Source organism: Acinetobacter sp. YH12102, from assembly GCF_013419125.1.
GTDB lineage: Bacteria > Pseudomonadota > Gammaproteobacteria > Pseudomonadales > Moraxellaceae > Acinetobacter > Acinetobacter pseudolwoffii.
On the sequence record NZ_VPAS01000003.1, the window covers coordinates 1 to 230686 of the forward strand.

A 230686-nucleotide genomic window follows, 5' to 3' on the forward strand; every position below is an offset into this window, starting at 1 on the left:
GCTTTTTTAGCGTTGGTGCACTGTCTATAACTGTCTTTAAATCCATAAATAGGTGTCCACTTAAATTTAAGTGGACACTATCGCGGTATTAATGAGTTAGAAAAAGTGGGGTTCAGCGGACGCTTACTTTTATAATATGAAAACCAATCATCCAAATTTGGAGCATTGAACACACTAGAAATATGTTTATGAAATGCCTTAAGCTGCTTTAAAGCAGCTGAATATGTATCATGCTTTTTTTCATAACTCTCTAAGTTAGTTTCCTCAAGTGTGGTATTTTTATCATTTTTTATCTTCACGCTTAATATGTACTCATACATATCTTCAAAATCACTTTGATCTGCATCTAATAAATTAATTGAATGTTCAACAGCATAGCAATAAAGCTCTACTGAAAATACCGACTTGTAGGTTTGAAGAGAAGATAATTTAATACCATTTGTCAAATTCATTTCAAACCAACTTAGCAAACAAATTTGAACACTTAATGATGCTATATCTGGATCACTTTCGCCCTTAATAAACTCTAAATCATATTCATTTCTTACCTTTGCCAAATTAAATTTTAAAGATCTTTTGAACCGTTTTTGATCATTGCTTTTAGATCCTATCCTTAAAATTCTCTTTACTTCTTTGGGCATAGTATTAGAAAAATTATCCGTACACTTAATGGCTTGAAAAGATAACTGATTTACTTTTTCACTCTTAATTAGTTTGTTTTGGACATATTGAATCCTTAACTCCTCTAAAGGAATTTTTAATCTTTGCTCTAGCTGATTTAAGTAATTTATTGAAATTGCTGACGTAGCATACTTCCCTACATTTAATGCGGATAAAAACCCATCTATTGATACCTTTCTCTTATTCCATGCAATATAATCAATATGGTTAAATGCCATAAACCCTTTAGCTTTAAATTTTTTAACAACTTCATTATTCTGAGAAATTTTTCTTAACTCATTTAACATCCAATTTTTAAATTTATTAGTATCATTTATATCAAATCCTAAAATTTGATCTAAACTCAAATAATGTGTTTTAGGTATCTCGGCAACTAATCTATTCAAAATAATCAATGTAATAGGTTCAAGACTGACCTGACAACTCTGGTACGTATTCCCATCCAAAAACAAATTTGCATATCTTTTATTTGGAATTAGATAACTCAATAAAAAACCATTTGCTTGTAATTTTGATGCGTCCTTAACATCATAAATATATTCTAATCCATCAATAGGGCTGAGATCACATACACCATATTCAGTAAAGTTTTTAAAGACTGTTTTAACTATACTAACTAGATGATTTTCAAATGGACAATTTGAGTGAAAAATTAAACTTAATGTCAACTGAGCAAATAGAATCCTCAACAGACAATGATTAGTAGATAAATTTTCTTTACTTTCTATATCTTTAAAATATTCTGAATCATAGTTAAAAACTTCTTTTTCTATCCAAAATTTCTCTAATTGATTCTTAAAATTATTTAATTGCGAACCCTCTATTAATTTGTGTGGAGTAGCATTAATTTCCTTTTTTGCACTATTAGATATAAAATAATCAGGTATCGATAAATCTACCACTTTCGTAATATCATAATATTTATCAATAATTTTTGTTTTTTCTACAAACCACAATTCGCGCCAATACGTTAAATATTCATTTTTTAACTGTATTTCACTCATTAACTTAAGTTGAGCGTTAAGTTCATGTTGCATAACTCCAATTAATTTTTGAGTATTAACATTAAGATTACGCCATGACTTATCAGTTTTTCGCTTTTTAGAATTAAATTCATCAAATAACTTAGTGATATCACAACATAAATTTATTGCTTTATTTTTTAAGTCAGTCTGAAGTTCTAATGATAATTTACTCATACTTTTATCACCAAGCCAAGCTCAATCAACATTCCGTCAACAGCATTGAGAATTTTCGTTTTATATGCATAAAAACTAAGTGAAGACCCATAACTAAATCCAATATCTAGACTATCGTGTGCATACAATGTCTTTTGAATATCTATCGGTAACTTCACAGAATTGATTAAAAAATGTCTAGCCCAATTTTTATACAAATAAAAATTCATTGACTCTAAATTACATTGGACGAAATCTGCCGTGATTTCCTGCAATTTTTTCCTTTTATCCATGATATAAATGAGGGATAAATCTGTATCTTTTTCAACCTTATTAGCTAAACCCTGTTCCATTAAGAAATTTTGGTATTTCGATATTTCTTCTTTCAAAAAACTGGTTATCGGTATATAACGACCAAAAGGACGACTTTCGCTTTTTTTATCATGAACGTAATAAAAGCCATTTGTTGCATCGTAATACTTCAATGGTCCTGGAGCACCTGAATTAGGGCGGATACCAAGAGTTAATAAACAAATTGTCCACATCCATATGGCATAACTATTCACCTTTTCATAAAGCGATTTTTTTTCATTATTGAGAGTTGACTCCAAATCACTTTTTAATCTATGAATAAAATTCCGAGCATCTTTTGTATTCCATAGTTTCCTACTCCCAATTTTTCTTTCGTTTCGCTCCCAAATGACAGGATAATCTATTGCTTTATCGGAGCTAGAATCATCACTAGACTGGAATTGTACGTCAGTGACGTTCTCAAGATATTTTTGATAATATTTATTCATTTCAATGGCATTGAAAACAGCATAGGCTAATTCAGGTTCATGATGAATTTTTTTATTTTTAATAAATTCTTTCAAAAGGCCTTTAGGATCAATGCGTGCCATATGGAAATGTAGTTGCTGCGCTATAGAACCAATATTTATTACACCTAAACAATATCTGGAGAACCAGTCTTTAATTTTCAAATTCAAATCCACTATTAACAAATTTTGATGATTTAAAATAGTGTCTACCCACGAAGCTGGAACATGAATATCCCAATTCTGTGCTGTAGTAAGACAAAGTTGGTTGATTAGCGTTCTATTCTTACTTTTTTCAGTATTATCTAAACCAACGTAATATCTAAAAAGATAACCATCTGCATCCTTAGCTTTAGAAATTCGCTGATCTTCTAAGAGAAGGTCTATATTAAGAAAATGTGTCGCTGACACCCCAGTAAATAACGACATTAAGAACATTGCAGCAATAGCACTTTCTTGTGAGTCTGGCTGAGCTTGAAATTTATCTATCAGTACCTGAAATACTTTTCGTAATAGAATTTGTTCTAAAAACGAAGGATTTGATACTGTAGGATAATTTCTCCTGATTATAATTTCAGCTATTTTTTTATCTGATTGTACATACCCACTTACTCTACCAGCAACACTATCAGCTTTAACATTAAGGATTGTTTGAGTATCGTCTTCAGATATTTCATCCTCAATAGAATCATAAGATCCTTCTGGAACACAAATACTTATAGCCTCTTGTGGACTAGGGTCACTAACTTTAATTCTTTTGAATTTTGATTTAGCCTTTGTGCTTTTCTTATTGTTTTTTAAATTTTCGATATTTTTTATTTTTACAATGAATATTTTTAAATATTCAAAAATCTTTTTTACTATAGTTATTTTATCAATATTAGTAACCGAGAAAAATAATTTATTAAATTTTTTATTATAATCTGAAACAAATTTTTCATCTAAATCATCAGCTATTGATTCACATGATTTTATTAAAAATATATTAATCGATTCCAAAATCTCACTAAAACCATCTTCATCACGATATTCACAATTTTTCGGTGAAATCAATTTTAGTAACAAATAAAAGTAATAGTAAAGTGTTGAAATATGGCTTTCACTATAACCTTTTTTTTGTAAATTATGAGCAATATATGAAATAACAACATTCAACTCAAATACAATTTTGCTTTCAATGATTAAATTTGAAAAATAGGATTTACCATATTCAGCTTTATATAGATCAATTAATTTATTATTTTTTATTAAAAATGATTGTTCTGAACATGATTTTATCGCACTAGTATAAGAACCACTTTCATAATTTAACATTATACTGTCTATTGATTCTTTAAGGCTATACTCCTCAAAAAATCCTGCAAAATCGATATGCATAAGAGCAATACTTTCAGAAAGACTTCTTAATCTAGATTCTATTTTATTTTCATCTACTGGCATTTTTAACACTATTGATCCTTTAACGTAGGACAATTATTTATAAGTATATTTGTGATTAACTTTTTTACCTGCAGGATGATAGCTTTGAAGTTTGTGCTCATACAGTCTGAAAGCATTGAATTTTTTCAAAAGTGAAAATTATTCAGAGTTAAGCTTTAAAGCCTTCTAACCCCACCCAATCAATCACAAATTAAAAGCTTCAAGTAATTGTTCTCTTTAAATAAAATTTATACAACCCAAATAAACTTTCTGCTGGCTTGTAGATAATTCGTTATTACATTACCTAACTCGCCTAGCAGTCTAATGAATAGATATGAGCAACTAGCTCATATCATCTTCAAATTTAGTCTTCTTGTGAGCAAGCAAATTTGTAGACTTCTGCTTTACTCCATCGAAGACTACGACCATGTCTAATAGGATTTATTGGTCCATTTTCATACAGTGCCCATTTACGCAATGTTTGTTCTGCATATCCCAGCAACCTAGCTGTTTCCTTAGTTGTTAACAAAAGCCGATCATCTGTAATGGGCTTTTGTTTGTGCTTAAGTACCATATTTTGTAATTCCAGTTGATTTCAACTTATAAAAACATAAATAAATTGGTAATGAAATTGTCTTAAAATCTATTTTTTCTTTACCAGAATTTGGGTTAAGATATTTATGAGCTTAAATAAAAAAGAGAGATATATGGGACGCCCACTAAGAACTAGGATAGATTTCGCTAAAACATTGAGTTGGTATGATTTCTTTCATAATCAATTAATAGCTTTTGGGAAAATTAAGAATGATTTCGGTTTAGCAAAGTTATTATGTAAAGATACTGAAAAAAGTCATGAATCAAATTTATTTAAAAAATATAAGTTTGGATTATCTACCCCACAGCAAGAATGGATTGATATTATTGATTCGAAATGTATTGGCTCATCCAATATCATCAATCACTCAATATGGAAAAATTTAAAATATCGAACTACAGAAGAAAAGTTAATTTTAATAGAGTTAAATAATCTTCCTAATTATATATTTGAAAATTTAATAATAAATGGACATATAAAAGATTTTAATAAATCTGATTTAGAAAAATTAGCTCAATATGGATCTTTAGATAGCCTGTGTGCATTATATTTATTACATCAATGGGGTTATAGTATTGGCAGTACAAGTCTAGTAAATGATTGCTGTTCATTTATTATAAATACTTTGGAATTGCTGCTAAAAAGACATGATTATCTTGAGCGCTCACACATATTTTTATTCGATGAAATATGTGATCAGATATTCATTATGGAGTTAAAGGGCTATAATCGTCCTCTTAAAATTAAATTAAATTGGCGACAATACAGAGATAGGAATTGGACTATTGAAATTCGAGAAAAATCTAAAAGAACTGAAGCTGATCTTATTGCTCACCCTAAAATCAATCATTTAATTCCTTGCATAGATGAGAACCTTGTAAATCTATATAAACAGATTCTAGGATAGAGTGGCTTTATCGCATAAACTCATTCTGGGAGCTTATTCAACAATACTATTTCCAAATGAATAAGCTCACACCTAAAATTTATCATACAAGCAATTGACACTCTTATAATCTCCTCTGAATCGGTTTAGGGAATATCTCAATTGGGTTTGGTTCAAAGCTTATTAGGCTATCTAGCTTGAATTTTTCAACGCAAGATACTCCACCCTATGTAGAAAACAAAAGCATATTGATATTGCAATTAACTATTAAAAAAGCAGCAATGGACTGCATCTAATTGTCGATTGTACTGACTTGAAATTTTTAAGTAAAAGCAATTGGAAACGTACGAAGCATCAGCCTTAATATCAGCGGCAGTGGCTTAAGCTACATATCGATATAGATGCTAAAATCCTGGAAACAAGTACTGTACAGTAACTGCCAACGATGTCAGTGATTCACAAGCATTTAGAAACTTACTTGCTCAAATTCCTATAGATATCGACTCTGCCTATACAGACAGGCTTATGACATTAAACACTCCCAACACGTGATTTTAGACCTAAAAACACATACGGTGATTCTACTAAGGAAAAGTTTAAAGTTTTGGAAAGGCAAGTGAACGAAATATATAGAGAGGAATAAATTATTGAAATGGTCAAGCGTCTAGTGATAAGCATTTGGAAAAAGTGGTCTATGGCATCAACGGCGATAACTTGGTCGAAACCGAGATGCATTGCATCAAATTATTAGGCGATAAACTCAGCACAAGGAATTTTGACAGTCAGATCAATGAGATTAATGCACGTATAGCCGTCTTAAATAAATTTACAGAATTAGATCGCCCCCATACCCACGTTTTCACTTGAATTTGAGTAATTACAGTAAATTCTATCTTTAAAGTCTTTATACAACAAAGCCTGTTAAAAATAATGTTGATTTAAGCTGCTTACCATTTGCTTACCAGAATCTAAAAACAAAAAAACCACTTAGGATTAATGCACCTAAGTGGTTGTTTTATATGGTGGGCCCAGACAGACTTGAACTGTCGACCAACGGATTATGAGTCCGCTGCTCTAACCAACTGAGCTATAGGCCCTACATGCTGAAAACTTTATTTATCAATAAGTTCAAGCGTCATGAATACTAGCTAAGATTTTTTTGAAAGACAAGTACTTTTATAACCACTTGAACACTTAGGCAGCAATCATCATGACTTGATTCGACAGAAATTCTAGTTCTTTAAGACTTCAGTCTAAAGACATACAAAAAATGGGATATATGCAGATCAATTTTAGGCAGCCTAGCCTGAAATATTGACGTCAACCTCATAGAATAAAGCATACATTTAATAGATTTGACGTCTCAGTATATTTATAAAGTATCAAAAAATATTTGATAAAACATTAAAAATGATGGAAAAGTATATGAGCTGCACAATAAAGAAAAATTAGAATTGAGACTTCATTTCCTTTTCTTTACGCAAATCCTGCTTAATTTCGATGAAAGACCATACAATTATAAGCACTAAAATCAATAAAGAGACTACAAAGGCTGTAATGTATGTCATAGTTTTCAATCTCAGAGTAGAAAGAACAACAAAATAGAAAGGATTAACACCCCTTCTCTTCTTCGACAAAAGTCTAATAACTAAACTTTGCTCTGGATAGTCATTTTTTCACCATTTTAAGACTTTTTTTATATCTAATAATACTTTTTTAATATCAATATTTTTTATTTATACATTTTAGCTCTTAATATTTCAGTTTAAAAAGATCAAGAAATTATAGATTTCTACATTATTTACACGTTTTATTTGCCAGCCTATTGACTGAATGGTCGAACAAGAAGAAATTATGCAATTCTCCACATATGGCTTTTACTTAATCTGTGCTTATGCTAAATAAATTCATTGGCGAATCTGCATTTAAACTTGCGGGTTGGCAATATCATGTCGAACCAGATGTACTCGAAGACAAACAGGTCATTATTGGCTTTGAACATACTTCAATGATGGATGCAGTGCTGTCGATTGCCCTCTTCCAGATTTATGATCTTAAAATTCATACCTTAATCAAAAAAGAACTATTTAAAGGACCTTTCAAACCGCTATTAAAAGCTGTCGGCGGTATTCCTGTTGACCGCAAGGCCAATAAAGATATCGTGACCCAGATGGTGGAGCATTTTCAGAATAATGAAAAGTTTAATCTGGTGATTGCACCAGAAGCGACACGTGCCAAGCAAGGTGAAGCACGTAAACCGATCCGTACCGGCTTCTGGCATATTGCCAAAGCTGCCAATGTGCCGATTGTGTTGCTATATGCCAATTCCAGAACCAAACAAGGTGGCATTTTAGGCAAAATCTATCCAACAGATCTGGCTCAAGATCTGGCCTTAATCAAACAGCTCTATAAAGATAAAGTGGATCTGGATATTGTCATTCCGGAATAAGCTCAGTAACAGTGCTCGACATGAACAGATCCTTTGCTGTTCATGTCCTCCTAAAGCATTTGTATAAATTTGAAAAATAAAATCAAAAAACTGCACTATAGCATTCCCCTTTTCTATCAATTTAATACAATTTTTTTGTTTTATCCTGAAATCTCAAATCCAGACACTTTTTTTTAAAAAAAAGCTTATGGTAGAATTTCGGCATTCTGATAGGCATACAGCCAATCTACAAGGAGCAAAGTTCGCATGGCGGGTCATTCCAAGTGGGCCAATATTAAGCATCGTAAAGCAAAACAAGATGCGAGTCGTGGTAAGCTTTTTACCAAATATATTCGTGAATTAACCACTGCGGCAAAACTCGGTGGTCCAGATGCAGGTAGCAACCCTCGTCTGCGTGCGGTGGTTGAAAAAGCATTATCTGTAAATATGACACGTGATGTGATCAACCGTGCCATTCAACGTGGTGCGGGTGGCGAAGATAACGACGACCTGAAAGAAGTGACCTATGAAGGTTATGGTGTAGGTGGTGTTGCTGTTCTGGTAGAGACCATGACAGACAATCTGAATCGTACTGTTCCTGATGTTCGCCATTGCTTCTCAAAAACCAATGGTAACTTAGGTACTGCCGGTTCAGTGGCTTATCTGTTTACCAAACGTGGCGAGATCACTTTTGAAGATGTTTCTTTAGAAGATCAAATCATGGAAGTAGCTTTGGAAGCAGGCGCGGAAGATATTGAAATTGCTGAAGATGAAATTCTGGTAATTACCACGCCTGAAAGCTTTGGTGATGTACAGGATGCGCTCACTGCAGCAGGTCTTAAGTCTGACAATGCTGAAGTGGTGATGAGCCCTTCAACCAAAGCTGAAATTACAGATGTTGATCAAGCCAAAATGATTCTGAAAATGATCGATATGTTTGAAGATTTAGATGATGTTCAAAACGTATATACCAACGTAGAGTTTACCGATGAAGTGATGGCGCAATTAGACGCTTAAGCTTGATCAAAACTAAAAACGCACCCTTGGGTGCGTTTTTTTATGGCTGTCTGCTACTCTCGCATAGGATCAAACTTTATTGAGTAGTCCGCTACAGTTAAAGACATTATATTCTTTAATGACAAAGCTCGAATGCAGTGCAACCACATGCTCAATTTTCCCGATACGCTTGAGTAAAATTTCACTATAATTTTCCATATCTCGCGCCACTACTTCGACAATAAAATCCGCAGACTGGCCGGTGACCAAAAAGGCATTAATCACTTCGGGAATACTTTCCAGTTCTTCCAGAAATTTAGCAAAAGTATCACTATCATGTTTACTTAGCGACACCTGTAACAGTACATGCAGCGTGAAACCTAATTTCTGATAATTAATTTCACGCTTTAAGCCACTGATAATATTGTGATCGATCAAGTGTTTGATCCGGCGATGGACTGAACTCACAGATAAATTTACCCGCTCTGACAGTTCATTCAGATTGACATCCTCATGGGTCAATATTTCTAGAATATGTTTATCGAAACGATCCAGTTCCATTTTTATACTCTTTCTTAATAATCAATAAAAATAGCAAAATATTGCGCTCTCCCTGTTATACAATATTTATTTATTTTTCACAAAGTTTTCATATTCTGAAAATATTTTCCAAATCTTCTGCCATTTTATAAAGTAACTTTCAATCCTGAACCAGATAACCCTTAATCATATAATTCTAAAAAATGACCAATGGTAATTTTTATTAATTATTTATTTTTTAATAGTTTAAGTTTAATTAGTCCAGCAAAATACAAGCCAGACCTTCAAGTACCCGCACAGTTCAGCCACTTATCTTTTACAAGTGTATAGAAATAGATTAAAACAAAGCCGCACTAAAAATAAAAATAGCATTTTTCAAAAATATTAAATAAGGAATGCTCATGGCTTCTAAAATTTTAAGTTTGATTAAAACCAAGGTGAGTCCTGTCTTAACGGCTGAAACACAAACTAAAAGCCTGTTAGGTGGCTTATTCGCTGGAACAGCCTCAGGTACGCTTAGCAATCTCATTGGCAGTCTAAACAGCTCTAATTCACAACCTTCCGTGAGCTCATTATTAAACAGCCTTCTCTCTGGACATAGTCTGAACAGCGCAAATCTGAGCAATTTATTAATTCAGTTGTCTGGTTCAAATGCTTCGGAGTTAGATATTCAGAGTCTGATCAGCAGCTTAACCCAATCCAATGGGGGCAGTTTTAATATTGGCCAGATCACCAATTTGTTGAATGGCCTAATGGCGAACAATAGCAGCAATCTGGATATTGGTGCTATTTCCAAACTCGTCGGCGGTCTCATCGGCGGTAATGGCGAGATTGATATTACACAAATCGTTCAGCTGGTCAGCGGCCTGATCGGCGGTTCTGGTGGTTTAGGTAATATCGACATTGCTGCAATTGCAGATCTGGTCAGCAACCTCATCGGCAGTAATGGCGAGATTGATATTGCACAAATCGTTCAGCTGGTTGGTGGTCTGATTGGTGGGTCTGGTGCACTAGGTGATATCGACATCGGCGCGATTGCAGATCTGATCGGCGGTTTAATCGGCGGCAATACAGGCAATGATTTTGATATCGGTGCTATCACAGATTTAATTAGCGGTTTTGTCGGTGAGAATGCAGCGGGGGATTTTGATCTCGATGGCTTTACCGATTTACTCAGCGGCCTGATCGCGAATGGCTCAAATGGCATAGATTTAGGAGGATTATTGGGTCATCTCAATCTAGATAGTGATCTGGATCTGGGTACTCTGATCGAAGGAATTTCCTCTGCTTCAAACGGGTTTGATCCAGGGAGCATTGCCGGAGGCATTGGGCAATTGATTGATAATAGCTCTTCGATTGAATTACCCGATCCAGGTGATCTGGTCCAAGATGTGGGTGCCACAGATTCCAATATTGACTTGTCTGCTATTCTGCCTGACATTCAAGATACGATTCAAAATATCAGCAGTGGTGGTGGTTCATCCAGCTTTCAGCTTTGATTTTGGTTCACTGTTCAATCACTTTAGTAAAAATATTGATATCGACCCAAATAATCCTTGGGGTTAATCATCATCTCATTAAAAACGCGCAAATGCGCGTTTTTAATTTTAGGATTTGCCTTGAAGCTTATACACCACGCCAGTCTACTCGCGCATTGCGTTCGGTTCGGTAAATACGACAAATATATTCACCCAGAGGCAACGCATTTAAATGCTGCTGATAATCACGATATTCTTCGGACAAGGTTTCAAAATTTTCTTTTTCCCACGGCGTCCCCGGAATCGCCAATAATGGAGCAAGCATAGAGCAGACAGCAATATCCGCCAGACCTAAACGATTTCCGACAAAATAATATCCACCTTGACTAACCAGCATCTGATTGAGTTGCTGTACAGTGACATCAATATGCTGTTTGGATTCCGCCACAGTTTCCTCATTCAATGCATAACCTTTGGCGACCATCGCTTTTAATAAAGGTTTAGAAAATTTTTCAAACTGGCGCAAATAGCCCTGCTCACCAATTAAAATATCGAGAGATTCATGATCGGAAGTCAGCGCTTGAGATAACATCCAGCGGCGGACATGACGACCCAGCTCCAGAGTAATTTCATTAATTTCTAAGGCTTTATTTCGAAAATGTCCTTCAGCATACAATAAACGATGTTCTGGATAAGTATCATCCAGATAAAGCGCAATCTGGGTTGAATCTGCAATCCATTTGTCCTGATCGCGCAAAATAGGCAGACGATTCTGTCCTGTTTTCAGTCGGGCAAAAGCCCGATGTACGCCGGGAATCAGGTTGTGAGCAACATAGTACAGCTCTTTATGGTCCAGCATCCAACGTGCTTTTTCGCAAAAGTGAGATAAAGGAAACTGGTATAAAGTTCGCATGCATGCTCCATGTTTATCGTTATTGGATCAGGGCGTATAGGCCGCTGTTTTATTCAGATACTTTAGTCACTCACTTTTAGAAAAACAATGTGATTTTTATCCAAAAGTACAATACTGGCTGATTATTCCTCTATATTCGGCGGACTCACAACAAATCCGGGAAAGCTCAGCGGAGCTTTTAAGTTATCAGAAGCATTTGATTGCAATAAACCACAAGTGCATGACCTGACTTTAGCCGTGCTTTCATGTAAAATCGGGGGCAATTTTTATATAACGCTTTTGTGAGTTATTTCATGGGTTTTAATTGCGGTATTGTCGGCTTGCCGAACGTTGGCAAATCTACACTTTTCAATGCTTTAACCAAAGCTGCTATTGCTGCAGAAAACTTCCCGTTCTGTACCATTGAACCAAATACCGGCATCGTGCCTGTTCCTGACCCACGTTTAGACAAATTGACAGCAATTGTTAAACCGCAGCGCGTGATTCCAACGTCTATGGAATTTGTGGACATCGCAGGTCTGGTCGCTGGTGCTTCTAAAGGTGAAGGCTTAGGTAACCAGTTCCTGGCCAACATCCGCGAAACTGATGCAATCGCTCACGTGGTACGTTGTTTTGAAGATGAAAACGTCATTCATGTGAATGGTCGTATTGATCCACTGGATGATATCGCCACGATTAATACAGAACTCGCGCTTGCAGATCTCGACGCGGTGGCGAAAGCGATTACCCGTTTGACTAAATCTGCCAAAGGTGGTGACAAAGAAGCAATTGCTACTAAAGCAGTATTAGAAAAAATCCAGCCTTTACTCGATGAAGGCAAACCGGCTCGCGCAGCGGATCTGGATGATGACGAACGTAAACTGGTACGTGGCTTTGGCTTAATGACGCTTAAACCAACCATGTATATTGCCAACGTTGCTGAAGACGGTTTTGAAAATAACCCGCATTTGGATGCAGTGAGAAAATTGGCTGCTGAAGAAAATGCAATTGTCGTACCTCTTTGCAACCAGATTGAAGCGGAAATTTCATTGCTTGAAGATGAAGACCGTGCTGAATTCCTGGAAGCGATGGGCATGGAAGAACCTGGTTTAAACGTGGTGATTCGTGCAGGTTATTCACTACTTGGCTTACAAACTTACTTCACCGCAGGTGTACAGGAAGTTCGTGCCTGGACTGTGAAAATTGGTGCAACTGCACCGCAAGCCGCTGGTGTAATTCATACCGACTTTGAAAAAGGCTTTATCCGTGCAGAATGTATTGCTTATGATGATTTCGTGCAGTACAACGGCGAAGCGGGTGCAAAAGAAGCCGGTAAATGGCGTCTAGAAGGTAAAACCTATATCGTTCAGGATGGCGACGTTTTACATTTCCGTTTTAACGTCTAAGTATTTACTGTATGAAAAAGCTCCATCTGGGGCTTTTTTATGGCCTAGGAAATAAGATGACCGAGCGTAGAAAACTTACAGGCAACGCATAATTCACACATATTAACAATAATGATAATTATTCTCATATAAAAATATTAAATTCAGGCGTATGTTAAATCTAATGAAAAATAACATGACTTCATTCTAGCAAAGGAATCCTGACCATGAGCTATACCCTGCCTGTACTGCCATATTCCTATGATGCCCTAGAGCCTCATATCGATAGCAAGACCATGGAAATTCATCATAGCAAGCATCATCAAACCTATATTAATAATATCAATGCAGGGATCGCAGGAACCGAATGGGAAGATTTATCGGTCGAAACCTTAATTAGCAAATTCAATGAAGTACCGCAGCAATTAAAACAGAACGTGATCAATAATGCCGGTGGACATGCCAATCATTCCCTGTTCTGGACAGTCATGAGTCCAGACGGTGGCGGCCATCCAGAAGCTGAAATTGCAAAGGCCATTGAACATGAATTAGGCGGATTCGAGGCATTTAAAGACACCTTTACCCAGGCAGCACTGAGCCGTTTTGGTAGCGGTTGGGCCTGGCTGAGTGTTGCGCCAGATCAAACACTTATTGTAGAAAGCAGCGTCAATCAGGACTCTCCACTGATGTATGGCAATATTCCCATTTTAGGTCTGGATGTCTGGGAACATGCCTATTATTTGCACTATCAAAACCGTCGTCCGGAATATATCTCGGCTTTTTTCAATGTCGTGAACTGGCAAGAAGTGAATCGTCGTTATCTGGAAGCATTGAACACGCTTTAGCTTTAAATATTTAAGGAGATCGACCATGTCTACACCTATTCTGATTAAGCGCATAATTGGCAGCACACTCCTGATCTGTGGTGTATTTGTGATTTTATTAGAACATGTGTGGATACCCTCTTTTTAGAGTCTTGCTGTTGTCTCATCCTAAAAAAGCCAGTCTGAATGACTGGCTTTTATGCTTATAACTAAATGGCTAAAGGTTTATTACATATTGGCAATCGCAGTGCCTTTTTGTTTGGGATCAGTATTTCCCAATTCAGGATTATCAATCGCATTCTGACATTGCAGTTTATCCCGCTCATAATCCGCCTGCTTTTGTTCCAGACTGCTGCCATTGTCGATCACGGTACGCGCCCAGATTTCCAGACTGGTTAAGGCTTTACGACACAGAGCATATTTACCTTCAGTCACCGAATCGGTCATTTTGACATTAATACGCCAGTCTGTGCTCAGCTTACGTGCCGGTTGACGCACCTGGGTTTCCAGCTGATCCACTTCTTTATGATAAACCAGTGGATCGACTTTATTGATCAGTTGCCATGCCGCATTGGCATAGGTGGTCGCATCATTCGTCAGTTTAGGTGCCGGTTTAATTTCTGGCTTATCAGTCGATTGACTGTCATTCCCACACGCTTGTAACAACAATGCAGTGCTCATTAAAGCAGCTGTCAGCATCGTACGTGTCTTGAACATCCACATATCAGGCTCGCCAATTTAAACATTTCGGCACTATGCTATTAAATTCACGTAGAATACACAATCTTCATTTGACCCATCGTTCAACTCTCCTTCAAGGTGTGTCGTGTCTGAACAGAATCAACTCGCTACGCAACCTGCTGGCTTCTGGCAAGGTGCAAAAGATAGCCAAGCGATCATCTTCACTTATTTACCAGTGTCGTTTGCTTTTGGCGTTTCAGCCACTCAGTTTGGCTTTACGGCTTGGGAAGCGCTGTTTCTTTCCTGCTCGATGTATGCAGGTGCCAGCCAGTTCCTTGTGGTCGCACTTTTAGGCAGTGGCACATCTATCTGGATGACGGCATTAACGGTGATTGCCCTAGACATTCGGCATTTGCTCTATGGCCCTGCGCTGCAAAACCTGATTCAAGACCGGCTGAATTTAAAGAAAACCGCGATCTGGTCTTGGGGTCTGACCGATGAGGTTTTTGCTTCCGGCATGATCAAGCTCTCGCAACGGCGTCAGGAATGGTCTGAATCCTGGATGCTGGGTTTAAGCCTGTTTAGCTGGATGTCCTGGGCATTGGGATCTTTTCTCGGTGGTTTATTTGCCGATCAGGTCAGCAATCTGCCGCAATTCTTGCAAGCGGCTCTAGACTTCCTATTACCTGCGCTGTTCCTGAGTTTCCTATTGGCTGCTTTTGAGAAGAAACATACTTTTGTTGTGGCTGTCACCATTCTGGTTTCTGCTGTGGCCTGTTACTTTATTGATCTGTCTGCCGCGATTTTCATTGGTATCAGTTCCGGTATTTTTGCCGGCCTGTTCAAGCACTATATCTTAAAACAGCCAGATCCTGAACACGCAGGAGATCAAGCATGAATCTAGAGATTATTCTGGTCGGCATTGTCGTCGGGATCGCCAATTTCGTCTCACGCTTCGGGCCTTTTTTTGTGATTCAGAAATTTCAGCAAGGCTCACAAAAACGCGGAGCATTGTGGCTAAAAATTGCCTTGGGTTCAATCGGCATTGCGGCAATCAGCTCCATGCTGGTAGTTGCTACCTTACCGCCATTATTAGAAACACCGAATAAAAGTATTGCGATGCTGGTCGGATTTATCGTACTCACTGCGCTTTATTTTAAATTCAAACGCATCGTGATGGCGACCCTGACCGCAGCACTGACCTATGGTCTGGTTTATACTTATGTGCCGATGACGTTTTAAGCTTAAACTGACTGATCAATCAAGATAAAGACTTATGCTATATGGAATAGCATAGGTCTTTATTATATAAAAATAATTAGCTGATCCCTATCATTTTTCCTGAAAGAAAAAGCTAAAATAAAATCATTTCCATATCCTTTTATACTTTTTTAATACTCGACCAGTTGTAGATAGAAAAAAGCTATTGCCAAAACAGGATATACCGTCTTCAAATCAGTCTGACAGATCAGTGAAATGACGATTACGCCTTACTTACATCCAGAAAAACTTTATAAATAAAACTGTTGGACAATATCACAATTTTGTATGAATCTTGGCTTAACTGCCGGCTCAGTTCTGCTATGCTAAAAGTCCATAAAATCAAGCATGGATGACACACATGAGCGTGACTATTGGTACTCCCCTGCAAGCTTCTGCCTATAAAGTTCTATTATTGGGTTCTGGTGAACTGGGCAAGGAAGTGGTGATTTCACTACAACGTCTTGGGGTCGAAGTTCATGCTGCTGACCGTTATGAGCATGCACCTGCCATGCAAGTCGCGCATTATTCCTATACCTTGAATATGGCCGATGCTGAAGAATTAAAACAATTGATCCATCAAATCCAGCCACATTTAATCGTTCCTGAAATTGAAGCCATTGCCACACAAGTACTGGTTGACGTTGAAGAACAAAATATTGCAACCGTCATTCCTTCGGCTAAAGCGGTCAATCTGACCATGAACCGCGAAGGCATTCGCCGTCTGGCCGCAGAAGAACTGGGGCTGCCAACTTCAGCGTACCGATTTGCTGACAGTTTAGAGTCCTTCCGTGCTGCCTGTGATGATGTCGGCTATCCAAACTTTGTCAAGCCGGTCATGTCCTCTTCTGGCAAAGGCCAGTCTCGGGTAAAAAGCTTTGCAGAGGTAGACGCGGCTTGGGAATATGCGCAAACTGGTGGACGCGTCAATCAGGGTACGGTGATTGTCGAATCGCAAATTGACTTTGATTTTGAAATTACCTTATTGACTGTTCGTGCAAAAAATCCGGCAACCGGCGAGATCGAAACCTCTTATTGCGATCCGATCGGACATCGTCAGGACTCGGGCGATTATGTCGAAAGCTGGCAACCTCAGCCGATGACTCCAGCAGCGCTAGAGGAATCTAAGCGCATTGCCCACAAAGTCACCACAGCACTGGGTGGTTGCGGAATCTTTGGTGTAGAACTCTTTGTCAAAGGCGACCAAGTATGGTTTAGTGAGGTTTCTCCTCGTCCACACGATACCGGACTGGTAACACTTGCCTCTCAATTCCAAAGCGAATTTGAATTGCATGCACGTGCGATTTTAGGCCTGCCGGTCAATACCACACGGCATAGTGTGGCTGCCAGCGCGGTGATTTATGCCGGGGTAGATGATCGTAATCTTTCATTTTCTGGCCTGAATCTTGCTTTAGCAGACGGCAATACTGATTTGCGCCTGTTTGGCAAACCTGAAGGCTTCGAACGGCGTCGCATGGGTGTTGCGACTGCACGTGCTGAAAGCATTGAACAGGCACGCGAACTGGCACTTCAGGTCGCAAATCAAGTTAGCATTAATCAAAACTAAGCTGAAATACCAACGGACCACTGTTCATGATCAATACCTTACCTCTGCTGAATTACATTAAAAGTAACCATGACATTAAAGCCATCAATCAATGGCGTAGTGATGTCGAAAATCAGCTACAGGAGAGTTTTGAAAATGGACAGTCGATTCGGGATATTATTCTGGCACGTTCCAATCTGATTGATGAAGCACTGCAATTTCTCTGGAAATACGCCGAACTGGATCAAACAGATTTGGCCCTGTTTGCTGTCGGAGGTTATGGTCGCCGTGAAATGCTGCCTTATTCTGATGTCGACCTCATGATCCTGTCAGAAGACGAGATTAGTCCAGAGCAGGAACAGCTGATTTCTACCTTCATTTCATTACTCTGGGATGTCGGTAATTTCAAACCGGGGATCAGCGTGCGTACCATCAATGACTGTGTCAGTCAGGCCAGTAGTGATCTCACCGTTGCCACTACGCTAATCGAAGCACGCCTGATTATTGGCAATGAGAACCTGTGCAAATGGCCACGGCGCATCGTGTCACGCACCTGGACCGATAAAACCTTCTTTGATGCCAAAATGGATGAGCAGCATAAACGCTATGCTCAGCACAACAATACCGAAAGCAATCTGGAACCGGATATTAAAAATGCGCCGGGCGGTATCCGCGACATCAACCAGATCGGCTGGATTGCCAAACGACATTTCCGCGTCAACCGGATTTATGATCTGGTACATCTGGGTTTTATTTCTGAATTTGAACTCGGTGTGCTCGAAGAAGCTGAAAGTTTTCTCTGGGAAATTCGCCATCATCTGCACCGCCTGACCAAGCGCGATGAAAACCGCTTACTGTTCGATTATCAGCGTGATATTGCGGCTAAATTCGGCTATGTGCGTGATGAGGCGCATCATCCGAACTATCCAATTGAACAGTTTATGAAGCGCTATTATCGCAGCGCACAGCAAGTCTCTACACTCAATGAAATGCTGCTGGCCTACTTCAATGAATCTGTGATTACCCCACGTTTACCGCAATATGAACGCCAGATTGAGGAAATTAATGAAAATTTCAAACTGGTCGATGGCAAGTTAGCAGTTCAGCATCACAAGATTTTCTCGGAAAATCCAAGCGCGATTCTGGAAATTTTCTATCTGCTGGCCAATCGTCCTGAAATTCAGGGCATTCGTGCGCGTACCTTACGCCTGCTGACCTTGGCAGGAAAACGCATTGATCAGGATTTTCGTGATAATCCGGTGCATCAGGCGCTGTTTATGGCGATTATCCGCTCACCGCATCGACTCTACGACACCCTGGTGACGATGAAGCGTTATGGCGTACTGGGTAATTACATCCCGGCCTTTGGGCAGATTCTGGGCCTGATGCAATATGACCTGTTCCATATCTATACGGTCGATGCACATACCTTATTGTTGCTACGCAATTTAAATCGCTTTAAAGCACCTGAATTTGCCAAGGAATTTCCTGTGGTCAGTTCAGTGTTCCAGCGCCTGACCCGTCGTGACATTGTATATCTGGCAGCTCTTTTTCATGATATTGCCAAAGGTCGTGGCGGTGATCATAGTGAGCTTGGAGCAGCCGATGCCATTAAATTCTGCCGTAGCCATGGCTTTACCGAACGCGAAAGTAATCTGGTGGCCTGGCTGATCCAGAATCATCTGGTGATGTCTGTGACTGCGCAGAAAAAAGATATTTCCGACCCGGATGTGGTCAAAGAATTCGCAGAAAAAATGGGCGATATGGAGCATCTGGACTATCTGTATACCCTGACAGTTGCGGATATCAATGCCACCAATCCCAAGCTCTGGAATACCTGGCGCGCATCCTTGATGCGTCAACTCTATACGCAGGCGCGTGATGTGATCCGTTCTGGTCTTGGCCGTCCGGTCGATTATCAGATGCTGATTGAAGACACCAAGTTTGAAGCCAGTGAACGTCTGGTCGAGCATTTCTCGCTCTATGATGTTGAAAAAGTCTGGCAGGAACTGGGTGATGATTATTTCCTGAAAGAAACCGCGGATGAAATTGCCTGGCATACCCGCGCCATTTTACAACATGGCGATAATCCTGCACCTTTGGTGCTGATGCGGGCGCATCGAAAATATGCTCAGGATGCAGTACAGATCTTTATTTATACTCAGGATAAACCGAATCTGTTTGCGACCACCGTTGCCATTCTGGATCGTATGAATCTGGATGTTCAAGATGCGCGGATTATTACCGCGACCAAAGCTTTTAGTCTGGATACCTATGTGGTGCTGGATCGCTTTGGTACCTTACTCACCGACCCTGAACGGGAAGCCACCGTCATTGAAGCCCTGAAAGACGCTTTGAGCCATTCAGATGAATATCCGGGTCTGATGCAACGCCGCATTCCGCGTCAACTCCGTCATTTCGATATTGAAAATACAGTCGATATTACGATGAATGCGGCTCTGGATCAGAATATGGTCGAAATTGCGACTCTGGATCATCCTGGTTTACTTGCCAAAATTGGCGGTTTATTTATGATGCAAGGGCTGGATATCCACTCTGCCAAAATTGCCACACTTGGCGAACGTGCTGAAGATATTTTCTTTGTCACCAAAAAAAATGGCATCCCGATGAGCCCGACTGAGTCTCAAGAATTTGCAGCTGCACTCAAAGCTGCCCTGGATGAGGCTTCACATCAGGTCAGCGGTCAACACTAACACTCTGCTCGGTAACACATTTCATGAACTCTAGCTTGTCTTTATTGCACCCTTATCCCTTTGAAAAGTTAAATCGGCTTTTTGCGGATATCCAGCCTGCAAATATGCCATTAATTCCCCTGTCGATTGGCGAACCAAAGCATCCTGCACCGGAGTTTGTGAAACAGGCGATTATTGATAACTTCAAACATTTATCGACTTATCCCAACAGCAAAGGTCTGCCCGAACTACGTGAAAGTATTGCCAACTGGTTAAGCCGCCGCTTTAAGCTGAATAGCATCAGTGCAGACAGCAATATCCTGCCCGTTTCCGGTACACGTGAAGCAATTTTCTCTTTTGTACAAGCCTTGGTGAACCGTGAAGAATCGCCTTATGTGGTCATGCCAAACCCGTTCTACCAGATTTATGAAGGTGCGACGCTGCTCGCAGGTGCCAAACCTTACTTCATCAACTGTACTGAGGAAAATAATTACCTCGGTGACTTTGATGCCGTTCCGGCAGAAGTCTGGGAAAAAACCGCATTATTATTTGTCTGCACGCCGGGCAATCCAACGGGTGCCGTACTCTCTAAAGAACAGTTTAAAAAGCTGATTGCGCTGTCAGATCAATACAACTTTGTCATTGCTTCAGATGAATGCTATTCGGAATTGTGGTTTGATCAGGCACCCGCGGGTTTACTGGAAGTCTGTGCTGAAATCGGTCGTGATGACTATAAAAACTGTGTGGTATTCCACTCGCTGTCTAAACGTTCCAACCTGCCGGGCATGCGTTCAGGTTTTGTCGCCGGTGACGCAACTTTGCTAAAACCGTATTTGCAGTATCGTACTTATCACGGTGCAGCGATGCCGGTACAGCACCAACTGGCTTCTATTGCTGCCTGGAACGATGAAGCCCATGTGGAAGACAACCGGGTGCAATACCGCGCCAAATTTGATTTGTTCCAGCAAGAACTCGGTCACCTGCTGCCACTGAAAAAACCGGATGCCGGTTTCTACTACTGGCTCAAAGTCGACAATGATGAAACCTTTGCCAAAATGCTGATGGAAAAAGCCCATATTAAAGTTCTGCCGGGCCGTTATCTGTCTCGTGATACGCAACAAGGTAATCCGGGTGAAAATCATGTACGTTTAGCTCTGGTTGCTGATCTGGCACAATGTGAACAAGTCATTCAACGTCTAAAAGCGATTCTCTAGATTCAAGTCATAATCAAAAAAACCACTGTAAATACAGTGGTTTTTTTATAAAAATGCAATACGATCAATTTTAATTCAGCACTCAAAAATTCTTTCATGTCTCAAAATAAAGTTTAGAGCACTTTTTCGATTTCAACTTCAAGATCTTCAGGCTTGGTCGTCGGTGCAAAACGGTTTAAAACCTTACCATCACGTCCAATCAGAAACTTGGTAAAGTTCCATTTAATCCCATTTCCTAAAATACCTTTGGAATTATTGGTCAAATAACGGAAGATGGCATGCGCTTCAGGGCCTTTAACATCCACTTTGGAAAACATCGGGAAAGATACCCCGTAATTTTTCTGGCAAAACTCACCAATCTGTTCATTGGAACCAGGATCTTGGCCACCAAACTGGTTGCATGGAAATCCTAAGACCTCCAGACCTTGATCTTTATATTTCTCGTAAAGCTTCTCTAATCCTGAGAATTGTGGGGTAAAGCCACATTTACTTGCTGTATTCACGATTAAAAGTACCTTACCTTCATAATCTGCAAGCTGTTTGCTTTTACCATCTAACAATTCAGCTTCAAACTGATAAATGCTAGTCATGGATAGGTTTCCTCATCATTTTTTTCTTGTGTTTCTAATTCTAAAGAAGCCGAGTTTACACAATAACGTAAGCCCGTCGGTTCTGGACCATCAGGGAAAACATGCCCTAAATGTGCGTCACAATGATGACAAACAATTTCAGTTCTGACCATCCCGTGTGAAGTATCAGATAATTCTTCTATGACTGAACTGCTCAGGGGACGATAAAAGCTTGGCCAGCCACAACCACTGTCAAATTTGGTTTCTGAAGTAAATAAAGGTTCACCACAACAGCGACATACGTAAACACCATCTTGTTTGGTATTCCAGTATTTCCCGGTAAATGCAGGTTCGGTTCCCTTTTGGCGTGTAATACGGAACTCTTCAGGTGATAACTCTCTTTGCCATTCTCTGTCTGTTTTATTGAGTTTTCCCATGATTGCGTACCTTTTTATCTTGCTATTTAAAATAGGATAATCCTATATTTACGTGATTCAATTTAAAAATTCTAGTGTTTATTTAACAATTTACAAAAGACCTATAATAGCCAAAAAAGCAAAAAGTAAGCAAATATGCAGAAACAAAGTAAGCAACCTATGTACTAAATGCTTTTTTGTGAGCAAATTTAGTGTTAAGCTTAGTCATATTCTTGCTCAGGATTAAAAAATGTCGCAAAAAAAGAGCGTAATTTTTCAGAATTTACTTCCTGTGATCAGACAGTATCAACAGCTAGGATTTACCCATGAAAGAATTGTTGCTTTACTCAGAGATGAACATCATCTCGATCTGGTAACAACTGAGACATTTAAAAGTTATTTATACCGTTATGCAAAAGTGACCTCCACTCTTTCCGAGAACATCAAAATGCCGAACACTCTCCAAACCCCTCGCGAAATTAAGAAATCGTCTAAGCTCGAGCATGTTTGCTACGACATTCGCGGGCCTGTGTTACGAGCGGCCATCGAGATGGAAGAAGCGGGTCATAAGATTATCAAACTGAACATCGGTAACCCCGCCCCATTCGGTTTTGAAGCACCACAAGAAATCATCAATGATGTGGCTTTAAATCTGCCAAATGCCATTGGCTATACAGATTCTAAAGGGATTTTCCCGGCACGTAAGGCGATCTGCCAGTATTACCAGCAAAAAGGCATTCTGGATATGCACGTCAATGATGTATATATCGGTAATGGTGTCTCTGAACTGATTGTCATGGCCATGCAGGGTCTATTGGATGATGGCGATGAAATGCTGATTCCAATGCCGGATTATCCGCTTTGGACTGCGGCAGTCAATCTGTCTGGCGGTACGGCGATTCATTATAAATGTGATGAAGAAAATCACTGGTATCCAGACATTGTCGATATGGAAAGTAAAATCACGCCAAATACCCGTGGTATTGTGATTATTAATCCAAACAACCCGACCGGTTCGGTTTATCCGCGTCATGTCTTGCAACAGATCGTGGACTTGGCCAAGAAGTATGACCTGATTTTATTTGCTGACGAAATCTATGACAAAATCATCTATGACGGTATCGAGCATGTCGCTGTAGCTGCCTTGGCAGGTGATCAGATTTGTGTATCATTTAACGGGTTATCAAAGGCTTATCGTATTGCTGGCTTCCGTTCTGGCTGGATGGCCATTACTGGCAATAAAACACGTGCAGCAGACTATATCGAAGGTCTGGACATGCTGGCATCTATGCGCCTGTGTGCCAACCATCAGGCGCAATATGCAATTCAGACTGCGCTGGGCGGCTATCAGTCCATTAATGACCTGATTCGTCCGGGTGGCCGTTTGTATGAACAGCGTAATATCGCTTGGGAAATGCTAAACGAGATTCCTGGGGTGTCCTGTGTCAAGCCTGAGGGTGCGATGTACTGCTTCCCGAAACTGGATCCGAACGTTTATCCAATTCAGGACGATGAAAAGCTGATGCTGGACTTGTTACGTGCCGAGAAAGTACTTCTGGTTCAAGGTACAGGCTTTAACTGGCCGACACCGGATCATTTTCGTGTGGTGTTCCTGCCGGCTGAAAATGAACTGCGTGAAGCCCTTACCCGTGTTGGCCGTTTCCTGGCCAAGATGCGTTAACTCCTGAAATAGACAACATAAAAAAATCGCATTTCTGAATGCGGTTTTTTTATTTCTCTCCATATTCAAAGTTTCGACTTATAACATTTTAAAAAGTACAAAGACTTCCTGAAGCACAAATTCCTGCACTCAACGGTTTCTTATCAAGTGATTTCTCCTTAATCACGAAGATTCATGTTATTTTTTAACCAAATATAAAACTTTATGAACACACGGATGTCCTCACACACAATTAAACTCAGCCTGTTTCTCTGCCTTAGTATGTGCTTGGGGATTGGCATTCTTCGTTTCTCTTATACTGCGCTGTTACCGGGTACACGAGAAGCCTTTGGCTGGAGTACAGATTTTGCCGGGCTTTTGGGCAGTGCCAATTTACTGGGCTATTTAATTGGTGCCTATACCGCCATGCGTCTGCCTCAAGACCGCAGTATGAGCAGGTATATTCAAATTTCAGCTTTTGCCGGTATGTTCAGTCTGATGTGCTGTGCATTTTCTGGTTTCTCTGAAGTTTGGTATATCGTCTGGCGCGTGATTTCAGGAATCAGCGGCGGGCTGATGATGATCTTATCGCCGAGTGTAGTCGCGCAGTGCTGTGAGCTTCAGGATCGTCTTAAAATCAACTTTATCGGTTTTAGCGGAATCGGATTAGGTGTATTAATTGCAACCCTGTTTCTGCCTTATCTGGATCAGATTTCCATACAGACTGCCTGGCTGATCTTATGTGGCTTTGCCCTGCTCATTTGTCTATGTTTAAGTGGACTTATCCAAAAATTTAAGCCTTATTTGTCCGTACAAGCACCTTCGACTACCTCCAAGATATCTTTGAGTAGCGTCTTTTATAGCTTACTGGCTGTCTACGCGTGTAGCGCCTTTGCCTATATACCGCATTCGCTCTTCTGGATTGATTATTTAAGCCAGCAGTTGGAGTTGAGCTTGTTCTGGATTAACTTCAACTGGATTCTTTATGGATTTGGTAGTGCTTTAGGTGCCTTCAGTGCTTATGCACTGGCCAGAAAATTCGGTAATTTTGCTGCCCTAAAAATTCTTTATAGTCTTTATATTGTGGCTATTTTTATTGCGACTCTAGAGGGCCAAGCATTGCTCACGTTGAGCTCTTCCTTTTTGACCGGCATGCTAAACCCTGCTGTGGTCTTCCTGACCTCTTATACCATTTTGCAACTGTATGGGCTGGCGTATAAAAAACTCTGGAGCATTGCCACCTTGTGTTTCGCCTCTGTTCAGCTGATTGGCGGACTCAGTTTTAGTGCGCTGCAATATTTTGGTTTGAGCTATCATCAACAGTTCATATTAGCTGCATTTGTTCTTTTATTAGGAACATTGCAATTATTCTGGTGTACCCGTCCTGCCAGATTCACTCCTGAAACACACTCCCATCCAGTTTCTGCTCAAGGAGAAGGCTCTAAATAAGGATATGGATTGGTCGCCCCTTGCCCGCTCAGATAAATCCCGTAATGTAGATGTGGCGGAGTATTTTCAGCATTTCCAGTATTGCCGACATAGGCAATCACTTCGCCCGCTTCCACCCAGTCGCCTTCCTGAATATGCTCAGCATAATCATCCAGATGCGCATAGTAATGCTGACTCATATCAGGCCCTGTCACCCAGATAACTTTCCCGCCCAGATTATTGGTGCCAATTTTACGTACAATCCCTTGGGTGGCACTTAAGACAGGTGTGCTACGCTTAGCAAAAATATCTGTCCCTTCATGTTTACGGCCTGCACTGCGCGCGGCTCCCCACGTATCATTAATTTGACGGACTGTAATACCTTCGACCGGAATCTGTAACGGTGCTTCTAATTGAGTCTTTTTCAGTTGCCAATAAAGATAAGGACTTTTCCATCCTGCTGCTTCACCTGAAGGTGGTGGCTGACAGGCGGTCAATACAAAGCATACAGATAAAATTAAGCTTAAAATCCGAAAAAATTTCACCAATATTATTCGCATTTATTTTAGAAAGATGGTTTTTATCTTAAGCAGAACAGCACAATTTAAAGTCGTAATCTTGTAATTTTTTGAATGATATTTTTATAAAATCAATGATATAACAACGCCCTTATTTAAGGGCGTTGTTATGGAAGGTAGCTAGCAATTACTTACGTTTTTTTGCACGGGAGGGTTTGGCTGGTTGTTGCTGTTGCTGTTGTTGCTCTTCATTCTGAGCGCTGTCCTGCTTGTCCTTTTGTTGGACCTGCTTATGTTTCGCTTTAGATTTGGCCATATTATGTACTCCTTCGGAGAAACGTCTCTATCACTGGAAGTTCCATTGATCACTCTAACGTTTTTGGAAAATATGCCAATCATCGAGCTGTATCCAAATACGTCAATGTAATAATAGGTTGGCTAAGTGATTCAACTCAGAACAAATCCTGTTCTGGCTCACTACAATCTTTACGCAAAGTTGCAGCTTGATACTCATTTTAACTTTTGGGCGTTTATCAATCAGAATTTAAGAAAATTTAATCCCCCTGAGAAACCTGCGCTTAATATAGGTTTTAATTAGGAGAATCAGGCTTTAATGAGTTAAGTATATCTGCAATAGTAGGATGATCAAATTCAAAACAAGCTCGCAGTCTTGCGCTTGACCTCCAGCGCGCAAATGCATGAATGTTCGCTCTTTGGCTATTTTTTTATAGTTAAAATCTTCTTTATGATCAGGTCAGGACTTCTTTCTAGTAGTTCATGTTTAACGCACAATTTAGTTCAAGGTGATTCTAGTCATGTCCATTTTTTCTCTTTGATTAACTTAATAACCTTTTTTACTTCTGACAGATTCGATATCTATCTGATCCAAGCATTTGAGGGCTTACTACTCTATGCTTTTAAACTGCAACATCTACCACAGCCTGCATTGTTGGTGTAATATCAGCACCAATTTCATTCCCTTTGATACATGGGACAATTGGATTATTTGCTAGGTTGAGGGACAGGTTTGCATTAACGGTAATTTGGCACCATCCGCAGGTACTACGATCTTTTGATATTCTATTCTTCATATTTTTCCGAATGCTACTGACAAACCTAAAAATAATTGCCAATTAGGCAATACTTTCAACTGTTCTTAACGCATAATATTCTAATCCAGATTCGTTGTTTTTGAGATTTATACGGGAAATAACCAAATTTCCCTTTAAAATAAGCCTCTACATTTTTTAAGTTTATGTAATTATAGAAGTTATTTCCTATGAAAATCGTCATTTTAAACAAACCCTATGACGTCCTCTCCCAATTCCGCCCAGATGAAAAACACCAAACCATGGCTGATTTCATCGACGACAAAGATTTACGTCTTGCTGGTCGTCTGGACATGGACTCAGAAGGTCTGGTTTTTTTAACAGATCACGGTGGTCTGAACCAGTACATCACCAATCCTGCCAATAAAAAGTTTAAAACCTATATGGTGCAGGTTGATGGTGATGTCACCGAAGAAGCACTTGAGCAGCTTCGTAAAGGTGTGGAACTTAAAGATGGCATGACCCTTCCAGCCAAAGCTGAAAAAGTATCTGAACCGGAATGGTTGTGGGAGCGTAATCCTCCTGTACGTTTCCGTGCATCTGTCCCAACGTCTTGGGTTGAGATTTCGATTTGTGAAGGCCGTAACCGTCAGGTTCGTCGTATGACCTCTGCGGTGGGCTTCCCTACACTGCGTTTAATCCGTACTAAAATTGGTGATATTGACCTTGTACGTATGGATATTAAACCGGGTGAAACCAAGGAAATTGAACCTTTACTTTATCCAGATTTCCAGAATGTTCCTGCTGAAGAGCCATACCGTTCACGTTCTTATGTGAAAAAACCGGGTGGTACGGGTGGTAAGCCAATGGTTCGCAAGAACAAAGATGGTTCAGTGAAAAAATCAGGTACCAAACGTATCTGGCAAATGGACGAAAGCGAAAAGCCGAAACGTCGTACCAATGGTACAACTCGTCCAAATACCAAAGCACCTCGTGGTCGCGGACGCGGTCGTGGTTAAAACCCAGTCTGCTCATCAGGTAGGGACAGGCTAAAGATCACGCCAGACGGTGTATTTTCTACAGTTGTCTGCCCCTGATGGAGCTGCATGATCGACTGTACAATGGCAAGGCCCAGACCACCCGTCTGGGCTTTTTCGTGCCGGCTGTCATCGATCTGATAAAAACGCTCAAATAAATGCGGATGGTGCTGCTCTGCAATCCAGACTTCTGGCGTCAACACTGATATTTTAATCCTGTGGTTGAGTCGCTGTGCAGACACAATAATCTCACTCCCAGGCTGACCATAAGTAATGGTATTGCTGATCAGATTGGCGACTGCGCGCTGTAACAATACGGTGCTGGCTGTCAGACTTAAATCTGGCGGAACATCCACTTTTAAATGCATCTGCTTCTCTTCGGCCAGAAAGCTGAAGTACTCAAGCAATTCTTGCAGCATGTCATTTAGATTGAAACGCTGTTTTTCAATCGCATATCCGCCATGTTCTACCCGGGCGATAAACAGCATACTTTCAATCATCTGGCTCAGGCGTTCGTATTCTTCCAAGTTGGAATAGAGCAGATTTTCCAGCTCAGCAGGTTCGCGCGACCGCGATAACAGAATCTGTGTCTGCCCGATTAAATTGTTTAATGGGGTGCGAAGTTCGTGTGAAATATCCTCAGAAAAACGTGCCAGCTGCTGATACGCAGCCTGAATATTAGCGAGCATATCGTTCATGGCCTGACGCAGCTCTTGAACCTCAAGCGTATTACTCTGAACATCGATGTGCTGATTGGGCTGCTGAATATTGACCTGTGCTGTAGCCAGCATCAACTGGCGCATGGACTTGAGAATATAGCGTCCTGCCAGCCAGGCCATCAAGGTCGAGAGCAGTATGCCAAGCAGACTATAGAGCACCAGTTTTGATAAATAGCTTGCCAGTATCCTTTGTCCCTCTGCCAGCTGCTTACCAGCCACCAGTTGATAACTGCGACCATCAAACTGCACCTGTTTAAAAGCCAGTCGTGTCGAAGGCTGTTCAGCCTGATTATTCTGAAACTGTAAGGCAGAGGTATAGTGCAATGCCGGAATATGAATCTGCAAAGGATTGATTTCAATCAAGCGATTATTCTGATGTTGCAGCAGCAGTAGATTATCTTCTTGCCCCAGCATGTTTTCATATAATTTGGGATGCTGAACCAAAAGCTCGAAACTCTGGGCATCTTCAAGAAATATTTCAATTCGGGAAATACGTGCAGCCAGTGCCTGATCCTGCTGAGCCTGAATCATCTGTTGCATATTTTGATAAGACAGTAACGCCACACTCAAAAAAACCACGCAGGACACCAATGCAAACGCAATACTCAAGCGTGTTGCCAGCGGTAATAAGATAGGATTGTTCATGGGTATTCATCAAGTTTATAACCCATACCGCGTACGGTATGAATCAGTTTTGGCGTGTAATGATCATCAATTTTGCTCCGCAGCCTGCGAATGGCCACATCCACCACATTGGTATCGGTATTAAAATTGATATTCCAGACCATGGAGGCAATCTGGCTCCGGGTCATCACCTGCCCTTGATGCTCCATCAACAGTTGCAACAGCGCAAATTCTTTCTGGCTTAATTCGATCTTTTGTTCATTACGATATACTTCATGCTTTAGGCGGTTCAATACCAGACCTGCAACCTGATAGGCCTCCTGCTCCAGTCGCGGCACACGGCGCAACAGACTTTTGATCCGGGCCAGTAACTCAATATAGGAAAAAGGTTTGGTCAGATAATCATCGGCGCCAAGCTCCAGGCCTTTCACCCGATCCAGCACATGATCGCGTGCAGTGAGCATCAATACCGGAATCTGGCTAAAAGTTCGCAAGGTTTTCAGCACCTGCCAGCCGTCCAGATCTGGCAGCATTACATCCAGCAGTACCAGATCAAATGACTGTTGCTGCAAACAGGCCAATGCCAACACGCCATTTTCAGCAATGGCCGTGCTATAACCTGACTCACTCAGTCCTTTTGCCAGATATTCAGCAATCTTGACTTCATCTTCTACAATTAAAATATGCATGTCAGTAGTTTAGCTGTTTTTAGCTATGCCTAGATTACAAATTGGTAATCTGATTGTCATGCTGCACTGGCGTATTTCTTTCTACAATAGCAACAGTATTCAATTGCATGAATGACAAGTATGAAAAATTCAATCGCCAAAACAACCCTAGCCTTGTTCAGCAGCTCATTACTACTCAGCTCACTGGCACATGCAGAATTAAAAACAGCACCAGTCATGTCGCTAGAAGCAGCAAAGCTTATGGCCAGCAATGTCATGTTGGCCTGCCAGAAACAGGCCAAGCCCGCAGCAGTCGTGGTTCTGGATCAGGGTGGTAATCTGCTGGCTAGTCAACGCCATGAATCTGTCGGCATTCACAACCTGATCGCAGCAGAACGCAAGGCCTTTACCGCGTATTCAACGAAAACCAGTACGCTGGATTTTATGCGCAATGCCCAGAACAATCCGGACGCACAGAACCTGAATAGTTTGCCTGAACTGCTGTTACTGGGCGGCGGTGTACCTGTTATGTACCAGAATCATATTTTAGGTGCTGTAGGTGTTGCGGGTGCAGGCGGTTCGGAGCAGGATCATCAATGTGCCAATAGCGGCATTCAAAGCACTTTAAAACAGCTTTAATCTATTTAAATAAGTCTTATTGGTTTCTTTTATTCAATATTACTTCATCCATCTACTGAGGAATACAACATGAAAAAAATCCTGCTAGCAACCCTTGCGAGCACCGCAGCCACGCTTTCCTTTGCACAGAATCCACTTAGTGTGCATGTTCTGAATCAGGAAACAGGTTTACCTTCCGCAAATATTGCAGTTACTTTGGAAGCACAGCAAGGTGAGAAATGGGTCAAGCTCAATGAAGCTGAAACAGATCAAAATGGCCGTATTAAAGAGCTATATCCAAAAGATACCAATCTGCAAAAGGGTATTTATAAAGTGACCTTTAAAACGGGTGACTGGTTTAAGGCCAATAATCAGCGGACATTCTTCCCTGAAGTACCGGTAGTCTTTATGATTGATGGCGCTTTAGAACATTATCATATTCCACTGTTATTGAGCTCTTATGGTTATTCGACTTATCGCGGTAACTAAGCTCTTTCACTTAAGGCCCATCTTATTGGGCCTTATTCTTTTACTTGTTATTCTTGTGCTGGAATGCTATTCATGACTCATATTAAATGAATTTAAAAATAAAACGTATCTCAAACAAGGAGCTTTGCAATGGATCAGCAAGTCAACCAGATGTTTAATCAGGATCGATTAATCCAGCATCTTGGTGCACACCTTGTTGCTTATAGTCACAATCACGCAAAAATTTCGCTGAAAGTCACTGAACAACATTTACAGGGTCACAAGACCTGTAACGGCGCAGTGATTTTCGCGCTTGCAGATGCGGCATTTGCCATTGCCTGTAATACAGGTGAACATCCGGCTGTTGGTCAGCATTGTGGAATTCATTATTTAAAATCAGGAGTTCTTGGCGATACATTGACTGCTGTAGCAGAACATAGGGCCAGCAGTGGCCGTAGCGGAATTTACGATATTCAGGTGATAAATCAGCATGATCAAATTGTGGCAGAGTTCCGTGGTACGTCTCGACTGATCATCAGATAACTTTCAAAACTTGATGCAATAAAAAACCGATGCCTAAGCATCGGTTTTTAAAGTTTGAAATTTAATTAAGCTTTCAACCACTTTTCAGCTTTAGTCTGATCTTCAATTTTCAGTTCAACTTCGGTCAGTTCAGAACCAGCTGCCTGAACTTCAAAGCTCATCAGCTCGTCACGACGAAAAGCATGCATGGTATAAACACCTTCCTGTTTTGCATAACTTTCCATTAACTTCATCGTTGCTTTTAAACCATCAACGGCAATAATCACATCATTGGCAGAAAGGCCAACTACTACAGCAGTACTATCACGACGCGCCGACTGAACCAATACACCTTCCGGCTTATCTACCAGTTTTAAACCAAAAGGCAATGACTTGTCATTTTTCAGGTTATAACCGATACCAAACTCAGGCAATAACTGATCCAGTGGCAATTCATCTGTGGTATTAATCAAGTGATTAATCTGCTCTGACCAATCATCACCGGTCAGCTCTTTGCATAATTCAAAGATCGTCCGCTCATGTACCTGAACACCCTTTTGTGCATTTTCATACAAACGGCGCATCAAGGCATCCAGACTTGAACCGCGTAAACGCAAACCTAAGTCTAGGCACAATGCAACCAAACAACCTTTGTTGTAATAGCTGGTGCCGGCATTATTCGAGTTTTCATCCTGACGGTAGAATTTCACCCAGGCATCAAAACTGGATTCAGACACCGACTGAATCGCACGACCCGGATTCTGCAAGTAACGATCAATCTGCGCTTTTAATAAAGCAATATATGATTCCTGGTTAATCACGCCACTGCGTAGCAAAATCAAATCATCATAATAAGAAGTGAAGCCTTCAAAGATCCACAGCAAAGACGTATAGCCTTCACGGTTCAAATCATAATTGACAAAATTTTCAGGGCGAATAAATTTTACCAACCAAGAATGGAAATATTCATGGCTACATAGGCCGAGGAAACGCTGATAATCTTTGGAAGGTTCTTCAGGCTCATTGGCCTTCGGCAAGTCATCGCGCGGTGAAATCAGGCTGGTCGAGTTTGGATGTTCCAGACCACCATAACTATTTCCGGTTGCCATGGTCATAAAAGTATAGTCAGCAAATGGCGCTGAACCGAACATGGAGATTTCTGTGCTACAGATTTTCTCAATGTCCTGCTGCATACGTGCTGCATTCATCGCATGCTTGCCGGACACCACAAACTCATGCGGAATACCATTCGCTTCAAAACTGAAACGGGTTTGCTCTGCCAGTTCAAACGGTGCATCAATCAATTCAGCATAGTTTTTGGCTTTCAGGGTGAAACGGCCCTTGACCAGACTTTTGGATTGCATGCCGGTTGCCAGTTGGAAATGCTTTAACTCATCTGGCAGGAAGATTTCTAATTCAATCTCTTTATTTTCCTGACCTTCTAGCCCCAAGCATGCACAGGCCGGGTTGACATAAAGACGGTTTTGATCCACATATGCACCACGAACAGACAGGTCGTAGGCATAGACATCATATTCAACCGTAATCAGCTCATGATCGGTATTGAATAAACGCCATTTGTTCTTTTCAAATTTCTGGATTTGCAGTTGACGTCCATCTTCATCATAAGCTTTGACCGCCTCAATGTGTTTGGAAAACTCTCGAATCAAATAACTTCCCGGAATCCAGGTCGGTAATGATAAGATCTGCGTCGGGTCTGCCAGAAAGCGAACAGTCACGTGAATAAGGTGCTGACGATAATCGTCAAATTCGATTTGATAATGCAACATAATGGGCGATATAAAATGAAAATAAATGAGGTATAGCTTAGCTTAGCATTTTTTAAGCCAAGATGGTTTAGCTGTCTTATTTGTCTACATTTACGACTAGCTATCTGTATAAAAAAGGCATAGCATGCCTGAAAATTTAATCGTTCAACGCCCGACGGGTTATTAAGGAACATCCTTGAAATACATCATCTCACTGATTGCGGTATTCAGCTTATTTATTTCTGCATTTTCACATGCTGCCTTACTCAACATTCTGCCTGAAAGCGTTGAAGCTGAAGCCTGGACTATTCTGGATTCACAGTCTGGTCAAGTCATTGCAGAGCACAATGCCGACATGCAACGTGCACCGGCTTCGCTGACCAAAATGATGGTGGCTTATATTGCATTAAAGGAAATTGAGGCCGGAAAATTAGATAAAAATGAAGTTTTAACTGCCACATCTGTGGTTAAAAATGTCATGTGGGATGAGTCACAGATGTATCTGAAAGAAGGTGATCTGATTACAGTCGATCAGCTTCTGGCAGGCTTGATTATCATGTCTGCCAATGATGCAGCGTTGACGCTGGCTGAGAAAATCTCGGGGAGTGTTCCCCAGTTTGTTGAACGGATGAATCAGGAAGCCAAAGCACTGGGCATGCAGCATAGCAATTTCCAGAATCCGGCCGGCATTACCATGCCCGAGCATTATTCGACTGCTGCCGATTTGGCCCGACTCTCTATGGCGGTGGTAAATGAGACCCCGGATTATCTGTATTATTCCAAACAGCCAAGTTTCACTTATAACCAGCATTTTCATCGTGCCACCAACCGTGTACTTCAGGTCGACCCAAGCGTAGATGGTTTAAAAACCGGTTTTACCCGTGCGGCCGGTTATAACCTGGCGCTGACCGCCAATCGTGTTACAGCAGACTTTGAAATGCCGAAGCGCCGTCTGATTGTGGTAGTGCTAGGCACTAAAAGCGCCACAAAGCGCGCTGAGATATCGCATAAACTGATGAATCTGGCTTATACCTATACCCGCAATGAAGTCGCGATCAAAGATCAGCAACTGTTGGCTGAGTTGCCTGTGATTAAATCCACTTTAAAAATGTTTAAAGTGCAAACCAAGCAGCCGCAGATTATTACTACCTCGCTTTATGATCAGAGCTATAGCATTGACCTGAATCAGTTTGATCAGGCCCATCAGCGCGTCATGCTAAATACAGGTGATGGCGCTTTAAAAAGTATCGAGCCACTTCAGGAAACCCAGACCCATATCAATGTTGAAATGAAGGCATCTGAACTCATTGCGCCCTTAGCCAGCATGATGCCTTTGGCCACGATTCAGATTTATCAAAATAATCAGTTAATTCGCACCATTCAAATTGAAGATCATGTCGAAATTGAAGAAGCCAACCCGTTGCAGAAATTCTTTAGCTGGCTGCAAGGTTTATTCAGTTTCTTTTCAGATTCGACACCCGGCGTAAAACTGTATCCTCTAAATCAATAATCCCTCTCAATATCCAGCAATTCCTGTTGAAGCTAGAAGACATCTTCTCTCATCTTCTAGCTGATTCATGATTCATGATTCATCCCAAATGAGGCACCCCGCCCGGAACGCAGCAATTATTACCCGCTCTCACAGAATTGCTACGTTTTGTAATGTGTATAACAATTTTAATCAAGACGCGATTTAGCACATGCCATAGTATATTTTCTCTCTATTTCTCTTATTTTTATTAAAAAAATAAACAGGTTAAGAACGCATGACAGTACATAAAATCGTGATTGTGGGTGGTGGCGCTGGTGGTCTGGAACTGGCGACACAACTGGGTGATAGCCTGGGTAAAAACGGCAAAGCCCAGATTATTCTGGTCGATCAAAAACTGACACATCTCTGGAAACCGCTGCTACATGAAGTCGCCGCAGGTACCTTAAATCCACATCAGCAAGAAACCAATTATTTTGCCCATTCTGCCGCGCATCATTATGAGTTTGTTTTGGGGACATTCACCGGTCTGGATCGCGAAGCGAAACAGATCATCGTCGAAACAGAATATTTCTCTAAAAAGAGTGAGCCCAAGAAAAATCAGCGCATTGGCTATGACACACTGGTACTGGCTTTAGGTTCAACCTCAAATGACTTTAATACCGAAGGGGTCAAACAGTTCTGTCATTTTCTCGACAGCCGTCAGCAGGCAGATATCTTTCAGCAGGATCTGCTGCACCTGTATTTAAATGCTCAACATGAGACTTCAAGCCGTGAGCTGAATATTGCTATTATTGGTGCCGGTGCGACTGGGGTAGAACTGGCAGCGGAGCTGGTAGAAGCCAAACAGAATTTCTTTCAATATGGTTTAAACAAGGTCGATCCCAACAAAGTCAAAATCACCTTGATTGAAGCCGCGGATCGTATTCTGACTGCACTCTCGCCTAAAGTTGCTGCAAATACCATGAAACAGTTAGAACAGTTCGGTATTGAAGTCTTGACCAGTCATCGAGTGGCCAAGGTCGATGAAGACAAGATTTATTTTGCCGATGGTTCCAGTCTGGATGCTGAAATCAAAGTCTGGGCTGCAGGGATCAAAGCACCGGAAGTCTTGGCACAACTCGACGACATGGAAAAAGACCATATTCATCGGCTCAAAGTTTATGCCACGCTGCAAACCAAATCTGATCCAAGTATTTTTGCATTTGGTGATTGTGCGCATTGCCAGCCTGCGGCAGATCAACCGGTATTAGGGCCGCGTGCTCAAGTGGCCAGCCAGCAAGCCAGCTTTCTGGCCAATGCTTTAAAAGCCCATGTCAATGGAGATAGCTATTTGCCGATGTTTAAATTTTCTGACAAGGGCTCACTGATTTCCTTAAGTCAGAATAAAGCTGTGGGGGAGTTGCTGGGTCAGGTCAATGTGCAAGGCTTTGTCGCCAAAACCATGTATGTCTCTTTATACCGGATTCATCAGGCGACCATTCATGGTTATGCACATGCCGGTATTCTGACTGCAAAAGATTTAGTTACACGAAAAATCTCTCCAAAGCTGAAATTGCATTGAAATTCCAGAATTTGGCCCAATCAATGAAAAAATCGTCAATAAAATTGTCAAATTGCGTTTTTTTGCTAATTTTAGTCTACAAAAATGCAATTTCACTTTATGATGTACCCTTAAAAAATTGAATGGATCAATTCACATGACTGCTATTGCAAATAACCTCGTGGTTTCTTTCCACTACACATTGACTAACGCAGAGGGTGAAACTCTCGACCAATCTCAAGGTGAACCACTTGCCTATTTGCACGGTGCAGGTAACATCATCCCAGGTTTAGAAAACGCGTTAGAAGGCAAAACTGTGGGTGAAAAATTCACTGTTAATGTTCCTGCTGCTGAAGGTTATGGCGAATATAACCCTGACCTCGTACAAGAAGTTCCTGCGCAAATGTTCCAAGGCGTAGACAACATTCAAGCAGGTATGCAGTTCCAAGCTCAAACTGATGACGGCGTGCAAATCGTAACTGTTAAAGCAGTTGAAGGCGACAATGTTGTTGTAGATGCGAACTTCCCGCTTGCTGGTCAAGACCTGACTTTCGAAGTTGAAATTGTATCGATTCGTGAAGCTTCTCAAGAAGAATTAGATCACGGTCATGTACACGGTGCAGGTGGTCACCAGCACTAAGATCTTCTGATCGAGTGTAAAAAAGGCAAAGTGAAAACTTTGCCTTTTTTTATTGCCGCCAAAATATTCATTTTAAAATGGAGAATAAAAAAGCAGGACCATGGCCCTGCTGTTTCAATCCGATCAAGAGATCCCTTTAGAGAATAATCGCTCGATTATTTGCGTTGATTATAAATCTGCATGGCTGCTGGTAACTGTTGACGCATTTGTCCAATACGCTGGCTGTTCGATGGATGCGTAGACAGGAAGGTTGCGCCATTGCTGCCACCGAGTTTGTTCATTTTTTCCCACAAGGTAATCGCTGCATTCGGGTTATAACCTGCACGTGCCATCAGCATCAAGCCACCCTGGTCAGCACGGCTTTCCAGATTACGCGAGTATGGCAGGCCAATCCCGATCTGACTTCCTAATTGCGCTGCTGCTGCGCCACCCTGGCCCACACCAGCTGCATTCAGACCAATGCCTAAAGCCAGGTCGGTGAGCGCCTGGGCACCAATTTTCTGCTTAGAATGCTCTTCTAAGGCATGTACCATTTCATGACCCATAATTGCTGCAATTTCAGCATCGGTCAGATTCAGCTTATTCACAATACCGGTATAAAATACCACTTTACCACCCGGTGCAACAAAGGCATTAACCTGATCGGACTTGAGCACAGCCAATTGCCACTGGAATGCTGTACCAGTCTGGTTCATTTGGTTCGCAATCGGCTTTAAACGGTTAAATACGGTATTAATACGTTTATAGGTCGCTGAACTGGTGTCCAGTTGACCTTTATTTCTGGCATCAGTCACCATAGCATTATAGCTTTGTGTCGCAGATGCATTTAAGGTCGCAGAATCAGCCCCGGCAATATCCGCAATAGTGGTACAACCCGACAATGTCACGGCTGCGGCAGCCGCCATACTCAATAAAAATTTATTCTTCATTATAATCAACTCTACCTTAGCCCAAGCTTAATTTACATTGTAAAAATTATAAGTGAAAGCATACAGGAGCTAAACGCTTAATTACTCCATCTTCTTATAAATTCTGTAATTTTTAAGCCAAGTACTGTATCGCCAACCAATAAATCAGACAGATAATGTTCAAGCCCAGATAAACCTGGCTTAAGGGTTTTATTTTTTGTTCCAGAATTTCATCTTTACGTTTAAAAAATAAATAGGCGTTTTGCAATAAAATAACAGGCACTAGCACACAGGCAATAATGACACTCAGGCCGACCAGTGCATTATAAATAATCTCAGGATTTTGAGTTTGCGCGCGAATAATCATCATAGCGATGGTGGGTGCCCCGCCCATGGCGAACAACAATGAATAAAACATGGTCGCCGATATATTTTTTTGCATCCTTTCGCTCATTTTTTCTTTCTTTATATATGGCTATGTTAAAGCACATTTTGTCACAGCACCGATGCAACTTTAGTCTTGAGCCAAATTTATAGTTTTTGGATATAAAAAACCCATCCGGAGATGGGTTTTATCATTCAAACTTTAATCAAATGAAGATCAAGCATCGAACGGGTGGCGAAGAACGATAGTTTCTTCACGGTCTGGACCGGTTGAAATGATGTCGATTGGACATTCAATCAGTTGCTCAAGACGTTTTACATAGTTCAATGCAGCTTGTGGCAACTGATCCAGCGATTTTGCACCGAAAGTTGACTCAGACCAGCCTGGCATTGTTTCGTAAATTGGTTTTAAAGTTTCGAATGCAAGCGCATCAGAAGAACCGACACAACCAGAATCTGCAGCTTCATAACCGACACAGATTTTCACTTCTTCTAAACCATCAAGAACATCAAGTTTAGTCAGGCAAATACCAGACAGTGAGTTTACATCTACTGAACGACGTAGAATTTCAGCATCGAACCACCCACAACGACGTTGACGGCCAGTAGACGCACCAAATTCATTACCAATGGTACCAAGGTGTTTACCAACCGCATCACCCACATCGTTTGCAGCGTCATAAACCAATTCCGTTGGGAATGGGCCTGCACCGACACGAGTGGTATAGGCTTTGGTGATACCCAGTACATAATCAAGGTGCAAAGGACCCAGACCTGAACCTGAGCTTACGCCACCAGCAGTGGTGTTTGAAGATGTCACATACGGGTATGTACCATGGTCAACGTCAAGAAGTGAACCTTGCGCGCCTTCAAACATGATGTTGTCACCGTTTTTACGGTAGTTATGCAGTTCAGTTGTTACGTCTACAACCAACGGCGCAACAACCTTACGCCATTCGTCGCAAAGTGCCAGTACGTCTTCTAGCTTAACTGCTTCAACACCATAGTATTGAGTAAGCTGGAAGTTATGGTAATCCAGAAGCTCAGTTAACTGGGCAGTAAGATGTTCACCGCCACGTACCAGATCAGCAACACGAACTGCACGACGCGCCACTTTGTCTTCGTATGCAGGACCGATACCACGACCTGTTGTACCAATCTTCGCATTACCACGTTTTTTCTCACGTGCTTGGTCCAGTGCGATGTGGTTTGGAAGGATCAGTGGACAGTTTGGAGAAATACGTAAACGCTCTTTAACAGGAACGCCTTCTTTTTCAAGAATGTCCATCTCTTTGATGAGCGCTTCAGGAGAAAGAACAACACCGTTACCAATTAAGCACAATACGTTTTCACGTAAAATACCAGATGGAATGAGGTGTAAGACAGTTTTCTTACCACCCACCACCAGAGTGTGACCTGCGTTATGTCCGCCTTGATAACGAACGACCGCTGCCGCTTGATCTGTGAGCAGGTCGACGATTTTACCTTTACCTTCGTCGCCCCATTGGGTACCAAGTACCACAACATTCTTGCCCATAATAGCCTCATTGCATCATGCTGTTAAAGTTGAAAGCCCCGCTCAGTGACATGAACACTGAGCCAAGCAATTTAAATCGTTTTGACTGTCCACTCACCATCTACGTTCACCAGCTGGTGCGTCGCATATGGAATTGAGTTTAAATCATCATTACCGAGTAACTGAATTACACTTAAGCCTTGTGCTCGAATACTCTGAATCGCATTCAGAAGTTCTGCATCGACACCTTTAGGTGCAACTACCACGTGTACAGCGTCAAACTGACCTGCGCTTAACGCATATAAGTCACAAGAGAAACCTGTGGCAGGACGCGCACGACCGAAATGTTCACCAATGCCATCATAACGACCGCCTTGTGCCAGTGCTGCTGCACGATTCGGTGCATAGACTGCATACATCAGACCAGTATGATAATGGTATGAACGCAATTCAACCACATCAATCCCAATACTCAAGTTTGGCCAACGGGCTTGAACCTGATCTTTGGTAATTTGTAAGGCATCAAAAGCTTGCTTGAAGGCTGGATTCGCCAACACTTCAGCACTTAAATTTGCCTGTAATGCGTCCAGATCGCTGGCATAGCGGCCCAGTGCATAAAAGTCCTGACCAAATTTCAGTTCTGCCGTAAATTCTTCCAACTCTGGCAAGGCCTTACGTTGGTATAAATCAGACAGTTTACGTTCAGCAACTTTGTTCAAACCTGCTTGAGCCACCAGACTGCGGAATAAGCCGACATGACCCAAGTCCAGATGGATTCCGTCTGCCAGACCTGTTTCCTGAATCAGACTGATCATTAAATCGACCATTTCTACATCGGCATCGATGCTGTCTGAACCAAACAGTTCGGCGCCTAACTGCAAAGGCGCACGCGAGGTATTAAAACCGCGTGGTTTGGTATGCAGAACGGTACCTGCATAGCAGTAACGCGCCACACCTTCCACTGGATGTACATGTGCATCAATACGCGCCACTTGTGGTGTCATATCGGCACGCACACCAAGCAAACGACCAGAAAGCTGATCGATGACTTTAAAAGTGGCTAAGTCTAAATCTTGATTCGATTCTGAGAGAGAAGAGAGAGATTCGATGTACTCAATGAATGGCGTGTACACCAACTGATAACCTCGAGATGCAAGGAAATCCAGTGATTTACGGCGCAAACTTTCAATGACTTGCGCTTGTTCTGGTAATACATCAGCTACACCATCAGGTAATAACCATGTCTCTGAAATGGGCATGTTGTAAACCTAAATTCTTGTCAGCGCGGAACGAATCCGCATAAAAAAATCGGGAGCACACCCGATTTCTCCTAGTCTAGCACGATAGTTTTGGCTGTGCATCGCAAAATTTTATAATTTTTACTCTCTTATGCAATGAGCCACAATTGCGTCAACTATCAGCGTTTTATCGTGTATGACCAACACGCGCTATAAACAAAAAATCATTTTAGACCAATGGCAATGCGGTGGTGCTTTTTACCGTTTGCAATGGAATTTCGGTTTTTACACTTTGGATGCAGGGAATTTGAGTCAAATGATGAATCTGAAATTTACGATAGGCATCCAGATCGGCCACCACAATTCTTAAAAAGAAATCACAATCTCCCGCCATTAACTGGCATTCCACCACTTCCGGCATCTCCTTGATGGCTTCAACAAATTGATCGACCACGGCGGCTTCTTGAGATTTAAGCCAAACCCGTGCAAATACACTCATTGCCAGATTGACTTTTTGCGGATTGAGTAAGGCGACATACTGCTCAATGACCCCATCATCTTCTAGTTGCTTGACTCTTCTTAAACAGGGGGACGGCGACAAGCCAATTAATTGAGCCAGTTCATTATTTTGCAATTTTCCGTTCTTTTGCAGTTCATGCAAAATGCGTTTATCAATTTGATCCATCTTGTTACTTTAGTATTTAAAACCCCTTTAAGCCAATTTAGCGCAATTTAATTCCAAATCAAATTTAAATTGCATGCACTACAACAGCAAATAGCCCGATTATCGCTATAAAATACGGTTCAATATTGAAGTCCTCAGGTCACTGACATGCTTTTGCTCAGACAAAGCAGCACGCCCGCGCTCGCGCATACAGATTTCAGCGAATTTCAGCGCGGTATGAAAGATTCTATTCCTATGCTTTTAGGAATTATTCCCTTTGCTTTGGTGCTAGGTGCGACTGCGATTCAGAAAAATTTCAGTGTGCTGGAAGTGCCTTTGCTGACTGGACTCAATTTTGCCGGCGGTTCTGAATTTGCCATTCTGGAAGTCTGGACCAGTCCACCCAATTTATTCATGCTGCTGTTTATTACCTTTTTGGTGAATAGCCGGCATTTGCTGATGGGTGCAAGCCTAGTCCCGTATTTAAAACATCTCCCGAATCGCAAAGTATTGCCGGCCCTGTTTTTTATGGTTGATGAAAGCTGGGCCTTAAGTCTGGCGGATGCGCAAAGAAAACAGGCGCAGTGGGGTTATCGGGCTGCTTTTAGCATGCCCTACTATGCCGGTTTATGTTTCTGTCTTTATCTGATGTGGGTCGGTTTTACCACACTGGGCGCGATGCTTGGACCTGTTTTAGGCGATATCAACCGCTGGGGCTTTGATATGGCCTTTCCTGCTGTATTTCTGGTGTTGATGCGAAGCATGTGGAAAGGCTTGAGTGCAGCCCGGCCATGGCTAGTAAGCCTGATCTGTGCTGCCCTGGCTTATTTATATTTGCCTGCTGGCTGGTATGTGCCGATAGGTGCCCTAGCCGGCATTGTGTCTGCTTTTTTCTTGATTGGTGAGGAGGAAGCATGATTGAGATGAGTACATTACTGGCCATCCTGCTGATTGCGGCAACCACCTATCTGACCCGGATTCTGGGCTATGTCTTATTAAAAAATAAAACGCTGACACAACGTCAGCGTAAAATCATGGACGTTGTGCCCGGCTGTGTCCTGATTTCAGTCATCGCACCGTATTTTGTACGCGACAACCCTGCAGATCTGATCGCTTTGGCTTTAACCCTGTTTGCCGCTACGCGTTTTGGCTTGCTCCCCACAGTTGCCATCAGCATGGTGTCTGCAGCCGTCTTAAGAACTTTTCTTGTCTAGCCCTCAAACAGAATCCTTTATATGATTTCTAAAGGGATTCTGTTTATTTCTGTGGGTCTACGACCTTGGTGAGCAGGCTGACCAGCTCTGCATTTTGCAACTCGACCTGCTGCAGTTTGGTTGTAGTCTGATCCAGCACTTCCTGCTGTACATGCATTTTTTTAGCCAAGTCCTGCATGATTTCCAGGGTCTTTTTTAAATTTTCTTCCAGATGCGCGACTTTCTCTTCTACCGGCACGCCCTCCATGACACCTGAACCATCATTCTGATTGAACTGCAGCCAGATTAGAAAAATCACTGCCAATGTGAGCAGTATAATAAATCCCCAAACCAACATCATATGCTTGCTCTTATTTCATTTTATTGGCTTTATCTTAACGAAAAATCATGCAGATGATGCAAATAATTCAAACACTCGCGCTGCTTTTCGATCAATTACGCGCAAATTCTATCAAAACAACGCATATCAAGAATGTTTAAAGCAAAAAAAGCACCGTATATCGGCACTTTTCAGGCTTAGCAAAGTCAAACTTAATGAAAAGATTCACATAAATCCAGCAAGCGGTTGGCATAACCCCATTCATTGTCATACCAGGCAAAGACCTTGGCCTGTTGCCCCACCACTAGGGTTTGGGTCAGGTCAACGATCAAGGAATAAGGGGAATGATTAAAATCACTCGACACCAAAGGTTCATCCGTTACTGACATGATTTCGGCAAAATCCTGTCGCGCCGCCTTAATTAACACTTCATTCAGTTTGTGATCGGTAATCGGTGACTGGGAAACAAAGGTCAGATCAATTGCTGCGACATTAATGGTCGGCACCCGAATTGAATAACCGTCAATCCGATCTTCCATTTTTGGCATAACCCGCTTTAATGCACCCAGCGCACTAGATGTGGTGGGAATAATATTGTGTCCTGCTGCCCGTGCACGACGCAGATCGCGATGCGCCTGATCCAGCACAGATTGATCTGCGGTCACCGCATGGATTTCGGTCATTAACGCACTGCTGATGCCAAAAGCATCATCGAGGATTTTGACCAGCGGTACTAGGGCCTGAGTGGTACAGGACACACTGGAAATGATCTGGTCGGTGGCTTTAACTTCGTGATGATTGATACCATACACAATCGCAGCATCGACAGTATCAAAGGGTGCTGCTCCAATAATCACCCGTTTCGCCCCTGCCTCAATATGCTGGGTCGCAGCTGCACGGGAACGGAACAGCCCGGTACATTCCAGCACTACATCTACTTCAAGTTTTTGCCAGGGAAGCTGCGCCGGGTTGGCTTCACACAAAACCTGAACTTTTAAGCTGGCATCCTGATAGCTGAGATGCAGATAAATATGTTCGGCATCATAGCTGACGTCTACCTGTCCCGGAAAACGGCCATGGGTTGAGTCATATTTAAACAGATGAATTAAGGTTTCAACATCAGCAATATCGTTAATGGCAACGATTTCAAATTTAAAATCTTTCGGATTTTCAAACCAGGCACGCAATACATTACGTCCAATACGCCCAAATCCATTGATTGCCACTCGTTGCATGACTCAACCTTTTATATGCCTATTTTAAAACTCCTCTATGTTAAAGGATTTCTTGCGCAGTACATGAAAAACTTCAGTGAAAATATTGATTTTCGATTATTTTATTTCTGATACATCGCCCAGTATTCAGATCTTTTAAAATTCTGATGCTGTGTAAATAGATGGATATAACCGAATTGTTCTGAATAGAAAATTCATTTTATGAATTCAGCACTAAACCCGAGTCAATAATTCCTTGGCAATTGGTTTTAAAATGATTGGTGCATACCGCTTTTTCCGTTATAATTTGGCGTTTTAAATTTTTAAGCCCCGCATTGCAGCAGAGCTCTCATGTGCTTGTCAGACTGTGGTGTTTTAGCCAAATCGGAAATTATGGAGTGACTTGGTTGTGAGTACTCGTTTTATGACATCAGCTGAAATTCGTGAAGCATTTTTGCGTTACTTTGAATCGCAAGGGCATACACGTGTCACGTCGAGTTCACTAGTACCCGCCAATGATCCAACTTTACTGTTCACCAATGCGGGTATGAACCAGTTTAAAGATTGCTTCTTAGGTCTAGAAAAACGCGATTATGTCCGTGCCGTATCATCACAAAAATGCGTACGTGCAGGTGGTAAACACAACGACTTGGATAATGTCGGTTATACCGCGCGTCACCATACCTTCTTTGAAATGTTAGGTAACTTTTCATTTGGTGATTACTTCAAACGTGATGCGATCAAATTTGCCTGGGATTTTTTGACGGGCGATGACTGGTTAGCGCTACCTAAAGATAAGCTTTATGCCACTGTTTATCATACCGATGACGAAGCATTCGACATCTGGAACAAAGAAATCGGCCTAGATGCATCTCGCATTATCCGTATTGGTGACAACAAAGGTGGTCAATACGCATCAGATAACTTCTGGGCGATGGGCGACACCGGTCCTTGCGGTCCATGTTCTGAAATTTTCTTTGACCATGGCGATCACATCTGGGGTGGCCTGCCGGGCACACCTGAAGAAGATGGCGACCGTTTCATTGAAATCTGGAACAACGTTTTCATGCAGTTTAACCGCACGAGTGATGGCGTACTTCATCCGCTTCCAGCGCCTTCTGTAGATACTGGTATGGGTCTTGAGCGTATTTCTGCAGTTTTACAGCATGTCAACTCAAACTACGAAATTGATTTATTCCAGCATTTACTTAAAGCTGCGGCTGAGATCATTGGTCTGGATACTACTGCACTTGAAGCTGAAGCGGCTGAAAAAGGCACACCTGTACAATACCCTGCTTCACTTAAAGTGGTTGCTGACCATGCACGTTCATGTTCATTCCTGATTGCTGATGGCGTAAATCCTTCAAATGAAGGTCGTGGTTATGTACTGCGTCGTATCATCCGCCGTGCAGTGCGTCACGGTAACAAACTGGGTGCGACCGGTTCATTCTTCCATAAAATGTTGCAGCCGCTTATTGAAGTGATGGGCGAAGCATATCCAGAACTTGCAGCACAACAAGCACGTATCGAAGCTCAACTGCTCAAAGAAGAAGAACAATTTGCCAAAACACTTGAGCAAGGTTTGAAATTGCTTGAAGGCGAATTGGCACAGTTAAAAGGTTCTGTGATTCCGGGTGAAGTGGTTTTCAAACTTTACGACACTTACGGTTTCCCGACGGACTTAACTGCGGATATCGCACGTGAACGTGAATTAACGATTGATGAAGCTGGCTTTGAAGTTGAAATGGCAGCACAGCGTCAACGTGCGCGTGATGCAGGCAAATTCGCAATCGACTACAACAGTGTTGTCAAAGTTGAAGGCGAAACTCAATTTGATGGTTATGATGCAACTGCAGGCGAAGGCCAAATCATCGCAATCTATAAAGATGGCGAGCAAGTAGATGAAGTCGTTGAAGGCGACGAAGCTTTAATCGTACTCAACCAGACTCCTTTCTATGCAGAAAGCGGTGGTCAAATCGGTGATACAGGGATTTTCAAAAACGATACCGGGATTTTCGAAGTTCAGGACACGAAAAAATCTGGTGGTGCATTTGTACACCAAGGCATCGTGACCATGGGTAGCTTAAAAGCAACCCAATCTGTTGAAGCGACTGTGAAAGCAGACATCCGTGCAGCAACTGCGCGCAACCACTCTGCGACTCACTTGTTACATGCTGCGCTGCGTCAAATTCTGGGCTCACATGTACAACAAAAGGGTTCATTGGTCGCATCTGATGTGTTACGTTTTGACTTTGCCAATGATCAACCGGTTAGCTTTGAACAGCTGCAAGAAATTGAACGTCTGGTCAATGCTGAAGTAATTGCCAATACTGCGGTGTCTACTGAACTGCTGGATATTGAATCTGCCAAAGCCAAAGGTGCGATGATGCTGTTCGGCGAAAAATACGGTGACGAAGTCCGTGTATTGTCAATGGGGTCAGTGATTGAAGAGAAAAATTTCTCCATCGAGCTTTGCGGTGGTATTCACGTAAAACGTACCGGTGACATCGGTCTGTTCAAGATCACTTCTGAAGGTGGTGTTGCAGCAGGTATACGTCGTATTGAAGCAGTGACAGGCACTAAAGCAGTTGAAGTTGCACAAAAAGCCGATCGTGACATCAATACGATTAACGGTTTGCTCAAAGCGCAAAAAGACCAGACTTTAGAAAAAGTTGAAGCGTTAGTTGATACTGCATCGAGCTTGCAAAAACAGATCGAACAACTGAATCAGAAACTTGCTAGCCTGCAAGCCGGTGAACTTCTAAGCCAAGTTCAAACCATTGCAGGTCGTGCAACCTTGATTACAACCGTTGAAAATATGGATGCGAAAGCACTACGCAACCTGCATGACGGTGTGAAATCAAAATTAGAAAATGCAGTCATTGTGCTTGCAGGTGTAGAGGGTGACAAGGTGAGCTTGATCGCATCTGTAGCAAAAGACTTTACTGCATCTATAAAAGCGGGTGACATCATCAAACATCTGGCAACTGAGCTGGGTGGTAAAGGTGGTGGTAAACCTGACTTGGCACAAGGTGGCGCGCCACTTAACGAGAAGTTTGCTCCGGTGATGGCAGATTTAACTGCCTGGCTGGCAGCAAAATAAAACTTCAATTTTGTGTAACTGACCCTGATAGGACTATCAGGGTCATGGCTTATATGGAACAACTATGGCACTAATCGTTCAAAAATATGGCGGTACCTCTATGGGTACTCCCGAGCGCATTTTAAATGTTGCTCGTCGTGTGAAACGCTGGCATGACCATGGCCACAAGGTGGTTGTGGTTGTATCAGCGATGAGTGGCGAAACCAATCGTCTGCTTGCTCTCGCGAAAGCCATTACCGAAACCCCTGACCCACGTGAACTAGACCAGATGGTCTCTACGGGTGAGCAGGTTACGATTTCTATGTTAGCGATGGCGCTCAACTCTATTGGCGTTGAAGCAAAATCACTGACAGGTCGCCAGGTTGGCATGAAAACCGACAGCTCATTCAATAAGGCACGTATCGAATCAATTGATACTGAAGTCCTGAACTCGAATCTGGATGCTGGCCGTGTACTTGTAGTTGCAGGTTTTCAGGGTTTTGACGAGCATGGCAATACCACCACTTTAGGCCGCGGCGGTTCTGATACTTCAGGTGTCGCGATTGCTGCTGCACTAAAAGCCGATGAATGCCAGATTTATACAGACGTTGATGGCGTGTATACCACTGATCCACGTGTTGCACCCAAAGCCAAGAAAGTTGATCGTATTTCCTTTGAAGAAATGCTTGAAATGGCGTCACTGGGTTCAAAAGTCCTGCAAATTCGTGCAGTTGAATTTGCCGGTAAATATCAAGTACCTTTACGCGTATTATCCAGCTTCGACAATGACAATGATGGCGCATTCGACGAAGAATTTAAGCAAAACGTGGGTACACTTATTACGACTGAATTGGAAGACAATATGGAACAGCCAATTATCTCCGGTATCGCATTTAACCGTGACGAAGCAAAATTAACGATTTTAGGTGTACCTGATGAACCGGGCATCGCCTCTAAAATTTTGTGCCCGATTGGTGATGCCAATGTTGAAGTGGATATGATTATCCAGAACGTTGAAGAAGATGGTACGACTGATTTTACTTTTACAGTCAACCGCAGCGAATTGAACAAGGCCAAAGCCATTCTTGAAGCAACCGCTCAGGAAATTGGTGCACGTGAAGTCGCTACCCGTTCAGATATCGTCAAAGTTTCTATCGTCGGTGTAGGCATGCGTTCACATGCAGGTGTTGCAAGCAAAATGTTTACCGCACTGGCAGCTGAAGGTATTAACATCCTGATGATCTCTACTTCTGAAATCAAAATTTCAGTGATTATTGAAGAAAACTATCTGGAACTTGCAGTTCGTTCACTGCATACCGCCTTCGGTCTAGACCGCGAACAAGGTGAATCAAGCGTACGCGCTTAAGAGGAATGACAAAATATTGTCATTGTTTGACAGTATTCTATAAATCTCTACAAAAATTCAGAGCCACTATAGTTTTTTTTATAGTGGCTCTGTTATATTAAGCCTGAGGATTTTTAAAAAACTGAGATAGATTAAAATCTTTCACCCAGATGACAGAATTTCTATCCAGATTTTATTTTTTAATTTTTGGTTGTGTTTTTGTTTTATATTCAATAGATTGCAGGTTTTGCATTTTGCAAGGAGAGAAACATGCTGATTTTGACTCGACGTGTCGGGGAAACTTTAATGATTGGAGACCAAGTCAGCGTGACTGTGCTTGGTGTAAAAGGTAATCAGGTTCGTATTGGGGTCAATGCTCCGAAAGAAGTCTCTGTGCACCGTGAAGAGATTTACCAGCGTATCCAGCATGAACGTGCAATGCATGAACATCTTCAGCATATCGATCAGGATTTCCAACCTTCGTATGAAGATGAAAACCAAACACAAAATAACTTTAACCGTTAATTTTTGTGTAAATCATAAAGCGGCTTTGAAGCCGCTTTTAATTGATCTATACTTTAATGAATACACATTTCAATATTCAGAACCTTTAAATTAAATAAGAATTAAAGTTCTGCGCCCTGCTGTTCCAGCAATGCTGCAACTACCTTTTTTACCGGCCCAAAACTACGACGGTGCTCATCAATCACCCCATGCAAGGCAATCGCTTCAAAATGTGCTTTGGTTGGATAGCCCTTGTGCTTGGCAAAACCAAATTGTGGATGCTTTAGATCCATCTCAATCATTTGATGATCACGGGTAACTTTGGCCAGAATACTGGCAGCAGAAATTTCTGCATGCAAAGCATCGCCACCAATGATCGCGTCACAGCTCATCGTTAGCCCCTGAGGGACTTTATTGCCATCGACCAGCACATGCTCAGGTTGAATCGCTAAAGCTTCTACAGCACGGCGCATTGCCAGTAAGGATGCCTGCAGAATATTATGCTCATCAATTTCTGCTGCTGACGCCTCAGCAATTGCCCAAGCCAGCGCTTTTTCCTGAATTTCGATAAAAAGTTTTTCACGTTTCTTTTCAGTCAGTTTTTTAGAGTCATTTAAACCTTCAATCGGGTTATTTGGATCTAAAATTACCGCGGCCGCCACCACTGAACCGACCAGCGGTCCACGCCCTGCTTCATCTACACCAGCAATTTTCATGTCATTTCCCATAAAAAATAGACTGAACCTGTCAGCCTATTTCAATTTAATCCTGGCTTAGTTTACAGCTTCAGCCACACAAGCGTTAATGGTTTTTGCAACCACATTGCCCACGATTGTGGTACGTGCCACCGGATCAATCGCAGCAGTCGCCAAATCAACCGCTGTCACATTTTGCGGTGCTTTTTCGCTGACACAGCCACAAATTTCAGACTGGATATTTTGCTTTTGTGTTGTGGTCATTAAACGTGTTGCCGTTTGCCACGCTGGAATATTATTCAGTTCAGTGGTGCATTTTGCATTGATCGCGATTTTAAGCGCAGTGCCGCCCAGTTGTTGAGTGGTACTTGGCGCCTCAGAAGTGCCTGTCGCTGTACACGCTGATAAAACCAGAGTCAGTGGCGCAAGTACAGCCAATAATTTTTTCACAGATATATTCCTTATTCATTCATAGATGAAGACTGTCGCTATTGTGCCGAAATTCACCTGAATAAGAAATCTAAAAATCACTAAGCATGTTTAATCTACAGCCAACCAATTTAATAGATGTTGCATGAAAGCCACCATAGCGTTGCAGATTTGGAATTGCTGAATTGATTCACCCTTTGCTAAGGTTCGGCCTTATTGAAGAGCAACGGAATATCTAGATGAATAAATCACTGTATTACACACGAACAGCGCAATGGCTGCATTGGATCATGGCGGTTATTTTTATTGCGGCCTGGCTCATCGGTTTTTATAGTGGTAATTTTTTAAGTTATGACGTTGATGGCAGCTTTAAGGGTGATGTGATTTCACTGCATAAAAATATTGCAACCACCATTATTTTCCTGCTCGTTGTTCGAATTTTCTGGCGCTATACTCATCCGGCGCCGTCACTGCCTGAGAGTATGTCACCGCGGATGAAAACGTTGGCACATGCTGGTCATCTGGCGCTGTATTTCATGCTGATTGCCCTACCCCTTACAGGTTGTTTGTATAGTTGGAGTTTGGGTTATCCAGCACCGGTGCTGTATTTATTTAACCTGCCACCCCTCATTGCCGAAAACTCGGCTGTGACCGCTATTGTTAAGCCCTTGCATATCTGGCTTTCCTGGGCAGTCGGCATTCTACTGGTTAGCCATATTGCCGCAGCCTTTAAACATCATTTTATCGATAAAGATCATGTATTAAAAAGTATGACCCAGCAAGATAAATAATTAGACCATTAATATGGGCTAAATAATGTTTCCAGTCTGTGCTTGCAGACTGTTTTATTAAATAAATTCCTTGAGACAACTTCTGAGACTGTTTGCAATCGCTTTTTGCGTCAGTTCTTTTTTGGCTGCTTCATCAACTGTGGCTTTTAACAAAGTTTTGGCAGGCACATCTTTTAACGCATGCTCACCTACACATGAACACACATTTTTCTCAAGTTCAACTTTACTGGTGTCCTGCATTAAGTAGGTCGAAACTTTCCAAACTTTGGAATTTTGCAGCTCTTTACTGCATTGATATTCAATCAAAGGTTTTAAAGTACGTTGTGTCAATGTCATATCCGCACTAGAACAGGCAGAAATCAATAATATGCTGAGGAGCAGAATTAAACTTTTCAATTTCATATTGGCCTATAAAAATGATAAAGGCAGAGCGAACTCTGCCTTTTGTAAAAACTTAAACCAAGGCACGGATCTGGTTGATCCATTTCTCTTTTTCAGCCTCTGGAATAAACGACGCTTCAAAGGAGTGCATTGCCAACTGCTTTAATTCCTCGTTACTCAAGTCTAGCGCTTCAGCAATGGCAATAAAGTTGTCATTCATATAGCCACCAAAATAGGATGGATCATCTGAGTTGACTGTAACATGGACACCCTGCTGCAAGAGACGACGGATATTATGCTGCTGCATATCCTCGACCACACAAAGCTTCAGATTTGACAGCGGGCACACCGTTAAGGGCATTTTTTCGCGAATCAACCGTTGCATTAACTCAGAATCTTCTTCTGAACGCACCCCATGATCAATACGATTAACTTTCAGCAAATCCAGAGCTTCCCAGACATATTCTGCCGGGCCTTCTTCGCCCGCATGTGCTACGACCAAGAACCCTGCTTCACGCGCTTTGGCAAAGACACGTTCAAATTTAGAAGGTGGATGCCCGACTTCACTTGAATCCAGACCAATCGCAATAATCTGGTCTTTATAGGGCAATGCCTGCTCCAGCGTTTCAAAGGCCGCCTCTTCACTTAAATGACGCAGGAAACACATGATCAAATGTGAGCTAATTCCAAGCTTGGCCTTGGCATCATCGCAGGCTTTTTGCAGGCCATTGATGACGGTCGCAAAAGCAATTCCACGGTCGGTATGCGTTTGCGGATCGAAGAACATTTCTGTATGCACCACATTGTCTTCGGCACATTTTTCAAAATAGGCCCAAGCCAGGTCATAAAAGTCCTGTTCATGGATCAGTACATTGGCCCCGGCATAATAAATATCCAGGAAGGACTGAAGATTATGGAAATTATAAGCCTGCTTAACTTCCTCGACAGATTTATACGGGATGGCAATCTGATTACGCTGAGCGATTGCAAACATTAGCTCAGGCTCAAAAGTGCCTTCAATATGAACATGAAGCTCGGCTTTTGGCAAAGCGCGAATCAACTCAAGACGGTTCATCACTTCTCCTCGTGAAACCTTTAAATAATAAAAAAGGGCGCAAACTCAGTTTACACCCTTTCTGAATGTAGAAAAATTAGCCACCAAACAGTGCGAATTTAAGCGTCCATAGAACAGCAATAATCCAGACCATATACGGTACAGTCGCAGCCTTACCAGTCAACAACTTGATCAGTGCATAGCTGATAAAGCCCATCGCAATACCATCCGCAATCGAATAGGTAAATGGCATAAATACGATGGTTAAAAATGCCGGTACTGCCTCAGTAATATCTTCCCAGTCAATATGGACGATACCCTGAATCATCAACACACCAACAAATAACAATGCTGGCGCAGTGGCAAAACTCGGAACTGATTGTGCAAGCGGTGCCAGGAATAAACAGGCAATAAATAGTAATCCAACCACCACGGCGGTTAGACCGGTACGACCACCTGCTGCCACACCCGCAGAAGATTCAATATAAGGCGTAGTTGAAGAAGTACCCAGTGCCGCACCAGCAACAATCGCTGATGAGTCAGCAAATAAGGCTTTCTTCAAACGTGGTAATTTCCCGTCTTTTAACAGACCTGCACGATGCGAAACACCGACCAACGTCCCGGTAGAGTCAAACAGATCGACCAGGAAGAAAACAAAAATCACCCCAATTAAACTGGCAGTAAAGAGGCCTTCAAAATCCATTTGCATGAATGTTGGAGCCAGCGATGGAATATGACCCACTACACCCTGGAATTCGTTATAACCTAGTGCCGTTGCAATGGCAGTCACCACCAGAATACTGATGATAATCGCACCACGGACTTTAAACTGGTGCATTACCACAACCAACAAAAAGCCAAAAAGTGCTAATAATACAGAAGGTTGTTTCAGATCACCCAAGCCCACCAGTGTGGCTGGATTATCCACAATAATTCCGGCATTTTTCAGTGCAACCAATGCCAGGAACAAGCCAATACCACCACCAATCGCGAGCTTGAGCGACATTGGAATTGCATTGACAATGGCTTCACGTATTTTAAACAGGCTAATGGCAATAAAGACCAGACCTGAAACAAAAACTGCACCCAAGGCGGTTTGCCAAGGCACCCCCATTCCCAGACATACAGAATAGGTAAAGAAGGCATTTAAGCCCATGCCTGGTGCCAGCGCAATTGGATAATTCGCAATCAGGCCCATGACTAAACAGCCAATCGCAGCTGCAAGACAGGTTGCTACAAAGACAGCCCCATGATCCATCCCTGTTTCGGACAAGATCATTGGATTGACAATAATGATGTAACACATGGTTAAGAATGTAGTTACACCAGCCAGAACTTCTGTACGGAAACTGGTTTTGTTTTCACTCAGTTTAAACAGACGTTCAAGCATATTTTCTGAAGATGGATTAGGAGTCGTCATGACCTAGCCCCTATTGAGTAAACTTTATGCTTCAAGCACGCCGTCAAATAAATGAAATTTCACAAAAAATTCATTTATTTTGAGGATGTGTTAGCAACGAATATGCCAGTATAGCCATTTGACGGGTTCAAATGTTTGAACAGCTTACAGCCCCAGGGCTATGCTATAAAAACCCCAAAAAATCTAAACAAAAAAGCTGCATAACTTTTATGCAGCTTTATTTAATGATATAAATCAAATGCTTAGAAAGATGAAGTTTGCTTCATCTTTATAGGTGGCAAATTATAACACATTGATTTCTGATTGCTTCTTTGATTTTATACTTTATTTAAAATCAATCTATTTAATTCGAATATTTTTAATATTTTATTATATTTATTATTGAGTTAATTTTATTAATTACGCTAAATTGAAAAAAAAGAAAATTGATGCATGTGTTAATGTCGATGCCGATTAGAGTCTAACAATTTGCTGGAGTCACGCGCTTCATTCAAGACATGACGGATTTTTTCGTATTTTCTGATTTCTGCCTGTTTATGCACGCAGAATCCTAATACACTGACCATTAACACAAAAACAGGAATAGCATGTATTTTCATTTTTATTATTCTGCTTTGTAACACTGTGCAATTATGCTAACAAAAAACCTAATAAACTTGTGACTTACTTTACATTTAACCCGATAGAATGCACTTCTTAAACCGTTTAGCGATATTTTTCTATCGTTTTATTTATTATTACTTAATTAATTTTTCATTCTTTCTCAAAAAATCTCTTGCGCTAAATACTCCCCAAAGTTAATAAATTAAATATTTGAATATTAAATACTTATTTATTTAAATAAAAATTTCTATTGGAAAGAAAAATATAAAAATTAATGAAAATTCCCTGATTTAAAATATATTAACTTGAGCTATTTTATTCAGCTTTTCCCAGAAATATCAGTTTCAATTTTCTGTAAAAAACAATTCAATAGATGAGATTTTACGCATTATTTCAATGAGTTCAGCGATAATTCTAATTTTTTATCTAACTTAAAATTTGGGAAAGACGCTAAAAACCACATTTGTACCGAAGTGCAGCCAATCAACTCCCCTGGCACTCAATATTTAAAAAACGATTAAAGCTGGATAAATAAAATTTCAATACTCATAGCTCCCAATACCGCCTAGAAACCAATTATTCTATGCGGTAGCGGAATAACGTTATTTATGCACTGATTTGTTCATCACGTTTAAATACCAATTCACCTTTAAGTGAACTATCGGCATCAAAATAATAGCCATCGGTATTGAATGCTTTGAGTTCTTCGGCACGTTCAATTCTATTTTCAACAATAAAACGTGCCATCAAACCACGTGCTTTTTTAGCATAGAAACTAATCACTTTATATTTGCCATTTTTCTGATCCAGAAATACTGGCTTAATAATCTCTGCCTGAATTTTGCGCTCGTTCACCGATTTATAATATTCATCAGAAGCAATATTCACCAAGATCTCAGACTGGGCTGCTGCTAAATCTTGATTGATCAGATCAGTGATGTGATGTGCCCAGAAGTCGTATAAGTTATGCCCGCGAGAATTGGCCAATTTGGTTCCCATTTCCAGACGATAGGGCATCATCAGATCCAAGGGACGCAAAAGCCCATATAAACCAGACAACATACGCAAATGCTGTTGTGCAAAGTGCAGATCTTCCTGCTTTAAGCTATAAGCATCCAGACCGGTATAGACATCTCCTTTAAAGGCAAAAATAGCCTGACGTGCATTGGCTAAATTAAAATCTGGTTGCCAGTCCTGGAAACGTGCTGTATTTAAATTGGCAATTTTTTCACTGACACTCATCAAACTGGAAATTTCTGTTGCAGAAAGTGTACGACAAGCTTTGATCAAATCCTGCGAATGTTCTAATAATCTGGCTTGAGTAAATTGGTCAGTGGGTAATGGGGTATCGTAATCGAGCGTTTTGGCTGGAGAAATTAAAGCGAGCATGGCAACCTGGTCAAAAAATGATTAATCAAACTATATCAGTCTGCTTACTTTAATTCCAATTCATGTTTTTATTCACCATAATCGTTAAAATGCGCGATTCTCCTGTTAATCATCGGTATTTATATGTCCGAGCAAATTTTCCTTCAAGGACCTGCGGGTCAGATTGAAGTTTTTGTGGATTATCCTCAGGGTGAAGTGAAAGGATTCGCGGTAGTTTGTCACCCCCATCCCTTGCAAGGTGGTACGCCCCAACACAAGGTTCCCGTTCTATTGGCACAAATGTATATGGAACGTGGCTGTGTTGTGTATCGTCCGAGTTTTCGCGGTTCTGGTCAAAGTGAAGGTATACACGACGAGGGCTTCGGTGAGACGGATGATGTATTAGAAATCATTCGGTTTGCTCGCAGTCAGCATATTGGGCTGTCTTTTTATGCGGGCGGTTTTAGTTTTGGTGCGCATGTCATGGCAAAGAGCTATGCAGCCTTACCTGTAGAACTGCAACCCAAACAAACTATTTTATGTGGACTGCCAACTGCAACAGTTGCCGGTATTCGCCATTATGTTACGCCAGCAATTAAAGGTGATATTCTGTTCATTCATGGTGAGGGTGATGAAGTAACCCTGCTGTCGGATATGATTGAATGGGCAAAACCACAGCGTCATTTAGTGACCGTATTGCCTGGTGCCAATCATTTCTTTACTGGCTATTTAAAGCAATTGCGGATTGCAATGACCCGCTACTTAGCGCTTGGCTAAATAATAAAACCCGTCAGATGATGGGTTTTTTTATGCTTCTCACAGCAGTTTTTCAGCTAAGTGATAAATCATTGCCCGACATTTAGCTTGTTGTACTATATCAACATCAACAATCTTTCCACCCAAACGTTCAATGACTTTTCGGCTCGCTCAATTTTCTTCGACTACAGGATAAATCAATCGCTGACGATTTAAGTCATCAAGGGCATAACCAACCAGAGCATCAACCGTTTCACAACCATATTTATGACCATGCTGGCTTTCCTTGATCCAAATTCCAAGCTGTGGCACTTCACCCATTAAACGATCTAAACCACAAAGCCCCATAAATTCCAGACTTTCCGCATGGCTGTCAAAAACACATATTCTTCATGAGCTGCCATATTCTCTAGCCATTTTTGCCATCCTGTTGCAAATGCTTGTTCAGATTCTAGCAGCCCCCATGTCATAAAACGCGTCAAACTTGGGATAATCGCGGCATAAGCTTCTCATGCATCTGATGCACGAAAATAGCTGAGTATCAGACACTCACTTTGGCGTTGAGATCAAATTATAGTGGAGTTATGAATTAGTTCTTCCATTCAAACTCGCTAAAGCTTTCCTGCTCTTTGAGCGAGCTTTCTACTGCTTGTGCTAGCTGATTGAGCAGACTTCGTTCGGTAATACGATCGAGCCAATCTTGTTCTTCTTCAGGATATGAGGCAATTTCACAGACCAGATGCCCCTGCTCATCTCTGGTTTCACAACTCACAGATAAGGGCAAAGCATGTTCATCCACGCTCACGGCAACCTGAGCACCACTTTGACTTAAGGTCTGAAAGCCATGTTTACCTAATGTTTCGGCAAGAAAATGCGCTACATATTCCTGGGTTTCCTGACCATCCCGGGGTTGCTGGCTTCGTGTATTGGCCATGAATTTTAATTTTCGCATCGCTACATCCTAATGGCTTTTTTCTTGTATGGGTTTAGCATAAGCAATATAAACAAAACAGCCAAGCAAAAGCTTGGCTGTTTCACATAATTTTAAAAATTATTCTGAAACTTGAATAGGCAAACCTGCAATTGAGGTCAGTTCTGTAAAGGTCGGGAAACTGGTGGCTACCGTTTCCGTACCGACAATCTTGATCTGCTCCGAATTACGTAAACCGGCAATCGAAAAACTCATTGCAATGCGATGATCATGATGCGATTCAATTTCACCACCGGTAAAGATTGGCGACCAGTCACCTGATTTGCCCTTCCCTTCGATAATAATGCCATCTTCAGTTGGGGTACAGTCAATGCCCATGGTTTGCAGGCCATCTGCCATCACCTGAATACGGTCCGATTCTTTTACGCGAAGCTCGGCAGCACCGGTCAAAATCGTCTGACCTTCGGCACAGGCAGCAGCAATAAACAGCGCCGGGAATTCATCAATCGCCAATGGCACCTGATCTTCAGGCATATGAATGCCTTTAAGCGTACGCGTACCACGAATACGGATATCTGCAATCGGTTCACCGCCAGCAATGCGTTCATTTTCAACGGTAATGTCCGCACCCATCTGTTTCAGGATTTCGATCACGCCAGTACGGGTCGGGTTGATACCAACAGCCTCTAAGGTCACATCCGAATTTTCAGTAATCGCAGCGCCGACCATAAAGAAGGCCGCAGAAGAAATATCAGATGGCACCTGGATATTGGTTCCGACCAGCTTTCCACCACCTTGTAATGAAATACGATTGCCTTCGGTTTTCACCTCATAACCAAATGCACGCAACATACGCTCAGTATGGTCACGGGTTGGTTCAGGTTCAGTCACTGCGGTTTCGCCATTTGCCCATAGGCCCGCCAGCAAAATACCTGATTTTACCTGCGCTGATGCCATTGGCAAATCGTACTGAATGCCTTGTAGTTGCTGGTTGCCTGTAATCGAGACAGGCGGAGTTCCACGTTCACCCGTGGTCTGAATCAGTGCACCCATTTCACGTAAAGGCTTGGCAATACGTTCCATTGGGCGTTTAGATAGGGATGCATCACCGGTCATCACTGAATCAAATTTCTGCGCTGCCAGCATACCGGACAGCAAACGCATTGAAGTACCTGAGTTGCCCATATAAATGGCAGACTGTGGCGCTTTAAGACCATGCATACCGACGCCATGAATGGTGACTTCACCATTTTTAGGGCCTTCGATGCTGACGCCCATATCACGAAAAGCCTGCAAAGTTGCCAGTGCATCTTCACCTTCAAGGAAACCAGTCACATGTGTTGTACCTTCAGCGATGGCACCAAACATGATCGAGCGATGTGACACAGATTTGTCACCTGGCACGGTAAATTTACCTTGAAATGTCTTGGCACCCGGCTGAATGGTAAATTGTTGTGTCACTTTATTTTTCTCCATGAAAGGTTTCTTGGCGAGCATATGGTTGAAATGCTGGCGAGCTGCCTGCGCATGACCCAATAAGCCCATCAATGCTTGGGAATCTTCATCTTCGATCAATTTGCGAATCATCGCGAGCTGCTGTTCAAAGCCATCTACGGCATTCAGAACTGCTTTTTTGTTGGCAAAAAAGATGTCATGCCACATTTGTGGATCACTGGCGGCAATCCGCGAGAAATCGCGGAAGCCACCGGCAGCATAACGAAATATGTCTAAGTTGTCTTCACGTTTGGCCAGCTGTTCAACCAAGTTGAATGCCATGAGATGCGGAAGATGACTGGTATGTGCCAGCACTTCATCGTGCTTGTCCACATCCATGCAAATCACTTCGGCTTTGGCCGCTTGCCACAGTTGAATCAGCTTCTCCACGGCCCAATCGCTACTGCTTGGCAGTGGCGTCAAAATTACCTTGTGATTGGCAAATAGATCGACTTTTCCTGCATGTACACCGGTATGCTCTGCACCTGCAATCGGATGACCCGGCACAAAACCTGCTGGAAGCTGGTCACCAAAGACCGCTTTAGCCGCATCGACCACATTACCTTTGGTACTTCCCACATCAGTAATAATGACATTTTCCGTCAAATACGGCTGAATCAGCTCAAGTACTTTTTGTGTGGCACGTACCGGCAAAGCCAGAACAATCAGATCTGCACCTTTGACTGCATCTACAGGATCGGCATAGCCTGCAGAAATCAGACCAAGTGCCTTGGCATCTTCCAAAGTCTTGGACGAACGTGTCGATGCCACAATGTCATTGGCCAAGTGCTCGGCTTGAATGACACGCGCCAGACTTGAACCAATCAGTCCAAGCCCAATAAATGCAACTTTTTCAAACAATGGCTGCGACATGAATTAAGCTTTTGCCTCTAAACCCAATACTGTAGCAAGCGCGCTTAAGAATTTCGCGTTTTCTGCTTCAGTACCAATCGATACACGAATGTGGCTGGAAATACCGACCGGACGTACAATGACCCCTTGTTTCAGCAAACCGTTAAAGGTTGCTGCGGGGTCTGCCTGTACATCAACCAGAATAAAGTTAGCACGAGAAGGCACATAGTTCAGACCCAAAGCCTTAAAACCTGCTTCAAGTTGCGCCATACCGGCTTTATTTACTTCGCGAGAACGCGCGATAAAGTCTTCATCTTTCAGTGCAGCCACCGCAGCGACCATGGCCAAATGATTGACGTTAAATGGCTGACGAATACGGTTTAAATAATCGGTCACTTCAACCGATGCCAAGGCAAAACCGACACGCAGTGCAGCCAGACCATAGCACTTCGATAAAGTACGGCTGACAATCAGATTTGGATATTGTTGCAGGAATTTCAGGCTATTGAAATTTTCCGGGAAATATTCCACATACGCTTCGTCTAGCACCACAATTACATTTGCAGGGACTTTTTGCATGAAAGCTTCAAATTCGGCTTCTTCGAACCAGGTTCCGGTCGGATTGTTCGGATTGGCAATGAAGACGAGTTTGGTATTGTCCTGAATTGCTGCTGCCATAGCGTCAAGGTCATGTGAAAAACCTTTGGCAGGTACTTCAATCGCTTGTGCATTAATGGCTTGAGTCACCAATGCATAAACTGCAAAAGCATGCTGGCTATACACCACAGAATCGCTTGAAGAAACGAATGCGCGGGCAAACATTTCTAGCAAGTCGTTTGAACCATTGCCCAGCGTAATCTGATCATGATTAAAACCAAACTGAGTTTTAATCTGATCTTTCAGGATAAAGCCACCTCCATCCGGATAACGGCCAATTTCAGCAATTTCCGCAGCGACTGCTTCTTTGACTTTATCTGAACAACCCAGTGGATTTTCATTGGATGCCAGCTTGACGATATCGGTAAGACCCAACTCACGCTCAAGTTCACTGATCGGTTTACCTGGCTGATATGGCTTTAATTTTGAGATGCCTGAATTGGCTGGAACAAACGACATTTTAGACTTCCAATTTTAGGTATAAAACAGTGGTCAGCACCCTCGCCCTGACCACGGATAGCTGACTTAAAGTACAGCTGCAGGATATGAACCGAGCACGCGAACTTCTTTAACTAAAGGACGAATTTCTGCAATTGCAGCTTTGACATGTTCCTGCTCAATATGACCTTCAAGATCAATGAAGAACACATAAGCCCATTTTTCCGGAAGTGCTGGACGCGTTTCAATACTGGTCAAGCTGATATTGTGCTTGGCAAATGGCGCCAGAATTTCCAGCAATGCACCAGCACGGTCATGTGCAGAAATCAGTAATGAGGTTTTATCATTGCCACTTTGAGGCACTTTTTCACGGCCAATCACCAAGAAACGTGTGGTATTTTCCGGATTGTCCTCAATATTGCCATGCATAATTTCAAGATTATAAATACTCGATGCAATTTCAGAAGCAATCGCAGCAGAATGCCATTCATTTTGAATACGGCGCGCAGCCTCAGCATTAGAACTTAAAGCCACACGTTCTACACCCGGATAATGCGCGTCTAGCCATTTACGACATTGCGCCAAAGTCTGCTGATGTGCATAAATCTGTTTAATACTGTCTTTACGGGTATTTTCAGAAATCAGAAATTGATGATGAATCGGCAATTCAACTTCGCCAATCACATTCAGGTTCGAGGTTTTAAAACAGTCCAGGGTATGATTGACTACACCTTCAGAGGAATTTTCCACCGGCACCAAACCATAATGGGCACTGCCCGCCTCGACTTCACGGAAGACTTCATCAATTGTCGGTAAAGGTCGAACCACCGCATCATGACCAAAGTGCTTGAGTACCGCAGAATGGGTATAGGTTCCGACTGGCCCTAGAAACGCAATACTTTGCGGAGCTTCAAGCGCAAGACAAGCGGACATGATTTCACGAAACAGACGTGCCATGGTGGTGTCCGACAATGGCCCTTCATTACGCTCCATGACATTGCGCAACACCTGTGCTTCACGTTCTGGGCGGTAAAACAGCGGACTTTCTTCTGAAGCAAACTTTGCTTTTGCAACTGCTTCAGCCAAACGTGCCCGGCGGTTAATCAATTGCTGGATTTGCTGATCAACAGAATCGATATCCTCACGAATTTTTGCCAAATCAAGAGAAGTCGTGGTGTTTTGATCGTCGTTGATCATTGTTATGTCGCCCTTCATAAACCTTATCTGTTCAGTATAACAATAGTGAGCTTTAAAATGTTACGCAATATGACATTGCTAGATTAAGTCTTAAAAACAGACAGTTGGTTTTAACCACTCATCGCTTTTAGTCATATCTGGTAACATTTAGTTCAGCATTCTGGCTTGATTTACATTATCAAATTGTAAACTTAGCCTCTCCATCTTAACTGATTTTAATGAATATGAAATATCACTATTTCTTAATCTATATAGCGGTTTTAAGCATAAGAAAATTAAAATAATAGCTTTGTACATGTCTTTTTTGACCTATTAAAATCTGAGATATCTTTCACAATAAAATGCACGCTCCTCACGCTCATTTCTCTTATTTAATATTGATTTTCCTAGATTTTTTACATGAAATTACTACTCTGTTACAAAGCAGAGACGTTTTTTCAACCTTTAACAGCTAGTCTAATTTAAATCATGAGTTGGGGGGATCAATCATGCCAAAAAGAATAGCGGTACTTATAACAAATAATTTTGAAGACCAAGAATACCTGGAGCCAGTGGCTGCCTTGCTGGCTGCCCATCATAGCGTCTGCAATATCGAACTTAACGCAGGCAAAGTGGTCTATGGGCTGCATGGCTGTTCTGCCGTGACCATCGACCGTGGCATCGAACAAATCAGTATTGATGACTTTGATGCCTTGCTGATTCCAGGGGGCGAATCTGCGGTTTCTCTCTCTACCGATGTTCGGGTGCTACAGTTCATCCATGCCTTCAATCAGGCCCAAAAAGCTATTTTCAGTTTATGTGATGCATCCTTATTACTGTGTGAAGCAGATGTGCTGAAAAATCGGATTATTACCAGTATCCGGGCGCACGCGAGTCGCGTACAGCATGCGGGTGGAACCTATTATGATGTAGAACTGGTAAATGATAATAACCAGTTGATCTCATCGCGCCTGCCCAACGATTTGCCCATTTTTATTCATGAATGTTTGAATGTCTTAAAATCATAAAATTTAAAACAGAATCACTGTCTCTTTGCTATACTTTGCCTGTAAAAAAAGAGTCCTTAACAGGACTCTTTTTTTTATCAATAAATTAACGTCCTAACAGACCACGCGCTACAATTTCTTTCATGATTTCATTGGTACCACCATAAATCCGTTGAATACGGGCATCGACAAAGAAGCGTGAAATTGGATATTCAGTCATGTAGCCATAACCACCAAAGAGCTGAAGCAGATTGTCAGCAATCTTCATCTGCATATCGGTAGAAAAACTTTTCAATGCCGCTGCAGTTTCGACATCCAGTTTCCCTTGCATATAAAGCTCAAGATTCTGGTTATAAAAAGCTGCGGTCGCCAATTCATCAATTTTCGCTTGTGCCAAAACAAAACGAGTATTCTGGAATTGACCGATGGCCTGACCAAAAGCCTGACGCTCTTTCACATATTGCGTGGTCACATCAATAGAACCACGAATTGCACCCAAGGCTGTTGCTGCGATGGCGGTACGCTCACGCGGTAATTCCTGCATCAAATAAGCAAAACCCTGCCCCGGTTGACCGAGTAACTGGTCTTTCGGCACCTTGACATTGTCAAAGAACAGTTCCGAAGTATCTTGCGCATGCAGGCCAATCTTGTCCAGATTAGTGCCTTTTTTAAAGCCTTCCAGATGCGTGTCGGCCAGTAACAAAGAAACGCCTTTGGCACGGGCTTGTGGATCGGTTTTCACCGCCAGTACCACCAGGTCGGCATGTTGACCATTGGAGATGAAGGTTTTTGAGCCATTTAACAGATAATGTTCATCCTGCAAGATAGCGCTGGTACGCATGGCTTGCAAGTCTGAGCCGGCACCTGGCTCGGTCATACCAATCGCACCGACCACTTCACCGCTCACCATTTTCGGCAACCAGTGTTTCTTCTGCTCTTCAGTTCCAATGTGCAAGATATAGGGTGCAGCAATATCCGAATGACAGGACAATCCTGTAGAAATGGCACTGTATCCGGCACGTGCAGACTCTTCAATCAGCATCAATGAATAATCGGTTGGCACCCCATAGCCGCCATATTCCTCCGGAACATCGACACACAAGAAACCATTTTCACCAAGTGCATTCCAGACTGAACGTGGCATCAGGCCTTCGTGCTCCCATTGTTGATAATACGGTGCGACATGTTCATTCATAAAGCGTTTAAAATTGTCGCGGAATAATTCTAGATCGGCATCGTAGGCAAGCATTCGGTTGTCCTTATACTGTTTATCGTTTTATTTCCTGTTTTACAGACTATCTACTTTCAGCTTTACTGTCATGTACTGGCATCTATCTTTTACTAACTTTGCAGTCAATAAAAAAGGAAGCCGAAGCTTCCTTTTTCTTTCAAACATTAGAATTAATGGGCGTTATTGCCTTCTTGCGCCATTTTTTCATCAATTTCTGATGGATTTGCCAATGCATAGTTCAGCTTGTCCATATCGAGCTGGCCTACCCATTTTGCAACAACCAAAGTCGCCAAAGAGTTACCCACCAGATTGGTCAAGGCACGCGCTTCAGACATGAAACGGTCAATACCGAGAATCAAGGCCAGACCTGCAACAGGAATATTGCCCACAGCAGCCAAGGTTGCTGCCATCACAATAAAGCCAGAACCCGTGACACCTGCCGCACCTTTAGATGAAATCAACAGTACCAGAAGAAGGGTAATCTGATGAGACAAATCAAGTTGTGTATTGGTCGCCTGCGCAATAAAGATCGCAGCCATGGTCAAATAGATTGAAGTTCCATCCAGGTTAAATGAATAACCGGTTGGAATCACCAGACCTACCACTGATTTTTCAGCACCAGCAAGTTCCAGTTTTTTCAACATACGTGGCAATACTGATTCTGAAGAAGAAGTACCCAGTACAATCAGCAGTTCTTCACGGATCAGGCGAATCATCTTCATGATACTGAAACCCGCAAAACGCGCAATTGAACCCAGTACGATGAAAATAAACAGTACGCAGGTGATATAGAAACAAATGATCAACTGTGCCAGCTGAGCAAGCGAACCAATACCATATTTACCAATGGTAAAGGCCATCGCACCAAATGCACCGATTGGCGCAAGTTTCATTATCATGTTCACAATATTGAAGAATACATGTGAAATCTGGTCGATGAGTTTCAAGACTGGCTTGCCTTGATCACCCAGCTTATGCAGCGCGAAACCAAAAATGATCGCGAACAACAGAACCTGTAGAATTTCGCCTTCCGCAAATGCACCTACCACCGTATTTGGAATGATATTCATCAGGAAGTCGATCGTCGACTGTGACTCACCTGTAGCGACATATTTGCTGATGCCCGTGGTATCCAGTGATGCAGGATCAACGTTCATGCCTACACCTGGCTTGACGATGTTAATCACCACCAGACCGATGACTAACGCAATCGTGGAGACGATTTCGAAGTAAAGTAAAGCAACACCACCAGTTTTACCCACTGATTTCATGCTTTCCATACCCGCAATACCGCTGACCACGGTACAGAAAATCACCGGTGCGATGATCATTTTGATCAGGCGGATAAATGCATCACCCAGCGGTTTAAGCTGTTCACCCAAGCCAGGAACATACTGTTCTACACCATTGATAATTTGCGTACCACTCGGCGAGAAATGCCCGACCAGAATACCTGCAATAATAGCCACAATCACCTGAAAATACAGTGACTTATAAATCGGTTTTTTCGCCATAATAAATCTACTTGAACGATATCTGAAAATAAAAAGACCATTTTGAGAAATGCACTGATCTGTTCATCTGCTCTGAAGATGAACTGGATCAAATCTCAATAGGCTCAAGAGAATGTTCAAAATGAAAATCAGCCACGCATTCAATCTGACGCGCAGCATCAGACCAAAGTATTAAATGGGAGAAAGAGATTAAGAAAACTTAAACAAACTCTAAAAATTGTCTGAATTTTACTGAAAAATCCCATTAAATGTGCATAAAGTCTTATGCAATTGCCTGCTTTTTGCTCGCATTGAATTAGACATTAGTCGATAATCAGATTTAAATGCCTGTTTTCCGTATACTGAAAGCTTTGTTAATTTTAGACCCTCCTCATTGACCCCAATATTTGCTGCAAGCTGTATAAGTTATGAATACCAAAAGAAATATTTATAAAGATTTCGAACATCCCTTTGCCCAATATGTACGCATCGTGGGGAAAGGAAAAAATGGCGCCCGCTCCCTCAGCTATGATGAAGCCTATCAAGCCTTTAGCATGATTCTGAAAGATGAAGTGCTCGATGTGCAGCTAGGGGCGTTCTTGATGTTATTGCGGGTCAAAGAAGAGTCTGTAGATGAGTTAGCCGGTTTTGTTCAGGCCACACGCGACCAGCTTGAATTTAAGCAGCTGGATGTCGATCTGGACTGGTCCTCTTATGCAGGCAAGCGCAAGCATTATCCATGGTTTATTCTGGCAGCACTGACGTTGGCCAAGCATGGTTATACTATTGTGATGCATGGTGCCGCTGGTCATACCATGAACCGGGTTTATACCGAACAAGTGTTAACTTGCTTAGGCTATCCAATCTGTCAAAATGATGATGAAGTGGAGCAGCAATTACAGCAACGACATTTTGCCTATATCCCGTTAGAGGTGATTTCTCCGATTCTGGCAGATCTGATTGGCCTACGAAATGTAATGGGACTGCGCTCCCCGATTCATACGCTGGCTCGTTTAATTAACCCGTTTAATGCCAAAGCAACGCTGCAAGCAATTTTCCATCCGGCGTATCGGGGTTCGCACCAACAGGCGGCTTTCCGCTTAGGTTATAAAAATAGTGCGGTAATTAAAGGTGAAGGGGGCGAATTTGAGCGTAATCCGGATGCCAAAACTTTGATCTGCGGTATTAAAGATGGCGAACTGTACGAATATGAACTACCGAAACTGACTGACAATCGTAGTCCGGTTGAGGAAGAACTGGATCTGGCCTTATTTAAAGCAGTATGGGATGGTCAGCAAAGCCATGAATATGGCGAGATTGCGGTTACGGAAACCATGGGCATTGCGTTGTATAGCATGGGTGCATGTAAAAGCTATGAAGTTGCGATGCAAAAAGCCAAAGAATTATGGGTGAATCGTCACACCGTTTAAACTTTGAAATGTGTAGAAAAAAAGCATTGTTCCTTCATTGAACAATGCTTTTTTAAATATCTTTCGACTGACTCGACCTCAGTGCTTAGACAAAACGAATTGGCTTGAATTCCGGTTCATTCTTGTGATGATCATCATCACATTCCTCGCCTTCTTCTTTAGTACCGCGATCGATAAAACCGCTGCGCTCATTTTCAGGCAAGTTTTTCATTTCCCAGGCATAGACTGCCTGCATACAAGTCTGGCGTTGTTCCTGAGTTAGGGCTACACCATTTGGCCACTTTCCAATTTCAATTGCTGTTCTTAGGCGTTCAACAATCTCAGGATTGAGTACGGCAAGCATTTGTTCAATATTCATGATTTAATCCTGCTTAAAATAATCAAAGTCCTGATTCCACCCCAGTTTGGTTCGACAGGCATTATAAAAGTCATAGCCCGGTGGATGCAGAAGATTCAGTTTAAAGGGATGCTTGCGAATATGGACGCTATCGCCAACATTCAAAGACACACTGTGTTGTCCATCCGCACTGACCATCGGCAGTACGCGATTTTCACGAATCAGTAATTTAATTTCGCTGTGTCCACCGACCACAATCGGGCGTGAAGACAAGGTATGCGGATGCATCGGCACCAGCGCAATCGCATCCATACTCGGATGGACAATTGGCCCGCCCCCAGAAAGTGCATAAGCCGTAGAGCCGGTCGGCGTCGATACAATCAGGCCATCACTGTGCTGACGATAGACATACTGTCCGTCAATATTCAGTTCAAAATCGATCATATGCACCGATTTTCCTGAATGCAGTACCACATCGTTCAGTGCAATCGCATCGTAAATCACTTCGCCTTTGGAGCGAATTTCGACTTCGAGTAAAAAACGTCGCTCAGTCTGAAAATCACCTTTTAACACCTGATCCAACTTAAAGATGACTTCGGTTGGCTTAATGTCGGTTAAGAATCCCAGACGCCCCCGGTTAACGCCGATCACAGGAGTATTGTACTTGACCAGTGCGCGTGCTGCATGCAAAAGCGAACCATCCCCTCCTACCACAATGACCAGATCAACGACTTCACCAAGTAAAGCACGACTGACAGTTTGGGTATTGTTATATGGAACGAGTTCAGCTGTCGCTGCATCAAAAACAGGATGTAAGCCTAAATTCAGAAGATGATCATGAATAAGACATAAGGTTTCAACCACCGATGATTTATCAGGACGTCCTATTAACCCGATATTTCGAAAGGTTTTATGGGAAATTTGCACCAGTGTCGTCGCTCCGCTACGGATCTTGCATATCATAGCATTAAGCTATACCTGGATGATAATTTATAACAGGATGCTAGCTCGTCGCAAATTATTTGAAATATATTTGAATTAAGGAGAAATTGTGGGCTTTGATTTTAATTTTAAGCGCATTTATTGATTAAATATTGCAAAATGATTAAAAGCTTCGCATGATTAGCACAATTTCACAGGATCTTATAAGTATTTATGAAATCTGAACGTGGCATGGGGTTTTTTGCCTTAATTTTCTCGATTTTAGTCATTTCCATCTTTGTCGTATTTAGTATTTACCTGATTAAATTAGATAATATTGTACGCGAAAAATTTGAAGGTCAACGCTGGGATATTCCGGCGAAAGTTTTCGCACGTCCAATGGAAGTGTACGTCAATGCCCCAGTCAGTCAGCAGGATTTCCAACAAGAATTAAAATTACTCGGTTATAAAAACTCGGATAGTTATGCCAAGTCGGGCAATTTTGTCACTACGGGAAATACTTTATATGTACATACCCGTGGCTTTGATTTTGGTGATCGGGTTGAACCGGAACAAGTTCTGAAAGTGAGTTTTAATGCTAACCAAGTGACTGAGGTCAGCGCCACCAAGCCATCTTCTAGCGGTATTGCCCGACTGGAACCCTTATTGATTGGTGGAATTTATCCACAGCATAACGAAGACCGGGTACTGATCAAACTGAATAAAGTGCCTAAACCATTGATCGAAGCGCTCATCGCAACTGAAGACCGTAAATTCTATGAACACCATGGCGTATCTCCACGCGGTATTGCACGTGCTGTTGTCAGTAATATTACCGGTGGCAAACGTCAGGGTGGCTCGACTTTAACCCAGCAACTGGTGAAAAATTTCTATTTAACGCCTGAGCGTACCTTAAAGCGTAAAGTCAATGAAGCCTTTATGGCCATGCTGGTTGAATTACATTATGACAAGAATGAAATTCTGGAAGCTTATCTAAATGAAGTGAATCTCGGCCAAAATGGTAACTATTCAATTAATGGTTATGGCTTGGCTTCTCAGTTTTATTTTGGTCTGCCACTGCGTGAACTGAATATTTCCCAGCAGGCTTTTTTAGTCGGTCTGGTACAAGGCCCGAGTCTATATAACCCATGGCGTAATCCTGAAAGTGCGAAAAAACGCCGTGATATCGTCCTGAATAATATGCTGGTGATGGGCTATCTAAGCCAAGAACAATATGAAAAAGAAACCGCACGTCCATTGAACGTGATTTCAAAACCAACCTTGGGCCCTGCACGTTTCCCGGACTTCCTGGATATTGTGCGTCGTCAATTACGCACTGACTATCAGGAAACTGACCTGACCAATCAGGGTCTGCGTATTTTCACCACGCTGGATCCTTTGGCTCAAACCCGAATTCAGGACAGTTTTAAGCAGACAGTCGCACGTTTAACCAAATCTAATCCGGGCCGTTTAAAAGACTTGCAGGGTGCAGTTTTGGTATCGCATCCGGAAAATGGTGAACTGGTTGCAGCAGTCGGCTCGACTCAAGACTTTACCGGCTTTAACCGTACAGTAGATGCCAAACGTCAGGTGGGTTCATTATTAAAGCCTGTGATTTACCTGAGTGCACTGGAATCAAATCGTTACCATTGGGCCAGTCCGATTGAAGACAGTGAAATTAGTGTGCAAAGTGATGGTAAGACCTGGACGCCGAAAAACTACAGTGGCCGTGGACATGGTGTCGTACCGATGTCACAAGCGCTGTCACAATCCTATAACCTGTCTACTGTACGTTTAGGACAAGAATTTGGTCTGTCTACCTTCATTAATCATCTGAAAAAATTTGGTGTCACTTCCGATATTCCATCCTATCCGTCTATTTATTTAGGTGCGGTGGATATGTCGCCAATGGAGGTGATGAATATTTATGGTAACTTCGCCACAGGTGGCTTTAAATATCCAACCAAGTCAATTCGTTCTGTGGTCGATGCCAATGGACGGATACTCGACCGTTATAGCTTAAGCGTACAACCGACCATTGACCCGGCTTCAGCCTATGCCCTGAATTATGGCCTGCAACAGGTCATGTCGAGTGGTACAGGCCGCGCAGCTTATAACAGTCTGCCGAGTAATCTGAATCTTGCAGGTAAATCAGGCACCACCAATGATAGCCGTGATTCATGGTTTGCCGGTTATTCAGGTAACTATATGACGGTGGTCTGGCTCGGTCTGGATGACAATAAAGTCACTGGCCTAACCGGTTCCTCGGGTGCTCTTCCGGTCTGGATCAATGTCATGAAACAGCTCCGCCAGAAACCTGTCAATCTGCCACAACCCAATGAAATTCAATGGCATTGGCTGGATCGTTATACCGGTCATTTATCTGCCCAAGGTTGTGAAGGTGCCATGTATATTCCGATTTCACGTCATGCCTTGCCAAATCAGGCCACCGCCTGCGGTATCTCCCAATATGTGACTGAACCTTACGATATCGATTCAGAACCTCAGTCATCTGATGCCGAACAGGACGATATCAGTCGTTATATACAAGAAAGTGAAACAGAAATAGAACGAGATCTCGCGAATGAAACCCGTATTATCTCGAGTGGAAGTTATAGCCATTAATTGAGTCTATGTTTATGTTACAAAAAATCATCCCTGGCCTGCTCATCCTCAGTTTGATGGGCTGCCAAAGCTTTCCTGAGCCAGAGCCAGCTGCTCCAGCCAAACCTGCAACAGAAAAGCCTAAACCACAGACCCCAGACGGCATCGTGATTACGCCTTATGACCGTCCTGAAATCAAACGCCAGAAAATTGTAATTCCTGAGCAAAAGCCTAAAAACCAGAAATTTGATGATGGCCGTAATCTGCCTGCTTTCAAGCGTCTTATGCAGCAAACCCAGCAGGCCTATGCCAAACAGCAATTTTCTCAGGCCGAAGCAGCAGCGGTACAAGCCCAGCGCCTGGCACCTCAAGCATCTGAAACTTATCTGTACCTGGGCATGATTGCGAACCGCAAAAATCAGCCTGCACGTGCAGATGCTTTTGCATTACGTGGCCTGAGCTATGCGCAATCAAATGCGATGAAGAAACAGCTCTGGCAGGTTCGTTTAAAGGCTGCACAACAGCAAAAAGACACCAAAGCCATTCAAAATGCCCAGCAGGCTTTAAAAAAACTTTAATATCTTAATTATAACTTACCAATAAAAAGCAGCTTACTTATATATTGCTTATACCTGCAATACCATAAGCATGCCGGCCTTGTGCATAGCTCAGATCTTCTGTTTTCAGCCCGCCCAAGGCAAATACCGGAATTTGTACCTGGGTTGCCAGCTGTTGGAACTGCTCCCAGCCCAATGTCTCAGTACCCGGGTGTGTCGGTGTCGCCAGCACCGGACTGAGCAAAGCTGCCTCACAGCCAATCTGTTCAGCCTGCTGTAATGTCGCCAGATCATGGCAAGCTGCAATATAACGATAGCCTCGCAGTAACTGACCGGCTTGCAAGGCCACTAACTGGGACTGTTTCAGGTGAAGGGTGCGAATCGTTTGCTGTTGCAATTCGTTAAGCTGTGACCAGAGCTCCTGATTAATTATTAGCTTGGAAAGCAGCTCAATCGGAAGCTGTTGTAATTGTATGACCCGTTCAGGTGTGATTTCAACGCGCCAATATAGCATCTGATCTGGATCAAGTTGATGTAAAATCGCCAGATCATCTGCGATCTTGATACGTTGTGGCCATTGCAGCTTTTGCAGCATGGACTGGTTGGCTTTGGGAAAATTCAGACTGCTCAGCTGTTCACGCGCATACCAGCTCCAGGGTGGTTGAATTCCTGACAATTGTGACTCAGACACTGACGCATGAAATATATGTAGGTTGACAATGACATCTTCATATTCATGACAGATAAAATCGAATGCATGCCACTGATCCAGATCAATCCCGACCTCTTCCAGCACTTCACGTCGACAGGCTTCAACCGGTTGCTCACCCGATTCTACTTTTCCACCTGGAAATTCATATTTGTTGCCTTGATGCTGACTGGCTTCTCGCCACCCCACAAGCACTTGATTTTTATGAAATAAGATTGAAATCGCAACATGAATATTGGGTTTAGACATCATTTTACTGCACTCGAAGTTTTACAGATTGTAAGCAAATTGCTCTATTTTATAAATTACAGAATTATTCATTGACAGACCTATTCGATAATGATTATCATTTAAATCAATCCAAAACAGATACCACGGAGTCGATGGAATGAACGCACCTTTTAGCTTGTTTAGCCGTAATAACGATAGCCATCATGCACTACCCATGCTGCACTCAAATAATCTTTTCGCACTTGGGCGTGAAATTAGAATCATGCATGCTGGTGAAGAATACCGTTTACGCCTGACCCGTAATAATCGCCTGATCCTCACAAAATAACGATAACACTCTAATCATAATAAACGTGGGAACCAGCAGTATGAATCAGCGCATACTGCTTTTTTAGCGAACTGAATTACGATTTGGCAAAACTGAGTATAACTTTCAGTCCGCCCAAATCAGAGGCCGCAATCTCAATTTCTGCTGCGTGTAATTGCATGATCTTACGACAAATCGACAGCCCCAAACCCGATCCTGAGGTACGTGTGCCTAAAGCACGATAAAACCGTTCTCCCAGATGTACCAATACTTCCCTTGCTATGCCTGTTCCCGAATTTTCAATCACTAAGCGCAAACGCCCTGCGGCATCAACATCGGTTTTTATCTCAATCCTACCTTGTTCTGGGCTATAGCGAATTGCATTATCCACCAAGTTACGAATGCAGCTAAAAATTAATTCTGCATTTGCCATGATCTGGCCATCGTCTATGCTCAGCTGCCATTTGATCTGTTTCTCTGCGGCAAAAGGCTGCAAGGCCTGTAATACCTCCTGAACAATCATTTTCAGATTTACGGCCTGTTGCGGCAACTGCTCTGCTTTTTCAGGATCCAGACGTGCCAATAAGAGTAAATTCTCCAGCACTTGCGTACCACGATTGACATCATTTTGAATCAGTTGCAGGGCTTGCGGCAACTGGGCATCATGCTGATATTGACGTTTCAATACCTGCAAACGCATCTGAATGGCAGAAAGCGGCGAGCGTAATTCATGCGATGCATCGGCAGTAAAGCGCTGTTCGGCCAGCAGTGATTTTTCCAGCCGATTCAGCATGGCATTTAACTGCTGCACAATTGGTTGCAATTCCGTGATTTCAGGATCTGGACTGTTGACCGGACTTAAATCTTCGGCCGACTTGGAACCTATGGCGCGGGAAATATTATTTAGAGGTTGTAATTGACGTTTCACGACCACATGTAAAATCAGCCATTGCAATAACCAGAGTATCAGTAAAATTCCGGCAAAACTGAAGGTGGTTTGCCATAACTCGTTAAAACGTACCGATAAAGGCTGCAGTACTTTGGCCTGCAAGCCATCCTCTTTAGCAGTTAAAATCCGGATAAAACGGCCATTTTCATAAGCAAACTGAAAGCCACTGTGTTCATTAACCCGCACACTGTTAATCAAATCATCATCGATGGACGTGGTCAAAATATCCTGATTGAGCAATAGCGCATATTGAATATCGAATTGCTCGCTGATTTCATCGACCTGATCACCTTTGGCCTGTCTGATATCACCAAGTAAGAGCTCGGAAATCTGTTCCATCAAATCATCATGCAGCTGAATGGCTTGATAACTTGAAACCCCGAGTAACAGCAACCACGCCAACAATCCTGCCAGCATGGAGCTCAGCATGGCATTCTTGATCAGGCGAGTTTGCAGGGAGACTGGTGCAGACATATTTATGCCTCGGGTTTATGCATGCGATAACCCAAACCACGGATGGTTTTAATCATCTGGCTGCCAATTTTTTTACGTAACTGGTAAATAAACACTTCAATGGCATTACTTTCAATTTCATCCCCCCAGGCATATAGCGATTCCTCCAGTTGCTCGCGGGTAATGACATGTTCTGGCTGCTGCATCAGTTTATATAAAATCTGAAATTCTTTCGCAGTCAGATCAATCACCTGACCGACCTTGTTCAACACCTTGGCCTGGGTGTCCAGACTTAAATCTTGCCAGTTCAGAATATGATTTGGCGTTTGCTGTTTCAGTCTTAACTGCGCGCGCACCCGGGCAGAAAGCTCTTCCAGACTAAAAGGTTTGACCAGATAATCATTGGCACCCAAATCCAGACCTTCAACCCGGTCATCAATACTGTCCCGGGCAGTAATAAAAATCACCGGTGTATCTTTCTGTGTGCTGCGTAAGCTTTTTAGAATGTCATCTCCAGTCGCATGTGGTAGTCCGCGATCCAGTAATACGCAGTCATATTGATGCTGTTCGATGGCCAAAATGGCATGATCGCCACGCTCGACCCAGTCAATCACATAGCCGTCCATTTCCAGCCAGGTCTGAATACTTTCTGCCTGAGACTGATCATCTTCTGCCAAAAGAATACGCATGCTGTGCTCCGCTTTGCCAATCTCTCTATCTTGCCCTGAAAAATCTCCAGACTCAAAAAAACCACATGCTTTTTTGTATGATTTGCATGTGGTTTTTTACAGTTTTTGAATCCAGAGCAAGCTTCAGATTCAATTCATCTGCTCATATTAGAATTAGAAACGAAGCTGCTCGACATCAATTTCAACTCGTTTTGCCGGTTTATAGTCAATATCCACTTCACCGATAATGGTCACTGGCGTTTTGGCTGAAATCGGTTTGCCTTGCCACAGTTCATCATCAATTTCTACGGTAATGCTGCCTGTGCTGTCACGGAACTGATATTTTTCATCACCAACCGCTTTAACCACATAGCCTTTAAGCTGAACCTTGCTATCATCTTTCATGCCCAAGGCCTGTTGCACTGTCATCGTTTTCGCAAAAGCAGCCTGATTTACCACGGGTTGATTCACGGCTTCATTACTTGCAACTGCGGCTGTCGCAATTGAACCCATCAGTGCGGCTGCTAAAACTGTATTCATCATCATTTTCATGGCGTATACCTCTTTGTGTATCTGTGCTTTGTTTCGATAATGCTATTAAAACAGCCGAAGATGAATTGAAACTTAAGATTGCTTCATCTTTAAAAATTAATTTAAAGGTACCACTCTCAATACTTCTTCCAGTGTGGTCATTCCTTCTACGACCTTACGCGCACCCGCGATACGCAGCGGTTCTACCCCTTCTTTTTTTGCCTGCTGGCGTAGCTGGTTTAAGTTAGCGTCGGCCCCAATCAGCTGCTTGGTTTCCAGACTCAGGGGCATAAATTCGTAAATACCAATCCGGCCTTTATAACCGGTATGACGGCACTCCTCACAACCTACGGCTTTAAAAACAAATTCCGGACGCGGTAAAGGATAGTCTGCCGCCAGATGCTGCCATTCCTGTTCATTCAGGAAGCTTTCCTGCTTGCAGTGTGGGCAGAGTTTACGCACCAGACGCTGCGCCAATACCCCGAGAATGGTGGCTGCGGTCAGAAAAGGTTGCACGCCCAGATCATGCAAACGGGTCAGACTCGACGGCGCATCATTGGTATGTAGGGTAGATAAGACCAGATGCCCGGTGAGTGCCGCCTGGATCGCCATATTGGCAGTATCCTGATCACGAATCTCACCGACCATGATAATGTCCGGATCCTGACGCATCAGCGCGCGCACGCCATCGGCGAAGCCCAGTTCAATACCGTTATTGACCTGCATCTGGTTGAAACTCGGTTCCAGCATCTCGATCGGATCTTCAATGGTACAGACGTTGACCTGTTCCGTCGCCAGCTGCTTCAAGGTCGAATACAGTGTTGTGGTTTTACCAGAACCAGTTGGCCCGGTGACCAGAATGATGCCGTGACTGTGACTGGTCAGATTATTCCAGTCATTGAGTAAATGCCCTTCAAAACCGAGTTGCTGAAAACTTCTGACCAGAACTTCCGGATCAAAAATCCGCATCACCAGTTTTTCGCCAAATGCGGTCGGCAAGGTCGACAGACGCAATTCGGTTTCCTGTCCTTTCGGCGTTCGGGTTTTCAGACGGCCATCTTGTGGTTTACGCTTTTCTGCCACATTCATCCGGCCCAGAATCTTGATCCGGGAAATTACCGCTGTCAGCGTATTGGCCGGCATGTTATAAATGGTATGCAACACCCCATCGATTCGAAAGCGAATCTTGCCCGTACCTTTGCGCGGTTCCATATGAATATCACTGGCACCCTGTTCAAAGGCAAATTGCAGCACCCAGTCCACCAGTTTGACAATATGCTGGTCATTGGCATCCGGATTTTGCGAATCACCCAGTTGTAGCAAGGCTTCGACGCCTTTATTTTCCCGGTCATAGGCCGAGGATTTTTGTGAGCCACTGACTGCACGGCTGACCTGATAATATTCGACAATATATCGTTGTAACTGTTCTGGATTCAGCAGCACCCGTTGGATTTTTTTCGGGGAAATATTCTGTTCAAGATTAGAGACCCATTCAGTCTTATACGGCTGATCGGTCGCGATCAGAACTTTATCGGCCTGAATCTCAACGGCCAGAATATGGTTACGTAGTGCATATTCCTGTGACATGACATGGGTCAATGCCTGTACGTCCGCTTTTAAAGGATCGATGATATAGAACATTAATCCGGTTTTTTCGGCCAGCCACTGACATAAGCGGTTCAAGGTCAATGTGGTTTGCGGATGGGATTGATCAATAAGATTGAAGTTGGCCAGCCACTGTAAAGGATGCCATTTTAATTGTTCACGTTGACGATGGGTGGTCTGTACCAGCATCCGGTCACGTTCACTGATTTTACCATCTTTAAACAGTTGGTCTAAACACCAGGCAGTATCAATTTCAAAGTCAAATTTCATTGTTATCAATCCCCAAATCTGCCTTCACTATAACAAGTTTTTGTTATTTTTCGCATTACCCAGTTAGCAATGTCAGTGACTTTTGCTGAATGGATTTAAAAATACTGGGATGCCTCGACCGTTATTCAATCTTTACTGTATTTCCAGCTTGCCGCGCTCTAGAAGAATCGCCTATATTTCAAACAGCATGTTTTGTTAGGTGGCTGAGGTGAAACTTGGATTTTAGCGCGGTACCCCTGAATAGCAGTAGCTCTTTTCAGGAGCTTCTGGCCATCCTGACGGCGGCTTTAGGCTGTGGCTTGTTAATTGGCCTGGAACGAGAGCGTCATAAACAACGTGAACATCAACCCAGTTTTGCCGGTTTACGCTCTTTTGCCATCTGTGCCTTATTGGGTGCGCTATGCTTCCTGTTCGGTATGAGTATTGGGCTTGCTGGTGCGCTGATTGTGGGTGGCATGGTGATTTTTTCAATCCGAAATCAGCCTGAAGATCCTGGCATTACCACAGAACTCGCCTTTCTCATGACGTATTTTATTGGGGCAATCTGTCTTTGGAATATCCCCTTGGCCGCAGGGCTCGCGGTCATGCTGACGACTATTCTGATGGCCAAACACTCCCTGCATAATATTGCCGGACAATGGATTACCGAAGCAGAGTTTAGAGATGGGCTATTATTACTTGCCCTGATTCTGATCGGCCTGCCACTAACACCCGACACGCCTTTATGGGGAGAAGTCCTCAACCCGCACCTGATCTTAAGACTATTGAGCTTAATTCTGGTGGTACAGGCACTTGCTCACGTGGCCAAACGGCTTTTATCCAGTAAAAATGCCCTCATGCTATCCTCCCTTGCTTCAGGTTTTGTCTCCAGTACTGCGACCATTGCCCATTTAGGTCTACAGGTACGCAAAGGTGAGGTCGATGCTAAATCCAATGCAGGCGCAGCACTCATGTCCTGTATTTCGACCCTGATATTGTTATTTATTGTCGTTGGAGGGGTGTCGTGGAGCTGGTTGAAAATTCTGATTTTACCCTCTCTGGTTGCGATGGCCATTTTGGCTGCTTGTGCATTTCTGCTATTACGTAAAGCCAAGCCAGCGGAGAACTGTGCAAAGGAAGAAGATAGTCAGATGTTTAGCCTGAAGGAGGCGGTAATTATTGCAGTCACCTTGACATTGATTCAGGCTGGAATTTATGGGCTAGAGCTATTACTAGGAGATGCGGGTTTGCTGGCAGGTACCTTGTTCGCATCTTTATTTGAAATTCATGCCGCAATGGCAAGCGTGGTCATTCAAGGAGATCCATCCAATACCCGGCTGATCTATGCCCTGCTTTTGGGGCTGGGCGCACATGCTGTAGCCAAGTCAGTCAATGCTGCTGTAACGGGTGGTTTCAAATTTTCCCTGTACTTTGCGCCAGTACAGATTTTGCATATGGCGGTGTTGATTGGTATTTTGTGGTGGATGGTATTTTGATTGTTAAGTATATTTAAATATTTAATTTTTATATATTTTGCAAATTTAATTTTGATATTTATTCGCTATAATTAGTCTGCTTTATTTTAAAAAACAATTTTATTACTACGATTTTTTATAGGGATTTTTATGAAATTTAAGAATTTATCACTCGCAATTTTTAGTGCATTCATGCTAAGTGCTTGTGGTGGGGGCTCCTCTTCTTCTGATTCAAACCCTGGAACTGGAACTGGAACTGGAACTGGAACTGGAACTGGAACTGGAACTGGAACTGGAACTGGAACTGGAACTGGAAATACTACAACAAATGATTCTGAATGGTCTGCCTATTCTCCTTCATATTTTACTGGCTCCGATTATTTATTCGACAAACTCACTTTTACGAGTAAAGGAGATACGCAGTATGTCCGTGTAGACTATTTAAGCAACCTAAAAGATATGGAAAATCTTGATATAAATGAACTGTATATTTTTGGTGATTACTTAACCAATGAAGGTCTGTACGAATTAGAGTTAAATAAAGATCCTGAATTAGGCTATAAAATTGGATCACTTCTAAAAAACTCGGTGACTGAGAAAACTTATATTCCATCCTCTAAAATTGGACATACAGGCCTTCAATTAACTGAAAAATATGAGTTAGTCGATCTATCGGGTAAACTATTGGGTGAATACATAGATACTCATCTGTATCTAGTCTCTTTAGAACCTAAGCTGGATAATTATGGTGATTTCGCACAATTTTATCTTTCCAAACTTAAAGGCAAGACATTTCCAAATGGCTCAAAGTGCTTAAGAGGATTAAGTTTATCTTCGAGTAAAGACTTCATTATGATGTATAAAAATCCATATGAGACTTATGATAGTTTCCAGAACATATTCTCTGAAGGATATAAAACTATAAATTTAGGTAGTTATAACGCTTTCATCTCGAATTCAATTTACCCAAATGAATATATTAGTGCTCTTGTGCAAGTTGATAATAAATATCGTATGGGCGAGTACAATAAATCAGGTATCTATTACTCTTTAAATAAAGAAATTGAAATTGAAACACAAATTTTAAAAGACCTTAAGTCTGATAAACTTACAGATGCAGAGGAAATTTTAGAACAAGAGTTATATATTCAATCTTTACAAAAAGAATGTACTGTTTTCAACTCTACTGCTAGTCAAGAAATTGATAAATATCGTAAATTGAAGTAAAATATGACTAGAGATAAGCGTATATAAGATACGCTTATCTTAGTTTCTTCAATCACAATTCAATATATTCTATTTCTGATATATAAACAGATAACTCTCTTACCAAAAACCTCACATCTAAATCCGCAAATTTCATTCCATAAATCCGCCCCTCATCATCCTGATAAGCCGGTCTTGGATCTAAAGACAAAACCTGTTCAAGTTCTTGAACAAGCTGTACAGAAATTTTCCCATTTAACAGTAACTGCTGTTTCTGCTGCTCTGCCTGTTCGGTCCAGATGACGCTCTTACGATCAGGCTCATCCTGCGCATAGGCACTCTGTGCATCAATTATGGCATCTGAATATTGAATATAAGGCTTGATATCTACAATCGGCGTTCCATCCAGCAAATCACTTCCATTCAGATAAACCCGTACGTTCTTGCCGACCTTTTTAACTTCTTTAAGTTGCACCACGGAGAGACCTATGGGCGACGGGCGATACATGCTTCGGGTGGCAAATACGCCGATCTTCTGGTTACCGCCTAAACGTGGTGGACGTACCTGAGGACGGAATTTATTCGTATCCTGATGTTTATTTTCATGAAATTGCCAGATCAACCAGAGATGACTAAAGGCCTCAATTCCTTCAAATGCCAACAGGTCATTATAGGGACCGACCATTTCAATATAGCTTTCAACCTGAACCAGATTGGGCTGACGAGGAATGCCAAATTTTTCTTGGTAGGGAGAATGCATATAGCCAATTATCGGCAGTGTGAGTTCATTCATCATCACTTTTTTTGATAAGCTCAATTAAATATATTCAGTTTATAGAGAATGGATTTAGTTTAGAATAGCAAGCTGTTCTAATTTGATAATTTATTGAGACCTTTAATGGCTGCTTTTAACGTCGAAAAGATTACTCACGTCCACCACTGGAATGATACTTTATTCTCTTTTAAAACGACTCGCGACACTGCTTTGCGTTTTAAAAACGGTCAGTTTGTAATGATCGGCCTTGAAGTCAATGGCAAGCCGTTAATGCGCGCATATTCAATTGCAAGCGCCAACTACGAAGAAGAGTTAGAGTTTTTCTCGATTAAAGTGCCTGATGGTCCACTGACTTCGATTTTACAGAAAGTAAAAGTCGGCGATGAAATCTTGGTTTCTAAAAAACCGACAGGTACATTGGTACTCGATGACCTGAATCCGGGTAAAAACTTGTACCTGCTGTCTTCTGGTACAGGTCTGGCGCCATTCCTGGCAACGATTCGTGATCCTGAAACTTACGAACGTTTTGAAAAAATCATTGTGGTTCATGGTACCCGTTTTATCTCTGAACTGGCTTATCAAGATTTGATTCTGAATGAAGTACCAAATCACGAATTCTTCTCTGAACTCGGCGCGAAAGAAAAATTAGTGTACTACCCGACTGTAACCCGTGAAGAATATCCGAATCAGGGCCGTGTAACGACTGCGATTGAAACCGGTGAGCTGTTTGAAAAAATTGGTCTGCCACGTTTCAACCCGGAAACTGACCGTGCCATGCTATGTGGTAGCCCAGCATTCCTGGACGATGTAGCTGCGCTGCTTGACCAGCATGGTCTGAAAGAATCACCGAAAATGGGTGTTCTGGGTGATTATGTGATTGAACGTGCATTCGTTGAAAAATAAGATCTGATCTAAAAATTCAGAGTCAAAAAACCGAAGCTTCAGGCTTCGGTTTTTTATTTGGATCGGGGTTAAAAATTAACGATCACGGCCTTCCTGATTGGCAGAACCAGAACAGCCTGCGCCACCACCAATGATAAAACCGCTTTCTGCCTTACATGAACCGATCATACGGCCATGTGAGTCAAATGTAGTCACTGTCGATGCACAGCCTGTTAATACCAGTGCCAGTGCAATAAGTGCTGATAATTTCATGATATTCCCCTGTATTCTTTATGGCTTTAAATTAATCTGGTTTTGACTTGGCAGTGCTGGCAACAAACCCGTCTTGGCATCCACGCTATTGTAATTCCCACCCATCGCATTACCTGAACCACCACAATGGGCACTTGCAGTTGAAAGCAGACCGCGGGTTGCTTTACATGATCCAATCACCTGACCGGTGGCATCATAAGTGATGACCATAGAGCTACAGCCCGTCATCAGCACCATGGCCGCAAGTGAAAGTAGTTTTATGAAGTTCATTGTCCCCCCTCAAAAACAATAAAAATTAAATGGTTAAGTTATATTGCTATTCTATAAATTTCGCGGATGATTCTTTCTAAAATTAGTGGATTTGTAAAGCTTTATTTTTCATCTATTTAAAATATACAGGCCATAAAAAAGCTGCCCGTTAAGCAGCTTCTTTATGATTAAACTTAAATATTCAGAATCAGGCTGACTCATGTCCTAATGCCCGTTCTGCCAGTGCCTGCTTCACAATCTGATAACCCGCAGTTAAACCAAGACTCGCCATAATCATCGCCACTATTATATCTGGCCACAGACTGCCTGTACCAAAAACCCCGACTGCTGCCAGAATCACGGCAGCATTGCCAATGGCATCATTTCGGCTACACAGCCAGACTGACCGCATATTGGAATCACCTTCGCGAAAAGCATAGAGAATGACTGCCGTAAATACATTTGCCAGCAATGCCAGTACGCCAATCAAGCCCATGGTCAGTGCCTCTGGCGGAATGCCTTGCAGATAGGCATAAATGACTTTGCCCATGATCACCAAGCCAAATAAGGCCATGGTCATTCCCTTGAGCAAGGCGACTGTTGCGCGCCAGTACAGACTTGCACCGATGACCGCCAAAGAGACGCCATAATTGACGGCATCACCAAAGAAGTCCAAGGCATCGGCCCACAAAGCCGATGAATGTGCATAGGCCCCACCAATCAGTTCTACCACAAATAAAGTCAGGTTCACCACCAAGGCAATCCATAACGCCGTTCTAAACTTACTGTCAGGTTTGGGTGGAGCAGGTTCATGACTACAGCTACAGGCCATGTTGATCTTCCATACTTTCGTGCAAAAAATGAGTTAAAATAATTAGAAACTATGGACTAACTCCAAGGTCAAGCAGGAGCGAGCAATGTCGGTCTATTTAATTTCAGAAATAGCCAAAAAGACTGCTTTAAGCACAGATAGCATTCGCTTTTATGAGAAGAAAGGCTTGATACAGCCGAATTTTCGAGCAAGTAATCGCTATCGTTATTATGGTGAAGAAGCCCTGAAAAGGCTGCTTTTTATCAAACGCTGTCGTGCTTTGGACATGTCCTTAAAAGAGATTGAAGCCCTGATTAAACTCGAACAGAATCCGCAGCAGGAATGCGGTGCAGTGAATCAGCTCATCGACCAGCATTTAGAAGATATCTCCAAAAAAATTAGGGAATTACAGCTATTCGAACAACAGCTGATTGCACTTCGCAAAAGTTGTAATGTCCCGACCACCATTGATCATTGCCAGATTTTAAAAATGCTCGAACAGACTGAAAATAATTGAATATTGAATAATTTTAGTGCTTCATTTCACTCAAAATAAAACATTCTTTTTATTCTAAATGGCTTATTTCCGAGTAATTTACTGGGTTGAATCCAAATTTTAGATGGTTAGAATAAAGCCGTACTTTTTATATGTCTTTCGATTCCATCATGAGCCTGACGACCGTTACTGAACTCCTCTCACCTGCCGGTTCACTGAAAAATATGCGCTATGCCTTCGCCTATGGTGCAGATGCAGTCTATGCAGGTCAGCCGCGTTATAGTTTGCGCGTTCGTAATAATGAATTTGATCATGACAATCTGGCGATTGGCATTCAAGAAGCCCATGAGCTAGGTAAAAAGTTCTATGTGGTCGTCAATATCCAGCCGCATAATTCCAAACTGAAAAATTTTATTCGTGATCTGGAACCTGTGGTGGCGATGCAGCCGGATGCGCTGATCATGTCTGATCCGGGCCTGATCATGATGGTGCGTGAACATTTTCCAGAAATGGATATTCATCTGTCTGTGCAAGCCAATGCAGTGAATTGGGCAACGGTAAAATTCTGGAAAAATATGGGACTCACGCGCGTGATTCTGTCACGTGAATTATCGATTGAAGAAATTGCTGAGATTAAACAGCAAGTACCGGATATGGAGATTGAGGTTTTCGTACATGGTGCGCTGTGCATGGCTTATTCCGGCCGTTGCATGCTGTCTGGTTATATGAATAAACGTGATGCCAATCAGGGTGCGTGTACCAATGCCTGCCGCTGGGAGTACAAAGTTCTGGATGCGAAGGAAGATGAAACTGGTGATGTGATTCCAGTGAAAAATCTGGATTCAGGCTGCTGCTCTCAAGATGCCGACGAAGCACATATGCAAGCACAGCATCAATTTGATGAACCGGTATTATTACAACGTAATGATGAAGACATGTTTGCTGCCGAAGAAGATGAACATGGCACTTATTTCATGAATTCTAAAGACTTACGTGCGGTACAACATGTCGATCGTCTGATCAAGGTCGGGGTACATTCCTTGAAGATTGAAGGCCGGACCAAATCCTATTTTTACTGTGCCCGTACCGCACAAATCTATCGTAAGGCCATTGATGATGCGCTTGCGGGCCAACCATTTGACCCAGCATTGATGACGCAATTAGAAGGTCTGGCCAATCGTGGGTATACCGAAGGTTTCCTGCGCCGTCATGTGCACAGTGAATATCACAATTATGAAAATGGCTCTTCAAGTTTTGACCATCAACAGTTCTGCGGTGAAGTCTTAGAACGTAACGGTAACTCCATCAAAATTGATGTAAAAAACCGTTTTGTCGTGGGTGATTCCTTAGAGCTGATGACGACTCAAGGCAATATCAGCTTTTTTTTAACCGAAATGAAAGACAAAAAAGGCAATCTGATTTCTGAGGCTAAAGGCTCAGGTCATATCGTCGAGATTCCGGTTCCAGCAGATGTAGATATGCAATATGCACTGCTCATCCGCAATCTGCCGACATCGACTATAGATATTTCGGCATCGTCACTGGCTTATCAGGCGAGTTAAACATGGCGCTGCTGATTACCGACAAATGCATCAATTGCGATATGTGTTTAGCAGAATGTCCAAATGATGCGATTTATGAGGGTGCGAAAGTCTATGAGATTGATGTGAACCGTTGTACGGAATGTGTCGGCTTTTATGAGCGCCAAACCTGTGTAGATGTATGCCCAATTGAGTGCATTGTGCCACATCCTGAGCATGTAGAGACGCAAGAGCAACTGTTAGAAAAATTTAAAGTCTTGAATTTGTTCCAGTCTTAAGTACTGATCAAACATTGGAATAAATATTGCATTGAATAAAGACAACCTTGGGGAAGGCTGAATAATAAGAGTCAGAACAAAAACAGTACAGAGGAAAGAAACAGCCAGAAGCAATTGGGGATGCTTCTGGCTGATCTAAAAAAGGAAGCAAATATAACAATAAAAAAAGGAACTCTGGTGTTAGCGTCCGGAGTTCCTATAAAAAGGTATAACAAAGATAATCGAGATCGAACACCAAGGTTTTGGGGAACCTTGGTGTTATTTTTTACTGACCTGAACGGATGATGTAATCAAATGCAGACAGTGATGCTTTCGCGCCTTCACCTGTGGCAATGATGATCTGCTTATACGGAACAGTAGTACAGTCACCCGCCGCAAATACACCTTTCACATTGGTTTCGTTGCGTTCGTTAATCAGGATCTCACCACGATTTGAAAGTTCTACCGCTGTTGCTTTTAAGAAATCGGTATTCGGCAACAAACCAATCTGTACGAAGATTCCTGCAAGTTCAATGGTGTGCTCTTCATCTGTTACACGGTCTTTGTATTTCAGTGCAGTCACTTGTGAACCGTCACCCACCACTTCAGTCGACAAGGCATTTTTAATCACCTTGGTGTTTGGCAAGCTTGTTAATTTGTCTTGCAATACCTGATCCGCACGCAGTTTGCTATCAAACTCAACCAAAGTCACATGCTCTACAATCCCTGCAAGATCAATCGCAGCTTCAACACCTGAGTTACCCCCACCGATTACCGCAACACGTTTGCCTTTAAACAGAGGGCCATCACAGTGTGGGCAGTAGGCCACACCACGGGTTTTGTATTCCTGCTCACCCGGAACATTCATTTCTCTCCAGCGTGCACCTGTAGACAGGATGACTGTTTTCGATTCCAGTTTGGCACCATTCTCTAAAGTGACTTCAACCAAGCCATTTGCAGTCTCAGAAGCACCTTTGATGTTGGATACACGTTGCAGGTTCATGATGTCAACACCGTATTCTCGTACGTGTGCTTCCATTTCAGCAGCAAACTTAGGTCCTTGGGTTTTCTGAATCGAGGTAAAGTTCTCAATATCCATGGTGTCCATGACCTGACCGCCCATGCGTTCAGCCACGATTCCAGTTTTAATGCCTTTACGTGCAGCATAGATCGCAGAGGTATTCCCTGCAGGGCCACCACCAATCACCAGTACATCAAAGGCATCTTTGGCATTGAGCTTTTCAGCCTCTTTTGCTGCAGAGTTGGTGTCCAGTTTTGCCACGATTTCTTCCAAAGTCATACGACCCTGACCGATATGCTGGTTGTCCTGGAACACCATCGGCACCGCCATGATTTTGCGTTCTTCCACTTCATCCTGGAAGAAGGCACCATCAATCATGGTGGCTGTTGTGCCCGGGTTGTAAATTGCAATCAGGTTTAAGGCTTGAACCACATCCGGACAGTTATGGCAGCTGAGTGATACAAATACATCAAAATCAGATTTGATTCCTAAGCCTTTAATCGACTCTAAAACTTCAGCAGATACTTTCGGTGCATAACCAGAGCTTTGCAGTAAAGCCAGAATCAGTGAGGTGAATTCATGCCCCATTGGCAGACCTGCAAAGTAGACCCGTGGCTCTTCACCTGCTTTGGCAATACCAAAGCTTGGAGCACGTTGGTTTGTACCGTCAAAGCGTGCAGTGACTAAATCAGATAATGCAGCCACTTCCTCAACCAGTTCTTTGATTTTTGCAGATTTGTCGGAATCATTTAAAGTCGCAACCAGTTCAATCGGGCTTTCCAGACGTTCGAGTAGTGTTTTTAATTGAGCTGAAGTATTTTGGTCTAACATGGCTAACGTCTCCAAAGGAGTAAATGTTTATTTGATAAAGCGATATTAGTGCATAAATCAAAATAGGTAAAACAGTTTGTTTTTATATTATAAATCGTTTTTTTAGATCAATGGTTTGATAATTATTTTTGGTATTTCAACTTTTAATTTTTAATTTTTATACTGTTTCATCAGCAGATAAAAAATGCTCCTAAACAGGAGCATTTCTAAAATATTAATTTATCCGTTGCTCGATACGCAAGGATCGGCCTTTGATTGAATTGGCCAAGAAGAACAGAACCAAACTCAGAAATGCCGATAAAATGGCCACTCCAATAATCACCAGATAGGTGATCTGACTCAACTGGTTTGCCTGTTGTACTTGCGTATTTACACTCTTGGCAACCGGTGTCATGGCTTGACCATAGATCTGTTGCTGCATGGTCCAGAGTTGTTCCGGCTTAAAGCCATATTGCTCAAATTTTGCATCCTGCTTTTCTGCTTCTACCAGATTGAATACATAAGGTTTTGCAGCCGATAAATCTTGCGGTTTATGCAAAAGTGCTGTTTGTGCCAGTAAATAAGATTTTACCGGTGCGGCAATCTCTGAATCGGCGAGGTATCGTGCAATTTCACTGTCATTGATATTGCTATCGTAATACACCACCTGCTGATAAGCATCATCCCGGTCATTCCGTAAATCATGCTGCCAGTAAGTTAATCCCGACCAGATCACGATAAAGGCAATTAGCCAGGCGACAAATTTCAGCACAAAAGACTGAAAGCGCACATAAAAGAAACGCAGTTTCTTTAATAGGCCAATGATAAAAAATGCACCGATAAAAGAAGCAAAAATTTTAATAATCAGCCAGCCAAACCAGCTCAGCAAACTAAAAAAATAATCCGGACTATCACCAATGCTGGCCAGCGTGGCATCTACACTGACCGGTAAATGTAACTGCTGCACTTCGGTACTCAGGCCAAAAAAGCCATAGACCAGTTCCTGCTGAAAAAACAGACCAATGATGGAGGCAATAAATACCGTAGAACTGGTGATACCCAATAACATCAAATTGCGTTGACGTTTCTTGAGCGCAACCACGCCTTGCTTGATCTCACCAGGAGACACCGCATATTCATCTAAGGGAGGCAATCTTTACTCCTTTTAGATCTTCAACCACAATATTTAGTTGGGCTTTGATCCGCTCGTACTTGACTCAATCACCAAGTGATTCAGATTATCCTGTAAAGCCTTTAAACGCACGGTTGCTTCTGTGCGTTTTTGTACACCTTCTTTCTGAATCTGTATCACATCATTGACTGTTTTAATGAGGGTGTTTTGCACATGTTCAAGCGTTTCGATATCAATTACGGAGCGCTGATTGGCTTTTGCGGTATCGACAGAGTTCTGATGCAATAGATCTGCATTACGGCGCAGCAGTTCATTGGTGGTATCATCAATGGTATTGGCCAGCTGGACACTGTTTTTTTGTTCGCTCAGAGAAATGGCCAGACTGATCTGGTTTTTCCATGCCGGTAAAGTAATATTTTTAATGGCATAAAACTTGTCGACCAGCATCAGGTTGTTGGACTGGATAATCCGGATCATCGGCAAGGTTTGCATGGCAGATTGCTGCAAAACCTGCAAATCGCTGACCCGTTTTTCCAGATTATTGGCCAGATGGTTCAGATCATAAATTTTCTGTGTTGTGGTTTGATCTTGCGGCAAAGCGGTTAAAGCGGAGATTTCCTGCTGTAGCTCCTGCTCACGTAAACGGCCGGCTGCAATATGTACGCCTAACTGTTTATATTCATCCTGTACCCCGTCAAACATTTTATCCAGGGTATCTACACGCGCTTTCAAACCGGACTGCGAGGTTTCAATTTCTTTGACCAGCACATCGAGCTGCTCTTTGGTGGTATTGAAATGTGCATCAAAGTTACCTTTTGCACCTTTGAACTTGCTAAGGAGATTGCCAAAAAAACCTGAACTTTTCTTTTGACTTAAAATGCTGCTGGTATTCAGTTGCTGGGCCACCTGCACCACCTGATTCAGTTTCTGCCCTGTCGCATCCAGATCTCTATTTTGGACCAGATTCAGTAATTCATCAGTATAGGTCGAGGTTTTGGTCGCAATATTTTTACCATACTCAGCCACGCTGTTATGACTCATATCCTGCAATTCTTTACGTGCTGCCAGTACTTCCTGAAAGTCAGCAGGTTGCAAGCCCAGTTCTTTCAGATCCATTTGCTGAAATTTTTGTTCGACCAGTTCATTCGAGCTTTCAACAGGTAAATTTACTAAATCAGACTTGGTCATGGTTCACCTTATATTGTTATGTTTTCGAGGGTTTCTCGAGGGATTTTTTTAACGTTTTAATCAGACTTTCACGGCTATTATCAAGTTTTTCCAGATCACTTGTCGAGTGCTTGCTCTGGCTTTGTTGGACATGATATTGCCAGGCCGGAATCAAGACCTGTTGCGCTTCTTTAAAGCGGTCCAATAAGCTAAAGGACAGCTGCTGTGAAAGCTGCATCTGGGTAATGGCAATGTCATTACTGCTTTGCAAGGTACGCAGTGTATTGATTTTCTTGGAAAGCCGTTCAGAAAAGTTATCCAGTGGATGCTGGTTTTTGATGAACAGCGGATATTCTGATAAAAACTCGTCTGCCGCGACAATATGCTTGGCCATCTGCTCACGTAGACCCAAAAGCTGCTGAAAACGGGCCTGAGATTTCTGGATTTCAATCTGTAACTTACGACTTAAGTGATCGGCTTGATCGAGTAAACGGTCCAGTCGCTGATAATATTCAACCTGACTCGAACCATAATCCAGATCGATCCCAAGCCATTTTTGTAGTGCATTAAATTTACGTTTTTTCAGATATTTTTTAGATTCTGCCAAAGCCTGAATCAATTGCTCAATGGTCTGGCTCAGCTGTTGGGTCAAATGCGGATCGACCCCATTTAATAACACCGATTGTGCCTGAATCAGAGAATCCGCATAATGATTCAGTCCATATTGATGGCTCAGTACAGGCACAAGTTCATTACGTTTGATCGCCAGTATTTCTTCACGATCAAAAGACATGTCAGTCAAGGCGGGTAAAGCTTCAAATCGCGACATGACGGAGACTGTATCCTTTTAGAGAGATTAAATAAAAATCTTGAATATCCACGAATGTAGCAAAAAAACAGACCACGTTGTGTATATTTATCCAGAAATTCGTTACATCACTTTAACTAAATCCATGTTTTATCTTTATTTTAATTATATTTTTTACAATGAAAGCAAATGTGTTTGATAAATTTTGCTGTACTGCTAGTTTAGCCAGGTGAAACTCTTGAACATCAGTCATAGATCAAAAAAGCCATATTACTATGGCTTTTGAGCATGCGTTCAAGACAATATCAGAGATAATCCCCGGTACTCTCTGGCTGATAAAGCACTTTTTCAATGGTCACTTTCATGGTGTGGCCATCTGGTTGTGGCCATTCAATGGTTTGACCTTCGGCTAAGCCCAGAATGGCTGCGCCTATCGGTGCAATCACATTTACCTGACCTTTATCACCTTTAAACTCATGTGGGTAAACCAGTGTGACTTCCACAGGCTCTGGAGACGGTGCAATAGTCAGTAACACACGCGAATGCATGGTGACAATATTACTTGCGATCTCCGCGGGGCCAACTATTTCAGCACGTGCCAGTTCATCTTCCAGACGAATCATGGTTTCGCTCAGCTTGGTCTGATGCTCAAGCATGGTTTCCAGACGATCTAAATCCTGCTGAGATAAAATAATAGTGGTTTTATTCATCCTGATTACCTTTGTTAAATACCTAAATAAAAAATTAATGAATCAACAGCCAACAGGAACACCAAATACAGGTTGTGCCCATATTTGAATGATTCCTATAAATACAATGTTCAAATTTAAAGAAAATGATCTCATTCACAGCGCTTATTGCACCAACACTTGAGCTCGTCTGAAATTTGCATAAAAATTTTCAGGTATTAAGCAGAATGTACAGGGTGGATCTAAAAAGCTGGCAATGAATAAATCAGTTCTTTTAAATATTTAAAAATGAGATTGGTCTATAAAAGACTTTAAGCCAGATTCAGAAAAACGCAATATGATTTTGTTGATGACTCATTTTCTTGTCCTATCAACATCAGCTATAAAATATTAAGCCTGAATCATGGTGCGATATAGATATAGTTCAACTCGAATTGCGCTAAACCAAATCCTGATTTTTGTCTCGTCATTTTAACAGCTATAAAAAAAGCTCCCGGTTGGGAGCTCCTTTCCGATTAAAACCGATTATGCATAAACTGGGAATTTAGCACATACAGTTTCAACCTTCGCTTTCACCGCGTTAATGACCGTTTCATCACCTTTCGCATCCAGAATGTCAGCAATCCAGCCTGCAAGGTCACGTACTTCAGCTTCACCGAAACCACGGGTTGTTACTGCAGGTGTGCCGATACGGATACCTGAAGTTACGAACGGAGAACGTGGATCGTTTGGTACAGAGTTTTTGTTCACAGTAATGTGCGCAGCACCTAACCAGGCATCCGCTTCTTTACCTGTGATATCTTGTTTGATTAACGACAACAAGAACAAGTGGTTCTCAGTACCGCCAGACACAATATCATAACCACGAGCGATTAGCACTTCAGCCATGGCTTTTGCATTCACCACAACTTGTTTTTGATATTCTTTGTATTCAGGCGCCATCGCTTCTTTAAAGCAGATCGCTTTCGCTGCAATCGCGTGAACCAAAGGACCACCTTGGTTACCCGGGAATACAGCAGACTGTAATTTTTTCTCGATTTCTTCGTTTGCTTTCGCAAGGATTAAACCAGAACGTGGACCACGAAGTGTTTTGTGAGTCGTTGTCGTTGTTACGTCAGCAATTTGCACTGGGCTTGGGTAAACGCCAGCAGCAACCAGACCTGCAACGTGCGCCATATCAACAAACAGGTAAGCACCCACTTTGTCCGCGATGTCACGGAAACGCTGCCAGTCTACGATTTGGCTGTATGCAGAGAAACCTGCAACGATCATACGTGGCTTGTGTTCCACCGCTAAACGTTCAACTTCTTCATAGTCGATTTCGCCAGTTTCTGGGTTTAAACCATATTGAATCGCGTTATATGTTTTACCAGAGAAGCTTACTTTTGCACCGTGAGTCAAGTGACCACCGTGAGCAAGGCTCATACCCAAAACTGTATCGCCAGGGTTAAGAAGCGCTAAGTAAACCGCTGAGTTTGCTTGTGAACCAGCATGTGGCTGAACGTTAGCATAATCAGCACCAAAGAGTTCTTTAGCACGGTCAATCGCCAATTGTTCGATCACGTCTACGTATTCGCAACCGCCATAGTAGCGTTTACCTGGGTAGCCTTCCGCATATTTGTTAGTGAGTTTTGAACCTTGAGCTTCCATGACTGCTGGTGAGCAGTAGTTTTCAGAAGCGATTAGCTCAATATGAGCTTCTTGACGAGCATCTTCATTCGAGATTGCTTGAGCTAATTCTGGATCAAATTCAGCAATAGAGATATTGGCAAACATTAGCGAGGTCCTATTGATTTAGGGCTTTTAAGCCGTGCTAAGATTGGCGCGTATTGTAGCATGAAGTTTTGCATTTTCGATCATGAACTTTCTGCAGTTTTTTATAAATATTACTCCAGCCTTTAGAAATCATGACCAATTTAAGTAAAATCAAATTATTGAATTGGCGTTAAAGTTTTTAACTTTTAAAATTTTGAGCATTTTTTATTCCTTCACCATCTAGTCTTGCTTGAAATGTGAAAAGACTGGTTTTCTCGAGCGCTCTGCAAGCATTTTAAAATGAGATTCAAGCTAAGTTCCGCTTACCTTTTTATCCTCTATAAACCTAGAACAGCAACTGCGTGTTAACCCTTAGAACATTTCAGGTGTACCGCTAAATCTTTTCCTGCATGAGAGTTCTGAACCTTAACCTGCAGCAAAATTGGATTTATTAACAGCATTCTTTGCGCTAAAAAGTATATTTTTTAATATTCAGCCTAATCTTTTTCCCAATTTATCGTTAATATGAGTCTGTCTCTTCTTTTATGGTGCTCAACGCATGCAGGCCATTATTCTTGATACCGAAACGCATACTTTAAATGGTCAACCCATTGAAGTTGCCTATGCGCCTGTCGCAATTGTAGACCATAAAATCAGTATGGATAAAAGCCGCCTGTTTGATCAGCTCTATTCATGTGACGAACCCATTTCTTTTGCCGCCATGGCGGTGCATCATATTCTGGAGTCTGACCTGGAAGGTCAGCCACATTACAGTACTTTTCGTCTGCCAGATGAAACGATTTATATGATTGGTCATAATATTGATTATGACGTTCGTGCCGTCGAAAAATGTGGGGTAGATACCTCGAAAATTAAAGCGATTTGTACACTGGCTTTAGCACGTCGGGTCTGGCCCGATGCAGAAGCACATAATATTTCTGCACTGATTTATATGATTACCAAAGGCAGTAAACGAGCACGTGAAATGATCCGTAAAGCGCATCGTGCCGATATGGATATTATTTTAACTGCCAACATCCTGATGCATATCGTGCATCATTTGAAAATTAACAGTATGCAGGAGCTGTTCGATGCTTCTGAAGATGCCCGAATTCCACGTACGATTAACTTTGGTAAACATCGCGGTAGCGCAATTGCAGAGCTTCCTGCCGACTATGTGCAATGGCTATTGCGCCAAGATGAACTGGATCCTTATTTGCGTAAGGCTCTCGAAAATACAGCGATTAGCACGCTTTAAACTCCTTAAAACAAGTATCTGTTTTTTAATATATTCTTCATATTATTGTAATTATCCCAGACTATGCTCTAGCTGAATTTAGTGAACAACTCATTCAGCTATGATGCATTTTTATAAAACTCAACGTGGGGTCGAGGTGCTACAGAATCGCTCTATCCCCTTGACCGCACGCCAACGCCGCTTATTGGTGCTAATCGGCAGCAAAGATTTTGATCTGTTACATGAGAGATTAAAGCAGCAACTAGCTCCCGCCGAGCTTTTAGAGCAACTTTGTGAAATGGATTTAATTGTTCCGGCTCACACCAGCATAATATCAAACAGTCCACATCAGACCGGCATAGAAGTCGATACCAAAATCAATTTGGCGCATTCCGAGATTTACCGTCCCTTAAATTCACCTCTGCCCGTCCCTTCTGTAACCGAGAACCGCAAAAACCTCCTAGTTCCTATCGAAGAGCTGCAAGAAAATTCATCTATTGAAACAAATCCAGACAATCAACCCCATCTACCCGAACCGCAAGCTTTATCTTTTGAAGACCTCAAATATCTGATGATGGAAAGCTTACAAAAATATTGTGGCTTGATGGCCAAACAGCAAATTCAGCATATTTTACAGGTACAGGATGTGCGCAGTTTAAAAATGTGCCAAATACAGTGGATCACCTCACTGCAGGAAAGCCGACTTCCTCCGCAAGAATTGAATTACATTCTAAAACAGATCAATTTTTCTTTGGCACAATTACAGCAAAATCAAGCTCATGAATAAGCATGTCTTAGTCTTTTAAACTCTTAAATGAGTGACTTTAGCAATCAAGCAGATTTAGATTTCAAATATAGACAATTGATTTTACACTATATTTATATTATCTCTAAATTTAAATCCTGAAATATCAGACTTAAGCGGGATAGAAAAAACCTGAAAATCTCGCCATATAGTGATCATTAAAATCCGCTTGGTTGCTATATGCCACATTATTTAGAATTCGATGCGTTTGATAACCCCATGCAACTGAGCAAGGTGGGCAATTGGGTCATTACCTTTTTAAGTCCGGCTGAAGAACTGGAACTTGTGCAACTGGCAATTACCTATGTACTGCCCCGCCAGCTCAGTGACAGTTTACAACCGCGACGTGTAGTGATTCAAAAAAGCCCTATCGAATACTATTGGCTGATTCAAGCCATTGAATGTTTTGACAGTAATACTCGTCAGGAAATTTCTTTAAGCCCCGAACATATCACCGCTCAGCAAACCTTAAAACAGATTCTGCAAGAATTTGAAAAATATGATGTGAATGTACAACTTAAGTACATCTGATTTCTGGCTCACCTCGGTGGGCTTTTTTATTAATAGGGGATAAATTTTGCTTTTCTGCATTCATTAAAAACTCACCAGGAAGGTGAGTTTTTAATGGCTAAACCTGTAATATCGGATAGATGGACTCAATTTTTTCACCTTTGTATAACGTATTGATCCAGTTATTCTACGACTTTATAAATATTTGAAGACTTTTGACTTTCAAATAACAGTTCAATACTCGGTAAAATAGTTTCGCCATCTACTACAATATGTTCAATTTTTTTTACCAGATCAATTGCATCATGCTGATGTTGCTCTGCAAATGAACGTAATAAAGCTTTCGCCTCAATGACCTTGCTAAATTGGTCTTTCACCTTTATATCAATAATCTTTGACATTTCTCTCTCCTTTCTATTTTCTAAGTTTCCATTTTTTATATCACACTTAAATCGCTTATTTAACGTCAAGATGTTAGCGAATTTGGCAATGTAAACTTTTTTATATGAATCAATTAGAAAAGAAATTATCTGGAATCATTAAACAAAGCTTTATAACAGACATTAAAAAAGCTCGCATTGCTGCGAGCTCTGTGTTGGATGGCTAGTGCTAGATTTATTGTTTGGTGATCAACATCAAACTCAACTAACTGTCATTGATCCGTCCAACTTATCGGTAGCGTCTTATTGGTTTTACGACCTACCATGAATTCAATATAGCAACATTTTTCAGACCTACAAGCCCTCTTTACACTTCTAAAAGAAGACTCATACAAGATTTAAATTGTCATTTTTCAAAACTAAATTATGATATTTCACGCTTATTAATTTCCAAATATTATTCTTTTTAGAAGAAAATATTTTTAGCATAAATATATGATTTCTATAAAATTTTAATTTAAGTTAATTTAGCTCAATATGTGTTCACATCATCCTTTATTAATTTATTCAGTTTTTTAAAATTTATTTTTTTAAATTATTGAGAATAATAAGCGCTACTCAGAACTTAGCGAACCTCTACAGGAACCGCTGTAATTAGCCGAATTAAAAGTAATTTTCTTATAGATATAATCCATTGTTATTTTGAACATAAAGCACTAATTTTTATTTAAAATGTACTGTATAAACACACTTATAAGCATCACAATTTGTAAAATCAAATCAGTTATAAAACAACAGTGTAATAAAGTCGCTCATATACAATAAACAAATGTACTCAAACCCGATATTAAATCGATCAAAACAAATCTATATTTCTAGAAAAGGTATATTGCGATGACTCATCCAGATGAAAAAATTAATGAAGAATTTCCAGAAGAGGAATTGGACCCACAAGAAAAACAGGATCGAGAGATGCAGCGCGGCCAGCTGGGCGTAGATAAAGACCCTCAGGTAAAAAGAGACCAAATCCGTCAACAACATCAGGATGAAGAGGAACAGAATCCTTAATATTCATATTATTGAGCCTGCTCCTTTGAGATTAGGATCAAGTGTAATACTGTGCCCGCTTTTTAGAGAATCGGTCAAGCTGCTTTAAGAATCCCTCAAAGTAATCTTTCTGTTTTTCTTCAGTTCGATAACCTGCATATAAAGTACGGCGTAAGCCTTCAGGGGCTACACAATCCAGACGGCGCGAAGTCACCCAGCCCTTCTGTTCATATTCATTTACCACCCAATCTGGCAATGCTGCAATCCCACGACCACTGGCAACAAGCTGAATCAGCATTTGAGTCAGATCGGTCGTCCGAATCTGTTTTGGCAAAATATTCGCAGGAATAAACAAGCGTGACATGATATCCAGACGATGCTTATCTACCGGATAAGTTACTAATGTTTCTTCTGCCAGTTCCTGCACCGTAATCTCTTGGGCACGTACTAAAGGATGTGTATTAGACAACACCAAACGTGATTCATATTCAAATACCGGGAAATATTCCACACCTTTGAGTGCAATCGGATCGGCAGTAATCAGTAAGTCAAACTCGCCCGTTTGTAACAATTCATGCGGATTGGCTTCAAAGCCCGAAGCAAAATCCAAATCAACATCTGGATATTGGATACGATACTGATTCAAAAGTGGCATTAGCCAGTCAAAACAACTATGACACTCTGACGAGAATATAATACGGCCTGTCTGTCCATGCACAATACGTGTGATATCACTTTGCGCTATCTGTACTTGTGGTAGCATATCATCAGCCAGTTTCAACAAACGTAAACCTACATTAGAAAAACTCACAGGGCGACTACGGCGATTGACCACTTCAACCCCGAACCATTGATCGAGTTCGCGCAATTGGTGAGACAAAGCTGAAGGTGTTAAACAGAGATCTCCTGCTGCTGCAACCAGTGATCCATGTTCTCTTAGCGCTGTCAGTGTTTTTAAATGTCGTAGTTCTATCATATGGCTTACCCAAAAAATACAGAAATCAGCTACTCAAGCTTGGTGAATAGCATAATCTATTCCCATGCCACACAATGCATTATTTTCACCTTTTAATAAAATTAATGAATATTTCTCAATAGGTCGTTTATAAAAACTACTTTCAATAATCTTTAAATTCTCGATCATCAAGGTGATAAGGAAATTTATACTCTGCATTCCAAGTGATTTTCTTTTAGAGGTCAAAAGACGCTCTGGATTCGCTTCTTAACCAAACACGCATGCACAGGAAATCATAAAAGGGGATTAATTATTTTGAATTTTAAACTACTTACGCTGTTATAGAACTCAAATTGAGTTATCCACTGACTATAATGGAACTTAAAAATTATCTGATTGGTTAGAAAGCAGGCCGGAAGATTTGAAAAAAGCAGTAGGCAGACCCCGCAAAATTTAGCGGGGTTTTTCTTGATTATATTGGTTAAATATAAGTTGAGTTGGCGGATCTTCATTATCTTCAAAATAGTGGCCATTTATTAACTTAAATTCATTCCAGCCATCTTTAAGCATTGCAGGTATATCACTATTACCATTACATTCACGAATGCATAATTCATATTTTGAACTAGTATTCATTATGGAGTTAGCGGCATCAAGAGCGTTAAAAGTACCTATAAATAATACAAACCATGTAATCAGCAAAATTATACCTGAAGATATCGGTACGCGGCTTACTGAATATCTCCCACTTATTAGGGCTTTTGATATGGATTCAAATAGCTCTGGTGCTTTGCTGGTCTTATGAGGTTTTTTATAGGTTTTAGCAATAACTTTTTTTTCAGTTTCAAATTTTGATTGAGTCTCACTAAAGTCAAATAAGCTAATAAATGACTCATCAGATCCCGTAAGTCCCTTCATTTTCTTTTTTAATGCAAGTTCAATGTCACTCGTCCTTACTTCCCACCATTCCTGCCAATACTTTGCTCCAGCTGCAACCTTTATTTGATGCCACGAAATAAAAATACCCATTAAGCAAATAATAAATTCAACATTTGGTTTACTAGCCTGGTTGCTAAAAACAGCAGCCAATAAAACCCCCTGAAACAACATAAAAAAGTTATTTCTATGAATTAAATTGGTGATTTCAAAATTTCTAGTTTCAATACTTAATTTATAAACTGATTTAAGTTCATTAATTTCGTTTTCTAATATTTCTTTAGCTTGGCGGTCTTGCTTGTTTTGCTCATCCGCAAATTTTTTGTTTGATATAAATGAATCGTCAGCTGGATGATTTATGACTTCCTTAAGGCGTCGAGAAAATAATTTAAATTTCAGGTAAGGTAACTTTACAACACTAAAGAGCCCCACAAATACTCCTAAAAATCTTGAATTACGCCAGAATTACGCCAAAGGTTTGATAAATTATTTATTTTATAAGAAGTAGTGGTGCGCTCAGCGGGACTCGAACCCACGCCACAGGCTTCGGAGACCTGTACTCTATCCAGTTGAGCTATGAGCGCGCGATGCACATCATAACAAAAAAAATCATAAGGTAAAGCAACTATCTATAACTTCGTCATTTTATGCTTAGACTTTATACAATGTTCCAAAACAGCAACACAGAATTCCATGTGAATCACTTGGCTTATTTTCCAAGATCACTCACAATATCTCAACTTTTCACCATTTGAGATATTCATGACTGATGCACTGATCTTAAGAGATGTGTCAAAGACCTATCGCAATGGCTTTCAGGCATTAAAAGGAATCAACTTAAATGTACCAGAAGGTGAGTTTTATGCACTTCTGGGGCCAAATGGCGCCGGAAAATCCACCACCATCGGTATTATCAGTTCATTAACAAAAAAAACCGCCGGCACAGTCGAAATTTTTGGTCATAACCTGGATACCCATCCCTCCCAAGCCAAACAGTGTTTAGGTGTGGTTCCTCAGGAATTTAACTTCGCCCAGTTTGAAAAAACTTTCGACATTCTGGTGACGCAAGCCGGCTATTACGGGATTCCTAAAAAAATTGCACAGCAACGGGCTGAACTCTATCTGACCAAGCTGGGCCTATGGGAAAAACGTGCAACGCAGGCGCGTATGCTGTCGGGCGGTATGAAACGTCGTTTGATGATTGCACGTGCCATGATGCATGAACCGAAACTTTTGATTCTGGATGAACCAACTGCGGGTGTCGACATCGAATTACGTCGTTCAATGTGGGAGTTTTTGAACGAGATGAATGAGCAAGGGACATCCATCATTCTCACCACCCACTATTTAGAAGAAGCCGAAATGCTGTGTCGCCGCATTGCGATTATCGATCGTGGTGTGATTAAAGAAGACACCAGCATGAAGAGCTTCCTAAGTCAGCTGAATGAAGAATCCTTTATTTTTGATCTTGCAGCACCGATTGAACCTTTGCATCTGGAGATTATCGGGGTACGTTTTAATTTAATCGACCCGATGACCTTAGAAATTACCATGGACAAGGCACATAGCATGAATGATCTGTTCCAGCTATTGGAATCACAGAATATTCAGGTACGCAGTATGCGTAACAAATCCAATCGTCTGGAAGAGCTTTTTGTCAAAATGGTCGAAAAAAATCTGGATGGAGCTGCGCAATGAACATTAATCAACTCAGCGTAGCTTTATATACCATTGTATATAAAGAAGTCCGCCGTTTTATGCGGATCTGGCCGCAAACCTTGTTACCACCTGCCATCACCATGAGCTTGTATTTCGTGATTTTCGGCAATCTGATCGGTTCGCGGATTGGAGACATGGGCGGCTATAGCTATATGGAGTTCATTGTGCCCGGTCTGATCATGATGGCCGTGATTACCAACAGCTATGCCAACGTCTCTTCCAGTTTTTTCAGTTCAAAATTTCAAAAGAGTATTGAAGAGCTGGTCATGAGTCCAGTACCGATGCATGCCATTCTTTGGGGACATGTGCTGGGCGGTGTGATTCGTGGAGTACTGGTGGCGATTATTGTTAGTGCCGTAAGTTTGTTTTTTGCGGATCTATACATTACCAACTGGTTTGTGACGATTTATACCGTATTGATTACCTCCCTGCTGTTTTCTTTGGGTGGTTTTATCAATGCCGTCTATGCCAAATCTTTTGATGATATTTCGATTATCCCGACCTTTGTTTTAACGCCACTGACTTATTTAGGCGGTGTGTTTTATGCAATTTCTGCCTTAAGTCCATTCTGGCAAAATTTATCTTTGATCAACCCTGTGGTGTATATGGTCAATGCCTTCCGCTATGGCATTTTAGGACATAGCGATGTCAATGTAACTGTTTCACTTGCAGTGGTCACCTTATGTTGCGGCCTGCTCTATGCATTGGCCTATCATTTACTCTCCCGTGGTTCAGGAATGCGTGAATAATGAGTGTAGAACAATCTCTTCTTGGTAAAGACACCAATTACCCGACAGAATATCAGCCGGATGTTCTGTTTCCGATTTCGCGCGCACCTGCTCGTGAACAATACGCGCATGTCGACGCGATTCAGCAAGGCACCGACTGGTGGCATGTTTTTGAAATTTCCTGGTTAAATTCAGCCGGTGTGCCGCAAGTCGCAATTGGACGGATCAGCCTGCCTGCTTCTTCGCCGAATCTGATTGAATCCAAATCACTCAAGCTTTACTTTAATAGTTTGAATTTTGCCAAATTTGAATCTCAAGCTGACTTTATCACCACGGTGGAAAAAGATTTATCTGCTGCGGCTGGCGCAGAGATTACGTTAGATTTATTTCAGGTTGATGACTTGGAAGTTGCCCAACCTGAAGGCATCTGCATTGATGAACTAATTCCGGAACGTCTGGAAAATCATCCTGATGCGAGTCTTTTGGCTTTGGATGCGAACCATACCGAAGAAGTTGAAATCCAGCTGTATTCACATTTATTAAGAAGTAACTGCCCAGTCACTGGACAACCGGATTGGGGTACAGTATTTATACGCTATCAGGGCAAAAAACCTTGTTATAAGAGTATTTTGGCTTATATTATTTCTTATCGTCAGCATAACGGTTTTCACGAACAATGCGTGGAGCAGATGTTTGCCGATCTCTGGCAACAACTGAAACCGGAAAAGCTGATGGTCTACGCAACCTATACACGCCGCGGTGGATTGGATATCAACCCTTGCCGTGTATCGGATTTAACATGGATGCCTCGCCCTATTCGATTAGCGCGACAATAAAAACATTGAGGTTTAACAATGCCATTTTTTGGTTTTATTCCTTCTGCAGAGCTTTTAAATACAATTCAGACTGCACAACAAAATAAAAATTCAAATGAGCCGCTTTACCCACTCCGTGATAAAACCGCATTGATGATTAATGATGAAATTATTGATGCGATTCTCACGGAACTGGTGCGTCGTTTTCCTGCAAGTGATAAGCGCGATACTGCGGAAAAACTGGCGGGCTATATCAAGTCAACTGTGGCGGTATTGCTGAAACAGTTATTGAGTAAAGCGCCGAATGATGTGGTGAAGCAATCTATTGCTTTCTCTGAACGCAGTCTGTTTAAAGACCCTGAAGGACAGATCCGTATTGGTGAGTCGCTGGATGCCAATCTGGTGACCAATTTAAAACATCATTATGCGGAACTAAGAGCCGGTCAGAGTATCGACAAACAAATGTTTAGCAACCTGTATAAGCAGTTTGGTGAAGCGACGGTACGTCACTTTATGGTCGATTTTAATAAAACCTTGGATCTTGGCATGATCAAACGCAAGGCAGCAGATATTGGTGCTTCTGCTGTGATTAAGGCCATCAATATGGCTGCAGATAAAATCATTCTCAATCTGAACAAGGATGAGCTTCGCGCCATGGCTGAATATCATGACACCTTGTTCTATACAGAATAGGTCTGCATAGAATCATCTAAGAGTGATTTTTTAAAATTAGCCTGACTTCGGTCAGGCTTTTTTATGTTCAATGAAATAGCTTGTTACAGATAAGCAGCTCCACAAGGCAAACTGACGCAAAAATAACCAGTCTTTCACTATTTTTGTATATGCATCTAGGTCTCTTAATCATCCGAATGTTATCTTTAATCTGGTTTTTACAGCCTCATGATTGAAAAAATTTCTCAATCTTTTTCATGGCATGATTCAAATAACATTGCCCGCAACTTATCAAAAATTGGAAATCGTACCAAGATGTTGAAATCGAATTTTTATAAAAAATTTAAACAGCTTTCAATCGCATTGACCGCATTAGGTCTCAGCAGTTTCAGTCTGGCCAACGATTTCCAATCTCATCCCTCTTATGCCAGTTTTAAACAGACTGCCATGCAAAATTATGGGCTGAGTGCCCAGCAAGTCGATTCAGCCATGAACGGGGCGCGCAACCTGCCCAATATCATCAATATTATGAATCGTCCAGGTGAAAGCAAGCCTTGGTATTCTTATAAAACCAACTTTCTGGCTGAGTCGACCATTCAACGCGGTGTGCGCTTTAAACAGCAATATGCGGAAACGCTGAATCGCGCTGAACAGCAGTTTGGTGTACCACAGTCAATCATTCTCGGGATTTTAGGGGTAGAAACCGGCTTTGGTACCAATAAGGGTTCTTTTGTCACCCGTGATGCGCTGGCCACCTTAGGTTTTGGTTATGAGCGTCGTGCCCAGTATTTTCAAGATGAACTGGCGGCATTAATTGCCTGGTCTTATAAAGATGGCGTTTCAGCTTCTTCTATCGTCGGCTCTTATGCAGGTGCGGTCGGTTATCCACAATTCATGCCAAGTAATATTCCAAAATTCGGCGTGGACTACGATGGTAACGGACATATTGACCTGCGTAATTCAGCAGTAGATGCGATTGGCTCGATTGCCAACTATTTAGCCCAGCATGGCTGGCAGCGTAATCAACCGATTGCTTTTCCGGCCCGTTATAGTGGCTCGAACCCGGATGCGGTAATTGCCAAAGATCTGACTCAACCTAGCCCATATGGTGTGTTAAAAACACAAGGGATTAGCCCAATGAATCCTATTGTTCAAATTGACGATCTAGACTTGGTCAATGTAATTCAATTACAAGAAAATTATGGGCATATTTACTATATTACTTATCCAAATTTTCAAGTGATTACTACTTATAATCGCAGCCGAATGTATGCCACTGCATTGTGGTTATTAGGTACAGAAATTACTAGCCGTTAACATGAGAATTTAATACAAATTATTAAAGTCAACATTTTTATGAGTGATTATGAGCAAATATTGATCAATTTTAATATTGTGTTACAATATTGATCATATTTTAATCACTCATTGTTTATTTTAAGTTCTTTTTTAAACTATTTTAATTAAATACTAGACAGGATATTGCAGGCATGAATATTATCCATTTCGTTAAATGTAGTTGCATAAGTTAAATATCAGGCGTGTTTACATGGTTTTTCAGTTACTTATGAACAAATCCATGCGATATGCTGTTAGGAGTTGATTCGATGCATTCTTCAATTTTGAAGTATTTTATGGCTATTGCCACGATAGTCACACTGACGCAATCGCAGGCAGATATGGTTCCGTCATCTTCGTTTAATCACGAAAATGACAATTCGCGCCTTGCAACGCGTGTATTAAATAAAGAAGCTCAAAGCTTCAATTCAAATTTCACCAATTTGAACAGCCTTTCAATCACTGAGCGTTCTGGCGATAAAGTTCGCCGTGAAACCATTGCAGCGAAAATTGAAATTCCTGCAGAAGAGCCTTCAGTGATTGAAAAACTGAATACCGTGGCTTCTAATACTGTACGCAAGTTCAGTCAGACAGGTACAGCCTCTTGGTATGGTCGCCAGTTCCACGGCCGTAAAACTGCAAGCGGTGAAACCTTTGACATGAATGCAATGACTGCTGCTCATCGTAGCCTGCCATTGAACTGTTATATTCGTGTGACCAATAGAAATAATGGTAAAAGCGTAGTGGTTAAAGTCAATGACCGCGGCCCATTCCATGGTAACCGTGTCGTCGATTTATCTTATGGCGCAGCGAAGAAACTCGGCATTACCAATGCCGGTGTTGGCAATGTCAGTATTGAGCGTGTCGCTGGTCCAAATTCTTAAGATTTAACTTGCAATACATTTAACCAAAAGCCACAGTAATGTGGCTTTTTTATTAACTTCAAGTTATAGAAAAATGACAATCAATCTATAGTTCCTCTTATCTCCGGCTACCTGTCCATTACAGCTTGAATGTTGCAAATTCGCCAAATAAAATTCACGTTCTGGCACGATTAACTTTTGACCAAACCTAGATTCTGCTTTATATTTTCAGGCAAGCACAACGTATTCATGGAATGGAGCGAATAATGAAAACAATATCTGAATGGCTGGATGAATATAGTGACAGTCATCAAAACAAAACCAATAAGCTGATTCACTGGGTCTGCGTACCGACTATCTATTTTTCGATTATTGGCATTATTGCGCACTTTAGTGCTTTACTGACCGCCCTTCTGCTAGCTCTGGCTTTTATTTTCTATGCCCGACTAGATATTGTTTTGGCAGTTGCAATGGCTGCTTTAACATTGATCATGGCCTGGTTAATCTGGATTCTGCCAGTCGGTGCCGGTTTTTATGTTGGCCTATTTGTTTTTGCCTGGATTGGTCAGTTTTATGGCCACAAAGTGGAAGGCAAAAAGCCATCTTTCTTTAAAGACCTTCAATTCCTTCTTATTGGCCCGATTTGGTGCATGGATGCTTATTTAGCTAAAGTAGCACCTTCCTGGAAAAGTCGCCAGATACGAGACATGAAGAGCATTTAGCAGCATTCTTCATTTTTTCTAATGAGAAGAACCTTCTTGATAGGTTCTTCCTTGATGTTTTAACCGGCCATACACATGTTTTCGGGCACAATCATGATGCATCCAGTGCGCCACATCCCCCTTCTCGCTATTTATATTCACTATAAAATTCGACAATATCATCTTTTTGAATCGAACCAATGCCGGGTGCGGAATCGATATTATATGTCACCAATACAATTTGATCATTCAAGCATGAACTCTTAATAGCGTGATCCTTTATGATCATCACCTAACGTTGCAATCATTGTTCGATAAGATCGAACCCCAATAGCACCCTGATGATGTTGAAAAGCAGTCTAAATTTTATTGAGATCATCTTGAGACATAGCTTCAAAATGAGTGTCGGTGTGGCGACTTGGCTGACTTTGTGTTAAGGAGCTCCACTCAAACTGGTTTTGCTAGGTATCAACACAGATATACAGCAATCAATAAGCAATCATCGCCCCAATACCCATGTCGGTTTTATATGCGCTATTAATGATTTTCAATTCTTTAAATTTCGTTGATTTTATCACGCGTACTTTCTAAGCAAACTCGCATTTTCCAAGAAAAACTACCGCTTTCGACTTATTGTATTTTTATGCAGATATAAAAAAAGCCCCACAAAGTGGAGCTTCTTTATAATTCGTTACCGAATTATTGAGCAGCAGCCTGAGCAGCAGCAACTTCTTCTGCGAAACTCATTTCAGCTTTCTTCTCGATACCTTCACCAACTTCGAAACGAACGAATTCAGCTACAGTAGTACCTGTTGCTTTAAGAACGTCAGCAACTTTCTTGTCGTTGTCGATTACGTACATTTGACGCTCAAGAACAACTTCGTTCAAGTATTTCTCAACAGAACCCACAACCATCTTCTCAACGATGTTTGCTGGCTTGCCAGATTCAAGTGCTTTCGCTTCAGCAATTTCTTTCTCTTTCGCGATAAGCTCAGCAGAAACGCCTTCAGCATTTACAGCGACTGGGTTGAACGCAGCAACGTGCATTGCCAAGCCTTTACCAGTTGCTTCATCACCAGTATAAGAAACAACAACACCGATACGAAGACCGTGTTTGTAAACTGCAAGGTTAGCACCTTCAACAATTTTCGCACGACGTACTTGGATGTTTTCACCGATTTTTTGAACAAGAGCGATACGCGCTTCTTCTACAGTTGCACCATCTTCTAGTTTCAATTCAGCGATTTGAGCAGGATCAGTTACGTTTGCAGCAAGTGCAGCAGCCGCAACTTTCGCAGAGAAACCAGCAAAGTTTTCATCTTTTGCAACGAAGTCAGTCTGGCAGTTTACTTCTAAAAGAAGTGCTTTGTTGCCTTCTTGAGCAATCGTGATCGCGCCATCAGCAGCGATGTTACCCGCTTTTTTAGCAGCTTTCGCTTGACCAGATTTACGTAGGTTATCGATCGCTAATTCAACGTCGCCGCCCGCCTCTGTCAAAGCTTTTTTACATTCCATCATTGCAAGACCAGTACGATCGCGCAATTCTTTAACCATGCTTGCTGTAACTGCAGTCATGTTTATCTCCTAAATTCGGTAGAAAATGAATTCTTTTTAGAACAGAAACGGCCCAGAGGAGTTCTCATGGGCCGCCTGCATACATAACGCTTACTTTGCCACCATCACATGTCGCAAAAATGACAAGCTTGCGTCAAACGCATTAAGCCTCAGAAGCTGGAGCTTCTTCTGCTTTAGCTTGTGCATTCGCTTGTGATTGAGCATATTCTTTACCAGCAAGAATCGCATCAGCCATAGCAGAAGCATACAGTGTTACTGCACGGATCGCATCATCGTTACCCGGAATAACGTAATCTACGTTGTCTGGGTTAGAGTTTGTATCAACGATACCGATTACAGGAATACCAAGGTTCTTTGCTTCTTTGATTGCAATTGCTTCGTGATCAACGTCGATTACGAATAATGCGTCAGGTAAACCACCCATGTTTTTCACGCCGCCAAGACCGCGTTCAAGTTTTTCCATCTCACGAGTACGTTCTAAAGCTTCACGTTTAGTTAGCTTAAGGAAAGTACCGTCTTGAGATTGAGTTTGAAGGTCTTTTAGACGGTTGATAGATTGGCGAAGTGTTTTCCAGTTCGTCAACATACCACCTAACCAGCGGTGATCAACATATGGTTGACCAGCACGTTGCGCTTGTTCACGGATGATTGCAGAAGCTGCGCGCTTAGTACCAACAAACAAAACTTTGTTCTTTTTGCTCGCCAAGTTGTTAGCAAAGTTCAAAGCATCATTTAACGCAGGAACAGTGTGCTCAAGGTTGATGATGTGAATTTTGTTACGCGCACCAAAGATGTAATCGCGCATTTTTGGGTTCCAAAAACGTGTTTGGTGACCAAAGTGTGCGCCTGCTTGTAGAAGGTCGCGCATGCCTACGTTGTAATCTGCCATTTTCTTTACCTTAAAGTTTGGGTTAGGCCTCCATATACCCGCATTCTCCACCCAAGGGATTGCTGTCATTTTATCAGTGGTTGCGACAGAGGACATTTTTTAGCGATACAAGGCATGAATAGTGAGATTTAACATTCTAAATAAACTATTCATAACGCAGTAGCGTCAAAAAACGTCCCTATCCCGAAGGGTTGTAGCTAAAATCCCCTCATACTTCGTTATGAAACTCGATAAGGGAATACCATTACCATCGTTTCATGCCTCGCATGACGAAATTTTAGCTGACAACGCAACTCACATATAAAGTGACAACAATCCCTAGAAGCACCCAGAGTAATGTGTCGATATATGTGCGGATTTTTTGCCCCATCGCACAAAGCCCGTGAAATTTATTCACGAAAAAGCATTTGATAAAATGGGCGGCTATTTATACCATAGTCACACACAAATTTCCAAAAGTTTTTAGAGATCATGAACAACACTTACCAAGCGCCACGTCGACTTATCAAAACCCCTGACGAAATTGAAAAAATGCGTGTGGCAGGGCGACTGGCGGCAGAAGTATTGGATATGATCAAACCGCATATTGTTCCAGGTGTTACTACGCTAGAACTTGATACGATTTGTCATGACTATATTGTTAACCAACAACAAGCCATTCCAGCCTGCTTAGGTTATGGTGCAGCACCAGGTCGGCCTGCTTTCCAGCATGTGATTTGCACTTCTGTGAATCATGTGGTGTGTCACGGCATTCCATCGGATAGCAAAAAATTGAAAAAAGGTGACATTCTGAATATCGATGTCACTGTGATTAAAGATGGCTATCATGGCGATACCAACATGATGTACATCGTCGGTGGTGAAACGTCTATTCTTGCTAACCGTCTATGTAAAGTAGCGCAAGAAGCCATGTACCGGGGTATTGAAACTGTAAAACCAGGGTCAACCATTGGTGATATTGGCCACGTGATTCAAAAATATGTCGAATCTGAACGTTTTGGTGTGGTACGTGAATATTGTGGTCATGGAATTGGCACGACTTTCCATGACGAACCGCAAGTATTGCATTACGGCCAGCCAGATACCGGGATGATTTTAGAAGAAGGCATGACTTTTACCATTGAGCCTATGGTGAATGGTGGCGACTGGAAAACCAAATTACTGGGTGATAAATGGACGGTGGTCACCAAAGACCATTCATTGTCAGCACAATATGAACATACCCTGCTCGTCACTAAAACAGGGGTTGAAATCTTAACCGCGCGTCCGGATGAAGATCTGTCACGCTTTAATAAATAAGTACCAAGACAACACCACAAAATGGTCACTATAAAGTGGCCATTTTTAGTTTATATTGACTGGCTTATGGGGGTTTACTTGATAACTCAAGCCTTTTAACTGTTGTCCCTTGGCATCGGAGTTCAAGATAAAGCTCTGCAAGTACACCATTTTTTCCTCAAAGTTTTCCAAATTCTTTTGCCCCATGCCTCGCATTTTAAGCTAAGATAATGTGCTTTTTATTTTTTAATCCCTATAAGAAGGAATACTGCCGTGGACGTACGTCTCTCTGATCGTGTAAATGCCATCAAACCGTCCCCAACGCTTGCTGTGACCAACAAAGCTGCTGAATTAAAAGCTGCAGGTCATAATGTTATTGGTTTGGGCGCAGGTGAGCCAGATTTTGATACACCGCAACACATCAAAGATGCAGCAATTGCAGCGATTAACAACGGTTTCACCAAATACACCGCTGTTGACGGTACGCCAGGTCTTAAAAAAGCCATTATTGCTAAATTGAAACGTGACAATAACCTAGACTACGCAGCAAACCAGATTCTGGTTTCTTGTGGTGGTAAACAATCATTCTTTAACCTGTCTTTGGCTTTGTTGAACAAAGGTGATGAAGTTATCATTCCTGCACCTTTCTGGGTCAGCTACCCGGATATGGTGATCATCGCTGAAGGCGTACCTGTGATTGTGAAATGTGGTGAAGAACAGCGTTTCAAAATCACACCTGAACAACTAGAAGCTGCCATCACCGACAAAACACGTTTAGTGGTATTGAACAGTCCCTCTAACCCGACTGGCATGATCTACACCAAAGAAGAACTTCTTGCTTTGGCTGAGGTACTGCGTAAATACCCTGAAGTATTCATCGCGTCTGATGACATGTATGAACCGATTCGTTGGGAAGATGAGTTCTATAACATCGCCACTGTTGCACCAGACCTGTATGACCGCACAATCGTGTTAAACGGTGTATCTAAAGCCTATGCAATGACTGGCTGGCGTATTGGCTATGCAGCGGGCCCTGCTAAACTGATCGGTGCGATGAAAAAAATCCAGTCACAATCCACTTCAAATCCAACTTCAATTTCACAAGTTGCTGCCGAAGCTGCATTGAATGGTCCTCAAGATGTTCTTGAGCCAATGATTGAAGCATTCAAACGTCGTCATGACCTGGTTGTGAAAGGCTTGAATGACATCAATGGTATTTCTTGCTTACCTGCGGATGGTGCATTCTATGCATACGCAAACATCAAACCGTTGATTCGTGCCAAAGGTCTTAAATCTTGCACAGAATTCTCTGCTTGGTTACTGGAAGAAACTGGCGTTGCCGTTGTTCCTGGCGATGCATTCGGTCTAGGCGGTTTCATGCGTATTTCTTATGCAACTGCAGATGAAGTGTTGGTTGATGCACTTGCGCGTATCAAGAAAGCTGCTGATTCAATCGAAGGCGTTGACGCTGCGATTGCTTCAATCGAAGCTGAAAAAGCGGCACAATAATCAACTCGCTTGATTTAGAAAACCCGCGTTGATCGCGGGTTTTTTATGCCATTCCAAGATGCTTTTGATAACGTATTTTAAGCAGATCAAACAAATGATCGCAGCCAAAGTGTATGCCACACATAGCATTGAAAAAAATAAATATTTTAACCACAATAACTTTTAACCATCTAATATAACTATTGCTATGAGCAACATTACATCAAAATATGTCACTTGCTATTATTGATGTTTCACTTTTAAATAAAATCGAAACAGCTAAAGAATAATCACAGGAAAAGCAGAATGAATCCAAAAGAAATGAACGGTTTGGCCTTATTACAAGCGATGCGAGATGGGAAAATTCCCGCTCCAAGCATTAGCGAAACCATGTCGATGCAACCTGCCGTTATCCAAAGCGGATACGTAGAATTTAAAGTCAAAGCCGATCACCGGCATTTAAATCCGCTTGGTGGCGTGCATGGTGGTTTTGCAGCAACTGTTTTAGACACGGTGACAGGCTGTGCGATTCATACTTTACTCGAAGCAGGGGTCGGTTATGGCACGATTGATCTGAATGTTAAAATGTGCCGACCGATTCCTCGAGACCAGCAGCTTAAAGCGACCGGACAATCAATTAACCTCAGTAAAAATCTGGGTATTGCTGAAGGTCGGATTCTGGATGAAGAAGGCCGTTTATATGCCCATGCCACTGCGACCTGTATGATTATTCGCCCTGAATAACCAGGAGAACCTATGGCCAGCATTCAATCGATGACCTAAGCAATATTGCCCTTCGTCTGTCCGGCTTGAACACAGGCGATCTGTGGTCGGCTTAAGCCCTGAAACTCAAAATAATGCTTGGACACATTGGCCAGCTCTACATCTTGTATTTGCGCTGTCGATGCCTGCCAAGCTTTGGATTGATTGGTACCGGTCAAAAGATTACCTGAAATGGCATAGATATATAATTCTTTGCTTTGCTCTTTCAGATAATCGGCATTCAAAAACACTTCAAAGCTAAATTGACGTTCAGTTTCTACCAACCATTTTTCTGCAAACCATAATTGCAGCAAATCACCTAGATACAAGGGCTGTTGCGCCAAGGGCCATAGCTTGATATGAGCATCTGTAACAGGAATATAATACTGTGCTGGATCTGCAATAATCTGCAGATAGTTTTCTTGATAATAAGTGAGTTGAGAGAAAATTTGAGGGATGCTGAGCGTATTCATTCGCTGTCTCCGGTTTAGCCATTTTTGTGCTGGCAAGTAGGTTTAAATCCACACTGTTTGACCATTTGGTCAAACGACTTTATGGTTTTAATCTAGCAAGTGAAATTTATTCTGACAAGTATTTTTCGTAAAATTTATGCAATTGTCTAAATTAAAAACAGACAGGCTGAATTTGTTATAAATATGACAGTTTTTGCTTGACCCCTGTCAAAATCCCTCTATAATCGCTTTCAGATTCTCCAATAGCTCAGTCGGTAGAGCGACGGACTGTTAATCCGCAGGTCCCTGGTTCGAGCCCAGGTTGGAGAGCCAAATACTAAAAAGCCCACTCATAACGAAGTGGGCTTTTTTTCGTTTAATATTTTATAAAACAAGCCTGAATGATTTCAGGCTCGTTTTGGCTTAATCCATTACATTAAAAGCCAAGGTATATTTATAACGCTTTAAATCATTCTTTTTTATTTCGAAAGGCTGCTGATAATCAATTTTCATTAAGTACTGGCCTTTTTCCTGCATATTAAAGTTGAGTAACCCTTGCGCATCTGTTGTGAGCGCTTTATAGATTTTTTTATCACGACTAAAATCTGTCGTTTGTGCCAAAATCTCAACGTTTAAATTCGCAACTCCTTTTTTATCATCCAGTACTTTCAATTGAATCGCTTGAGATTTTTTAAATGCATTTGGATGCGTGATAAATTGAACATCAAAGCCAGCATGGATATGCTGAATGACCTGATTCGACGTCACACGCCGTGAGACAAAGGTTTCAATAATATCGATAGTCTGCACAGTTTTCTGTGGCATGTTTTTCTTCAGCGCTTGCTGATAAATCACATTTTGATTGGCGGCTTGATTGGCTTTTGGAACAGCACTTAGAACCATTTTCCATTTTTGAGCAACCTGTGCATACTTTAGGCTATTCCCCTGTTTCTCGCCACGAATCCGATAGGTACCCTCTTGTTTATTTTCCAGACTATAACTACTTAGGGTTTGTGTTTTGGTCCATGCATCATCTGCAAGATAAATCTTTTGGCCTGTAGGCGTATGATAATGAAACTTAAAGTTTTTAATCGCCACTTCCGAGGCAAATGGATTGTCATAAAAGCCAGATACAATCGCAGTGTGATTGTTAAAAGTTTGATAACTTAGTGGGGCAACATAAGGATAGTGTGCAAAGGCTGTACTGCTGATCACTCCAAAGATCAAAAAAGACATGACTTTTACCAGCTTATTCATTATTTCATCATCGTTATTAAGAAATCTGCTGTATTTTATGGATTAAGTCTGTAGATGTAAATAATTCTCATTTATATATTTGCTCTGGATATAAAAAATCCCCCATGAACGGAGGATTTTTAAATGTTCACTGCAATTAAGCCGCTTGAGCCGGAACACCGCTATGGAAACGGAAAGTGTCATCTGGTGTCAGAATCAGCTGCTTTTCAACGTTACGAATATGATCAATCCGGCTTTGAATATCCTCTTGCGGATTTTTCAATTTTGCCGTGGTCGCCACATCCATCGCCAAAGCCAGATAGTCCTCAAAGTGACGAGATTCAGACTTAAGCAAGTAACGGTAATAACGTGCCAACTCATCATCCACACGCGAAGCCAGCGCGTAGAAACGCTCACAAGAGCGTGCTTCCACAAAAGCACCAATCACCAAGACATCAATCAAGGCTTCAGGTTCAAAAGTCCGGATTTCTTTGCGCAAGCCACCGGCATAACGTCCCGCACTTAAGTTCTGCCAGGCCTGTCCACGTTTGTTCATCAGTTCAAGCACTTGTTCATAATGCAGCATTTCTTCACGCACTAACTGCGCAAGCTTCACCTGTAAATCAACAAAGTAACTATAGCGAAACATCAGATTCATGGCCGTGCTGGCTGCTTTTTTTTCACAGTTGGCATGATCTTGCATCAAGATTTCAAGATTTTCGACCGCCACATCCAGCCATGCCTTGGGCGTTTCACACCCCAAGAAAGCAATCACCGGCTGCATCAGTTCATCATAATTAATATTCGACATAACGATTCTGATCTTAACGTGCTGACTTAATCACAGCTTTCATTTGCTGAACGGCTTGTGCCAGACCTACAAATACAGCATCTGCAATTAATGAGTGACCAATATTAAGTTCATGAATTTGTGGAATCGCCGCAATTGGCGTTACATTATCCAGGTTCAAACCATGGCCTGCATTCACTACCAGACCTTTCGATGCGGCATATTCAGCGCCTTTAATAATGCGCTCAAGCTCAGCCTGCTGGGCTTCAGGCGTTTCTGCATCGGCATAAGCACCGGTATGAATCTCGATGGTCGGTGCACCACAAGCAACTGCTGCATCAATTTGGGCAAAATCAGCATCAATAAACAAAGACACATCACAACCAATCGCTGCCAGTTCTTGCGTAGCTGCTTTGACTGATTCGAAATGGGTCACCACATCCAGACCACCTTCAGTGGTGACTTCCTGACGTTTTTCAGGGACAAAACAGACATGATGCGGTTTAATTTCCTTGGCAAAAGCGACCATCTCATCTGTCACCGCCAGCTCGAGGTTCATACGGGTTTTCAGTGCAGGACGCATACGACGCACATCTTCATCCTGAATGTGACGACGGTCTTCACGCAAGTGCAAGGTAATGCCCTCTGCCCCGGCCTGCTCACAGATCAATGCAGCATTGACTGGGTCTGGGTACGTTGTACCACGTGCTTGTCTTAATGTTGCGACATGGTCAATATTGACACCAAGTAATGCAGCCATAATCTTTTCCTAACTACGTTTGAGATTGAGAGTTTTGAATCCAGAGTTGCCGACTTTTTAATGGTCGATCACCCAATAAGGCCGTGATCACCTGTCGATACAGTTTCGTCAACAATTGTAACTGTTCCGGATTAAAATCCCCACCATTTTCATGCGTCAACATGCTTAAAATCTGTTGACCGGAAATAGTGGAGCGTAAGGCTTTGGCCGATGGCATAAAGCCGGCATTGAGCTGAAAATAATAGTGTTGTAGCGGATCAATCTGCGCCTGATTGGCATCTAGGGAAAAATCCAGACCATAACCGAGTTCTTCCAGCAAGATATGTTCAAATTGCCGCAAAATCTGTTTTAAGTATAAATTAGGATTAGATTGTTCTGATAATTGCTGCAATGCAGTTAATGTCTCTGCATATTTGGCAAAGGTTTGCGGCATTTCCACTTCTAGAGGGCACAAACGTAACAGAACTTCATTCAGGTAAAAGCCTGAAAAAAAGGCATCGCCAAAAAAGAAAATCGGCTGATTGACAATTTCCAGCTTGGTAAAGTTTTTGAGTTCTGATTTTCCGGTGGCTTGCAAACTGATGGGCTGATATTGCGGCGGCGGTGTTTGCCGGAGAATGCCATCCATACGACCGTATTCCTGGGTAAATAAATGCACAATATGGCTGCGCTCACGGTACTTACGATGATGAATCAGATAACCATGCAGTACTTCGTTACGCATAAGCGGACACTTTAATCCTTATCTTTTTTTGATTTTTTATCATCGTCGTCATCTCCATCCGGGATGACTGCGCCCACAACAGCCGCAGTGCCTTTGACTGCGACTTTTGTGGTTTTATAAGCCACCTTGACAGGAACCGTGACCACTTTATGGATACAGCCTTGCAAGAATAAAACACATGCAAGCACTGCCAACACTTTCATCATCACGAAATTCCTTAAAGGGGCTTATTAATTTTATAACTTAGATATCGCTATAACCTAAGCTTTTCAATGCACGTTCATCATCAGACCAGCCGCCTTTGACTTTCACCCAAAGGGTCAGCATGATTTTCTGTTCGAACATTTTTTCCATGTCGAGACGTGCATCCATACCGATTTTTTTCAGCTTAACGCCTTTCTCACCAATCACAATGGCTTTTTGGCTTGGACGATCGACAAAAATCGTAGCATCAATATAGGTACAGGCCGGCTTCATACGACCAGTCTTTTCATTCATCACTGGCTGTTCAGTTTTGAATGATTCAATCTGCACGGTTAAATCATATGGCAGTTCTTCACCCAGCTGACGCATGATCTTTTCACGAATAATTTCAGAAGCCAGGAAACGCTCTGAACGGTCAGTTAGTTGATCCAGGGAGTACAATGGCGGCTGGAACGGCAGATACTTGGCAATCGTGTCACGTAAATGCTCAAGATTGGCACCACGAAGTGCAGAAACAGGTACGATTTCCGCAAAGTTCATCAGCTTTTCGCGCTCACGAATCAGTGGTAAAGCTTCGTTCTTGTTCTCAAAAGTATCTAATTTGTTGATCACCAGAATCACCGGCATTTCAGCATTTTTCAGCTTTTCCAGTACCAGATCATCATTCGGCGTCCACTTCTGTGCATCCACCACAAACAAAACCAGATTCACATCACGTAAAGCCGAATGGGCAGCACGGTTCATCATTTTATTGATGGCACGTACTTCCTTTTTATGCATCCCCGGCGTATCCACGAATACCGCCTGAGACTTTTCACGCGAATCAATCCCGACAATTTTATGCCGTGTAGTTTGCGGTTTACGTGAGGTAATTGAGAGTTTCTGACCCAAAATATGGTTCATTAAGGTAGATTTACCCACATTCGGGCGACCTACAATAGCGACAAAACCACTGCGATAATCCGACGGAATTTCGGTGCCTTGTGCGCTAAAAAATTGATTTACCAGGTCGTGACTGTCGCTTTGCGACTCGTGATCAGCATCAATGTGATCGGAATGAGTAGTCATTAAGACTTATGCTCCAAAAGTTTTAAAATATCTGCCGCAACGGCTTGTTCAGCAAAACGTCGGCTGGCGCCTTCACCCTGCATGGTCGGTAATCCCTCAATCTCACATTCCACTTTAAAATGCTGATTAGGGGCATCACCTTGAATATCTACAACCTCGTAAACTGGGAGAGGTTTCTTACGTGCTTGTAGATACTCTTGTAAACGTGATTTAGGGTCTTTAAGCTGATCGGTCGGCTCAATATGATCCAAATACGGTTCATACCATTTTAACACAATTGGCTCTAACACAGTGAGATCAGCGCAATCCACATAGATTGCGCCAATAATGGCTTCTACAGTATCTGCCAGTATAGACTCGCGATGATGACCGCCAGATTTCAATTCACCGGTACTGAGAATTAAACTCTGACTGAGTTTTAAATCATTGGCGATTTTCCCCAATGCTTCCTGTCGAACCAAGGTGGCACGCATACGCGTCAGCCGGCCTTCGTTTTCGCTTGGGTAGGCAGTGAAGAGATAATTCGCAATGATCATCCCTAAAAGAGAATCGCCTAGAAATTCTAGGCGTTCATAGTTTTGTTTATGACTGACTGAACGATGGGTCAGTGCCAGCTTGAGCAGTTCAGCTTGTTTAAACTGATAACCGATCCGTCTGGCAAGACGTTCATCATTGAGTTTTGACTGCGCTTTGATCAAAATTTTTCTCAAACTTCATCACTAAATCGATATTCATTATGAAATTTTTACGAATTTCATAATTCTTGTGTATCTGCAAACCATCGGTATGGATAACTTTGGCAATTTCATCAAACTTCAGATCGCGAATATTATTCATTGATAAACGCTGATCCATCTGCTGACGGAATTTTTCTGGTGTTATATTGGCTGGCGCACTTTTTAACAGCGCCTCAATCTCACCATCGACCATACGATCATCAAAGTAGGGTCCCCACACTGCAATCGCTACTTTGGCTAGAAATGCAAACCCCACGATTGCAAATAAAATCCCAATATACGAAGCACCTTGTTGATGTCTCATTTTTTATTTTCCTGATTGAAACAATTAATCGATTGTCCCGTTGCGACCAAACGATGGCAATTTAAAGCCAGGTTCTTTATGCATCCAGATATAGAATGCACGACCTGTTAAGTTTTCTTCCGGAACAAGCCCCCAGAAACGGCTGTCAGCACTCTGATCGCGATTATCCCCCATCGCAAAGTAATGACCTTCTGGCACCTTTACTTCCCAATATAAACCATTTTCACTTGAATATTTACCATTTTCCACAAAGTTAATATAAGGCGCCTGACGTGCGACATTAACCCCTTCCAGCTCACGCATGGTAAAGCTATGCTGACCTAAAGTTTCTTTATGATAAATGGCATTGGGTGTATCCAGACGATCTTTTTCACGGCTAAATTCCACTGGAACTTTCGCTACTTGTTCACCATTGATGCTCAACTGACCCTGATCATAGACAATATGATCACCGGGTAAACCAATAATACGCTTGATATAACTGATGGTCGGTTGTGGTGGATAACGGAATACTGCCACATCGCCACGCTCTGGACTGCCAGTATCAATAATTTTAGTGTTGACCATAGGCAGTTTCACGCCATAGTCAAATTTATTCACCAGAATAAAATCCCCAGTTTCCAGGGTTGGCACCATTGAATCCGATGGAATATTAAACGGTTCAAACAAGAACGAACGCAGCACCAGTACAATCGTCAGTACTGGCCAAAAGTCATAAGCCCAGGTAATGATAAAATTTTCATTGCCCTTGCCGCGAGTTTGTCTTTGTTTCAGGACAAACTTGTCAAGCAACCACAGTGCGACAAAAAACAGCGTCGCAGGAACAAGAATCAAATTAAAATCAAAATCCATGGGCTTATATCCTTATTCTTCTAGCGTTCGACTTTTAACACAGCGAGGAACGCTTCTTGCGGGATTTCGACACTACCCACCTGCTTCATGCGTTTCTTACCTTCTTTCTGTTTAGACAGAAGTTTTTTCTTACGTGACACGTCACCACCATAACATTTGGCCAATACGTTTTTACGCATGGCTTTTACAGTAGAACGTGCAATGATTTGCGCACCAATTGCCGCCTGAATTGCCACATCAAACATTTGACGCGGAATCAGGTCTTTCATTTTTTCCACCAGCGCAATGCCACGATGACGCGCGTCGTTACGGTGACAGATCATTGCCAGAGCATCGACTTTTTCACCATTGATCAGTACATCCACTTTTACCAATGAAGAACTTTCAAAACGGACAAAGTTATAGTCGAGGGATGCAAAACCACGTGAACAAGACTTCAATTTATCGAAGAAATCCATGACCACTTCTGCCATTGGAATTTCAAAAGTAATCGACACCTGATTGCCGAGGAATTTCATGTCTTTTTGTATGCCACGGCGCTCGATACACAAGGTCATGACATTACCCAGATATTCTTGCGGTACTAAAATATGACATTCGGCAATCGGTTCACGTAAATCTTCTACGGTTGAACCATCCGGCATTTTAGACGGGCTGTCGATATAAATCGTCTGGCCATTTTTCATCACCGCTTCATAAATTACGGTGGGCGCAGAAGAAATCAGATCAAGATCATACTCGCGCTCTAAACGCTCTTGTACAATCTCCATGTGTAGCATGCCCAAGAAGCCACAGCGGAAACCAAAACCAAGTGCATCCGAACTTTCCGGTTCAAAGAACAAGGCCGAGTCATTAATTTGCAGTTTATGCAAAGCTTCACGAAACGGTTCAAAGTCACTGGCATCAATCGGGAATAAACCGGCATAAACCTGCGGTTTTACTTTTTTAAAGCCCGGTAGGGTTGCAACTTCAGGTGTGGTTGCCAAGGTAATGGTATCACCCACCGGCGCACCGAAAATATCTTTAATACCGGCAATCACGAAGCCGACTTCGCCTGCTTCCAACATGCCTGTTTCAGTATGTTTCGGGTTAAAGATCCCCACAGAAGTAATGATGTGCGTTTGACCTGTTGATTTCATCAACATCTTGTCGCCTTTACGCACACGACCCTGCTTTACACGTACCAGAGAAACTACCCCAAGGTAGTTGTCAAACCATGAATCTACAATCAGCGCTTGCAACGGCGCTTCGCGATCACCCACAGGTGCCGGAATCACATTCACCAGGGTTTCTAAAACATTTTCAATGCCCAGACCGGTTTTGGCTGAACATGTCGGTGCTTCTGTCGCTTCAATGCCGATAATTTCTTCAATCTCGTGAATCACACGCTCAGGTTCAGCTTGCGGCAAATCGATCTTGTTCAGTACGGGCAGTACTTCCAGACCTTGCTCAATCGCGGTATAGCAGTTGGCGACAGACTGTGCTTCCACACCTTGCGCCGCATCAACGACTAATAAAGCACCTTCACAGGCTGCGAGCGAGCGCGACACTTCATACGAGAAGTCAACGTGTCCCGGCGTATCAATAAAGTTCAGCTGATAAACTTCACCATTTGGATGGGTATAGTTTAGCGTCACCGAAGTGGCTTTAATGGTAATCCCACGTTCGCGCTCAAGCTCCATAGAATCGAGGACTTGAGCCTGCATTTCACGATCTTGCAAACCACCACAGGTCTGAATAAAGCGATCTGCGAGGGTCGATTTACCGTGGTCAATATGCGCAATAATCGAGAAGTTACGAATGTTTTTAATATCAACAGATTTTTTAGCTTGCGCCATGGGTTACCTTGAGAAAAAACGCGCTATGTAATTTAAAAATATTACATAACAAAAGCCGAATAGAAATTGCGAAGGATTATAGCAGAATGGTGATCTAGAAAAAGAATTATATTTTTAGCTTTGTCCACTCTGCCAAAATACCTGTCCAGCGATCTCAAGCTCAATCACTGCAATGAAAATTTGAAAATCACACCATGTTTTTGCTAAACCTGATTGAAATATCTAACTCTGTGCCAAAGAAGTGAGCGCTTATTGATCTAGATACACTATTGAAAAATCATAAGGATTGATCTGATCAGAAAGAGGTTGATAGGCTTGGGTAAAGGTAGGCGACATGCGTTTAGGACGCCCAGTGGCCATTTCAATACAGGCCCACTGCGTACTACCTGTAAATAACAGGTTTTGATCCTGTGGTCGATAAAATGCATATTGGCGAAATGAATACAGTGCATTGATATCGTTCAACCAGGTTCGCAAAATAATTTCATCGCCCTCGAAAGCAGCCTTGCGATATTGCACCTGATGCTCAACTGCCACCATGGCATGTTTCAGTTCCACATATTCCTTTAACCCCAATCCCAATTTTTCAATATGGGCTGTGGCGACCTCCTGCATCCACTGTACATAGACCACATTATTGACATGGCCCAAGCCATCGATATGTTCAGCTTGCACCTTTAACGCAAGATCAAAAATAGCTGTCACTTTTCTCTTATCCTTTCCATTATTTTCAACTGAATAGAGTCTACCGAATTTATAGGCTGGGTAAATTGCAAATAATAAAAAACCGCCCATCAAAAGCGGTTTTTTATATTTAAAAATCTGAATAGAATTAGATACGCATTCCGACAATCGCACGCTGCCCTTGGCGCATGAGCGTAACGCGTGCCACATTGCCCTTCTTCAACTCAGAAACTTCTTGTACAAATTGCTCTGCGTTCAATACTGCCTTGTTATTAATATGCGTTACCACATCGTTTGGCATGATACGCGCCTGTGCGGCAATGCCACCTGAACGAACATCCTGAATCATGACCCCGCCTTTGATCTCCAGTCGATCCTTTTCTAGCGAACTTAAATCACGAATAGCTACACCAATTACAGGCCCTTTGCTCGGCTGCGCCTGTGCTCCAGCTTTTGCAGGGGTATCATCCGGTGCGGTACTTAAGGTTGCTGAAATATTACGGCGCTTATCATCACGTAAAACCTCCAGCTGTACCTGTTGCTGAGGTGCAGTACGGTTGAGATAGTTTAATAATTCACTGGTGCGTGAAATCGCAGTGCCGTTATATTTTAAAATCACGTCGCTGACACGTAGACCGGCACGTGCGGCGGGTGAATTTGGTGCAACCTGAGTAATTAATGAGCCTTCGGGCTTAGAAAGGTTGTAAGACTCTGCCAGATTACGGTCGATATCCTGCAAGCTGACCCCCAGATAGGAACGGGTCACTTTACCATTCTTTTTCAGCTGCTCTGCCACTTCCATGGCCACATCAATCGGAATTGAGAAGGAGAGCCCCATATAACCGCCGGTTCCACTGAAGATCCGCGAGTTCACCCCGACTACTTCACCATGCTGGTTAAATAAAGGCCCACCAGAGTTACCCGGGTTGAGGGCCACGTCTGTCTGGATAAAAGGCACTGCTGTTTCACCCATCATGTTGCGCATTTTGGCACTGACGATTCCGGCAGAGGCCGAATAATCAAAACCAAATGGCGAACCAATCGCGAGCACAGGCTCACCGACACGTAAGCGGCCTACATCCCCGGTACGCAATTCTGGAAAATTCGAACCTGTGACCTTAAGTAAAGCTACGTCGGTACGTGCATCACTTCCCACCACAGTGGCATCAATTTCACGGCGATCATTCAGGGTAATGGTGACTTTAGATGCATCCTCAACCACATGATGATTGGTCAGCAGATAGCCATCTTTACTGATAAAAAATGCACTGCCATAGCCGGTTTTTTCCTGTGGCATGCGCTGCTGCGGGATAATCACCTGATTGCCAAAGAAGCGACGCAGAATTTCCGGAACTTGTTGTTGTAAGAGTTCTTCTTCGCTCATTTTTTTAACGACATTGACACTGACCACGGCAGGACTGACCTGCTCGACCAGATTTGAAAAATCAACCGGTGTGACAGCCTGCAACTGTGCAGCACTCATGGTCAGGGTCGCTGCAAATAATCCTTTTTTTAAGTCTAGAGTTTTCATATAAATTATTCACTCAAATTGTTGATAAATTTATGTAAATAGGTTTTATCACAAACATTGTAAAGTTTAAGTAATAATATGTTTCAATGCTTCACGCTGGACAATATCTCATCATTAAAACACTAAGTTAAGGCTTTGATTAATTTTTTTCATTAATAAATGAGCATTTCAACGCTTGCCTTTTGCACAAAAAAGCGCTGTTATTACCAAACTTTTTTTAAAATTAGCTGATGGACATGTCTAATTCATCCCTTACCCATCAATTTGACGTCATTATTGTGGGCAGTGGCGGTGCCGGTTTAAGTTTAGCCTTATCGCTCCCGGACCATTTTAATATTGCAGTTTTAGCGAAATCCACCCTGACAGATGCCAGCACCTTTTATGCGCAAGGCGGTGTTGCTGCAGTACTCGATAAAATGGATTCGATTGAACAGCATATTGATGACACCATGATTGCAGGTGCACAGCTATGTGAAATGGACGCAGTCAAACAGACGGTAGAAGGGGGCAAACCATCAGTTGACTTTCTGCTAAAACACGGTGTGCAATTTACCCTGGATGAACAGGAACAGTTGCATCTCACCCGTGAAGGCGGCCATTCACAGCGCCGGATTATTCATGCCGCAGATGCCACAGGTCGTGCAATTTCGACTACTTTGGTACAACGCGCCCAAGAAAAATCAAATATCACTATTTTTGAAAATTATATTGCGATTGATCTGATCTGTTCACATAAACTTGGCCTAGACGGTGAAAACCGCGCGCTAGGTTTATATGTGCTGGATGAAAAAAATGAAAAAGTACATACTTTTTTAGCGCCCTTTACCGCCCTTGCCTGTGGCGGTGCAATGAAAGCCTATCTTTATACATCAAATCCGGATATTGCCACAGGTGACGGCATTGCCATGGCCTATCGTGCCGGCTGCCGGGTGGCTAACATGGAATTTAACCAGTTCCATCCGACCTGTCTCTATCATCCACAAGCGCGCTCCTTCCTCATCACTGAAGCAATGCGCGGCGAAGGGGCTTATCTGCGTCTGCCCGATGGCGAACGCTTTATGCTGCGTTTTGACGAGCGCGCCGAACTTGCACCACGCGATATTGTCGCACGCGCAATCGACTATGAAATTAAGCGCTTGGGTATTCGGCATGTCTGGCTGGATATTACCCATAAGGATGAAAGCTTTGTTAGAGAACATTTTCCTACGCTTTATGCCCGCCTGCTGGAACTGGGTATTGATATCACCAAAGATATGATTCCAGTGGTACCTGCAGCCCATTACACCTGTGGTGGCGTTGTGGTCGATGAACATAGCCAGACTGATATCGCAGGTCTATATGCAATTGGGGAAACCTCTTATACTGGTCTGCACGGTGCTAACCGAATGGCCAGTAACTCACTTTTAGAATGCTTTGTGTATGGCATGAGTGCAGCCAAGCATATCGAATCTCATTTCAATGCTGACTATGCCTTTCCGCCCGTACCCATCTGGGATGACTCACAGGTAACCAATCCGGATGAAGATGTGGTGATTCTGCAAAACTGGGATGAGCTACGTCAGACCATGTGGAACTATGTCGGTATTGTGCGCAGCACCAAACGTCTGGAACGTGCCTTGCATCGTATTGAAATGCTGAAAAAAGAAATCACCGAGTATTACCAAGATTATCAGGTCAGCAAAAACCTGATCGAGCTTCGCAATCTGGTGCTGGTCTCAGAAATGATTGTGCGCTGTGCCATGCAGCGTAAAGAATCTCGTGGCCTGCATTTCACGCTGGACTATCCGGAATTATTGCCTGAATTACGCAAGACCATTCTAAATCCGGTGAATTTTGAAGTAGAAACACCCTTGGTCAATATTTAGATTATTGGGGAGATATGATTTGAAAAGTCATATCTCCCTGTCTTTTAGCGCCCACCTACTTAATTAAGCTTAGGCTATTTATATTACTGAACTTCTATTCTTCAGGTGTTTAGTGTTGAGGTGGAATGGCATAAGTCGCAGTAACATGCGCCACTGGCTCATCAAGGTCTACAGAATAAATCCAGACTTCCCCGACAATCAGAGCTTTACCGACTTTAATAAGCTTGCACTCTCCCCGCAAATCCGTGCCACCTGAAGGTTTACGGAGAAAATTGATATTCAGATTGGTGGTGACAGCCAAACCCACCAGGCCAATTTCGCCCAGAATAGCGACATATAAAGCAAGATCGGCCAAGGTCATCATAGTTGGGCCAGAAACAGTACCACCCGGACGCAACTCTTGTGCGCTAACCTGATACAGCAAAGTTGCACCGCGTGGAACAACGGCTTCGATCCTACATTTTTCTAGGCTTTGTGGAAATTCTTGTTGTAAAAATTGTTGGATTTCGGTTTTGGTCGTTTTCATCTTATTAAAATAATCTTCTATATTGCCTTCACTATAGAAGATTTTTCACACATTCACCTAGTGAAAATTAAAATAAACAGGATTTCAATTTAAACCAGATTTCAAATAACTTAAAGCCTGCTCGAATACCTGCTCCGGTGTGCGGGTCGCATCCAGACGTTTGATCCGTTCCGGATGACGCTGCCACAACGTTTCATAGCCGACTCTTACTTTCTCAAAGAAAGTGACTTTCTCTTGTTCAAAGCGATCCAGGGCGCCACGCGCGTGTGCTCGGTTCATTCCCAGTTCAATCGGTGCTTCTAACCAGAAGGTGATGTCCGGCATACGTGCCACAAAGTGATCATTTAATAACTGCAGCTTTGTTTCACTGAGTCCACGACCTGCACATTGATAGGCAAAGCTGGCATCAGTAAAACGGTCACAGAGTACAATTTTTCCGGCTGCTAAGGCTGGCAGAATGACTTGTGCCAAATGCTGGGCACGCGCCGCATACATCAATAGTAATTCGGTATCATGCGCCATCGCTTCTTCATGATTCACAGCCAGAAGTAGTGCACGGATCTGCTCGGCCATCGGCGTACCACCCGGCTCGCGCGTAAGCATCACATCTTTGCCTTGGGCCATAAAATCGTCATAGATCGAACGAATGAGTGTGGTTTTACCTACACCTTCTGTGCCTTCAAAGCTAATAAACATACTCATTCCTTATTCTTCGAGCGTAAAATGGTCAGATACTCCTGCACTGCTTTATTGTGATCATTCAGATTGGTCGTAAACGTATGTCCGCCATTGCCCGTGGCGACAAAATAAAGGTTGTCAGAATTATCCGGATGCATGGCTGCTTCAATGGCTTTCTTACTTGGCAGTGCAATTGGCGTTGGCGGCAAACCAGACATGGTATAGGTGTTATACGGCGTCGGCGTACGTAAATCCTTGCGGGTAATATTGCCATTATAGGCATCGCCCATTCCATAAATCACGGTAGGATCGGTCTGTAAACGCATGCCAATTTTTAAACGGCGCACGAACACTCCAGAAACCTGTTCTAGCTCACTATCCACACTGGTTTCTTTTTCAATGATCGACGCCATGATCAGCGCTTCATATTTATTCTGATAGGGCAGATCAGTCACGCGTTTTTCCCAGGCCTGATCCAGTGCCTTCATCTGGCGCTGATACAGATTGGTTAAAATTTTACGGTCAGTTTCACCTTTAGCAAAGAAGTATGTATCCGGTGCAAACAGACCTTCAGGATGTGAAAATGGAATATTGAGCTCTTTAAGGAGTTGTGCCGTTGGCAAATGTGACACTTCTTTGGTCACCAGATCATCTTTCTTCAAAGCATCAATCAGCTGTTTGAATGTGGTTCCTTCAATCACCAAAATCCGGTTCATCTGGGCATTTTCAGCATTGGAGATCATATCCAGAACCTGACGAATACTCATGCCCTGGCGCACTTCATATACGCCAGCTTTCATGGTGTCATGAATCAGGATGCGCTGATAAAGCTTGAGAATAATCGGGAAACTGACCTGTTTTTCTTTGGCCAGACGGTCAATAAAACCAGAATAGGTTTCCCCTGACCCAATCGCCAGCAGCTGTTTTTGTCCGTCTACAGGATAGTCTTTGCACAAACTACTTTTTAAGACCAGTACCAAAATCAAGGCAAGTCCAATCAGGACGAAGGCAATTCCTTTGAAAAGTGACGAAAATTTGGCTGTATTGTTCTTTTTGGCTTTAGACTTGGAAGCTGACATATTAAGACATCTGATTTAATCGAAGACGGTTAAAAAGTTCAATACAAGCATCGCCATCCAAGGATCGCTGCTCAAATTGAGTGACAATTTTCATCGGGTTTAGCGCATTACAAAAAAACAGACTCTGAATATGGGCTATTTCCTCCATATCGATGTAACGTTGCTGACAGGCAATTCCCTGATCTTGCATCCGTTGTAGAATTTCTGCACGCATCACCCCAAAGACGCCATTATAACGAAGTTCCGGCGTAATCCATGTATTGTTTATACAAATGAAACAATTACTGCTCACCCCTTCGACAACCCCGCCCTGTACATCTGTCACCAGTGCCTCAGACCAACCGCGCTGATCCGCCTCCTGCTTGAGCAAAACCTGCTCCAGGCGATTCAAGGTTTTTAGTCCGACCAGACCCGGCATGGTCAATCCCAGTGCCTGCTGTAATACCCCACTTTGGATCTGTTCATACTTTAAATCATGTAGGGCTTGAGGATAATAAAATAGCCACAGATCCGCCGGATGCTCTGGCAAACTATAGCCCCGCTCGCCGACTCCACGACTCAGCACGATCTTTAATGTTCCATTCAGCTGACTTTCTGATTCACGTAAAAGTTCCAAACTTTCTGCAATCAGAGCTAAATCAGCATGCAAACTTAATTTTTGATTACTGAGCTGCAAACGTGCCAGATGACGATCATATAATTCCACCCGGTCCTGTCGAATCCGGGCCGTGCTAAAACAGCCATCACCATAATGAAAGGCCCGATCGAGTACTTCTATCTCACTGACATGTTTCGCATTTTTCAAACAGAGCATATTTTATTGCCTCTCAAATCAACAATTGAGTACTGAGAGATAAGCTCCATCGATTTATCTCTTTTACTCACATCAAATGCATTTTTAATTATTTTTTATGCAAAATATCTCTAGCTACTCTTGCCTTATCCAACAAAAGCTAAAAAAATTGAGGCAAAAATGAATATTGGTAAATTAAAAATTGGGGTATTGGCTGCACTGGTTTCGGCCACTGCTTTCAGTGTGTCTGCAAAAGATTTCCTGAACGTGTCTTATGACCCAACTCGCGAATTATATGACAATTTTAATAAGGAATTCAGCGCATACTGGAAAAAAACCACGGGGCAAGACGTGAACTATAAACAGTCGCATGGCGGTTCAGGTAAACAGGCCCGTGCTGTGATTGATGGTCTGGATGCAGACGTCGTGACCCTGGCGCTGGCGGCCGACATTGATGAAATTGCAGCGAGAGGTCTGCTGCCTAAAGACTGGCAGAAAAAATTCCCGCAAAACTCAACCCCCTATACTTCCACCATCGTCTTTCTGGTCAAAAAAGGCAATCCAAAAGGAATTAAAGATTGGGGAGATCTGGTGAAGCCTGGGGTAGAAATCATTACACCAAACCCGAAAACTTCTGGCGGTGCACGCTGGAACTATCTGGCGGCATGGGCATGGGCCAAACATCAACCTGGTGGCAATGACAGCAAAGCACAAGATTTCGTGCGTCAAATTTATAAACAGACCAAAGTGCTGGACTCAGGCGCACGTGGAGCCACCACCACTTTTGCTGAGCGCGGGATCGGTGATGTATTACTGGCTTGGGAAAATGAAGCGCATCTGGCTACTCGTGAACAGCCGGGCAAATTTGAAATCATCACGCCAAGTCTGTCAATTTTGGCCGAGCCACCGGTGGCAATTGTAGAGAAAAACGCCAAGAAAGATGGCAATGAAAACCTGGCCAAAGCTTATTTGAATTATCTGTATTCTCCTGCGGGGCAAACTGTGGCTGCGAAGAATTTCTATCGTCCACGTAATAGCGAAGTATTAAAGAAATATAGCAGCGTATTTAAACCTTTAAAGTTAGTCACCATCGACAAAGAATTTGGTGGCTGGACCAAGGTACAAAAAGCACATTTCGATAATGGCGGGATCTTTGATCAAATTGTAAAGGCAAATCATACGAAATAATGAGGCAGTCCAGCAGAAACAATGGCCTTTATTGATAAGGCCATTTTCATTTCAATAACTTCAGCTCCGTCTTATCTTTTTTTTTCATATAAAATTCGTTTTTATTTATTTTTTACGCATAAAGAATAGGTTTATTCTGCAGCTATGTTACAAAACGTGTAAGAAATTGAGGTTTCTAATGAGTATTTCAAAAACAATAAAACTTGGGGTTCTGGCTGCTGTGATTTCGGCAACCTCATTAGGTGCTTCAGCACGTGATTTTCTGAATGTTTCCTACGATCCGACACGTGAATTGTATGAAGATGTCAACAAGAGTTTTGGCAAATATTGGGAAAGCCGTACGGGTCAAAAAATTAACTTCAAGCAATCCCATGGTGGTTCTGGTAAACAGGCCCGCTCTGTTATTGATGGCTTGAATGCAGATGTGGTGACTTTGGCCCTCGCAGCCGATATTGATGTGCTTGCAGAAAAAGCCAAATTATTGCCAACAGACTGGCAAAAGAAACTGCCACAAAACTCGACACCGTATACCTCAACAATCGTATTTTTGGTGCGTAAAGGCAACCCCAAAGGGATTAAAGACTGGGGCGATCTGGTGAAACCGGGTGTCGGCATTATTACCCCGAATCCGAAAACATCAGGTGGCGCGCGCTGGAACTATCTGGCGGCATGGGCATGGGCCAAACATCAGGCCGGTGGCAATGACACGACTGCACAAGAATTTGTTCGCCAAATTTATAAAAACACCAAAGTCCTGGATTCAGGTGCGCGTGGTGCAACTACCACCTTTGCCGAGCGCGGGATCGGTGATGTCTTGCTGGCCTGGGAAAATGAAGCGTACTTAGCGATTCGTGAGCAACCAGGTAAGTTTGAAATTATCACGCCAAGTCTGTCTATTCTGGCTGAACCGCCAGTGGCGATTGTAGAAAAAAATGCAGCGAGAAAAGGCAATAAGCATCTGGCTCAAGGTTATTTAAACTTCCTGTACTCACCACTGGGGCAAGATCTGGCAGGCAAACATTATTATCGCCCACGCAGTGAAGTAGCTTTAAAGAAATATAATCATGTGTTCAAACCACTCAAACTGGTAACGATTGATCAGGAATTTGGCGGCTGGGCAAAAGTGCAAAAAGCGCATTTTGAGAATGGCGGTATTTTCGACCAGATTGTGAAGGCAAACAGCGCGAAGTAATTCGCAGCTGATCTGACAGGAGCATCGACATGATACATACGCTTATTGTTCCAGGTGTAGGTGGTAGCGAATACAATCACTGGCAAACATGCTTACAACATCAGCTCAGTCGATGCTCTCGTGTGCAACAAAAAGATTGGAATCATCCCGTTTTGCAGGAATGGATCACTGAATTTGTCAAAGCCCTGCAAGATATTCAAGATGATGTACAGATTGTAGCGCACAGCTTTGGCTGTTTAACCTCGGTCGCAGCACTGGCACAACATCCAGAATTGACTGCTAAAGTTAAAAAGCTGATTCTGGTCGCGCCGGCCAATCCGGCACGTTTTGGGGAAAATGGTTTTGTTCGTAACAGCCAGACCGATTACAGCCATTATTTTCAGCAAGTGCAGATTCAGGTTCCGGCCACGTTATTAATCAGTGAAAATGATCCCTGGTTAAGCTATGCAGACGCCCAGTTTCTGGCCAAAGCCTGGAAACTCAAACCGATTAATCTCGGACAGGTGGGGCATGTCAATGTCGCTTCAGGATTTGGCCCTTTTCCTGAACTTGCCCAGTATTTGATTTCAGAAAAGACTATGCAACATATCAGCAATACTGATGACAGCAAGTATTATTTCAAATTTGCATTTTAGTCGTTGCAAATTATGCTTGTGTCCAATTTCTTTTTTTAATTTTCGCTGGTTAGTTTTAACCAGCTTTCTCTCTTTTGAGGAGTCATCATGTCGCAGCGATCCCGAGTGCTGCCAGGATTTGGTCTTTCTCTAGGCTTTACCCTAGCGTATTTATCATTAATCGTTTTAATCCCGCTGTCTGCTGTTTTTATTAAATCACTGGGCATTGGCTGGGAAGGCTTGTGGGAAATCCTGAGCTCTGAACGTATTCAAAAATCACTACAACTCAGTTTCAGTGCAGCCATTATTGCTGCGCTGGTGAATGTGGTGTTTGGCCTGTTATTGGCCTGGTGTCTGGTACGTTATAGCTTCCCGGGCAAACGTATTGTCGATGCCTTGGTCGATTTGCCTTTTGCCCTGCCAACAGCGGTGGCCGGTATTGCCTTGACCTCTTTATATGCGCCGACTGGCTGGATTGGTCAGTATCTTGAACCGATTGGTATTCAGGTTGCTTATACCCCGATTGGTATTACGCTGGCTCTAATCTTTATTGGTCTGCCTTTTGTGGTTCGTACCGTACAGCCAGTACTCAGTGATCTGGAAACCGAACTGGAAGAAGCTGCATCTGCACTCGGGGCAAATCGCTTGCAAATTGTGACCAAGGTCATTTTCCCGATTTTACTTCCTGCGCTTATCACTGGCTTTGCGTTAGCTTTCGCTCGCGGTGTTGGTGAATATGGTTCGGTGATCTTCATTGCCGGGAATCAGCCTTTTGAAACAGAAATTGCCCCACTGATGATTATTTCCCGTTTAGAAGAATATGATTATGCCGGTGCAACCACAATTGCGGTGGTGATGTTGCTGATTTCATTTGTCCTGCTGTTCCTGATTAACTTACTGCAAGCTTGGGCCAGCCGCCGTACCGGGAGAACTGCACGATGAGTTTGAATACCAACAGCAATGCACTGGCTGAAAAACTGCAATCCCGTGATGCAACCCGTGAGCCAACCTGGGTACGTTATACCCTGATCACTATTGCACTGATTTTTTTCTTGAGCTGCCTGATCCTGCCTTTGATTCTGGTTTTTGTGGAAGCCTTTAAACAGGGAATTGGTGTTTATACACAGGCATTGGTGCATCCAGATACTTTATCTGCGGTCAAACTTACACTTTTGACTGCTGCAATCGCCGTACCGCTGAACGTGGTATTTGGTGTGGCTGCGGCATGGTCAGTGGCGAAGTTTAACTTTCGGGGTAAATCCTTCCTGACCACCTTGATTGATATGCCATTTTCGGTCTCTCCCGTGATTGCCGGTTTAATGCTGGTACTGATTTTCGGTACGCAAGGCTGGATGGGGTCCTGGCTAATGGACAATGACATCAAGATCCTTTATGCAGTGCCTGCCATTGTCCTGGCGACCATCTTTATTACTGTACCTTTCGTGGCTCGTGAGTTAATTCCATTAATGGAAGCACAAGGCACGGAAGAAGAAGAAGCTGCGATTGTGCTCGGTGCATCTGGCTGGCAAACTTTCTGGAAAGTGACCCTGCCAAATATCAAATGGGGTCTGATTTACGGCGTGATTCTGTGTAATGCACGGGCCATGGGTGAGTTTGGTGCAGTATCGGTTGTATCCGGTCATATCCGCGGTGAAACCAATACTTTACCGCTACACGTCGAAATTCTTTATAACGAATATACCTTTAGTGCTGCGTTTGCCGTGTCTTCGCTTCTGGCTCTCCTCGCAATTGTCACCCTGATTTTAAAAACATGGGTGGAACTGCGCCAGGAAAAACAGGACAAACGTAATCAAGATTCTACAGTTTCTTAAGGAATGCCAACATGAGTATTCAAGTACAAAATATTGAAAAACACTTTGGTGCATTCCATGCACTTAAAAATATCTCGCTGGATTTCCCAGATGGTCAACTGGTGGCCCTGCTCGGCCCATCAGGTTGCGGCAAAACCACGCTTTTACGGATTATTGCCGGTCTGGAATCTGCAGATGGCGGTCAGGTCATTCTGGAAGGTCAGGATGCGACCAATGTTCATGTACGTGAACGTGAAGTCGGCTTCGTGTTTCAACATTATGCCCTGTTTCGTCATATGACGGTATTTGACAATATTGCTTTTGGTCTGCGTGTTCGCCCACGTAAAACCCGTCCATCTGAAGCGGAAATTAAAAAACGTGTTACGCGTTTACTTGATTTGGTTCAGCTGGGTTTCCTCGCTGACCGTTACCCTGCTCAGCTTTCAGGTGGCCAGCGTCAGCGTATTGCATTGGCACGTGCCTTAGCCGTTGAACCGCGTGTGCTGTTGCTAGATGAACCTTTCGGTGCACTGGATGCCAAAGTCCGTAAGGAATTACGTCGCTGGTTACGTACCTTGCATGATGAGTTGCACATCACCTCGATCTTTGTGACCCACGATCAGGAAGAAGCACTGGAAGTGGCCGATCAGATTGTGGTGATGAACAAAGGTAATGTCGAACAGATCGGTTCGCCACGTGAGGTCTATGAAACGCCGGCAACCCCATTTGTGTTTGATTTCTTGGGTCAAGCCAATCGTTTTGAAGGCCAGAACAACGGCGGCATTATTCAGCTCGGGCAAGATCGCATTCACTTTGATGGCGCAAAAAATGCTGCTCAAGGTGAAGTGATTTTATTCGCACGTCCTGATGAGCTGCGCATTCATGCACAGCCACAAGACAATGCCATTCAGGCCACCTTCATACGTGAATTATGGATTGCAGGTAAAGTCGTTGCAGAACTGAATGACCGTCAGGGTAACTTGATTGAAATTTTACTGACACCTGATGAAGCAAGAGCACACCAATTCCGCCCCAATCAAACCGTGTGGTTAAGTGCGGTGAACTTGCATTTATTTGAAAATCAGGTCGCTTAAGACCAAAAGATGGGGCTTCGAAATGCCCCATCCTCTTCTAGGGTAAAGAGAATTATGAATTTCCAACAATTAAGAATTATACGAGAAACGGTTAGACAGAACTTTAATTTAACTGAAGCCTCAGCTGCACTTTATACTTCGCAGTCTGGAGTAAGTAAGCATATTAAAGATCTGGAAGATGAGCTTGGCGTGCAGCTGTTTATTCGTAAGGGTAAGCGTCTACTGGGTTTAACCGAACCGGGTCAGGCACTATTAGGAATTGTAGAACGCATGCTGGTCGATGCCGATAATATTAAGCGTCTGGCTGATGATTTTAATAAAGTTGATGAAGGTACCTTGACCATTGCCACCACGCATACCCAGGCGCGCTATGTGCTACCGCCGATTGTCAGCCAATTTAAAAAAGAATTTCCTAAAGTACATTTGATTCTGCAACAGGCCAGCCCGGTAGAAATCACGGAAATGCTGCTGCAAGGTCAAGCCGATATCGGTATTGCAACCGAAGCACTGACGACTGAAGACAATCTGGCCAGCGTACCTTATTATAACTGGCAACATAGTATTATTACGCCGCAAAATCATCCACTTGCAATTAAAGATCAGATCCGGATCGAAGATCTGGCCCATTACCCGATTATTACCTATCATGGTGGTTTTACCGGTCGCTCCAAGATTGATACCGCCTTTGAAGAAGCAGGCTTTGATGTCGATATCGTCATGTCCGCACTCGATGCCGATGTGATTAAAACCTATGTAGAAATGAATATGGGCGTCGGCATTGTCAACGATGTCGCTTATGACCCGGAGCGTGATTACCGTTTAAAACAGATTAAAACGGATATTTTTGGCATGAATACCACCTGGATTGCGGTACGTAAAGGACATTTACTACGTGGTTATGGCTATGAGTTTATTTCCCTGTGCTCGCCGGATGCCGATATTAAAGCGCTTAAAAAAGTCGCTTATCCAGACGAATAAAAATATATAAGTTTTCAATCAAAGAGGCCCGCGAGCCTCTTTATTATTTTCAAGTGGATAATCTATATAAATATCAAGCATAATCACATTAATAATAAATTGAATTATACCAATATGATCGACAGCAAATTTGCTCTTTTCTGTATGGGCTGCGCTTTTTCTGGGTCAGGTTATAGCGCTGCTTTTGAACAGTCCAATCAAAGTATTCACTCTTTTTTTGAAAAAAATCATTATGCTGAAATTTCATTGGCTTGGGTTCGCCCTGATATTAGCGGTCAGGTACAGCATACCGAGCAGCTGCAACAACTGGGTATTACTGACTTTTCTACGGGCCAACTTGCCAGTACGCAATTTATCTCTAATGTTGCCTTAAAATTACAGCTTCACCCTCAACTATCATGGGGACTGATTTATGATCAGCCTTATCATGTAGATGTGGCTTATAGTTATAATCCTGTTTTTGCAGGTGAAGCGCTTTCTGTTGAGGCCGCGAGTATCCAGTTTGATAGCCACAATCTCACATCATTAATCGGCTTCCAACCGGATAATCACTGGAATTTTTATACAGGGCTAAGTTATCAAAGTCTGGAAGGAAGCTTATATTTATCCGGGCAAACCTTTTATATATTTAATGGTTATCGGGCTACATTTGAACAAGATCCCGCTTGGGGCTGGCTTGCAGGAATTAGTTATCAGATTCCAGAATATTTTTTTAGAACCGCACTGACCTATCGTTCTGCAATCACTCATCACAATAAAACCACTGAATCGATTGTTGTAGGTACGACTCCAGCACCTTATACAGAAATTCAAACTCCTCAGTCAGTAAATCTGGATTTTCAGACAGCTTTAACTGATCAAAATGCGCTCTATGGCACACTGCGTTGGTCGAACTGGCAAAATTTTGTCATTCAGCCGCCTCAATTCGGTGCAGTGATTGACTATGCGGCCTTAGAATTCCCAGAATTAAAATCATTCAGGATGATTGATTATCGGGAGGATCAATGGTCTGCCAAAATTGGTCTGGCACATCAATGGCCATCCTTTGGTATTAATTTTATTGAACTATTATGGGATTCTGGTACAGGAAATCCGGCTTCAACATTGAATCCGAGTGATGGCTATTGGGGCGTCGGACTAGGTCATCTTTATAAGATTCAGGAAACTTGGGATATTGCTACAGGACTATATTATTTAAAGTTTCAAAAACCTGAAATTTCCTCATCCGAACCTATTACGCCACAGATTGCAGGTTTATCTGCAGTTTCTGATAACAGTGCTTTGATCCTAGGTTTGAAACTGGGCTATCACTTTCAATAGCTTCTAATAAATAAAAAAACGAGCCGAAGCTCGTTTGTTTATTAGGTTTAGCAGCTATGATTTAGAAGCGGAAGCTTACACCAAGTTTGGCTACTGGAAGCCATTCGTATTCATTGTCATTACGAATTTTATTTTCTTGATCTATTAAAGCATCTTCAAAATCTGGAGCACCTGTATCTAATGACGTAAATTCACCAGAAGGAGTTAAATTAACAGTTGGATTACCATTATAGTAGGCACCAATCTCACCGAATACGCCCCAACGGTTGGTAATGGCTGGTGAGAAGCCAATCCCTACATAAGGCGCAATATTGTTTTTATACGATAAGTCACCAGAAATACGTCCAGTAGTATTACCGACTGTTTGGTAGCGATTGCCATCAAGTGTAATAATTCCATTAGCTCCCGTACGACTTTCTATACCATAATCATTGTCAATATATGCTACACCTGCCGCCATATAGAACCAGTTCGCCCAAGGACGGATTTCGGCATTCAAATAAGTCAGGTTATTGTCCATATCTAGGTCATATTTTGTCCCATCTATGGATAAATCGTCAGACCAGGAAATATCACCACCGTTATAACCTAAAGTTAACCCTACATATGGGTTTACGTTCCATGAAAGTGCACCACCATAACCGGTAGTACCCACTTCAGCACGAACAGCTGCGGGTTTAAAGAAAGAGAAAGATGCTACACCTTCATCTGTTACGATTGTTTCATCAGCAGCCATCGCAGAACTTGCTGCTAGAGCTAAGGCTGATACTGCCAAAATATTATGTAAAGATTTCATTATTTCTCTCCTCAAAAGAACTTATTTTGATCATTAGTTATTCGTGATAGGCTCAATATAAAGGACTTAAAAAATATTTTTTATTCATGTTTTGCTGATCTTTTGTTATTTTTTGATACAAATTAGTTTTTCTTGTTGATAACCTGGCTTTTTCTAACACTTCTACTACATTTTAAAATAATGAAAAATAACACTTATCACGTTCATTATTTCAAACTTCCCACACTTTTGGCTATTTTTCATCTATTTTCAGTCTGCTCAACTATTTTTAATGCAATATAGTGTAAAATCTAGAAAATTTTTTCTGGAAGGAAGATCATGTCGCAGCTTTCAACAATCATTGAAAAAGCGTTTGAAGATCGTGCGAATTTCACAGCTGCAGATTGCCCTGCTGAAATCCGTCAAGCAATTGAGGACGTAATTGCTGGTCTAGACAATGGTACTTTACGTGTTGCTGAAAAAATCGATGGTGAATGGATTGTTCATCAATGGATTAAGAAAGCGGTATTGTTATCATTTAAATTAAACGACAATAAACCAATGCAAGCTTGTGATCTTCGTTTCTATGACAAAGTAGATACTAAATTCTCAGACTGGACTGAAGAACAATTCAAAGCGGCTGGCGTACGTGTAGTCCCTCCCGCGGTGGCGCGTAAAGGTTCATTCCAGGCCAAAGGCGTGATCTTGATGCCTTCTTATGTCAACATCGGTGCCTATGTAGATGAAGGTACGATGGTGGACACATGGGCAACTGTGGGTTCATGTGCACAGATTGGTAAAAATGTTCACTTGTCTGGTGGTGTTGGTATTGGTGGTGTACTTGAACCACTTCAGGCCAACCCGACCATTATTGAAGATAACTGCTTTATCGGTGCACGTTCTGAAATCGTTGAAGGCGTGATCGTTGAAGAAGGTTCTGTAATTTCAATGGGCGTATTCATTGGTCAATCGACCAAGATTTATGACCGTGCCACTGGTGAAATTCACTATGGTCGCGTACCAGCAGGTTCAGTCGTTGTTGCAGGTAGTCTGCCTTCTAAATGTGGTACTTACAGCCTTTATGCTGCAATTATCGTAAAAAAAGTAGATGCGCAAACTCGTTCTAAAACCAGCCTGAACGATCTATTACGCGAAGACTAATATGTCTTAACTTAGAGGGCACATTGGTGTTCCTCGGAGCTTCAAGCGCTCCCCGTCTCTACGATCAGTCATGATCGTAGGGATTTTTATTTTTATACCCGGTTATTTATTTCTCAGTGGTTAGTTTTGTTATGAATACGCTTCGTTCTTCCGCAATTCCAGTTTCTGATCCGTCTGCGGGTTTACGCATTACGGAGATCTTCTATTCATTACAAGGTGAAGCCAATGCTGCGGGCTTGCCAACGGTTTTTATCCGCTTAACCGGCTGCCCGTTACGCTGTACATACTGTGACACCACCTATTCATTTGAAGGTGGTCAGCGTCAGTCTCTGGATGAAATTATTCAGACCACGCTCGATTTTAAAACACCCTATGTCTGTGTGACCGGTGGTGAACCACTGGCTCAACCGAATGCCCTGCCTTTAATGCAGCGCCTTGCTGATTTAGGTTGTGAGGTTTCTTTAGAGACCAGTGGCGCTTTAGATGTTGCTAAAGTAGATCCGCGCGTTTCCAAAGTTCTAGATTTAAAAACCCCAACTTCAGGTGAAGTTGCACGGAATTTGTTATCCAATCTGGATCATTTAACGCCACATGATCAAATCAAGTTTGTGATCTGCAACCGTGAAGACTATGAATGGTCAAAGCAGCAGCTTGAACAGTATCAGCTTCAAAAGAAAGTCAGTACAGTCTGGTTCTCGCCTGCATTTGCGGTTGAAAAAGGCGCAGTTCGTTTACCGCAACTGGCGCGTGATTTGGCTCAGTGGATTTTAGAAGACCATCTCCCTGTTCGTTTCCAGTTACAGCTGCACAAGTTGTTATGGAATGATGAAACTGGTCGTTAATTTTTTGTAAAGTTACTTTTTTGGAGAATCAGCTTATGCGCCCTCGTGCCATTGTTCTGTTATCTGGCGGATTAGACTCAACTACATGTCTGGCTTGGGCACAGGCACGCTACGAATGTATCGCGATCAGTTTTAAGTATGGTCAGCGTTCGACCACAGAGCTGGATGCAGCCAAAGCACTGACTCAAGCTGCCGGTGTGGAACATCGTGTGATTAATATTGATCTGGGTAATCTGGGTGGCTCAGCCCTTACCGATCATAGCATTGAGGTGCCTGATCATGAACAGGCCGGTATTCCGATTACCTATGTTCCGGCACGTAATACCATCTTCCTGTCTTATGCTTTAGCCGCTGCGGAAGTATTTAAAGCCGAAGCAATTGTGATCGGAATTAATGCGGTTGATTACTCGGGCTATCCGGATTGCCGACCGGAATTTATTGACGCATTTGCCAACATGGCACGCCTTGCGACCAAGGTTGGCGTAGAGGGTCAGGCGCTCAAATTTGAAACACCTTTGTTACATTTATCCAAAGCAAATATTATTCGCTTAGGTATTGAACATGGCGTAGACTACAGTCAAACGGTGTCATGCTATCAAGCAGATGACCAAGGACGTGCCTGTGGCAAATGTGACAGTTGCCGTTTACGTAAACAGGGTTTTGCGGACGCAGGTGTTGAAGACCCGACACGTTATATACCGTAATAACAAGGTAGAGTTTATGAAGAATTTAAAATCAAGCATCGTGCTTTCAGCAATTGTTTCAGCTGCTGCTATGTTCGCAACAACGGCTCAGGCAGCTGATGACAAATTACAACAAGCTTATAAAAGCACCAATGTAAAATCTGCATTGATCAATGTTTGTAAAGATGAAACTGGCAAAGGTAAAAAACTGACCGCTGCTGAAGTCAGTAAATATTGTACTTGCGCTGTTGAAGCAGATGGTAAACTAACCAATGCACAAAAATGGGAAATCCAAAGCACCATTAATCAGAAGAAAAGTCCTGGAACTTTAGCTTTTGTACAGAAGCAGAATAAAGACCTGCAAGCATGTTTTGGTCCACAGTTAACAGGCAAACTGAAAACTTTGACTGAAGAAGCAATGAAATCAGCTCAAGCTGCGCCGAAGAAATAATATCTCATTATTCTTTGATGAAATAAGCCACTATAATGTGGCTTATTTTTTTGAAAAATTTAAATAAAACAGGAGTTAATATGACTGCCATCAGTTTGCTTGACCAGAGTTTCCCTGCAACGACAGCTGAAATCAATTTAACCCAGCTGGATACAGAATGGCTGGTGATTTATTTTTATCCTAAAGATTCTACTCCGGGTTGTACCACTCAAGCCGTCGGATTTTCTTGTTTAAAAGATCAGTTTGATGCTTTAAATACCACCATTATTGGCGTATCTCGTGATTCGGTCAAAGCCCATCAAAACTTTACTGAAAAGCAGAATCTGAGTATTAATCTGATCAGTGATAAAGAAGAAATCCTGTGTAATCACTTTGATGTGATTAAAGAAAAAAACATGTATGGCAAACAAGTCATGGGGATCGAGCGTTCGACTTTTATTTTCCATAACGGCGAACTGGTCAAAGAATATCGTAAAGTCAAAGCCGCAGGTCATGCCGAACAAGTCCTGGAAGATTTAAAAGCTCTGCAAAGTGCTTAATTGACTATTTCCTGCAAGGATAAAAGCTCGAAAAAATCGGGCTTTTTTTGTGATTACTTTGATGTAATACAAGCATTTTATATGTCTTCTATGCTTCAATTTTTAAAGCTAAGCAATAGACATGCAGCAGTCTATTAATCTGAAAAAAGACTGTATTCAAACACCCTTAATTAACTTCACAATGACCCGAGAGATGCAGATTCACTTTCTCCCCTACGCCTGCGATCCCCTTTCTCATGCCGAAATCACTGCGGTTAATCACTGCAAATGCCTGGACTTCGAGCAAGTTGTCATTAGACAGACTCGACTTAAAGGTTGTTTCAAAAATCACCGGTTTGGTCACACCACGCAAAGTTAAATTGCCTAAAACATTGTATTTACCATTGCCCAGGTCTTTAAACTGGATACTTTTAAAACTTACCGTTTTGTATTTTTCAACATAAAAAAGGTCTTCACCCAAAATCATATGTTTCAATAACGGTTTATTAAAACTCAAACTCTCGACATCCATGACCAGATGCGTTGAAGCATTTTGCGGTGCTTTGGCATCAAATTGCATGCTGGATTGCACCTGATTAAACTTGGCTTTGACCACAGTCAGTCCCATTGACTTGATCTCAAAGCCGACATCACTTTTAGGAGTGAGCGTCCATGATTTTGCAAAAGTCTGACTGCTGAAAAATAAACAGATTGCCAGGCCAATCAGTCCAGTTTTTATTGTTGTTTTCAATTTTAAATCCACCTTGTTTAATTTCTTATTGATCGGATTTAGGTACACGCTTCAAGCTGAAATTAAATTTTCTTTTCAGTTTTAGAATTTTTGTTTTCGTTATTTTTATACCAGTTAACTGAAGTTTTTGTAAAACCCTTAGTGACTAATGGAAAAAATAATCGTTAGTATTTATTTTTAAGAAATGGCTTAAGCGAAGTATGCTCATCGAATGGAGACTGTTAATACTTTGATTTTAAAATTCATCTCCTAAATATGATCATATATTTCAACAAAATCTGAAGTAAAATTTGCTTACACAGCGAGCACTGCAAACTCTATTTTCTATTGTGATTCTCTTTGAAAAATGTTTAAAACAGAATGTCTAGACAAATATCAATTACAGACCTTACTCGCATTCTCTTGTTCAAAATATAAAAATCCTCAATTGAGGATTTTTATATTACCAGTTGAATTAAATGCTTAGAATTAATGACCCTGCAACGATCCACATGGTACAAGCAATGAGAGCATCCAGAACTTTCCAGGCATGGCGATGCTGAAACCAGGGTGTTAATATCTTTGCCCCATAGCCCAAGCTAAAAAAGAAAAACCAGGATGCACAGACCGCACCAAGCGCAAACCACCATTTTCCTAGGCTATATTGCGTTGAAATTGAACCAATCAGGATGACGGTTTCTAAATAAACATGCGGGTTTAACCAGGTAAATGCCAGACAGATCATCAACACTTGTAAAAAATGTGCTGTAACTTGATCACTTGGAGCCAAAACTTCTGTTGATTTAAATGCACTGATTGCATGTTGCAGACCATAATAAAACAGGAATCCTGCGCCGATATATTTAGAAAACATAACCGCATTTGGATAAGGTTCAATGATGTGAGCAAAACCAAAAACACCTAATAATATCAAAATAGTATCAGACAAGGCACACGTCAAACAGACCAGGAAGATATGCTGCTGTTTTAAACCCTGTTTTAGTACAAAGGCATTCTGCGCCCCGATACTGACAATCAGGCTCATACCTACAGCAAAGCCACTGACCATATAACTGAACATCACATTCCCCTTTTTTGAATACATGAATTATTCAACAAAAAGGAAGCTATTCATTAAAACTAAGTTAATATCAATTTAACTAAATTTTTCTTAGATTGTAGCGATGCTGAATGCGAAACAATGTGATGCTTTTTACGCGGTTGCAAAAACCGGAAGTTTTGATCTGGCCGCAGAACAACTCAATATTACTGCCTCAGCAGTGACCCTTCGTGTTCAGAGTCTGGAAAAACAATTGGGACACTTGCTGCTGGTGAGAGACCGGCCTTGTCGCGTGACTCAATCTGGACAAACTTTATTGCATTATTTACAGCATCAGCGTTTGCTAGAACAGAATTTGATGCAGGATTTGGGTGGTCAGGTACAACAGGAAGGTTTTTACTGCCTGAATGTTGCCACCAATGCCGATTCACTTGCGACCTGGTTATTGCCGACCTTACAAGCCCAACTGATCCAGCATAAAATTGTGCTGCATTTTCAACTGGATGACCAATCACAAACCCATCATTTACTGGAAGCCGGACTGGTCAATGCCTGTTTGAGCACTGAAGCCAAAGCCATGAAAGGCTGTCTGGCCGAGCGGATTGGACAAATGCACTACCGTCTGGTTGCCACGCCTGAATTTGCCCGGAACTGGTTTCAACAAGGAATACATCGTGATGCCTTACGCCACGCACCGGCGATTCTGTTTAATGAAAAAGACCAGTTGCATACCCAGTATATCCAGCAAGAATTTGGCCTGAGTCCGGCACAATATCCTCACTTTTTTATTCCATCGACGCATGCATTTTTTGATGCCATTGTCATGGGCTTGGGTTATGGCTGGTTGCCGGATTATCAAACCCGGCATTTGCTGGAATCAGGACAATTGATTGAACTTTCCGGTGAAATGCGAATTGAAGTCCCCTTGTATTGGCATCACTGGAAACAGCAGTCTCCTGCTCTGGCGATTCTGGGTGAATGTTTAAAACAGCATGCTCAGACCACCATGAATCAGCCTCTAGCCATCTGATCGAGTCAGGCCAGATTGCTTTTATCCTTCTGGACAAATTTTTGACTGAGTTGCTGATAGGTTTCGGTATGCTGGAATTGCTCTAGAAACTCAATCGTGCCTTGTGGAAATTTATCCCGTTGAATTTCACCGCGATAATAAGCTTCACGCATCGGCGTAGCGGATAAAGCACCTTCTAGGCTTTCCAGTTCGACCATTTCCCATTCCGGGAAAAATTTTAAATAATATGAAGAATCATCTTTAAAATGTCCAATCAGTCCGACTTTGGCATTCGGTTCTATGGCCTGATTTATCAGCGATTTCACCAGTTTTTGCCATTTTTCATCATTATAAACATCAATGACTTCTACAAATTGAATCCGCGCCTGATCTTCCGGACTAAAATTTGCAAGGATCATGGCTTCACGTTCCGAAGCCAAAAATGGATTTTTGATATTGCGTTCATTCTGCGCAGAACCAAGGGCCAAAATCACATTTTGACTGTGTTCTAAAGCAATCTGAATGGTTTGCATATGCGCCAGATGAAAAGGCTGAAAACGGCCAATGAAAACCAGATAATCAAATGTATAGTTCATAACAGATCATTTTTTATGACTCATGAGTTGTGCCGCCCCAATAAATATGCGACATAATCAATCTCATAAAATCAAATTAAGTTTTAAAGCAAGGATAGTACGATGACACTGAGCTGTATTCAACAACCTCATGAGCATTTGCATGCGAATTTAGAACATGGCGTACTCACTTTAGCCATCAATCGCCCGGAAGCGAAAAATGCCTTATACAGCGAGCTGTATTTATGGATTGCTCAAGCGCTCGATGAAGCAGATCAGGACAATCAGGTTCGTGTGGTGGTGTTACGCGGTCAGGACGCGGACTTTAGCGCGGGCAATGATATGCAGGATTTCATGAAATCTGTTGCCAAGAAAGGTCAGGCCCCTGCGGCTGAAGGCCCGCCCTTTATTTTACTCAAAGCGGCTGCCAAGTTTTCCAAGCCTTTAATTGCAGCGGTACGTGGCGTTGCAATCGGGATTGGGGTAACCATCTTATTGCATTGTGACTTGGTCTATAGTGACAATACTGCCCTGTTCCAGATTCCATTTGTCAGTCTGGGCCTATCGCCTGAAGGCGCTTCAAGCAAATTGCTGATTCAGCAGGCGGGCTATCATAAAGCGGCTGAATTATTGCTGACTGCACAAAAATTCAATAGCGAAAAAGCACTCGGTGCCGGTCTGGTGAATAGTATTGAAGAAGATGCCTATGCGGCTGCACAAAAACAGGCGCAGACTTTAGCAGCATTACCTTTGGCGTCTTTGAAGCAAACCAAAGCCTTGATGAAACATAATCTGGATGAAATTGTGGCCTGCATCGACCATGAAGCAGAAATTTTCATGCAGCGCGTTGGCTCTCCGGAAATGCTGGAAGCCGTACAAGCTTTTATGCAAAAACGTAAACCTGATTTCACACAATTCAACTAATTTTCAAACTTAGGATCTCAATGAGCTGGTTTAGACTGCCTCATTGATTCCTTTACCTGTAAGAATAAAGAATATGTCTACTGAAAATTCATCCATTATTGCCCAGTCTCCTGAAACCATTGATAGCGCCAATCCGGATAAAAAACGTTATTATGAACCTGCTCCACAGGATATTGATGTCGATAATTTCCGTAAAGTGATCGAAAGTCGTCGTTCAGTGCGTAAATTTACCAAAAAACCAATTCCAGAAGATGTACTTGATGCTTGTCTGGATCTGGCGTTGCTGGCTCCCAATTCGTCAAACTTGCAGCCCTGGACATTTTATGTGGTACAAAACCCGGCGAAGAAAAAGCGACTGGTCAAAGCCTGCATGAGCCAACTGGCAGCAAAAACGGCTTCTGAGCTGATTATCTGTGTGGCACGTACCGACCGTATTGATGAAATGGCCAAACGGAATGTCAATGAATTTCCATATCCGGAAGCACCAGCTGCCATCAAAAAATACTATAAATACATTCCATATAACTATAAAACCGGTTATTTAAATGTCTTTGGCAACTTTAAAAAAGTGGCTTTCAAAGTTGCCCGCACTTTAGATAAACAGATGCCTGTTTCTGCCTTTAGTCCAAGTGATGCCAAACTTTGGGCAACCAAAACAACGGCACTGGCTTGCGAAAATCTGGTCTTGGCCTTACGTGCTTATGGTTTTGACAGCTGCATGATGGAAGGTTTTGATGAACCGATGGTACGCGATCTCTTGGGCTTAAATGATCAGCAATATCCAGTCATGGTGATTGGTGCAGGTGAACGCGCCAAAGACGGCGTGTTCTTCCCGCAATACCGTTTTGATCGTGAGTTATTTATCCAGAAAGTTTAACAGTAGCAATAGAAGAATAAATCTTTGATTTGATATTCTTGGCGATATGAATACCACTCTTAGGCAGAGATTCAGAAATGAATTTTCTGCCTAACCTGGGATCTCGGTTAATTTAGACCTACCCTTCTCATCCTTCAAAGTAACATCAACCTATTAAATAAAGATTTAAATCTTCACGCGATATGAGACTGTGCCAGCACCCAAAGTGCTTATGCATCATCAAAATCTAAGAGTAATAAGTTCTCAATTTCCGGTCATCCATCCAGTTACAATGAAATCCGACGGGTACACGAACCGGTAAATGAATCGTGGCAATAGGCCCCTTCTGAATATATTGCGCATCTAAAATCACCACTTTCGATGGACTGCCATCCAAGGCGTGTAGATAAGACATCAGCCAGCCATCATTTTCTGTTTGAGCACCTTCTCGGGCGACAAAAACTGCCTCACCTGTAACCCAGTTTGCTCCAAAGGAATAGCTTGCTGTACTGCCGGTTTCCAGATCATGGTACAAGAGTGTATTACTGCTAACATGATAAGGATCATCAAAGCCGGCAAAGGAAGTACTATAGACATAGCGATAAGGCCGCCCTGTATAGGCTTCATTGATCCGCGGAAATTCCTGCTTGATATTGGATAATACAGTTCGAGTGACTTTTCCTGTTTGCTGCTCGAAGATCAATCTTTCCAGCCGAATCTCCTGATCTTCTATTGGTCCCTGAATGGAACTGACCAGTGCCTTGGAATGTACCACTGCATCCATCACTACATCACCTGTGTTCAGGTCATAAGCATTGACCATATGAAAAATAAAACAGGGATCAATCTCATACCAGCGGATGTCTGCCGCACTGCCACCAAAAGGCAGCATACCTATACGAGCCTGATGTTTAGGATTCCATTGATAGGGCAGTAATGAGCCTTTTAAGGCACTACGCATAGAAAAGTTGACATTCAAATCCAGAATCAGCACCCGAGATTGAGTAATGGCACAGTCATGCACCATTGGGCCATGTTTGACTGGAATTTCGACATGATGTTGCAATTTGCCTTGAGCATCAATATGTAAATAAAAAACCTGATGATGATTCAAGGCATCATAACAAACCGCATGAATATCTCCTGTTTCCGGGTCGATATGCGGATGAGCCGTAAACGGTAGATCCTGATCATTTTCAAAAAGTTGATGCCGTTTTGATTCCAGTTCACGATTTACTTCGATCGGATAAGCCCCCGCTTCGACCAGTGCCCAGATTTTCCCGGCAAAGTGGATGATATTGGTATTGACCGCATCCGCGATTCCACGCGTTTTCCCTGAAATCTGTGGTCTATGCAATTTTTTCTGCACACTGGCCGATCCGACATAAGCACTTTTATAGCAATGTGCTTCACCAGCTTTGAGTTTCAGCGCGTGAATCATGCCATCACCGGTGAACCAGTGATAATTTCGTGGGTTCTTTACCGTGATCGGATTCGGGCCAATCCGCATCAGCGCACCTTCTAGTTCTACAGGAATTTGCCCATCTACCATCAATTGAGTAGCAAAATGCTCCTGTCGTTGTGGCGCAAATATGCCATCCAGATAGGGATTGTCATGAGAATAGGGAATGCGGCTATGCAGGATTCCCGCACCATGTTTGATAGTTTTACTGAGCGTATTCTTGAGGATATTGCCGAGCTGTTTTGACCACTGCATTATTATTTTCCTGTTTTATTTTTATGATGATGACTGATTTTATACTCATAAAAGGAGGTTAATCATTTTAAACAGATAAGCTGATGGTACGCTAAAACACGATGCGCACCATTACTTCTAGCAGCAATAAGGTTGCACGTTTAGACTTTAATATCCAGGAGCTGAATAAACTCAAAAGCAGGCTCTTCATAAGGATGGCTTGCTTTCAGAGCTTTGGCGACCTCGACCGCCTTTTCATCAGCAACCAACATTTCTACTCGCCACTCTTCAACCTGCTCTAATTCCCCGACTTCACCAATATAAGGATCTGCACCTTGCTGCGCTTTAAACTGTCCTGTTCCCAGTACCTGCCAGGCACAGTGGGTATAATCTCCGATGCCGCCTGCACCCGCTTTAAACAAGGCTTCCTTAGTCACTTCAAGATGTTCATCTGGTACATAATAAATGAGTTTTAGCATGTTTCCCTTCAACATTTTCAATGGCTTATTTAAGATCTATTGTCCAGTGCCTGGGTAATAATATTCAATGCAGAATTATGAGAATTCTTGTTAAATGTTGCATAAAGTCCTAATTGTGGCAGGACTTGATCTGTTTGCACGATTTTCACATGCTCATTTAAAAAACGCAGCAGATATTCCGGGACGAAGCTAAAACCCATGCCCATATTGATCAGGTTAATATGTTGCAACACATTGGTAACCCACAGTATTTGGTCATGCTGCAATTGTTCAAAAGACATCAGGTGATTCAACTGCGCATAAAAGACTGGCGAGGCATTTTGCTCACACATAATCAACTGATGATTTTTCAGTTCTTGTAACTTCAATGGCCGATCTGTGGGATGTAAATACTCGGCTGCCACCAGATAAATCTGTTCATTCATTAAATGAATATTGTCAAAATCGGGATGTTGCAGACAATAGCGGGTAAAGCTCAAATCCAGCTCGGCATTTTTCAGGCGTTGAATCTGCTCCATACAGGTCAGACTATGCAGATGAATTTTTAAATCAGGAATATTCTGCTTCAGTTTGGCCAGAATATTTGGCATCACTTTCAGTTCTGCAACATTTAAAAAGCCAATATGGATCTGGTTATTTTTCTGCTGCGCCACCTGACGCGCCGCGGCAACTGCCAGTTTGGCACTTTCAAGCGCCTGTTCAGCATGAATCAAAAAAGCTTGCCCTTCATCGGTCAGTTTGATTTGCCGGGATGAACGATCAAACAGCATTACACCGACTTCCTGCTCCAGATCCTTAATCTGCTGACTTAAAGAAGGCTGCGCCGTGAACAGCTTATCTGCTGCTTTGGTAAAACTCTGTTCCTGAGCTACTGTTAAAAAAGCACGTAAATGTCGAAGTTCCATAAACTCAGCCGCATATTCTCAGGCATTTTAAGCTGCCAAACGAGAAAGTAGTAAGAATCTCAATAGACCTATAGTTTATATGAATACTCCTATTGTATTGCCTGAATTTCACTACACTGGATTGTAAATATATTCAAATCTTGTTCTTCAGACAGACACATGGAGTCATGTATGACACAGCATTACGATACTGACGTATTGGTAATTGGCACAGGACCTGCAGGATCGACCTTAGGTTTAGCACTGGCAAACTATGGAATTAAAGTTCAACTCTTCACACAGTTTAACTGGCTGGCCAATAGTCCACGTGCGCATATTACCAATCAGCGTGCCATGGAAGTATTACGTGATTTAGGCATTGAAGAACAAGTTAAAGAAATTGCGACACCGTGGGAACACATGGGCGAAAGCCTGATTACCACCAGTCTGGTCGGTGAAGAAATTGCCCGTTTAAGCGCTTGGGGTACAGGAGATGAACGTCATGGCGACTATATCAAAGGCAGTCCATGTCCATTGGTGGATTTGATTCAGCCGAAAATGGAAGCCTTACTGGTCAAGAATGCCGGTGAGCGCGGTGCAATCTATAACTTCAATACTGAATATTTATCGCATGTTCAGGATGAAAATGGTGTCACCGCTACTTTCCTGAACCGGATTACCAACACAGAATTTAGTTTAAGAGCCAAATATCTGATTGGTATGGATGGCGCACGCTCAAAAGTGGTTGAGCAACTTGAGCTACCACTCGAAGGTGTGATGGCGCGTGCGGGTACAGTCTATGTGACTTTTAAAGCCGATCTAAGCAAATATGTTCAGCACCGCCCTGCGATTCTGCAATGGATCGTCAATCCTGAAGCCAGCTTTGGTGATCTCGGTATGGGCTTGCTACGTGCCATTACGCCTTGGAATGAATGGATTATGGGCTGGGGCTTTGACATTTCCAAAGGCGAGCCACAAGTGACTGAAGAACAGGTTCGATCGCGTCTGAATACATTTGTTGGCGCTGAAGTGGAAGATGTCGAAATCCAAAAACTGTCCTACTGGTATGTAAACCAGACTTGGGCAACTGAATACTCTAAAGGCCGCGTGTTCTGTGGTGGTGATGCTGTACACCGTCACCCGCCTTCAAGCGGTTTAGGTTCAAATACCTGTATGCAGGATGCGTTTAACCTTGGCTGGAAACTCACCTATGCAATCAAAGGTTGGGCCGCACCTTCCCTCCTCGATTCATATACGTCTGAACGTGCGCCTGTAGGCAAGCAGATTGTCGCACGTGCCAACCAGTCCCGTTTTGACTATAAGCATTTAAAAGAAGTCTTTGGTTTTGACCAAGGCATCACTACGCAAAAACAAATGCTGGAACGTATTTTTGCTGAAGATGAGCAAGGTGCCAAAATTCGTAAAAAGTTATTTGAAGCACTTGAAATTAAGCATTTTGAATTTAATGCCCAAGGTGTTGAACTGAATCAGCGCTATAGCTCAAATGCGGTAATGAATGAAGCTGAGCCCGAGATCTTTGACAAAGATGAACAGCTTTATCTGCAAGCCACGACTCGTCCGGGTGCCAAAGTTCCACATACCTGGCTAATCAATAGCAAAGGCCAAAAGCAATCCACTTTGGATATTAGCGGTAAAGGCCGTTTTACCTTACTGACAGGTTTATCAGGCAAAGGCTGGAGATTGGCTGCCGAGGCTCTAGATTTACCTTATTTAGATGTAATTCAGATTGGTTCACGTGAGTATCGTGATGTCTATGGTACTTGGAATGCCAAGTCTGAAGTTCATGAATCAGGTGCGGTGCTGGTTCGTCCAGATGGTTATGTGGCTTGGCGTTATCAGGACAGTACCAATGCATCTTTTGATTATGAAAATACGTTAAAGGCGGTATTGAAGCAAGTTCAACTCATAATCTAACTATTCCATCAATCATATTTAATTGACCATCGACATGGATGTCACCTGTCAGCCTGTGGGATATAGTCATTCTATCAGTCTGACGAAGGGGTTTTGTCTTTCGGAGCAATGTTCCTCATGCCCGAACAAAAGCAAATATAGAAACAAAACTAAAAAACCACCTCTCGGTGGCTTTTTTAAAGCCAAATATCAAGAACCCTGCATCAAATAACTGCCCACAACAAACAATATTTGTAGTCCTACGACAATAGCAAACAACATCCAGCCTTTCTGACGCATTGCCGCCTTATCCATTATTCTAAGTGTTTTAGCCATGTCATCACCTCATACTTGAGAATTGATACTGAACTGATCTATTCCATCTTTCTTTTATAGTGCAATAAAGTTGTGCATAAAACATACCATAGCACTTTATATACAATATGAAAGCAAAATCTAAACCAAGTTCAGTGGGAGAAGTTAAATTAAAAAATCAGAATGCTTAAAAAGCAAAAATCCACCCCAAGGTGGATACGAATTAAGTAATTATAGATATTTTTAAATTATTTTTCCATAAAGTATAATTAAGTTAATATTTTTAAATGTTATTTATTAAAAATTAAGAAAATTAATGATTAGTAATTTTCTGATATTTCCACATGAGAAGTGACTTTGCTGTAAGCATGAATTATTCATTACATAAGTTCTCATTTGGAAGTGTGATACTTTTACCATCCATCGCTTTACTAAAAGCTAAATACGCCTTAAAGCGCTGTTTTGTGTTTGTGGTGACTGCAATGACATGCTGAACGACATTGGATGGTTTGTACAAAGTATCTTGAGAAAAACGCTCGTAAATGCAGCCTATCGCGCGCGATTTTTCAAATGCAATTTTTCGTAGCGGGTATTGCTGAGAAGTATCGAGTAATAAGCTCTCTTGCAGAACCATAGCCAATTGTTTTACCGCCTGTCTTTGTTCCATATTTATAAAATTCTTTTCAATATAAAGATCAACATCATCACGAATTCCATTTTGATTCACATCAGGGCCTTCGATATCGCGATCACGATTGAGTTTCGGCAAATAACCACTTTGTTTTATTTTATCTAAATGCTTGATATTAGCTCGCCACATGTATGTATCACACCCCGCCAATGTGAATAGTGAAATAAGTAAAATGCACCTTGATAATCTGATAAATATTCTTGGCATGAGGTACCTCTTTATTTTATATGCATCATCATTGTCAAAAAGCTCAACATCTATCCTGAATCTCAATATATTTTCATGATTTAGTAGATCTGTAGTGTTTACGATATTTCATATAAAAGATCGCAACAGCGATCAAATGCAAGGCTAAACACAAGATGATTTTTAAATGTGGACTATACAGCTCATCCGACATTTTTTCGAAGAGAGTCAAATAAACCAGACTATAGGAAACGAGTCCTAAAATGGTTATTGCCGTTATTTCTATTTTTAAATATGCACCATCTGCAAAGTTATAATCTGCACTAAAACACAATAATGCAAAGATAAAATATGTAAATATTTTCATGATCTAAACTGGTTACTTATTTGAATTATTTAAACGATGTTAACTCCGAAATATACATAAAAAAAGGGCCGCTACTGCGACCCCTTTTCATCATCTAAAATCGATTAACCAATAAACTTACGTGCATTACGGAACATACGTAACCAAGCACCATCTTGATCCCAGTCTTCTGGTTTCCAAGAATGCTGAATCGCACGGAAGTTACGTTCAGGGTGCGGCATCATAATTGTTGCACGACCGTCTTGAGAGGTTACACCGGTAATACCTTCCGGTGAGCCGTTCGGGTTCAATGGATAATGTTGTGTTGCATTCCCCAAGCTATCTACATAACGCAGAACCACCTGATTCGATGCGTTGAGCGCAGCAAAGTTTTCCGCAGTTGCAACCGCACGACCTTCACCATGTGCTACAGCGATCGGCAGAATCGAACCTTCCATGCCCTGAAGCAATACAGAGTTTGATTTTTCCACACGAACATTCACCGCACGTGCTTCAAACACTTCAGAAGTATTGCGGTGGAAACGTGGCCAAGCATCAGCACCCGGAATCAGCGGAGCCAACTGAGACAACATTTGACAGCCGTTACAGATACCCAGCGAGAAGGTTTCCTGACGGTTAAAGAATTTCTCAAACTGGTCACGCAATTTAGTATTGAACAATACTGATTTTGCCCAGCCGCCACCAGCGCCCATCACGTCACCGTAAGAGAAGCCACCACAAGTCACTAAGCCTTCAAAATCATCCAGGCTGATACGACCTGCCAGCAAGTCACTCATATGTACGTCAACGGTATTGAAGCCGACTTTATCAAATGCTGCTGCCATTTCGATATGACCATTGACACCCTGCTCACGCAGAATCGCCATGTTCGGACGACGTGAATTAATGTACGGCGCTTCAATCGCTTCATTCAAATCAAATGTCGGTTTCGCAATGATACCTGCATGAGATTTGTCAGTGATAAGAGCAAATTCCTGATCCGCAGTTTGTACGTTGTCACGTAGGCGCTGGATTTGGTGGGATACTTCCGTCCAAGCCACTTGCAGATCAGCACGTTCAAGTACTAGACCGTTTACAGATAACTGATCCGTGTTATTTACCGTACCCACCACCTGAATGGCATCTTTCAGGGTAGATGCTGTAACTTCAGCTTCTAATGCTGCCCAATCCGCTTTGCTGATTTGAAGCACTGCACCAATTTCTTCTGCAAACAGGCTTGCAGTTGACTGATCTTCTAAAGCCACACCCAGACGTGATGCGAACATCATTTCTGCAACAGTTGCGACTAAGCCACCATCACCGATGTCATGATATGCCTTGATCAGACCACGATTGTTCCAGTCTTGAACCAATGCGAAAAATGCTTTGAAGTCATCGAAGCTGTCGACATCAGGCGTCACAGAACCGATTGCTTTATACACCTGCGCCAGAATCGAACCACCTAGACGGAACTGACCTTTCGATAAGTCAATACGAACCAGTACCGACTCTTCATTTTTCAATTCAGGAGTCAATGTTTTACGAACATCGGTCACTGGTGCAAATGCAGTAATCACGCCTGACATTGGAGAAGTCACTGATTTGTCTTCGCCTTCATCATTCCAGGTGGTACGCATTGACAATGAGTCTTTACCGACTGGAATTGCGATACCCAGTGCTGGACACATTTCCATACCGATGGCTTTTACACCTTCGAATAGCGCTTGATCTTCGCCCGGTTGACCGGCAGCAGCCATCCAGTTTGCAGACAATTTAATGTCGCTGATTTTTTCAATCTTCGCAGACATGATGTTCGAGATTGATTCAGCCACTGATAAACGTGCCGATGCAGCAGGATTGAGCAATGCGACTGGTGGACGTTCACCCATCGCCATCGCTTCACCGGTGTAGCCTACTAGGCTTGTCGTTGTTACCGCAGCATCCGCCACCGGAACCTGCCAGCGACCGACCATTTGATCACGTGCCACCATACCAGTAATCGAACGGTCACCAATACTGATCAGGAATGATTTAGAAGCCACTGTCGGGTTTTTCAAAACGCGATAAATCGCATCTTTCAGATCTGTGACTTTAGCCGCGTCGAAATCATCGCCTTTGCGTTCAATCGTTTCATATGAACGGCTCATACGCGGTGTACCACCAAGCATCACCTGCATTGGCATATCCACTGGCTTATTGCCAAATAACGGATCTTCAACGGTTAAGTGACGCGCTTCAGTTGCTTCACCGAGTACCGCAAACGGACAACGTTCACGCGCACAGATCGATTCAAATAATTCTAAAGAAGATGGACGAATCGCCAGTACATAACGCTCTTGCGCTTCATTTGACCAGATCTCCATAGGCGACATGCCCGGCTCAAGCGATGGAATCTTACGCAGATCCAGCACCGCACCGAGTTCATGGTCATTCACCAGTTCAGGCATGGCATTCGATACACCACCTGCACCGACATCATGTACAGACACAATCGGGTTCTGGTCCTCCATGCGCCAGCAAGTATCAATCACTTCCTGACAACGGCGTTCCATTTCCGGGTTTTCACGTTGTACCGAAGCGAAATCCAGGTTTTCGCCGAGTTTACCGCTGTCTACAGAAGATGCTGCACCACCGCCGAGACCGATCAGCATGGCAGGGCCACCGAGCACGATCAATAAATCACCGGGCAAGATTGGATCTTTTTCAACGTGATCTGGACGGATGTTGCCATAACCACCGGCAATCATGATTGGCTTATGGAAACCTTTAACATCGCCATTGATGTTTTGTTCAAAGGTACGGAAGTAACCATTTAAGGCAGGACGACCAAATTCGTTGTTAAACGCAGCGCCACCCAATGGGCCTTCAATCATGATTTGTAGCGGCGATGCCATACGCGATGGCTTGCCATAGTTTTCTTCCCAAGGCTGTTCAAAGCCCGGAATGTTCAGGTTAGATACTGTAAAGCCGGTTAAACCTGCTTTAGGCTTACCACCACGACCGGTCGCACCTTCATCACGGATTTCACCGCCCGAACCTGTCGCAGCACCGGCAAATGGTGCAATCGCTGTCGGATGGTTGTGAGTTTCCACTTTCATCAAGATATGCGCGGCTTGACTCTTATATTTATAAACCTGCTGGCCATTGTCTTCTTTGGTTGGATAAAAACGCTGGGTATCCGAACCGACAATCACCGAAGCATTGTCTTTATAAGCCGACAATACATCTGTAGGTGATTCTTTATAAGTATTCTTGATCATCTGGAACAATGACAATGGCTGAACTTCACCATCAATGGTCCATTCAGAACCGAAGATTTTATGACGGCAATGCTCAGAGTTTGCCTGTGCAAACATCATCAGTTCGATGTCATTTGGATTACGACCCAGCTTGATAAACGCTTCAGTCAGGTAATCAATTTCTTCCATCGACAATGCAAAACCAAATTCATTATTGGCCTTAACCAGTGCTTCTTTACCTTCACCCAGAATATCAATCGAGTTCAGTGGTTTTGGTGCTGTTTCAACAAACAGTACCGCAGCCTCTTCAATCGCATTGAATACGCTTTCAGTCATACGGTCATGCAAAATCTGTTGAACTTCATTTGATACGTCTTTTAGACCCTTCAACGTAAATAAAACGCCGCGCTCAAGACGATGAACCGGCGTATTACAGTTTTTGAAAATGTCTGTAGCTTTAGACGACCAAGGTGAAATGGTGCCGACACGCGGGGTCACTAAAATTTGGATTTCATCACTTGCAGCCTGGTGCAATTCAAAAGATTGCCCATCGTTGAGAAGCTGTAAAGCTGATTGCTGTTGTTGCTCGTTGAGCGCTTGGTCAAAGAGGTAGACCCATTGACTTTCAATTGATTGAACAGAACTAATTGACGTCAAACGCGATAATAGTTGAGTTTTCTTAAAAGAAGAATGTGCGGGTGCACCGGCAACGATAAACATGCTGATTTTGGCTCCACGGGATGGTCTGAACAACCATGCCACAATGTGACTTGAGAGAGCGCATATTCTACTGTGAAATAAGGAAATCGGCTAGATGGCAAATACGAAAACTACGGCTGAAATATTCTGTATTTTTAAAATATTGTGTTTATTTTCAGGCAGGAAAATTGAATGTAGTCGCGTAGATTAACACAATTTGTTAAAGAAAAATCAAAACCGATTAACAATAATTTCACTTAAGAAAATTGTATTATTTTTCAACAGCAAGACCACTTAAAATGCGTACAGAACTTATTCTTGAGCCGTTATAAAAAACTTATTAAGGCTAGGCTAAAGCTTCTCGGGATAGACTGAAACAGTCGAGTTCATTTTTTAGCTCATCTCTCTGTCGGCGAGTTGCACTACTGAAATAATTTTGTATCCAGCTATCCCCATTCCGGGCTCCATTGCAGGATTTAAGACTCTGCCCCGCTGTTCTCCCTTTTCGAGCCTGTCTGTATGAGCAAACTATATCGCCTGCTTCAATCGACTTCCAGTAATATCCGGTAGCCCAGATTATCCCGCTCACTCATCTTAATAGCTGAGATCTATTTAAAAATAGCTGAATCTCACATATAAACCTCAATCATAGTTTCTAATAAAGAGCGAAAATTAAAATTAATAGATCTATTTTAGTAAATAAATTTCTAGGATACTAAGCCTCTTGTTATTAATATATTGACTTAGCAAATTTATTTAAAAATTTCTTATTTTACCTCTACGAAATAGGTTATTTTCAAGCTAATCAATTGAAAATATAAAGCTTAAATTCAAACTGATTATCAGCCTCTATTCTTATATGAAAATTCAGAATATATAAGCATCATCAGACATGAATTAATGAAAGTTTTTTAGGCTATTATTAAAAAAATCACTACTCATAATGAAGAAAATAAGCAATATTAAAATTTTGTTACTTTTTCATTTTCTGACTGACATCCATCTTTATTCTAATAAAAAACCATGTAATAAATACCTGTAATTCCTATAAAAATATAGAAACAACAAATCTATATTTGATAAGATGTTGAAATCAAAAATAGCCTTATATCAGCAAAGAATCTACATAATTAATGACTTCATCAGTAAATTTGATGATTTTATGTTAACCTCTACGCCAATTGCTGAGGAAATGTCCACATTCAGGACGCATGAATCATCCTCTTTTCTGCTGCAGATATGAATATCCAATTGATATTCAGACGCTGGTTTTTTTATTTTCTGTAGCTTCACTGCTCTGTCTAATCTAGAGCCTTAATCTGTTGCCAATGATTTAATTTTCAAAAACAAAAGGTGACCCGCTTAAGGAGTATGTATGTTTCAATTCACTAGTACAGCAACTGTACTATTGATGGTGCTTTTCTATGGCATCACCTTTCTATTGTCGTTACGCATTAAGCAAAAAAATGAAAATGTCGATGGATATATGGTCTCGAATGGCTCCATCGGATTTGGAATGTCTGCGGCCAGTATGACCGCCACCTGGATCTGGGCCGCTTCATTTTATGCAGCAGCTTCGTCCGGATATAAATACGGTGTTTCCGGTGCGTTACACTATGGTTTGTGGGGTGCACTGATGATTTTATTTATCTACCCATTCGGCAAACGTTTCCGCGACCTGGCACCCAATGCACACACTTTGGCAGAAATCATGCATGCACGGCATGGTAACCAGAGCCAGATGATTCTGGCAGGCTCCAACATTGTCGGGAGCGTGATCAGTCTGATGGTAAACTTTACCGCAGCAGGTGCGCTGGTTGAAATTCTGTCTCCCCTCAGCTTTATCCATGGGGTCTTGATTACCGGAATTGGCGTCCTGTCCTATACTTTATGGTCCGGTTTCCGCTCCTCGGTATTTACCGACTTTGGGCAACTGGTCGCCATGATTGTGGCGGCAGTGATCATTATTCCGACGCTATTTTTCACCCTGGGCGGCCCTTCACTGTTCCAGACCGGCATGCATAATCTGCAACCGGAACAACTGGATTTCTTTTCGAAAACCGCATTTTTAGAACAGGGTGCACCATTTTTTGTGGCGGTACTGGCTTATGCGATTGGTAACCAGACCATCGCCCAACGCCTGTTTGCAGTGCGTAAAGACTTGATCAAACCCAGCTTCATTACTGCAACCATCGGTTATGCCGCGATTGTCGTCGGTTTGGGAATGCTCGGATTATTGGCGCTATTTGCCGGGATTCAGCCGATTGATGGCAACCTGAACAACCTGATTCCACAAATGGCAGCAACGTATCTGTCTCCATTTATGGTGGCCTTACTCTTTGTCATGGTGATTGGCGCGCTTTCGTCAACGGCGGATTCGGATTTATCTGCCCTGTCTGCCATCGTAATGACCGATATTTATGGCAAACAGATTGCTAAAAATCGTCCTGATCCGAAGAAGATGCTGTTTATTGGCCGGATGACCATGATTGTAGCCACCATGCTCGGTATTTTAATTGCCACGCTTAAATTCGACATTCTAGCGATGCTGATTTTCGTCGGTGCACTCTGGGGTGCCATCGTATTCCCGGTGATTGCCAGCCTGTACTGGGACAAGGTCAATGCCCGTGCCTTTAACTGGTCTGTCGGTATCGCATTTTTAAGCTTTCTGGTGGTTCGATTTGAATGGCTGCCAATTCAGGGTCTGATCGCGCTTAGCTTTGAGCTTATGGCCACCATCGGTATTGGTGTAGTACTGGGTCTGATGAGCTTTGGCTTCTTTGGCAAGAAAGTCGGCCTGGTGGTCGGTATTCTGGCCAGTATCGGCTTCCTTCCATGGACCATCGGCTTCCTGCGTGATTATGGCACGCTATTGAGTTCCCTGACCGCCTACGGCAGCAGCGCCATTGTCTGTACAGTACTGACTTTAATGAATAGCAAAGAACGATTTGATTTTAAACAAATCAATAAGATGGTGATTGAATTTCACCAGGTATCTGAGAAAAGTAAATAAGGAGATTTCAGATGAGTAGTCAATTTATGACCCTATATGTACTTTTTTGGCCATTGGTGGCGACGATGATTTTGTTCGTCATTTGCATGGGGGTCTATAAAGACGTCCAGGAAGCCAAGATCAGTGGTGAAGATTTGCTTTAGCCCACTTCTATCATGAGATAAAAACAGGTCAATATGACCTGTTTTTTTATAGCGATTGTTCAGCTGAAATTTCCACAGAGTTTTGTTTGTTCCGACAATTCATGTCGCAGCACTCTAGTGCTGTTGCTACTTTTTTGGCATGATGCACTTAGCAAAGAATTGAATAATGATAAATGACTCAAATGCGTTGGTTAGAGCTGCTTTCGACAGTTCGGATTGGTAGTAAAAAGCAAAGTACTGAACTGGCACGTAGCCCGTTCCACAAAGATTATGACCGTATTATTTTTTCACAAAGTTTCCGCCAGCTGAACCGTAAAACTCAGGTTCACCCTTTAACCCAGCACGATGGTATTCATACACGACTCACACATTCACTTGAAGTGTCCTGTATTGGGCGTTCACTCGGGATGCTGGCCGCAGAGAAAATAAAAGATCAGTTACCGCCCTGGATTTCCCCGGCCGATGTCGGTGCCATTATTCAGGCTGCCTGTCTGGCACATGATATTGGTAATCCCCCTTTTGGCCATGCCGGTGAATATGCCATTCGAGAATGGTTCGACGATGCATCGCATACCGATTTTTTAAAAGATCTCAGTCCTGAACAAGAAGCCGATGTACGTCAGTTTGAAGGCAATGCCCAAGGTCTACGCCTGTTGACCAAAATCGATTACCATCCCAATGATGGCGGCATGCGTTTGACTTATGCCACGTTAGGGGCTTATTTAAAATATCCGTGGCTGTCAAAAACCATGGCATCTCAAGTCGATTTACCTGCCAGCAATCGGGCCAAGTTTGGCTGCTATCAGGCCGAGAAAGAGATTTTAAAGCAGATTGCAGAACAACTCGGACTGATTCAGTTAGCTGAATATCATTACTGCCGTCATCCACTGACCTATCTGCTCGAAGCGGCTGATGATATCTGTTATGCCCTGATTGACCTTGAAGATGGTATTAGCCTGAATATGCTCAGTTATGACGAAGTTGAGCCGGTCTTTTTAAATCTGCTCGGTGATTATGGTATTCCTTCTGAAATCGCCATGAGCAATACCACCTGGCAGCAAAAAATTGCCGCCTTGCGTGGTCGGGTCATGAAACGTCTGGTCGATGAAGTGACAACGGCTTTTGCCCGTCATCATGACCAGATTTTATCGGGTCAGTTACAAGGTACTTTATTGCAATATTGTACTGCGGACATTGAAATCGGGATTAATCGCGCCAAAGAACTGGCACGGGATAAAATTTTTGAGCATCCGCAAAAAGCAGGACTGGAAATTATCGCGCATCAATGTTTGCAAAATATTCTGGATGCCTTTATTCCCTTAACAACGCCGCATAAAAACCTGAGTTTTAAAGAACAGCGCTTGATGTCGATTCTGCAACGTTCAGGGGCGAATTTTAGCGCCAGCCATTATGACAATATCATGCAGGTGCTGGATATTGTTTCGAAATTTTCTGATCATCAGGCTTATAACCTGTCGCAGGAATTACAAGGCAATAAAGCCGGATTGTTATAAAATATTCTGCTGTATGGGAGGATGATTGTAATAAAATCATCTATTTTACAGCGGCAGATTTTGCCTTTCCGGAAAATGCTGACTACTATGCAGCAAAACTGAATTTAGTGATGATAAAAGATGATTGGATGTCTGATTGGTGAAGTACTGGCTTTAGAAGCACCCACCGTACTGTTAAATGTAAATGGCGTCGGTTATGAAATTGATACGCCGCTGACGACTTTCTGCCAGCTGCAAAAAGGACAACAAGTCACACTCTGGACCCATCTGGCCGTGCGTGAAGATGCACAGTTGCTGTATGGCTTTATCAATGCGCAGGAAAAAACCATTTTCCGCACCTTACTCAAAGTCAACGGCGTGGGTCCCAAAATGGCCTTGGGTATTCTTTCGACTTTAAGTGTGGAAATGCTGATTCATACCGTTGAAAATGAAGATGTGAATACCTTGGTCAAAGTTCCCGGTGTCGGTAAAAAAACCGCTGAACGTTTAATGATTGAATTACGTGACCGTTTTAAAGCCATGGCTTCAGGTGCTGCGCCAAGCAATTCAACTGCACCACAGATTCAGTTTATGGGCAATTCAGCCGTGGCTGAAGCAGAAGCTGCATTACAGTCTTTGGGTTATAAACCTGCTGAAGCGCAAAAACTGATTAATGCGGTTAAAGCAGATTACACTGAAGCCAGCGACATTATTCGTGCCGCATTAAAATCGATGAATCGTTAATACTGATTTAAATATTCGCTGCAAAATGAAGATGAGAAGGCAGCATGGATGCTGCCGCAGAAATATGGCATAGGATGTGCCATTATTTTTGCAAAGGGTTTTGTTACTTTTGCCCTGTCAAAAGTAAGAGCATGCCTGCACAATGGCATACGAATTGTTAAAGCATTTTGAGGCTATGACTTTATTCACCTCAAATAAACCATAGAGATTAACTCAAAAGATATGCAAGACCGTCTCATCAGTGGTTCTGAAAAACCAGAAGATCATTTTGATCGTGCCATCCGTCCAACCTCACTCGATGACTATATTGGTCAGCCTGTGGTTCGAGAGCAAATGGAAATCTTTATTGGTGCCGCCCGTGGCCGTGAAGAAGCGCTGGATCATACATTGATTTTTGGCCCGCCCGGCCTGGGTAAAACCACGCTGGCGAATATTATTGCCCGCGAAATGGGCGGTAATCTTAAGTCGACTTCAGGTCCGGTGCTAGAACGTGCCGGTGATTTGGCCGCCATGCTGACCAATCTGGAAGAAGGTGATGTCCTGTTCATTGATGAGATCCACCGTCTTTCACCGGTGATTGAGGAAATTCTCTATCCAGCGATGGAAGACTACCAGCTCGACATCATGATTGGCGAAGGGCCTGCTGCACGATCAATCAAACTGGATTTGCCACCCTTTACCCTGGTTGCAGCAACCACACGTGCAGGTCTACTCACCTCTCCGCTGCGTGACCGTTTCGGAATCGTGCAACGTTTAGAGTTTTATTCAGTTGAAGATTTAACCCATATTGTCAAACGTTCAGCCAACTTGATGGATGTACCGATGACTGGAGATGGCGCAAAGGAAATTGCCCGTCGCTCACGAGGTACACCGCGTATTGCTAACCGATTGTTACGTCGAGTTCGTGATTACGCTCAGGTCAAAGGAACGGGGGAAATCAATCAGGATATGGCCCAACGTGCTTTAGATATGCTCAAAGTCGATAAAGATGGTTTAGATACTTTAGACCGCCGTTATCTATCGATGTTATTAGAACGTTTTGATGGTGGCCCTGCTGGTGTTGAAGCGTTGGCTGCTGCCATGGCAGAAGATTCTGGTACGCTGGAAGATGTGATTGAACCATATTTGATTCAGCAAGGTTATGTCATGCGTACTGCACGTGGCCGTATTGCCACCAATATGGCGTATTTACAGTTTGGGTTGACACCACCTGAGCCAAAAGAAAAGTGATTCAAAAAGCAGCTTAGGCTGCTTTTTTATTGAATATAGATTTCAAATTTTGAATAAGAGAATCTACTACAATGTTTAGAGCTTTGAAACTATCAGCAATACCTTCTTTATCAATTACCGCGGTAATACACATGATTTGTAGCTGAGTGAGATAACGCTCAAATTCGTCCCATTCAGATACTAATTCATGATCTTCCTCTACTAACATTTTTAAATGAGTACTAATACGAGCTATTAAAGGGAATATATCATCTTCTAAACTCTTTAATTCTGAACGCATATCTTCGTATTCATTATTTTTGAACCAGTCTTTCACATCATTTAGTACTAAAGCTACAGAGCCTAACAATGTAATGTATTTATGCACTAATGGTTTCAATACAGCAAGATCGTCTATTAACTTAAGTTTCCAACCTCTATAAAATTCTTCTTGTAATTCAACTCTTTTTAACTTTTCTTGACTTTCTATAAGTTGTTTAGTCATATTTCTATGAGATTCTGCTGCTTCTTTAATATCTTCACTTACTACTTTAAAAGATAGTTCTGTGAGTTGAAAACTCTTACATCCATACCAATAAGCAAGCCAAGTTGCGAAACTACCTAAAATAAGCGCAATAATGACAGATAAAGTAAATGGTGAAATTGCTGTCGTATCTGTCGAATGATTGAGATCAAGCTCCATCTTTCTATTTGGATTCTCTACAACACTTGCCGTTTGATCAAAAGGTTGCTGTGGCACTGTCCATGGCAATTGAATCATCACTGCATTATTATTCTGCTCTGCCACAATTTCCCCATTTCATTTCAATAAATTTTTATTATTGATATTCTAAAAATTTTCAAACCATTACAAAAGAAAAAGCCAACTGACATGTCTAAATCAGTTGGCAAAAGCACAAAACAAAAAACTAAATAAAAAAATTACTTCTCTTTTTTCTTAAACTCCTAAAAGTCCGCTTTACGAATCATCGCGTGAATACCTTTGGTTTTATCTACCACTTGCGATACTTTAAAATCCGTTGCAGCACTTAAATATGCATAAGCAATTTCTTCTGAAATTCCGTATTCATTGACCAAAAAACGGATTGCTTCGCGTGTCGATTTACGCATGGCTTCGTCTAAGTCTTCATCTAAACCTAGAGTAATCCACAACTCATCATTTTCGCCCAAAGGTTGCGTTAATGATTGTCGCGGAATCTTGTCCTGATCTATTTTTGATATTTGTTTTTATTTTGTCTTATTGATAATTTTGATACCTTTAGCATATAGAAAATAAATAAGGGTACATAATTTTACAATGTAAAAGTATTCATAAAGCTCTTTTAGAACAAGGTCTAACAAGCAATATACCTTAAAGGTATTATCATAATACTTAGAGAGTTTTGGTCAAATTTAAATCAATATGCAATCCTAGAGAATCACTTTAACCATTTAAAATTCTTAAGGTTCTCCCCAAGTATGAATATGTATAAGCAGATTTCCCTTTGTCTTCCTCTTCTTTTCTGTAGCCAACTCAGTCTGGCCGACTGGATTGATGATTCTGTACAAACGGCTGAAGCGCACACCATAAAATTACGCCAGCATATTCATCAATATCCTGAGCTGGGGAATATGGAATTTAAAACCTCGGAACTGGTTCAAAAAGAATTAAAATCCTATGGGATTGAAGTACGAAAAGGTTATGCCAAAACGGGTGTGATCGGTGTACTAAAAGGTGGTAAACCCGGCCCGGTCATGGCATTGCGTGCAGATATGGATGCATTACCAATTAAGGAAACTGCACCGGTATCATTCGCCAGCAAACGAAAAGCCATTTATCAGGGCAAAGAATCTTATGTGATGCATGCCTGTGGTCATGATGCGCATACCGCCATGTTACTGGGTGCAGCCAAAGTTCTGGCCGCCAACAAAGATAAAATTGCAGGAACGGTGGTATTTGTGTTCCAGCCAGCCGAAGAAGGTGGTGCAGATATTGATAACTTTACCCAAGGCGATCAGATTGGTTCGCGTAAAATGATTGCGGACGGCGCCCTGAAAAATCCAAAACCTGAAGTCATTTTCGGTATGCATGTCATGGCCGGTATGCCAAGTGGCAATATCTTCTACAAAGATGGTGCCATTTTAAACAGTGCCGATCATTTACGCATCCAGGTCAATGGAAGTCAGGTTCATGGTTCGATGCCTTGGGCAGGAAAAGATCCAATTTATGCCTCTGCCCAGATGGTCACCAATCTGCAAAGTTTGATCAGCCGTAAAGCGGATCTGACCAAAGGAATGGGCGTGGTCAGTATTGGTAGCATTCAGGGTGGTACCACCGGTAACGTGATTCCAGATCAGGTCAATATGGTCGGGACTATTCGCTCCAATAGTGAAGACGTTCGTCAAGGCATTTTAAAAGACTTACCGAAGATGCTAGAACACAATGCAGCAGCCAACGATGTCAAGGTGAAAGTCGAAATTGCGCCTTATGCCCCGGTCACCACCAATGACAAAACTTTGACCAAGCTGATGCAACCGACCCTGGCCAAAGTCCATGGTGAAGATAAATTGCATGTCTTGGATAATAATGCCAGTGCGAGTGAAGACTTTGCTTACTATGGCCAGCTCATGCCATCCCTGTTTGTCTTTGTCGGTGCCACGCCGGCCGATCAAGATCCGGCTAAAGCCGCGCCAAACCATAATCCGAACTTTATTGTCGATGATGCGACCTTAAAAACCGGTGTCGAAAGTCATGTGCGCTTTATTCTGGATTATCCAAAAGTGGCTGAACAGGTTCAGGCCAACTGGAAACAGAACAATAAAGGTTAATTGCCTGCTATAAAAATGCGCGAGTTGATGAGCTCGCGCATTTCATCATCTTCTGCTGTTTTATAAATGAGCTATCAGGTGCTCTGCGCTTCCTCTTGACTATTTCTAGCCAGATTTGACATCTTGTGCCATTGGTCTCAAAACTCAAAATGCTAAACTTTGTCCCGCTAAATTGCTTGACTTTGGACAGGAATCCGGCAAATTCAAGGATTTTCCTATCTCCAATATAATCAGCAAAATTTTCGAACATCTGCATGGAACAAAACTATGGCGAATCATTTTGAATTCAATATCCGCGTATATATTGAAGATACGGATCTAGGTGGTATTGTTTACCATGCTAACCACATTCGCTATATGGAACGTACCCGTACCGAATGGTTACGTGCTGCCGGAGTCAGTCATTACTGGCAACAGGCAGAATACAATTTTGTGGTACACAAAATTAATGTCAAATATATGCGTCCGATCCTGATGGATGATTTAATTACTGTAACTGCACGTGTCATTTCATGTAAAGCTTCATCATTTGTATTGCAACAAAATATTTATCGTGGTGAAATCATGCTTGCATCAGGTGAAGTTGAGTTGGCATGTATCAGTGCAGAGATGCGACCACGTCGACTCCCGGATGAAATACGCGAACTAATTCAAAAAGAATTGGAACAAGACTAAAAAATTTATTGGCACACGTAACAACTATGGCGACTCAGTTAGAATCATCTCTTCAAGTTTCAGATCTTATTTTACAAGCAAGCCCTGTCGTACAACTGGTGATGCTTTCTCTTCTGTTAGCCTCAATATATAGCTGGTATCTGATTGCCAGACTCTATATGAGTTATAAAAAAGCCCAGGCCGATGATGAACATTTCCAGAAAATCTTCTGGTCTGGCGCTGAACTGAATACCCTGTATAACAATGCCCAGCTCAATTCTAAACGCACTGGCCTTGAAGATATTTTCTATCAGGGTCTGGGTGAGTTCCTGAAACTGAAAAAACGCCATGCACCGACTGCCCAGTCCATTGAAGGAACAGAGCGTATTCTGCGTGTCGGCCTGAGCCGTGATCAAGGTCATCTGGAGCAAGGACTCGGTGCTTTGGCCAGTATTGGTTCGGTTGCACCTTATGTTGGTCTGTTCGGTACCGTCTGGGGCATCATGAACGCTTTTATTGGCCTGGCAGATGTCGATCAGGTGACACTGGCGACGGTTGCACCTGGTATTGCTGAAGCCCTGATTGCAACTGCCATTGGCCTGTTCGCAGCTATTCCAGCGGTGTTGGCCTTTAACCATTTCACGGCCAAAGGTGAAACCGTTTACTCTGATCGTGCCCTGTTTGCCGAAGAAATGGTGGCACTGCTACAACGTCAGTCCGTGGGCATAACTCAGGACAAAGACTAATGGCGATTCAAGGTTCAGGACGCTTTCAGCGTATTAAAAAGCCACTGAAAAGTGACATGAATGTCGTACCTTATATTGATGTGATGCTGGTGCTTCTGGTGATCTTTATGGTCACCGCACCCATGATCACCAGTGGCATAAAGGTCGACCTACCTCAGGCCAATGGGCTACCGATTGAATCTAAAGATGCACCGACCATTGTCACCCTGAAAGAAGATGGTTCCTATTATTTAGAACATAAAAATCAGGCCACTGGCCCAGTTACGCTGGATGAATTGACTGCTGCCCTTGTTGAAGCGCAAACACAGGCACAAAATGACAATAAAGTGCTGAATGTCGTGATCAATGGCCACAATACCCGTCCTTATGGCGATGTCATGGCCTTAATGTCCAGCCTGCAGGATGCCGGTTTATCTCAGGTCGGTTTACTGACCCAGCCATTAGAATAATGTATGAAAGATTATAAAAAACCACCATTTCAGAAAAAAGCCATCGCGATTGGATTCACCTTAGGAATCCATGCCGTGGCTTTGGTGGGTTTACTTTATCTTGGCATGAGTAAACCACCTGAACCGCCGAAGCAGATTAAAACGGTCCTGATCAAACCTGAGGACCTCAAACCGGTCACCCGAGAAGAAACGCCGTTTGAGGAAACTGCACATGAAAATGTCGCAGAAGAAATTACTCAAACAGCTGAACCTAGTCCTGAGCCTGCGCCAGTCATTCCGACAGCGGCGCCTGCCACACCTGCTGCTCCGCCTGCACCGAAAGTGGATACACAAAAAGCCCAGCAGGAACTCAAAGAGGTAGCGCAAGCCAAGGCTGTACAACAAGCTGCTGAAGCAGCGAAACGTGCCGAAGCTGCCGAACAGGCGAAACAGGCAGCAGCCAGAGCAAAAGCGGAGGCAGCACAAAAATCCAAGGCAGATGCCGAAGCTGCTCGTAAGGCTGAAATCGATGCACAGCGTAAAGCGGACGCTGCACAGAAAGCCAAATTAGATGCTCAGAAAAAAGCGGATTTGGCCGCCAAACAAAAAGCCGATGCCGCTGCGAAAGCCAAGGCAGATGCTGCTGCAAAGGCGAAAGCTGACGCGGATGCAAAAGCCAAAGCTGAGGCGGCAGCTAAAGCAAAAACTGACGCGGATGCAAAACGTAAGGCAGATGCGGAGGCGAAACGTAAAGCTGATGCGGATGCAAAAGCCAAAGCAGAGGCGACAGCTAAAGCAAAAGCTGAGGCGGATGCAAAACGTAAGGCGGATGCCGATGCAAAAGCCAAAAACGATGCTGCTGCAAAGGCCAAAGCAGAGGCGACAGCTAAAGCAAAAGCTGAGGCGGATGCAAAACGTAAGGCGGATGCCGATGCAAAAGCCAAAAACGATGCTGCTGCAAAGGCAAAAGCAGACGCGGATGCAAAACGTAAGGCAGATGCCGATGCAAAAGCCAAAGCAGAGGCAGATGCCAAGGCTTCAGCAGCCAAACAGGCCGCTGAAGAAGCTGCTCAGAAAAAAGCGGAATCAAAACGGATTGCGTCTACTGCAAAACGTGATTTCGAAAATAAAATTAAACGTGCTTGGGATACCCCAGTGGGATCGTCAGGTCAGCGCGCTACTGCTCGTGTGACCTTGAATGACAATGGCGGTGTGGTTTCTGTCATCGTGAACTCAAGTGATGCAGACATGAAAGCCAGCGTAGAAGCTGCGGTGCGGGCTGCTGCGCCTTATCCGATGCCTTCAGATCCAGATGCACGCCGAGAAGCACGAAGTTTTACATCAACCTTTACTGCACAATAAAAACCAAGCCATCACACATTATTGAGGTGATGGCTTTGATTTTTTCAGCTAAACTTCACTTTAATATGATTAAATAATATTCATTTTTCACAGTGTCATAACAGTTTGGTCATAAAATCCTGGTTTTATTCTATTAAATCCATGCGATGATGTAGCCCAAGCTACCTATACAATAAATCCGTTGATTTGAGTAAATAACGAATGATGGAAAAGACTCGCAAACACCTACTCTGCCTCGCAATCATTGGCGCTTTAAGTCCTGTCTTGGCAACTCAGTCCTATGCCCAGTTGCATCTGGAAATTACCAAGGCACCTGAGGCAGCACCTAAAATCGCCATTGTGCCATTCAGTCAGGATCAGAGCATCTATCCTATTGTTGAAAATGACTTGAATCGTTCAGGCAGATTTACCAGTGCTTCAAAAAACCTGCCTGCGACTGCCACATTAAATAACCCGAATGCAGAAGCTTGGGCATCCGCTGGCGTTCCCTATGTCGTGACCGGTTCATCAAAAACCACAGCGGATGGTTCTTTTGAAATCCAGTATCAGTTATACGATATCGAAAAAAAACAATATCTATTAAATGAATTACTAACTGTTCCAGCCTCACGTACCCGTCAGGCAGCGCATATGATCAGTGATGCCATCTATCAGGCATTAACTGGCATTCCAGGTGATTTTACTGGACGTATTGCTTATGTACTGCGTAATCCAGCAACACCAGAACAACGTTATACCTTGCAAATTGCTGATACCGATGGCGAACAGCCAAAAACAATTTTGACTTCGCGTGATCCGATTCTTTCTCCAGCCTGGACACCGGATGCCAAAAAAATTGCTTATGTCTCGTTTGAAACCAAACGTCCGGCAATTTATGTACAGGATCTGGCCACAGGACAACGCGAAAAACTGGCCAGTTTCCGTGGCTTAAATGGCGCACCAAGTTTCTCTCCAGATGGCAAGAGCATGCTGTTTACTGCATCCATGCATGGCAATCCGGAAATCTATCAGATGAATCTGGAAACACGTCAATTACAACGTATGACCAATGACAGTGCGATCGATACCGAAGCACGTTATGCTCCAGATGGAAAATCCTTTATCTTTACTTCTGATCGTGGTGGATCTCCACAGATTTATCGCCATGATCTCGCTTCAAGTAGCAATAAACGTCTGACCTTCCGTGGTGCATTTAATGCACGTGGTACGCTGAGCGCAGATGGCAAAAAACTTGCATTGGTTCATCGTCCAAGCGGCAGTAACTATCGGGTTGCCGTTCAAGACATGAACTCTGGTGTAAATAATATTCTGACGCCAACAACTCTAGACGAATCACCAAGTTTCTCGCCAAATGGCCAGATGGTGGTGTATGCCACACGTGAAGGCGCGCGCGGACTTCTGTCGATCATGTCACTAGATGGTCGTTTCCGTATGAACTTGCCAAGTGAAACGGGCGAAGTCCGTGAACCGGCTTGGGCACCAAAATAACATTGGTATTTGTATAAACCTTTTACCCCATAATCAAACTTCATGGAGATGAAGATGAACAAAGTAAAATTATTTGCCTTACCACTTTTAGCAGCAGCTGTCGTCATGACAGGTTGTGCGAGCCGTAAACCTGCCGCTGAAGTTCAAACCGGCGGTTTAGATACAACCAGCTCAACCACAGTGGATACGCAAGGTCTGAGTGAAGATGCTGCATTAAATGCACAAAACATGGCGGGTGCCTCTGCAAAGGGTGTTACTGCAGAAAACAAGGCTTTCTTGGCAAAACGTGTCGTACATTTTGACTATGACAGTACTGAACTCAGCAATGAAGATCTTCGTACACTACAAGCACATGCACAATTCCTGATGGCCAATGCCAACTCACGTGTCGCACTCACCGGTCACACCGATGAACGTGGTACCCGTGAATACAACATGGCGCTTGGTGAGCGTCGTGCCAAAGCTGTTGAAAGCTTCCTGGTGACCACTGGTGTAAATACTGCTCAATTAGAAGCCGTCAGCTATGGTAAGGAAATGCCAATCAATCCAGGTCATGATGAAAATGCCTGGAAAGAAAACCGCCGTGTTGAAATTAATTATGAAGCGGTACCACCATTGTTGAAATAATTTTCAATGCTAGCGTATCAAATAAAAAGCACTCATGATTGAGTGCTTTTTATTGGGTTGAATGAACAAATCTGTTTATTCTACGGTCTGGCCTGGTTCAACTGCTTGCATCGATTCAATCAGGTCGTGTTTATTGAATTGTTTGTACTCTGGTTTTGCTTCATAATCCCGCCAGGCTTCTTTCATCTTGTCTTCAGAGATATCATCTAAAGTAATGCCTTCACTTGGCGTTGGAGTCGCATCAAACTTTAATGTTGTCATATCTGTGCTCCTATTCTCAATTTTCCCTTGCCTTCAACATAGCACTTTCCACAGGAGTTGCAAGGGCAAAATCGATACAAATAATCCAGTTTAATTTTTCTTTTAGTACGTTCTCATCTAAAATATAGCCGCATATCGTTTTGATCATTTTTTCCCGATTTAAGTCTTGGAGTTTTCCCTTATGTCATACCGCACCCTATCCCAGTTTTTACAGCAACAAAGCGGGAATCTCACACCTGAACTTGCACAAGTTATTGAAATGATTGCAAACACTTGCAAGGACATCGATCTGTTGCTGCAAAAAGGTGCTTTAGCGGGTGTATTGGGAAGTGCACAGCATGAAAATGTTCAAGGCGAAGAGCAAAAGAAACTGGATGTCATTTCCAATGATTATCTGATTGATGCTTTACAGCAACACCCGAATGTCGGTGGTTTGGCCTCAGAAGAACTGGATGAATTCACCCCTGCACAAGAAAATGGTCAATTTCTGGTCTTGTTCGACCCACTCGATGGTTCAAGTAATATCGATATCAATATGTGTGTGGGTACGATTTTCTCGATTCTTCCTGCGAAAAATGCCGTGACTCAGGCCGAAGACTTTATGCAAGCCGGTGTCAATCAAGTGGCTGCAGGTTATGTACTGTATGGTCCATCGACCATGATGGCATTGACTGTCGGTGCAGGCGTAGTGTTCTTTACCTTTGACCCGGAAACTCAAGAATTCCTGCTAACTTCTGAAGCGATTCAAGTCGCTGCAGATACCAAAGAATATGCGATCAATGCCTCGAATCAACGCCACTGGGAAGCACCAGTACAACGTTATATCGATGAATTATTAGCAGGCAAAACCGGCCCTCGTGAAAAAGACTTCAATATGCGCTGGGTTGCCTGTATGGTGGGCGATATTCACCGTATTCTTTGTCGTAGCGGTATCTTCATGTATCCATACGACTTTAAAGATCCGGCTAAAGCTGGTCGTCTGCGTTTAATGTATGAAGCCAACCCAATGAGTATGCTCATGGAGCAGGCTGGCGGCGCATCCACCACAGGCCGTGTCCGTATTCTGGAGATCGAACCAACTGATCTACATCAACGTGTGCCAGTGATTATCGGTTCTAAAAACGAAGTTGATCTTGTGACCAACTATCATAACTAATTTTTTATAGCGGTAGCCGATATTGAATCGGCTACCGTGGATTATATCTCCCATGCCAACTTTTTTTCTTGATTCAAAAGACAATCCAAAAATTAAACACTTACGTGGTTTGATTGAACAAAACACCTATCGTAAAAAACAGGGGCAAACTGTGCTGGAAGGCACGCATCTGTCTCTCGCCTGGCTGCATGAAAACCGTAAAATTGATTCGATTTTTACCACTGAACATGCACTTTCGCATCCTGATTTCGAGAAAATTCTCGCAAAATACACAGGGATGGTCTTTGTTTTAAGCGAATCTTTATACAAAGATTTAAGCACCTTAGGAACGTCTTTAGCCTGTTTAGCTGTGGTCACTTTACCGACAGCAAATTATGCACTGGATTTTAAAGCCGACACTTTAATTCTGGAAAATGTACAGGATCCGGGTAATGTTGGTACCCTGCTTCGCTCTGCAGCAGCAGCCGGTATTGAACAGATTGTCTGCACCAAAGGTTCTGCATCACTTTGGTCACCACGAGTATTACGTGCCGGTATGGGCGCACACTTCACGCTGCAAACTTTTGAAAATATTGCACTTGAACAAATTCTTGAGCAATTTCAAATTCCTGTATACGTCACCAGCTCACATCGTGCCGAAAGTCTGTACTCAAAAGATTTAGGTAAACCTTGCGTATGGATCTTGGGCAATGAAGGTCAAGGCGTTTCTGATTATGCAATGCAACACGCAGAAGCTGTCAGTATTCCGCAGCCGGGTGGTCAGGAATCCTTAAATGTTGCGATTGCAGGATCGATCTGTTTCTTTGAAATGGTACGTCAACGTATCTAATTAGGGATTTAGGTTACAGTGTTTTAATTCGGCCCTGCCCGTTTATAAAATAGATTACACTACAAAAATAATAAACTTAATTGTCAACCAAACCATAATTCCCAACGTTATATGATTATGAACTTGGGAATCATGGTGGGTGTCCAATGACAGGATTTTCCATCTCTATGGATTTAGCACCAAAACAGTTGCAATCACACGATGTAAGTATTCTGAAGAGTACGGCTGAAGCACGTCTGAAGAATTTTATGCAAGATGTGACTGGACGCGCCTTGGTGATGATGGAAAGTGCAACTCAAGGTCATCATGGTATTGCCATGGATCTGGTTCAGGAAGCTTTCATTTCCTTACATAAATCCTATGCGGAAAAAAGTACTGAAGAATGGTATCCCCTATTTTATACAATTCTGAACAACAAATTACAGGATTGGCGTCGTAAAGAAGCACGGCGTGGTCAGATGTTTTCATTTTTTAAGAAAGTCAGTCTGGATGATGACGAAATTGAACTTGAGGATATCGTGGACGAAGCTACACCGACGCCTTTGGACTTTCTGGATCAGGCAGTGACAGCTGAAGAAATCCAGGAAGCTATTTCCAAACTACCTGTACGTCAGCAGCAGGCATTTATGCTGAGAGCTTGGGAAGGATTTGATACGCATACCACCGCACAAATTATGGACTGCTCAGAAGGCAGTGTAAAAACTCATTATCACCGTGCTATTCAAGGCTTACGTGCCTCTTTGGCACATTTAAATCCATATCTGGGAGGGTCATCCGAATGAATCAAGATGATTTCTTAAAACAAGTAACTTCCAAACTCGATGGACTGGCACAACAACATAAACACAAACCTGTTGTCATGCACCATGTTCTTGAAGAAATTCAGGATTCTAAACATTCACGTTTTGCATTTTTAAAAATGTCAGGTTTTGCCTTGGCAGCAGCAATTGCAGGTGTTGTGGTATTACCCAATATTTCTAGCCACAATGAGCCGCAAACCCAAATGGTGTCAGTACCGAAACTGTCCCCACAAATGCTTGAAGATTTAGAAATGCTAATGGTTCTAGGTGAGGACAAAGTTCCACATGGCAGCTAAAAGATTGGCAATTGCTTTTTGTGCATTCAGTTTTCTGCAAACCAGTTTTGCAGGATTTGAACGTTTTTGGATCTTTTCTAAAGATGCAAATACTCAGGTTTCCGATACCTGGGATAGTCTTTCTGATTCCGAACAGTTGGCACTTATTAAACGCTATCAGTCCCTCAAGGAAATTCCAGAACAGCAGAGCGTCAGCTTACAGCAGCGTATGGACTGGTTTACCCAGCTTCCTGAGGTTGAAAAACAAAGAATGCGTGAGACTTGGCAAATGATGAGCAGTCAGGAACGTCGAGAACTTGGCTTACGCATGCAAAATGCCAAACCTGAAGAACGACTTGCCATTCGGGAAGAGTACATTCTCAAATACCAGCAAACGACTCAACCACCCTCTAGCTCGCATTAAGCGACCCATATAAAAAGCCTCTAAATGGATAATGCCAGTCAGTTAAGCAATTGACTGGCATTTTCTTTTTTAAATTCATGATCATATTTGCCAGGTAGAAAAGTCATCCGCAACTGTTGGATGCATGAGGTGTATTGCTCCGCAAGATGCCTTCCTTGTGAAACTCGCTTCTCATTTGGGCAAAACCAAAGTCACAAATGATAGGACAAATATTTGATTTAAAACCTTAAGACTCCATCGTGAACCACTAAAAAGTTAAAGCGTCTATTTCTAAACTCCTTAACTGATCAGCATTCTTCCAAATGGAGGCTTTTGAATTTTCCAATTAGGTTTTATTTTCTTAGACGGCGATAAACGACCAGCCCAAATAATCCGAATAGTCCCCAAATTCCGAATGAACCACCACCACTTGATGACGTATTGGCATTTTTTACCGTATTTCGTAGCAGGATCGTTGCTGTTTCAGACATTTTTTCATCTGCATCAAAAATCGTATACTGCATGCTGTAATCTGCCTGACTTAAGTTATTTCTCACACTAAATGTCAGCTTTCCACCATAGCAGGTCTCGCGCTGATAAGTATCAGGACAAGGGCCTTGTCGCTCTGCATTAAGAGAAACTCCGGCAGGAATCTTCACAATACGAATTGGAATCTCTTTTCCCTCTTTATCCTGATAAAAAGCCGACTTTCCTGAAGGTAGAGGCCCATCACCATCATCACTATCATTTTCAAGTGGATTCACAATCACTGTCAGATTATTCTCTGGGCTAATCCAATATTCATCACTCTTGGCAATCGGTGCAATATTGTTAAAAGCTGCTTTTAAAATTCCAGCACTGCTGATCCCCGTGGCCTTATCTTTGAGAGTATAGCTACAGAATTCCATATCTGTTGCCTTGGTCATTTTCCCATCGGTACGATACATCATGATCCGGTTGAGATCAGGCTTCCATTCACACTTAAGATTGGGGTCATTCGGATCACCCTTCACACTGGTCGAACTACCCGTACCAATTAACTCACCTACTCCTAAAGACTTAACACTAATATCATAATTTTGTGCATTCAAGACTTTGGTTTGAACCGTATTACCCATCAAGGTTTCCTGAGGCATGGCCAGCACAAAGGGATTGACATAAATTGCACGGTATTGCTGATATTGCTTGGTATATTTAAGTAAATCTTCGTATTCTTTTAACTCTTGCTTTAACCCAGGTATTTCCTCTGCTGCCGTATTCTTATTTGCAATAATGCTTTTGATGTCAGTTATATTGTCCTGATAAAAATTATTCAAATCGACCAAGCTGCTATTTTTCAGATCTGTGATATCTGCTGCGGTCAGACGTCGGATTTCGATTGAACCGATTTCACAGCTATTTTTTGCATCTGGATTTAAGGTAAGAGTAGATCCCGCCACCCGATCAATGCCACGTTGATCCTGTTCAGCACAGCCACTTACCCCCACATCTACCAAATCTGTAACTGTTCCATTATCACGTGGGTAATACATGCCTAGAAAACGGTTATCAATTGCAGGCTCAATATAAGCTGTTAATAAGTTGTTTATCGTGCTGTCAGAAACATCAAGATTGTTTGAAGTTTCATCCGCATCTAACTCTGGCAATACACAACGTGATAGTCCAGTGGTTTGTATGGCATTTTTAACAGTAGTAAATACGACGCTTTGCTCCTTAGTCGGATTCCCCTGATTTAAGGCATATTCACAAGATAAGCCCTGATTAAATGCTAAAACATTAAAATAGAAATATTTAGAACCTGTTTTGTCATAAAATAAAGTAGATTGAGCTGCATTCTCAACAATAGTATTACTTAAGGCAGTTAAACTGGAAAAGGCACTGAGAGGGCGATTAGCTTGATTGGTCATACGCAAAATATGTCCTGTCTGACTCGCAGTATTTTTGGCAATGGTAGAATTATTCAACTCTACGGTTGCATAACCACAAAAATCAAGAATGCTGGCCGTATTTTCTGACCCATTTTTAACAATACTACTAGAAATAACTTTTACATTGGTTTGAGTCGTCCCTAAATTCCCCTGGCAATCCATAGCCAGCACACTACCATATGAACTTGCCTTATTTTGGTGAAGCAGCGAATCCTGGATGATCACACTCCTTTCGGTATTCATCGCCACCGTATAAATAGCCCCCCCTTCTGCATCTGCACGGGAATTTACTATTTCACTGCTATTAATGCTTAAGGGGCCCGCCACATAAAAGGTACCGCCATTGCCCTTATCCTGTGTATTTTTTGCCGCATAACCATCTTTTAAGATGAGATGATAGACTTCCAGACTGGATTGACTGGCCATACTGTTAAAGAGACGGGTTTTTCCCTGACCTGAAATCGTGGTTTTTAAAGCATCACGGGTTGGGTATAAATTCGTAATCGGACTACGACTGGTATAACTAAAGGGCGTTTTTCCATAAATTTTGAGCGCGGACTCAATGACAAGTTCGCTGTCTAATTTGTATTCACCCGCTTCAAGCTGAATCACGTCTGGGGCTGAACCATCTAGCCGAAGCGTACGGCCGACGTTACATCCGCCATAGGATTTATCTAGTTTTGCAGTTTTAATCGCTTCTCGCAAAGAGCAGGCATTACTATTCTCTCCGTCTTCATCCACCAAAGTGGTGACATAGATGGTTTTATCTTCTTCGGCTGCCATCAAACTCATGGCAGATAAAATCATGGCCGCAAGCAGTCCTTTTTTATAATTTTTCATGATTTTTCCTTAATCTTTTAATTCACGGCGCAAACCCATTAACCCAATTAAAATCAGTAGCCCACCAAAGCCCCATGCGCCACCTGAAGTTTTGACTGATTTGTCTTCCATTTCATTTTTTGGCTCCTGCACGATTTGAGTGGTAATGGTCAGATAAGGTTTACTTTTATTAAATCGCGTGGATGTGGTTACCACTTGCAGCTCGAAGATATCTGCCCCATGCCAAGTCGAATCTGGGGTATACACCACATTGCCATGAATATCGATGCGTGTTTTACCTTTGGACTCTGTTTTAGTTTGCACAACTTTCAAACATCCATCTTGCCAAGGCTCACCTGTCGGCTGTTGACCAACTATGACATTGCATTGTTCTTTTGGAATTAAATCACTATCACCCAAAAAGGATTCAATTGAAAATTTGGCAATTTCACCTTTTAACAGGTCTTGTCCAACCAGACTCCCTGAGGTTGGCACAGTGATTTCAATCGCACCACGGTCACAGAACAGATTATCCATTAAACGGTTGATACCACGCTGGTCAGCAGCTTCACATGCCACTGTCGGGGCTGCAAGATTAAGCGCTGTACCTCTATTTACAATAGATGAGTCGCTGACCTGATTATGACTTAATAAAATACGTGGACGCATATAACCAAGAAATTGCCCTTTAGCAACGCTGTATGGACAAAGTATAGCTGTGCTATTTTCACTCAAGGTTTGACAAACACCTTCACTCTTATTTGAAGCTTCGGCTAAGATTTGTGTACCATTCCAGAGCTCATTTGGAGCAACAGCATCCCCTGTACCGCAGGACACAGTCAGCAGATTGTTTTGAATCAGGGTTTTATCGCCGGTTTCAATTTGGCAGTCCTGTGCACCATTTCTTAAAATAATACTATTTGCCACATAAGCCCTGCCAGCCGGGGCATTCATACGTAAAGCAGTATCAGCATTATCAACGATCGTTAGGTTATTTAATCCCATCCCGTCCATGACATTAATGAGTGTCCCCTTATTTTTTAATAGGGTACTACTTAATACTTCGGCACTAATGTTTTGAAGATTCTCTGTGTCAGCAAACTGCCCGGCGCTATAAATATTGGCCGCCGAGTTATTTAAGGTCTGGTTATTTTTAAGGACACTTTGCCTGATAAGGAAAGCGGGCAACTCGCTATATAAAATGCCACCTCGTTGTGCTTTGTTATTTTCAATCAGGCTATTTTTAATTTCAACACGACTGAGAAAGTTCTGACCAAATTGTCCCGTATTATAAATTGCCCCACCCAAATTGGCTGCACCATTAAATAAACGGCTATATTCAACCACCACTTGGCCTTTATTATGAATCAGACCACCTTGTTCAGCACAACTGGCTTTGCCACAACCTTCGAGGTCTAGTTCTTTTAAGTTAAGCTGAACCAGTGTATCTGTGCTGTTAAGGCGAAATAGATTGTCAGTTCCTTGCATTTGAATATGGGCATTATGCAGACCCAGTGTTTTTTCAGTTGTACTGAATTCTTCATCGCTATCAGCTACAGACCGAATGCTTAGAGATTTTTTGATTGCTATATGCTTATTGAGCACATAAGTATTTTTTTCTTTTAAAATAATGGTACTGGATGAATTTTCTCCACCACATCCCATAAAACCTTCTTTGGCTAAGCCCCGGTTAATATATTCAACGGCTTCTCGAAGTGAACATTCCTTGTCATCTTTTTCAATATCTTCTGTCGTGGTTACAATAATATCTGCACTATATGCCTGCCCTGCCATACACAGCAAAGCCATGCCTATGCTCTTCTTGAGCATAACCTTCTCCTTAATTTTTATTTCTTTCTTTTTCTTCTAAAGTTGCAGAATCCTTGCAACTGTGAATTATTTTGCCTTACTGTGGCATAGACTGAGTAATTACTCAAGAATTTTTATGATTTACCGATATTCGTCAATCAAGGCATAAATCTGTCGCAGATTGGCATTGCTGACCTTCAGTTTTTCTCCCTTAAGCAGTTGAATAATTTGCTCTAATCTCTGAAGAAGTACCGAAGTTTGATGTGGCCCATGACTCAGCAAATAGTCAAAAATTTGAGGATCTAAATGAATCCCCCGACGATCCAGTACGGATGAAACCAGCGCATAACGATCAGCATAAAGACTACCACTCGGCACACGGGTACTCACCGCTTGTGTTAAGCGTGACTGTAGATCTGGTAGCTCAAGCTTAAGTTCAATCGGCGCAAAGCGTGAAGAAAATACCAGCTGTCCGCCGCCTTCATTATTATAATTAATCAGATGAAAGACTGCGCGCTGCCAATGCGGCACACCACTAATCGCTTCAATATCATCGAGTGCGACCAGATCAAAACGATCCAGCGAGGTAATCGCCTCGGTCGGCGCATCTAGAAGCTCAAGTAAAGAGACCTGAATCGCAGATTTCCCTACTTCAAGATAAGAGTCACAGATAGCAGACAATAAATGACTTTTTCCTGTACCCGCCCCACCATAGACATAAAAACGGCTGATTAAGCCTGCATGTAATTGACGCACTGCATCAATCACATGCCCCCAACCCGGCCCTGAAAAATCACTGATTCGGGCATCAAGCTGAGGTTCTATATCTAACTGCAATTGACGCATATGATTTTTTGGCCTTATGAGTCTTTACCATGGGGATCATGAATTTTACTTGAGTTCTCCTCTGCTTGCAGCGGTTTTTTCTCTGGCTTTTTCATTTCAATATCAACATCTAAGTCTGCCGTTTCGATATTGATTGAACCGGTAGAGGCATCTTGCATCACAATGGCCCGATCGCCATAAAATGTTGTGTGTTCATAGTACTCGCGTACATGCCGCAGTAGTACCACAATGACGGCTGCCACCGGTAATGCAATCAGCATTCCCAGGAAGCCTGCCAGCTGTGCACCTGCCAATACGGCAAATACTACGGCAACAGGAGAAAGACCAATTTTATCGCCCAGCAAGAATGGTTGCAGAATATAACCTTCAACTGCCTGTCCGACCATAAACACAATGCCGACCAATACCAGTTGCCACCAGTCAATCCCAAATTGCAGTAAGGTCGCAATCACCGCTGCGATAATACCGACTGCAAAGCCCAGATAAGGAATAATACTGGCCAGACCTGCCACCATACCAATAATCAATCCAACCTCAAGACCAATCAGTTGCAAGCCCACCGCATAGACAATTCCCAGCAAGATCATGACCAGAAACTGCCCTTTAACAAAAGCACCCAGCACGCTATGACATTCGCCCACAATTTTTAGTGTACTTTTTTCATAAGGACGTGGAATCAGGCGGCGCAAACTCCCCAGCATACGATCCCAATCCAGCAGGAAATAGAAGGCAATGATGGGAATTAAGACAATCGTACCGCCAATCTGGAGAAAATTAATTCCGGATTGAGCAAGGCGTAACAAGAATGCCTGAATACTGTCTGCGCTATAATTGGTTTGTACATAATTCATGACCACATCAGAAATCTGATTGGTATCAATTTCCATTTCAACGACATTAAAGGTATTGGACAACCATGGTAAAAAGGTCGAATTAATCCATCCAATGATCGCGGGTATATTGTCACGTGCATACATCAACTGTTGCCAGATCAGTGGCACTAAATACCAGATGGCCAAGGTCAGTACAATTCCGATTCCGATAAAAACGATACTAATAGAAAGCCAACGCGGCAGACCCACATCATGCAATTTATCCACCAGCGGGCTAAATAGATAAGCCACTAAAAGTGCTGCAACAAATGGAATTACAACGGGTTTTAATAAGTATAAAGTCCATAACAATAAAGCTATCCCAGCTAGGATAAACACGCGACGCAATGTGCGATCTACCATAAAGTTTCGCCTTTTCTCTATTAATCATTCTAAAAATTAAAATATTTCAATAAAGATAGCATTTTAGATCAGAAATACCATAAGAGTTTTATATATTCAGGTTATAATCGCCACCGCGAATGCGGAGACTTCATTATGAGCAACTCAACTTCTACCCCAAATACTGGTTTAAGCTACAAAGATGCAGGTGTCGACATTGAAGCGGGCGACGCGTTAGTCGATCGTATCAAATCTGTCGCTAAGCGTACCTCACGTCCCGAAGTTATGGGCGGTCTAGGTGGCTTTGGTGCACTTTGTAAAATTCCTAAAGGTTATGAAGAACCTGTTCTCGTATCTGGCACAGATGGTGTGGGTACAAAATTACGTTTAGCATTGAATTTGAACCGTCATGACACAATTGGTCAAGACCTGGTGGCAATGTGTGTTAACGACCTTCTCGTGTGTGGTGCTGAACCACTGTTCTTCCTCGACTATTATGCAACTGGTCATTTGAATGTGGATGTTGCTGCAAATGTTGTCACTGGTATCGGTACTGGTTGTGAGCTTGCTGGCTGTGCACTGGTCGGCGGTGAAACTGCTGAAATGCCAGGCATGTATGAAGGCGAAGATTACGATCTTGCAGGTTTCTGTGTCGGTGTCGTTGAGCAAAGCAAAATTATTGATGGCTCTAAAGTCAAAGCCGGTGACGTTTTAGTTGGTGTTGCTTCTTCAGGTGCGCACTCAAACGGTTACTCACTGCTTCGTAAAATTCTAGACGTGAAAAATGTTGATTTAACTCAAATCGTTGATGGTCGCCCACTTGCAGATGTTGCAATGGAACCAACCCGTATTTATGTCAAATCGATTCTCGAATTGCTTAAACATGTCGATGTACACGCAATGGCGCACATCACCGGTGGCGGTTTGCCAGGTAACTTACCTCGCGTCCTTCCAAATGGTGCTCAAGCGCTTGTGAATGAATCTTCTTGGGAATGGCCTGAGCTATTCAAACTTCTACAACGTGAAGGCGGTGTAGAGCAGTTTGAAATGTATCGTACCTTTAACTGTGGCGTCGGCATGGTGCTTGTGGTTGATGCAAATGAAGCTGACAAAACTGTTGAATTACTCAACGGTCTTGGTGAGAAAGCATGGACAATGGGTCAGATTCAAGACAATGCTGAATCGGTTGCAGGTGCAGACGAAAAAATTCGTGTGATCTTCGCATAATTTCGCATGATTAAAATTGCTGTACTTGTTTCAGGTAGCGGATCAAATCTACAAGCCTTGATTGATGCCAATCTTTCAGGGCAAATTGTCGGCGTGATTTCCAATAAACCTGAAGCCTTTGCTTTAACGCGTGCGCAACAAGCAGGAATTCAAACTGCAGTTATTGAACACAGGCAATATCCAAACCGAGAAGCGTTTGATGATGTGATGCATCAGCAACTGCTGGACTGGGATGCGGATCTGGTGGTACTTGCCGGCTTTATGCGAATTTTAAGTGAAAAATTTGTAAAAGCCTGGGAGGGGAAAATGTTGAACATTCACCCTTCTCTATTGCCTTATTACAAAGGCATGCATACCCATCAGCGTGTACTCAATACCGGTGATGTTCTGCACGGCTGTACGGTGCATTATGTCACGGCTGAACTTGACGCAGGCCAAGCGCTTGCTCAAGGTGTGCTCAAGGTTTCTCACCACGATACGGTAGACAGTTTGGCAATGCGTGTGCATAGCCTTGAACATGTAATCTATCCTCAAGTCGTAGAATGGATTTGCAGCGGTGCGATTCAATACACTGAAGACGGTGTGCTATATCGAAACAAGAAAATGCAAGAACCTGTTCAATTCTGCAAGTTTTAACATCATTTAAATATAAAAAACGCATCCTCGGATGCGTTTTTTATATTCTCTTTTTAATGATTCAAACAGATTGTTGCTGAATCAATTGCTTTACCAAGTCCGCTACCTGATCGGGTTGTTCCAATGGAAACATATGTCCTCCCTCTACCACGGTAAAAGGAATACCAAATTTCTTTTCGACCTGCTGCGGGAACTTGCGGGCCAGAAATGGACCTTGCTCAGCCACGACCAAATGTACCGGAACTTTCGGTTTCGCCTGAGGCAACCACCACAGTGAGGGATTGGTTCTAAACACGGCCACTTCATCCTTTTTAGGGATGGTGAGTTCTACTCCGCCCCGAATCGGATCATCTTGCAAGGCATGCTCAATATAGGCCTGGAAGCAATCGGCATCAAAGTCTTGATAAAAACCTTTAGGACGCAACAACGCTGCTGCCTGTTCACGTGAATCCCAATGATCACGACGGCGCTTGGACAGGCCTGCCGGAGACATTCTGTCCAAAGCTTTTAAGCGCAAAGTTTTCGCAAGATGCAAGGCAAAGGCTTCTTTACCCATAATCATCGGCGGGTCCAGCATGATCATCTGCGAAAACAGTTCGGGACGCTGCAAGGTAGCCTGGAAAGTTAATACTGATCCTAGAGAATGTCCCAAACCAATCACCGGTCGACCTTTTGACTGACGCACAATACTGTCAATCACTTGCTGAGTCAGACTTTTCCAATGGTTATCCACTGGATAACGTTTATCAGGCCCTAAGAGCGGCACATAGATAATATCGTAATCATCTTGCAGTCCATCAAACAGCTTTTGATAGACTTTCGATGGCACGCCATTGGCGTGCGCGAAATGAATCAATGGTTTCATTGCAATGTCGTACTGTTTTCTGACTGAAGTTTCTGCGCAACTGAAGTGGCAATTCCGTCACCAATCGATGAGCCCATGCGACCCAATACGGACTCAAATGGACTATATTCAATGGTATAATTCAAGGCTCTTTCAGTTTTCAGTTCGCGCTTCAAGGTATTTAAACTTCCGATCCGATCTGCGATTCCTAGTTTCACCGCCTGATCACCGGTCCAGAACAAACCAGAGAAAATCGCAGGATCGGTTGATTTCAGTTTATTACCACGCCCCTGTTTTACCGCATTAATAAAGTGACTATGCACATTATCCAAGACACCTTGTACATGGGCTTTTTGTGCAGGATCGACTGGTTGAGTCATCGACAGCAAGGCTTTATTGTCACCTGAAGTCATGGTGCGATCTTCAACACCAAGCTTTTGCAGCAAATTACTCACGCCATAATTTGGCATGATCACACCAATCGAACCGACTAAACTCGATGGATTGACAATGATCTCATCCGCAGCAGAAGCGATATAATAAGCACCTGAAGCACCGGTATCACCGATCACTGCATAGAGTTTTTTCTCGGGATACTGCTTTTTCAAATACTGAATTTCTTGCCAGATTTCATCGGACTGTACCGGTGAACCACCCGGCGAGTTGACATTCAGCACTACAGCTTTACTCTGTTTATTTTCAAAAGCTTTTTTCAGCGATTTAATCGTATTGCTACTGTTGACACTCTGCTTGTCGGCAGCAATCGTACCAATAATATCGACAACGGCAATATGAGCACCTGCGCCAGCGCTGGCATCTGAGGAAACTGAACTACAGCTCTTGCCGAGTGCCAAAATCACCACAAGCAGATAAGCAAAAGTCAGGAATTTAAAGAAAATTCCCCAACGGCGCGCACGACGCTGCTCTTCAACCGAAGCTAAAACCGCTTTTTCCAGCAATTTCCATTCCGGACCAGTCGGTTGAACTGGCTGTTGCGTATTTTGTATTTGATTTTCAGGTTTTGGTGGCCAATCGGACATAAATAATCCAATAAATTGATTTATATTGAACCCATTATATACACTGAATCGGGTAATTCTGTCTAAACAAAACGTTTTCGCCTATAATAAATTTTGTTCTCTTTTTATTGTACTTAGACGAAATCAATGACGAAACAGGACTCACGGAATTCAGCTTACGGTTTACTCAAATACATTAGCCGCCAACCGCTTCCAGTTTCTCGATGGATGGCTCGCATCCTGGCCTTTATTGTAAACAGTTTCAAAGTCACGAAAACCTCGGAAGTCATTCGCCTGAACCTAGAAATCAGTCTCTCTGAACTGTCCGATAATGAACGTGAACGTATTAACCGTGCCGCGGTTCGCAATGAATTAATGTCATATTTCGAGTTCTTTACCATTTGGGGCTCAAGCAATCAAAAAAATATCAAACGTGTGCATCGCGTTATTGGCGAAGATCTCCTTCATGATGCACTGGCGCAAAATAAAGGTCTGGTGTTAATTGTGCCGCATTTTGGTACCTGGGAAATTATGAATGCCTATGTTGCCCAGTTTACCGCCATGACCATTATGTACAAACCTGTAAAAAATCAGACTGCGGATCAATTTGTACGGGCTGCCCGTAGCCGTGAACAGGCACATCTGGTACCGACCGATGAATCCGGTGTCCGTCAGATCTTTAAGGCTCTGAAACAAGGCGGCACCACCGTGATTTTGCCAGACCATACGCCCAATGTGGGTGGTGAATATATTCCGTATTTTGGCGTGCCTTTGGCCACCAGTAATTTAAGTGCCAAGCTGATTCAAAAGACCAAAGCCCGCGCTCTGTTTTTATATGCCCTGCGTAATACTGAAGATGGTTTTGATATCTTTATCGAAGCGATCGACGAAAAAATTTATAGTGGCAATGCCAATCAGGGCACGCAAGTCATTATCAATAGTATTGAAAATTTAATCCGTCGCCACCCTGAACATTATCACTGGAGCTATAAACGCTTTAATGCACATCAGGGCTTGGGCAATCTTTATACACTGGAGCATGAACAGGCTTTGGGCAAAGTAAATGCGTTAAGAACTCAGGAATTACATGAAGCTTCGCCCGCTCTAGAATCAGCGACTTAAAGGCTGACGATATAACCATTGCCATTGATGTCGTTCGGCTGAAAGTACCAGTTTTGAGTCTTGTTGCTGAAAGTGCAGACTACCCTGTTCTGCCGTGTTCAGTAACGGAATATTGAGGGCTGTGAGCCGCTGCTGAGTCAATTGGCTCGGATGGCCATAACGGTTAAATTTCCCTGCCGAAACAATTGCCAGTTTAGGCTGTAAAACTTCTAAAAACTGATAGGCTGAGCTGTGCTGACTGCCATGATGTCCAAGCACCAGCACATCAACTTTAAGCTCAGGATAATCTTGGAGCAGCTGATACTCAGTCTCCCAACCCGCATCGCCCATGAGTAAAAAATTTTGATAAGGCCCGGCATTTTTAACTTGCAGATATACCACACAAGACCGGTCATTTTTATTGAAATGAGCTGTATTTAACTGCTGCTGCCGAGGTGCCAGAATTTTAAACTGAATATCTTCAGACCATTGCCACTGCTGACCTTGATGACAGAACTGAAAACGGGAGGAGTGCGCTATTTCAGGAATCTGATTGGACGATACCTCTTTAATTTTCAATTGATGTTTAATACTGTGATAAGCGCCACTATGATCCTGATCCAGATGGGTTAAAATCAGTTGATCCAGCTTACCCACACCTTGCACAGACAGAAATGGCAGAATCACCTGTCGACCGATACTGAATTTTTCTTCATCATAATAGCCGCCCATATCGATCATCATGCTGCGTGATCCATCCCGAAGAAAAATTGCTTGTCCCTGCCCCACATCCAGAATAGAGAGCTGAAATGCATGCTGATTGAGCTGAGGAATGCACAGCGGCACACAGGCAAGCGCCGTCCAGCTTTTGGGCAATAGGCCACGCGGTAAAAATACAATCATTAAGGCCAGAATACACAGTGCAATCATCCAGACATTCATCGCCACCGGAATCAGTTGTGGAGCAAACAGCCGATCAAGCAGATCCAGAAATGCCAGCAGCATGTGAATGAAAACATTATTCAATTGAAATACCACACTGGAAAGTGGCTCTGAAATAAAAAACAACAAAGCCGCCAGAATATCGACTGGAACTATTAGCAGCCCAATCCATGGAATCGCGACCAGGTTACTGAATGGGGTAATCCAGGCGATCTGCTTAAAAAACAGCATCATCAAGGGAAATAGTGCCAGAAAGATTTTCCATTGTGATTCCAGCAGCACTTTCAACGCAAAATATAGCCGTTGTAATAAGGTTTGTTCTATCTGACGCGGTTGCTGCTGAATGGTCTGATAGATTCGCAGCAAAACAAAACAGGCCCCATAAGACAGCCAGAATGCAGCCGACAAAATACTGAAAGGATCAAAGAGCAATAATAAGGCAGCACTCAGAATCAGTAATTTTAAAGCTTGCACATTTTGCCTGAGCAACAAGGTAAAGGTCACAATCACGCAGATCAATAAAGTGCGTAGCGCTGGAATTTCAAAGCCCACAAAGGCGCAGTACAGCAAGACACACAGTAAAAAAGGCAGGCTCAAAAAATACTGCCTTGGCCATTTCAGATAAATATGCGGCATAAATCTTGAAATCAGATATTGCAAAGTACCACAGACCATCAAGGCAAAGATCAGAACGTGCGGCCCGGAAATGGCTAATAAATGGCTCATACCAAAACGCTGGAATTGTCGCTCTGTCGCTGGATCTAACAGGCTTTCATCACCGCTTAATAAGGCCAATAACAAACCTTTATGCTGTACGGGTTGCCTGGCTACAAATTCTCTTAATGCCAGTCGCTGCCGCTCTACCCAAAGTAAAATTCGCGGACTTAAATTTTGCTGCTGGCGTAAATATTTGCCATGACCAAGCGCATAAAGTTGTTGCGGTTGTAACTCCTGAATGCTCTTGATTCGGAAACCGGCCATGATATTTTGCTGTAATGCCCACTTTTCAGCGTCAAAAGATCCGGGGGTGGCATAACTATGATGAGGTCGGATTTGGCCTTGAATTAAGTAATATCGTCCAAGTTCAAGGGAGTGCTGCTTTATCTGCGTATTTATCAAACTGGATTGAGTCACGGGTTCTTGGACAGGCAAAAAGCCCATCCATTTAACTGTACTGCCATCAGGACTGAGCACATGCAGAGCTTGCTGGATATTCTGCTCACCAAGCTTATTCAGGTCTTTGATATGCACCACGATCTGTTTTTCGGAGACTTCATGTTCACGCGTCGACAAGCGTTCAGACAGTTGCAGATTGGCATAGCCATGGCCTAGAAATAATCCTAACAACAGGCTTGAACCAGTCATGACCAAATTACTGAATGGTGTGTTGAAAATGTGCTTTAATTTACGGCAACCCAGATACCACAGTAATACCGCGATTAGAACGACCGTGCTGCCCAGTTGAACAGACAGAAAACTTTTCCCCATACAGGCCAGGCCTAAAATCCAGCCGATACACAGCCACTGCAACATTGGATCTTATTCTTTATGGTTATTATTTTACCCAATAATAAAGCCCACCGGAGTGAGCTTCAATCAAATGCGAATATTCTCTTGATTTAGGGTGTGACCCAAAGACCATCCTGCATATGTAAAATTCGGTCTGCAGCATGTGCCAGTTGTTCATCATGCGTCACAATCAGCATCGCCATATTGAATTCACGTTGCAATTCGGTGAGCAGTTCAAAAATCTTTGCTGCAGTCTTACGATCCAGATTTCCGGTCGGTTCATCCGCCATCATCAGTTTAGGTTTGCCCACCACTGCACGCGCTAAGGCCACACGCTGACGCTCCCCTCCCGATAATTCACCTGGCTTATGCGTCAGACGATGCGAAAGACCAACCCGCTCCAGCAAGTATTCAGCCTGCTGTTTGGCTTCTTTAAATTTCACATTATCGCGGAGCATCAGGGGCATGGCTACATTTTCCAGTGCCGTAAACTCTGGCAACAGATGATGAAACTGATACACAAAACCCAAATGCTCATTGCGCACATAGCCGCGTTCTGCTTCAGACAGGGTATCGAAACGGCGACCATTGACCATCACTTGCCCTGATGTTGGCCGATCCAGTCCACCCAAAACATGCAATAAGGTACTTTTACCAGAACCACTCGAACCGACAATCGAGACAAACTCACCCGCTTTGACCTGCAGCGACAAGCCTCGAATCACATCGACGGTGGCTTTGCCATCGGTAAAGGATTTGTGAATATTCTGGGCATCTAAAATCAGATTACTCATAACGCAAAGCCTCTGCCGGTTGAATTTTTGCTGCACGTAAAGCGGGGTAAATCGTCGCGACAAAACTTAAGGCCAATGACAAGCCGACAATCACCAAGACATCCTGCCAGCGTAAATAAGAAGGTAGATAATTGATAAAATAGGCATCAAACATATTCAGACCCAAAGTATTGTTTAACCAGCCGATAAAGCTACTGATACTGGTCGCTGCAATAATCCCGAGGATTGCGCCGGCACATGTCCCAATCACCCCAATCACCGTACCTTGCACCATAAAGATTTTGGTAATAGTGGCAGGCGAAGCACCCAAAGTCCGTAAAATCGCAATGTCCGATTTTTTATCCGTCACCACCATCACCAGTGATGAAACGATATTAAATGCCGCAACCAGCACAATCAGGAATAATAACAAGCTGACCATGGCTTTTTCCATCTGGATCGCGCTGAACAGATTACCATGAGTATAAGTCCAGTCAGATGCGTAGAAGTTGGCTGGTAAATCCCGCACGATTTCCTGAGACACTTGCGGTGCGACAAAAATATCATCCAGTTTTAAACGCACGCCTTGTGCACCATCAGGCAGACGCAATAAAGTTGAAGCATCATTTAAAGCGATATATCCCATCATCGAGTCGACTTCAGCACCAATACTGAAAATTCCCACCACTTTAAAGCGCTTGAAACGAGGCACCACACCTGCTGGTGAAGGGGTCGCCTCTGGCAATACCAAGGTAATATTATCGTTTAAACCGACCCCCATGGCATCGGTCATCTGCTTGCCCAGAACAATACCAAATTCACCTTTTTTCAGGCTATCAATACTGCCCTCGACCATATGGTTTTGTATAATGGATACTTTTTTCTCATACTCGGGTTCAATCCCGCTGACCATAATCCCGGCAACCTGTCCCTGTGCCGTCAGCATGCCCTGTAATTGGGTAAATGGTGCGACCCCTTGGACATGCTCATGCTGCTCAATCTGCTTTGCAAGTTCGGGCCAATTTGTTAGAATTTGCGTTGAAGAAACAGTAGCTTGAGGTATCATTCCCAAGACACGATTTTTCAACTCTCGGTCAAACCCATTCATCACAGACAAAACTGTAATGAGGACTGCTACACCGAGCGTGAGACCGATCATTGAGACCAATGCAATAAAAGAAATGAAGTGGTTACTACGCCGTGCGCGAGTATATTTCAACCCTATATACAGCGAGATTGGTTTAAACATAACCATCTAGTCCGAGGTAATAAATTATGGAAAATGTACAGCATCCAAACGGATACACGGAAAGACGCGTTATGTCTCGCATCGATGCTGCCTTACGAATTAATTATCAGATTATTTCCGATGATGTTGCCTTAAATGATCCTTATGACTCTAACTTTGTCTTGCCCCGCTATTTTCTACTACTTGCAGAGCTAGATCAATTTGATCATGCGGTTAACTACGAATTAGAACAATTATCTGAAAAAGATCAACAAATTGCTCGAATCTTATCCTTATTCAACCAAAAATTAAACCTTATTACCGGTTCTTTGTATGACGCAATTGTACAAAGCATGTTACCTGTACCAGAGCAGGTGAACTTTTCGGAAACCGGTTTTAGTTTCTTTAGTGACCGCCCCATCACTGAAGGCACCTATCTGCACGTGACTTTAAGCCACCCGGAAAATTTCTTCCATATTGCGGCAACCGCCCAAGTGGCCTACAGTCGTGAAGAAGAAAATAGCAAATTCCGGACCGGTGCTTATTTCATTACCATGCACCCACAAGACCGTGTCAAACTGGGTGAATGTGTCAAAGCCAACTTTGCTTAAATCACTGATTTAGTCATTGTGAATACTGGATGGAAGGCGAGCTGCATAGCTCGCTTTAATTTCTCTGGAAAAATACAACAATAAACCCGTCAACAAAATACCGACACCGATTAAGGCCTCACCCGACAAGCTTTCATCATTCAAAAGCACACCGACGAATAAAGCAAGCATTGGAGTCAATACCGTCGTCAAAGACAAGGTGGTCGCCCTGATTTTCTGTACCAGTTTAAAATAACAGAACATGGCAATCAGCGAAGCCATCACCACGGCATATCCTAGCCCGATCAGTGATTTTGCCTGAGGCATTTGGGTTGGCACAAATTGCCAAATAAATGGCAACATGGCACACGCCATGACTGCTGAAACTGCAATGGAACCTGCCGCTTGCGCCATCGGTTGTAAGGGTGCATTGACTTTTTTGACCCAGAACATCGAAACACAATAAATAAACACACTCAGTAACATCAGACCAATGCCGATTGGCTGAATGTGCTGGTCTTTACCACCGAGACAAATCACTGCCAAACCAGTCAGGGCAATCGCCATCCCGCACCACTGTGAAGGATAGAGCTTGAGCTGAAACACGAAACGGCCAATCAATCCGGTAATAATAGGTGCCAGACCAAACATCAGCGCAATAATGCCTGAGCTGAGATAATCCGTGGCCAGATAGGTAAAAATCTGCGAGCCAATAAAACTGCAAGCTCCAGCCAGATAACTGTGCATCGAGAGAGAATCGACAGGAAAACGGGTTTTAAACAGCCACAACAAGATAAATGCAAAAGGCAATGCCAGAAAAAATCGCAGAGCCAGTGCCCAGAGCGGATGCAGATCGCTCACACTCCAGACAATGGCTAGCGGTGTAGTGGCCCAGATAAAAACCAATAAAAGATAGGTCACAACCATATTGGTTTGTGTTGACATGCGCGATTGCTCTTAAAGTGCAGATGTTTTACGTTTTTGTTTTTGAATGGTTTGATCCAGTGCGCTTGAAAATTCACGCTTATCCCGCTCTGAAATCGGAGGTGGCCCACCCGTTTGCACACCGGCACCACGCAAACTATCCATAAAGTCTCTTAGATGTAAACGTGCTTTGACATTGGCCGTGGTATACACTTCACCGCGTGGATGAATGGCAATCCCGCCCTTTTCAATCACTTCTGCCGCCAGGGGAATATCTTGGGTCATGACAATATCATGCTCTTTCATGCGCAGAATAATCTCTTTATCTGCAGCATCAGCGCCACTCATCACCTGAATTGAATTAATCCGGACTGAAGGCGTAATGCCCACCGACTGATTGGCCACAAAAGTCACTTCCAACTGATAGCGATCCGACGCACGGATAATCACATCTCTTAAAATACGGGGTAATGCATCAGCATCGACCCAAAGTTTGAATGGCAACACAGGGTTTCCCATTAAGGTATAAATCCTGGGTATTCTAGCAAATTGAGAGGATCAGGTTGATGATTAAATCGTTGCATTTTCATCGCTGCTGTCGCTCATGTTTTTTTGAATCTATTTGATTTGAGCCGTAACTGTGATTTAGTCTAGAAAAAAATTGGCTGCATTTAATTTGAAAATTCATTCGATTGACTTGAAAAATCGCAATGACCCTCGATTAACTATAAATAAGTCATCCAAGATCAATTGTGCATATGAAAAATCAGAATAGCCCAGAGATCATCACCATTGATGATCAGAATTTCGGTAGTCACGTCGAACACTGGACATTACTCACCGAGAATCCAGGTACAGATGTGCCACAGTGGTTAGGCAAAGCTCTTGATGCGCCTATTATGCCGATGGGCATTTGCACACAAGAATGTGATATGGATGAAAATACCTGGCTGATTCAGGGGCCGAGTAAAGCTGCGGTGCAATTGAGCCAAGTGATCGCCATAGAAAATAATAAGCCACAGGCCGTAAAAACTGCATTCCCCTGCTTTGACAGTCCTTATCAGGTCAAAGCGACCATCGACCGAATTATTTCCTGCAAATCCAATACTCAGGCGGTATTACGTCTGAATCTGGGTGCCAACAATATTATTTATGCTTTCGATAGTCTGTATAGCGTCAATCATCCGCATTATGAAAAAGACCAGTCCTATGTGGTGAATCTGAATGCTTGGGCCTATGAGCTTGAAGCAGTGGCTGACCATGAACATCTGGTGGTGGATGATCCGGCTTCGATCAAGCATCACCGTGCCTTGAATGATATTCTGGCAGCCAACCAAGGCGTGGCACCCGATAATTTGCAGGAACAGATTGATGCCTGGCAGCCACAGTCAGAAGAAGATAAAGCACCTGTTACTGTAGATTTCTCTAAAATGGTGGCTTATCTTTATGGTGAAACCATGGGCCAGGAAGATGAAGCCTGGTTTCAGGGCAATATTGTCGGTAAAACTGCCATGCAGTTTATGGATCAGGACTATACCCTGTATGATGTCACACTGATTCATGATGAAGGTCAACCAGCCACCTTGATCCGGATTGCAACGCGGAATGAGCAGCATAAAAATTTCCAGATTGGTCAATATATTCGTGGAAATCTGTGGATTCAGGCCAATATTTATAGAAAATCAGCTTAAGTTAAAATAAACAAAGAAGATCTTCTTTTTGATGGGGATCTTCTTTTTTTAATCCGTATTTTCTGTTTTTAATTTTATTTTTTTGATTATTTTTTACCCATTTTTTCTAGCTTAATAACCTATTTAAATCATTTAAAAAATCGAGTTATCCACATTGTTAAATTCACATGAATTCATTTTATACATGCAATCGAATCCTAAAAATCTTGTAAAAATAAGACTTTGATTTCGCATACGAATAAGTTCAGACAAATCCAAAGCTGATATTTAAATAAAATGAAAATTTATGAACTTTAATCAAGAATGTACTTTATTTAATCAATTTTTTATGATAAAAATACTCACAACAAATAGTATTAACGATAAATAGATCGGACAATAAATATCTATGAAAATCGTGCAAGAAGAAACATTAGACCAGGTCGAGCATCATCTTAGCTCTCGCTATAATATTGATATGATGTCCTGCCTTTTTTTCATGTTGGGGATGCTGATCTGCGGATTCATCCTGCATACTTTTATTTTCTAAAATTATTGCATTCATAAAAAAACCCAGCCTGTGCTGGGTTTTTTCGTTTCAGGAATTAACCATTGCGTTTGGCAAAGTCATCCATAAAGTTCACCAATGCCTGCACACCCTCTAAAGGCACGGCATTATAAATACTTGCGCGCATACCGCCAACCGAACGGTGACCAGCAAGATTCAATAAATGCTGCGCTTCGGCTTCTTTCAGGAACTGTTTCTCAAGATCTGCATTGGCCAAGGTAAATGGTACGTTCATGATCGAACGGTTTGCTTTTGCGATTGGATTCGCATAAAAATCGCTTTGATCGATATAACCATAAAGCAGGTTGGCTTTCTCAAGGTTCACTTTGTGCATGGCATCTACGCCGCCATTTTCCAGTAACCACTCGAATACCAGACCAGATAAGTACCATGCATAAGTGGATGGTGTGTTGACCATTGAGCCATTTTTCGCTTGATCTGAATATTTCAAGATGCTTGGAATTTCTGGTTTGGCTTGATCGAGTAAATCTTCACGAATGATCACCAGCGTTAAGCCAGCAGGCCCGATATTCTTTTGCGCACCGGCATAGATCAAACCAAATTTAGAAACGTCTAATGGTGCAGATAAAATACTAGATGAATAGTCGCACACTAATGGCTTGTCTGTTTCAGGAATTGAAGAAAATTGCAGACCGCCAATAGTTTCATTATCCGCATAATGCACATAAGCTGCATCATCAGAAAGATTCCATTCGCTTTGTGCACTGATCGCATATTTACCATCAATTTGGATACCTGCTTTTACAACATTGATATCGCCATAACGTTTCGCTTCTTTCAAGGCTTTTTCAGACCAGATGCCGGTATCGATATAGTCTGCTTTGTTGTTTTTGCCAAGCAGGTTCAATGGAATTGCCGAGAACTGTAGTGATGCCCCACCCTGCAAGAACAATACTTTGTAGTTCTCAGGAATATTCATGAGTTTGCGCAGGTCTGCTTCCGCTTTTTCAGCCATGGCAACATAGTCGGAACTACGGTGGCTCATTTCCATGATCGAAAGACCTTTGCCATGCCAGTCAAGCATTTCAGCTTGAGCTTTTTCAAGTACGGCAGTCGGTAATGCAGCAGGACCAGCACAGAAGTTGTACGCGCGCATGATTTTTCCTTTCAGAGTGAAACACAATCAAATGATGGCATTTAACCATATCTGGCAGGGTCTTGCACAAAATTATTTCAATCTATGAGTCAAGATAGAGTCAAAAAATCAATGTAGATTCACAAGATAAATTGACCAGTATTTTAGCCTGCTGTTTTTATCATCTTTGCACTAACAATTGAAAATATTCAAAATTAAGCTATTTTTTAATTTTAGATATTCCATCAAAAATAGCCGATAAGTATTTGAAATACAGATGTAAAAGAAACAATACTATAACTTTACACTAGTTCTATCTACGAACCTTTGATTTATACTAGCCGGATAACATTACCGGCTTTAAATCAGTTTAGCGACTTTATGAACTTAAAGAAAAATAAAAGACAGCTTGTCTGGAGTTTAAATCTGCTTGCATCGATGATGTATGGCAGCTTTGCTCATGCACAGAGCATCAGCTTTCAGGACGCTGAACGTCAGTTGTTGCAAAATTCTTATAGCAGCCAAGCCTATCAAAGTCTGGAACAGGCCTCAAAACTTGAAGCTGAAGCAGTGAAAGGTATAGGTCTGCCACGAGTCGACCTGAATGTTCGTGCGTATGCCTTTCATAGTGAACTCGATCTGCCTTTGGGTGCATTAAAAAATAATTTAGAGCAATCCTTAACGGATGGTGTCAATAATAGAATTGATGAACTGAACTTAGGTGATCTGGCTGACCCGCTAAAAAATAGTCTAAGACAACCTATTCAAAATGGGGTGGGCTTAATTCCTGATAGTGCGAATGTCGTGCTGGATGATCAGGTGATTCGCCCAACGGTTTCAGTTATGATGCCGCTTTATACCGGTGGACTGACAAGCAGCGCCAAAGAAATCGCCAATATTCAGGTCGGTCGTAGTCAGCTCAGCAACAAACAGCAGCAAGACACGCAGCGTTTTGAACTGATTCAAAGTTATTTTAATGTACAACTCCAAAAGCAACTGCATGCAGCAGCACTATTTAACCTGAATGCCATGCAACAGCATTATCGCAATGCCTTAAAGATGGAACAGCAAGGTTTTATCAGTAAAGGCCAGCGCATGCAATTTGAAGTGGCACGTAATAATGCCGAACGCAGCCAGCAAAACACGCAAGCCAATTTGAATGCTGCCCTTTTCCATCTGAATAATCTGCTTCAAGAAAGTAGCATCACTGAGCTTTCAACGCCTTTATTTGTCAATAAAACCGAGCCACAGGCCTTAAATCATCTGCTGAAAACCTCTAGTCAGAACTCTGCGCTGATTCAAAAAATGCAGCTGGATACTCAATTAGCTCAAGCCAATGTCAAAGCCCAGCAAGCAGCGAAAAAACCGAATGTTTTTGCTTTTGGCGAATATAGTCTGGATCAAAATGAAAACTGGATTGTTGGGATTGCCGCACGCTATAACCTGTTTTCCGGGATCGATAAAAACAAAAATATTCAGGCTGCCGAACTCAAACGCTCTGCCACAGAACTGCTCACTGCACGCACCCAGCAGGAAATTGAAAATCTGATTTATAAATCTTATAGCGAAGCACTCAGTGCACAGCAAAGTGATGCGCTTCTGGCACAAAACTTGAAAGCCGCACAGGAAAATTTACGCATCCAAGAATTGTCCTTTAAAGAAGATATGGGCACCGCCACACAGGTCATCGATGCACAAAACATGCTGAGCGGACTACAAGCTGAAACTGCCTTGAATGCTTACAAATATGTGATGTCACTGGCCACACTATTACAAAGCCATGGCTCGATTGCAGAATTTCCGACCTACATTCAACATACCAACACCCACTATATTCGCTAATGGAGCCAAACATGAACGAAGATCAAAAATCCAATGATCCTGTGAATGAAGCGGCTTCATCCAGCGATACAGAAAAATCACCTGCGCAACAGGTAGAAACAAAAACTGAAATAGAAAACAACGCGACGACTTCGACCGAGCAACAACAAGCTCCTGAAATCGCTAAAAAGAAAAAATATTTATTGCTCGCCCTGATTCCTGTTCTACTGGCAGTCATCGCTTTTGGATTATGGAAAAGCTATCAACCGGCTCCGCTGGAATTGCAGGGTCGTGTAGAAGCTGAAACAGTTCAGGTAGCGACCAAAGTGCCAAGCCGTATTGAAGAAATTTATGTAGAAGAAGGTCAGCAGGTCAAAAAAGGCGATGTGCTGGTGCGCTTAAACAGCCCGGAAATTCAGGCCAAAAAACAGCAAGCCGTAGCGGCTTTGCAATCTGCGCTGGCCTTACAATCGACTGCTGAACGTGGCTCGCAGGAAGAAAATATCGCCAGTCTGTATGCCAACTGGCAATCGCTGAAAGCACAGCAAAATTTAGCCAAAGTTTCTTATGAGCGTGGTGCAAATTTATTGAAGGAAGGTGTGATTTCACGCCAGCGCCGTGATGAATTGTATGCAGCCAGTCAATCAGCGGCGCAAATGACAGAGGCGGCGTATCAGCAATATGCACGTGCCAAACGTGGCAGCACTTCGCAGCAAAAGAGTTCCGCCGATGCACAGGTAGATATTGCTCAGGCTGCGCTGGATGAAGCCAATGCTTTAGAAGCAGAAACCCAATTAGTAGCACCTGTAAACGGAACGGTGTCTAAAACCTATGGCAAAGTCTCGGAGCTGGTAGCCACCGCAGTCCCTGTGGTCAGCCTGATTGAAGATCAAATGTGGGTGAGCCTGAATATTCGTGAAGACCAATATGCCCCGTTTCAGAAAATGAGCAGTATTGAAGGTTATATTCCCGCCCTAGATAAAACCGCCACTTTTAAAATCAAACAGATCAGTGCCGAGGGTGAATTTGCCACCATTAAAACTACACGCCAAACCGGCGGTTATGATGTACGAAGTTTTAAGCTGCATCTTGTGCCCGCACCAGCGATTCCTGAACTCAAAGTCGGGATGAGCGTGTTATTTAAACTGAAAGAGACCCGATAATGTGGACGGGTATATGGCGCGAACTGCGCTATCTGCTCAACGAAAAATGGGATCTGTGTCTGGTCACGCTCGCACCTGCACTGGTGATTATTTTATTCAGCAGCATGTTTGCGCAGGGCAAGCCTACTCATTTACCCATTGCCATTATTGATCAAGACCGAAGTGCGCTCAGCCGAAGCATCTATCGACATGTCTCGCTCAATCATACCCTTAAAATTGAAACGGTATCCCAGCAAGTCGCTGAAGTTGAACACCTACTGAATGAAAATAAAATTTGGGGTTATATCCATATTCCAAATGGTGCCGAACAACGTTTTGTTCGTGCTCAGGATGCAGAAATTAGCATTGCCTTTAACCAGAGTTATTTCAGTATCGGAAATACCATCTCCTCTGCCATGCTGGTCAGTACCCTACAAGCACTGGCTGAATTTGGCGGACAGCAATATCTGGGCAACCGGCTGCCTTCTCTCGAAGCACCGTCACCGCATATCAAAATATCGCCGCTGTATAATCCACAACTGAATTATGAATTCTATCTGGAACCCTATGTCATTCCGGCAATTCTGCATTTACTGCTGTGTTGTTGTGTGGCATTTTCCGTCGGTCAGGAACTGAAGCGGCAGACCTTAACAAGCTGGATTAGCAACTCATCCATCTGGATGGCATTACTGTCTAAGAACCTGGTCTATGTGGCTATTTTTAGTCTATGGACCTGGATCTGGATGTTCTGGCTGATTGAAATTCGCGGCTGGTTTGTTGCCGGCTCGCTCGCTCTGATTCTATCGGCACAATTTCTGCTATATAGCGCTTATGCATTTTTAAGCAGTGCAGTGGTTCTGGCAACCAAAGATTTAAGTAAATCTTTTGGCATCATTGCGGTCTATGGTGGTTCATCTTTAAGTTTTGCCGGTGTGACTTTACCTTTAAATAATGCGCCCCTATTCACCCAGTTTTGGTCCAATATTATTCCGTTCACGCCCTATGCCAAATTACAAACTGAACAATGGGTGATTGGTAGTCCATTGCATATTTCACTGCAAGCTGGATTAATGCTGCTGATCTATGCCCTAGTCTACGCTCTGCTGGCTTATCTGTTTCTTAAAAAAATCGCCAAAGGAGCAACACCATGAAATCCCTTTGGTTTTACTATCTACAAAGCTTTAAAGATATCGTCAGTCACGGCACAATCTTTACCACGCTGATTCTATCTGTCTTGTTTTACAGCTTTTTTTATCCAACTGCTTATCAGGCGCAGCAGGCTGAAGCCTTACCGATTATCATTGTCGATGAAGAACAAAGTAGCTTAAGCACCCGCATTATTGGTCAGGTGGCACAAAGCCCCAATGTCGAAATTCAGGCGATTACCGGAAATTTTGCCGAAGCCAAACAATGGATGGAATCTCAAAAAGCCGATGGCATTTTACTGCTGCCGGACAATTTATCGCAAAGCTTAAGGCATGGTGAAACAGGTGGCATTGGCCTGTATTTAAGTACAGCCAACTTTTTAGTGACCAAACAAATTGGTCTGGGCTTAGCCACATCAGTTGAGCAAACTTTGGCAGATTATGCTGAACGCTTTGGCGAGGTCTCGGATTTTTCACCAGCCCTTTCTGTGCATCAAATTCCTTTATTTAATCCACTGTCCGGCTATGGCAGTTATGTCTTTCCTGCGGTTGCACCCTTAATTATCCACCAAACCATTCTTTTGGGTTTGAGTATGCTGATTTTGGTATATCGGGAAAGAAAAATAGAATTAAACGCAAATGCACTCATGGGAATGGGTTTAGCAGTCTTTACTATTGGCTGTCTGGAATGTTTCTATTTATTCGGTTTCAGCTTCTGGCTGTTTGATTATCCGCGCGGTGGCAACCTGTTCGGGATGCTACTGGCTGTTCCGGTTTTTATCTACACGATAATTGGCATGACCTGCCTATTTGCCAGTTTTCTGGATCTGCCAGAACGTGCGGGTCATGTGATTGTATTCACTTCCATTCCACTGTTCTTTTTATCTGGTGCGGCCTGGCCGCATGCTGCAATGCCTATCTGGATGCAAGTCGTTGGCGAAATCCTGCCCTCTACCCAAATTGTGCAGATGTTTATTCAACTCAATCAAATGGGTGTGCCTACCGCACTGGTCTTGCCTAAACTGCTCTATCTTGGAATGATCGGCAGCTTGTGTTTTTTCTTGGCTTATCGACGTTTAATTCCCAATCATCAAAGTAGATAGAGCATTATAGCAATGCCCTTATTCCACTTATTTATTCGACTCGCCAAAGACCTGAATATTGAAGTTACGAATCTTGTTGCTGCCATTCGGCTTGTCAAAACTCACATCATACTGAACTAGATTCTCCGGATAGGCAATTTCATAGCTGACCTTATATTGCCCCGGTTGATTGGTTGCTTCTTCAATCTCTTTGGTCATTAAAGTCTTAGACTTGTATTCACCTTGAGGAATTGAACGTGAAAAGCGTTTCATCAGCTTTTCATTGTCCTTAAACTGGGTTTGCAACTGCGGCTCTAACTGATCCAGAAATTCCTCATATTTCCCGTCACGCAAATCCTCATAAGCCAGCTGTGCCGCCTTTTCCTGTTCAGGACTCGGATTCGGAATATTGTCCATTGAATTACAGCCAGTCAATGCAACCGCTGCTGCCAACAACATTAATTTGGTTTTCATCGCTTACCCTTATGCAGTCAAGGTTTATAAAAAAGGACGCCGAAGCGCCCTTTTTATCAATAGAACACTTATTCTTCTACTGAGTTTTCACCATCTTTTTCAACATGTTCAGCTACTGCATCTGTTTCAGTCGCTACATCTGTTTCTGCTACTAAAGATTCTTCACCTTCAATCGCTTCAACAAACTCATCTTCTTCAACAGCTTCAACTGAAACCACACCAACCAGTAACTCTTCATTACCGAGACGGATCAGACGAACACCTTGTGCATTACGACCGGTTTGAGCCACTTCAGAGGCACGGGTACGAACCAAAGTACCGCCATCGGAAATTAACATCAGCTCTTTAGATGCATCAATCGCTACTGCACCGACCAACTGACCGTTACGTTCTGAGGTCTTGAGTGCAATCACACCCTTACCGCCACGTTTCTTGGTCGGGAAGTCATCCACCGGGGTACGTTTACCATAACCATTTTCAGAAGCACACAATACTTCGCCAGTTTCAGGGACAACAACTAAAGATACAATCCGGCTGATCAATGCTGAATCTGCAGCATCTTCATCATCAGACTCGATCTCAGTTTCTTCGCTTTCTTCCAGCAAGGCTGCTGCACCGATGGTCACGCGCATACCGCGCACACCTTTGGCTGAACGACCCATTGAACGTACATCAGTCTCTGCGAAGCGAATGGCTTTACCTTCGTTCGAGAACAACATGATTTGCTGTTCGCCGTCAGTAATCGCAACACCAATTAAAGTGTCATCGCCATTCAGTTCAATCGCACGTAAACCGTTTGAACGCACATTCGAGAACTGTTCAAGTTCTACACGTTTAATCGTACCGTATTCAGTCGCCATAAACACATAGAAGTTTTTACGAACCGCTTCAGCCTGCTGTGCAAAATCATTGATGATGTCATCATCAAGATCGGTCGTTGAAAGTTCTAAACCTAGCTCTTTCAATTGAACACGAAGTGCATCAGAAATATCATCCGCACCCTCTTCAGATTCAGCAAGTGCCGCTTCAAGTGCCGTAAAGTGACCATTAATCACTTCATTGCTTTGCAGTTGTGCAGCATTGGCTTTTACGAAGGCTTTGAAGTCCGCCAGACGTTCTTTGAATTTCTTCGGTGCATCAATCACCGGTAAAATTGCGGTAATGGTCTCGTTTTCGTCTAATGGCAACAAGTTCACCATTGGGCGACCTTTGGCACCACGTGATGCTTGTGGCACTTCATACACTTTCAGACGATAGACTTTACCAACGTTGGTAAAGCAAAGTACCGTCGCATGACTTGACGTCACAATCAGATGTTGAATGTAATCATCTTCTTTCATGCTGGTCGCAGACTTACCACGACCACCACGACGCTGTGCGGCATAGTCAGACAATGGTTGAGTTTTCGCATAACCTGTTTTTGAAACCGTCAGCACCATTTGCTCTTCAGGAATCAGATCTTCACGAGAGAAATCGATACGTGATTCAACAATCGAGGTTTTACGTGCATCGCCATATTGCTGAAGAATCAAAGCCAATTCTTCACGAATTACGTTCATCAACAGATTAAAGTCATTTAAAATTGCAGTCAGTTCAGCAATTTGCGCCAGAATTTCACTATATTCAGCATGTAACTTGTCTTGTTCAAGACCGGTTAAACGATGCAGACGCAGTTCCATAATCGCATTGACTTGGGTGGGTGACAGACGATAAATATCGCCATCCAGACCAAACGGACGACTTGGGTCTTCACCTTCAATCTCATCCGGACGAACAGAAACTGAACCGGCTTTTTCTAGCAATGCCAAAACACCGCCACCTGCCCATTCACCTGCCTGCAAACGCTCCCGCGCTTCAGCCGGATTCGCAGAACTCTTAATGGTTTCGATGATGGCATCAATATTCGCCAGGGCAACGGTTAAACCTTCCAAGATATGCCCACGTTCACGCGCTTTGCGTAATTCGAACATGGTACGACGCGTGACCACTTCCTGACGGTGACGGATAAATGCCGCAATGATGTCTTTCAGGTTCATCAATTTTGGTTGGCCATTGTCCAGACAAACCATGTTGATGCTGAAAGAGTTTTCAAGTTGCGTGTTCTGGAACAGGTTGTTCACGATCACTTCAGCGTTTTCACCACGCTTCAAGTCAATCGCGATACGCATACCGTCTTTGTCAGACTCGTCACGAAGCTCTGAAATACCTTCCAGTTTTTTCTCTTTGACCAGTTCAGCAATACGCTCAATGGTTTTTGCTTTATTGACCTGATATGGAATTTCAGTAAATACGATGGTGGTACGGCCATTCTTCGGATCTTCTTCGAAATGGTACTTACCACGGATATGCAAACGGCCCTTACCGGTACGGTAAGCATCGACGATGCCTGATTTACCGTAAATGATACCGCCTGTCGGGAAATCCGGACCAGAAATATGTTCCATCAACCCTTCGATACTGATCTGAGGATCATTGGCATAGGCCAGACACGCATTCACCACTTCAGTCATGTTATGCGGCGCCATATTGGTCGCCATACCGACTGCAATACCGGTAACACCATTAATCAATAAGTTCGGTACACGGGTTGGCATGACTTGAGGAATACGCTCAGAGCCATCGTAGTTGTCTTCCCACTCGACGGTATCTTTTTCAAGATCCGCTAACAGTTCGTGGGTCAGTTTACGCATACGCACTTCGGTATAACGCATGGCTGCTGCGCTATCACCATCGACCGAACCGAAGTTACCTTGACCATCAACCAATTGGTAACGCAAGCTGAAATCTTGCGCCATTCGTACAATCGTTTCATATACGGCAAAATCACCATGCGGGTGATATTTACCGATCACGTCACCGACTACACGTGCAGACTTTTTATAAGCTTTGTTATAGTCATTGCCTAATTCGTGCATTGCGAAAAGCACACGACGATGAACAGGTTTTAAACCATCTCGTACATCGGGCAATGCACGTGACACAATCACGCTCATCGCATAATCGAGATATGAGCTTTTAAGTTCATCCTCAATGGCAATCGGTCTAATTTCCGATACGCTCATGCATACTCCTTATTCTACAAGCCAATTTTGGCTTGTATTTATATGTCGTAAAACTAGCAAAATCATTAACTCAAACGACTGAGTTAAAAACTAAAATACAGCCCTAAATTATAGCATAAACACTTGTATTTTTGTGTCGAAATATTCAGCTTAACCTTGTTAATTATCTTCATTTTAGTGATCATTTTCTTGTTATTTCAGCGTCAAAAACAAGTGCACCACATCCATATTTTTTCGCACCCGAAATATACATAAAAACAGCAGTGCAAAAAAAAGATGCACACACAAAATGGGCATCTTCCTTAGATTTAATCTGTCTTTTAATGCGCTTAATTCAGTACCTTGCGATAAGTCAGCACCGCCACAATCAATAGAATCGGCAATAGCATCTCCACCCCTTCCTCAATGGTCATGATCATGACCTGGGTATGTGGTATGAGCTGAATATTGAATTCCTCCCTGAGGGTTGACGTCGTGCGATCCAGAACCTTGCTCAGTCCGCCACAGGCAATGGTCAGGAAGATAAAAAAATGCGCAATATTCAAAGAATCTTTCATGCTGCGTATGGTGTTTACCAATTTTTTTGCCAGTACCAGAAAGACAAAAATAATCCCGAGCAATAAAATAAAGCCCAGCAGCTTGTCCATGAGCGGAATTTCAGCACTACGATAGAAATTCGTTTTGATAAAACTCATTTCAAACACCTGCTTATGAAAATCCATTTCCCGTAATCCCAATAATGTCGCTGCTATAGCCGTAAACACTCGGGTATTGGGCTTGATTTCAACATTAAGTAAACACAGCACTGCCAGCAAGTACCATAACCATGGACTCATGACTTCAAAAGCGCCTGATTCACTAAATAAATACTGAGTCACCGCAGGCGGTGCATTCAAGGCAGTATGAATACAAATACCCAGATAAAGCGCAATCAGCAGAAAACTAATGAACAGGATATGGGCGGCTTTGGAAAAGGACATGATTAAAAACAGGAGAAAAAGCAAACCGGGATTTTATCACTTTTCATGCAAATGAAATACTCTAGTTTCGACTGCCGAGTATTTTTAAAATTTTTGCATAAGAAAACGCCCTTGCACAAAACAGTAAAGCATTGCTTTTACTGCCTGCGCAAGAGCGTCTTTTGAACCCGATTCAGGAATTAGATTTTAGAAACCAATTCAGGAATAACAGTATTCAGGTCACCGACTAACCAGTAGTCAGCAACTGCATTAATTGGCGCTTCTTCGTCTTTGTTGATCGCAACGATCACTTTAGACTCTTTCATACCCGCCAAATGCTGAATCGCACCAGAGATACCGACTGCGATGTACAGATCAGGCGCAACGATTTTACCAGTTTGACCCACTTGCATATCGTTTGGTACGAAGCCAGCATCTACCGCAGCACGTGATGCACCTTGAGCAGCACCAAGCTTGTCAGCCAATGGATCAAGGATCTTGTGATAGTTCTCACCAGAACCAACACCACGACCACCAGAAACTACAATACGCGCAGCTGTCAGTTCAGGTCGTTCAGATTTTACGATTTCTTCGTTGATAAACTTAGAAATACCGGCATCACCAGTAGACGCAGCAGCTTCTACAGAGGCAGAACCGCCTTCAGCAGCTACAGCATCAAATGCTGTACCACGAACAGTTGCCAGTACGACATTTTCGCCCGACTCTACAGTTGCAATCGCGTTGCCTGCATAGATCGGACGCTTGAATGTTTTAGGACCATCGACTGCGATGATGTCCGTAATCATGCTTACGTCAAGAAGCGCAGCTGCACGTGGCAAAATGTTTTTACCAGTTGTTGTAGAAGCAGCAAGGATATGTGTATAGCCTTTACCTAATTCAGCAACAAGTTTAGCCACATTTTCAGCCAATTGGTTTGCATAAGCAGCGTCATCAGCAAGTACGACTTTGCTTACACCCGTAACTTTCGCTGCTTGATCAGCAACTGCTTGAGCGCCAGAACCAGCAACCAATACAGTGATATCACCACCGATTTTTTGCGCCGCAGCAACAACGTTTAAAGTAGCAGCGTTTAATGCTTTGTTGTCGTGCTCAGCGATAACTAAAATACTCATGATTTTTATCCTTCTGTATTAGATCACTTTCGCTTCGTTTTTCAATTTTTCTACAAGCTCGTCTACAGACTTCACTTGTACGCCAGCTTTACGCTCTGCAGGTGATTCAACTTTTACTGTTTTCAGTTTAGTTGTGGTCGTTACACCAAAATCTGCAGGCGACTTGTTATCAAGCGGTTTTTTACGCGCTTTCATGATGTTTGGAAGCGCTGCATAACGTGGCTCGTTCAAACGCAAGTCAGTGGTAATAATGGCTGGAAGTGCAAGTTCAACAGTTTGTAAACCACCGTCTACTTCACGTGTTACTTGTACTTTGTCGCCATCTACTTTCACTTCAGAAGCAAATGTACCTTGGCCCGCACCCATTAGAGCGCCAAGCATCTGACCAACCTGATTAGAGTCGTCATCAATGGCTTGCTTACCTAGAAGGATTAATTGTGGTTGTTCAGCTTCAACAACACCTTTCAGGATTTTAGCAATTTCTAGCGCACCGAGCTGGCTGTCATCAGCTTCAACCAGAATACCGCGGTCAGCACCAAGCGCCATTGCAGAACGGATCTGTTCTTGCGCTTCTTTAGGACCAATAGAAACAACAATGATTTCTGAAACAGTTCCTTTTTCTTTTAAACGAACCGCTTCTTCCACTGCGATTTCACAGAATGGGTTAATTGACATTTTAACGTTGGTTAAGTCAACACCACTGTTGTCCGGTTTAACACGAACTTTAACGTTGGCATCAACCACACGTTTTACAGCAACAAGAGCCTTCATGTAATCCTCGGCTGTTTTAGCAAATGTAAATGTTGAGAAAAGTTAGTGTAACTCTTCACTTAAATTTTTTTAGGTGCCCTATCTTGCAATGTGTACGGCATTTCGGTCAAGTCACAATTCAACAAAGAGCTGTAAAAATGCGTAAATTTACCTGAACGATGCGTTCACAATTAATTGTTATCCATTTATTACAATGAAATGTATAAACATTTACTTAAAATTTAAGCATTGATTTATATTATTTTTTTATTTGATTAGTCACATCAATAGTTCTGATTGAAAAGCTGTACGCAAAATAAAATGAAAGTAGTTGGCAGCAAAACTGGCAGGATGAACCCACAATCATATTTGTCATTTTAGACAGAAATCTTCTTTGAAACGGATTTGGCCCACTAAAAAGACCAATTGACTGAATAAGCAACCCGCTCACTTATAGATATGCTGGAAAAGTCATCTCTTTTTCAAGTGCTTTTAACTATAAAAAAAGCATACTGTGAAAAGTATGCTTTTTTGAATCGGGCTTAATTGATGATGAGCCAGCTTGCTGCAAGCGCCAATAAACCACCAGAAGTTCCGTCTACCCATTTTTGTTTACGTTCATCAATCTGGGTTTTCTGGCTGATTTTGCTGAACAAAATACTTAAGCCACAATACACCACAAAAATCAGACCAATAAAAATAAAGGACAGAATCAAACCTTGACTGACAGTATTGGCCGATTTATCAATAAACTGCGGCAAAATCGCAAAATAAATCAGCATGCCTTTCGGGTTTAATAACGCAGTAAAAAAACCTTTTTGAATCGGATTGGCTGACGTCTTTTTCTCAATGTTCAGCACATTTTTACTGAATACTGACTTGAACAGGCCAAAGGCCAGATACAGCAGATAAGCAATTCCGAGCCAGCGAATCGTTTCAAACAGCACCGGAAAGGACACAATAATCGCGGCAATTCCGAGTGCGACCAGAATCGAATGCACCAGATAACCACAACACACACCGACAGTCGCCATCATGCCTGCTTTTGCATCTTTACCCATCACTTGAGACAGGATAAATAACATATCGGGTCCAGGCGTAAAAATCAGGGGAAGCACGGTCAGTGCAAAGAGTACAAATACAGACATTTCCTTTTCCTTTCAAACTCCAGAAAGTGAAACAAGTATCTGCGATTTTTTACAAAATTGGCTTTCAATTTATTTTATAATAAGTCTTATTTTTCGAATATTATTCTAATTTATGAAAATATCCACCAAGTCTGTGCGAGTAAAACTTGATCGAATTGATAAAAATATCATTCGACATTTACAAGCCAATGGCCGTATTCAAAATAATGATCTGGCGCGGGAAATTGGACTTTCACCTTCCTCCTGTTTGCGGCGGGTCAAATTACTGGAAGATGCGGGTGTGATTCAGAATTACACCACCATTGTCGATCAGCAGAAAATTGGCTTTCAGCTGATTTTGTTTTCACGGATTTGGCTGGTCGGTCAAGATGCCGAAACCATTGACACTTTTATTGAGGCGATGAAAGAACTACCTCAAGTGATGGAGTGCTATATCATTTTGGGGGAAAGTGATGCCATGCTGAAAGTCGTGGTGCCTGATCTGGAAAGTTACCGTAAATTCCAGTCGACCCATCTGACTAAAAAAAATGGTATTACCAGTGTTAAAACCGATTTACCGAGTCAGATTATTAAACAGAGTTTCCAATTGCCTTTAGAGGATTTATAAACGAATGGATTAAGAGTGACGATGGCGTATTTTTAATTCCAGCGCTAAATAATCATAGCCAGCTTAAAGCACCCGCTATGTTGCAGATAGATAGATCGCAAGTTTGACGATAAGAAAAATATCAGGTTGCCTTGTTTAAAGACAACCTTTTTCTTGAGTAAAGCCGAGATACTAGGGAGTTTAGGCAGTTACCTGTGCTAAAATCACGATGAATATGGCTTAAATCCACCAATTCATAGTCTGATAATTCAAAAACTGTCCAAATCGCAATCGCATCTTCTTTTAAATCGACCGCTTGGGTGGCACGATTCGACACTTGCCACTGTAAATCAGAAATCCATAAATAGTATTGTCCTGTCATTGCATTAAATGCCTGAACTTTACCATCGGCATTAATCCCTTGAATGATGGCACCTTCAGGTAAAGTCGCTGCAAGACTCGGTAAGCTAATGTCCACAAAATGCTTGATTTGTCGCAAACCATAACCTGCAAACATTTCTTTTTGAGCTGCGCTTAACTGTGCATATTTTTGTTCTATATCTGCAATCACTATTGTGTCCATATCAATTCCCATCCGCCAAATGCTGAGACTTTGCTCAGTCATACTTCATTTTAAATATTAATTACTCGTTCTTGTTATACCTGAAATGACGCATTTAACGAATAAGACAATAGTGAAATGCCCCAACAGAACGCCAGTTTTCAGTTCAATTCCATTTTAAGGTTTAAATATGAAAGTTTTATGCCAAAAATATATATTCATGATTTTTAATTTCTACCACTTAGCGCATGATCAATCCTTTTTATGCTGTGCACGCGGATGCGCCTGATCATAAATTTGTGCCAGATGATCAAAATCGACATGGGTATAAATCTGGGTGGTGCTTAAATTACTGTGGCCCAGCATTTCCTGAACCGCACGTAAGTCGCGGCTATTCGACAGCATATGACTGGCAAAGCAGTGACGTAACAAATGCGGATGTAAATCCACATTGACGCCTGCGCGCTGCGCCTGAAACTTGACCCGATTTTCAATTTGGCGTGCACCCAGTGGATTGCCCTTCTGGGTAATAAATACATTCGCCTCTGGCACAAAATCGCCATTCCAGCGTGGATAAAGCTGTAACCAGGCCATAACACTCTCTTTGGCCTTGGAGCCAAAAGGCACGATCCGGGTTTTATTGCCCTTACCAGTAATACGTAACAACTGCCGGTTAAAGTCGATATCTTTGATTCTGAGGTTTTGTAATTCGGCCAGACGCAACCCACTGGAATACAGCAACTCCAGAATCGCTTTGTCCCGGAGCCACATTTGCTGCTGGATTTCATTTTCAGGCGCAGGCTGATCGATGATCTGATTCACGGTTTCAATGTCTACCATGCCCGGCAAAGGACGCGATTGGCGCTTTAACTGAAAATCATCAGCCGGATTAAAAGCGAGATGCTGGGCCTGCTCTGCCCATTTCATAAACTGGCGAATGGACGACAGCATGCGCTGAAGACTGCTGGGACTCAGCTGATGCTGTTCGACTTTTTCAGCCAGAAACTGGCGCAGGTCTGTGGCTTCTACATCATTTAAATTGAGCTGCTCACGCTGGCAAAACTCTAAAAAATCCGAGACATCACGAGCATAGGCCTGCAAGGTATGTTTAGACTGGTTCTGGATTTCACGTTCTTTCAGCCACATATTGAGCAAAAGTTGAGGGGGCACAGTCACTGCATGCTCCATTTAAAATTGCTCCAGATAATCTTGAATCAGTGCTGCCACCTGATCTGCATGAGTGTTGGCAAAGAAATGATTTCCGCCTTGGATGATATGCAGTTTTGCATGTTTAAATATTTTTTCTAAGTATTGTCCTACTTGAATCGTGCTTAGAGGATCATGATCTGCCCAAATTAGCAAAATGGGAATTTCAAGACCGGCGAGCTGATCAGGATTAAATTCAGTGTGATCTTGTACAAACCAGTTCGGTACTGCTTTAAACTGTTCACGATAATCTGTTCGCCAGTCGGCACAGTGAAATCTCTTCAAATTTAAACCGCCTGATGTCGCCAACAATACCAGCCCTTTGACTTTTTGCGGATGCTTAAGCGCCAACCCAACTGCCAGTACACCACCCATCGACTGGGCAATCAGAATGGAGTCATCCTGAATCTGCCTATTTACTAGTTCTTGCAAATCATACAGGTTTTGAATGGCTACATTTGGCGTTACCCCATCAAATCCTGGATAGGCAATGACCTGCTGATCTGGATATTCGGTTAATGCTGCTCTTAACGGCTGCCAAAAACCTTGGCTGCCAGATGCACCCGGTAAAAATACAAGCTGATTCATGAAGGCATAATCATGCATATTAAATTTCAGTTTCATCCTAACATAAAAAAAGCACCGTTCTGAGCACGGTGCTTTTTTAAAACTTAATGCCGATTAACCCTGAAAATAACGCAAATCCAGACGCCCTTCATACACGGTCGCCGTTGGTCCGGTCATCCAGACCACATCACCTTCTTTCCACTCGATCTGCAACTTGCCACCTGCCAGCTCGATTTCAACCTTGCTCGACAGCAGACCACGGCGCATCCCGGAAATGGCTGCGGCACAGGCACCTGTACCACAGGCCAGAGTCTCGCCGACACCACGTTCATATACACGCAAACGCGCATGTTTTTCATCAATGATCTGCATAAAGCCAGCATTGACCCGTGCCGGGAAACGCGCATGCGCTTCAACTTGTGGGCCAATACGTGCCACATCGGCAGCAATCACATCCGGTACAATCGTCACCGCATGCGGATTACCCATATTCACCACATCAATGCTCAGCTTTTCACCGCCAGTAAGCTCAATGTCATACAGGCTTTCCGGTGCATCGGCCAAAAATGGAATGTCCTGCGGCAGGAATTTCGGATAGCCCATATTGACCCGCACCCAGCCATTGGCGCCCAATTCTGGCTCTACAATACCAGACTTCGTCTGTACCTTGATTTTGGTTTTGCTGGTCAGCTGACGGTCATGCACAAACTTGGCAAAACAGCGCACGCCATTGCCACATTGTTCTACTTCCGAACCATCGGCATTAAAAATCCGGTATTTAAAATCTGCACTTGGTACGTCTGGAGGCTCAACCACCAGCAGCTGATCAAAACCAATACCAAAGTTACGATTGGCCAAGCGCTGAATGGTGACCGGATCTAAATAAGCGCGCTGGCTGATCAGATCAACCACCATAAAGTCATTGCCCAGACCATGCATCTTGGTAAATTCTAATAACATCTCGATTTAGTCCTTAAGGCAATAAACGCTCACGTTCCCAAAGCGATTCAATCGTCTCACGTTCACGAATCAAATGTGCCTGATCTGCATCAACCATCACTTCAGCCGCACGGCCACGGCTGTTGTAGTTTGAGCTCATCACAAAACCGTAGGCACCTGCGCCTAAGACTGCCAGTACATCATTTTCTTTGATTGCCAATTCACGCTCTTTACCGAGGAAATCACCGGTTTCACAGATCGCACCCACCACATCCCATTCTTTAGTTTCAGCATCAGTACGCGGCCTAACAGGTTGAATGTCCATCCATGCTTCATATAAAGCCGGGCGAATCAGGTCGTTCATCGCGGCATCAATAATCGCGAAATTACGGTGATTGGTGGGTTTGAGCAGATCGACTTTGGTCAGCAATACACCCGCATTGGCAGAAATACTACGCCCCGGCTCCATATACACTTTCAGGCCCAATTTTTCTAAAGCTGGACGCAGCGCATTGGCATATTCTTCAACCGATGGCGGAGTTTCATCTTTATAAGTCACACCCAAACCACCACCAATATCGATGTGTTTGAGGTGGATACCCATTTCTTTGAGCTGGTCAATCATGACAATGACACGATCCAGCGCATCAACAAAAGGCTGGGTTTCGGTGAGCTGTGAACCGATATGACAGTCAATCCCGACCACATCCAGATTGGCCAGTGACGCCGCATATTGATAGGTTGCAAATACGCTATCAGATGGAATACCGAATTTATTTTCTTTTAGACCGGTTGAAATATAAGGATGGGTTTTGGCATCGACGTCCGGATTCACGCGCAATGAAATCGGCGCTTTAACATTCAATTCAGCCGCAACCTTTTGAATACGATCCAGCTCGGCATGAGATTCCACATTAAAGCAGGCAATGCCCACTTCTAAGGCTTTTTTAATATCTGCTTCAGTTTTACCCAGACCCGAAAATACAATTTTTGCGGCATCACCACCGGCTTTCAGTACACGTGCCAATTCACCGCCGGTCACAATATCAAAACCGGCCCCCTGTTTGGCCAATACATTCAATACCGCAAGATTGGAGTTGGACTTTACCGCGAAACAGATTTGATGATCGATAAAGTTAAAAGCACGGTCCATATCTAAAAAATGCTTTTCCAAGGTGGCTTTGGAATAAACATAGAGAGGTGTGCCAAATTGCTCTGCGAGCTGTTGTAATGAACATTGCTCAGCGTGCAATACCCCATTAATGCGGGTGAAACTCATGAAGGTATCCTTTCTTTGAAAGCGTTAAGGTGTAGTCGTTGAATCTGATGCTTCAGGCGCAGCAAACTGTTGTTGCACAGGGGCATCTCGTTCTTCATCGGAGGCTTTGGATTCAGCTTCGGTATTTTTATATAACAAATACTTGGCACGCTTGTCGTAATCTGGATCATTCGGCAAGTGCAACGCACCTGACTGCCCACAAGCTGCAAGAACAAGACTTGTCGCCAAGATACTGATGTAGCAAATGACTTGATGCATCTGACCACCTAATTGAATAGTGTTTCGATGAAGTATAACGCGATGATCACCATGACCAAAGCGCTAAAGCCTAGAGATTATCTTTAGCGATAAAAAAACGCCAGCAGATCGCTGACGTTTTTATTGATAAGGTTTATTTATGTTTCTGTTTATAGAAACCGAAATAGCCAATAACCAGAAGGATAAACCAGATCGGGCTGACCATCAGTGCTTGACGGGTATCGTCTTCCAGCGCCAACACCACGATCATGCTCAGGAAGAATACGATCACAATCCAGCAGGTCACCAGACCGCCCGGCAACTTAAAGGTCGATTTGGCATGCAATTCTGGACGTGTTTTGTAGTACACGATATAGCTCCAGATAATGATGATCCAGACACAGATAAACAGAATCGTGGATAAAGTCGTTGCTAAAGTGAAAGCGCGGACGGTATCTGGAACGAAATACTGTAGTGCTGCACCCAGCAACAAACATACCGCAGAGAAATACAAGGCATTTGCCGGAACTGCACGACGGTTTAAGCGACCAAAGGCAAGTGGTGCCTGCTCTTCACGCGACAGACCGAACAGCATACGACTGGTCGAGAATACCCCACTGTTCATCGATGACATCACCGAGGACAACACCACCAGGTTCATGATGATCGCAGCTGCGGCAATACCAGCCTGACTAAACAGGTTCACAAAGGGCGAGATATTTGGATCAATCTGATTCCATGGCGTTACCGACATCACAATCAAAAGTGCCAGTACATAGAAAATAATGATACGGATCGGAATCGAGTTCACTGCTTTCGGCAGGTTCTTTTCCGGATCTTTGGTTTCAGCTGCGGTCGTACCCACCAGCTCTACACCCACGAAGGCAAAAATCGCAATCTGGAACCCGGCCAGGAAACCCATCGCTCCAGTCGGGAAGATACCGCCATGTGACCAGATATGACTAAATGACGCAACTGTGCCGGCATCCGAGGTAAACCCGGTAAAGACCATCCACAGGCCAACGGCAATCAGCACCACAATCGCGATAATCTTGACCAGAGCAAACCAGAATTCCATTTCACCAAACAGTTTGACCGTGACCAGGTTCAAACCCATGATAAACACAATCGCGGCAACGCTGATCATCACTCCTTCTTCAGGACTAAAGGGCAAGCCATTATTGAAGAATTGCAGGTAATAAATAATCGCGGATAGATCTGCGATCCCGATAGTGATCCAGCACAGCCAGTAGGTCCAGCCAACAAAGTATCCGGCCCAAGGCCCGATCAGATCCGTGGCAAAATCAATGAATGATTTATATTGCAAATTCGAGAGCAACAACTCACCGAGTGCACGCATTACCAGAAATACCATAAAACCGATGATCATATAGATCACCAGAATAGAAGGACCTGCGAGACTGATGGTCTTGCCCGAACCCATAAACAGGCCGGTTCCGATGGCGCCACCAATGGCAATAAGCTGTAGATGCCGATTGGATAAACTTCGCTGTAACTCACCGTGCTCTGCCGATGAACTGTTATATTTTTCTGACATTATTGATTTCAACTTCGAGTTTTACTCGCGACAAATTAACGTAAAAAAGCCTGAATACAAAAAGAAAAATCACATCATTTGTATTTTCTGCCTAAACTGTAAAGTTCATTTATTTTTCTTATATCTCACTCGCGCCAGCTTAACGCTTATTTTTTCGACGCCCGAGATTCAAGAAACTTCTTGTCAAAGCAGCAAAACCATGTAAAAACTAGAACACAATTCTGCCATTTTAAGTATTCAGGATGAATACCGATGGCACAATAATTGCTTTTTAATCAATATCTCGAATTACATAGACATGGATCAATAAGAAGAATTTTATGCAAAATTTACAAAGTTTAATGGAGACTTTAAGCGGCTGGGTCTGGGGCCCTTATATGCTGGTACTGATTGTCGGCACCGGCATATTCCTCACTTTCCGCTTATTGTTCTGGCAATTCCGTATGCTGCCACTGGCCTTCAAACAGGTTTTTGGCAAGCATCCCGAGCACTCAGGTGATATTTCCCAGTTCGCTTCACTGATGACCGCACTGTCTGCCACGATTGGTACCGGTAATATTGCCGGCGTAGCCACCGCCTGTGTGCTGGGTGGTCCGGGTGCGGTGTTCTGGATGTGGATGACTGCACTGTTTGGTATGGCGACTAAATACGGTGAAGGTGTCCTTGCAGTCAAATACCGAATTAAAAATGAAAAAGGTGAAATGTCGGGTGGTCCGATGTACTACATCGAACGTGGCCTCAAATGGAAATGGCTGGCGCTGATTTTTGCCTTGTTCGGGACACTGGCCTCTTTTGGGATCGGCAGTTCAGTGCAGTCCAATACTGTTGCACTGGCAGTTGAAAACAGTTTGGGGATCGAAACCTGGATGACCGGCATTATCATTACTGCCTTTTCAGCACTGGTGATTTTGGGCGGGATTAAATCGATTTCCAAGGCATCTTCGGTGATTGTTCCAATCATGGCGGTAGGCTATGTGGCTGGTGGTCTGGTCATTATTCTCAACAATTTAGAACTGGTAGCACCTGCACTAAAAATGATCTTCACCTATGCTTTTACTGGTGAAGCTGCAGTAGGCGGTGCGATTGGTGCGGCGATTCGTTATGGTGTAGCACGTGGGGTATTCTCGAATGAAGCCGGCATGGGCTCTGCGCCGATTGCAGCCGCAGCAGCAAAAACCGACCATCCTGCCCGTCAAGGTCTGGTCTCTATGACCGGTACTTTTATTGATACCATTATTGTCTGTTCAATTACTGGTATTGTTCTGGTCATGGGCTACATCATGGCCGGTAATTCATTTGGTGATCAGACCGGTGCAGTACTGACGATTGGCGTGTTCGACAAACTCCTGCCCGGTGTCGGTGGCTGGGTCGTCACCTTCGGAATTATTTTCTTTGCTTATTCCACGATTTTAGGCTGGAGCTACTACGGCGAAAAATGTGCCACTTACTTGCTCGGCGAAAAGTTCGTTCTACCCTATCGTATTATTTATATTGCATCGGTTTTTGTCGGCTGTATCGCGACACTGGATCTGGTCTGGTTATTTGCCGATACCTTTAATGGTCTGATGGCGGTTCCCAACCTGATTGCATTGCTGTTATTGTCTGGCGTGATTGCCAAGGAATCGAAAGACTTCATCGCAAGACGTAAATCTGGTGAACTTTATTAACCGCCTTATTGCTTAAATCCCGAACCAAGAGAATAAAAAGCCACATCAATTGTGGCTTTTTATTATTAATTATTCGAAATTCAAATCCAATATTCATGTTCTATGAGCGTAAACCGCCCCATTCTGGTAATTTGCCGTCAGATTCGAGTTCAAGTGCCAGTCCTAAAGATAAAACAAAAAACTGAATGCCTTTAATTTTCATATTGCCCTGTTCATCTTCCAGATATCCACTCAATTTTTGATAGGTTTTATGATGCAGATCAAAAGGTACATCCAGATAAAGCCCACCCAGGTAGATTTCACTATGGACGGTTTGATCCAGACCTAAACACGGCATATAGACAATGCCCTGTTGCTCTAGCCAGCCGATCAAAATCTGGCGAACCGAGTCTGCGTTCCGATCTGGATGTATATAATGATCAAAATGCACAAATAACACATCACGGTTTTTTTCACGTGCGATCGCATCAATATGTTTCAGCAATTGTGACAAGATCTGTTCCATTCCAGCATAACAAGACGGGCATTATAGACGGCGTTACCGCACAGTATTCAAATCAGCATAAATAAAAGCGACAAACCTTGTCGTAAAAACCATGATTTTTCAGGTGAAAGGCTTGGTTTTCGATAGCATTCACCGCTATGCTGTCACTCAATTTCAATCGCTTCATCTTCAAATATGGCTAAAGCAAAAAGTGTGTATCGTTGTGAACAATGTGGTGCCGATCATCCCAAATGGTCGGGGCAGTGTTCTGAATGCGGGGAATGGAACAGCCTGGTTGAGGTGACCATTGCACCGGCAGTGACGCATCGCGCCCAGCCAAAAATTGGTGGTGGATACGCCGGCCAGGCGTCTAGCATTACTACCTTAAATCAGGTCTCAGTCTCTCATGAAACCCGTCTTCCGACGGGTATCAGCGAATTTGACCGAGTCTTGGGTGGCGGACTGGTGACCGGTTCGGTGGTCCTGATCGGCGGTGATCCCGGGATTGGTAAATCTACCATCTTGCTACAAACAGCCACGCACATGGCATCTGCCAAAAATCCGGCCCTGTATGTGACCGGTGAGGAATCCCTGTCTCAGGTCGCATTACGTGCCCAGCGTCTGGATCTGCCGACCGACCAGCTCAAAGTCATGGCAGAAACCTGCGTCGAACGTATTTGTGAAGTGCTGGCCCAGCAACGTCCTGCGGTGGCAATCCTGGACTCGATCCAAACCTTGTATACCGAAACCCTGCAATCTGCACCAGGTGGTGTCTCACAGATTCGTGAATCAGCGGCCCTGTTGACCCGTTTTGCCAAAAATAGCGGCACGTCTTTGTTTCTGGTCGGTCATGTGACCAAAGAAGGCGCACTGGCCGGCCCACGTGTACTGGAACATATGGTCGACTGTGTGCTGTATTTTGAAGGCCAGTCGGATTCACGTTACCGAATGATCCGAGCGGTCAAAAACCGTTTTGGTGCGGTTAATGAACTCGGTGTGTTCGGCATGACCGACAAAGGTCTACGCGAAGTATCTAATCCTTCAGCCATCTTTTTAAGCCGTTATGATGAAGCGATTCCGGGCTCGATTGTCATGATCAGTCGTGAAGGCACGCGTCCACTCCTGGTCGAAGTACAGGCTTTGGTCGATGATGCGCATGGTCAGCCACGACGGGTCGCGCTGGGTCTGGACCAGAACCGCCTGAATATGCTCTTGGCCGTCATGCATCGGCATGGTGGTGTGCAAACCTCCGGCCAGGATGTCTATGTCAATATCGTCGGTGGTTTGAAAATCACCGAAACCGGTTCGGATCTGGCGGTACTTCTCGCCTGCGCTTCCAGTATTCGTGGCAAGGCCTTACCACAACAACTGGCTGTTTTTGGGGAAGTCGGGCTGTCTGGTGAAATTCGTCCCGTGCCAAATGGACAGGAACGTCTGAAAGAAGCGATCAAGCATGGTTTTAAATACATTATTGTGCCGCGTGGCAATGCACCGCAAAAAACCATTGCAGGCGTGCAAATTATTGCTGTTGCCCGTTTGCATGAAGCCCTGAGTGAAGCCATGTCTTTAAGTGATGAGCTAAATTAAGCATCAGGCAGTGAATTTGCAGTAAAGCGCAAAAAAATACAGATTTTTGATTGAAATTCCACACAAAGCCTATATAAATAGACTGTACAAATAGGTTTTATTCTCATAGGAAAAATGAATGCAAGTTCGACAGCGCGGTTTGATTACAGGTATCTTGACAGCAGTATTATTGGTTGCGCCTTTTGCTGCTGAAGCAAAACGTGCCGGTGGCGGTAAAAGTCACGGTATGCAACGTTCTGCACAGCCTACCCAATCTTATCAACAACCTCGTCAAGCTGCGCCTGCTCAACAAGCGCCAGTTGCCGGTGCTGCAACCCAGCAAAAATCTGGCCCAGGTGTGGGTGGTATGGTTGCTGCCGGTGTAGCGGGTGCTGCGATTGGTGCCGTAGCTGCCAATGCATTGGCCGATGATCAAAGTGTAGCAGCATCTGAAGCTCAGGCTGCTCAAGCAGAAGAGGAAAAAGGTGGTATTCCGGGCTGGATCTGGATCCTTCTTGCTGCTGCTGTTGCCTTCTTCATTTTCCGTAAAATGAGCGCAAAAAAAAAAGTAGCTTCTAACCCTTTTGCACCAAATAGCGGTGCTGGTAATACAGCACCTTTTGGTCAGGCACCGACTGCACCTCGCGGTGGTGACAGTACCAATATTTTTGGCCAGAACGTGGGTGGTCAAACGTCAAGCAATAATGCTCCGCTTGGTTCCGCTCCGGTAAATAATGCGCCTTTTGGTGCAGCTTATACCCAAAGTGGCAGCCAGTTACCGGATGGTACTGAACCTGCTGCATTCTTGCGTGTAGCGCGTCAGCGTTTTAACCATATTCAGTCCATGAATACAGCAAGCAACATTTCTGAAATTCAGCGTTATCTGACTCCTGATCTTTATCAGTCAATGTATAACGACATCATGAGCAATCAGGATCAGGATGTTGCCGAGTTTTTAAATCTGAATGCGATGGTTGTCGACTCATCGACTGACAATGGCCAGTATATTGTCAGCGTACGCTTTACCGGTACGGTAAGCGAAGACTTAAACAGCTTGCCGCAACCGTTCGCAGAAATCTGGCATTTCACCAAACCAGTAGCTTCAAATCAGGACTGGGTGGTTGCAGGTATTCAGCAAGACTAATTCGTAATAGATTGTTTTTAAACAGCGGCTTTCAAGCCGCTGTTTTTATTTTTAAATTCTATATATTTTAATCCACGCTCCCCCTCCCCCCCTTTTTTTAGACTTATCAATAGTTCTTTATATTTTTCACTTAAATAGCTTTATATTTCTTATTTTAAATATAAATAATAATTGTTATCATTCTCACTAATTACTTCATAAATTTGTAAATAGAATTTCCGATGATGAGTAGTCCGAATATGCATGCAATAGCGACTGAAACAGTTACTGCACCGAGTCCATCGAGCAAAAATAAAGTTAAAGCAAATCTGCTGGTTTATCGTGGGATGATTTTATATCGCTTTCTTTTGGCTGGTGTCGGCGGTTATATGCTTGCCTCGCTGGCTGCCATCGTGATTGCCCAGATGTTTATGGATGCAGGAAGCAGTGCTGCCATGTCAGCCTCCCTGATTGGTTTTAGCCTGAATACCGCAGCCTTTATTTGGGTATTTATGGTCAACAAAACTATCAAGGCAACGCTCGGAATCGTAATTCCCAGTGTTTTGCTCTATATCAGCTATAAATTCCTAGGAAATTAAGATGAGAGTAGATGCAAAACAGGAAGGGCCACGCCAGTCGATGTCATGGTTGCATACCTGGGCCAGTCTGATTTTAGGCTGGCTTTTATATGCGATTTTTTTAACTGGAACTTTAAGTTTTTTCCAGAATGAAATCAGCATCTGGATGAAACCGGAATTTCATCAGTCAGTCCCACAAAAGTCCCAAATCGAACAGACCCGTGTCGCATTGGCTTATCTGCAACAGCATCATCCGGATGCCGGCAGCTGGGCAATTCAGCTGCCTAACTCACGCCAGAATACCACCATACTGAATATTCGCGGTGCCGGTGAAGATCCGCGTGCCCGTCGTGGCGGTACCCGCCTAACCATTGACAGTGCAACCGGTGAAGTGCTGCAAGCCCGTGAAACACGCGGTGGTTCATTCTTATACCGTTTTCATTTTGAACTGTACGGACTGCCCCGAATCTGGGCGCGCTGGATTGTCGGCATTGCAACCTTGCTCATGCTGGTGGCGATTATCAGCGGTGTGATTACCCATAAGAAAATTTTTAAGGATTTCTTTACTTTCCGTCCTGGCAAAGGTCAGCGCTCCTGGCTGGATGCCCATAATGCAACGGCGGTATTTGCCCTGCCGTTCCATATCATGATTACCTTTAGCGGTTTGTTACTGCTGCTGTTTACCCTGATGCCTTGGGGTGTCAGCCAGATTTATGAAAATCGAGGCGCATTTCTGCAAGATCAACGTAAGAGCTTGATTCAGGACAATAGCGTTCAGGCTGAATCCGGTGATAGTGACCAGCGTCGACTGCGTGGCGAGGGAGAGAGTCGTAGTGAACGTGGTGATATGTCTGCACGGAGTGAAGCTCGCCGTTCGCGTGGTGATGCACCACCTGCACGCCCTGCGCCATTGGCAGACTTAGCGCCCATTCTTGCAGCAGCAGAAAAGCAATGGAAAAACAATCCGGTTGCTACAATTAACATCATCCAGCCAAATACCGCCAAAGCTGAAATTGAACTTCGTGCCTTAAATGGGGTCAGCCTAGCCTATCGCAATGTTTATCCGAGTCTGGCTTTCAATGGCGTGACGGGTGAATTAAAGCCGGATCAAACCACACTGAAAACACCTTCAGTTGCAAACGGTATTTATAACGTATTTACCACATTGCATGAAGCACGTGGCGTGGACTTGGCTCTACGCTGGTTATTGTTCATGTCTGGTGTGGTCGGCACATTCATGATTGCGACTGGTTTGATTCTGTGGTGTGTCAAACGCGCACCACAACAACAAAAGCAAGGCTATAAATCTTTTGGTTATCGTCTTGTGGAAGTGACTAATATCGCGGCAATTATTGGTTTACCGATTGCCTGTGCCGCCTACTTTTATGCCAACCGTTTTATTCCGGCAGACATGGACATGCGACTGAACTGGGAGATTCGTAGCTTCTTTATCGTCTGGTTGTTGACCTTAATTTACGCCATAATTCGTAGCAATCGACAAGCCTGGCTAGAGCTACTCGTGCTTGCCACTGTGGCATTCGCATTGTTGCCAATCATTAATTTCCTGACTGGCGGTCAGACGATCTGGAATACCGTCCTGAATGCTCAATGGATGATTGCTTCTTTTGATCTGGCGATGTGGGTGCTTGCTATCCTGTTCTGGTTTGCATTCAAGAAAGTGAAAAATCATAAAAGCTTGCCACCGAAAAAATCCAAAGTGATGCTCAAGGAGAATCAGGCATGATGTTCTTCTTATTGATTTGGGCTTTGACATCTCTCGGTTTGTTTGCGCTTGCCGCATCCATGTCCAAACATCAAAAACAGATCTTTGCTCAAGAATTAGATACGTCCAAAACCAGACTGGCCAGCATTCTTGGCTGGGTAATATTGATTCTGGCACTTATCCTGTGCCTGTTCGCTGGAACGATCAGCAACATGATCAGTTATTGGCTCGGCAGTTTGACTTTTGCGGCCCTGGTCGTAGCTTTAAGCCTGAGTTATCTGGAAAGTAAAATTAAACTGATTACCTCAATCTGTGCGGTGATTGCCGTCATTTCAGGCATCATTTGTTTAATCTAAAGTTCTAATTTACCCATCCTCATTTGAAAAGCTGATCTTCGGATTGGCTTTTTTAGTTTAAAGCATTAGTCTACGCATAATATTTTTGAGATGTTGATATGACCCAGCGTGTTTCTCCCTCTGCTGCCCTGACCAATCTTGCCTTAGCAGGCAATGCTAAAGCGCAATTTGAATTGGCTGAACTGTATATGCAAAGCGAGCATGATGATGACATCATTCTGGCTGAAGAATGGGCATTGAAAGCTGCCAACGGCGGACTGGTTGATGCAATGTACTGGTTAGGTGAAGGTTATACGGTTTATGCCAAAGAACTGGCAGAAGAAGATCCGGAAGAATCTAAAGCTCACTTTGAGTTAGCCTATTACTGGTTAAGTAAAGCCAATATCGAGAAGCACCCTGCTGCGACTTTAGAGTTGGCCGGTTTCTACCGTCGCGGTGATGTGATTGAAAAAGACGTGGAAAAATCGATTGCTTTGGTCAAACAGGCTGCGGAACTTGGCGAAGTTCAAGCAATGCGCGATCTTGCATTTATTTATGCCAATGGTTTAGGCGTAGATGGCGATGAAGAACAGGCTGAGTTCTGGACTCAAAAAGCAGATGCTGCTGAAACTAAATAAGTAAGAAAAGCCCGTCAGATGATGGGCTTTTTATTTAAGGATTATTCCAACAACCTGAACTTTGGCTGTCAAAAAATTCTACTTCGATATTTGGAGCTACTTTTTCATTTTTTATAAGCCTATAAATTCGATGGCACTCTTCCTGATTATTTTGAAATATAGAAATAGCCACCTTACCTGATTGGTTGTTCTTAAATATCTGCTTTACCAAATGTGATTCCTGCTTGCCTAAGCTCCAGCCATAAATGACTAAATTAGCTTTTTGAGTTATTAAATCTGGTAGAACTTCATAGAAAATAGTACTCAAATAGGGACTACTTTTTATAGATTCAAGCTTTTTAGTTCCCGTACCCTCGGCAACAAATAAAGGAATTTTATTATCTTCCCATTGTGAAGTAATAACTTCTAACAAATCCTCAAAATCCCCTCTTTGAACTTTAGTTTCGGTATTTTTTGCATCTCTGAAAATAGATAAATTACCATGTTGATAAAGACTCAAAGTTACTTCTTTTTCCTTACGAATAGGATTTCTCAAATCTTGCCAATTATTTCTAAATAGCCCGCTACCTTGAAAACAATCTTTAAATCTATGTCCATCTTCATTTCTATTTCCATACATTAAAATCCAATACAGGATTAAATCGTAATTAAGGGAGACTACTGTTCTAAATTGTTTTGTAAATTGATATAGCTGAGGTAATTGATCCGCGATATCAGAATGTTCACAATGAACTTCCTTCACCACTTTAATAAGAGCTTGTTTTATATTTTCGTAAGCTGAATCAAGTTTTTGATCAATTATTCCCAAATGCTTATTTATTAACTTCGCATGCCAAACCAATCGTAAAATTAATTCAAAATCAGATGTATCAAACTCAATAAAAAGTTTAGATATATCATCATTAAAAAGTCTTAATTTTTCAGCCTCTTCTTTTAAAGAATCAAAACGAAATTTTTGATGCAAAGCAACACTCGCCCCATTACCAATAATTAAATTGCCATTCTCATAATTATCCTTAATTTCAACCCAGTCTTTGATTGCATACTCAAAACCATCAGTCATAGTTTATTCTCAAAATTTTCTTATTAGTCAGATATTAATCAATTTAAGATTGGAACAAAATCAATTTCCAAGTACAATACTGCGCTAGTCGAGGGATGCTGCGACGTTTTACAGGTACTAAATGTAAAATCGCTAGGCTCGACCATCGGTCAGACATTCGTTCTGATCAACAACGGCATCCGCGAACAGAACGATCCAATCTATTTTTTCCTAGGAGATCCTGATGAACGCGGTTACTGCTTCATTTACAGATTACAAAGTTGCTGATATTTCACTTGCTGATTACGGCCGTAAAGAAATTAAACTTGCAGAAGCTGAAATGCCAGCCCTAATGGGTCTGCGTAAACGCTATGCTGCTGCTAAACCACTTGCTGGCGCTAAAATCTTGGGTTGTATCCACATGACAATCCAAACTGCTGTTCTTATTGAAACACTGGTTGAATTGGGCGCCGAAGTTCGCTGGACTTCATGTAACATCTTCTCGACTCAAGATCATGCTGCTGCTGCAATTGCTGCTGCGGGTATTCCTGTGTTTGCCTGGAAAGGCGAAACTGAAGAAGAATACATGTGGTGTCTTGAACAACAGATCAATGTCAATGGCAAACCTTGGGATGCCAACATGATTCTTGACGATGGCGGTGATTTAACGCTACTTGTTCATGAAAAATACCCAGAAGTGATTGCTAAAATCCACGGTGTCACTGAAGAAACAACGACAGGTGTTCAACGTCTGTATGAAATGCTTCGTGATAGCACTTTAAAAGTTCCTGCAATCAACGTAAACGATTCTGTTACTAAGTCTAAGAACGACAACAAATACGGTTGCCGCCACTCTCTAAATGATGCAATCAAACGCGGTACAGATATGCTTTTATCTGGCCGTCGTGCACTTGTAATCGGTTACGGTGACGTAGGTAAAGGTTCTGCGCAATCACTTCGTCAAGAAGGCATGATTGTACGCGTAACTGAAGTTGATCCAATCTGTGCGATGCAAGCATGCATGGACGGTTACGAAGTTGTTTCTCCATACAAAAATGGCGTGCAAACTGGCAAGAAAGAAGACGTGAATCTTGATCTTCTTCAAAACACTGACCTGATCGTGACTACAACGGGTAACTACCACGTGTGTGACTCGGCAATGCTTGATTCATTAAAAGCGGGCGCTGTGGTATGTAACATCGGTCACTTCGATACTGAAATTGATACAGCTTACCTACGTGGCTACAAGTGGGTTGAAGTGAAACCTCAAGTACACCAAGTGTATCGTTCAGAAAATGAAAACGATTACCTCATCCTTTTATCTGAAGGTCGTTTGGTGAATCTTGGTAATGCGACTGGTCACCCGTCACGTATCATGGATGGTTCATTTGCCAACCAGGTATTGGGTCAAATGCACTTGTTCGCCGAAAAATTTGCTGATCTTCCTGAAGCTGAAAAAGCTGCGAAAATCCGTGTAGAACTTATTCCTAAGAAATTAGACGAAGAAGTTGCTGCTGCGATGGTTGCAGGTTTCGGTGGTGTCTTGACTCAATTGACTCAAGAACAAGCAGATTACTTAGGCGTTGCTGTTGAAGGTCCGTTTAAAGCGGATGCTTATAAATACTAATTTTTGTTTTTACCTCTCCCTAGCCCTCTCCTAAAAGGAGAGGGAAACTTCTATTGTGAAAATAGTTAGAAGGTAAGTCTTAAAGACTTTAACTATCGTAATGAAAGTCCCTTCTCCCTCTGGGAGAGGGTCAGGGAGAGGGTTAAGAATTAATATAAGTATTTATAAAAAAGGATTTCAACATGTCTAAGCAAATTCCAATTTCATTTGAATTCTTCCCGACCAAAACTGATGTAGGTGCGGAAAAACTCAAAGTTGTGCATCAAGAGCTACAACTCTTAAATCCAGAATTCTTTTCTGTAACCTATGGTGCCGGTGGTTCAACCCGTGAACGCACCCTATCTACCATCAATGACTTTAATGGCAAAGGTGCACCTGTTGCCCCTCATCTGTCATGTATTGGCGATGATAAAGTGCGTATTGCAGAACTGCTTGATCTGTACAAATCACAAGGCATTGACCGTATTGTTGCCCTCCGCGGTGACTTGCCATCAGGTCAGGTTGGTTTGGGTGAATTACCCTATGCCGCTGATCTGGTTCGCTTTATCCGTGAATATTCAGGCGATCATTTCAAGATTGAAGTCGCAGCTTATCCGGAAATGCATCCTCAGGCAGAAAGCTTTGATCAAGACATCCAGCACTTTGTTGAAAAAGTACAAGCTGGTGCCAATGCAGCATTAACCCAGTTTTTCTTCAATCCAGATGCTTATTTCTACTTTGTAGAGCGCATCCAGAAAGCCGGAATTGATATTCCTGTCGCGCCGGGCATTATGCCAATCACCAATGCCAGCAACCTGATCCGCTTTGCGGACGGTACCGGTGCCGAGATTCCACGCTGGATTCGCAAGCAACTGGCAACCTATGGTGATGATACTGCCAGCATCAAAGCCTTTGGCCACGAAGTTGTGGTTAAATTCTGTGAGCGTCTACTTGCAGGTGGCGCACCAAGCTTGCACTTCTACACCATGAACACCACTGATCCTACACGCCAACTTGTAAAAGACTTAGGTCTAGCATAAGTTTTTAGGCTGCATTGATCTCACCCATTTTCTCCCTTTGAGAGAAACACAAAGAGGGTGTAAATGCAATGCAGTCTTGTTTTGTTCCATCTGAGAGTAATCCTTACATGCCACGTTTTTTTATTGAAGCAGACTTAAATGTTGATACTACGGTTGAGTTAACGGAAACCGTTTTTCATCATTGGGTAAAGGTATTACGCGCTCAAGCGGGCGAAGCCGCGACCCTGTTCAATGGACAGGGTGGCGAATATGAAGTGACCTTAACTGAGGTTGCTAAAAAATCAGCCACAGTATCGGTCAATGCATTTAATCCCACCAATCGCACACCCAAGTTCCAGGCCTTGCTCGGTCAGGTGATGAGCAAAGGCGACCGCATGGATTATGCGATTCAAAAAGCTGTGGAATTGGGCGTTTCCGAAATTCAGCTGCTGACTTCGGATCGTTGTGAAATGCGCTTGAAGTATGATCGTGACCAGAAAAAACTGGATCACTGGCAAGGGATCGCGATTGCAGCATGTGAACAGTGTGGACTGAATATTGTGCCTAAAATTTTAGCACCAATATCACTTGAAAAATGGTTGGAAACCGAGCTACCCAAGACCAAACTGGTTTTGGCGCCCAATAAAGATGAAACAGATGTACTGGCAGATGCGACCCTGGATATTGCACTGCTGATTGGCCCTGAAGGCGGTCTCAGTGAGGCAGAAATTACAGCGGCAAATGCAAAAGGTTTTCTAAACTGGTGTATTGGTGAACGCGTACTACGTACCGAAACAGCCCCTGTCGTGGCCCTTTCAATTTTGAACTATAATCTCTAGTTCATCAGGCCAGTAAAAATTTGTCTTTAATTTTGTTGATTTTTATTTCTAAGACCTCTAATCTTGACGAAAGAATAATAACTATTGATGAGTTAATTTTACACATTTCCTGGAGTTTTTTTTATAAGAACAATACATAGGGAAAAACGTTTAGGATGAATACAGGCATTGAATCACATGGTTGATAAGCAAGACGACTATATCCAGCAGCATTTGCATCATGCTCAGATTGCGAACACACTTCGCCATAGTCGCTATTTTTTAATCAGTATAATGGTGATTTGCCTTTATATTTTTTGTATTTATCACCTTCAATATCGTCCTTCCAATACCTATTTTAATACCTGGTTTATTCTGACCGAGCTACTGGTCAGTATGTGCTGGTTGGTGAGCACACTTTATTTTAAGCCTGAACAATATGATTTGAAAGGCGCACATCGCTGGTTACAGATTCAGAGTCTTGCTGTCGGGAGCTGTATTGCTGTCGGTATTTATACAATTTATTACTATTTGCCGCAGGCCAATCCCGCATTCGAAGATATTGAAGCACTGACCTTGTCTGCTCTGCTCCTGATTGTGACTCAGGCATTTGGGCTGACCTATCTGACCCAAAAACTCAGTTATTTCTGCCTGGTATTTTTACCCTCTTTATTCCCTTTTTTATTGTCGCAAATTTATCATGTCAGCCTTTCCAATCCCTTCTTCGGTCTGGCCTTAAATTTTGCGGTGATTGTCATTCTGCTGTGTGCCAATAGTAGTTATCGTATTCATCGCCGGACATCGCGCTTGTATGCAGAAAACAGTCTGCTGGTTAAAAATGCCGAACAGCAAGTGGCCTGGACTGATGAGCTGTGCCAGCAACTGCAAACTGAAGTCAATAAATCCAAAGATATTGAATTACAGTTACAGCTCAACAATCAATTACTGGAACAAAAAGTACGAGAACGTACCTATGATATTGAACAGATTAATTATCATTTGAAAAATCAGCAACAGAACCTGGATCTTGCCCATGAGATTGCCGGCATTCGCCCATGGGACTGGAATATCAAAGACCGTCTCATTACATTAACCAATCATAAAGATGAAAAAATTCTGCGTGATTCCAAAGATCATCATCTGCAATTAGAGCATCTGATTCACCCTGATGATCTGGACTATTTTAAGCGCAACATGAAACAGCATTTGCGTGGTCAGATTGAGCGTTATGATGCCACTTACCGGATTCTGCTCAGTGATGGCAGCTGGAACTGGGTGCATGATATTGGCCGCGTGATTAGCCGTGATCCTAAAAATAACAAACCTTTGCGAATGGTAGGTATTCGTCGTGATATTCAGCAGGAACGTATTTCTCAAGAACGTTTAAAACTGGTTGCCAGTGTACTGGAACAGGCCGCGGAAGGGATTTTTATTCTCAATCCTGAACTGTATTATATTGATGTCAATCCTCACTATGAATACCTGAGTGGCTTTGAGCGTGAGCAGATCATCGGTAAGTCTTTATTCGATCTTGTTGCACAAAATAAAGCTGAACAGCGCAGCAACCATGCCAGTATTATCAAACAGCTTCAAAAGATTGGCTCCTATGATGGCGAGGTATACGCCAAATTCATGTCTGGCAAACAATCCGCCTTATGGTTACACATCAATGCCGTCACCGATGATGAAGGCCGGATTACCCATTATGTCGGGATTGTCTCGGATCTGACCGAACGCAAATTACAGGAACAGCGCCTGTCTTATCTGGAAAATTATGACCCACTGACCGATTTACCGAATCGTTTCTATTATAACTATCAGCTGCATCAATATCTGGTCTCGCAAAAAGACTCCATTCAGCAGATGGCCGTGATTCGCCTGAATATCGATCGCTTCCGTCCATTAAATGAATATCTATCCAATAATGGCGGGGACGAACTTTTACGTCAGGTCGCGCAGCGCCTGCGCATGAATAATGCAGAAGCCTTGTTTGTGGCGCATCTGAATGGTGATGATTTTGCGATTATCTATGAGATTTCACATATTCGCCCTTCAGTACAGCGACACTGTGAACGCATCGCTCAGGCATTTACCACTCCATTTAATATTTACGGTCAGGATTATGTGATCACGCTTTCCATGGGCGTGGCATTTTATCCAGATCATGGTCGTCAACTCGATTATTTAAACAACTGTGCCGAACAGGCCCTGAACGAAGCTAAAAATCTGGGGGGCAATACCATTCACTTTTATTCTAATCAAAGTGATGGCCTACAAGAAACGGGGATTTTTCTGGAACGGGATTTGCGTAAAGCCCTCCAGAATAATGAGCTGATTGTTTATTATCAGCCAAAAATTAATTTCAGTGATCAGCGCATTTATGGCTTTGAAGCCTTGATTCGCTGGAATCATCCCGAAAAAGGCATTATTCCACCCGGCTTGTTTATCCCTTTAGCCGAACAGACCAGCCTGATTTCAGATATTGGCCGTCTGGTCATCCAGCAGACAGCCAAACAGATTCGCCAATGGAACAATCTGGGCTTTAATCATATTTGTGTATCAGTCAACGTCGTGGCGCAGCAATTGCGCCGCGGTCAGTTACTCGATGATCTGGATCAGGCCATTGCCGATAACCAGATTTCAGGTGCCAGTCTGGAACTGGAAATTACCGAATCGTCTTTAATTGAAAATTCGGAAGCAGTCAAAAACCTGCTGAATGAAATCAAACAGCGACAGATCCATATTGCTCTGGATGATTTTGGCACGGGTTATTCATCCCTGTCCTATCTTGCTGATTTCCCGATTGATACCCTAAAAATTGACCGCAGCTTTGTGTCCAAGATTGGTGAAAACAAACAGGAAGCCATTGTCA

The 230686-nt window shown here is 42.7% G+C and carries 220 protein-coding genes, 3 tRNA genes and 4 pseudogenes (1 of these 227 cut by a window edge); 110 read left to right on the plus strand and 117 right to left on the minus strand.

What is annotated here, in order from left to right; translation table 11 throughout:
* Positions 1-77: 77 nt before the first annotated feature.
* The 3 genes from FTU42_RS02575 to FTU42_RS02585 form a co-directional block, all read right to left on the minus strand.
* Positions 78-1880, minus strand: a complete 1803-nt coding sequence (locus FTU42_RS02575) for a hypothetical protein (RefSeq protein ID WP_180082981.1) — start codon at positions 1878-1880, stop codon at positions 78-80.
* On the minus strand, positions 1877-4126 hold the full coding sequence (locus FTU42_RS02580; protein WP_180082982.1) for a hypothetical protein: 2250 nt from the start codon (positions 4124-4126) through the stop codon (positions 1877-1879). The genes FTU42_RS02575 and FTU42_RS02580 overlap by 4 nt, the downstream gene beginning before the upstream one ends.
* Positions 4127-4460: 334 nt before the next feature.
* A complete protein-coding gene (locus tag FTU42_RS02585; protein WP_125275013.1) occupies positions 4461-4670 on the minus strand; it encodes a helix-turn-helix domain-containing protein in 210 nt (69 codons plus the stop codon).
* A 106-nt stretch (positions 4671-4776) separates the two neighbouring features.
* Between FTU42_RS02585 and FTU42_RS02590 the strand changes: the two genes are divergently transcribed.
* Both FTU42_RS02590 and FTU42_RS14830 read left to right on the plus strand, forming a co-directional pair.
* Positions 4777-5598: a hypothetical protein gene (locus FTU42_RS02590; RefSeq protein ID WP_227555023.1), complete on the plus strand. Its 822-nt coding sequence runs from the start codon at positions 4777-4779 to the stop codon at positions 5596-5598.
* Positions 5599-5741: 143 nt separating this feature from the next.
* A pseudogene (locus FTU42_RS14830) lies at positions 5742-6444 on the plus strand (IS5 family transposase); the annotation flags it as partial.
* Positions 6445-6597: 153 nt separating this feature from the next.
* Here the strand turns inward: FTU42_RS14830 and FTU42_RS02595 are convergent.
* A tRNA-Ile gene (locus FTU42_RS02595) sits at positions 6598-6674 on the minus strand.
* 797 nt (positions 6675-7471) lie between these two features.
* Here FTU42_RS02595 and FTU42_RS02600 point away from each other — a divergent pair.
* On the plus strand, positions 7472-8026 hold the full coding sequence (locus FTU42_RS02600; protein ID WP_159138589.1) for a 1-acyl-sn-glycerol-3-phosphate acyltransferase: 555 nt from the start codon (positions 7472-7474) through the stop codon (positions 8024-8026).
* A 246-nt stretch (positions 8027-8272) separates the two neighbouring features.
* On the plus strand, positions 8273-9022 hold the full coding sequence (locus FTU42_RS02605; protein WP_005097391.1) for a YebC/PmpR family DNA-binding transcriptional regulator: 750 nt from the start codon (positions 8273-8275) through the stop codon (positions 9020-9022).
* A 69-nt stretch (positions 9023-9091) separates the two neighbouring features.
* Here FTU42_RS02605 and FTU42_RS02610 read toward each other — a convergent pair whose 3' ends face one another.
* Positions 9092-9562 carry an Lrp/AsnC family transcriptional regulator gene (locus FTU42_RS02610; protein WP_005097392.1) on the minus strand — a complete coding sequence of 157 codons (471 nt, stop codon included), beginning with the start codon at positions 9560-9562 and terminating at the stop codon, positions 9092-9094.
* A 380-nt stretch (positions 9563-9942) separates the two neighbouring features.
* On the opposite strand from FTU42_RS02610, the pseudogene FTU42_RS02615 reads away from it, so the two are divergent.
* Positions 9943-11107: pseudogene (locus FTU42_RS02615) on the plus strand (hypothetical protein).
* Between the two features lie 60 nt (positions 11108-11167).
* Here FTU42_RS02615 and FTU42_RS02620 read toward each other — a convergent pair.
* The gene (locus FTU42_RS02620) at positions 11168-11932 is read right to left on the minus strand and encodes a glutathione S-transferase family protein (RefSeq protein ID WP_005097394.1); all 765 of its coding nucleotides are present in this window, start codon (positions 11930-11932) and stop codon (positions 11168-11170) included.
* 293 nt (positions 11933-12225) lie between these two features.
* Between FTU42_RS02620 and ychF the strand changes: the two genes are divergently transcribed.
* Together ychF and FTU42_RS02630 are read left to right on the plus strand one after the other, a co-directional pair.
* Entirely contained in the window at positions 12226-13317 is a 1092-nt protein-coding gene (gene ychF / locus FTU42_RS02625; RefSeq protein WP_005170292.1) for a redox-regulated ATPase YchF, read from the plus strand.
* A 206-nt stretch (positions 13318-13523) separates the two neighbouring features.
* Complete coding sequence (locus FTU42_RS02630) at positions 13524-14141, plus strand: superoxide dismutase (RefSeq protein WP_180082983.1); 618 nt, start codon at positions 13524-13526, stop codon at positions 14139-14141.
* A gap of 207 nt (positions 14142-14348) precedes the next feature.
* On the opposite strand, the gene FTU42_RS02635 is transcribed toward FTU42_RS02630, so the two are convergent.
* Positions 14349-14843: a hypothetical protein gene (locus FTU42_RS02635; RefSeq protein WP_180049123.1), complete on the minus strand. Its 495-nt coding sequence runs from the start codon at positions 14841-14843 to the stop codon at positions 14349-14351.
* 103 nt (positions 14844-14946) lie between these two features.
* On the opposite strand from FTU42_RS02635, the gene FTU42_RS02640 reads away from it, so the two are divergent.
* The 5 genes from FTU42_RS02640 (at position 14947) to dapC (ending at position 21514) form a co-directional block, all read left to right on the plus strand.
* Entirely contained in the window at positions 14947-15699 is a 753-nt protein-coding gene (locus FTU42_RS02640) for an AzlC family ABC transporter permease (RefSeq protein WP_159138591.1), read from the plus strand.
* Positions 15696-16043, plus strand: coding sequence for an L-valine transporter subunit YgaH (gene ygaH, locus FTU42_RS02645; RefSeq protein WP_005097402.1), 348 nt, complete (start codon positions 15696-15698; stop codon positions 16041-16043). The genes FTU42_RS02640 and ygaH overlap by 4 nt, the downstream gene beginning before the upstream one ends.
* A gap of 370 nt (positions 16044-16413) precedes the next feature.
* Positions 16414-17628: a formate-dependent phosphoribosylglycinamide formyltransferase gene (gene purT, locus FTU42_RS02650; protein WP_180001300.1), complete on the plus strand. Its 1215-nt coding sequence runs from the start codon at positions 16414-16416 to the stop codon at positions 17626-17628.
* Between the two features lie 26 nt (positions 17629-17654).
* A complete protein-coding gene (gene glnD, locus FTU42_RS02655) occupies positions 17655-20321 on the plus strand; it encodes a [protein-PII] uridylyltransferase (RefSeq protein ID WP_005097404.1) in 2667 nt (888 codons plus the stop codon).
* Positions 20322-20344: 23 nt separating this feature from the next.
* Entirely contained in the window at positions 20345-21514 is a 1170-nt protein-coding gene (gene dapC, locus FTU42_RS02660; RefSeq protein ID WP_180082984.1) for a succinyldiaminopimelate transaminase, read from the plus strand.
* Between the two features lie 113 nt (positions 21515-21627).
* On the opposite strand, the gene FTU42_RS02665 is transcribed toward dapC, so the two are convergent.
* Together FTU42_RS02665 and msrB are read right to left on the minus strand one after the other, a co-directional pair.
* On the minus strand, positions 21628-22104 hold the full coding sequence (locus FTU42_RS02665) for a glutathione peroxidase (RefSeq protein WP_005170286.1): 477 nt from the start codon (positions 22102-22104) through the stop codon (positions 21628-21630).
* Positions 22101-22520, minus strand: a complete 420-nt coding sequence (msrB, locus tag FTU42_RS02670; RefSeq protein WP_180082985.1) for a peptide-methionine (R)-S-oxide reductase MsrB — start codon at positions 22518-22520, stop codon at positions 22101-22103. The genes FTU42_RS02665 and msrB overlap by 4 nt, the downstream gene beginning before the upstream one ends.
* A 229-nt stretch (positions 22521-22749) precedes the next feature.
* Between msrB and FTU42_RS02675 the strand changes: the two genes are divergently transcribed.
* Together FTU42_RS02675 and FTU42_RS02680 are read left to right on the plus strand one after the other, a co-directional pair.
* A complete protein-coding gene (locus FTU42_RS02675; RefSeq protein WP_005170285.1) occupies positions 22750-24180 on the plus strand; it encodes a pyridoxal phosphate-dependent aminotransferase in 1431 nt (476 codons plus the stop codon).
* 216 nt (positions 24181-24396) lie between these two features.
* Positions 24397-25608 (plus strand): YbfB/YjiJ family MFS transporter, encoded by a 1212-nt coding sequence (locus FTU42_RS02680; protein ID WP_180082986.1) that lies wholly within the window; start codon positions 24397-24399, stop codon positions 25606-25608.
* Here the strand turns inward: FTU42_RS02680 and FTU42_RS02685 are convergent.
* From FTU42_RS02685 to FTU42_RS14840, 3 genes and pseudogenes are all read right to left on the minus strand, one after another.
* A complete protein-coding gene (locus FTU42_RS02685) occupies positions 25587-26147 on the minus strand; it encodes a M23 family metallopeptidase (RefSeq protein ID WP_180082987.1) in 561 nt (186 codons plus the stop codon). The two genes, FTU42_RS02680 and FTU42_RS02685, sit on opposite strands and share 22 nt — an antisense overlap.
* Before the next feature lie 145 nt (positions 26148-26292).
* Positions 26293-26421 (minus strand): hypothetical protein, encoded by a 129-nt coding sequence (locus FTU42_RS14835; RefSeq protein ID WP_005170281.1) that lies wholly within the window; start codon positions 26419-26421, stop codon positions 26293-26295.
* Positions 26422-27025: 604 nt separating this feature from the next.
* Positions 27026-27189: pseudogene (locus tag FTU42_RS14840) on the minus strand (NADP-dependent isocitrate dehydrogenase); the annotation flags it as partial.
* Between the two features lie 195 nt (positions 27190-27384).
* Here FTU42_RS14840 and FTU42_RS02690 point away from each other — a divergent pair.
* The gene (locus tag FTU42_RS02690; RefSeq protein ID WP_005170277.1) at positions 27385-28173 is read left to right on the plus strand and encodes an rRNA large subunit pseudouridine synthase E; all 789 of its coding nucleotides are present in this window, start codon (positions 27385-27387) and stop codon (positions 28171-28173) included.
* Here FTU42_RS02690 and FTU42_RS02695 read toward each other — a convergent pair.
* Both FTU42_RS02695 and FTU42_RS02700 read right to left on the minus strand, forming a co-directional pair.
* Positions 28170-29555 carry a heavy metal sensor histidine kinase gene (locus FTU42_RS02695; protein WP_180082988.1) on the minus strand — a complete coding sequence of 462 codons (1386 nt, stop codon included), beginning with the start codon at positions 29553-29555 and terminating at the stop codon, positions 28170-28172. The two genes, FTU42_RS02690 and FTU42_RS02695, sit on opposite strands and share 4 nt — an antisense overlap.
* Positions 29552-30223 carry a heavy metal response regulator transcription factor gene (locus FTU42_RS02700; RefSeq protein ID WP_005097421.1) on the minus strand — a complete coding sequence of 224 codons (672 nt, stop codon included), beginning with the start codon at positions 30221-30223 and terminating at the stop codon, positions 29552-29554. Before FTU42_RS02700 ends, FTU42_RS02695 begins: the two co-directional genes overlap by 4 nt.
* Before the next feature lie 120 nt (positions 30224-30343).
* Between FTU42_RS02700 and FTU42_RS02705 the strand changes: the two genes are divergently transcribed.
* The 3 genes from FTU42_RS02705 (at position 30344) to paaI (ending at position 31831) form a co-directional block, all read left to right on the plus strand.
* Positions 30344-30841, plus strand: coding sequence for a heme-binding protein (locus FTU42_RS02705; RefSeq protein WP_100355845.1), 498 nt, complete (start codon positions 30344-30346; stop codon positions 30839-30841).
* A 69-nt stretch (positions 30842-30910) separates the two neighbouring features.
* Entirely contained in the window at positions 30911-31309 is a 399-nt protein-coding gene (gene uraH / locus FTU42_RS02710; RefSeq protein ID WP_100355846.1) for a hydroxyisourate hydrolase, read from the plus strand.
* Between the two features lie 129 nt (positions 31310-31438).
* Positions 31439-31831: a hydroxyphenylacetyl-CoA thioesterase PaaI gene (gene paaI / locus FTU42_RS02715; RefSeq protein ID WP_074383292.1), complete on the plus strand. Its 393-nt coding sequence runs from the start codon at positions 31439-31441 to the stop codon at positions 31829-31831.
* Between the two features lie 65 nt (positions 31832-31896).
* Here the strand turns inward: paaI and FTU42_RS02720 are convergent, their stop codons facing one another.
* On the minus strand, positions 31897-33600 hold the full coding sequence (locus FTU42_RS02720) for a M61 family metallopeptidase (protein ID WP_100357726.1): 1704 nt from the start codon (positions 33598-33600) through the stop codon (positions 31897-31899).
* 175 nt (positions 33601-33775) lie between these two features.
* On the opposite strand from FTU42_RS02720, the gene FTU42_RS02725 reads away from it, so the two are divergent.
* The 3 genes from FTU42_RS02725 (at position 33776) to slyD (ending at position 37251) form a co-directional block, all read left to right on the plus strand.
* Entirely contained in the window at positions 33776-35089 is a 1314-nt protein-coding gene (locus tag FTU42_RS02725; RefSeq protein ID WP_180082989.1) for a D-alanyl-D-alanine carboxypeptidase PBP6B, read from the plus strand.
* A 256-nt stretch (positions 35090-35345) separates the two neighbouring features.
* Positions 35346-36632 carry an NAD(P)/FAD-dependent oxidoreductase gene (locus tag FTU42_RS02730; protein WP_180075040.1) on the plus strand — a complete coding sequence of 429 codons (1287 nt, stop codon included), beginning with the start codon at positions 35346-35348 and terminating at the stop codon, positions 36630-36632.
* Positions 36633-36768: 136 nt separating this feature from the next.
* Complete coding sequence (gene slyD, locus FTU42_RS02735; protein WP_005097432.1) at positions 36769-37251, plus strand: peptidylprolyl isomerase; 483 nt, start codon at positions 36769-36771, stop codon at positions 37249-37251.
* A gap of 155 nt (positions 37252-37406) precedes the next feature.
* Here slyD and FTU42_RS02740 read toward each other — a convergent pair whose 3' ends face one another.
* The 5 genes from FTU42_RS02740 to FTU42_RS02760 all read right to left on the minus strand — a co-directional run bounded on the left by FTU42_RS02740 (position 37407) and on the right by FTU42_RS02760 (position 41982).
* Positions 37407-38180 (minus strand): M48 family metallopeptidase, encoded by a 774-nt coding sequence (locus FTU42_RS02740; RefSeq protein WP_159516047.1) that lies wholly within the window; start codon positions 38178-38180, stop codon positions 37407-37409.
* A gap of 112 nt (positions 38181-38292) precedes the next feature.
* A complete protein-coding gene (locus FTU42_RS02745; protein ID WP_074383295.1) occupies positions 38293-38601 on the minus strand; it encodes a hypothetical protein in 309 nt (102 codons plus the stop codon).
* A 159-nt stretch (positions 38602-38760) separates the two neighbouring features.
* The gene (locus FTU42_RS02750; protein WP_005170258.1) at positions 38761-40080 is read right to left on the minus strand and encodes an adenylosuccinate synthase; all 1320 of its coding nucleotides are present in this window, start codon (positions 40078-40080) and stop codon (positions 38761-38763) included.
* Positions 40081-40151: 71 nt separating this feature from the next.
* A complete protein-coding gene (locus tag FTU42_RS02755; protein WP_005170256.1) occupies positions 40152-41318 on the minus strand; it encodes an ATP phosphoribosyltransferase regulatory subunit in 1167 nt (388 codons plus the stop codon).
* 208 nt (positions 41319-41526) lie between these two features.
* Complete coding sequence (locus FTU42_RS02760) at positions 41527-41982, minus strand: Lrp/AsnC family transcriptional regulator (protein ID WP_004645552.1); 456 nt, start codon at positions 41980-41982, stop codon at positions 41527-41529.
* A gap of 147 nt (positions 41983-42129) precedes the next feature.
* Here FTU42_RS02760 and FTU42_RS02765 point away from each other — a divergent pair, with 147 nt between their 5' ends.
* Positions 42130-42879 (plus strand): AzlC family ABC transporter permease, encoded by a 750-nt coding sequence (locus FTU42_RS02765; RefSeq protein WP_074383298.1) that lies wholly within the window; start codon positions 42130-42132, stop codon positions 42877-42879.
* A complete protein-coding gene (locus FTU42_RS02770) occupies positions 42876-43175 on the plus strand; it encodes an AzlD family protein (RefSeq protein WP_005170250.1) in 300 nt (99 codons plus the stop codon). The genes FTU42_RS02765 and FTU42_RS02770 overlap by 4 nt, the downstream gene beginning before the upstream one ends.
* 43 nt (positions 43176-43218) lie before the next feature.
* Here the strand turns inward: FTU42_RS02770 and FTU42_RS02775 are convergent, their stop codons facing one another.
* Together FTU42_RS02775 and gap are read right to left on the minus strand one after the other, a co-directional pair.
* Positions 43219-43515 (minus strand): hypothetical protein, encoded by a 297-nt coding sequence (locus FTU42_RS02775; protein WP_180075041.1) that lies wholly within the window; start codon positions 43513-43515, stop codon positions 43219-43221.
* 191 nt (positions 43516-43706) lie between these two features.
* Positions 43707-44729, minus strand: a complete 1023-nt coding sequence (gap, locus tag FTU42_RS02780) for a type I glyceraldehyde-3-phosphate dehydrogenase (RefSeq protein WP_005097441.1) — start codon at positions 44727-44729, stop codon at positions 43707-43709.
* Positions 44730-45117: 388 nt separating this feature from the next.
* Between gap and alaS the strand changes: the two genes are divergently transcribed.
* From alaS to csrA, 3 genes are all read left to right on the plus strand, one after another.
* A complete protein-coding gene (gene alaS / locus FTU42_RS02785) occupies positions 45118-47811 on the plus strand; it encodes an alanine--tRNA ligase (protein ID WP_180082990.1) in 2694 nt (897 codons plus the stop codon).
* Positions 47812-47875: 64 nt separating this feature from the next.
* Positions 47876-49156, plus strand: a complete 1281-nt coding sequence (locus tag FTU42_RS02790) for an aspartate kinase (RefSeq protein ID WP_005097443.1) — start codon at positions 47876-47878, stop codon at positions 49154-49156.
* Between the two features lie 249 nt (positions 49157-49405).
* Positions 49406-49660: a carbon storage regulator CsrA gene (csrA, locus tag FTU42_RS02795; protein ID WP_005097444.1), complete on the plus strand. Its 255-nt coding sequence runs from the start codon at positions 49406-49408 to the stop codon at positions 49658-49660.
* 101 nt (positions 49661-49761) lie between these two features.
* Here csrA and rnhB read toward each other — a convergent pair whose 3' ends face one another.
* Together rnhB and FTU42_RS02805 are read right to left on the minus strand one after the other, a co-directional pair.
* Positions 49762-50355 carry a ribonuclease HII gene (gene rnhB, locus FTU42_RS02800; RefSeq protein ID WP_005170243.1) on the minus strand — a complete coding sequence of 198 codons (594 nt, stop codon included), beginning with the start codon at positions 50353-50355 and terminating at the stop codon, positions 49762-49764.
* Positions 50356-50412: 57 nt separating this feature from the next.
* Entirely contained in the window at positions 50413-50784 is a 372-nt protein-coding gene (locus tag FTU42_RS02805; RefSeq protein WP_005097446.1) for a hypothetical protein, read from the minus strand.
* 218 nt (positions 50785-51002) lie between these two features.
* On the opposite strand from FTU42_RS02805, the gene FTU42_RS02810 reads away from it, so the two are divergent.
* A complete protein-coding gene (locus FTU42_RS02810; protein WP_180082991.1) occupies positions 51003-51554 on the plus strand; it encodes a cytochrome b in 552 nt (183 codons plus the stop codon).
* A 57-nt stretch (positions 51555-51611) separates the two neighbouring features.
* On the opposite strand, the gene FTU42_RS02815 is transcribed toward FTU42_RS02810, so the two are convergent.
* From FTU42_RS02815 to yaaA, 4 genes are all read right to left on the minus strand, one after another.
* Entirely contained in the window at positions 51612-51956 is a 345-nt protein-coding gene (locus FTU42_RS02815; protein ID WP_074383303.1) for a hypothetical protein, read from the minus strand.
* Between the two features lie 52 nt (positions 51957-52008).
* A complete protein-coding gene (locus FTU42_RS02820; protein ID WP_180075045.1) occupies positions 52009-53010 on the minus strand; it encodes an adenosine deaminase in 1002 nt (333 codons plus the stop codon).
* 76 nt (positions 53011-53086) lie between these two features.
* Positions 53087-54409: an NCS2 family permease gene (locus tag FTU42_RS02825; RefSeq protein WP_005097450.1), complete on the minus strand. Its 1323-nt coding sequence runs from the start codon at positions 54407-54409 to the stop codon at positions 53087-53089.
* Positions 54410-55618: 1209 nt separating this feature from the next.
* Positions 55619-56401 carry a peroxide stress protein YaaA gene (gene yaaA / locus FTU42_RS02830; RefSeq protein ID WP_005097452.1) on the minus strand — a complete coding sequence of 261 codons (783 nt, stop codon included), beginning with the start codon at positions 56399-56401 and terminating at the stop codon, positions 55619-55621.
* Between the two features lie 123 nt (positions 56402-56524).
* Between yaaA and FTU42_RS02835 the strand changes: the two genes are divergently transcribed.
* A complete protein-coding gene (locus FTU42_RS02835) occupies positions 56525-57157 on the plus strand; it encodes an alpha/beta hydrolase (RefSeq protein WP_005097454.1) in 633 nt (210 codons plus the stop codon).
* Positions 57158-57307: 150 nt separating this feature from the next.
* On the opposite strand, the gene FTU42_RS14845 is transcribed toward FTU42_RS02835, so the two are convergent.
* From FTU42_RS14845 to pheA, 5 genes are all read right to left on the minus strand, one after another.
* Positions 57308-57484 (minus strand): GNAT family N-acetyltransferase, encoded by a 177-nt coding sequence (locus tag FTU42_RS14845; RefSeq protein ID WP_005097455.1) that lies wholly within the window; start codon positions 57482-57484, stop codon positions 57308-57310.
* 241 nt (positions 57485-57725) lie between these two features.
* Positions 57726-58088 (minus strand): hypothetical protein, encoded by a 363-nt coding sequence (locus tag FTU42_RS02845; RefSeq protein WP_180082992.1) that lies wholly within the window; start codon positions 58086-58088, stop codon positions 57726-57728.
* Between the two features lie 99 nt (positions 58089-58187).
* Complete coding sequence (locus FTU42_RS02850; RefSeq protein ID WP_180082993.1) at positions 58188-60434, minus strand: bifunctional prephenate dehydrogenase/3-phosphoshikimate 1-carboxyvinyltransferase; 2247 nt, start codon at positions 60432-60434, stop codon at positions 58188-58190.
* 3 nt (positions 60435-60437) lie between these two features.
* Positions 60438-61529, minus strand: a complete 1092-nt coding sequence (gene hisC, locus FTU42_RS02855; RefSeq protein ID WP_180082994.1) for a histidinol-phosphate transaminase — start codon at positions 61527-61529, stop codon at positions 60438-60440.
* A gap of 66 nt (positions 61530-61595) precedes the next feature.
* Positions 61596-62705 (minus strand): prephenate dehydratase, encoded by a 1110-nt coding sequence (gene pheA, locus FTU42_RS02860; protein ID WP_005097461.1) that lies wholly within the window; start codon positions 62703-62705, stop codon positions 61596-61598.
* Between the two features lie 488 nt (positions 62706-63193).
* On the opposite strand from pheA, the gene FTU42_RS02865 reads away from it, so the two are divergent.
* Complete coding sequence (locus FTU42_RS02865; RefSeq protein ID WP_180082995.1) at positions 63194-63712, plus strand: DJ-1/PfpI family protein; 519 nt, start codon at positions 63194-63196, stop codon at positions 63710-63712.
* Between the two features lie 85 nt (positions 63713-63797).
* On the opposite strand, the gene FTU42_RS02870 is transcribed toward FTU42_RS02865, so the two are convergent.
* Complete coding sequence (locus FTU42_RS02870; RefSeq protein WP_180082996.1) at positions 63798-64940, minus strand: acyl-CoA dehydrogenase family protein; 1143 nt, start codon at positions 64938-64940, stop codon at positions 63798-63800.
* Between the two features lie 152 nt (positions 64941-65092).
* Entirely contained in the window at positions 65093-66436 is a 1344-nt protein-coding gene (locus FTU42_RS02875) for a dicarboxylate/amino acid:cation symporter (RefSeq protein ID WP_005097464.1), read from the minus strand.
* A gap of 407 nt (positions 66437-66843) precedes the next feature.
* On the opposite strand from FTU42_RS02875, the gene FTU42_RS02880 reads away from it, so the two are divergent.
* The gene (locus FTU42_RS02880) at positions 66844-67845 is read left to right on the plus strand and encodes a glycosyl transferase family protein (protein WP_180040099.1); all 1002 of its coding nucleotides are present in this window, start codon (positions 66844-66846) and stop codon (positions 67843-67845) included.
* Positions 67846-67930: 85 nt separating this feature from the next.
* Here the strand turns inward: FTU42_RS02880 and FTU42_RS02885 are convergent, their stop codons facing one another.
* Positions 67931-68203 (minus strand): YeaC family protein, encoded by a 273-nt coding sequence (locus FTU42_RS02885; protein WP_005097466.1) that lies wholly within the window; start codon positions 68201-68203, stop codon positions 67931-67933.
* A 3-nt stretch (positions 68204-68206) separates the two neighbouring features.
* The gene (locus FTU42_RS02890; protein ID WP_005097467.1) at positions 68207-69145 is read right to left on the minus strand and encodes an NAD(+) kinase; all 939 of its coding nucleotides are present in this window, start codon (positions 69143-69145) and stop codon (positions 68207-68209) included.
* 192 nt (positions 69146-69337) lie between these two features.
* On the opposite strand from FTU42_RS02890, the gene mrcB reads away from it, so the two are divergent.
* Together mrcB and FTU42_RS02900 are read left to right on the plus strand one after the other, a co-directional pair.
* Positions 69338-71728, plus strand: coding sequence for a penicillin-binding protein 1B (gene mrcB, locus FTU42_RS02895; protein WP_100355683.1), 2391 nt, complete (start codon positions 69338-69340; stop codon positions 71726-71728).
* A gap of 14 nt (positions 71729-71742) precedes the next feature.
* The gene (locus tag FTU42_RS02900) at positions 71743-72285 is read left to right on the plus strand and encodes a tetratricopeptide repeat protein (protein WP_180082997.1); all 543 of its coding nucleotides are present in this window, start codon (positions 71743-71745) and stop codon (positions 72283-72285) included.
* 37 nt (positions 72286-72322) lie between these two features.
* On the opposite strand, the gene FTU42_RS02905 is transcribed toward FTU42_RS02900, so the two are convergent.
* Positions 72323-73222: an NUDIX domain-containing protein gene (locus tag FTU42_RS02905; RefSeq protein ID WP_180082998.1), complete on the minus strand. Its 900-nt coding sequence runs from the start codon at positions 73220-73222 to the stop codon at positions 72323-72325.
* Between the two features lie 139 nt (positions 73223-73361).
* On the opposite strand from FTU42_RS02905, the gene hemP reads away from it, so the two are divergent.
* Positions 73362-73532 (plus strand): hemin uptake protein HemP, encoded by a 171-nt coding sequence (gene hemP / locus FTU42_RS02910; protein WP_005170213.1) that lies wholly within the window; start codon positions 73362-73364, stop codon positions 73530-73532.
* 76 nt (positions 73533-73608) lie between these two features.
* Here hemP and FTU42_RS02915 read toward each other — a convergent pair whose 3' ends face one another.
* The 4 genes from FTU42_RS02915 to FTU42_RS02930 all read right to left on the minus strand — a co-directional run bounded on the left by FTU42_RS02915 (position 73609) and on the right by FTU42_RS02930 (position 77987).
* Complete coding sequence (locus FTU42_RS02915) at positions 73609-74934, minus strand: HAMP domain-containing sensor histidine kinase (RefSeq protein ID WP_005097475.1); 1326 nt, start codon at positions 74932-74934, stop codon at positions 73609-73611.
* A 2-nt stretch (positions 74935-74936) separates the two neighbouring features.
* Positions 74937-75602, minus strand: a complete 666-nt coding sequence (locus FTU42_RS02920) for a response regulator transcription factor (RefSeq protein ID WP_180082999.1) — start codon at positions 75600-75602, stop codon at positions 74937-74939.
* A gap of 153 nt (positions 75603-75755) precedes the next feature.
* Positions 75756-76133, minus strand: a complete 378-nt coding sequence (locus FTU42_RS02925) for a NirD/YgiW/YdeI family stress tolerance protein (RefSeq protein ID WP_005170210.1) — start codon at positions 76131-76133, stop codon at positions 75756-75758.
* A gap of 96 nt (positions 76134-76229) precedes the next feature.
* Positions 76230-77987 carry a GspE/PulE family protein gene (locus FTU42_RS02930; RefSeq protein WP_159138612.1) on the minus strand — a complete coding sequence of 586 codons (1758 nt, stop codon included), beginning with the start codon at positions 77985-77987 and terminating at the stop codon, positions 76230-76232.
* 215 nt (positions 77988-78202) lie between these two features.
* Here FTU42_RS02930 and FTU42_RS02935 point away from each other — a divergent pair, with 215 nt between their 5' ends.
* Positions 78203-79462 (plus strand): MgtC/SapB family protein, encoded by a 1260-nt coding sequence (locus tag FTU42_RS02935; RefSeq protein ID WP_180083000.1) that lies wholly within the window; start codon positions 78203-78205, stop codon positions 79460-79462.
* Between the two features lie 129 nt (positions 79463-79591).
* Positions 79592-80668: a hypothetical protein gene (locus FTU42_RS02940; protein WP_180083001.1), complete on the plus strand. Its 1077-nt coding sequence runs from the start codon at positions 79592-79594 to the stop codon at positions 80666-80668.
* Between the two features lie 52 nt (positions 80669-80720).
* Here FTU42_RS02940 and tsaA read toward each other — a convergent pair whose 3' ends face one another.
* A complete protein-coding gene (tsaA, locus tag FTU42_RS02945; RefSeq protein WP_180083002.1) occupies positions 80721-81440 on the minus strand; it encodes a tRNA (N6-threonylcarbamoyladenosine(37)-N6)-methyltransferase TrmO in 720 nt (239 codons plus the stop codon).
* Between the two features lie 105 nt (positions 81441-81545).
* On the opposite strand from tsaA, the gene FTU42_RS02950 reads away from it, so the two are divergent.
* Positions 81546-82325 (plus strand): ferredoxin--NADP reductase, encoded by a 780-nt coding sequence (locus FTU42_RS02950; protein ID WP_005170205.1) that lies wholly within the window; start codon positions 81546-81548, stop codon positions 82323-82325.
* Positions 82326-82400: 75 nt separating this feature from the next.
* On the opposite strand, the gene FTU42_RS02955 is transcribed toward FTU42_RS02950, so the two are convergent.
* From FTU42_RS02955 to FTU42_RS02965, 3 genes are all read right to left on the minus strand, one after another.
* Positions 82401-82577: a hypothetical protein gene (locus FTU42_RS02955; RefSeq protein ID WP_005097486.1), complete on the minus strand. Its 177-nt coding sequence runs from the start codon at positions 82575-82577 to the stop codon at positions 82401-82403.
* A gap of 18 nt (positions 82578-82595) precedes the next feature.
* Positions 82596-82847 (minus strand): hypothetical protein, encoded by a 252-nt coding sequence (locus FTU42_RS02960; protein WP_180083003.1) that lies wholly within the window; start codon positions 82845-82847, stop codon positions 82596-82598.
* 187 nt (positions 82848-83034) lie between these two features.
* Entirely contained in the window at positions 83035-83658 is a 624-nt protein-coding gene (locus FTU42_RS02965) for a cation transporter (protein WP_100329024.1), read from the minus strand.
* Positions 83659-83743: 85 nt separating this feature from the next.
* On the opposite strand from FTU42_RS02965, the gene FTU42_RS02970 reads away from it, so the two are divergent.
* From FTU42_RS02970 to FTU42_RS02980, 3 genes are all read left to right on the plus strand, one after another.
* Positions 83744-84154 (plus strand): Cd(II)/Pb(II)-responsive transcriptional regulator, encoded by a 411-nt coding sequence (locus FTU42_RS02970; protein ID WP_005097491.1) that lies wholly within the window; start codon positions 83744-83746, stop codon positions 84152-84154.
* A 131-nt stretch (positions 84155-84285) separates the two neighbouring features.
* Complete coding sequence (gene yegQ / locus FTU42_RS02975; protein ID WP_180083004.1) at positions 84286-85695, plus strand: tRNA 5-hydroxyuridine modification protein YegQ; 1410 nt, start codon at positions 84286-84288, stop codon at positions 85693-85695.
* Positions 85696-85697: 2 nt separating this feature from the next.
* Positions 85698-85952, plus strand: a complete 255-nt coding sequence (locus FTU42_RS02980) for a YfhL family 4Fe-4S dicluster ferredoxin (RefSeq protein WP_005097495.1) — start codon at positions 85698-85700, stop codon at positions 85950-85952.
* A gap of 265 nt (positions 85953-86217) precedes the next feature.
* Here the strand turns inward: FTU42_RS02980 and ahpF are convergent, their stop codons facing one another.
* The 6 genes from ahpF to glyA all read right to left on the minus strand — a co-directional run bounded on the left by ahpF (position 86218) and on the right by glyA (position 93334).
* On the minus strand, positions 86218-87783 hold the full coding sequence (gene ahpF, locus FTU42_RS02985) for an alkyl hydroperoxide reductase subunit F (protein ID WP_180083005.1): 1566 nt from the start codon (positions 87781-87783) through the stop codon (positions 86218-86220).
* A gap of 214 nt (positions 87784-87997) precedes the next feature.
* The gene (locus FTU42_RS02990; RefSeq protein WP_074383319.1) at positions 87998-88915 is read right to left on the minus strand and encodes a hypothetical protein; all 918 of its coding nucleotides are present in this window, start codon (positions 88913-88915) and stop codon (positions 87998-88000) included.
* A 33-nt stretch (positions 88916-88948) separates the two neighbouring features.
* Positions 88949-90082 (minus strand): toxic anion resistance protein, encoded by a 1134-nt coding sequence (locus FTU42_RS02995; protein ID WP_180083006.1) that lies wholly within the window; start codon positions 90080-90082, stop codon positions 88949-88951.
* Positions 90083-90098: 16 nt separating this feature from the next.
* A complete protein-coding gene (locus FTU42_RS03000; RefSeq protein ID WP_005097500.1) occupies positions 90099-90890 on the minus strand; it encodes a hypothetical protein in 792 nt (263 codons plus the stop codon).
* Positions 90891-91174: 284 nt separating this feature from the next.
* Positions 91175-91579: a nucleoside diphosphate kinase regulator gene (gene rnk / locus FTU42_RS03005; protein ID WP_005097501.1), complete on the minus strand. Its 405-nt coding sequence runs from the start codon at positions 91577-91579 to the stop codon at positions 91175-91177.
* A 504-nt stretch (positions 91580-92083) separates the two neighbouring features.
* Positions 92084-93334 carry a serine hydroxymethyltransferase gene (gene glyA / locus FTU42_RS03010; RefSeq protein WP_005097502.1) on the minus strand — a complete coding sequence of 417 codons (1251 nt, stop codon included), beginning with the start codon at positions 93332-93334 and terminating at the stop codon, positions 92084-92086.
* Between the two features lie 538 nt (positions 93335-93872).
* On the opposite strand from glyA, the gene FTU42_RS03015 reads away from it, so the two are divergent.
* From FTU42_RS03015 to FTU42_RS03025, 3 genes are all read left to right on the plus strand, one after another.
* Complete coding sequence (locus FTU42_RS03015; protein ID WP_180083007.1) at positions 93873-94571, plus strand: 3'-5' exonuclease; 699 nt, start codon at positions 93873-93875, stop codon at positions 94569-94571.
* Between the two features lie 100 nt (positions 94572-94671).
* Positions 94672-95337, plus strand: a complete 666-nt coding sequence (locus FTU42_RS03020) for a hypothetical protein (RefSeq protein WP_180083008.1) — start codon at positions 94672-94674, stop codon at positions 95335-95337.
* 198 nt (positions 95338-95535) lie between these two features.
* Positions 95536-95886 (plus strand): hypothetical protein, encoded by a 351-nt coding sequence (locus tag FTU42_RS03025; RefSeq protein WP_005097506.1) that lies wholly within the window; start codon positions 95536-95538, stop codon positions 95884-95886.
* A gap of 161 nt (positions 95887-96047) precedes the next feature.
* Here FTU42_RS03025 and FTU42_RS03030 read toward each other — a convergent pair whose 3' ends face one another.
* Positions 96048-96266, minus strand: coding sequence for a hypothetical protein (locus tag FTU42_RS03030; RefSeq protein WP_005097507.1), 219 nt, complete (start codon positions 96264-96266; stop codon positions 96048-96050).
* 873 nt (positions 96267-97139) lie between these two features.
* Here FTU42_RS03030 and FTU42_RS03035 point away from each other — a divergent pair.
* Positions 97140-97313, plus strand: coding sequence for a hypothetical protein (locus tag FTU42_RS03035; RefSeq protein ID WP_005097508.1), 174 nt, complete (start codon positions 97140-97142; stop codon positions 97311-97313).
* A 37-nt stretch (positions 97314-97350) separates the two neighbouring features.
* On the opposite strand, the gene FTU42_RS03040 is transcribed toward FTU42_RS03035, so the two are convergent.
* The 3 genes from FTU42_RS03040 to FTU42_RS03050 all read right to left on the minus strand — a co-directional run bounded on the left by FTU42_RS03040 (position 97351) and on the right by FTU42_RS03050 (position 99767).
* A complete protein-coding gene (locus FTU42_RS03040) occupies positions 97351-98268 on the minus strand; it encodes a LysR family transcriptional regulator (RefSeq protein ID WP_180083009.1) in 918 nt (305 codons plus the stop codon).
* Between the two features lie 432 nt (positions 98269-98700).
* Complete coding sequence (locus tag FTU42_RS03045) at positions 98701-99615, minus strand: hypothetical protein (protein WP_180083010.1); 915 nt, start codon at positions 99613-99615, stop codon at positions 98701-98703.
* A gap of 76 nt (positions 99616-99691) precedes the next feature.
* Positions 99692-99767, minus strand: a tRNA-Arg gene (locus tag FTU42_RS03050).
* Positions 99768-99945: 178 nt separating this feature from the next.
* Here FTU42_RS03050 and FTU42_RS03055 point away from each other — a divergent pair.
* From FTU42_RS03055 to FTU42_RS03085, 7 genes are all read left to right on the plus strand, one after another.
* Positions 99946-100881 (plus strand): ABC transporter ATP-binding protein, encoded by a 936-nt coding sequence (locus tag FTU42_RS03055; protein ID WP_005170164.1) that lies wholly within the window; start codon positions 99946-99948, stop codon positions 100879-100881.
* Entirely contained in the window at positions 100878-101651 is a 774-nt protein-coding gene (locus FTU42_RS03060) for an ABC transporter permease (protein WP_005097525.1), read from the plus strand. The genes FTU42_RS03055 and FTU42_RS03060 overlap by 4 nt, the downstream gene beginning before the upstream one ends.
* Positions 101651-102466, plus strand: coding sequence for an NADPH-dependent 7-cyano-7-deazaguanine reductase QueF (queF, locus tag FTU42_RS03065; protein WP_180000185.1), 816 nt, complete (start codon positions 101651-101653; stop codon positions 102464-102466). Before FTU42_RS03060 ends, queF begins: the two co-directional genes overlap by 1 nt.
* A gap of 18 nt (positions 102467-102484) precedes the next feature.
* A complete protein-coding gene (locus FTU42_RS03070; protein ID WP_074383325.1) occupies positions 102485-103138 on the plus strand; it encodes a hypothetical protein in 654 nt (217 codons plus the stop codon).
* Between the two features lie 294 nt (positions 103139-103432).
* Complete coding sequence (mltB, locus tag FTU42_RS03075) at positions 103433-104434, plus strand: lytic murein transglycosylase B (protein ID WP_180075284.1); 1002 nt, start codon at positions 103433-103435, stop codon at positions 104432-104434.
* A 290-nt stretch (positions 104435-104724) separates the two neighbouring features.
* Positions 104725-105339: a septal ring lytic transglycosylase RlpA family protein gene (locus tag FTU42_RS03080; RefSeq protein ID WP_005097531.1), complete on the plus strand. Its 615-nt coding sequence runs from the start codon at positions 104725-104727 to the stop codon at positions 105337-105339.
* A 245-nt stretch (positions 105340-105584) separates the two neighbouring features.
* Positions 105585-106040: a DUF962 domain-containing protein gene (locus tag FTU42_RS03085; protein ID WP_005097532.1), complete on the plus strand. Its 456-nt coding sequence runs from the start codon at positions 105585-105587 to the stop codon at positions 106038-106040.
* Between the two features lie 18 nt (positions 106041-106058).
* Here the strand turns inward: FTU42_RS03085 and FTU42_RS15010 are convergent, their stop codons facing one another.
* The 4 genes from FTU42_RS15010 to rpsB all read right to left on the minus strand — a co-directional run bounded on the left by FTU42_RS15010 (position 106059) and on the right by rpsB (position 108483).
* The gene (locus FTU42_RS15010; protein ID WP_347929744.1) at positions 106059-106202 is read right to left on the minus strand and encodes a DUF3465 domain-containing protein; all 144 of its coding nucleotides are present in this window, start codon (positions 106200-106202) and stop codon (positions 106059-106061) included.
* The gene (locus FTU42_RS15015; protein WP_347929327.1) at positions 106168-106308 is read right to left on the minus strand and encodes a DUF3465 domain-containing protein; all 141 of its coding nucleotides are present in this window, start codon (positions 106306-106308) and stop codon (positions 106168-106170) included. Before FTU42_RS15015 ends, FTU42_RS15010 begins: the two co-directional genes overlap by 35 nt.
* A gap of 410 nt (positions 106309-106718) precedes the next feature.
* Complete coding sequence (gene tsf / locus FTU42_RS03095) at positions 106719-107594, minus strand: translation elongation factor Ts (RefSeq protein WP_005097533.1); 876 nt, start codon at positions 107592-107594, stop codon at positions 106719-106721.
* A 142-nt stretch (positions 107595-107736) separates the two neighbouring features.
* On the minus strand, positions 107737-108483 hold the full coding sequence (rpsB, locus tag FTU42_RS03100) for a 30S ribosomal protein S2 (RefSeq protein ID WP_005097534.1): 747 nt from the start codon (positions 108481-108483) through the stop codon (positions 107737-107739).
* 471 nt (positions 108484-108954) lie between these two features.
* Between rpsB and map the strand changes: the two genes are divergently transcribed.
* From map to FTU42_RS03115, 3 genes are all read left to right on the plus strand, one after another.
* The gene (gene map, locus FTU42_RS03105; protein WP_005097535.1) at positions 108955-109782 is read left to right on the plus strand and encodes a type I methionyl aminopeptidase; all 828 of its coding nucleotides are present in this window, start codon (positions 108955-108957) and stop codon (positions 109780-109782) included.
* A gap of 252 nt (positions 109783-110034) precedes the next feature.
* Entirely contained in the window at positions 110035-111270 is a 1236-nt protein-coding gene (locus FTU42_RS03110; protein ID WP_159516067.1) for a pyridoxal phosphate-dependent aminotransferase, read from the plus strand.
* A 285-nt stretch (positions 111271-111555) separates the two neighbouring features.
* Positions 111556-111993: a PaaI family thioesterase gene (locus tag FTU42_RS03115; RefSeq protein WP_100357436.1), complete on the plus strand. Its 438-nt coding sequence runs from the start codon at positions 111556-111558 to the stop codon at positions 111991-111993.
* Between the two features lie 35 nt (positions 111994-112028).
* Here FTU42_RS03115 and FTU42_RS03120 read toward each other — a convergent pair whose 3' ends face one another.
* The gene (locus tag FTU42_RS03120; protein ID WP_180083011.1) at positions 112029-112484 is read right to left on the minus strand and encodes a hypothetical protein; all 456 of its coding nucleotides are present in this window, start codon (positions 112482-112484) and stop codon (positions 112029-112031) included.
* A 236-nt stretch (positions 112485-112720) separates the two neighbouring features.
* On the opposite strand from FTU42_RS03120, the gene FTU42_RS03125 reads away from it, so the two are divergent.
* Positions 112721-112796: transfer RNA gene (locus tag FTU42_RS03125), tRNA-Asn, on the plus strand.
* Between the two features lie 90 nt (positions 112797-112886).
* Here FTU42_RS03125 and FTU42_RS03130 read toward each other — a convergent pair.
* The 12 genes from FTU42_RS03130 to FTU42_RS03185 form a co-directional block, all read right to left on the minus strand.
* Positions 112887-113720, minus strand: coding sequence for a DUF4198 domain-containing protein (locus FTU42_RS03130; RefSeq protein ID WP_180083012.1), 834 nt, complete (start codon positions 113718-113720; stop codon positions 112887-112889).
* Positions 113721-113856: 136 nt separating this feature from the next.
* Positions 113857-114510 carry a tRNA-(ms[2]io[6]A)-hydroxylase gene (locus FTU42_RS03135; protein ID WP_005097541.1) on the minus strand — a complete coding sequence of 218 codons (654 nt, stop codon included), beginning with the start codon at positions 114508-114510 and terminating at the stop codon, positions 113857-113859.
* Between the two features lie 13 nt (positions 114511-114523).
* Complete coding sequence (gene pdxJ, locus FTU42_RS03140; protein ID WP_005170127.1) at positions 114524-115249, minus strand: pyridoxine 5'-phosphate synthase; 726 nt, start codon at positions 115247-115249, stop codon at positions 114524-114526.
* 13 nt (positions 115250-115262) lie between these two features.
* Entirely contained in the window at positions 115263-115973 is a 711-nt protein-coding gene (locus FTU42_RS03145; RefSeq protein ID WP_180071838.1) for a DNA repair protein RecO, read from the minus strand.
* A gap of 11 nt (positions 115974-115984) precedes the next feature.
* The gene (locus FTU42_RS03150; RefSeq protein WP_005097547.1) at positions 115985-116179 is read right to left on the minus strand and encodes an NF038104 family lipoprotein; all 195 of its coding nucleotides are present in this window, start codon (positions 116177-116179) and stop codon (positions 115985-115987) included.
* A gap of 37 nt (positions 116180-116216) precedes the next feature.
* On the minus strand, positions 116217-117245 hold the full coding sequence (gene era, locus FTU42_RS03155) for a GTPase Era (RefSeq protein ID WP_005097549.1): 1029 nt from the start codon (positions 117243-117245) through the stop codon (positions 116217-116219).
* The gene (rnc, locus tag FTU42_RS03160) at positions 117245-117943 is read right to left on the minus strand and encodes a ribonuclease III (RefSeq protein ID WP_005097550.1); all 699 of its coding nucleotides are present in this window, start codon (positions 117941-117943) and stop codon (positions 117245-117247) included. Before rnc ends, era begins: the two co-directional genes overlap by 1 nt.
* The gene (locus tag FTU42_RS03165) at positions 117915-118286 is read right to left on the minus strand and encodes a DUF4845 domain-containing protein (protein ID WP_005170117.1); all 372 of its coding nucleotides are present in this window, start codon (positions 118284-118286) and stop codon (positions 117915-117917) included. Before FTU42_RS03165 ends, rnc begins: the two co-directional genes overlap by 29 nt.
* Positions 118287-118310: 24 nt before the next feature.
* Positions 118311-119138: a signal peptidase I gene (lepB, locus tag FTU42_RS03170; RefSeq protein ID WP_180083013.1), complete on the minus strand. Its 828-nt coding sequence runs from the start codon at positions 119136-119138 to the stop codon at positions 118311-118313.
* A gap of 20 nt (positions 119139-119158) precedes the next feature.
* Positions 119159-120976, minus strand: coding sequence for a translation elongation factor 4 (gene lepA / locus FTU42_RS03175; protein ID WP_005097556.1), 1818 nt, complete (start codon positions 120974-120976; stop codon positions 119159-119161).
* A gap of 249 nt (positions 120977-121225) precedes the next feature.
* Complete coding sequence (locus FTU42_RS03180; protein WP_100355707.1) at positions 121226-121681, minus strand: thioesterase family protein; 456 nt, start codon at positions 121679-121681, stop codon at positions 121226-121228.
* Positions 121682-121808: 127 nt separating this feature from the next.
* Positions 121809-123191 carry a Do family serine endopeptidase gene (locus tag FTU42_RS03185; RefSeq protein ID WP_100357440.1) on the minus strand — a complete coding sequence of 461 codons (1383 nt, stop codon included), beginning with the start codon at positions 123189-123191 and terminating at the stop codon, positions 121809-121811.
* A 236-nt stretch (positions 123192-123427) separates the two neighbouring features.
* Between FTU42_RS03185 and nadB the strand changes: the two genes are divergently transcribed.
* The gene (nadB, locus tag FTU42_RS03190) at positions 123428-125056 is read left to right on the plus strand and encodes an L-aspartate oxidase (protein WP_005170113.1); all 1629 of its coding nucleotides are present in this window, start codon (positions 123428-123430) and stop codon (positions 125054-125056) included.
* A 109-nt stretch (positions 125057-125165) separates the two neighbouring features.
* On the opposite strand, the gene FTU42_RS03195 is transcribed toward nadB, so the two are convergent.
* The 4 genes from FTU42_RS03195 to pabC all read right to left on the minus strand — a co-directional run bounded on the left by FTU42_RS03195 (position 125166) and on the right by pabC (position 128153).
* A complete protein-coding gene (locus FTU42_RS03195; RefSeq protein WP_180083014.1) occupies positions 125166-125582 on the minus strand; it encodes a PaaI family thioesterase in 417 nt (138 codons plus the stop codon).
* Between the two features lie 84 nt (positions 125583-125666).
* Positions 125667-126278, minus strand: coding sequence for a dTMP kinase (tmk, locus tag FTU42_RS03200; RefSeq protein WP_180083015.1), 612 nt, complete (start codon positions 126276-126278; stop codon positions 125667-125669).
* A gap of 2 nt (positions 126279-126280) precedes the next feature.
* Complete coding sequence (gene mltG, locus FTU42_RS03205) at positions 126281-127339, minus strand: endolytic transglycosylase MltG (protein ID WP_180083016.1); 1059 nt, start codon at positions 127337-127339, stop codon at positions 126281-126283.
* A 1-nt stretch (position 127340) separates the two neighbouring features.
* The gene (gene pabC / locus FTU42_RS03210) at positions 127341-128153 is read right to left on the minus strand and encodes an aminodeoxychorismate lyase (protein ID WP_180083017.1); all 813 of its coding nucleotides are present in this window, start codon (positions 128151-128153) and stop codon (positions 127341-127343) included.
* A gap of 159 nt (positions 128154-128312) precedes the next feature.
* On the opposite strand from pabC, the gene FTU42_RS03215 reads away from it, so the two are divergent.
* From FTU42_RS03215 to FTU42_RS03250, 8 genes are all read left to right on the plus strand, one after another.
* Positions 128313-129320: a sulfate ABC transporter substrate-binding protein gene (locus tag FTU42_RS03215; protein ID WP_159138201.1), complete on the plus strand. Its 1008-nt coding sequence runs from the start codon at positions 128313-128315 to the stop codon at positions 129318-129320.
* Between the two features lie 178 nt (positions 129321-129498).
* Positions 129499-130512 (plus strand): sulfate ABC transporter substrate-binding protein, encoded by a 1014-nt coding sequence (locus FTU42_RS03220; protein WP_159138202.1) that lies wholly within the window; start codon positions 129499-129501, stop codon positions 130510-130512.
* Positions 130513-130541: 29 nt separating this feature from the next.
* Positions 130542-131147 (plus strand): alpha/beta hydrolase, encoded by a 606-nt coding sequence (locus FTU42_RS03225; RefSeq protein WP_005097569.1) that lies wholly within the window; start codon positions 130542-130544, stop codon positions 131145-131147.
* An 87-nt stretch (positions 131148-131234) separates the two neighbouring features.
* Positions 131235-132068 (plus strand): sulfate ABC transporter permease subunit CysT, encoded by an 834-nt coding sequence (gene cysT / locus FTU42_RS03230; RefSeq protein ID WP_005097570.1) that lies wholly within the window; start codon positions 131235-131237, stop codon positions 132066-132068.
* Positions 132065-132958, plus strand: a complete 894-nt coding sequence (gene cysW, locus FTU42_RS03235) for a sulfate ABC transporter permease subunit CysW (protein ID WP_005097571.1) — start codon at positions 132065-132067, stop codon at positions 132956-132958. The genes cysT and cysW overlap by 4 nt, the downstream gene beginning before the upstream one ends.
* An 11-nt stretch (positions 132959-132969) precedes the next feature.
* A complete protein-coding gene (locus FTU42_RS03240) occupies positions 132970-134031 on the plus strand; it encodes a sulfate/molybdate ABC transporter ATP-binding protein (protein WP_005097572.1) in 1062 nt (353 codons plus the stop codon).
* A gap of 54 nt (positions 134032-134085) precedes the next feature.
* Positions 134086-135009 (plus strand): CysB family HTH-type transcriptional regulator, encoded by a 924-nt coding sequence (locus FTU42_RS03245; RefSeq protein ID WP_074383339.1) that lies wholly within the window; start codon positions 134086-134088, stop codon positions 135007-135009.
* A gap of 114 nt (positions 135010-135123) precedes the next feature.
* A complete protein-coding gene (locus FTU42_RS03250; RefSeq protein ID WP_218949798.1) occupies positions 135124-136329 on the plus strand; it encodes an outer membrane protein transport protein in 1206 nt (401 codons plus the stop codon).
* 61 nt (positions 136330-136390) lie between these two features.
* Here FTU42_RS03250 and carO read toward each other — a convergent pair whose 3' ends face one another.
* Positions 136391-137125 carry an ornithine uptake porin CarO gene (gene carO / locus FTU42_RS03255; protein WP_180083018.1) on the minus strand — a complete coding sequence of 245 codons (735 nt, stop codon included), beginning with the start codon at positions 137123-137125 and terminating at the stop codon, positions 136391-136393.
* Between the two features lie 318 nt (positions 137126-137443).
* On the opposite strand from carO, the gene dapD reads away from it, so the two are divergent.
* The 5 genes from dapD to FTU42_RS03280 all read left to right on the plus strand — a co-directional run bounded on the left by dapD (position 137444) and on the right by FTU42_RS03280 (position 140780).
* Complete coding sequence (gene dapD / locus FTU42_RS03260) at positions 137444-138265, plus strand: 2,3,4,5-tetrahydropyridine-2,6-dicarboxylate N-succinyltransferase (protein ID WP_100329046.1); 822 nt, start codon at positions 137444-137446, stop codon at positions 138263-138265.
* A 131-nt stretch (positions 138266-138396) separates the two neighbouring features.
* Positions 138397-139107, plus strand: a complete 711-nt coding sequence (gene queE / locus FTU42_RS03265; RefSeq protein ID WP_180083019.1) for a 7-carboxy-7-deazaguanine synthase QueE — start codon at positions 138397-138399, stop codon at positions 139105-139107.
* Positions 139108-139142: 35 nt separating this feature from the next.
* A complete protein-coding gene (gene queC, locus FTU42_RS03270) occupies positions 139143-139811 on the plus strand; it encodes a 7-cyano-7-deazaguanine synthase QueC (RefSeq protein ID WP_005170088.1) in 669 nt (222 codons plus the stop codon).
* Positions 139812-139827: 16 nt separating this feature from the next.
* Positions 139828-140241 (plus strand): hypothetical protein, encoded by a 414-nt coding sequence (locus tag FTU42_RS03275; RefSeq protein ID WP_005170085.1) that lies wholly within the window; start codon positions 139828-139830, stop codon positions 140239-140241.
* Between the two features lie 80 nt (positions 140242-140321).
* Positions 140322-140780, plus strand: a complete 459-nt coding sequence (locus FTU42_RS03280; RefSeq protein WP_005170083.1) for a peroxiredoxin — start codon at positions 140322-140324, stop codon at positions 140778-140780.
* Positions 140781-140946: 166 nt separating this feature from the next.
* Here FTU42_RS03280 and FTU42_RS03285 read toward each other — a convergent pair whose 3' ends face one another.
* Both FTU42_RS03285 and FTU42_RS03290 read right to left on the minus strand, forming a co-directional pair.
* Positions 140947-141510 (minus strand): YceI family protein, encoded by a 564-nt coding sequence (locus tag FTU42_RS03285; protein WP_051064995.1) that lies wholly within the window; start codon positions 141508-141510, stop codon positions 140947-140949.
* 454 nt (positions 141511-141964) lie between these two features.
* Positions 141965-142570, minus strand: a complete 606-nt coding sequence (locus FTU42_RS03290) for a LysE/ArgO family amino acid transporter (RefSeq protein WP_180083020.1) — start codon at positions 142568-142570, stop codon at positions 141965-141967.
* A 103-nt stretch (positions 142571-142673) separates the two neighbouring features.
* On the opposite strand from FTU42_RS03290, the gene FTU42_RS03295 reads away from it, so the two are divergent.
* Positions 142674-143579 (plus strand): LysR family transcriptional regulator ArgP, encoded by a 906-nt coding sequence (locus FTU42_RS03295; protein ID WP_180083021.1) that lies wholly within the window; start codon positions 142674-142676, stop codon positions 143577-143579.
* A gap of 5 nt (positions 143580-143584) precedes the next feature.
* Here the strand turns inward: FTU42_RS03295 and FTU42_RS03300 are convergent, their stop codons facing one another.
* Positions 143585-144154, minus strand: a complete 570-nt coding sequence (locus FTU42_RS03300) for a nicotinate-nicotinamide nucleotide adenylyltransferase (RefSeq protein WP_005097586.1) — start codon at positions 144152-144154, stop codon at positions 143585-143587.
* 102 nt (positions 144155-144256) lie between these two features.
* On the opposite strand from FTU42_RS03300, the gene FTU42_RS03305 reads away from it, so the two are divergent.
* The gene (locus FTU42_RS03305) at positions 144257-145057 is read left to right on the plus strand and encodes an enoyl-CoA hydratase-related protein (protein ID WP_180083022.1); all 801 of its coding nucleotides are present in this window, start codon (positions 144257-144259) and stop codon (positions 145055-145057) included.
* Positions 145058-145130: 73 nt separating this feature from the next.
* The gene (locus FTU42_RS03310; RefSeq protein ID WP_180050060.1) at positions 145131-145934 is read left to right on the plus strand and encodes a nitroreductase family protein; all 804 of its coding nucleotides are present in this window, start codon (positions 145131-145133) and stop codon (positions 145932-145934) included.
* A 226-nt stretch (positions 145935-146160) separates the two neighbouring features.
* On the opposite strand, the gene FTU42_RS03315 is transcribed toward FTU42_RS03310, so the two are convergent.
* The 3 genes from FTU42_RS03315 to FTU42_RS03325 all read right to left on the minus strand — a co-directional run bounded on the left by FTU42_RS03315 (position 146161) and on the right by FTU42_RS03325 (position 148993).
* A complete protein-coding gene (locus FTU42_RS03315; protein ID WP_180083023.1) occupies positions 146161-147630 on the minus strand; it encodes a carotenoid oxygenase family protein in 1470 nt (489 codons plus the stop codon).
* A 140-nt stretch (positions 147631-147770) separates the two neighbouring features.
* Positions 147771-148088, minus strand: coding sequence for a hypothetical protein (locus FTU42_RS03320; RefSeq protein WP_005097590.1), 318 nt, complete (start codon positions 148086-148088; stop codon positions 147771-147773).
* Between the two features lie 29 nt (positions 148089-148117).
* Positions 148118-148993, minus strand: coding sequence for a LysR substrate-binding domain-containing protein (locus FTU42_RS03325; RefSeq protein WP_100329052.1), 876 nt, complete (start codon positions 148991-148993; stop codon positions 148118-148120).
* Between the two features lie 171 nt (positions 148994-149164).
* Here FTU42_RS03325 and FTU42_RS03330 point away from each other — a divergent pair, with 171 nt between their 5' ends.
* Positions 149165-150907: an FAD-dependent monooxygenase gene (locus FTU42_RS03330; protein WP_159516072.1), complete on the plus strand. Its 1743-nt coding sequence runs from the start codon at positions 149165-149167 to the stop codon at positions 150905-150907.
* A gap of 189 nt (positions 150908-151096) precedes the next feature.
* On the opposite strand, the gene FTU42_RS14850 is transcribed toward FTU42_RS03330, so the two are convergent.
* From FTU42_RS14850 to purL, 3 genes are all read right to left on the minus strand, one after another.
* The gene (locus FTU42_RS14850) at positions 151097-151222 is read right to left on the minus strand and encodes a KGW motif small protein (RefSeq protein WP_005170067.1); all 126 of its coding nucleotides are present in this window, start codon (positions 151220-151222) and stop codon (positions 151097-151099) included.
* A 352-nt stretch (positions 151223-151574) separates the two neighbouring features.
* Positions 151575-152021 carry a hypothetical protein gene (locus FTU42_RS03335; protein WP_157799600.1) on the minus strand — a complete coding sequence of 149 codons (447 nt, stop codon included), beginning with the start codon at positions 152019-152021 and terminating at the stop codon, positions 151575-151577.
* A gap of 528 nt (positions 152022-152549) precedes the next feature.
* Complete coding sequence (gene purL / locus FTU42_RS03340; protein WP_180083024.1) at positions 152550-156383, minus strand: phosphoribosylformylglycinamidine synthase; 3834 nt, start codon at positions 156381-156383, stop codon at positions 152550-152552.
* Between the two features lie 1354 nt (positions 156384-157737).
* Here purL and FTU42_RS03345 point away from each other — a divergent pair.
* The 5 genes from FTU42_RS03345 to ruvB all read left to right on the plus strand — a co-directional run bounded on the left by FTU42_RS03345 (position 157738) and on the right by ruvB (position 162985).
* Positions 157738-159375 carry a hypothetical protein gene (locus tag FTU42_RS03345; protein WP_005170049.1) on the plus strand — a complete coding sequence of 546 codons (1638 nt, stop codon included), beginning with the start codon at positions 157738-157740 and terminating at the stop codon, positions 159373-159375.
* Positions 159376-159386: 11 nt separating this feature from the next.
* Complete coding sequence (locus tag FTU42_RS14755) at positions 159387-159518, plus strand: putative transporter small subunit (RefSeq protein ID WP_213064808.1); 132 nt, start codon at positions 159387-159389, stop codon at positions 159516-159518.
* A gap of 173 nt (positions 159519-159691) precedes the next feature.
* The gene (locus FTU42_RS03350) at positions 159692-161032 is read left to right on the plus strand and encodes a deoxyguanosinetriphosphate triphosphohydrolase (protein ID WP_005097598.1); all 1341 of its coding nucleotides are present in this window, start codon (positions 159692-159694) and stop codon (positions 161030-161032) included.
* Positions 161033-161152: 120 nt separating this feature from the next.
* Positions 161153-161755 carry a Holliday junction branch migration protein RuvA gene (ruvA, locus tag FTU42_RS03355; protein ID WP_005097599.1) on the plus strand — a complete coding sequence of 201 codons (603 nt, stop codon included), beginning with the start codon at positions 161153-161155 and terminating at the stop codon, positions 161753-161755.
* 222 nt (positions 161756-161977) lie between these two features.
* Positions 161978-162985, plus strand: coding sequence for a Holliday junction branch migration DNA helicase RuvB (gene ruvB, locus FTU42_RS03360; protein ID WP_005097600.1), 1008 nt, complete (start codon positions 161978-161980; stop codon positions 162983-162985).
* A gap of 13 nt (positions 162986-162998) precedes the next feature.
* On the opposite strand, the gene FTU42_RS03365 is transcribed toward ruvB, so the two are convergent.
* Both FTU42_RS03365 and FTU42_RS03370 read right to left on the minus strand, forming a co-directional pair.
* Complete coding sequence (locus FTU42_RS03365; protein ID WP_074383355.1) at positions 162999-163772, minus strand: hypothetical protein; 774 nt, start codon at positions 163770-163772, stop codon at positions 162999-163001.
* A gap of 158 nt (positions 163773-163930) precedes the next feature.
* Positions 163931-164200, minus strand: a pseudogene (locus tag FTU42_RS03370) (acetamidase); the annotation flags it as partial.
* A 249-nt stretch (positions 164201-164449) separates the two neighbouring features.
* Between FTU42_RS03370 and FTU42_RS03375 the strand changes: the two are divergent.
* From FTU42_RS03375 to pal, 7 genes are all read left to right on the plus strand, one after another.
* Positions 164450-165793, plus strand: a complete 1344-nt coding sequence (locus FTU42_RS03375) for an amidohydrolase (RefSeq protein ID WP_180083082.1) — start codon at positions 164450-164452, stop codon at positions 165791-165793.
* A gap of 267 nt (positions 165794-166060) precedes the next feature.
* Positions 166061-166468: a tol-pal system-associated acyl-CoA thioesterase gene (ybgC, locus tag FTU42_RS03380; protein WP_004731733.1), complete on the plus strand. Its 408-nt coding sequence runs from the start codon at positions 166061-166063 to the stop codon at positions 166466-166468.
* Positions 166469-166494: 26 nt separating this feature from the next.
* Complete coding sequence (gene tolQ, locus FTU42_RS03385) at positions 166495-167193, plus strand: protein TolQ (protein ID WP_004279111.1); 699 nt, start codon at positions 166495-166497, stop codon at positions 167191-167193.
* A complete protein-coding gene (gene tolR, locus FTU42_RS03390) occupies positions 167193-167642 on the plus strand; it encodes a protein TolR (protein WP_005170046.1) in 450 nt (149 codons plus the stop codon). The genes tolQ and tolR overlap by 1 nt, the downstream gene beginning before the upstream one ends.
* Positions 167643-167645: 3 nt before the next feature.
* Positions 167646-168983, plus strand: a complete 1338-nt coding sequence (tolA, locus tag FTU42_RS03395) for a cell envelope integrity protein TolA (protein WP_100329057.1) — start codon at positions 167646-167648, stop codon at positions 168981-168983.
* A 204-nt stretch (positions 168984-169187) separates the two neighbouring features.
* The gene (gene tolB / locus FTU42_RS03400; protein WP_171255748.1) at positions 169188-170471 is read left to right on the plus strand and encodes a Tol-Pal system beta propeller repeat protein TolB; all 1284 of its coding nucleotides are present in this window, start codon (positions 169188-169190) and stop codon (positions 170469-170471) included.
* 54 nt (positions 170472-170525) lie between these two features.
* Complete coding sequence (pal, locus tag FTU42_RS03405; protein WP_100357460.1) at positions 170526-171098, plus strand: peptidoglycan-associated lipoprotein Pal; 573 nt, start codon at positions 170526-170528, stop codon at positions 171096-171098.
* Positions 171099-171173: 75 nt separating this feature from the next.
* Here the strand turns inward: pal and FTU42_RS03410 are convergent, their stop codons facing one another.
* Positions 171174-171359 (minus strand): NF038105 family protein, encoded by a 186-nt coding sequence (locus tag FTU42_RS03410; protein WP_005097610.1) that lies wholly within the window; start codon positions 171357-171359, stop codon positions 171174-171176.
* A 181-nt stretch (positions 171360-171540) separates the two neighbouring features.
* Between FTU42_RS03410 and FTU42_RS03415 the strand changes: the two genes are divergently transcribed.
* The 5 genes from FTU42_RS03415 (at position 171541) to FTU42_RS03435 (ending at position 174843) form a co-directional block, all read left to right on the plus strand.
* A complete protein-coding gene (locus FTU42_RS03415) occupies positions 171541-172515 on the plus strand; it encodes a class 1 fructose-bisphosphatase (RefSeq protein WP_180083025.1) in 975 nt (324 codons plus the stop codon).
* Between the two features lie 52 nt (positions 172516-172567).
* A complete protein-coding gene (locus tag FTU42_RS03420; RefSeq protein WP_005097613.1) occupies positions 172568-173344 on the plus strand; it encodes an RNA methyltransferase in 777 nt (258 codons plus the stop codon).
* Between the two features lie 167 nt (positions 173345-173511).
* Positions 173512-174126, plus strand: a complete 615-nt coding sequence (locus tag FTU42_RS03425) for an RNA polymerase sigma factor (RefSeq protein WP_074383360.1) — start codon at positions 173512-173514, stop codon at positions 174124-174126.
* Positions 174123-174440 carry a hypothetical protein gene (locus FTU42_RS03430; protein ID WP_005097616.1) on the plus strand — a complete coding sequence of 106 codons (318 nt, stop codon included), beginning with the start codon at positions 174123-174125 and terminating at the stop codon, positions 174438-174440. The genes FTU42_RS03425 and FTU42_RS03430 overlap by 4 nt, the downstream gene beginning before the upstream one ends.
* A complete protein-coding gene (locus FTU42_RS03435) occupies positions 174430-174843 on the plus strand; it encodes a DUF3106 domain-containing protein (protein ID WP_005097618.1) in 414 nt (137 codons plus the stop codon). The genes FTU42_RS03430 and FTU42_RS03435 overlap by 11 nt, the downstream gene beginning before the upstream one ends.
* Positions 174844-175175: 332 nt before the next feature.
* Here the strand turns inward: FTU42_RS03435 and FTU42_RS03440 are convergent, their stop codons facing one another.
* The 4 genes from FTU42_RS03440 to cxpE all read right to left on the minus strand — a co-directional run bounded on the left by FTU42_RS03440 (position 175176) and on the right by cxpE (position 181459).
* Entirely contained in the window at positions 175176-177590 is a 2415-nt protein-coding gene (locus FTU42_RS03440) for a CSLREA domain-containing protein (protein ID WP_180083026.1), read from the minus strand.
* Positions 177591-177599: 9 nt separating this feature from the next.
* Positions 177600-179399 carry a rhombotarget A gene (gene rbtA / locus FTU42_RS03445; RefSeq protein ID WP_180083027.1) on the minus strand — a complete coding sequence of 600 codons (1800 nt, stop codon included), beginning with the start codon at positions 179397-179399 and terminating at the stop codon, positions 177600-177602.
* A gap of 120 nt (positions 179400-179519) precedes the next feature.
* Entirely contained in the window at positions 179520-180224 is a 705-nt protein-coding gene (hda, locus tag FTU42_RS03450) for a DnaA regulatory inactivator Hda (RefSeq protein WP_005097624.1), read from the minus strand.
* A 14-nt stretch (positions 180225-180238) separates the two neighbouring features.
* A complete protein-coding gene (gene cxpE, locus FTU42_RS03455) occupies positions 180239-181459 on the minus strand; it encodes a chloramphenicol efflux transporter CxpE (protein WP_074383363.1) in 1221 nt (406 codons plus the stop codon).
* Positions 181460-181594: 135 nt separating this feature from the next.
* Between cxpE and purM the strand changes: the two genes are divergently transcribed.
* Together purM and purN are read left to right on the plus strand one after the other, a co-directional pair.
* On the plus strand, positions 181595-182665 hold the full coding sequence (gene purM / locus FTU42_RS03460; protein WP_005097626.1) for a phosphoribosylformylglycinamidine cyclo-ligase: 1071 nt from the start codon (positions 181595-181597) through the stop codon (positions 182663-182665).
* Between the two features lie 6 nt (positions 182666-182671).
* Positions 182672-183301, plus strand: coding sequence for a phosphoribosylglycinamide formyltransferase (purN, locus tag FTU42_RS03465; protein ID WP_180083028.1), 630 nt, complete (start codon positions 182672-182674; stop codon positions 183299-183301).
* A gap of 61 nt (positions 183302-183362) precedes the next feature.
* Here the strand turns inward: purN and FTU42_RS03470 are convergent, their stop codons facing one another.
* Positions 183363-184166, minus strand: coding sequence for an alpha/beta fold hydrolase (locus FTU42_RS03470; RefSeq protein WP_005170030.1), 804 nt, complete (start codon positions 184164-184166; stop codon positions 183363-183365).
* Positions 184163-185185, minus strand: a complete 1023-nt coding sequence (sppA, locus tag FTU42_RS03475; RefSeq protein WP_005097629.1) for a signal peptide peptidase SppA — start codon at positions 185183-185185, stop codon at positions 184163-184165. Before sppA ends, FTU42_RS03470 begins: the two co-directional genes overlap by 4 nt.
* Before the next feature lie 126 nt (positions 185186-185311).
* On the opposite strand from sppA, the gene FTU42_RS03480 reads away from it, so the two are divergent.
* Entirely contained in the window at positions 185312-186286 is a 975-nt protein-coding gene (locus tag FTU42_RS03480; RefSeq protein ID WP_005097630.1) for a lysophospholipid acyltransferase family protein, read from the plus strand.
* Here the strand turns inward: FTU42_RS03480 and FTU42_RS03485 are convergent.
* The 3 genes from FTU42_RS03485 to FTU42_RS03495 all read right to left on the minus strand — a co-directional run bounded on the left by FTU42_RS03485 (position 186275) and on the right by FTU42_RS03495 (position 190738).
* On the minus strand, positions 186275-188740 hold the full coding sequence (locus FTU42_RS03485) for a DNA internalization-related competence protein ComEC/Rec2 (protein ID WP_180083029.1): 2466 nt from the start codon (positions 188738-188740) through the stop codon (positions 186275-186277). The two genes, FTU42_RS03480 and FTU42_RS03485, sit on opposite strands and share 12 nt — an antisense overlap.
* 86 nt (positions 188741-188826) lie before the next feature.
* Positions 188827-189510 carry a lipoprotein-releasing ABC transporter ATP-binding protein LolD gene (lolD, locus tag FTU42_RS03490; RefSeq protein WP_005097632.1) on the minus strand — a complete coding sequence of 228 codons (684 nt, stop codon included), beginning with the start codon at positions 189508-189510 and terminating at the stop codon, positions 188827-188829.
* Positions 189503-190738: a lipoprotein-releasing ABC transporter permease subunit gene (locus FTU42_RS03495; RefSeq protein WP_005097633.1), complete on the minus strand. Its 1236-nt coding sequence runs from the start codon at positions 190736-190738 to the stop codon at positions 189503-189505. Before FTU42_RS03495 ends, lolD begins: the two co-directional genes overlap by 8 nt.
* Positions 190739-190764: 26 nt before the next feature.
* Here FTU42_RS03495 and FTU42_RS03500 point away from each other — a divergent pair, with 26 nt between their 5' ends.
* On the plus strand, positions 190765-191328 hold the full coding sequence (locus FTU42_RS03500) for a PilZ domain-containing protein (RefSeq protein WP_005097634.1): 564 nt from the start codon (positions 190765-190767) through the stop codon (positions 191326-191328).
* A gap of 9 nt (positions 191329-191337) precedes the next feature.
* Here FTU42_RS03500 and FTU42_RS03505 read toward each other — a convergent pair whose 3' ends face one another.
* Positions 191338-192252, minus strand: coding sequence for a DMT family transporter (locus FTU42_RS03505; protein ID WP_100355605.1), 915 nt, complete (start codon positions 192250-192252; stop codon positions 191338-191340).
* A gap of 12 nt (positions 192253-192264) precedes the next feature.
* Entirely contained in the window at positions 192265-192750 is a 486-nt protein-coding gene (locus tag FTU42_RS03510; protein ID WP_005097638.1) for a YaiI/YqxD family protein, read from the minus strand.
* 239 nt (positions 192751-192989) lie between these two features.
* Between FTU42_RS03510 and FTU42_RS03515 the strand changes: the two genes are divergently transcribed.
* A complete protein-coding gene (locus FTU42_RS03515; RefSeq protein WP_100534844.1) occupies positions 192990-193922 on the plus strand; it encodes a hypothetical protein in 933 nt (310 codons plus the stop codon).
* Positions 193923-194506: 584 nt separating this feature from the next.
* On the opposite strand, the gene serC is transcribed toward FTU42_RS03515, so the two are convergent.
* Positions 194507-195586, minus strand: a complete 1080-nt coding sequence (gene serC / locus FTU42_RS03520; RefSeq protein WP_071850633.1) for a 3-phosphoserine/phosphohydroxythreonine transaminase — start codon at positions 195584-195586, stop codon at positions 194507-194509.
* Positions 195587-195946: 360 nt separating this feature from the next.
* Here serC and FTU42_RS03525 point away from each other — a divergent pair, with 360 nt between their 5' ends.
* From FTU42_RS03525 to FTU42_RS03540, 4 genes are read left to right on the plus strand one after another with little or no spacing between them, the layout of a single operon-like run.
* Positions 195947-197407 (plus strand): TolC family protein, encoded by a 1461-nt coding sequence (locus tag FTU42_RS03525; RefSeq protein ID WP_180083030.1) that lies wholly within the window; start codon positions 195947-195949, stop codon positions 197405-197407.
* Between the two features lie 11 nt (positions 197408-197418).
* Positions 197419-198549 carry an HlyD family secretion protein gene (locus FTU42_RS03530; protein WP_180083031.1) on the plus strand — a complete coding sequence of 377 codons (1131 nt, stop codon included), beginning with the start codon at positions 197419-197421 and terminating at the stop codon, positions 198547-198549.
* Positions 198549-199679 (plus strand): ABC transporter permease, encoded by a 1131-nt coding sequence (locus FTU42_RS03535; protein WP_180083032.1) that lies wholly within the window; start codon positions 198549-198551, stop codon positions 199677-199679. The genes FTU42_RS03530 and FTU42_RS03535 overlap by 1 nt, the downstream gene beginning before the upstream one ends.
* Positions 199676-200776 carry an ABC transporter permease gene (locus tag FTU42_RS03540; RefSeq protein ID WP_180083033.1) on the plus strand — a complete coding sequence of 367 codons (1101 nt, stop codon included), beginning with the start codon at positions 199676-199678 and terminating at the stop codon, positions 200774-200776. The genes FTU42_RS03535 and FTU42_RS03540 overlap by 4 nt, the downstream gene beginning before the upstream one ends.
* A 27-nt stretch (positions 200777-200803) precedes the next feature.
* On the opposite strand, the gene FTU42_RS03545 is transcribed toward FTU42_RS03540, so the two are convergent.
* From FTU42_RS03545 to FTU42_RS03570, 6 genes are all read right to left on the minus strand, one after another.
* Positions 200804-201229 carry a DUF3887 domain-containing protein gene (locus FTU42_RS03545; RefSeq protein WP_071850638.1) on the minus strand — a complete coding sequence of 142 codons (426 nt, stop codon included), beginning with the start codon at positions 201227-201229 and terminating at the stop codon, positions 200804-200806.
* Between the two features lie 68 nt (positions 201230-201297).
* Positions 201298-204291 carry a DNA gyrase subunit A gene (gyrA, locus tag FTU42_RS03550; protein ID WP_180083034.1) on the minus strand — a complete coding sequence of 998 codons (2994 nt, stop codon included), beginning with the start codon at positions 204289-204291 and terminating at the stop codon, positions 201298-201300.
* Between the two features lie 329 nt (positions 204292-204620).
* Positions 204621-205271 carry a hypothetical protein gene (locus tag FTU42_RS03555; protein ID WP_180083035.1) on the minus strand — a complete coding sequence of 217 codons (651 nt, stop codon included), beginning with the start codon at positions 205269-205271 and terminating at the stop codon, positions 204621-204623.
* A gap of 179 nt (positions 205272-205450) precedes the next feature.
* A complete protein-coding gene (locus tag FTU42_RS03560; protein ID WP_180083036.1) occupies positions 205451-206383 on the minus strand; it encodes an FAD-binding protein in 933 nt (310 codons plus the stop codon).
* Between the two features lie 18 nt (positions 206384-206401).
* Complete coding sequence (locus FTU42_RS03565) at positions 206402-207154, minus strand: electron transfer flavoprotein subunit beta/FixA family protein (RefSeq protein WP_005097655.1); 753 nt, start codon at positions 207152-207154, stop codon at positions 206402-206404.
* A gap of 521 nt (positions 207155-207675) precedes the next feature.
* Positions 207676-208281, minus strand: a complete 606-nt coding sequence (locus FTU42_RS03570; RefSeq protein WP_005097656.1) for a LysE family translocator — start codon at positions 208279-208281, stop codon at positions 207676-207678.
* A 112-nt stretch (positions 208282-208393) separates the two neighbouring features.
* Between FTU42_RS03570 and FTU42_RS03575 the strand changes: the two genes are divergently transcribed.
* Positions 208394-208888: an Lrp/AsnC family transcriptional regulator gene (locus FTU42_RS03575; RefSeq protein ID WP_004645712.1), complete on the plus strand. Its 495-nt coding sequence runs from the start codon at positions 208394-208396 to the stop codon at positions 208886-208888.
* Positions 208889-209009: 121 nt separating this feature from the next.
* On the opposite strand, the gene FTU42_RS03580 is transcribed toward FTU42_RS03575, so the two are convergent.
* From FTU42_RS03580 to FTU42_RS03610, 7 genes are all read right to left on the minus strand, one after another.
* On the minus strand, positions 209010-209450 hold the full coding sequence (locus FTU42_RS03580) for a hypothetical protein (protein ID WP_257225546.1): 441 nt from the start codon (positions 209448-209450) through the stop codon (positions 209010-209012).
* Between the two features lie 231 nt (positions 209451-209681).
* Positions 209682-210617 (minus strand): site-specific tyrosine recombinase/integron integrase, encoded by a 936-nt coding sequence (gene xerA / locus FTU42_RS03585; protein ID WP_159138226.1) that lies wholly within the window; start codon positions 210615-210617, stop codon positions 209682-209684.
* On the minus strand, positions 210618-211223 hold the full coding sequence (locus FTU42_RS03590) for an alpha/beta fold hydrolase (protein ID WP_227523632.1): 606 nt from the start codon (positions 211221-211223) through the stop codon (positions 210618-210620). It lies immediately after the preceding gene.
* A gap of 93 nt (positions 211224-211316) precedes the next feature.
* The gene (gene dapF, locus FTU42_RS03595; protein WP_100329077.1) at positions 211317-212162 is read right to left on the minus strand and encodes a diaminopimelate epimerase; all 846 of its coding nucleotides are present in this window, start codon (positions 212160-212162) and stop codon (positions 211317-211319) included.
* A gap of 13 nt (positions 212163-212175) precedes the next feature.
* Entirely contained in the window at positions 212176-213420 is a 1245-nt protein-coding gene (gene lysA / locus FTU42_RS03600) for a diaminopimelate decarboxylase (protein ID WP_074383381.1), read from the minus strand.
* A gap of 24 nt (positions 213421-213444) precedes the next feature.
* Complete coding sequence (locus FTU42_RS03605; RefSeq protein WP_005097662.1) at positions 213445-213678, minus strand: lipoprotein; 234 nt, start codon at positions 213676-213678, stop codon at positions 213445-213447.
* A 133-nt stretch (positions 213679-213811) separates the two neighbouring features.
* Positions 213812-215215 (minus strand): amino acid permease, encoded by a 1404-nt coding sequence (locus FTU42_RS03610; RefSeq protein WP_005097664.1) that lies wholly within the window; start codon positions 215213-215215, stop codon positions 213812-213814.
* A gap of 320 nt (positions 215216-215535) precedes the next feature.
* Here FTU42_RS03610 and FTU42_RS03615 point away from each other — a divergent pair, with 320 nt between their 5' ends.
* Positions 215536-216882: a sodium:alanine symporter family protein gene (locus FTU42_RS03615; RefSeq protein ID WP_005097666.1), complete on the plus strand. Its 1347-nt coding sequence runs from the start codon at positions 215536-215538 to the stop codon at positions 216880-216882.
* 100 nt (positions 216883-216982) lie between these two features.
* Here the strand turns inward: FTU42_RS03615 and FTU42_RS03620 are convergent, their stop codons facing one another.
* Positions 216983-217387, minus strand: coding sequence for a hypothetical protein (locus FTU42_RS03620; RefSeq protein WP_180083037.1), 405 nt, complete (start codon positions 217385-217387; stop codon positions 216983-216985).
* 174 nt (positions 217388-217561) lie between these two features.
* Between FTU42_RS03620 and radA the strand changes: the two genes are divergently transcribed.
* The 6 genes from radA to FTU42_RS03650 all read left to right on the plus strand — a co-directional run bounded on the left by radA (position 217562) and on the right by FTU42_RS03650 (position 223329).
* The gene (gene radA, locus FTU42_RS03625; RefSeq protein WP_180083038.1) at positions 217562-218953 is read left to right on the plus strand and encodes a DNA repair protein RadA; all 1392 of its coding nucleotides are present in this window, start codon (positions 217562-217564) and stop codon (positions 218951-218953) included.
* A gap of 118 nt (positions 218954-219071) precedes the next feature.
* Positions 219072-220076, plus strand: coding sequence for a Tim44 domain-containing protein (locus FTU42_RS03630; RefSeq protein ID WP_180083039.1), 1005 nt, complete (start codon positions 219072-219074; stop codon positions 220074-220076).
* A 221-nt stretch (positions 220077-220297) separates the two neighbouring features.
* Positions 220298-220654, plus strand: a complete 357-nt coding sequence (locus tag FTU42_RS03635; protein ID WP_180083040.1) for a hypothetical protein — start codon at positions 220298-220300, stop codon at positions 220652-220654.
* 1 nt (position 220655) lies between these two features.
* Positions 220656-222377, plus strand: a complete 1722-nt coding sequence (locus tag FTU42_RS03640; RefSeq protein ID WP_180083041.1) for a PepSY domain-containing protein — start codon at positions 220656-220658, stop codon at positions 222375-222377.
* Positions 222374-222712, plus strand: a complete 339-nt coding sequence (locus FTU42_RS03645) for a DUF3325 domain-containing protein (RefSeq protein WP_004280521.1) — start codon at positions 222374-222376, stop codon at positions 222710-222712. The genes FTU42_RS03640 and FTU42_RS03645 overlap by 4 nt, the downstream gene beginning before the upstream one ends.
* Before the next feature lie 98 nt (positions 222713-222810).
* Entirely contained in the window at positions 222811-223329 is a 519-nt protein-coding gene (locus FTU42_RS03650) for a tetratricopeptide repeat protein (protein ID WP_180083042.1), read from the plus strand.
* A 34-nt stretch (positions 223330-223363) separates the two neighbouring features.
* Here FTU42_RS03650 and FTU42_RS03655 read toward each other — a convergent pair whose 3' ends face one another.
* Positions 223364-224392, minus strand: coding sequence for a DUF4917 family protein (locus FTU42_RS03655; RefSeq protein ID WP_257225548.1), 1029 nt, complete (start codon positions 224390-224392; stop codon positions 223364-223366).
* Between the two features lie 223 nt (positions 224393-224615).
* Here FTU42_RS03655 and ahcY point away from each other — a divergent pair, with 223 nt between their 5' ends.
* From ahcY to FTU42_RS03675, 4 genes are all read left to right on the plus strand, one after another.
* Entirely contained in the window at positions 224616-225998 is a 1383-nt protein-coding gene (gene ahcY / locus FTU42_RS03660) for an adenosylhomocysteinase (RefSeq protein WP_180083043.1), read from the plus strand.
* A gap of 182 nt (positions 225999-226180) precedes the next feature.
* Entirely contained in the window at positions 226181-227017 is an 837-nt protein-coding gene (metF, locus tag FTU42_RS03665) for a methylenetetrahydrofolate reductase [NAD(P)H] (protein WP_180083044.1), read from the plus strand.
* 107 nt (positions 227018-227124) lie between these two features.
* Positions 227125-227835, plus strand: a complete 711-nt coding sequence (locus tag FTU42_RS03670; RefSeq protein ID WP_180083045.1) for a 16S rRNA (uracil(1498)-N(3))-methyltransferase — start codon at positions 227125-227127, stop codon at positions 227833-227835.
* A 177-nt stretch (positions 227836-228012) separates the two neighbouring features.
* Positions 228013-230686, plus strand: partial view of a bifunctional diguanylate cyclase/phosphodiesterase gene (locus FTU42_RS03675; RefSeq protein ID WP_180083046.1) — the 5' portion only. It continues 203 nt past the right edge of the window; only the first 2674 of its 2877 coding nucleotides appear in the window; it begins with the start codon at positions 228013-228015; the stop codon falls past the right edge of the window.

Bases quoted from the DNA above. Each gene is read 5' to 3' on its own strand.
- FTU42_RS03305 (WP_180083022.1), top strand. From the start codon at position 144,257: ATGACACTGAGCTGTATTCAACAACCTCATGAGCATTTGCATGCGAAT.
- FTU42_RS03570 (WP_005097656.1), bottom strand. From the start codon at position 208,281: ATGTCTGTATTTGTACTCTTTGCACTGACCGTGCTTCCCCTGATTTTT.
- FTU42_RS02850 (WP_180082993.1), bottom strand. From the start codon at position 60,434: ATGTCGCAGCCATTGTTTGAAAAAGTTGCATTTATTGGGCTTGGACTG.
- FTU42_RS03670 (WP_180083045.1), top strand. From the start codon at position 227,125: ATGCCACGTTTTTTTATTGAAGCAGACTTAAATGTTGATACTACGGTT.
- pheA (WP_005097461.1), bottom strand. From the start codon at position 62,705: ATGATCAACGACGATCAAAACACCACGACTTCTCTTGATTTGGCAAAA.
- FTU42_RS03040 (WP_180083009.1), bottom strand. From the start codon at position 98,268: ATGATAGAACTACGACATTTAAAAACACTGACAGCGCTAAGAGAACAT.
- FTU42_RS03325 (WP_100329052.1), bottom strand. From the start codon at position 148,993: ATGGAACTTCGACATTTACGTGCTTTTTTAACAGTAGCTCAGGAACAG.
- lolD (WP_005097632.1), bottom strand. From the start codon at position 189,510: ATGAGTAATCTGATTTTAGATGCCCAGAATATTCACAAATCCTTTACC.
- hisC (WP_180082994.1), bottom strand. From the start codon at position 61,529: ATGTCGTTTGTTCCAGCCAATTCAGGCATCTCAAAATTAAAGCCATAT.
- FTU42_RS03345 (WP_005170049.1), top strand. From the start codon at position 157,738: ATGTTTCAATTCACTAGTACAGCAACTGTACTATTGATGGTGCTTTTC.
- FTU42_RS02685 (WP_180082987.1), bottom strand. From the start codon at position 26,147: ATGCGAATAATATTGGTGAAATTTTTTCGGATTTTAAGCTTAATTTTA.
- purL (WP_180083024.1), bottom strand. From the start codon at position 156,383: ATGTTTATCGTTGCCGGTGCACCCGCACATTCTTCTTTTAAGAAAACT.
- FTU42_RS03350 (WP_005097598.1), top strand. From the start codon at position 159,692: ATGACTCAAATGCGTTGGTTAGAGCTGCTTTCGACAGTTCGGATTGGT.
- ychF (WP_005170292.1), top strand. From the start codon at position 12,226: ATGGGTTTTAATTGCGGTATTGTCGGCTTGCCGAACGTTGGCAAATCT.
- radA (WP_180083038.1), top strand. From the start codon at position 217,562: ATGGCTAAAGCAAAAAGTGTGTATCGTTGTGAACAATGTGGTGCCGAT.
- FTU42_RS02970 (WP_005097491.1), top strand. From the start codon at position 83,744: ATGTCGGTCTATTTAATTTCAGAAATAGCCAAAAAGACTGCTTTAAGC.
- FTU42_RS02865 (WP_180082995.1), top strand. From the start codon at position 63,194: ATGCCAAAAAGAATAGCGGTACTTATAACAAATAATTTTGAAGACCAA.
- glyA (WP_005097502.1), bottom strand. From the start codon at position 93,334: ATGTTTGCCAATATCTCTATTGCTGAATTTGATCCAGAATTAGCTCAA.
- FTU42_RS03295 (WP_180083021.1), top strand. From the start codon at position 142,674: ATGCTGAATGCGAAACAATGTGATGCTTTTTACGCGGTTGCAAAAACC.
- FTU42_RS02585 (WP_125275013.1), bottom strand. From the start codon at position 4,670: ATGGTACTTAAGCACAAACAAAAGCCCATTACAGATGATCGGCTTTTG.
- FTU42_RS02845 (WP_180082992.1), bottom strand. From the start codon at position 58,088: ATGCGAAAATTAAAATTCATGGCCAATACACGAAGCCAGCAACCCCGG.
- FTU42_RS03560 (WP_180083036.1), bottom strand. From the start codon at position 206,383: ATGAGTATTTTAGTTATCGCTGAGCACGACAACAAAGCATTAAACGCT.
- FTU42_RS03145 (WP_180071838.1), bottom strand. From the start codon at position 115,973: ATGCGTAACGAAGTACTGCATGGTTATCTGATTCATCATCGTAAGTAC.
- FTU42_RS03645 (WP_004280521.1), top strand. From the start codon at position 222,374: ATGATGTTCTTCTTATTGATTTGGGCTTTGACATCTCTCGGTTTGTTT.
- FTU42_RS02885 (WP_005097466.1), bottom strand. From the start codon at position 68,203: ATGAATATTGAACAAATGCTTGCCGTACTCAATCCTGAGATTGTTGAA.
- FTU42_RS02870 (WP_180082996.1), bottom strand. From the start codon at position 64,940: ATGCTTGCCTACGATGCCGATCTAGAATTATTCCGCGACAATTTTAAA.
- FTU42_RS03640 (WP_180083041.1), top strand. From the start codon at position 220,656: ATGAGAGTAGATGCAAAACAGGAAGGGCCACGCCAGTCGATGTCATGG.
- FTU42_RS15010 (WP_347929744.1), bottom strand. From the start codon at position 106,202: ATGATATTGTCGAATTTTATAGTGAATATAAATAGCGAGAAGGGGGAT.
- yaaA (WP_005097452.1), bottom strand. From the start codon at position 56,401: ATGCTCGCTTTAATTTCTCCAGCCAAAACGCTCGATTACGATACCCCA.
- FTU42_RS03250 (WP_218949798.1), top strand. From the start codon at position 135,124: ATGATCGACAGCAAATTTGCTCTTTTCTGTATGGGCTGCGCTTTTTCT.
- FTU42_RS02765 (WP_074383298.1), top strand. From the start codon at position 42,130: ATGCTTTTGCTCAGACAAAGCAGCACGCCCGCGCTCGCGCATACAGAT.
- FTU42_RS03590 (WP_227523632.1), bottom strand. From the start codon at position 211,223: ATGAATCAGCTTGTATTTTTACCGGGTGCATCTGGCAGCCAAGGTTTT.
- FTU42_RS03415 (WP_180083025.1), top strand. From the start codon at position 171,541: ATGTCATACCGCACCCTATCCCAGTTTTTACAGCAACAAAGCGGGAAT.
- FTU42_RS02635 (WP_180049123.1), bottom strand. From the start codon at position 14,843: ATGTGGATGTTCAAGACACGTACGATGCTGACAGCTGCTTTAATGAGC.
- mrcB (WP_100355683.1), top strand. From the start codon at position 69,338: ATGAAATCTGAACGTGGCATGGGGTTTTTTGCCTTAATTTTCTCGATT.
- tsaA (WP_180083002.1), bottom strand. From the start codon at position 81,440: ATGAATGAACTCACACTGCCGATAATTGGCTATATGCATTCTCCCTAC.
- queF (WP_180000185.1), top strand. From the start codon at position 101,651: ATGAGTGTAGAACAATCTCTTCTTGGTAAAGACACCAATTACCCGACA.
- FTU42_RS03000 (WP_005097500.1), bottom strand. From the start codon at position 90,890: ATGTCGCGATTTGAAGCTTTACCCGCCTTGACTGACATGTCTTTTGAT.
- FTU42_RS03315 (WP_180083023.1), bottom strand. From the start codon at position 147,630: ATGCAGTGGTCAAAACAGCTCGGCAATATCCTCAAGAATACGCTCAGT.
- FTU42_RS02905 (WP_180082998.1), bottom strand. From the start codon at position 73,222: ATGTCTAAACCCAATATTCATGTTGCGATTTCAATCTTATTTCATAAA.
- FTU42_RS03535 (WP_180083032.1), top strand. From the start codon at position 198,549: ATGTGGACGGGTATATGGCGCGAACTGCGCTATCTGCTCAACGAAAAA.
- FTU42_RS03515 (WP_100534844.1), top strand. From the start codon at position 192,990: ATGAAAAATCAGAATAGCCCAGAGATCATCACCATTGATGATCAGAAT.
- ygaH (WP_005097402.1), top strand. From the start codon at position 15,696: ATGAATCTAGAGATTATTCTGGTCGGCATTGTCGTCGGGATCGCCAAT.
- FTU42_RS02750 (WP_005170258.1), bottom strand. From the start codon at position 40,080: ATGGGCAAGAATGTTGTGGTACTTGGTACCCAATGGGGCGACGAAGGT.
- FTU42_RS03650 (WP_180083042.1), top strand. From the start codon at position 222,811: ATGACCCAGCGTGTTTCTCCCTCTGCTGCCCTGACCAATCTTGCCTTA.
- tsf (WP_005097533.1), bottom strand. From the start codon at position 107,594: ATGACTGCAGTTACAGCAAGCATGGTTAAAGAATTGCGCGATCGTACT.
- rpsB (WP_005097534.1), bottom strand. From the start codon at position 108,483: ATGGCAGATTACAACGTAGGCATGCGCGACCTTCTACAAGCAGGCGCA.
- FTU42_RS02730 (WP_180075040.1), top strand. From the start codon at position 35,346: ATGACAGTACATAAAATCGTGATTGTGGGTGGTGGCGCTGGTGGTCTG.
- FTU42_RS03300 (WP_005097586.1), bottom strand. From the start codon at position 144,154: ATGAACTATACATTTGATTATCTGGTTTTCATTGGCCGTTTTCAGCCT.
- tmk (WP_180083015.1), bottom strand. From the start codon at position 126,278: ATGTTTATTAGCTTTGAAGGCACAGAAGGTGTAGGTAAAACCACACTC.
- dapC (WP_180082984.1), top strand. From the start codon at position 20,345: ATGAACTCTAGCTTGTCTTTATTGCACCCTTATCCCTTTGAAAAGTTA.
- lysA (WP_074383381.1), bottom strand. From the start codon at position 213,420: ATGAGTTTCACCCGCATTAATGGGGTATTGCACGCTGAGCAATGTTCA.
- yegQ (WP_180083004.1), top strand. From the start codon at position 84,286: ATGTCTTTCGATTCCATCATGAGCCTGACGACCGTTACTGAACTCCTC.
- gap (WP_005097441.1), bottom strand. From the start codon at position 44,729: ATGCAACGAGTGGCAATCAATGGATTTGGGCGTATTGGACGTAATGTA.
- FTU42_RS02705 (WP_100355845.1), top strand. From the start codon at position 30,344: ATGAAAAATTCAATCGCCAAAACAACCCTAGCCTTGTTCAGCAGCTCA.
- FTU42_RS03080 (WP_005097531.1), top strand. From the start codon at position 104,725: ATGCATTCTTCAATTTTGAAGTATTTTATGGCTATTGCCACGATAGTC.
- FTU42_RS02825 (WP_005097450.1), bottom strand. From the start codon at position 54,409: ATGACGACTCCTAATCCATCTTCAGAAAATATGCTTGAACGTCTGTTT.
- FTU42_RS03240 (WP_005097572.1), top strand. From the start codon at position 132,970: ATGAGTATTCAAGTACAAAATATTGAAAAACACTTTGGTGCATTCCAT.
- FTU42_RS03510 (WP_005097638.1), bottom strand. From the start codon at position 192,750: ATGGGAAACCCTGTGTTGCCATTCAAACTTTGGGTCGATGCTGATGCA.
- cysW (WP_005097571.1), top strand. From the start codon at position 132,065: ATGAGTTTGAATACCAACAGCAATGCACTGGCTGAAAAACTGCAATCC.
- FTU42_RS03435 (WP_005097618.1), top strand. From the start codon at position 174,430: ATGGCAGCTAAAAGATTGGCAATTGCTTTTTGTGCATTCAGTTTTCTG.
- FTU42_RS02690 (WP_005170277.1), top strand. From the start codon at position 27,385: ATGAAAATCGTCATTTTAAACAAACCCTATGACGTCCTCTCCCAATTC.
- FTU42_RS02995 (WP_180083006.1), bottom strand. From the start codon at position 90,082: ATGACCAAGTCTGATTTAGTAAATTTACCTGTTGAAAGCTCGAATGAA.
- FTU42_RS03225 (WP_005097569.1), top strand. From the start codon at position 130,542: ATGATACATACGCTTATTGTTCCAGGTGTAGGTGGTAGCGAATACAAT.
- FTU42_RS03470 (WP_005170030.1), bottom strand. From the start codon at position 184,166: ATGAAACCATTGATTCATTTCGCGCACGCCAATGGCGTGCCATCGAAA.
- FTU42_RS02960 (WP_180083003.1), bottom strand. From the start codon at position 82,847: ATGAACTTCATAAAACTACTTTCACTTGCGGCCATGGTGCTGATGACG.
- FTU42_RS03495 (WP_005097633.1), bottom strand. From the start codon at position 190,738: ATGTTTAAACCAATCTCGCTGTATATAGGGTTGAAATATACTCGCGCA.
- paaI (WP_074383292.1), top strand. From the start codon at position 31,439: ATGGATCAGCAAGTCAACCAGATGTTTAATCAGGATCGATTAATCCAG.
- ruvA (WP_005097599.1), top strand. From the start codon at position 161,153: ATGATTGGATGTCTGATTGGTGAAGTACTGGCTTTAGAAGCACCCACC.
- FTU42_RS03565 (WP_005097655.1), bottom strand. From the start codon at position 207,154: ATGAAGGCTCTTGTTGCTGTAAAACGTGTGGTTGATGCCAACGTTAAA.
- pdxJ (WP_005170127.1), bottom strand. From the start codon at position 115,249: ATGGCTGCATTACTTGGTGTCAATATTGACCATGTCGCAACATTAAGA.
- FTU42_RS03025 (WP_005097506.1), top strand. From the start codon at position 95,536: ATGCCACATTATTTAGAATTCGATGCGTTTGATAACCCCATGCAACTG.
- sppA (WP_005097629.1), bottom strand. From the start codon at position 185,185: ATGTCCGATTGGCCACCAAAACCTGAAAATCAAATACAAAATACGCAA.
- FTU42_RS02590 (WP_227555023.1), top strand. From the start codon at position 4,777: ATGAGCTTAAATAAAAAAGAGAGATATATGGGACGCCCACTAAGAACT.
- FTU42_RS03280 (WP_005170083.1), top strand. From the start codon at position 140,322: ATGACTGCCATCAGTTTGCTTGACCAGAGTTTCCCTGCAACGACAGCT.
- FTU42_RS02600 (WP_159138589.1), top strand. From the start codon at position 7,472: ATGCTAAATAAATTCATTGGCGAATCTGCATTTAAACTTGCGGGTTGG.
- nadB (WP_005170113.1), top strand. From the start codon at position 123,428: ATGTCTAATTCATCCCTTACCCATCAATTTGACGTCATTATTGTGGGC.
- FTU42_RS03130 (WP_180083012.1), bottom strand. From the start codon at position 113,720: ATGAATAAGCTGGTAAAAGTCATGTCTTTTTTGATCTTTGGAGTGATC.
- era (WP_005097549.1), bottom strand. From the start codon at position 117,245: ATGACTACTCATTCCGATCACATTGATGCTGATCACGAGTCGCAAAGC.
- FTU42_RS02980 (WP_005097495.1), top strand. From the start codon at position 85,698: ATGGCGCTGCTGATTACCGACAAATGCATCAATTGCGATATGTGTTTA.
- FTU42_RS03330 (WP_159516072.1), top strand. From the start codon at position 149,165: ATGACACAGCATTACGATACTGACGTATTGGTAATTGGCACAGGACCT.
- mltG (WP_180083016.1), bottom strand. From the start codon at position 127,339: ATGTCAGCTTCCAAGTCTAAAGCCAAAAAGAACAATACAGCCAAATTT.
- FTU42_RS03310 (WP_180050060.1), top strand. From the start codon at position 145,131: ATGTCTACTGAAAATTCATCCATTATTGCCCAGTCTCCTGAAACCATT.
- FTU42_RS03195 (WP_180083014.1), bottom strand. From the start codon at position 125,582: ATGAAAACGACCAAAACCGAAATCCAACAATTTTTACAACAAGAATTT.
- FTU42_RS02920 (WP_180082999.1), bottom strand. From the start codon at position 75,602: ATGCGTATTCTTTTGGCAGAAGATGATCAGTCTCAGGCAGAAAGTATT.
- FTU42_RS02810 (WP_180082991.1), top strand. From the start codon at position 51,003: ATGAATAAATCACTGTATTACACACGAACAGCGCAATGGCTGCATTGG.
- FTU42_RS03635 (WP_180083040.1), top strand. From the start codon at position 220,298: ATGATGAGTAGTCCGAATATGCATGCAATAGCGACTGAAACAGTTACT.
- FTU42_RS03485 (WP_180083029.1), bottom strand. From the start codon at position 188,740: ATGTTGCAGTGGCTGTGTATCGGCTGGATTTTAGGCCTGGCCTGTATG.
- pabC (WP_180083017.1), bottom strand. From the start codon at position 128,153: ATGCTCTGTTTGAAAAATGCGAAACATGTCAGTGAGATAGAAGTACTC.
- FTU42_RS02790 (WP_005097443.1), top strand. From the start codon at position 47,876: ATGGCACTAATCGTTCAAAAATATGGCGGTACCTCTATGGGTACTCCC.
- hemP (WP_005170213.1), top strand. From the start codon at position 73,362: ATGAACGCACCTTTTAGCTTGTTTAGCCGTAATAACGATAGCCATCAT.
- FTU42_RS02755 (WP_005170256.1), bottom strand. From the start codon at position 41,318: ATGCCCATTTCAGAGACATGGTTATTACCTGATGGTGTAGCTGATGTA.
- purM (WP_005097626.1), top strand. From the start codon at position 181,595: ATGAGCAACTCAACTTCTACCCCAAATACTGGTTTAAGCTACAAAGAT.
- ruvB (WP_005097600.1), top strand. From the start codon at position 161,978: ATGCAAGACCGTCTCATCAGTGGTTCTGAAAAACCAGAAGATCATTTT.
- FTU42_RS02915 (WP_005097475.1), bottom strand. From the start codon at position 74,934: ATGTCTGCACCAGTCTCCCTGCAAACTCGCCTGATCAAGAATGCCATG.
- FTU42_RS03220 (WP_159138202.1), top strand. From the start codon at position 129,499: ATGAGTATTTCAAAAACAATAAAACTTGGGGTTCTGGCTGCTGTGATT.
- FTU42_RS14755 (WP_213064808.1), top strand. From the start codon at position 159,387: ATGAGTAGTCAATTTATGACCCTATATGTACTTTTTTGGCCATTGGTG.
- ahpF (WP_180083005.1), bottom strand. From the start codon at position 87,783: ATGTTAGACCAAAATACTTCAGCTCAATTAAAAACACTACTCGAACGT.
- FTU42_RS03035 (WP_005097508.1), top strand. From the start codon at position 97,140: ATGACTCATCCAGATGAAAAAATTAATGAAGAATTTCCAGAAGAGGAA.
- FTU42_RS03655 (WP_257225548.1), bottom strand. From the start codon at position 224,392: ATGACTGATGGTTTTGAGTATGCAATCAAAGACTGGGTTGAAATTAAG.
- metF (WP_180083044.1), top strand. From the start codon at position 226,181: ATGTCTAAGCAAATTCCAATTTCATTTGAATTCTTCCCGACCAAAACT.
- FTU42_RS03165 (WP_005170117.1), bottom strand. From the start codon at position 118,286: ATGAGACATCAACAAGGTGCTTCGTATATTGGGATTTTATTTGCAATC.
- FTU42_RS02940 (WP_180083001.1), top strand. From the start codon at position 79,592: ATGAAATTTAAGAATTTATCACTCGCAATTTTTAGTGCATTCATGCTA.
- FTU42_RS02880 (WP_180040099.1), top strand. From the start codon at position 66,844: ATGAATACCAAAAGAAATATTTATAAAGATTTCGAACATCCCTTTGCC.
- FTU42_RS02930 (WP_159138612.1), bottom strand. From the start codon at position 77,987: ATGAAATTTGACTTTGAAATTGATACTGCCTGGTGTTTAGACCAACTG.
- FTU42_RS03505 (WP_100355605.1), bottom strand. From the start codon at position 192,252: ATGTCAACACAAACCAATATGGTTGTGACCTATCTTTTATTGGTTTTT.
- queE (WP_180083019.1), top strand. From the start codon at position 138,397: ATGAATACGCTTCGTTCTTCCGCAATTCCAGTTTCTGATCCGTCTGCG.
- FTU42_RS03320 (WP_005097590.1), bottom strand. From the start codon at position 148,088: ATGCTAAAACTCATTTATTATGTACCAGATGAACATCTTGAAGTGACT.
- FTU42_RS03545 (WP_071850638.1), bottom strand. From the start codon at position 201,229: ATGAAAACCAAATTAATGTTGTTGGCAGCAGCGGTTGCATTGACTGGC.
- FTU42_RS03540 (WP_180083033.1), top strand. From the start codon at position 199,676: ATGAAATCCCTTTGGTTTTACTATCTACAAAGCTTTAAAGATATCGTC.
- FTU42_RS02695 (WP_180082988.1), bottom strand. From the start codon at position 29,555: ATGAACAATCCTATCTTATTACCGCTGGCAACACGCTTGAGTATTGCG.
- FTU42_RS02620 (WP_005097394.1), bottom strand. From the start codon at position 11,932: ATGCGAACTTTATACCAGTTTCCTTTATCTCACTTTTGCGAAAAAGCA.
- rnk (WP_005097501.1), bottom strand. From the start codon at position 91,579: ATGAATAAAACCACTATTATTTTATCTCAGCAGGATTTAGATCGTCTG.
- FTU42_RS03070 (WP_074383325.1), top strand. From the start codon at position 102,485: ATGCCATTTTTTGGTTTTATTCCTTCTGCAGAGCTTTTAAATACAATT.
- FTU42_RS02745 (WP_074383295.1), bottom strand. From the start codon at position 38,601: ATGCAAAAAAATATATCGGCGACCATGTTTTATTCATTGTTGTTCGCC.
- FTU42_RS02955 (WP_005097486.1), bottom strand. From the start codon at position 82,577: ATGAAATTATCAGCACTTATTGCACTGGCACTGGTATTAACAGGCTGT.
- glnD (WP_005097404.1), top strand. From the start codon at position 17,655: ATGATCAATACCTTACCTCTGCTGAATTACATTAAAAGTAACCATGAC.
- FTU42_RS03015 (WP_180083007.1), top strand. From the start codon at position 93,873: ATGCAGGCCATTATTCTTGATACCGAAACGCATACTTTAAATGGTCAA.
- FTU42_RS14835 (WP_005170281.1), bottom strand. From the start codon at position 26,421: ATGGCCAAATCTAAAGCGAAACATAAGCAGGTCCAACAAAAGGACAAG.
- FTU42_RS03150 (WP_005097547.1), bottom strand. From the start codon at position 116,179: ATGATGAAAGTGTTGGCAGTGCTTGCATGTGTTTTATTCTTGCAAGGC.
- pal (WP_100357460.1), top strand. From the start codon at position 170,526: ATGAACAAAGTAAAATTATTTGCCTTACCACTTTTAGCAGCAGCTGTC.
- FTU42_RS03290 (WP_180083020.1), bottom strand. From the start codon at position 142,570: ATGTTCAGTTATATGGTCAGTGGCTTTGCTGTAGGTATGAGCCTGATT.
- FTU42_RS03245 (WP_074383339.1), top strand. From the start codon at position 134,086: ATGAATTTCCAACAATTAAGAATTATACGAGAAACGGTTAGACAGAAC.
- purN (WP_180083028.1), top strand. From the start codon at position 182,672: ATGATTAAAATTGCTGTACTTGTTTCAGGTAGCGGATCAAATCTACAA.
- uraH (WP_100355846.1), top strand. From the start codon at position 30,911: ATGAAAAAAATCCTGCTAGCAACCCTTGCGAGCACCGCAGCCACGCTT.
- FTU42_RS03525 (WP_180083030.1), top strand. From the start codon at position 195,947: ATGAACTTAAAGAAAAATAAAAGACAGCTTGTCTGGAGTTTAAATCTG.
- FTU42_RS03120 (WP_180083011.1), bottom strand. From the start codon at position 112,484: ATGAATACGCTCAGCATCCCTCAAATTTTCTCTCAACTCACTTATTAT.
- serC (WP_071850633.1), bottom strand. From the start codon at position 195,586: ATGCGCGCGTACAACTTCTGTGCTGGTCCTGCTGCATTACCGACTGCC.
- FTU42_RS03425 (WP_074383360.1), top strand. From the start codon at position 173,512: ATGGATTTAGCACCAAAACAGTTGCAATCACACGATGTAAGTATTCTG.
- FTU42_RS03060 (WP_005097525.1), top strand. From the start codon at position 100,878: ATGAACATTAATCAACTCAGCGTAGCTTTATATACCATTGTATATAAA.
- dapF (WP_100329077.1), bottom strand. From the start codon at position 212,162: ATGTTATTAGAATTTACCAAGATGCATGGTCTGGGCAATGACTTTATG.
- FTU42_RS02575 (WP_180082981.1), bottom strand. From the start codon at position 1,880: ATGAGTAAATTATCATTAGAACTTCAGACTGACTTAAAAAATAAAGCA.
- ahcY (WP_180083043.1), top strand. From the start codon at position 224,616: ATGAACGCGGTTACTGCTTCATTTACAGATTACAAAGTTGCTGATATT.
- FTU42_RS02900 (WP_180082997.1), top strand. From the start codon at position 71,743: ATGTTACAAAAAATCATCCCTGGCCTGCTCATCCTCAGTTTGATGGGC.
- FTU42_RS03610 (WP_005097664.1), bottom strand. From the start codon at position 215,215: ATGTCAGAAAAATATAACAGTTCATCGGCAGAGCACGGTGAGTTACAG.
- FTU42_RS03430 (WP_005097616.1), top strand. From the start codon at position 174,123: ATGAATCAAGATGATTTCTTAAAACAAGTAACTTCCAAACTCGATGGA.
- mltB (WP_180075284.1), top strand. From the start codon at position 103,433: ATGTTGAAATCGAATTTTTATAAAAAATTTAAACAGCTTTCAATCGCA.
- dapD (WP_100329046.1), top strand. From the start codon at position 137,444: ATGTCGCAGCTTTCAACAATCATTGAAAAAGCGTTTGAAGATCGTGCG.
- FTU42_RS02680 (WP_180082986.1), top strand. From the start codon at position 24,397: ATGTCCTCACACACAATTAAACTCAGCCTGTTTCTCTGCCTTAGTATG.
- FTU42_RS02835 (WP_005097454.1), top strand. From the start codon at position 56,525: ATGTCCGAGCAAATTTTCCTTCAAGGACCTGCGGGTCAGATTGAAGTT.
- FTU42_RS03375 (WP_180083082.1), top strand. From the start codon at position 164,450: ATGTATAAGCAGATTTCCCTTTGTCTTCCTCTTCTTTTCTGTAGCCAA.
- FTU42_RS03615 (WP_005097666.1), top strand. From the start codon at position 215,536: ATGCAAAATTTACAAAGTTTAATGGAGACTTTAAGCGGCTGGGTCTGG.
- cxpE (WP_074383363.1), bottom strand. From the start codon at position 181,459: ATGGTAGATCGCACATTGCGTCGCGTGTTTATCCTAGCTGGGATAGCT.
- FTU42_RS02965 (WP_100329024.1), bottom strand. From the start codon at position 83,658: ATGGCCTGTAGCTGTAGTCATGAACCTGCTCCACCCAAACCTGACAGT.
- FTU42_RS02605 (WP_005097391.1), top strand. From the start codon at position 8,273: ATGGCGGGTCATTCCAAGTGGGCCAATATTAAGCATCGTAAAGCAAAA.
- FTU42_RS03480 (WP_005097630.1), top strand. From the start codon at position 185,312: ATGACGAAACAGGACTCACGGAATTCAGCTTACGGTTTACTCAAATAC.
- tolQ (WP_004279111.1), top strand. From the start codon at position 166,495: ATGGCGACTCAGTTAGAATCATCTCTTCAAGTTTCAGATCTTATTTTA.
- FTU42_RS03135 (WP_005097541.1), bottom strand. From the start codon at position 114,510: ATGTCGAATATTAATTATGATGAACTGATGCAGCCGGTGATTGCTTTC.
- FTU42_RS03215 (WP_159138201.1), top strand. From the start codon at position 128,313: ATGAATATTGGTAAATTAAAAATTGGGGTATTGGCTGCACTGGTTTCG.
- FTU42_RS02890 (WP_005097467.1), bottom strand. From the start codon at position 69,145: ATGATATGCAAGATCCGTAGCGGAGCGACGACACTGGTGCAAATTTCC.
- FTU42_RS03440 (WP_180083026.1), bottom strand. From the start codon at position 177,590: ATGAAAAATTATAAAAAAGGACTGCTTGCGGCCATGATTTTATCTGCC.
- FTU42_RS03620 (WP_180083037.1), bottom strand. From the start codon at position 217,387: ATGGAACAGATCTTGTCACAATTGCTGAAACATATTGATGCGATCGCA.
- FTU42_RS03580 (WP_257225546.1), bottom strand. From the start codon at position 209,450: ATGGACACAATAGTGATTGCAGATATAGAACAAAAATATGCACAGTTA.
- FTU42_RS03530 (WP_180083031.1), top strand. From the start codon at position 197,419: ATGAACGAAGATCAAAAATCCAATGATCCTGTGAATGAAGCGGCTTCA.
- FTU42_RS02740 (WP_159516047.1), bottom strand. From the start codon at position 38,180: ATGAAGAATAAATTTTTATTGAGTATGGCGGCTGCCGCAGCCGTGACA.
- msrB (WP_180082985.1), bottom strand. From the start codon at position 22,520: ATGGGAAAACTCAATAAAACAGACAGAGAATGGCAAAGAGAGTTATCA.
- FTU42_RS03115 (WP_100357436.1), top strand. From the start codon at position 111,556: ATGAATCCAAAAGAAATGAACGGTTTGGCCTTATTACAAGCGATGCGA.
- csrA (WP_005097444.1), top strand. From the start codon at position 49,406: ATGCTGATTTTGACTCGACGTGTCGGGGAAACTTTAATGATTGGAGAC.
- tolB (WP_171255748.1), top strand. From the start codon at position 169,188: ATGGAAAAGACTCGCAAACACCTACTCTGCCTCGCAATCATTGGCGCT.
- FTU42_RS03605 (WP_005097662.1), bottom strand. From the start codon at position 213,678: ATGCATCAAGTCATTTGCTACATCAGTATCTTGGCGACAAGTCTTGTT.
- FTU42_RS03185 (WP_100357440.1), bottom strand. From the start codon at position 123,191: ATGAAAACTCTAGACTTAAAAAAAGGATTATTTGCAGCGACCCTGACC.
- FTU42_RS02875 (WP_005097464.1), bottom strand. From the start codon at position 66,436: ATGGCGAAAAAACCGATTTATAAGTCACTGTATTTTCAGGTGATTGTG.
- FTU42_RS02720 (WP_100357726.1), bottom strand. From the start codon at position 33,600: ATGTTGCATTATCAAATCGAATTTGACGATTATCGTCAGCACCTTATT.
- FTU42_RS02610 (WP_005097392.1), bottom strand. From the start codon at position 9,562: ATGGAACTGGATCGTTTCGATAAACATATTCTAGAAATATTGACCCAT.
- FTU42_RS02925 (WP_005170210.1), bottom strand. From the start codon at position 76,133: ATGAAAATGATGATGAATACAGTTTTAGCAGCCGCACTGATGGGTTCA.
- FTU42_RS02820 (WP_180075045.1), bottom strand. From the start codon at position 53,010: ATGAACCGTCTTGAGTTGATTCGCGCTTTGCCAAAAGCCGAGCTTCAT.
- gyrA (WP_180083034.1), bottom strand. From the start codon at position 204,291: ATGAGCGTATCGGAAATTAGACCGATTGCCATTGAGGATGAACTTAAA.
- FTU42_RS03555 (WP_180083035.1), bottom strand. From the start codon at position 205,271: ATGTCCTTTTCCAAAGCCGCCCATATCCTGTTCATTAGTTTTCTGCTG.
- FTU42_RS02665 (WP_005170286.1), bottom strand. From the start codon at position 22,104: ATGACTAGCATTTATCAGTTTGAAGCTGAATTGTTAGATGGTAAAAGC.
- tolR (WP_005170046.1), top strand. From the start codon at position 167,193: ATGGCGATTCAAGGTTCAGGACGCTTTCAGCGTATTAAAAAGCCACTG.
- FTU42_RS03085 (WP_005097532.1), top strand. From the start codon at position 105,585: ATGAAAACAATATCTGAATGGCTGGATGAATATAGTGACAGTCATCAA.
- map (WP_005097535.1), top strand. From the start codon at position 108,955: ATGAACAACACTTACCAAGCGCCACGTCGACTTATCAAAACCCCTGAC.
- hda (WP_005097624.1), bottom strand. From the start codon at position 180,224: ATGCGTCAATTGCAGTTAGATATAGAACCTCAGCTTGATGCCCGAATC.
- cysT (WP_005097570.1), top strand. From the start codon at position 131,235: ATGTCGCAGCGATCCCGAGTGCTGCCAGGATTTGGTCTTTCTCTAGGC.
- FTU42_RS03275 (WP_005170085.1), top strand. From the start codon at position 139,828: ATGAAGAATTTAAAATCAAGCATCGTGCTTTCAGCAATTGTTTCAGCT.
- FTU42_RS02675 (WP_005170285.1), top strand. From the start codon at position 22,750: ATGTCGCAAAAAAAGAGCGTAATTTTTCAGAATTTACTTCCTGTGATC.
- FTU42_RS03020 (WP_180083008.1), top strand. From the start codon at position 94,672: ATGATGCATTTTTATAAAACTCAACGTGGGGTCGAGGTGCTACAGAAT.
- FTU42_RS02815 (WP_074383303.1), bottom strand. From the start codon at position 51,956: ATGAAATTGAAAAGTTTAATTCTGCTCCTCAGCATATTATTGATTTCT.
- FTU42_RS03335 (WP_157799600.1), bottom strand. From the start codon at position 152,021: ATGTGGCGAGCTAATATCAAGCATTTAGATAAAATAAAACAAAGTGGT.
- lepA (WP_005097556.1), bottom strand. From the start codon at position 120,976: ATGGCGCAAGCTAAAAAATCTGTTGATATTAAAAACATTCGTAACTTC.
- FTU42_RS02760 (WP_004645552.1), bottom strand. From the start codon at position 41,982: ATGGATCAAATTGATAAACGCATTTTGCATGAACTGCAAAAGAACGGA.
- FTU42_RS02770 (WP_005170250.1), top strand. From the start codon at position 42,876: ATGATTGAGATGAGTACATTACTGGCCATCCTGCTGATTGCGGCAACC.
- FTU42_RS02775 (WP_180075041.1), bottom strand. From the start codon at position 43,515: ATGATGTTGGTTTGGGGATTTATTATACTGCTCACATTGGCAGTGATT.
- rnhB (WP_005170243.1), bottom strand. From the start codon at position 50,355: ATGAAAATTGCTGGTGTAGATGAAGCAGGGCGTGGACCGCTGGTCGGT.
- FTU42_RS02700 (WP_005097421.1), bottom strand. From the start codon at position 30,223: ATGCATATTTTAATTGTAGAAGATGAAGTCAAGATTGCTGAATATCTG.
- FTU42_RS03630 (WP_180083039.1), top strand. From the start codon at position 219,072: ATGCAAGTTCGACAGCGCGGTTTGATTACAGGTATCTTGACAGCAGTA.
- ybgC (WP_004731733.1), top strand. From the start codon at position 166,061: ATGGCGAATCATTTTGAATTCAATATCCGCGTATATATTGAAGATACG.
- FTU42_RS03575 (WP_004645712.1), top strand. From the start codon at position 208,394: ATGAAAATATCCACCAAGTCTGTGCGAGTAAAACTTGATCGAATTGAT.
- FTU42_RS14850 (WP_005170067.1), bottom strand. From the start codon at position 151,222: ATGGCTAAAACACTTAGAATAATGGATAAGGCGGCAATGCGTCAGAAA.
- FTU42_RS03410 (WP_005097610.1), bottom strand. From the start codon at position 171,359: ATGACAACATTAAAGTTTGATGCGACTCCAACGCCAAGTGAAGGCATT.
- tolA (WP_100329057.1), top strand. From the start codon at position 167,646: ATGAAAGATTATAAAAAACCACCATTTCAGAAAAAAGCCATCGCGATT.
- FTU42_RS03030 (WP_005097507.1), bottom strand. From the start codon at position 96,266: ATGTCAAAGATTATTGATATAAAGGTGAAAGACCAATTTAGCAAGGTC.
- FTU42_RS03500 (WP_005097634.1), top strand. From the start codon at position 190,765: ATGGAAAATGTACAGCATCCAAACGGATACACGGAAAGACGCGTTATG.
- xerA (WP_159138226.1), bottom strand. From the start codon at position 210,617: ATGGAGCATGCAGTGACTGTGCCCCCTCAACTTTTGCTCAATATGTGG.
- FTU42_RS02630 (WP_180082983.1), top strand. From the start codon at position 13,524: ATGAGCTATACCCTGCCTGTACTGCCATATTCCTATGATGCCCTAGAG.
- lepB (WP_180083013.1), bottom strand. From the start codon at position 119,138: ATGGATTTTGATTTTAATTTGATTCTTGTTCCTGCGACGCTGTTTTTT.
- FTU42_RS14845 (WP_005097455.1), bottom strand. From the start codon at position 57,484: ATGGGGCTTTGTGGTTTAGATCGTTTAATGGGTGAAGTGCCACAGCTT.
- FTU42_RS15015 (WP_347929327.1), bottom strand. From the start codon at position 106,308: ATGATCATAAAGGATCACGCTATTAAGAGTTCATGCTTGAATGATCAA.
- queC (WP_005170088.1), top strand. From the start codon at position 139,143: ATGCGCCCTCGTGCCATTGTTCTGTTATCTGGCGGATTAGACTCAACT.
- slyD (WP_005097432.1), top strand. From the start codon at position 36,769: ATGACTGCTATTGCAAATAACCTCGTGGTTTCTTTCCACTACACATTG.
- purT (WP_180001300.1), top strand. From the start codon at position 16,414: ATGACACACATGAGCGTGACTATTGGTACTCCCCTGCAAGCTTCTGCC.
- rbtA (WP_180083027.1), bottom strand. From the start codon at position 179,399: ATGCTCAAGAAGAGCATAGGCATGGCTTTGCTGTGTATGGCAGGGCAG.
- FTU42_RS03420 (WP_005097613.1), top strand. From the start codon at position 172,568: ATGCCAACTTTTTTTCTTGATTCAAAAGACAATCCAAAAATTAAACAC.
- carO (WP_180083018.1), bottom strand. From the start codon at position 137,125: ATGAAATCTTTACATAATATTTTGGCAGTATCAGCCTTAGCTCTAGCA.
- FTU42_RS03055 (WP_005170164.1), top strand. From the start codon at position 99,946: ATGACTGATGCACTGATCTTAAGAGATGTGTCAAAGACCTATCGCAAT.
- FTU42_RS02950 (WP_005170205.1), top strand. From the start codon at position 81,546: ATGGCTGCTTTTAACGTCGAAAAGATTACTCACGTCCACCACTGGAAT.